Raw genomic sequence first — 222,999 nt, 5'->3', positions numbered from 1 at the left:
TGCACCACCTCACCGGCGTGCGGCTGACGCCCACTCTGCTGGAGAACGTGGTGTTCCGATGCGTGTTCGTCCCGGATCCGCTCGGCGCTCAGATCGATCCGGACGTGCTCGCGCAGGCGCAGGACGATGTGGCCGACGCCGCGTCCGGGTACGACCCGCTCGACGACCCGTGGTCGATCTACGGCATCCGCGACCCCCGGGTTAAGGCCACCGGCAAGGCAGGGCTCTGGCTTGCCAGCCACGACCAGGACTTGGCAGTCGGACTGGCCCTCGCGGATCCGCGCCTCGTGCGAGCGGCCGTCGGATGGATGCGCGACTGGGCTTTTACGAAGGCCGAGCTGCTGGACCAGCCCTGGTTCACGCCGCTTCGCGACGCCCTCGACCGTGGGGAATCAATTGCGGCCGGCGCCCGAGAGGCCGCACGGCGCCGTCTGACACCGGCTCCGGACCCGGTTTTGTATACGGCAGGGGAGCAAGCGCCGCTCGGCTGGCGCCACGAACAGGCCTTCTCCCTGATCGACGGGACCCTCCCGGAGTCGCCGGTGGCGCAGTTCGCTGACGCGTTCCGTGCCGCCCTGATGGTCGATATCTCCCACAACGGTCGCGCGCTCGCCGAGATGCGCCGAACGTTCCCCGAGCTCTTCGCCGACGCAACCGATGAATGACCCCAGCCGGATCTGCCGCCGAGCGTGCGTGCCGGCCCGCGGCAGGCCATCACCATCCGTGGTCGGCTGCGTGACTTAGCCGACGTGCTGAACTGCCGAGTTGAGTGCGTTGATTTGGAGCAGCAGCTCGACGCAGTTAACAAAATATCGGCTTGGCATGACCCTGCACGCCCAGCCATCCTGGACCGAGTGTAAAAGGATTCGTGTTCGGGATCTCGATGCCCTATCCAAGACTTGGCATGACAGAGAGGCAATTGGGTGGATACCGTGCATTCGCAGCCTTGATGAGAACCCTATTTCAGGGTGATTCGGAATCGCTCTGAATTCGGAGGGCGCAGGATTACTTCGTTTGGCCGGTCCGCGTTATCGAGCAATCCGGCGCGCTTGCACGCCTCTAGAAAATCGACGAAATCGAGCTTGTTAACCTGCTGACGCATTTCCGGCGTTAGTAGCGCATAGAGTTCGTCGCGAGTGTGCGACTCGGCGAGAGTCTCAGCCGCCCGCGTCAGTTCTAGATGAATCACCTTCTGCCGCTCGGTAAGCTTGGCCTTGTTGAAGTCGAATAGAAGCGGAACAACCGCAGCTGCGATGGCTGCAGGTACCTGCGTCGCACCGAGGCTTGCCAAAACTCCGGTTAGGAGTGCGCTGGCGATCACAGAATGTGCCACTGCGCGGTGGAGGTTTACTTCCCAACCACCTGGACGAAAGTGAAAGTCGCCCTCCGCATCCGGTAGAGACGAACCAGCGCGGGTGGCCTCAAGAAAGGCCTGCAAACCCTGCCGGTCGGCGAAGGATTGGTTGTTGTCGGTGAGCGATGTCCATAACGCCGCCAGGTCAGCACTAGTTAACGTGACTAGACCCTCGGCCTGCGTCGAGGTGTCTGATTCGACGAGCATGTCCAATAGAGTGCTCATTAAGAGTTGTCCGTTTCTGGAAGCGCGGTAATCCAAGGGTATTTCACGGCGTGGAGAGTTTCGAGGTTAATCAGAAAACCGAGCCGAATGGAATCCTCGTCCAGCGCAAAGGCCGCGTCACCCGTCGCGTCTGTCGCATCTGGGTAATGATAGTCAAAGTAGTTCTCTAGCACCTTGCTTTGGGTCTTCGTGCAAATAATGATATTTGGAGCAGTTATGCGATCTGTTTTTATAACCACGACCGAAATGCCTCTTCCCGGCCCAACTTTCATTACGTTACGCCAGTACGTGACGCGCTCGTTGCCCTTCTTGAAGGCAGCCAATAGCTGACCAAGCGAAAAATCTTGGAGAATCGACTTGTGGTCGCACCCCTCCAGCAGTGGCCTCCACTTATCATGCAATCTTGGAACCATAGAGGACGAGGCCACTGAGACGTTCAACCTCACAGAATTGTCAAGCGTGTTAACTGCCTCTACAACCTGGTCGCTGCTATCAGCCAACAACAGCGTGTGAGTGCCGTCCGAGTCTGGCACCCCTAGTGCTACTGCAAATGTTTCGTCCGCATGCGCGAACAGCCATAAAGCCTGGTGCGTTGGAAGTGAAAACCTTCGGCCGAAGTACTGACCAAGGCCGACCAAGACGTGGCAAATTCCGGGCTCGTCGCGTTCATCAAATGTGAAGGGGGCGACTAGATCGACATGCTCACGTAGAGACAAGAGCCTGGCTGAAACCTTCGTCGGCCTCAGGACAATGTTATGCTGGAAATAGGAATCCACGACGGACACCTCGGGTTCAAGGCCTGCGCCCCTCTCGAATATCGCAGGGTCAAGCGCAGACGGTGCAAGGCGCTCCAACAAAGCTACAGCGGCTGCTCGATTAAGGCTTGGAGCAGCCATCCCGTGACGTTCCATTAGCGCTTGCAGGTGACTTGATATTACCAAATATAGCTCAGATACAAGGTCGTCATGATCGGGCGAATAGGTAAAGTCAAAGCTCTGACGCTCCGGCTCCTCCGGACAGAATATCCGCACCTGTTCAGCTGACATTCGCGACCGGCATTCCTGTAGAACGCCGTACCAGAAAGTGCTGCTTGCGAGCGCATGAAGCTCTGCGAACCGACGGTCGGGAGTTTTGTCGAAGCTAACGTGCCACGACTCTTCTCGATCAATTCCACCATCGATCAAATACTGTAGACATGGAACCCTCATGCACATCTCGGCAACAACGCCGGCGGAAATGTGCTTCAGCCGCCAATGGTCCGGAGCCGGGACAAGCGTACTGAAGTTCTCGAACCATGTTAAATACTCGGGTGAGCCAATCAGCACCGCCTTATCGCCAAGGGCAACATCGCAGACACTCGCGAATGTCGCGTAGCCTTCATGCACGTTTCGCGAACTGCGCCTCAACCGCCCAACTATCGCTTCATATTTTGGATTGTCAACCTGCCTCGAATGCAGTAACGCAGCAGCCTTGAGCATGATCCCGTACTCTGTACTGTCGTTCAGGTACTTGTGCGCATCTTCGTGAGCAGATGTCACTTGCGCGCTCATGCCCACCATTGACGCTGCGCTAAGGTCAACGGTACTTCCCCATATAAGGTCATGGAAGCCAGGCGCTTCGTCCGGATCTGCCCCATAGAGCTCGGCTATAGGATCATATTCCCCTGGATCATCTATTGAATCAGATTCCTCTTGATCATCATCACCACTCTCTCGAAAATGATCATTATCGGGGTTTTCCATCAAGCACCTCCCAGGAGGCGACGCAGGCTTTGTATTCAGTCAGGATTCAATCCATCGAGTCTTCGTGACGTTAGAATTCTGTCGGTCGAGTCAACCCATTAGGCATGCATCATACAACTCTGTCAAGTTACTATCGTGAAGATTATTCGCCCGGCGTATCAACTCAGCATGTGAGGAAGCTTGGTCAGGGGCTCCGTGCTGGGAAAGCCCGAATGCAACGACTCGAATCGTCGGTTTGATCACATAGTGATCACTTAACCTCGCATTCGCGTGGCAGCTCGACAGGTAGGCCCTTCAGCTCTCCGTGGGGACACCTCGTCCGGCGGTCGTTCGCGCTGGCCGCTCAGCCCAAACGAGATGCGACTTCGTCCTGCCGCGGCTAGCGGCGTTACGCTCGGCACGGTGAGATTCGTGGTTGGATCAGTTTCCCTCGGCGTTTCGCCAGCCGGGCGCGCCTTACTCGACGACATCCTCTTCTGCCGCCGTCCGTGCTTGACGGTGCAATGCTTCCCCTTTTACGAGCGGTTCAGCGTTGGGTGAGCGCCTCGACCATTGCGCGCTGAGCGACGGCAACCCGGGGCCGCTGACCGGCCCACGGCCGTGACCGGGCCGGATGACGAGACGGCCGTGCATGACGTGGCTCGTCAGCGGGTCAGTAGTACTGCTTGGAGGAATTCATCCGGTTGCTCGATGTGGCCGAAGTGCCCGCTGTCCGGTAGGACGACCAAGTGAGAGCCGGGGATGCCGGAGTGCAGCATCCCCGCCCAAGGCTGGCCACCGATAAAGTCCTGCGCCCCGGCGATCACCACGGTCGGGGCAATGATCTCAGCCAGCCGGGGCCGCATGTCGAACGGCGCTGGGTCTTCTGCACCGGCTGGTTCCGACCAGACTCGCAGATCATTCACGAACGGGGCGAATTCCGCACGGCGGGCCCAGTAGTCGGCGAAGTAGACCGGGATGGTCGCACGCAGCCCTGCGCTGAATCCCTCGTCGTCTGTGGCTGATTCCGCCTCCTGGAACGCCGCCGGGATGGCGGCGGCCTCGGGAACGTCCGGATAGCGGTCGGGATAGGCGGCCACTCCGGCCATCGCCGCGGCCCGGAAGTCCGGTCCCGTGACCGGCGAGGTGTCGTACAGGATGAGGCCGGAGATCCGATCCGGGTTCTCAAGCGCATAGCGTAGGGCGACGAAACCGCCGTGCGAGTGGCCGAGGACATGTACTTCCGGCTCGGCGAGGTGGTCGACCAGGGCAGCGAAATGACGAACATATGCGTCGAGCACGTACCCTGCTGGGTCGGCGAGGCGGCCGGAGGCGCCGGTGCCGATCGGCTCGAGGTAGACCATGGTGAAATGCCGCTCGAGCTCGGCCGAGCGAAGGTAACCGGCGTCCATGCCGGGACCGCCGGAATGCGCGACGCACACCGGGCCGTGGCCGGCCACGTGGTAGACCTGCCTCATACCGTCGACGGTGAACTCGTGGGTCGAACTCAAGACGCGTCTCCGATCCAGTTTGAGCGAGTCGCTCCCGACACAGTGAGATCCTGCTGGGGAGGGTACGCAAAGGAGGCGGGTCGGCGGACAGCAGATGCCGCGAGCAGTACCACTCCGTATCCGGATCTGCCGCCGAGCGGGCGCGGTGGCCTACAGGAACCCTCACGCGCTGTGATGCCGACGTGAATCGGTCCGGGCACGCGTGGGCGTGCGAGACCTGGCACTCTGTGGATCGGCAGGAGCCGATCACGAACTCCTGGGGCGGGTCGAACGCCACGCACCTGACCGGCTGGGGCGGATCGTCGACCACATCGAGGTTCCGGAGGGTCAGAGCCGGTCCGCGCTCCTGGCCGCCGGAGCTCTCTGCCGCCAAGCGCACAGATCGCCCATTCTGCGACGGCGCCCCGTGCTCGGAGATCGGGCGCGGGCCTCGTAGGAATCCGCCGCGCCCTGATGAGGCGCGTGCAAGCAGTTGGTTGAAGAACGACCGTCGCAGCTGGTCCGCTGGTCGAAAATAGTCATCCGAGTGCCGGCTGGGGAGCGAGCTTGATCGGGCCGCTCGGAGGCTGCGCCTGCGAGTCGCACATGGCCCGTGCCGACCGGGCCGAGAGGGTTGACGGGCGAGCCCGTCCTTGACGACTTCGGAGTGTGCCGGGGGAGCAGGATGAGCAGATCCGAGAGTTCACAGCATCTGGCCCAGTAGGGCGACGAGTGCGGCCGCGGACGTAGCATCCGGATCCAGGTCTGGACGGTAGTCGGCGATGCTCATGCCGAGCAGATGTGGTGAGGCTGCGAGCGTGGCCAGCATTCTCGAGAGCAGGTCGAAGTCGGGCCCGTTGGGTTGTGGATAGGTGACGGCCGGCATCACCGCCTGGTCGAGGACGTCCACGTCGATGTGTAGCCACGTGGGTATGCCGAAGTCCGCGGTCAGGGCGTCGGGACCGGTCTGGATCTCACGCGGCAGGCGGGCGAGTTCGGCCGCGGAGTCCGGGTCCAGGCCGGTCGTGCGGTGGCCGATCAGGGCCACGTGACGCGGATTCACCATTGGGGTCGGGCCGGCCAGGCCAGTCAGCACGGCGGGGCCATCACCGACCAGGAGGGCGAGTTCTGAGTCCGCTGTCTCGCCGGTGTCGGAGGCCTGCGGGTCCACGAAGTCGGGATGGCCGTCGACCATCCACAGCCCAACATCGCCGATGGAGACTCGGAGATGAGCGAAGACGCCGAGGAGCAGGCTGCAGTCACCGCCGACGATGAGGGGCCGATGATTCGGGTGCTCAGTCATTCCGCTTCGCAGGGCGGCTGCCAATGTGTGTGCGGCCGCGACGGTCTCGGGCAACGCACGAACGCCAGTGGCCTCGTCCCGTTCGGTGCTGGTGATGTGAGTCGGGGCGTCACCCAGGTCAACGTCGACAAGCCGAGAAAGCCCGGCTCGCCGAAGCGCCGAAGGCGCTTCAACCTCCCCACGGCCACTACCCGAAGAGTCCCAAGGCGCACCCAGAAGGAACCACATAGATCTGAGTCTGCACGACGTCAACCGCAACCGGCACGGTGCGAACGCGCAACCCACCACCCAGCCCCGCCCGAGTGAGAGAAAGTCATAGCTCCGTCCACAGAGCGGAAGCCAGACCACGAACCGGCACGGGTTTCCCCAGCCCAGCCCTGCCCCAAGAGAAGCGCCGACCACAACGAACCGCAAGCTGGAAACCACGCAAGGCTGGGACCGAGGGTGGCCTTCAGGGCGTATGCCTTTCCAGCCCTGAAAGGCCACCCTCGGTCCCAGCCGTCCAAGCGCAACCAACCGTCAGGCAACTTCAGTAGCGGTCACAGGAACGACATCGGGAGCACCCAGCCGAGTCGCATCGGCAGTCTCATCATCAGGCTGCTCCTGAGACTCCCGCTCAGCATCCACACGAACCCGGTAGTTCTCAACTTCACGAGCAGTCTGCTCAGGCGTCCACCCCAGCACACCGGCCATCAACTCCGCAGCCTCCTGAGCACAGTTGACCCCACGGTCGAACGTCTCGATCGAGATGCGGGTACGGCGGGTCAGCACATCCTCCAGGTGCCGAGCCCCCTCGTTGGCCGCGGCATAGACGATCTCGGCTCGCAGATAGTCCTCCGCGCCGGCCAACGGCGCCCCCAGAGCCGGGTCGGCCGCCACCAGGTCGATGATCTCGCGGACCAGGGAGCCGAACCGCCCCAGCAGGTGTTCGACCCGGGCCACGTGCAGCCCAGACTGCTGGGCCAGGATGCGGCGCTGATTCCACAAGGCGGGGTAACCCTCGGCCCCCACCAGCGGCACGCGGTCGGTACACGACTTGGGCACAGAACGACCCAGACCGTGCACACAAGCGTCCACGGCATCGCGTGCCATCACCCGGTACGTCGTGTACTTACCGCCGGCAACGACCACAAGCCCCGGCACCGGACTGCCGACCATGTGCTCGCGCGACAACTGCGATGTAGCCTCCGACTCGCCCGAGAGCAAAGGCCGCAGCCCCGCATAAACCCCCTGCACGTCAGTACGGGTAAGCGGCGTGGCCAGCACGGTGTTGACGTGCTCCAGCAGGTAGTCGATGTCGGTGCTGGACGCGGCCGGGTGCGCCTTGTCCAACGACCAGTCCGTGTCCGTAGTGCCGACGATCCAGTGCCGCCCCCACGGAATGACGAACAGCACGCTCTTCTCAGTCCGCAGGATCAGACCCGTGGTCGACTGAATGCGGTCGCGCGGAACGACCAGGTGAATTCCCTTGGATGCGCGCACATGGAACTGCCCGCGCTCGCCGACCAACGCCTGGGTGTCGTCCGTCCACACCCCGGTCGCATTGATGACCTGCTGGGCCCGTACCTCGAAGATGCGGTCGGTTTCCAGATCCTTCACGCGTACGCCGGTGACTCGCTCACCTTCGCGCAGGAAACCGACAACTTCCGCGCGGGAGGCCACGTGCGCACCGTACGACGCGGCCGTGCGGGCCAGGAACATGGTGTGCCGGGCGTCGTCGACCTGCGCGTCGTAGTACTGGATGGCGCCGACCAGCGAGTCCTTGCGCAGTGCGGGGCAGGCCCGCAGCGCCGCCGTACGGGTCAGTTGCCGGTGACGCGGCATGCCGCCGCCCAGCGCCATGGTGTCGTACAGCGTGACGCCCGCCCCGGCGTAGGCCCGCTCCCACGCGCGGTGTTTGAGCGGGTAGAGGAACCGCAATGGCCGCGCGAGGTGCGGGGCCAGGCGGGAGACGATCAGGTCGCGTTCGTGCAGGGCCTCCTTGACCAGGGCGAAGTCGAGCATCTCGAGGTAGCGCAGGCCGCCGTGCAGCAGCTTGCTGGATCGGCTGGACGTGCCGGACGCGAGGTCGCGCGCCTCGACCAGGCCGGTGGACAGGCCGCGGGTGACGGCATCGAGTGCCGCCCCCGCGCCCACCACTCCGCCGCCGACCACGAGGACGTCGAGCTCGGCGCCGGCCAGCGCGGCCAGCGCCGAGTCCCGATACTGCGGGGAGAGAGCTACAGCCATGATCTAGTCCACGTCCACCCAGTTGAGCGTGCGTTCGACGGCTTTCTTCCACTTTCCGTAACCGTCGGCGCGCTGTTCCTCGGACCACTGCGGCTGCCAGCGCTTCGCCTCGTTCCAGTTCTCGCGCAGCTCGTCCGTGTTCTTCCAGAACCCGACGGCCAGGCCGGCCGCGTAGGCCGCGCCCAGCGCCGTGGTCTCGGCGACGACCGGCTGGCTGACCGGCACGCCCAGCACGTCGGCCTGGATCTGCATGGCGAGGTTGTTGGCCGTGATGCCGCCGTCCACCTTGAGGACATCGAGTGTCACGCCGGAGTCCTGCGCCATCGCGTCGACCACGTCGCGGCTCTGGTAGCAGATCGATTCGAGCGTGGCCCGGGCGATGTGCGCGCTCGTGTTGAAGCGGGACAGCCCGACGATGGCGCCGCGGGCGTCGGAACGCCAGTACGGCGCGAACAGCCCGGAGAACGCCGGCACGAAGTAGACGCCGCCGCTGTCCGGCACCTCGGACGCCAGGCGCTCGCTCTCGGAGGCGTCGTTGATGATGTGCAGCTGGTCGCGCAGCCACTGCACGGCCGAGCCGGTGACCGCGATCGACCCCTCCAGGGCGTAGATCGGGGCGGCGTCGCCGAACTTGTAGCAGACCGTCGTGAGCAGGCCGTTCTCCGACCGGACCAACTCGGTGCCGGTGTTGAGCAGCATGAAATTGCCGGTGCCGTACGTGTTCTTGGCCTCGCCCGGGGCGAAGCAGACCTGCCCGACCGTGGCCGCCTGCTGGTCGCCGAGGTCGCCGGTGAGCGGCACCTCGCCGCCGAGCGTGCCCGGCCACCGCGCCACGCCGTACGTGTTCGGGTCGGACGAGGGCCGGATCTCGGGCAGCATCTGACGCGGGATGTTGAAGAAGCCGAGCAGCTCGTCGTCCCAGTCGAGGGTCTCGAGGTTCATCAGCATCGTGCGGCTGGCGTTGGTGACGTCGGTGAGGTGGTTGCCCCCGTCGACGCCGCCGGTCATGTTCCACAGCACCCAGCTGTCGGTGTTGCCGAAGATGGCGTCGCCGCGTTCGGCCGCCTCGCGCACCCCGTCGACGTTCTCCAGGATCCACTGGATCTTGCCGCCGCTGAAGTACGTGGCCGGGGGCAGCCCGGCCTTGCGGCGGATCACATCGCCGCGGCCGTCGCGGTCGAGGGCCGAGGCGATGCGGTCGGTGCGGGTGTCCTGCCAGACGATCGCGTTGTAGTAGGGGCGCCCGCTGCGGCGGTCCCACACCACCGCGGTCTCGCGCTGGTTGGTGACGCCCAGCGCGGCCAGGTCCTTCGCGCCCAGGTTGGCCTTCTGCATGGCGGTGCGGACGACGGTGACCGTACGCTCCCAGATCTCGGCCGGGTTGTGCTCGACCCAGCCCGCCTGGGGCAGGATCTGTTCGTGCTCGAGCTGGTGGCGGGCCACCTCGTTGCCGCCGTGATCGAAGATCATGAATCGGGTGCTGGTCGTGCCCTGGTCCACGGCGCCGACGAAGTCAGCCATTGCGTGCCTCCGCACTCTCTTGGTTGGTCTCTTCGGGGATCCGTCCTGGCTCCGGCTCGCCGAGGTTGGGCAGGAACCGGCCGATCAAACCCTGGTACAGGCCGGCGCCGAGCAAGCCGCCGAGGATGGGCGCCACGATCGGGATCCAGAAATAGAGATACCCCGTCTGGTCGCGGAATGCGCCGCCGTAGCCGGTGAGGAAGCTGGCGAGTCGCGGTCCGAAGTCACGCGCGGGGTTGATCGCGTAGCCGGCGTTGGTGCCCCAGGCCATGCCGATGCCCACGACGATCAGGCCGACGATGAACGGCGCCAGGTTGGCCTGCGGGGGAGTGCCCAGCACGTCGGTGACCGCGAGGATCAGGAACAGCAGGAGCGCGGTGCCGATGATCTGGTCGCGGAACGCGCCCCACTCGCCGACCGGCAGGGTCCCGTTGCCGGGCAGGGTCGAGAAGACGCCCTGGGTCTTGATGGTGAGCCCGGGGTCCGCGGCGTGCAGCACCTCGGTGTAGTTCCAGCGCACGATCAGCGCGGCGACGAAGGCGCCGAGGAACTGCGCGAGGCTGTACGGGAGGACCTTGCGCCACTCGAAGCCCTTGAAGACGGCGAGCGCGATGGTGACGGCGGGGTTGAGGTGCGCCCCGCTGACGCGCCCGGCGACGTAGACGCCGAGCACCACACCCAGGCCCCAGGCCCAGGCGATGCTGTCGTGGTCGCCGATGCCGGCGCCGGCCACCTGGGCCACCACCCCGACACCGAACAGGATGAGAATCATGGTCCCGGCGAACTCGGCCGCCAACTCGGCGACGATGCCTCCCGGGATCTTCAGTCGTGCGGCCATCTGCCCCTCCTGAAGTTAACCTGCCAGGGACGCTAGGTAGCCGCACCGGCACTAACAATGAACGCCATTCGACAATGTCGAACGGCGGCCTCGATCCGCGCCGCTGGTCGTCATAGTGTCGTAACGTGCCGGGAACAGTGCAGTCCATCGAGCGGGCTGCGGCCGTCCTGCGCCTGCTCGCGGGCGGCGCGGGCCGGCTGTCGCTCGGTGAGATCGCGCGTTCGCTCGACCTGGCCAAGGGAACGACCCACGGAATTCTGCAGACGCTGCGCAAGGTGGGCTTCGTCGAGCAGGACAAGGCGTCCGGGCACTACCAGCTCGGGGCGGCGATGCTGCGACTGGGCACGGGCTATCTGGACGTCAACGAGCTGCGCTCCCGCTCCATCAACTGGGCCGACCCGCTGGCGGCGCGCAGCGGCGAGGCGGTGCGCATCGGCACGGTCCTGGAAGGACAGGTGCTGGTCGTCCACCACGTCTTCCGGCCCGACGACACCTTTCAGACGCTGGACGTCGGCAACCTCCTGCCGATGCACGCCACCGCCCTGGGCAAAGCCCTGCTGGCGTACGGGGCCACGCCGCCGGCCTCCCTCGACCGGTTCACCAGCCGCACGGTCGGCACCCAGCGCGAGCTCGCCGCGGCCCTGCGGGTCGTGCGGGAATGCGGCTGGAGCTCCGACATCGAGGAATTGACTCCGGGCGAGGCGTCCATCGCCGCGCCGATCCGGGCGTACGGGGGTCTGGTGGTCGGCGCCATCGGCATCTCCGGCCACGTCGAACGAATCTGCGACAGTCGCTACCACCCCCGGCCCCAGCTGGTGGCCACCGTGCGCGACGCCGCCCGTGCGGTGTCGCGCGACCTCGGAGCTGCCCGACGATAAGAGGAAGAACATGACCGAGCGCTACGTGGTCGCCATCGACCAGGGCACCACCTCGACGAGGTGCATCGTCTTCGACCGGCGCGGCCAGCTCGTGTCCCTCGCCCAGCAGGAGCACAAGCAGTACTACCCCAAACCGGGATGGGTCGAGCACGACGCGGCCGAGATCTGGCGCAACGTGGAACGGCTCGGTCCCGAGGCGCTGCGCCGCGCAGGAGCCACGATCGACCAGGTGGCGGCGGTAGGCATCGCCAATCAGCGGGAGACGACCGTGTTGTGGGACAGGGTGACCGGCCACCCGATCGGGCACGCCGTGGTCTGGCAGGACACCCGCACCGACACGATGGTCACCGAGCTCGACGCGGAACCGGGCGCGGAGGGCGTACGCCATCGGTCGGCTCTGCCGTTGGCGACATACTTCTCGGGGCCCCGCATCCGGTGGATGCTCGACCACCACCCCGGGTTGCAGCAGCGCGCCGAGCGGGGCGAGGTGCTGTTCGGCACGATGGAGACCTGGCTGATCTGGAACCTGACCGGCGGGCTGCACGTCACCGATGTCACCAACGCCAGCCGGACGCTGCTGCTCGACGTGCACACCCTCGACTGGTCGGCCGAGTCGCTGGCGTTCTTCGGCATCCCGCGCGCGATGCTGCCCGAGGTGCGCCCGTCGATCGGGGTGTTCGGCACGGCCACGGCGGCCTTTCCCGGCGTACGCATCGGGGCCGCGCTCGGCGACCAGCAGGCTGCCCTGTTCGGGCAGACCTGCTTCGCCCCGGGCGAGGCCAAATGCACGTACGGAACCGGAAGTTTTCTGCTGTTGAACACGGGGTCGGAGCTGGTGCGCTCGACGCACGGCCTGCTCAGCACGGTGGCCTATCAGATCAAGGGCGAGCCCGCGGCGTACGCCCTGGAAGGTTCCATAGCCATCACGGGCTCGCTGGTGCAGTGGTTCCGCGACCAGCTCGAACTGATCACCAGCGCCCCCGAGATCGAGACGCTGGCGCGCACGGTCACGGACAACGGCGGGTGTTACATCGTGCCCGCGTTCTCCGGCCTGTACGCCCCGTACTGGCGCAGTGAGGCGCGCGGGGTCATCGTGGGCCTGACCTCGTACATCACGAAGGGCCACCTGGCGCGCGCGGTGCTGGAGGCGAGCGCCTGGCAGACCCGCGAGGTCGTCGACGCGATGAACGCCGACTCCGGCCTGGCCCTGAAGACGCTGCGGGTCGACGGCGGGATGACCGCCGACAACCTGCTCATGCAGTTCATCGCCGACGTGCTCGACGTGCCGGTGGTGCGGCCGCTGGCCTCCGAGACGGTCTCGCTGGGCGCGGCCTACGGGGCCGGCCTGGCCGTCGACTACTGGCCCGACCTGGAGGGCCTGCGCCAGAACTGGCACCGCGCCGCGCAGTGGCTCCCCACGATGGACGACGCCAAGCGGGAGACTGAGTACGGCAACTGGCAGCGGGCCGTCTCCCGCACGTTCGACTGGATTCAGGCCTGAGCCCCGGTGGCACCGCCGCGAGCCTGCTGGAGCTGATGGTGGGTTTCTTCGTCGCGGCCTCGCTCATCGCGGTGATCACGATGACTCTGCGGCGCCGCAGCGGCCACAGGGACCTGCTGGGCGCTCAGATACGCGAGATGGAGGCGCGGGCCGCCGCCGCGTCACCGGACGCGGATACCCGCCTGCGGGACGCGGCCACCCGGATCGCCGACGCCCGCATTCACGATGCCGCGTCCCGTCCTCCCAGCCCTTCCGACGCGCTGGCGTCTGATGTGTCTCCTGCGGATGCGGCGTCACTCGGCGCGGGCTTTCCGGATGCGGCGATGGGGGACGGGTCGGCTCCGGACGCCACTGCTCCGCCGGACGGGTGGCCGGCGGCGCCCGGTGGGAACGACGCGATGGCGGACGCGTTCGCCTGGCTCCGGATCGCGGCACTCGTTGAAGCCGGGCAGCGCAAGCAGGCGGTCGAGCTGCTGAGCACCACGATGGCCATCCCGGCCGACGAGGCGGAGATGCTCGTCGACGGCCTGAACGGCGCGGGCGGCGAGCGTCGCACCGACTGACCCGTGATCGCCCGTCCGGACGCGTCAGTCGGCGAGGTAGCCGGTCTCGGGGTCGATCTCGGCGAGGAATCCGCGAATGGCCGCCTCGTGCTCGGCGGTCGTCGATGAACTGCGGTCGGAACGGGCCGAGGTGAAGCCGTACTGCGGGTTGGGCCCGGAGGTCCAGTTGTAGTCGTACACGCCGGGATGCCTGGGGCGGGCCACCACCTCGAACACTTCGCCGTCGATCTCACAACGCTGCATGCCGTTCATGATCGTCGAAGGGCGGCCTCGGCGCGCTCGCAGGCCGGGGTGAGCAGGGCCAGGTAGCCGGCGGCGGCCCGGGCTCGGGGCAGGAAACGGCGCAGGGCGTCGTGGTCGCCGGCGGCCTCGAGGGTCTGCACGAGCAGCAGGGATTCGTGCGGGACCTCCTCGGGGCCGGGGCGGCGGCCCATCGCGACGAGGCGCTCGGCCAGCGTACGGGCGGTGGTGACGTCGCCGCGGTGCAGGGCCAGCCGGGCGCGGAGCACTTCGGCGTTGCCGGGGTGGGTCAGGTCGGGTTCCACCGTGGCGGCGGCCCTCCCGGACTCGTGGAGGTCGCCCCGGCGGGCCAGGGCAAGCGCGCCGACGAGCGGGCCGCTGCGGATGTAGGGGCAGGCCATCGCGGCCACCGGGCCCTGGCGCAGACGCAGGTGCTCGTCCAGGAAGGGGTCGATGTCGCCGTCCCGGCCCAGCTGTTCCAGGCAGAGGAGCACGGCTGCGGTGCCGTGCAGGCGGTCGTGGGGAGAAAGGCCGCGAGCCCACTCGTACGAGCGGTGGGCGTGTTCCAGGGCCAGCTCGTAGTCGCCGCGGACGGCACCGACGACCAGGCTGGCGATGGTGTGGCCGAGCGCCCGGTCGCGGTCGCGGCCCTCCTGCTCGACCAGGGCGACCTCGTCGAGCACGGCGAGCACCGCGTCCTCGTACCGGCCCTCGAGGAAGTGGACGGCCGCGTTGCCCAGCAGGGCCTGGCCGCGCAGCGTGGGCGAGCCGAGGCGGTCGGCCAGGGCGGCGGCGTCGGTGGCGGCCCGCCGGCGGCCGGTGACCGGCACGGGGTCGGTGCGGCCCGTCCAGGCCCAGCGGCCGCCGCACAGCGCGCGCAGCGAGAGCAGTTGCGCCTTCGTGGGCGGGTCGGTGACGGCGGCCAGACCCTCGTCGACCACGCGGTCGGCGAGCTCCGGGTCGGCGGGCACGCGGAAACCGCCCCAGCGGGCGATGAGCATCTGGGCGGTCTTGAGGCAGAGCCCGGCCCGCCGGTCGCCGTGGCCGGGCGCGTCGCGCAGTGCCGTGATGGCCTCGCGCCAGGCCCGGACGGCCTCGTCGCCGTCGTACGCGGTCTCGTGGTCGTCCCCGATCGCCTCGAGCGCGCCGGCTCGCTCGGCCGGGTTCGACGCGTACCGCAGGGCGGCGCGGTGCAGGTCGAGGGCGCGCGGAACGGCGTACCGGCGGCGTGCCCCGATCCCGGCCGTCAGCAGCGACCGGAACGCCTTGCCGCGCGTCCACTCGCCGGCGCCGGGCCCGTCCGCCGCCGCCGCGTAGTGGACGGCGACCAGTTCGATGACCTCGCCGATGCGCTCGCGCGAGACCTCCTCGAGCCAGGCGGCGGCCGCGGCGTGGCCGGCCGCCCGTTGCGCGACGGGCAGGCTGGCGTACGCGACATCCCGCAGCAGGGCGTGCTGGAACGCGTACTCGTCCTGTCCGGTGACCAGTGCGGCCGGGCGAGCCCGGATGAGCGCCCGGTTCTCCAGCGCCGCCAGCAGATCGGGCTGGTCGGCCCCGAGGCGTTCGCGCAGCGGCGCGGCCCAGAAGACCCGGCCCATCACGGCGGCGGCCTGCAGGAGCCGCTTCTCGGCCGGGGGCAACGCATCGACCCGCGCCGCCAGGAGCGCGTGCAACGAATCCGGCAGTCCCGTGGTCGCGGTTTCGGTGACGTGAGCGGCCAGCTGGTCCAGGAAGTACGGGTTGCCCTCGGCGCGGGCGAGGATCCGGGCCCGGCTCTGCGCGGGCAGGCGGCGCGCGTGGGGATGGGCGGCCAGCAGCGTACGGCTGTCGTCGGCGGTGAGAGGCTGCAGCGACACCATCGAGACGCCGGGCAGATCCGGGCGGCTCTCGAGGAATTCGGGGCGGGCCGTGGTGAGCAGCACGACCGGCCCGGTCGAGCGGGTGACCAGGCGCGACAGCATGCCGACGAGCGGACCGCCGGCCCAGTGCAGATCCTCGACGACCAGCATCAGCGGGCCCCGGGCGGCGAACGCGGACGCCAGCCGGGGCCAGGCCCGGCCCAGCTCCTCGGCCACGTCACGCGGGTCGGCCTGGTCGAGCGGGTTGTCCGGCAGCCGGATCGCCGCGGTGGTCGCCAGCGCGAAGACGGTCGTGTCGAGCTCGGCCGGCGTGAGCCGCTGCCCGCCGAGAACGCGCCCCAGACGCGACCGCAAGCGCTGCGGCGCATCCGGGTCACCCAGCGGAATGCCGCAGGCCTCGCGCAGAATTTCCCCGAGCGCCCAGAACGTGATGCCGTCCCCCGCTGCCAGGCAGCGCCCGCGCAACACCCGCAGCCCGCCGTGCCGGGGCGACGCCCCGACCTGCGCGACGACCTCCTGAACGAGACGTGTCTTGCCGATCCCCGCCACGCCGGTGATGGTGATGAGCCGGGGTCGCCGGCTGGTCACGGCCTCGTCGATCAGGCCGAGGACGGCACGCATCTCGCCGGCCCGGCCGATCATCGGCGCCTCGGATCGCCAGCGGATTGCGGCCGACGTCGGTTCCGGCGGCATGGCCGCGGCCGGCTCTTCCGCGCCGCCTAAGTCCGGTGGGGACCCATAGGTGACGGCGTCCGTCGGGACGGTGCGTGACAGGGCGGCATGAAGTGGGGCCGTTCGGGTCGAGACGGCCGGTGGCGGGGCGATTTGGGGCGGGGCAACGCCCGGCGGGGCGGCCTGTGGCCGGGCATCGCCTCTCGGGGTGGCCCGCGTTGCGGCGTCGCCCGGCGGGGCGGCTTGCGGCCGGGCATCGCCTCTCGGGGTGGCCCGCGTTGCGGCGTCGCCCGGCGGGGCGGCTTGCGGCCGGGCATCGCCTCTCGGGGTGGCCCGCGTTGCGGCGTCGCCCAGCGGGACGGCTTGCGGCGGGGCGGCTTGCGGCGTGGTGGAACCTGGTGGGGTTGCGAGCGCAGGCGCGCCGAATACCGGGGAGGCGAGCAGCCGGCGGGCGCTGAGGGGTGGGTCGCCGACAGGGGTGCGGTCGCCGAAGTGGAACTCCGGGCGCAGGGCCGCACGGCGGGTCCGGTCGGTGACGAGCAGCGTGCGCGGGGCGGCCGCTGCGCGGAGGCGGGCCGCGGTGTCGAGCACGGCGCCGCCGATCCCGGACAGCTCGGATGCGGCGATGATCTGGCCGGTGTCGGCGCCTAGACGGATCGGGGCCGGCGAGCGCCGGAGGATCTCGGAGCCGGCCCACAGCGCCCGATCGGCGTGATCCTCGCGGGCGGTGGGATAGCCGAACACCCCGATCACGCCGCCGCCGACGAGCGGCTGCACCGCGCCGCCCCACCGCGTGATCACCTCGCGGAGCAGGTCGGTCCACTCGGCGACCTCGCGCCGGGCCCGCTCGGGGTCGGCGTCGGCGACCTCACCGCGTACGCCGCGAAGGTCCGCATCCAGAACGGTGACGAGCTTGCGCTCTTCGTCGCTGTGCTGGATGCCGGGCCCAGGCGCGGGAGCCGTGGTCATGCCGGCGGAGTAGATGGCGGCCCCGGGTGTCGCGGCCGGCCCGGTGTGCTGGGCGGGCGCCGGAGCCGTGGGCACGCCGGGGGAGTGGACGCCTTGCGAAGGCATCGTGGCCGGGTGCCCGCGAGGCGTCCGGGCCGGGGCCGGATCGGTCGGGTGGGTGCCCGGATCGGGTGTCGGCGCTGCGGTCGGCCCGGTGGGGTGATTGCCGGGTTCGGGTGCTGGAACGGGGATCTCGCCGGTGGGGCGATTGCCGGGCTCGGTTGTTGGAATGGGGATTTCGCCGGTGGGGCGGGCGTCCAGCGAGGGCGTCCCGGTCGGCCCGGGTGGGTGGTCGCCGGGGTTGGGTGTCCGGGTAGCGATGGGATCGGTCTCGCGGATGCCATGGTGGGGTGCCGGAGTCGCGGTCGGCTCGGAGGGGCGGAAGCCCGGCTCGGGTATCGGAACGCGGCCGGGGTAGGCAGCGGGCGAGGGAGTCGGAAACGCCGTCCCGGCGGCGGTTTGTGCGTCCGGCTTCGCGGTGGTGGTCAGGTTGTGGTGCATCTGGCGGATGTCGTCGCGCGGCTCGACGCCGAGCTCGTCGCGCAGCTGGGCGGCCAGCCGGTCGTACCAGCGCAGCGCCACATGCCGGCGCCCCTGGGCGATCTCGAGGCGCATCAAGCGGGCGTACGCCTCCTCGTGCAGCGGATCGAGGGCGACCAGCCGCAACAGGTGCGCTTCCGCCTCGTGCGGCTCGCTGCGGGCCGAGCGATCGAGCAGCAGTGGGACGACGGCGTTGCGCAGTTGAGTGCAGTGCGGCTCTGACCAGTCGTCGAACCTGTTCTCGGGCAACAAATCGCCGGTGTACAACGCGAGGGCCGCCTCGGCGTCACCCTGCTGGGCCGCAGCAGTGAACGCGTCGACGTCTGTCCACAGGCCAGTCGGCGTCAGGACGAGCATGCTGTCGCGCAACGCTATGCGGTCGGCCCCGAGCACGCGTCGCGCGAAATGCAGGGACTTGTTCAGACGCCGTACGCCGAGTGCCTGGTCCGCCTCCGGCCAGAGCAGGTCGACAGCTTCGTCCCGGTGCAGGCGGCCGCGCAGGGCCAGCAGCTTCACCAGGGCAGTGGCACCGCTGCGCCGCCATTCGCCGTCGGGCACGGCACGTCCGGCGACCTCCGCCCGGAAGCCGCCGAACAGCCATACACGCAGGTCGCCCGGCACGCCCGTGAGTGTGCGCCGTAAACGGCCGGCGCGCGGACAACAAACGGACACAGATGGGAAAACGTGCTGGCTACGGTGCCGTCAACTTTCACGGAGGGCATGGACATGACGGCGACAACGACAGTGAACGAACAGAAACTCATGGAGTTCGTCTTCAAGGCGGTGGGAGATTTCGGCGCGATGCTGGCCGGGTCGCTCGCAGTGATCGGCGACAAGTTGGGGCTCTACCGGGCCATGGCCGGTGCGGGGCCGCTGACCCCGGCCGAGCTCGCCGACCGTACGGGAACCGCGGAACGATACGTCCGCGAATGGTTGTCCGCTCAGGCGGCGTCCGGGTATGTGGACTACGTGGGCGAAGACCGGTTCGAACTTCCGGTCGAGCACGCGATCGCGTTGACCGACGAGAGCAGCCCCGCCTGTGTGATCGGCGGCTTCGAACTCGTGCTGGCGGCCACGCGATCGACGGATCGGCTGGTCACGGCCTTCCGGACGGGGGTCGGAGTGGGCTGGCACGAGCATCACGCCGACCTGTTCGAGGGTTGCGAGCGCTTCTTCCGCCCCGGCTACAACGCGCACCTCGTCGGGGAGTGGATCCCCGCGATGGACGGTGTGGCCGAACGCCTGCGCACGGGCATCCGGGTCGCGGACGTGGGCTGTGGACACGGCGCGTCCACCATTCTGCTCGCCTCGGCCTACCCCGAGTCGACCGTCGTCGGCATCGACTATCACGCGGAGTCGATCGCGTCGGCCCACGAGAAGGCCGCCGCGGCCGGCGTCGGCAACCGCACCCGGTTCGAGGTCGGCCGGGCCAAGGAACTGTCCGGCGCGTACGACCTGATCTGCCTCTTCGACAGCCTGCACGACATGGGCGACCCGGTCGGCGCGCTGCGCCACCTGCGCGAACGGCTCGACGCCGACGGCAGCCTGCTGCTGGTCGAGCCGTTCGCGGGCGACTCGATCGGCGACAACCTCAACCCGGTGGGCGCGGTCTACTACGGAGCTTCGACCCTTCTGTGCACGCCGAACTCGCTCTCGCAGGAGGTCGGCGCCGCCTTCGGGGCTCAGGCCGGCGAGCCACGCCTGCGCCAGGCCGCCACCGAGGCCGGTTTCACCCGTTTCCACCGGGTGGCCGAGACCCCGTTCAACCTGGTCTTCCAGGTGCAGCCGTAGACACCACGGATGGCCGGTCCGCTCGCAGAGGCGGTGCCGGCCTTCCGGTCTTCGGATGCGGCGGGTGGTCGGTCGTCTCAGCCGTCTGCGTGGCGGACGACGGAGCCGGCCATCCGGTCGTGCAGGGTGCGCTGGCCGTCGCCGAGAATCATCAGCGAATCGACCCAGAAGTAGATGCCGAACGTGCAAATGTTGAGCACCGAGCCGAGCAGGCCTTTGACGCAGAATTCGCGCAGTGCCATGCGTCCCCAGTCGAACGGCAGGCCGGTCTGCGGATCGGCCACCACGTGGCCGAGCAATTTCTTGGCCGGCGTCTGACCGTCGGACCAGGTGATCAGCGCCCAGATGAACCAGCCGATCCAGAGCGTCAGAACGGCCAGCAGGACATCAAGGAGCACCGCGCCAAGCCGGCCACCGGCCGAGACGAGCGGCGGCACGGTGCCCGGCCGGTAGGCCAGAGCAGCAGGTTGCGGCTGGTGCGCCGGGTATTCCGGCGGACTGTAAGGCTGCACGGCCGCATGCTGCGGTGGCGGCGCCCACTGAGCCGGCGTGCCGTACTGCTGGGCATGAAATGTGCTCGGGTCATTCCGATATCTGCCCGGTTCGCTCATCGATCCTCAGCCTCTGCCGTTGCTCCATTTCCGGACCTTCAGATTTGTCGAGATCTTGAATAGCGACAATCGCACACCCGGTCATCTACCTCAGCCGGTCGGTCGATAGGCCGACCGCACAAAACCCATTCCCGAAATCGCACTCGCGTTGTTCCGGACCCGACCTTGGTAGCGTCCTTCGCTTTGCCGCGCCCGCGCCGCGTCACGTCACGCGGCGCCGCCCCGCCACGTGCAGCCTCGCCACGTGCAGCCTCGCCACGTGCAGCCTCGCCACGCCTCGCGCAGCTCCGGCCCCACTCGCCCTGCGTCCGGCCCCGCCCCTGCTCGCTCCGCGCAGTCCTTGCTCGCTCCGTGCAGTCCTTGCTCGCTCCGCGCAGTCCCTCCGCGCCTCGCTTGGCTCGGCTTGGCCGCGGTGAAGGTCGACGGACGCTGTTGACGCAACCGAATGATTGCTATAGATTGAGTAGCAACTGAACGGTTGCTATTAGGGAGTGGGCATGAGTTTTCCGGATCGGATCGAGCGGACAGTGGAGCTGGCGCAGCCGGTGGAGGAGGTGTGGGCGGCGCTCACGACCGCCGAAGGGCTGGGCACGTGGTTCGGCAACACCGCCGAGGTCGACCTGCGGGTCGGGGGAGAGGCGAAACTCGCGTGGGAGAGTGGCGACAAGGCGACCCTGACCATCGAGCGGGTCGAACCGCCGACGGTGTTTGCCTACACCTGGCCGCTGTACGGGGTGCCCGACGGCGACCCGAGGCGCACCTATGTGGAGTTCACGCTGGTGCCGTCGGGTGGCGGCACTACGCTGACGGTGATCGAGTCCGGGTTCGCGCAGGCGAGCGGGGACGAGCACAAGGCAGCATTCTCGGGTAACACCGAGGGCTGGAAGAACGAACTGGGTGAGCTGGTCGCGTATCTCGATGGAAAACTCTGACCCGGAGTCGGTGGCGCAGGAGGTCTTCGCCGCTCTGGCCGACCCGAGCCGGCGCTCGATCCTGGCCGCCCTGTCGTCTCGAGGGCCGGCCACCGCGACCGACCTGGCCGCCCAGCTGCCGATCACCCGGCAGGCCATCGCCAAGCACCTGACCCTGCTGGCCGACGCCGGCCTGGTCACCCCCGAGCCCGGCGAACGGCGGCGAGTGCGCTACCGCCTCGACTCGGCCCCCATGAAGATAGCCCAGCAGTTCCTGGGCGCCCTGGCTCGCGACTGGGACGGCCCGCTGGCCGCCCTACGCGACCGCCTCCAGTAGCGCCCGCCTGTCGTTCCTCCGTCGCAGCTGTCGCGCACGCAGTTATTTGCGCGCGTTGACAGCGCGCGGGGTGGAGGTGACCGGCGGCTGTGGCGAGCGATTGATGATGAGCGCCGAGTGTTCATGGGCGCCCACGTCTGTTTATGGAAGGGAGTCAACTGATGTTCGATCCCACTGGCATGATTCTGGCCGACAAGGCGACCAGGCGGCACGTGCTGTCAGCTCGGCCGGACGCACCGGTGCTGCCTGAGCCTTTGACCAAGCAGCGTGGGGAGGGCGTGCGCCGGATGGCGGTGGCCGGTCTGCGCCGGCTGGCCGACCGACTGGAGCCGCGCGGCGTCAAGGCGTGTGCTTCGGGCTCGTAGGGTGCGGTTGTGCACGGGCTGAGGGAGTTCCGCCGTACCTGTCATCTGGTCGCCGTTCAGACCGGCGGCCGGGTGATGGAGTTCCGGGTTGCCGACGGCGTGACGCCGAACTTCCATCAGGGGGTCATCGGCTATCGGGAACGGCCGGTCGCGGTGGTTCTGGGCCGGGACACGGGAGTCGTTGCCGTCGCTGTGCCGCGTGACGTCACCGGGCCGGGGCAGGATGCGGGACCGCTGACGTTCGTCGACTTTCCCGAACTGACCGAAGCGCTGGCCGGGGACGGGAAGTTCACGGTGATGACGGCGGCTGAGCTGGCCCGTCCCTTCGTGGCTGCGGAATGGCCGGCCGTCAGCGCGTACGACGTCCGGTATTGGAAGCCGGAGTCGCTGGGCGAGGCGCTCTTCAACTACTGGGACTGATCCGCGGCTGTGCTCTGGCGGATCTGGAGCTGGGCCGGGAAGACGCAGCGCCAGTGCGGAGCGATCTGGCGGTTGATCAAGGCGCGGGTGGCGGCGGCCGCCATCTGCTCGACCGGCTGGTGGACCGAGGACATGGGCGGGTTCGCGCACTCGGCGATCACGCTGTCGTCGAAGCCGACGACAGCCACGTCCTGCGGAATGCGGCGCCCGGCGTTGCCCAGAGCCTGCATGGCGCCGGAGGCCATCAGATCGCAGCCGGCGAAGATGGCGTCGATCCCGGGCTCCTCGGCGAGCAGGCGCTGGGTCAGCTCGTAACCGGCCTCGCGGCGGAACTTGCCGGTAGCGGAGATTTCGGGCAGGCCGAAGTCGCGGACGGCGCGGCGGTAACCGTCGCGGCGGCCCTCGGCGCACGAGTTGCCCTCGGGACCGTGCAGGGCGGCGATGCGGCGGCGGCCCGTCTCGTACAGGTGCTGGACAGCGGCGTACCCACCCTCGGGGTTCTCGCAGCCGACGAAGGGCAGGCCAGGCACGGTGGGGCCAATCGTCACCACGCGCTGACAGACGCGGTAGAAGTCGGCGGCGAGCGTGGTCGGCACGTTCACCAGCAGGACGCCGAGGCTGACGGACGCGGCGAGCCGGTTGAGCAGCGCGGCCGTGCCCAGCTCGTCGATGACATGCACGCGCAGCTGGGAGTTGCTGCCGGTGAGCTCCTGCAGGATGCCGGCGGTGACCCGGCCGTAGTAAGGGCTGGTGCCGAAGACCGACGTGTCGTCGACGATCACCAGCTCGACGACATCCCCGTGGCCCGAGGCGAGCGCGCGGGCGATCGGATCCGGCCGGTAGCCCAGCTCGGCGATCACCCGACGAACATGTTCGCGGGTCTGCGCCGAAACGCCGGGGGCGTCGTTGATGACCCGGGAGACGGCGGCTTTCGACACGCCGGCTTCCGAAGCGACGTCGGCCAGCGTGGATCTCCTCTGCACCATCGGCCCAGTGTAGAAACTTCAGCACGTTCGACGAATCGAGTTTTCAGGCAGGCCGATCCGGCTGGTGGTCGGCGCAGTTCGAGCTGGTCGGCGTCCGGTCACGCCGGGGGCCGCCCGGCGCGTCGCTTGGGGCGTCGGCCGCTGGTGATGGCCGCCGCTCGGTGCTCGCCGCGAGCAATCTGCAGAGCTACGGTGAGCGCGGCGCGCAGGCGGCCGTTGGCCGCGGCGTTCCTCGAGGAGCTGGAGTTTTGCGGATTTCGCCCGCCTTGGCCGCGCGTGCGGGGAACGGCTCTCGCCAGGCAGGTCGCGCAGGACTTTGACCCCGGCCACGGCGCCGGCCACGCGGAGGTTACCCGCGGACCGGGACGCCGAGTAGACGGACGGCTCGGGCCACCGTAGCGGCCATCGCCTCGCGGGCGGGGGCGAGGTAACGACGGGGATCCACCAGGTCCGGGCGGTCGCCCAGGGTGGTGCGAACGGCGCCGGTGAAGGCCAGGTTGAGAGCCGTGCCGATGTTGATTTTGGCCATGCCCGCGTGGACGGCGGCCGTGAGCTCGTCGTCGGGGACGCCCGAAGAACCGTGCAGAACTAGCGGTACCTGGACAGAATCGCGCAGTTGAGCGATCAGTCCGTGGTCGAGGCGGGCAGTTCGGGTGTGCATCGCGTGCGAGGAGCCGACCGCGACCGCCAGCGCGTCGACGCCGGTGGCTGTCACGTAGGCGGCCGCTTCGACCGGGTCGGTGCGAGCGCCGGGAGCGTGGGCGCCGTCCTTGCCGCCGACTTCGCCGAGTTCGCTCTCTATCCACAGGCCGGCCCGGCGGCACGCCCGGGCGGCGGCACTGGTTGCGGCGACGTTCCGGTCGTACGGGAGCCGGGAAGCGTCGTACATGACCGAGCCGAAGCCGTTCGCGGCGGCCTGGGCGAGCAGCTCGTCGGACTCGACGTGGTCGAGGTGCAACGCCACCGGCACGGTCGACGCGTCGGCAACGGCCCGCGCGGCGGCGGCGATCGGGGCCAGCCGGCCGTGATGGAAGCGGACCGCGTTCTCGCTGATCTGCAGAATCACCGGCCGCCCGGCCTGCTCGGCCCCGGTGACGATGGCCTCGGCGTGCTCGACGGTGATGACGTTGAATGCCCCGACGGCGCAACCTGTGGACAGGGCGGTGCTCACCAGTTCACCGGTCGGCGTCAGCACAGAGAACTCCTCTTCACATCGTCTTGGTCGTCGCGAGCTGCAAGTTGAATGTCGGCGGCGGGAGTCGCAGTGGTGGTGGGGAGGGAGTCGGCCAGCAAGCGGCGATAGGTGGCGGGGTCGAAGGCGCCGGCTACCGGGGCGGCCACCGCTGCGGCGGAGAGGGCTACGGCGTCGGCCAGCAGAGGTGGCCAGGGCGTGCCGTCGCGGAGGCCGCGGGCCAGGGCGGCCACGCACGCGTCGCCGGCGCCGGTGGGATTGCCGGAGAGGGCGGTTGGAGGCGCGCATTGGTATACGGCGTCGGGGGTGACCGCTTCGAGACCGTCGGGGCCGCGGGAGATGACGACCGCGCCGCTCGTCAGCGCGCGGAGGCCGGCGGGCGTGCCGTCGGCGGGCAGGGCAGCCAGTTCGTCGGCGTTCGGCTTGGCCATCGCGGGGCCGGCGGTCAAGCCGTGGCGGAGTGCCTCGCCGCTGGCGTCGAGAACTGCGGGAACGCCGGCCGCCGCGGCGATGCGGACGAGGATCCCGTACGCGTCGGAAGGCAGGCCCGGCGGCAGGGAACCGCTCAGCGCGACCACCCGCGCGATGCGCATCAGATCCCGGAAGTGGCCGATGAAGCGGCACCATTCGGCGGCGGCGACCGTCGGGCCGGGCTCCCAGAAGCCGGTCGCGTCGCTGGTGTCGACGACCGCGATGGTGCGACGGGTCTCGCCGGTGATCGGGACGAACGAGCCGGCCACGCCCTCGGCTGCCAGCAGTTCCGATATGCGGGCGCCGGTCGGGCCGCCGAGCAGACCCGTGGCCAGGACGGGTTCGCCCAGCGTGTGGAGCACGCGCGCCACGTTGAGCCCCTTGCCGCCAGGGCGTTCGGCGACGGTGGCGACGCGATGGCTGCCGTGCGGGACGAGCGCATCGATCTCGTAGGTGAGGTCGAGGGCCGGATTCAGCGTGACAGTCACGATCATGGGCAGGCTCCGGGGAGGATCTGCCCCGCCTCGGGTTCCCCGCTGAACGGGCCCTGGCGACCTGATTGCCGGACTGGTTACCGGCTGGGCGGCGATCGTTGTTCCGATTCCAACTGATCGAACGCGCAGGTGTCAATAGCCGATCATGCGCGTATCGTGCCGCTGGAATGTTCATATGGACAGTGGGGGAGCGGAATGACCGAGTTCGACGTCCTGGTGGTCGGCGACGCCAATCCTGACCTGCTGTTGCGCGGCGATGTCCGGCCGCGGTTCGGGCAGGAGGAACAGCTGCTCACCGCGGCCGATCTGGTGCTGGGCGGGTCCGCGGCGATCACTGCGGTCGGCTGTGCCAAGCTGGGCCTGCGCACGGCGCTGCTGGCGGCCGTGGGCGACGACGTCTTCGGCGCGCTCGTGCGGGAGCAGGTGACCGCGGCGGGCGTCCGGTTGATGCCCTTCGCCGCGGGCGGGGTGCCTACCGGCGTGACGGTGATCCTGTCCGAACCGGACGACCGCGCGATGCTGACCTTGCCGGGCACGATCACGGCGCTTCGACATGTTGACTTGACTGACATGTTGATTCAGTCAACTCGTCATGTACACATGTCGGCGCTCTACCTTCAACCCGCTCTCGCGAGTGGGCTGGCCGGCGCGTTCAAGCGCGCACATGACCTCGGCCGGACCACCTCGCTCGACACGAACTGGGACCCGTCCGGCGCCTGGGCGTCCGTGAACGACATCCTCGAGCACACCGACGTGTTCCTGCCCAACGCCGCCGAACTGCTGGCTGTGACCGGCGCCGCGACTCCGGACGCGGCCGCCGCTGAATTGGTCAGCACGGGCACGACGGTCGTCATGAAGGACGGCGCCCGTGGAGCCCGCGCCTGGTGGCCCGGCGGCGAGTGCGAGGCTCCGGGCGTATCGGTAGACGTCGTGGACACAACCGGCGCCGGAGACAGCTTCAACGCCGGGTTTCTCGCCGCCCGTCTCGCCGGCCACGATCTTCCCGAGTCGTTGCGCTGGGCCACGACGGCAGGTTCGCTCAGCACCCGGGCGGCGGGTGGCACCGCCGCTCAGGCGACGCCGGCGGACCTGAGCGGCTGACTGCCGCCCCACGCGGCCGAGCGATCGGCGGCCAGCGGTCGTGGCGTTGGCGGAACTGAGCGGCTGACCCCAGCCCTACGAGCCCGAGTAACCGGCGGCTCGGATCGGGGATGTGCACAATGCCGGGTGCTTCGTCATGGGTCAGCGGTTTGTGTGGTCGGCTGCTGCTCTGGAGGTGGGTGCCGGGCTTGCGCCGTGGGTGGTGCGTTGCGGTTCTTGTGGCTGGGCGTTCGGTACCGTGCGGGTTGACGCTCTGCCGCGCGACGGTTGGCTGAGGCGGGATCGCGAGGATGTTCCATGAGGGCTGAGCAGTTGCCTTTCCTGCTGCTGTTCGGGTCGTTCCTGCTCACCTTTGTCACTACGCGGACCATCACGCGGATGATCCGGGCCGGAGTGGGGCCGTTTCGGAACAATGTCGCGGGCGGGGTTCACATCCATCACGCGGTGCCGGGGATCGTCTTGACGCTGATCGGCGCCTACCTGTCGGTCGCGGTGGGTGGGCGGCAACCCTGGGCTGCGGCGGCAGGGGTGCTGATCGGGGTGGGGTCCTCACTGATTCTGGACGAGTTCGCGCTGATCCTGCATCTGCAGGACGTGTACTGGTCGCCGGAGGGGCAGCTGTCGGTGCAACTGGTGGCGCTCACGGTCGGCGTGCTCGGGCTTGTCTCGCTCGGGTTGAACCCGCTCACCTCGGACAGTGGGTTCGGGCCCGGTCACCTGGCGATCGCGGTCACTGCGGTTGTGCATTTGGGTGTGGTGCTCGTCTGCGTGCGCAAGGGCAAGTACTCGACGGCGGTGCTGGGTGTCTTCCTGCCGCCGGTGGCCTGGGTCGGGGCGGTCCGGCTGGCCCGGCCCAAGTCGACCTGGGCTCGCCGCCGTTACGACCAGGCGAAGACCGCGCGCGCCGCGGGCCGGGCCGCGGGCTTCGACGCGCGCTTCGGCCATTGGGGTCTCGACATCGCCGATCTGGTGGCGGGCCGTCCCTCGCTGCCCAACCCGGCCCCGGCCGCTTCGAAACCGTGAGGAACTAATCTGTGCGGATGGCAGATCTGGGACTTGAGGGGTGGCCGCCGGCCCTGATCCGCACCGAGCGGCTGGTGCTGCGGGAATCCGAGGCCCGCGACCGGGCGGCGTTCCTCGAGATTTACGCCTCCGCCGAGGTGGGAACCTACCTCGGCGGCCCGCAGCCGCGGGACGAGCTCGACCGGATGCCTGAGGTGCCGGGGCGGCGTCCGGGGGTCTTCGTCGTCGACCTCGGCGGGGAGATGATCGGCCTGGTGCTGCTCGAGCGGCGCAACCTGGGGCCGGCCGACCGGCTGCGGCCGGCGTCGGGCGAGGTCGACCTCGGCTATCTCTTTCGGCCCGCGGCCTGGGGTCAGGGGTATGCCACGGAAGCCTGTGCGGCGGCCCTCGACTGGTTCGCGGGTGCGCATCCGGGGGAGTCGGTGGTGCTGTGCACGCAGAGCGCCAACGACCGGTCGATGCGGCTCGCGGCGAAGCTCGGGTTCACCGAGGCGCAGAGATTCGTGAAATTCGGCGCGGAGCAGTGGTTCGGTGTGTGGTCGCCGGCGTGAGCGTGCCAAGGCTGCCGGGGGAGTGAGTCAAGCAGCTCGGCGCCGGGCCAGCAGCAGGATGACCGTGCCGAGTACGGCTTCGGCCACGTAGATGCCGGGGGACAGGTGCCAGTGGATGACCTGGCGCCAGCCGGGGACGACCCGGGCCGAGACGATCACGACGGGCTCCAGCAGGAGCAGCAGACCGGTGACGACAACCACCGCCCTCGACACGTCGGCGGCGCGGCGGTTGAGCCACGCGCCGAAAGCGCCGAGCACGGGGCCGCTCAGCAGGCCCGAGTAGAGCCAGCGACGGTTCTCGCGCAGGACGTGGGCCAGGTGTCCGTCGTCGGCGGTGACCGCTACGACCACGTAGAAGCCGAGCAGGGCGGCCAGGGTCGCGGCCAGTCCCAGAAGTGCGCCGCGGGGCAACGAGCGTGCGTGCAGGCCCGCCGCCAGCGCGATCAGCAGCCACGGCGTGCTGAGGTTGCCGATGGTGTCGCGTACGCCGTCGTGGTGGCCCTTGACCAGGGCGGCGAGCATGCCGAAGAGCAGCGCCGCGGCGATCACCGTCAGCAGCCGGCGCAGGCGCGTCATCGGGCGGCGCCGTGCAGACGCTGGAGCAGTGCTGCCACGCGCGGGTCGTGGACGGCGGACGGCTGGTGGACGACGTGGTAGGTGACCGACGGCAGGTCGGTGATCGGCTTGGCGACCAGGCCGGGCGGGGTCGGGACGCAGCCGTTGACGATGGCCAGGCCCACCCCGAGCGCGGCGAAGTGGCTGATCAAGGGCCAGCCCTCGGCCTCGACGGCCACCGTCCATCCGGCGCCGGCGGCTCGCAAGGACCGTTCGAGCAGCACCCGCTGGGGGCGTTGGTGGGGCGGTACCACCAGGGCGGCGCCGTCCAGATCGCGCAGGGTGAGCCTGCGCCGCCGGGCCAGGCGATGGCCGGCCGGCGCCAGCAGCACCTGGGGGAACGTGGCGAGTTCGGCGACGGTCAGGTCGTCCGGCAGCGCGTCGAGGACGCTGACGCCCAGGTGGGCCTGACCGCTGCGTACGGCGGTGATCATCTGGCGGTGGTCGCAGTTGATCAGGCGGAGGCGGGTGGGCTCCTCGGCGAGCATGGCGCGGATCGTGTCGCCGAGCAGGTAGAGGTAGGCGCCCTGCCCGGCCGCCAGCACCACCGGCCGGGTGGACGTGGCGCCGGCGAACTCGGACAGGAATTGAGCGAGGCGCTCATCGTGGCTGCGCGCGAATCGCGCCACCGCCTCGCCGTCGGCGGTCAGCACGAGCCGCCGGCCGTCGCGGTGATAGAGCGGGCGGCCCAGTTCGTCCGCCAGCTTGCGAATCTTCACGTGCAGGGCGGGCTGCGAGATGTGCAGATCGGCGGCGGCCCGGGTGAAGTTCAGGTGGTCGGCGAAGACGGCGAACGACGCCAGCGCGTCGGCCGAGACAGTCATAGCCCAGGACTATAACTGCCCACGGATCAATAGCTCAGCGCTACCCCTTGAGGCCGCTGAAGGTCATGGTGGCGATGAACTTCCGCTGAGCGAACAGGAAGGCCAGGATCAGCGGCGCGGTGGCGAGGACGTTGCCCGCCATGAGCTGGGACCATTCCGTACGCCGCATGCCCTGGAAGTTGGCCAGGCCGACCTGCAGGGTGAAGCGGTTGTCGTCCGAGATGGCGATCAGCGGCCACAGCAGGTCGTTCCAGCTGGACAGCAGCGTGAACACGGCCAGCGTGGCCAGAGCGGGCCGGGCCAGCGGCAGCACGATGCTGCGGAACGTCCGCCGCGTGCCGCAGCCGTCGATGCGGGCCGCCTCCTCCAGCTCCACCGGCAGGGCCAGGAAGAACTGGCGCATCAGGAAGATGCCGAACGCCGAGGCCAGCCACGGGACGAACGCCGAGGCCAGGGTGTCGACGATGCCGAGGCGGGCGAACATCAGGTACGTCGGGATCATCAGCAGCTGGATCGGGATCATGACGGTGGCCACGATGACCAGGAACGCCAGGCCGCGCCCGGCGAACTTGAGGCGGGCGAAGCCGTAGCCGGCCATCGAGCAGAGCACCAGGTGGGCCAGCACCGCGACCGTCGACACCAGAACCGTGTTGCCGAACCAGCGCAGCGCCGGGGTCTCGGTGAGCAGGGCGCGGTAGCCCTCCAGGTGCAGTGACGTCGGGATCAGCTTGGGCGGGAACTGGTTGATCTCGGCACTGCTCATGAACGAGGTGAGCACCATCTGCACCAGGGGCAGGACGAACAGCAGGGCCAGCGGCATCAGCAGCAGGTGCCACGGGCTGAAGGGCAGGCGACGACGCATCAGAAGACCTCCGAGCCACGGCGGCGGCTGTACCAGATGATGCCGGCGGTCAGCATGAGCGTGACCGCGAAGAGCAGATAGGCGGCCGCGGCCCCGTACCCGAGCCGCTGGGTCTGGAACGCCAGCTCGTAGATGTAGTAGACGACCGTCTGGGTGCTGTTCAACGGTCCGCCCCGGGTGGTCGTGTAGATCAGGTCGAACAGTTGGACGGCCGTGATGGTCTGCCACACGCCGGTGAAGACGGTGACCGGGCGCAGCTCGGGCAATGTGATGTGGCGGAACACGCGCCAGCGGGAAGCGCCGTCCATGGTGGCCGCCTCGACCAGTTCGCGCGGGATGTCCTGCAGGGCGGCCAGGTAGATGACGGTGCAGAAGCCCACCTCGCCCCAGAGCGCGATCAGGCAGATCACGAACAGCGCCTGCGAAGGGCTCTCCAGGAACTGCTGCTGGGGAATCCCGAGGTGGCGCAGCACGTCGTTGGCCGCGCCGAACTGCGGATTGAAGACGAAGCCGGCCAGGATGCCGGTGGCGGCGGCCGACGCCACGTACGGAACGAAAATGCACGTTCGATAGAAACCGATCAGCCGGATGCGCTGATTGAGCGCGATCGCGACCACGATGCCCAGGATGATCGACGACGGCACGAACAGAACGGTCAGCAGCAGCGTGTGCCGGGCCGCCGCGAGCATGTCGGGGTCGGTCGCGAGGCGCTCGTAGTTGCTCCAGCCGACCGGGACGCCGGGGGAGATGCCGTTCCACCGGGCCCGCGAGATGAAGAACGCCCAGATCGCGGGAAACAGCGACAGCCCGACGACCAGGAAGGTGGCCGGGCCGGCGAAGGCCCAGCCGGTCAGGCTCCGCCGCACGGCGCGGCCGCGCGGCGAAACCTTCCGGACCGCGGCGTGCGGGGTAGCCGCGAACGTCAACGCCATCAGTTCACCACGGCATCGGCCGACTTCTCGGCGGCCGCGTCGAGTGCGTCCTTGGCCGACGCCTTTCCTTGCAGAACCGAGGCGATCGCGTCGCCGACGTTGCGGGACAGGACCTCGTAACCGGGCACGGTGGGACGGGCCTGCTTGGCGTTGGCCAGATTGTCGAAGAACTTCTGGCCGCCGGGGTACTCCTTCACGTACGCGGCGAATTCCGGCGTGCTCTGCTCGGACGACCGCAGCGGCAGGTTGCCGACCGCGAGGTTCCACTTGGCGTCGGTCTGGGCGCTGGTGAGCCACTTGACGAAGTCGCGCGCGGCGCCGGCCCGGTTGGCGTCGTCATGGTCGAAGAGCACCCACAGGTCGGGGCCGGAGACGGTCTGGTGGTCACCGTTGACCCCGGGCAGGTTCGAGACGCCGTACGAGAGTTCGGCCTCCTTGACCTCGAGCAGGGCCCACGGACCGGTGATGATCATGGCGACCCGCCCGCTGTTGAACAGGGGGTGGTACTTCTCGTCGGTCTGGTCCAGATACATCGACTTGTCGTCGACGGCCATCTGACGCAGCGTCTCGAGGGCGGCCACACCGGCATCGGAGTTGAAGACCGGCTTCGTTCCGTCGAGGATCTTGCCGCCGTTCTGCCAGAGGAGCGGCCACAGATGCCACGTCGTGTCCTCGCTGCCCGAGACGGAGTACGCGGTGCCGTACGTCTTGGTGGCCGGATCGGTCAGCTTCTTGGCCGCCGCCCGGAAGTCCTCCCAGGTCCAGTCGTCGGTGGGGTAGCCGACGCCGGCCTTGTCGAAGATCGCCTTGTTGTAGACGACAGCCAGGTTGTCGACCAGCGCCGGCACGCCGATGACCTTGCCGTTCGCGGTGGCGACCGTGCGCGCGGCCTCGGGCATCTCCGTCCAGGCGAACGACGGATCCTGCACGTACGAGGTCAGGTCCTGCGTCTTGCCGCTGGCGCCGAGGTCGCCGGCCCAGTTGCCGTAGGCGTACGAGATGTCCGGGTAGCTGCCCCCGGCGAAACCGGCCGACAGCTTGGTGAGCAGGTCGTCGGTGGTCGGGGCGCCGGGCGAGGTCTTGATCGTGACGTTCGGGTGGGCGCTGTGGTACTCGGCGGCCAGGCCCTCGGCGACCTTCTCGGCCTCCTCGGTCTGCCCGGTCCACCAGGTCAGCTCGACGGTGGCGGCCGGGTCGTAGCCGGCGGCCGAGTCCTTGCCGTCGTCGGATGTGCCGCCCATGCAGGCGGACAACAACAGCGCTGCGCCGACACCGCCGGCGAGCAGTCGAAGGGGTTTGGTCATCTCGAGGCACCTCCGCTTGTGAAATGGGCGGTTCAGGTGAGGACGACGATCTGGTTGAGCGATGTTGCGGTTCGGACTGAGCGGTTGCGCGGTTGCGCGGTTGCGCCGTTGCGCCGTTGCGCCGTTGCGCGAAACGGTGTGGCCGGCTGGATCGCTCAGGCGAGCACGACTGAGCGAGTGAGCAGGCGCGGGGTGTCGGGGTTGAGGCCTCGGTGGTCGGCCAGGGCGAGCGCGAAACGCTGAACGAGCACCAGCTGGGCGAGCGGGTCCAGAGCGTCGCGGTACGGGGTGGCGCCGGCGCCGCGGGCCACGTCGTCCAGCGCCGCGGGCACATCGCCGAGCGACCAGACCAGGCTGCGCGGGCCGGCCACGGCGACCGGGCCGTGCCGGAAATCCATGGCGGGATACGACTCGGAGTAGGCCTGGGCCGCCTCGCGCACCTTGAGCGCCGCCTCGTGAGCGAGTCCGACGGTCCAGCCGGTGCCGAGGAAGACCAGGTGGTCGATCCCGGTCGGGTCGGCCGGGAGCTCGGCTCGCAGGGCGGCTCGGCCGTCCTCGATCGCCCGCGTGAGGTCGGCGCCGAACGCGGACCGGGCCAGAGCCAGTACGGAAGTGGGGAAGCGGGTCTGCACGACGCTGCGCTCGTCGGCGAAGTCGAGCAACAATCGCGCGTCGGACAGGTCGTCGACCGGCTCACCGTCGACCGCGGTGACGGCGACCCGGTGCGTGCCGGCCGGGACCTGGCGCAGCGCGTCCAGCACCTCGGTCGACGTGCCGGAGCGGGTCACCGCCACCACCCGGTCGTAGCGGCGGCGCGGCACGTATTCGGAAGCGCAGACCGCGTCGGTCTCGCCCAGGCCGGCGCTTTCCCGCAGTTGGGCGATGCTCTCGGCGACGAACCACGAGGTGCCGCAGCCGAGAACGAGCATCCGCTCGCCCGGGGCGGCGAGTTCCCGCCGCGCCGGGTCCGCGAGATCGAGGGCCTGGGCCCAGACGTCGGGCTGACTGGCAACCTCGGCGGAAGTCACATTCATGTCTGCGGATTATGCTCGTTTCTGCTCGCTTAACAAGATCCGAGCAGTAAGCGAGCAGTTTTGACTGAGCGTTTGGTCAACAAGGCGGTCAACGAAGCGGTCAACGAAGCGCGGCTGGAAGAAGGTCGGCATGGGCGGCGGTCAACTCGTCGCACAGCGACCAGATCTGGTCGACAGTCAGGGTGGCGGCCGTGTTCGGGTCGACCATCGCGGCCTGCCGGACCATGCGCGGATCGCCGTCGAGCGCGGCCTGAACGGTCAACTGACCGACGTTGACGAACGAGCGGTTGAGCGCGGCGCACTGCGGCGGCAGCGCGCCCACCCGCTCGGGCCGCACGCCGAGGCGGTCGACCACACAGGGCACCTCCACCGCGTACCCCTCGGGAAGGTTCGAGATGAGACCGCGATTGGGCACGTTGGCATGGATGCGCCGCCGCTCGCCCGTCACCATGCTGTGGATAACCTGCGGCGCGTACTCGGTGGCCTCGCGGGTCAGATCGAGCGGTTCGCCGGCCAGCAGGGCGCGCCGGGTCGCGTGGTAGTCCTTCACGTTGTCGGCGCTGATGCCCAGGTAGTCGCCGACCGGGATGCGCAGGCGCTCGATCTCGGTGTCGCTGTGCAGATACCACGGCACGTACTCGGACGAGTGCTCGCTCGTTTCGGTCGGGAAGTAGCCGAGCCGTCGGTACATGTCCATCCGCACGCGCCGTCGCAGCTGTGGATTGTCGGCCAGCAGGGCGTCGAGACGCGGATACAGTGACTCGCCCCGGTGCTCGAAGCGCAGCAACCACGCCTGATGGTTGACGCCCGCGCCGGTGTAATCCACTTCGTCCAGCGGCACGCCGAGGAGGTCGGCCAGATCGTGAACCGTCCAGAAAACCGAATGGCAGAGCCCCGCCACCTTCAGGTCCGGCGCGATCGCGCTCAGATACGCGACGTTCATCGCCATCGGGTTGGTGTAGTTCAGCAGCCACGCGTCGGGGCAGAGCTCGAGCATGTCGGACGCGATCCCGTCGAGCACCGGGAACGTGCGCAACGCGCGGAAGATGCCACCCACGCCGAGGGTGTCCGCGATCGTCTGCCGCAGCCCGTACCTGGCCGGGATCTCGAAGTCGCGAACCGTCGCCTCGTACATGCCGACCTGGATCGAGTTGATGACGAAGTCCGCGCCGTCCAGCACATGGCGGCGGTCGAGGCTCGCCGTGATCGCCGGTGTCGCGCCCAACTGGCCGGCGGTGCGCCGGGCGATCAGTTCGGCCGTCTCGAGGCGCTCGGGGTCGATGTCGTGCAGGGCCAGGGTGACGTCGCGCAACTCGTCGAAGGACAGGATGTCGGCCAGCAGCTCGCGGGTGAAGACCACGCTGCCGGCGCCCAGGAAAGCGATCACCGTCATGGGCGGATTGTTGGTCGTCGCTCACACTCGCACAAGAGAACGTGGCGCTTCGACAAGAAACGAACTATTTTGACTGCGCGTTTGCTCAAGAAATTTGATCATCCACCAAGGCGGGGAGAACCCATGTCGCTGCGCCGCGCCGAGCGCGTCTCGGCCATCCTGGAGCGCGTCTCCGAGCACGGTTCGGTCGACGCGGGCGACCTCTCCGAGGTCTTCGGCGTCTCACCGGCGACGATCCGGCGCGACCTGCAGGTGCTCGAGGACCAGCGCCTGCTCTCGCGCACCCACGGCGGCGCGGTCGCCATGGACGTCGCCTACGAGCTGCCCGTACGCTACCGCGCCGGCCAGCATCGGGAGGAGAAGACGACCATCGCGCGGGTGGTCGCCTCCATGCTCCGCAAGGGCCCGCTGACGCTGGGCCTCACCGGCGGCACGACCACGCACCTGCTGGCCCGCCTGATCGCCGACCGGGTCGACCTCACCGTGGTCACCAACGCGCTCAACATCGCGGGCGAGCTGGCCCTGCGCCCGCGCCTGAAGCTGATCATGACCGGTGGCGTCTCCCGCACCCAGTCGTACGAGCTGGTCGGTCCCATCGCCGACAACGCCCTGCAGGGGCTCAACATGCAGGTCGCGGTCGTCGGCGTCGACGGCATCAGCGCCCGCGGCGGCCTCACCACCCACGACGAGATCGAGGCCAACACCAACGCCACGATGATCCGCCGGGCCGACCAGGTGATCGTGGTGGCCGACGGCTCCAAGGTCGGCAAGGTCTGCCTGGCCGGCATCTGTTCCGTGACCGACGTGTCCGCTCTGGTCACCGACGTCAGCGCCGACATCCGCGAGGTCGAGGCCATCCGGGACGCCGGCACCGAGGTGCTCGTCGCGACCGGCGAGGGCATCGAGGTGATCGGCGCCGCAGGCGATCGGGTGGTTCGCGGGTAGCCTCAGCGCGTGCTCTCCCGTACGCGGATCCCGCTGCCGTTGCAGGTCGCCCTGGCGGCCGTCGCCGGCGCCGGGTCGTTCGTGGTCGCGCGGGTGGTCTGCACGCTCGCGCGCGACGACATCCACGCCATCCCGTTCGCCGCCGTGCTCCTGACTGTTGTGCTGCTCTTCGCGCGCACTCTCGGCATCCTCTTCGCGCTCCCGATCGGCACGGCCGCGATCCTCGCGTACGACTGGTTCTACCTTCCGCCCTTCCGCGAGCTGTCCGAGGCCACCTACACGCTGCTCGCCACGTTCCTGGGCATGGCCGTCATCGTCGGCACCGTGGCCACGGTCACCAGCCGCCGGGCGGTTGCGGCCGAGCGGGCGCGCGGCGACATGGCCGAGGTGCAGGCCTCACTGCGCCGCCTCGCGCTGCTCATCGCCCGTGGCGAGGTGCCCCAACGCGTCTTCGAGGCGGTCACCCGCGAGGTCCGGGACCACCTGGGCAGCGACAACGCCACCCTCGTCCGGTACGAACTGGACGGTACGACCACCGAGCTCGCCTGCGCCGGCCGGCCCGAGCCGGCCGTGCCCGAGGCGCTGATCCGGCACGTACGCGAAGGGGGCCGGGCCTTCCGCCTCGACGCCACCGCGGCCGGGGTGCCGGTCGTGGTGAACGGCCGGCTCTGGGGCATGTTCTCGGTCGGATCGGCCGAGTCGCAGCTGCCCGACGACACCGAGGCGCGGATGAGCGAGTACACCGAGCTGGTGGCCACCGCCGTCGCCGACGCGCAGAGCCGCGCCGAGCTGATCAGCTCGCGGGCCCGCATCGTGGCCGCGGCCGACGAGGCCCGCCGCCGGATCGAGCGTGACCTGCACGACGGCGCTCAGCAACGGCTCGTCGCGCTCGCCCTGCGCCTGCGGACGGCGACGCACGACGGCGACAAGCCCGGCGAGGTGGCCGAGATCGGCGCCGATCTCATGACGGTCATCGACGAGTTGCGCGAGCTGTCCCGCGGCATCCACCCGGCCGTGCTGTCCGACTCGGGTCTGCGGCCGGCGCTGCGCGCGCTGGCCCGCCGCTCGCCGCTGCCGGTCGAGGTCGACGTCCGCCTCGACGGCCGCCTGCCCCAGCCGGTCGAGGTGGGGGCCTACTACATCGCCTCCGAGGTGCTGACCAACGCGGTCAAGCACGCGGGGGCGACGGTGGTCGAGATCTCGGTGAAGATCGAGGACGACTGCCTGCACCTGCGGGTTCACGACGACGGCGGGGGCGGCGCCAAATTTGCGGGCGGCACCGGGCTGCTCGGCCTGAAGGACCGCACGGAGGCGCTCGGCGGCACACTCGACGTGACCAGTCCGGCCGGCGCCGGCACCACGGTCACGGCCCGCATCCCGCTGGAACCAGGTGACGGCGGGCGCGACGCTCAGGCGGCGATCGGCTGAGCGGTCCGCTTGCGGCTGGGTGCGTTTTTGCGCGTACGAGTTCTGGTGCGCGTCGCTCGTGCGGGTATCAAGGGCACGGCCGGCAGCGGCGTGACGGCGGCGTCCAGCACGACGGCGCCGTTGCACAGCATGCGCCAGCCGAGGTCCTCGTGGTGGACGAGCGTCGCTGCGGTGTCCCACCCCGGCTGGTCGATCGCCGGGCACTCAGGGGTGTGGTTGCACATGTGAACAGACTCGTGAAAACGGGCGGCGCCCACATCGAGGCCACCCCCACTCCTCGATACCGGCTAGCCGGTAGTCGCCTAATCTTGGCCCATGACGGGGCTGCGGGTCGTGTTGGCCGAGGATGACGTGCTGCTGCGCGAGGGGATCGCCAGCCTGCTCACCCGGGAGGGGCTCGACGTGCTCGGCCAGGCGGGCGACGCCACCGAGCTGATGAAGCTGGTGCGGGCGACCAGGCCCGACCTGGTGGTGGTCGACGTGCGGATGCCGCCCACCCACACCACCGAGGGCCTGCAGGCGGCTCAGCAGATCCGCTCCGAGCTGCCCGGCACCGGCGTGCTGGTGCTCTCCGCCTACGCCGACGTCGACCAGGCGATGGAGCTGCTGGCCGGCGGCCGCCGCATCGGCTACCTGCTCAAGAGCCGGATCACCGACGTCACCGAGTTCCTGGCCGCGGTCGAGCGGATCGCCGGCGGCGGCTCGGTGATCGACCCCGGCCTGGTCTCCGAACTGGTGACCGCCCGCCGCCGCGACGACCCGCTGGCCGCGCTCAGCACCCGCGAGCGCGAGGTGCTGGCCCAGATGGCCGAGGGACAGTCCAACGCCGGCATCGCCCGGCGGCTGTGGATCACCGAGGGCACGGTCGAGAAGCACGTCCGCAGCGTCCTGAGCAAGCTGAAGCTGCCCGAGACGGACGATCACCACCGCCGGGTGCTGGCCGTGCTCACCTTCCTGGAAGCGCGCTGACCAGCGACCGCACGGCGGAGCCGGACAATTCGATCTTGCTGAGGAAGCCGATGGCGGGCGAGTCGGAGATCAGATCCGCGTAGTCGTCCCCGCTGTGGGTGGAGATCATGATCACAGGGGTCGGCGCCAGCCGTCGAGCCAGCTCGAAGCCGTTCTCGCCGCCCAGGTTGATGTCGACCAGGGCCACGTCCGGGACCAGCTCGCCGGCGCGCCCGAGCGCCCCGGCGATGTCGGACGCCATGCCGGCCACCACCACTCCCTCCCGCTCCAGCAGGTCGCGAGCGGCGGCGAGAAAGTGGTCGTTGTCGTCAACGAGCAGGCAACGCAATGTCACGGGTTCCAGGCTTCCAGGTCGATTACGGGTACGCATTCCTGCTAGCGGTAGTACCCGGGGCCGAACGCCGTACCCCCCGGCGCGGCACTTCTGTAGTCTCCTGTCGAAGCTTTTTGGCAGAGGTAGGGGCCCGTTCGAGTGTTCAGTCGTATCGCCATCGTCAACCGTGGTGAAGCCGCCATGCGTCTCATCCACGCCGTCCGTGAGCTGGCCGCGGAGACCGGCGCCCCGATCGAGACGGTGGCGCTGTTCACCGACGTCGATCGGGGCTCCACCTTCGTCCGCGAGGCCGACATCGCGTACGACCTGGGTCCGGCCGCTTCCCGTCCGTACCTCGACCTCAAGACGCTCGAACGGGCGCTGATCGACTCGGGCGCCGACGCCGCCTGGGTCGGCTGGGGTTTCGTCGCCGAAGATCCCGCGTTCGCCGAGCTGTGCGAGCGAATCGGGATCACGTTCGTCGGGCCCAGCCCCGAGGCGATGCGCAAGCTCGGCGACAAGATCGGCGCGAAGCTGATCGCCGAGGAGGTCGGCGTCCCCGTCGCGCCGTGGAGCCGCGGCTCGGTCGAGACGCTCGAGGCCGCGCTGGCCGCCGCCGAGACGATCGGCTACCCGCTGATGCTCAAGGCGACCGCCGGTGGTGGCGGCCGCGGCATCCGCGTCGTGCGCGACCCCGACCAGCTGGCCGACGCCTACGAGCGCACCAGCCAGGAGGCGGCCCGCGCCTTCGGCAGCGGCATCGTGTTCCTGGAACGCCTGGTCACCGGCGCCCGGCACGTCGAGGTGCAGGTCATCGCCGACGGCGAGGGCACGGCGTGGGCGCTGGGCGTGCGCGACTGCTCGGTCCAGCGCCGCAACCAGAAGGTCATCGAGGAGTCGGCGTCGCCGGTGCTGCCGGCGGCGCGAGTGGCGGAGCTGAAGGCGTCGGCCGAGCGGCTGGCGGTCGCGGTGGGTTACCGCGGAGCGGCCACGGTCGAGTTCCTCTACCACCCCGGCGACGATCTGCTGGCCTTCCTCGAGGTCAACACCCGGCTCCAGGTGGAACACCCGATCACCGAGTCGACCACCGGGTTCGACCTGGTCAAGGCCCAGCTGCACGTCGCCTCGGGCGGGCGCCTGACCGGCTCGCCGCCGGCCGAGCGCGGGCACGCCATCGAGGCCCGGCTCAACGCCGAGGACCCCGACCGCGACTTCGCACCGTCACCGGGCCGCATCGCGCGCCTCGACCTGCCGGCCGGTCCGGGCATCCGGGTCGACACCGGCGTCAGCGAGGGCGACACCATTCCGGGCGACTTCGACTCGATGATCGCCAAGGTCATCGCGTACGGGAAAAACCGCGACGAGGCCCTGGGCCGCCTGCGCCGGGCGATGGCCGAGACGACCGTCGTCATCGAGGGCGGGGCCACCAACAAGAGCTTCGTGCTCGACCTGCTCGACCAGCCCGAGGTGATCGACGGCTCGGCCGACACCGGGTGGATCGACCGCGTACGCGGTGAGGGCCGCCTCGTCTCGCACAAGCACTCGGCCGTCGCGCTGGCCGTGGCCGCCATCGAGGCGTACGAGGAGGAAGAGCTCACCGAGAAGCAGCGCCTGCTGTCGACCGCGTTCGGCGGCCGCCCCCAGGTGCGCCACGAGAGCGGCCGTCCCCTCGACCTCAAGCTGCGCGGCGCCACCTACCGCGTCCGCGTGGCCCGGGTCGGCGCCGGTCGGTTCCGCGTCGGCATCGAGGCCGGCGCCGACCTGCGCCTGGCCGATGTCGAGCTGGAACGCTTCGACCAGCACACCGGCCGGATCACCGTCAACGGCTCCCGCAACAAGATCCTGACCGGCGCGCACGGCGCGATTCACCTGGTCGAGGTGGACGGCGTCACCCACCGGGTCAGCCGCGACGAGGGCGGCGTGCTCCGCTCGCCGATGCCCGCGCTGGTCATCGCCACCCCCCTCGCCGTCGGCGCCGAGGTCGAGTCGGGCGCGCCCGTGCTCGTGCTCGAGGCCATGAAGATGGAGGCCGTGATCCGGGCCCCGTTCAAGGCCCGCGTCAAGGAATGCCTGGTCACCGTCGGCGCCAAGGTCGACTCGGGGGCGCCGCTGCTGCGCCTGGAGCCGATCGGCGACGCCGACGCCGAACAGGACGCGGCGGCCGTGACCCACGAGATCGACCTGCCCCCCGCGCCCGCCGAGGCGTCGGCCGCCCGGCGCGCCGCCCAGGGCCAGGAAGACCTGCGCAGCCAGCTGCTCGGCTTCGACGTCGACCCGCTGGACGAACGCCGGGTGCTGGCCGACTACCTGGCCGCCGCGGCCGAGACCGGCCACCGTCCGCTGGCCGGCGAGGTCGAGCTGCTCGAGGTGTTCGCCGACCTCGCCGAGCTGAGCCGCAACCGCCCGGCCGGCGAGGAGGGCCCCGGCGACACGCACGTGCGCAGCGCCCGCGAGTACTTCCACACCTACCTGCAGAGCCTCGACGTCGAACGGGCCGGCCTCCCCGAGTCGTTCCAGGCCCGGCTGTCCAAGGCGCTCGGCCACTACGGCATCACCGAGCTCGAGCGCACGCCCGGGCTCGAGGCCGCCGTCTTCCGGATCTTCCTGGCCCAGCAGCGTGCCGCGACCGACGCCAACCTCGTCGCGACGCTGCTGCGCACCTGGCTGCGCTCCTCCCCGCCGGAGGAGACGCTGCGCGAGCCGACCGGCCTGGCCCTGGAACGGCTGATCGCGGCCACCCAGGTCCGCTACCCGGCGCTGGCCGACCTGGCCCGCGGCGTGGTCTTCTCGTGGTTCGGCCAGCCGCTGCTGCTGCGCAACCGGGCCCGCGTCTACGCCGGCGTCCGCAAGAACCTGCGCCACCTCGACCTGGAGCCGGCCGCGCCCGACCGGGCCGAGCGGATCGCCGAGATGGTCCGCAGCACCGAGCCGCTGGTGCGCCTGCTGGGCCAGCGCCTCGTGCGGCACGACCTCGACAACTCGGTCATGCTCGAGGTGCTGACGCGGCGGTACTACGGCAACAAGGGCCTCACCGGGGTCCGCACCGCCGGCCAGTTCCTCGTCGCCGAGCGGGAAGGCTCGTGGATCGCCTCCGCCGCCGTCCCGTTCGACCAGCTCGGCGAGGCGCTCGACGGCTTGGCCGCGCTGAGCGCGGACGCTGCGATCGACGCCGACATCTACCTGTCGTGGGAAGGCCAGCCGACCGATCCCGACGCGATGGCGGCCGCCCTGCACGAGGTGGTCAGCGCCCACACGCTGCCCTCGGCGGTGCGCCGGCTCACCACCACGGTCGCCGGGCGCGGCGGCGCGGTCATGCACCACCACTTCACGTGGCGGCCGTCGAGCGCCGGGTTCACCGAGGAGCGGCTGATCCGCGGCCTGCACCCGTACATCGCGCAGCGCATGCAGCTCGAACGGCTCCGCAAGTTCGACCTGACCCGCCTGCCGTCCTCGGACGAGGAGATCTACCTCTTCCGCTGTGTCGCCCGCGAGAACCCGGGTGACGACCGGCTCGTGGCGTTCGCCCAGGTGCGCGACCTGACCGAGCTGCGCGAGCACGACGGCCGCCTGGTCGCCCTGCCCACGGCGGAGGAGACGATCGCCACCTGCCTCGACTCGATCCGCCGGGCGCAGGCCCAGCGGCCGTCGGACAAGCGGTTCAGCACCAACCGGATCGTCATCTACGTGTGGCCACCGATCTCCATCACCCCCGAGGAGATGGAGATGATCGCCCGCCGCGTCCTGCCGACCAGCGTGGGCGCGGGCCTCGAGGAGATCCTGTTCATCGGCCGCTACCGTGACCCGTCGACCGGCGCCCTGGCCAAGGTCGCCGTGCGCATCTCGAACGACGCGACCGGCGCGCCCGTGCTCACCGTCGGCGAGCCCGCCGAGGAGCCGATCGAGCCGCTCGACAACTACCGCCTCAAGGTGCTGCGCGCCGCGGCTCGCAACACCGTCTACCCGTACGAGCTGACGGGTCTGCTGGGCTCGTTCGTCGAGCACGACCTGGACGCCACCAACACGCTCGTGCCGGTCGACCGGCCCAAGGGACGCAACACGGCGGCGCTCGTCGCCGGCGTGGTGACGACGAAGACCGAGCGTCACGACGAGGGCATCACCCGCGTCGTGCTGCTCGGCGACCCCACCAAGGCCCTGGGCGCGCTCTCCGAACCGGAGTGCCGCCGCGTGATCGCCGCCATCGACCTCGCCGCGTCGCTGCGGTTGCCGCTCGAATGGTGGGCGCTGTCGGCCGGCGCCCGGATCTCGATGGAGTCGGGCACCGAGAACATGGACTGGGTGGCGGCCGCGCTCAAGCGGATCGTCGAGTTCACCCAGGACGGCGGCGAGATCAACATCGTGGTCGCCGGCATCAACGTGGGCGCCCAGCCGTACTGGAACGCCGAGGCCACGATGCTCATGCACACCAAGGGCGTGCTGATCATGACGCCGGACTCGGCCATGGTGCTGACCGGCAAGCAGTCGCTCGACTTCTCCGGCGGCGTGTCGGCCGAGGACAACTTCGGCATCGGCGGCTACGACCGGGTGATGGGCCCCAACGGCCAGGCGCAGTACTGGGCGCCCAACCTGGCGGCGGCCCGCGAGGTGCTGATGGCCCACTACGACCACACGTACGTCGTACCCGGCGAGGCGGGCCCGCGGCGGGCCGCCACCACCGACCCGGTGACCCGCGACATCTCCGACTTCCCGCACGACGTGCCGGGCAGCGACTTCGCCACGGTCGGGCAGATCTTCTCGTCGGCGGCCAACCCCGACCGCAAGAAGCCGTTCGACATCCGCGTGGTGATGCGCGCCCTCGCCGACCAGGACCACGCGGTGCTGGAACGCTGGGCCGGCATGGCCGACGCCGAGACCGCGGTGGTGCAGGACGTACACCTCGGCGGCATCCCGGTGTGCCTGCTCGGCATCGAGTCGCAGTCGGTGCCGAGGCGCGGCTTCCCGCCCACCGACGGCCCCGACACCTACACGGCGGGCACGCTGTTCCCGCGCTCGTCGAAGAAGGCGGCCCGGGCGATCAACGCGGCGTCGGGCAACCGCCCGCTGGTCGTGCTGGCCAACCTGTCCGGTTTCGACGGCTCACCCGAGTCGATGCGCAAGCTGCAACTCGAGTACGGCGCCGAGATCGGCCGGGCCATCGTCAACTTCCGCGGCCCGATCATCTTCACGGTCATCAGCCGCTACCACGGCGGCGCGTTCGTGGTCTTCTCCAAGATGCTGAACCCGAACATGACCGTGCTGGCGCTCGAGGGCTCCTTCGCCTCGGTGCTGGGCGGCGCCCCCGCCGCGGCCGTCGTCTTCACCGGCGACGTGAACCGCCGCACCGCCGCCGACCCCCGGGTCAAGGAGGCCGAGGCCCGCCTGGCCGTCGCCGCGGGCGCCGAACGCAGCGCTCTGGCCGCCGAGCTGGAGGAGCTGCGCAACGCCGTTCGCACCGAGAAGCTGGGCGAGGTAGCCACGGAGTTCGACCGCGTTCACAGCATCCAGCGCGCCGTCGAGGTCGGCTCGGTGGACGCCGTCATCAAGGCCGCCGAGATGCGCCCGCGCATCATCGAGGCCATCGACGCCGCCCTGCGCCGCCAGAGCTGACGCCACCCGCCACGGAGCCGTCGTCCCGCCCAGCGGGCGACGGCTCCGCGGCGTTTCCGCCGCCGGCTGCCGGCTCTCCGTGCTGTGGCGGGCCTGCGTGCTGTGGCGGGCCGGTGTGCTGTGCCGGGCGGGTGTGCTGTGCCGGGCGGGTGTGCTGTGCCGGGCCGGTGTGCTGTGCCGGGCCCGTGTGCTGTGGCGGGCCCGCGTGTTGTGGCGGGCCTACGCGCTTGCCGGGCTGCCCGCGCGCCAGCCGGGCTCGTCGACGCCGCCGGGGATGACGGCGGCCGGGTCGTAGGGCCGGCGGGTGAAGACGAACGTGCCCAGGTCGAGATGCGTCACGGCGCCACTCTCGTCGCGTCGCAGCCGCAGGGATTCACCCGCGAAGTAGCCGCTCTGGCCGACCCACGTGCCGTCGGCCGCGGGCCGCAGGCGGGTTCCACGGTCGCCGCCGGCCAGCGAGCCCAGTTCCAGCCAGCCGTCGGCCAGGGGGCGCAGGCCGTACGCAGCCGGACCCCAATACCAGGGGCCGGCCAGATCGAGCAGTGCGCGGTCGACCTGAGGCAGCGGCTGCCACGGGGCGGGAATGCGGGGCTCGCGGTCGGCGACCAGCTCGAGCAGGTCGGCCGTGAAGCCGCCGATGGGGATGCCGGCCGTGGTGTTGGCCAGAGCGACCACGCCCAGCCCGTCGTCGTGGCTCACCCACACGGTGGCCAGGAAGCCGGGGACCGAGCCCGTGTGGCCCGCGAGCAGCCTGTCGCCGCGGCGCAGCAGTTGGGTGCCGAGGCCGTAGTTCGACTGCCACGAGCTCACCTCGGGCGCAGAGGCAGGAGCGCGCATCTCCGCCAGGCTGTCTGCTCGCAGCACCCGCTCGTCGCCGGCCAGCAGGAACGCGGCGAAACGGGCCAGGTCGTCTGCCGTGGACCACAGCTCGCCGGCCGGGCCCATCGCTCCGTAGTCCTGGATCGGCTCGGGCAGCAGCACGTCGGCCCAGGGGTGCACGGCCCAGCCCTCGGCGTGCGGAGCGGCCGGATGCGGGCCGGTGCGGGTCATGCCCAGCGGCGCCAGCACCTCGGCCGCCAGCACCTCCGTCCACGGTTTGCCGCGCAGCTGTGCGACGAGCGCGCCGAGCAGCGCGAAGCCGGGATTCGAGTAATGGAAGCGCCGGCCCGGCGGGTGCACCAGGGGATCGTCGAGCAGCACGTCAGCCACCTCGGGGCGCAGCGAGCCGGGGCTGCGCTCCCACCACGGACCCGGCGGCTCGGCGGCCAGGCCCGCGGTGTGCGACAGCAGCGAGCCGATGGTGGCCTCGCCGACCGCCGTGCCGGGCAGGTGCCGGTCGAGCGGGTCGGCGAGCGTCAGGCGGCCCTCGTCGCGCAGGCGCAGCACCAGCAGCGTCACGAACGTCTTGGTGATCGAGCCGATGCGGTATTGCACGTCGCCGCCCGGGGGCGAGCCGTCGACGCTGCCCCAGCCCTCGAGCCACACCGGGCGGCCGTCGCGCACGACGGCGGCCACCAGGGAGGGCGCCCGCGCCGAAACCTGGGTGGTGGCCAGGCGGTGGCGCAGCGCGCGGGTGGTCTCGGGCAACAGATCCGGCGAGGTCGATGGCATGCCGCGAAACTACAGGGACGGGCCGACAGTTTCCGGGGCCTGTGGATAACCGGCGAGGGCAACCGCGATCCGGTCGAGCACGGGCGTGACCGAGGGTGACAGCTGGTTGTTGACGATCGCCGAGAACACGAGCGGACGGTGGCCCGGCGTCGTGACGTATCCGGACAGAGCCGAGGCGCCGGTGAGCGTTCCGGTCTTGGCGCGCACGGCGCCGGCGGCGACGGTGCCCCGCATCCGGTTGCGCAGCGTGCCGCCGATCATCGGGTCGGGATCGCCCGCCACCGGCAGGGCCGCGAACCAGATCGGGAACCACGGCTCGGCCCGCACCGCGACCAGGAACCGGGCGAACGCGCCGGGCGGCACGAGGTTGCGCCGGGACAGCCCGGACCCGTCGACCTGCCGCATCGTGGCGGTGTCGACGCCGAGCCGGCCCAGATAGGCGGCCATCGCGTTGGTGCCCGCGGGCCACGAGCCGGCCCCGGCCGCCTTGCGCCCGATCGCCTTGACGAGCAGCTCCGACATGCCGTTGTTGGACAGCTTGAGCAGCGGTGCGACGAGATCCCGCAGCGGCGGTCCGAGGTGCCGCGCGAGCGTGACTGCCTCGGCCGGGGCGGTGCGGCCGGTGACGATCCGGCCCTTCACCCGTACGCCTTGACGGCGCAGCGCCTGCCGGAAGACATCGGCGGTCAGGGCTGTGGCGTCCCGGACGGTGACCGGTTCGACCACGGCGGGCGAGCCCTTCGGGATGGCGCCGGTGACCGTGAGGACGTCGGTGCCGTGGCCCCGCGTGACGGAGACGGGGGTGATGCCGTGGGCCGTGATCGCCTGGTTGACCACGGTGAGTTGTCTGCTGCGCGGGCTCACCGAAACCCGGGCCGGCCGTCTGTCCACAGGCGCCGGAGCCACCTTGACGTTCACCGTCCCGGCCAGATAGTTCTTGTCCGGCGCCATCGTCAGCGCCGAGACAGGAGCCGCCCCCGAGAACGCCTCGTCGTCCCACGCCCACTCCAGCCCCAGCCGTTGCGAGTCGAAGGAGGTGTCGTCGGCCACCACATCGCCGGTCACTTCGCGCAACCCGGACGCGGCCACGTCCCGGGCCAGCGCGTCGAGCCCGGCCGGGGTGAGCGCCGGATCGCCCTCGCCCCGCAGGTAGAGGTCGCCGGCCAACGATGCGTCCCGCCGTACGCCGAAAGCCCTGGCCTCGGTGGCGAACCGATGCCCCGGGCCGAGGATCGCCAGGGCCGCGGCCGAGGTGAACAGCTTGGCGTTCGACGCGGGCAGCAGCCGGCGCGCGCCCCCGCGATCCACGAGAGTGGCCCCCGTGCGAGCGTCGGCGACCACGACACCGACCTGTGATCCCGCCAGCACCGGATCAGCCAGGATGTCGTCGATCGCCTGCCCGATCCCAGCCGGCTCCGCAGCCGCAGCGTGCGGCCCGGCAGCGTGGGACGCGGCAGCGTGCGTCCCGGCAGCGTGGGACGCGGCAGCGTGAGCGGATGCAGGCTGCGGTGCGAGCAGCGAATCGGTGGAGGGGAGGGGGAGGGCCCCCGACAGAGCGAGACCGAGAGCCAGCGCGGCAGCCGGGACGGCGGCTCGTGAGCGAGTCATGTCTTGATCAACGAGCAGGAACCCGATCCGTGGCTTGCCCGGCGACGTATGCACGGTCAGCAGCAGGTCGCCGGCTGAAGCTCGGGCGTGACGGGAGGCTTGCGATCGGAGGAACCTGTCCGGCGCTCGGGGCGTCTGCGTAGGCACGGCTGTCTTTCGGTGGAGTTTCGCCGGGTGGCGGCAGTATGGAGATCCCGACGACGGAGGCATCATCTTGCGAGCACTCGCCGCCCTGGCCGCCACGCTGTTCGTCCTCGCCGCGTGCGGCACGTCCGAGCCGCCCGACCAACCCGCCCGGAGCCCTCAGCCCGGTGCCTCCGGGGGTGGCAGCGGCGGCGGCGCGCTCGGCGCCGCGGAGGAGATTGCGACGGGCATCGACGTGCCGTGGGGCCTGGCCTTCCTGTCCGGGGGCGACGCGTTGATCGCCGAGCGCGACTCCGGCCGCATCCTGCGGGTCACCGGTGAGGGGGAACCCCAGCCGGTGTACGAGGTTCCGGGCGTCGCCGCCTCGGGCGAGGGCGGGCTGCTGGGGATCGCTGCCCGGGGCGAGTGGGTCTACGCGTACTTCACCGCCGCCGACGACAATCGGATTGTGCGCTTCCGGCTGGGCAACGAGAGCGCGCCCGAAGTTGTGTTCGACGGCATCGCCAAGGCCGGCTTCCACAACGGCGGCCGCATCGCTTTCGGGCCGGACGGCCTGCTCTACGTCGGCACCGGGGACGCGGGGGAGACCGGCGACTCGCAGGATCCGGCCAGCCCGAACGGCAAGATTCTGCGGCTGACCCCGGAAGGGGAACCGGCGCCGGGCAACCCGACTGCCGGGTCGCCGGTCTACAGTCTCGGCCACCGCAACGTCCAGGGCCTGGCCTGGGACGGCGACGACCGCCTGTTCGCCACCGAGTTCGGGCAGAACGACCTCGACGAGGTCAACCTCATCGAGGCCGGTCGGAACTACGGCTGGCCCGAGGTCGAGGGGGAGGGCGACACCGACGGCGGCCGCTTCACGAATCCGCTGGTCACGTGGGCGACGAGCGACGCCTCGCCGTCCGGCCTGGCCATCGCGGGCGACACACTGTACGTGGCCGCTCTGCGCGGAGAACGCCTGTGGACCGTCCCGATCGAGGGTGACGGCCTGGGGACACCCGCGGCGCTCCTCACGAACGAGTACGGTCGCCTGCGTACGGTCGCGGTCGCCCCGGACGGTTCGTTGTGGCTCACGACGTCGAACACCGACGGCCGCGGCGACGTCCGTGACGGCGACGACCGGATCCTGCGCTTCGCCGCCCCGTGAAGCCGCCCCGTGAAGCCGCCCCGTGAGGCCGCCCCGTGAGGCCGCCCCGTGAGGCCGCCCCGTGAAGCCGCCCCGTGAAGCCGCCCCGTGAAGCCATCCCGTAAGGCTTTGCCCACCCCATAAAGTGGGAGGGGCCGGGTCCCCCGCCCGGCCCCTCCCGCGAAACGTCAGCCGGCCGGCTTCTCGCGGAGCGCGTCGGCGAGGGCCTGGGCGTTCTTCTTGTCGATCCGGGGGAACGTCAACGAGATCCCGTCGCCCCCGTCACCGAACGCGATGCGGATCAGGCTGACCACGCCGAGCTTGGCTTCGGCCAGCGTCACCTGGTCGCGCGGAATCTGGCCCAGCACGCCGGCGCCCGGTCCGCCCATGAATGTCTGGGGCAGGAAGATCACGCGCTCGGTGGTCACCACCACGAACTGCTTGCTGGTGGCCGAGGTGAGGAGCGCGCCCACCAACGCCCCGCCCGCTTGGTTCCTGAGTCCCATGGCGACCGTCGTGCCGGCCCGGCCGGCCGTGAACGACCCGGCCAGCGCCCGCGTCGCCGTTATCGGCCGCTCGTCCGGCTGGAGCAGAGGGGCCACCAATTCGAATGCCTTCGTCTGAAACTTCTCTCGCACAGGCGCGCACAGTACACAGGCCGCCTACGACAGTTTGCCGAGGACCGTCCCCAGTGGAGTCCCAGCCGCGCCGGCCAGCACCAGGTCGGCCGCCGCGAAGCGGGTGACGGGCGTGAACGCGTTCGGAACAGCCACACATCGCAGCCCGGCCGCCTGCGCCGCCGCGACGCCGTGCGGCGTGTCCTCGAAGGCGACCGCGCGCTCGGGCCCGATACCCAGCCGTTCGAGCGCGAGCCGGTACACCGCCGGGTCGGGCTTGTGCGCGGCCACCTCGTTCCCGCCGGCGATCACCTCGAACGCGTCGAGCAGGCCCACACGCTCCAGATTCCCGCACACCCAGTCCACGGGCGAACTGCTCGCCACGGCCAGCCGCAGCCCGGCCGCCTGTTCGATCCAGTCCCGGATCCCCGGCGCCGGCTCCAGCCCGGCATGCAACTTCTCGCGATAATCCGTACGCCGGGAATGACTGACGGCCCGGTCGTAGCTCACCCCCACGGCAGCCGCCAGACGCGCGTACCGCTGCTCGTTCACATCGCCGCCGTGGTCGGCGAAGAAGCCCTCGACGGCCAGTTCCAACCCGTGTTGCCGCCACTCGTAGCGCCAGCTCTCCAGCAGCGTCGACTCGGTGTCCATGAGCAGTCCGTCGAAATCGAAGATCAGCGCATCCGTCACCCGGGAAGCGTAAATCGGAGGCGGTGGCCGATCTTGGGCGGCTAGCGTGACGGGGCCGAACGGGAAGGAGCAGAGGTGATGGAGAAGATCAACGGGCGTCTGGTGAACTGGGCCAGTCTGCTGGAGGCGGAGACGCGAGGGCAGGCGGAGAAAGCCTCCCGGCTGCCCTTCATCTTCCCGCACATCGCTCTCATGCCCGACGCGCACCTCGGCAAGGGGGCCACGGTCGGGTCGGTGATTCCGACCCTGGGGGCGATCATTCCGGCCGCGGTGGGGGTCGACATCGGCTGCGGTATGGCGGCGGTGCGCACCCAGTATCACCGGGACGAGCTGAAGCCGGGGCTGGCGAAGCTTCGTACGGCCATCGAGAACGCCGTGCCGTTGAGCGCGGGGTCGTACAACGTGAGCGTGAGCGACACGGCGCGCAAGCGGCTGAACGAGCTGGCCGGCAAGGCGGAGAAGGCCGGGTTCGATCCCGCGCGGTACGCCGGCAACTGGGAGCTGCAGCTGGGCACGCTCGGGTCGGGCAACCACTTCATCGAGGTCACCGCGGACGAGAAGGGTCAGGTCTGGCTGTTCCTGCACTCGGGGTCGCGTGGGGTGGGCAACAAGATCGCCACGCATCACATCCGGGTGGCCCAGGCCGCCATGAAGCGGTGGTGGATCGATCTGCCCGACCCGGACCTCGCCTACCTTGCCGAGGGCACGGACGAGTTCTGGACGTACATCCGGGAGCTGCGGTGGGCCCAGGACTTCGCGCTGGCCAACCGCGACGAGATGATGGACCGCGTCGTGGACTGCTTCGCCGAGTTCGTCGGCGGGCCGGTGCGCGAGCTCGAGCGGGTGCAGTGCCACCACAACTACACCGAGCAGGAGACGCACTTCGGTAAGAAGGTGTGGCTCTCGCGCAAGGGGGCGATCAACGCCGAGAAGGGCCGGCCGGGGCTCATCCCGGGGTCGATGGGCGACGCCTCGTACGTCGTGGTCGGCAAGGGCAACCCGGTCGCCCTCAACTCGTCGCCGCACGGGGCGGGGCGGCAGCTGTCACGGTCGAAGGCTCGTAAGACCTTCACGCGGGAGCAGCTGCGGACGGCGATGAAGGGCATCGAGTACCGCGACACGGACGCGTTCCTCGACGAGATCCCGGGCGCCTACAAGCCGATCGACGTGGTCATGCAGGACGCGGACGACCTGGTCGAGGTGCGGCACACGCTGCGCCAGCTCGTCAACGTGAAGGGCGACTGACCACTCGGCCGCGGCCGGAGCTCTTCGCCTCGTACAGGCGCCGATCGGCGGCGCCGGCCAGCGCGGCCAGCTGGTCGGGGCCGCCGTGGTGCACGCCCACACTCACCGACACGGCGAGGCCGGGCGCGATGGCGGGCCACGGGTGCTCGCGTACGGCGTCGACGACCTCCTGGGCCCGCGCCTGGGTGAGGTCGGCGGTCACGTCGGCCAGCACGACCACGAACTCGTCGCCGCCGAGCCGGGCCGCGAGATCGATCGGCCGTACGAGATCACCCAGGATCTCGCCGATGGCCGCCAGCACGAGGTCGCCGACGTCGTGGCCGAACCGGTCGTTGACCGACTTGAAGTGGTCGACGTCGATCATCATGACCGCGTACCGGGAGTCACCACGATTCCCGGTCACGTACGCCTGGTAGCCGCGCCGGTTGGCCAGGCCGGTCAGGTCGTCGGTGAGGACGTCGCGGCGCAACTGCTCGTGTTCGAGGCGCCGCCGCTCGGCGTCGATGGCGTCGCGCATGGCGGCCATCCGCTCGAGGCGGTCGTTCCAGCGCAGCCGGGCCAGTTCGTCGCCGTACCGGATCGCCGCGTCGGGCGTGCCCGGCCGCCGCGCCGCGAGGCTCATCGCCAGCAGCCGGGTGTTACCGGGGGTCATCTCGGGAAACTGCTCGTGCAGGCCGTTGGCGAGTCGGGCGGCCTCGACCGGGTCGACCGCCCGGATCGCGCGGGCCAGCGTGGCCAGCGACTCGTCGACCTCGTGACCGTCCTCCGGCTCGGCGTCGGCCAGCGCCGCGAGGACGAGCCGGTGGCCGTGGTAGTGACGGATCCAGCTGGGCGGCCAGTCGTCGCCGACGACGCCGCACGAGCCGGGCAGGACCTGCCGGGCCCGGTCGGCTGTGCCCTCCCAGTCGCCGATCATGGCCTGGGCGCAGCACCAGTCCAGGGCCAGGTCGACCCGGTTGATCGCGATGACGATCTGCTGCCGGCGCGTGGTGGCGGCCCAGCGCGGGTCGGTCTCGAGCGCCTGTTCGGCCTGGTCGTGGTAGTCGACGGCGATCTCCCAGAAGCCCCACATGTGGGCGACCTGGCCGACCTCGATAAGCGCCGCCACGCGGTGCACGGCCGGCCCGTCGGCGTTGTCGAGCAGGCATACCGCCTGGTTGAACGGACTGGTGGCGCCCGCGTCGAGCCGCAGCACCCGATGGCCCGCGCCCGCTCCGAGCGCCAGCGCGAGGAGTGACGGGCTGCCGTGTTCGGTGGCGCAGCGCACCATTTCCTGCACGTGCCCGATGTAGTCCTCGCCCAGTTCCCGTACGGCGAGTGCGCGGGCGAAATGCAGCAGGACGTCGACGTCGCCCCAGCCGGCGTGGGCGATCGAGCGCGCCGCGGCGTCGACCTCGTCGGCGTTCTTCTCGCCCTGGGCGGCTTCGATCAGCGCGTACGCCTGCTCGATGGCGGCCACGTGCTCGTCGGAAAGCGTGCGTCCGGGGGACATACGGGGCTCATCGTACCGAGGCGATCATCGCAGCAGCGGGAAAATCGTCCCGGCGACAAGGCCGCCGACCAGCGACCCGGCGACGATCTGGGCGAGCGTGTGCGCCTTCAGCACCAGCCGCGACCAACCGGTCAGCGGCACCAGCAGCACGGCGAGCAGCGCGAACGGCCCGTACACGGCGACCAGCACCGCCACCGTTCCGGCGGCCACCCCGGCGTGGATCGACATCTTCCAGTACGTCGTGACGGCCGTGAAGACGACGAGGCCGGTGATCCCGGCGCCGAGCAGGGCGAGCAGTGCCCGCGGCGCGCCGAGTGCCACCAGCGCGGCGGTGCCGGCCAGCACCGACGCCAGCCCGAACAGCAGCGGCCCACGGCGGTGCTCCCGCTCGGGGATGTGATGACTGGTCAGCCGGCCGCGGCGGACGCCCCGCACGACGTACGCCATGGGAATGCCCGCCGTGAACACTGCCGCTCCCACACCCCACCAGCTCCCGGCGTGGAAGCCGACGACGATGAGCAGCAGCGCGACGAGCACGCCGGGAGCGAACACCTCGGTGACGAGCCGGGCGACCACGAATTTCACGCGTTGTCCTGTGCCTTGCGGTAGAGCGCGGGCGGATCGCCGACCATGCTGGTGAAGTCCCGGGTCAGGTGGGACTGGTCGCTGTAACCGAGTTCCGCGGCGAGTTCGCCCAGATCGACCGGCGCGCCGGCGGAGATGCGGGCGGCCGCCTCGTGCAGCCGGTTCCGGCGGATCACCCATTTCGGGCTGACCCCGACGTACTCGGCGAACAGTCGCTGCAACTGCCGGACGCCCACCGCGAACTCGCGGGCGAGGCCGGCGACGCGAGTGACCCCGGCGTCGCCGGCGATGCGCGCCACCACCGCCTCGGCCAGTTGGGCGGCGGGCGACGGTTCCACGGGCGCCCGGGCGGTCAGGAACTCGTCCATGACGGCGACCGCGGCCTCGTCGTCGGCCGCGAGGACGCGTCCGGGAAGGTCTTCGCCGAACAGTGGCTCGACCGGCAGGAAGCGGTCGGTGATCGAGGAGACCGGGGCGCCGAGGAACGGCCGGAACCCACAGGGGCGGAAACGGACCCCGAAGACGCGACCGGCACCGTCGAGCGTCTCGTGGAACCGGCCGAGCGGAACGCCGGCGATGCGGCACCGGCCCGGCTTGAAGGTCACGTTGACCGCGGGGTACGGCAGGACGCGTTGCTCGTACGGCTGCTGATCGCGCAGATCCCAGCGGACGATCCAGTAGTGCTCGACGAACGCGCGAAGACCCGGAGCCGCGGCGGGCGTGCTGAACTGGAACTTCTGCCGGCCCTGACCCGGGTTGAGGATCGCCGGCACGTCAGGCAGCCTAACAAGTCGCCTTTCTTCAAGAACGCCGGTGACCGTGCTGCCTAGGCTCGCCCGCATGGACCTTCCCGACATCATGGACCGGGCCTTCGCCGCCACCACGAAGGTGACGCGCAACGTCGATCCCGGACAGCTCGGCGCTCCGACTCCCTGCCGCGAGTGGGACGTGCGAACGCTGACGAACCACCTGCTGCTCGTGGCGGAGGCGATCGAGCTGGCCGGCCGCGGCGAACCGGTGCCGGACGACCATTGGGCCGGGACGGGCGCCGGCCCGTTCGAGGCCCGGGCCGCGGCGGCGACGGCCGCGTGGGCGACTGCGGGGGTGTGGGACCGTCCGGTCCGGATGGGTGCGATGCCCATGCCGGCCCCGATGGCGGTCTCGATGCTGGTCAGCGACGTCGTGATCCACGGCTGGGACCTGGCCCGGGCCACGGGACAGGAGTTCGGCTGCGACGACGACGTGGCGATGGTGACGCTGGACTTCCTGACCGGCATGGGGGAGCAGGGCCGGGCGATGGGCATTTTCGCGGCCGAGGTGAAGGCCGGCGAGGGCGCGTCCGTCCTCGATCGGGCGATCGCCCTCAGCGGTCGTCGGCCAGACGACACCTGATCGGCGCCTGAGGTCCCACACTGACGTCATGGGGATCGACCTGGGCAGTGTGGAGTTCTACGCCGGGCCGGCCGTGCTCGGCGGGCCGGACGACCTGGACGTGGTGATCCGCGACTTCATCGCCGGGGCGACCGACTCGTTGCTGATCGCGGTGCAGGAGCTGGATTCGCGGGCGGTCGCCGAGGCGGTGCTCGCGGCCAAGGCGCGCAAGGTCAGTGTGCAGATCGTTCTCGAGGGCGACTACCTGGTCGAGGACCCGCCGCTGGCCGACCCGTGGAGCCTCGCGGGGGACAACGAGCACAACCGGGTGATCCACTCGGCGCTGCTGCGGGCCGGGGTCGATCTGGTCACCGACCTCAACCCGAAGATCTTCCACCAGAAGTTCATCGTGCGGGACCCGGGCGCGCCGACCGCGGCCGTGCTGACCGGGTCGGCCAACTTCACGCTCACCGACACCGGCACGAACGACAACGGCAACAACCTCAATCACGTGCTGGTCCTGCACGGCCAGACGGCGGCGTCGCTCTACCTGCGCGAGTTCGAGCGGCTGCGCAGCGGCACGTTCGGCGAGCTGCGTGAACGCCGCGAGCCGAAGCCGCGCGAGTTCCGCCTGGGCCGCATCCGGATCAAGCCGATCTTCGCCCCGCACCAGGGCCCGGAGATGGAGATCATGAAGCAGATGCTCAAGGCCGAGCGGCGCGTCGACTTCGCGATGTTCACCTTCGCCCAGTCCTCGGGCATCGACGACACGATGTTCTGGCTGCTCAAGGCGGGCATCCCGGTGCGCGGCATCCTCGATCGCGGCCAGGGCAGCCAGGCCTGGGCGGCCACCCTGCCACTCAAGGTCAAGGGCGCCCTGCTGTACGAGAACACGCCCGGCAACGGGGTCCGCAAGGTGCACCACAAGCTGATGGTCATCGACGAGCGCCTGGTCATCGTGGGCAGCTTCAACTACACCGCGCCCGCCGCCACCCTCAACGACGAGAACATCGTGGTGCTCGGCGACCTGGAGGAGACCGACCCGGCGGCCGAGCAGGCGCAGCGCGAACTGGCCGCGTACGTGCTGGCCGAGATCGACCGCATCGTGGCCGACCTGTCCCGGCCGGTCGCCGGCCTCAGTTGACGTTGAGCTTGGCTATCGACACGACCTTGCCGCCGCGGACCGTGACCAGGGCCGGACGGGGATCCGGCTCGTCGGAGACCGTGGCGAACTCCTCGAAGCGCACCTTGCAGGTACCGGCGTTCGTGCTCGGGTCGAGGCACTTGGCCCGGTTCCTGCGGTAGTCGAGGTAGACCCGGTTGTCGGCGATGGGCAGGGTCACCCGCGTCGAGCTCGGCACCGCCACGTACTTCCGGGCGCACTGGGGAGACGTCGTGGCGAGGGCGAAGCGCCGGCAGTACTCCGCGCCGGTGAGGTAGTCGGTCGGTTCGACGATCGCCACCCGCCCGATGTCGTACGTGAGATACGTGCCCGCCTTGAACTGGGCGTCGCCCGAGACGAAGGCGGGGACGGCCGGGGCGCCGGGGTCGAGGCCGGAGCGTAGCTGGGCGTCGGTGAAGGTCACGTCAGCCTGCCGGCCCTTTCGGGTAGCGACGGCACCGAGCAGCACACGCCCGCTGACGAGGGAGGACTCGGTCAGCGGACCGGCGAGCACGCGCTCGCCGTCGACCGACACGGTCGCCTCCCGGTTGTCCGCGCTCAGCTGGATCCGGTGGGGCGCGCCGGTCGTGGTTGTGCGCTTCCCGGTGGCGATCACGGTCTCGCGGCCGTCGATCGTGCTGCTCAGGCTGAGCTCGCCGGGACACAGCGCGAACCGGTAGGCGTCGGCCAGATAGTCCAGGCCCTCCTCCTCCCGGGTGGCGCGGAACCAGACGGTCGCGCACGACTGGGCGCCGGCCAAGGTCGCGCGCACCGAGACGGTCTGATTCGGCGGAAAGACCACGCCGGAGGACGGGGCGCACACCATCGAATCGGTGGTGCGCACCCGCAAGCCGCTGCGGAAGCCGCAGGACCCGTCCTCGGCCCGGGTGGCATCGAAGCTCGCTGCCTGCCGCAGCGAGTCGAAGACGCTCGGACCGGCGACGGCGACGGCGGCGGTGGTGGCGGTCGGTGGTTCGGGAACGGGGGCCGGATCACCGCCGTCCAGCAGGCGCAGGCCGGCGCCGGCGACGGCTGCCACGGCCGTGACGGCCGTCGCGACCACGGCCATGCGCTTGCCTCTGCCCGCTCGGGGCCGAGCCGGGCGGTGCTGGGCTGCAGCTGGGTGCTGGGCTGCGGCTTGGTGGTGGACTGCGGCCGGGTGCTGGGCTGCGGCTTGGTGTCGGGCCGAGGCCGCCGCCTCGGCCTCGCGGCGCAGCTCGGCCGGGAGCGGGGGAGCGGCGGCCGAACCGGAGACGAGGAGGCGGTCGAGCAGTTCGGGGGCGGTCGGGCGGTCGGCGGGGTTCTTCTCCAGGGATGCGGTCACCAGTTCGGCCAGGTACGGCGGAAGGCCGCCGACCCGGGGTGGCTGGGTGAGGATCCGGGCCGCTGTCACCGCCGGGGTGTCGCCGCCGAACGGGGTGCGGCCGGTGCCGGCGTACGCCACGACCCCGCCCCAGGCGAACACGTCGACCGCGGGCGTGAGCAGCCGCTCGCTGTCCGGGTCGAGACGCTCCGGAGCCATGTACGCCAGCGTGCCCACCACCACGTCGGGCCGGGTGTGGTGGCTGGTCGCCTCGAGCGGCCGGGCGATCCCGAAGTCGATGACCTTGGGGGTGCCGAGCGCGAACAGCACGTTGCGGGGCTTGAGATCGCGGTGGATCACCCCGGCGCCGTGAATGGCGGCGAGCGCGGCCCCCACACCGACAGCGACGCCGTGCAGGCTGCCGCCCGTCAACGGCCCGTTCTCGGCCACGACCTCGGTCAGGCTCGGACCGTCCACGTACTCGACAACCAGGTACGGCGTAATGCTGTCGGGGTCGGCGTCGAGCACCTCGGCCGTGCAGAAGGGCGGCACCTCGCGGGCCCGGCTGACCTCGCTGCGGAACCGGGCCCGGAACTCCTCCTCGTGCGCGTACTCGGGCCGGATGACCTTGACGGCTACGAGCCGCCCGCCCGGCGCCTCGGCCAGGAAGACGGAACCCATGCCGCCCTCGCCGAGGCGTGACAGCGTCCGGTACCGGCCGATGTACGAGGGGTCGCCGGGGCGAAGGTGATCAGCCACGGCACGCAAACCTACCCGGCTCGGGCCAGCCGCCGCGCCTGGCGGCCCACTCACAGCGCTGCGCTCATGTGTCCTTTCCAGGCCGGATGGGCGGCGCCGGAAACGATTTGCCGTGCCGCCGGGGGCGGGGAAGGCTCTTCGCCATGGAACCGCCAGAGATGATCAATGCCGGTGAGCTGGTGCTCAAGCGCTGGGAGCCCGAGTGGGCCCCCGCGGCTACCGATGCCGTCCGGGATTCGCTGCCTGAGCTGCGGCAATTCCTGCCGTGGGCCACCGATGGGTACGGCCTCGAGGAATCCCGCGACTACATCGCCCGGTCGCAGGCCGGCTGGGCCGACGGAACGCAGTACAACTACGCGATCTTCACGACGGTCGGCGAGCTGGCCGGATCGATCGGGCTGATGACCCGGATGGGTCCGGGCGTGCTCGAGATCGGCTACTGGACCAGCACGCCGTTCGCGGGCCGCGGCTACATGACCACGGCCGTGCGGGCGCTCAGCCGGGTCGCCCTGACGCTGCCCGGGATCGAACGGGTGGCGATCAAGCACGACGAGGCCAACAAGGCGTCGGGCGCGGTGGCGGTCAAGGCCGGCTTCGAGGAGGTCGCGCGGGAGGTCCGCGACGTGGAGGCCGAGGGCGAGAGCGGCACGACGATCATCCGCGAGTTGCGGCGTCCCGGTCTTTCCGCTGACAGAGATTGACGGACTCCGCTGCGGCGCTTAAGTTTCGAGGATCCTCCGGAAGTTACGGGTACGACATCCACCGATCGTTCCTCGAAGGAGTCCTTGATGAGAACCGCAGCCCGGGCCGTGGTGGCCGTCCTCGCCACCACGGCGACTCTCAGTTTTGTGATACAGCCGGTGCAGGCCCATCCGCACGCCAAGTCGCTTCGCTCGGTTGCTCCCCGAGACTTGCGGATCGGCACCGCGGTCGCCGGCGGCGGCCACCACGTCGATCAGCCGTATCCCGACCCGTTCACCTACGACAAGCCGTACCGGAAGGTGCTGGCCCGGGAGTTCAATTCCGCCTCGCCCGAGAACCAGATGAAGTGGGAGTTCATCCACCCGGAGCGCAACCGGTACAACTTCGGCCCGGCCGACGCGATCGTCCGCTTCGCGCGCGAGAACGGACAGGTCGTCCGCGGTCACACGCTGCTGTGGCACAGCCAGAACCCGGCGTGGCTCGAGGAGGGCACGTTCACCAAGGCGGAACTGCGCTCGATCCTCAAGAAGCACATCTTCACGGTGGTCGGCCGCTACCAGGGCAAGATCCAGCAGTGGGACGTGGCGAACGAGATCTTCAACGAGAACGGCGAGTACCGCCAGGAGAACATCTGGATCCGTGAGCTGGGCCCGGGCATCGTCGCCGACGCGTTCCGCTGGGCGCACCAGGCCGACCCGAGGGCGCAGCTCTTCCTGAACGACTACGGCGTCGAGTGGCCCGGCGCCAAGGTCGACGCGTACGAGACGCTGGCCAAGGAGTTGCTGGCGCAGCGCGTCCCGCTGCACGGCTTCGCCTCCCAGGCCCACCTGAGCATGCGCTACGGCGCGCCCGACCAGCTGGCCGGCGTGCTGCAGCGCTTCGACGACCTCGGCCTCAAGACCGCGATCACCGAGCTCGACGTGCGCATGGACCTGCCTGAGGGCGGCGTGCCCACGGCCGAGCAGTTGCAGACGCAGGCCTCGTACTACAAGACCGTGCTCGACGCCTGCCTCGCGGTCGACGACTGCAACTCGTTCACGATCTGGGGCTTCACCGACAAGTACTCGTGGGTGCCGGTCTTCTTCCCGTCCGAGGGCGCCGCCACCGTGATGTGGGACGACTTCAGCAAGAAGCCGGCCTACTACACCCTGCGCGACACCCTGGCCCGCGCCCGTCGCTGACGGCCCGCGCTGACCGTACCGCCTGCCCTGGCCCCCCGTTCTTCTCCACCGGCCAGGGCAGGCGCACGGGTCATGCCTGCTCGTCGAGCACCTTGCGCAGGGTGGCCGCGAAGTTGTCGGGGTCGCCCTGCTGGCCGTACTCGCCGCCGAGGAAGCCGCCGTGGTGGCTGGGGAACTGCACCGGCTCGATGCCCAGCCCGGCCGCCACACCCTCGCCGCCGCGGTGGGCCAGCTCGTCGGCCGATTCCTCGCCCACGCCGATCACGATGCGGGTGGAGGCGGCGCGGAGGGCCGCGAAGTCGGGCTCGTAGTGCGTGCAGGAGATCAGGTTCTGCTCGAGGAGGACGTCGCCGCGGGACCCGTCGTCCTCGGTGGGCAGGCCGAAATCGGCCGGGCCGGGGCCGGGCTGGTCGATCCAGCCGGGCGGGACCTCGCCCTTGTGGCTGGTCATCAGGATGAACTTGACCATCGCCGGGCCCATGCCCGCACGCTGGTAGAGCTCGGCGATGCCCTTGGTGGCGGCCGACGCGTTCTCGCGGTCGGGCAGCACCGGGATGGTCGGCGGCTCGTGCGCGACCAGGGTGCCGACCTGATCGGGGTGGGCGGCGACCAGCGCGAGCGCGTTGACCGCGCCGCCGCTGGAGGCGAAGACGTCGACCGGGCCGCCGCCGACGGCGTCGATGACCCGGCTCAGGTCGTCGGCGTGCTCCTCGGGGGTGGTGACGCTCTGGCCGCCGGTGAGCTTGCTGCGGCCGACGCCGCGCGGGTCGTAGGTGATCACCTTGCGGTCGGCGAAGTGCCCGGCCAGGGTGCCGAAACCGGTCGCATCCATCGGCGAGCCGACCAGCAGCAGGGCGGGGCCGGCGCCCGGACGGACGTCGTACGTGATCTCGGCGCCGGGGGTGGTGATGGTGTGCGTCTCTGCAGTCATGCCCCTAGGACTCCCGTCGGCTCGCGGACTCATCGGCCTTCCGGAAGAAACTCTGCCGGGCCTGCCGGCGGCGCGGGAGCTACTTCGGTACTGGCTACCCCCAGTACCGAAGCACTGGCTGACATCGGCCGAAAGTCGCAGTTTCCGTCGCCCCGAACCGGGTCCTCGGCCGGATGTGCCCGCCGGACCGATCGGGAATTATCGTTGCCGGAACTTCAGACGGGAGAATCAGATGACCATCGAGGATGACAACCGGCCGGCGCGGCAGCGGGTCGCCCTGACCGGCATCAGCTCGCGGGCTTGGGAGCATCCGGCCGACCGGGGCGCGCTGACCGCCCTGCGCGAGCTGCGTGGTTTCGACGATGTGGTGCGCGGCCTGTTCGGCATGTGGAACGAGCGGGGGTTCCGCCTGTCGTATCTCGCCGGTGCGATCCGGGTCGACCATCGGCAGTACCCGCGCGTGCACGGGCTGTTCGCCGAGGCCGCCGACTCGCTCGACGTCACCGAGCGGCCCGAGGTGTACGTGAGCCAGTCGCCGTTCATCACGAGCAAGGCGATCGGCATGGACCACCCGTTCATCGTGATCAGCACGGGCGCGGTCGAGAAGCTCGACGACGACGAGCTGCGCACCCTGCTCGGCCGCGAGATCGGCCACGTGCGCAGCGGCCATGCCGTCTACCAGACGATCATGACGTTGCTGACCCGATGGGTGACCAGCGTCAGCTGGCTGCCGGTCGGCGCGATCGCGCTGCGGGCGATCATCGCCGCGATGTACGAGTGGTGGCGCAAGGCGGAGCTGTCGGCCGACCGGGCCGGGCTGCTCGCCGCGCAGGACCCGGCGGCCTCGCTGCGGCTGTTCATGAAGCAGGCGGGCGGCGGCGACCTGTCGCAGATCGACACCGCGGCGTTCCTGGAGCAGGCCGCGGAGTACGAGGGCGGCGGCGACCTGCGCGACAGCATCCACAAGATCGGCATGACCGCGTTCAGCAGCGAGCCGGTGCCGGTGGCGCGCGCCGCCGAACTGCAGAAGTGGGTCGACTCGGGCGACTACGGCCGGATCCTCGGCGGTGACTACCCGCGTCGCGACGACGACCGCGACGCGTCGGTGACCGCGGACGTGAAGGCCGCGGCGGCCAGCTACCGCGACTCGTTCCGCGACTCGCCCGATCCGCTGGTCACCTTCGCCCGCAAGGCCGCGGGCGGGGCGGCCGACCTGGTGGGTTCGGCCGCGCGCGGCGCCCGCAACTGGGCCAACGGCCGCGGCGCCAACGGGGACGGCGCCTGATTGTCCGGTGGCGGCGCGGGTATCGAGGCCGCGCCGCCACCGGAAGCGCGTCCAGCCGACGGCGGGTGTGCCGCTCGGCGCCAGCGCGTCGAGCCCCCGGCGGCGTGCCGCCTGGCGTCAGCGGCTGGCGACGTCGTGTTCGGCCATCGTGTTCTGGCGGGCGGGCTCCTCGCGCAGGATCGCGGCGTTCAGCCACTCGTCGGGGATGGCGAAGGCGTCGACCAGGGTGGTGAAGTGCGGGCGCAGCTGGCGCAGCAGGTCGTTGACCTTGGCGGTGACCGCCTTGGAACGGGCGGGCATGAGGCGCTGATGTTCCAGGTACCAGCCCTTGTTGACCTCGATGGTGCTCAGGGCGTACAGGTCGGCGACCTTGGAGAGCAACGCTCGTGCCTCGTCGTCGGCCGTGCGGTCGATGCCGGCCACGAAGGCCTCGAGCACGATGCGGTCGATGTGGGCGCGGGCTGTCTCGAGCACGTGGTCCTGCACGTCGTTGAAGATGTCGAACTGGCGGGCCTTCTTCTGGGCGGCGCCGTTGCGCAGCCGTCGCACTGCCCCTTCCAGCAGGTGCTTCTCGCGGTCCTCGAAGAGGGCCAGATGCCAGCCACGGTCGGTCAGCGCGACCTCCTCGTCGCGGCCCGGGACGGCGTCGATCAGCCGCTGAATCAGGCCTCGGGCCGCGGTGCGCTCCAGCACCAGCGACCGCACCTGCTCGGCCACGAAGGTGGCGCGGCCCCAGCCGTCCAGCGAGCCGAAGGCATCCCGGTAGCCGGTGAGCAGGCCCTTGGCGACCAGCTGCAACAGCACGGTGTTGTCGCCCTCGAACGTCGTGAACACGTCGGTGTCGGCCTTGAGGCCGGGCAGCCGGTTCTCAGCCAGGTAGCCGGCGCCGCCGCACGCCTCGCGCGCGGCCTGGATCGCCCGGGTCGCGTGCCAGGTCTGGGCCGCCTTCAGGCCGGCGGCCCGGGACTCGAGCTCGCGTTGCTGGTGCTCATCGGCCGGGCTGTCGGCGGTCTGCGCCTCGTGCAGCGTGGACACGAGCTCGTCCTGGGCGAAGTGCAGCGCGTACGCGTGGGCCAGGTTGATCCCGAGGACGCGCTGGTGGGCCAGGTAGTCGTTGAGCGCGATCTCCCGCGTCTCGCCGGGGGCGGTGAACTGGCGGCGGGACTCGCCGTAGCGGACGGCGATGGTCAGCGCGCTCTTGGCGGCGTTCGCGGCCGAGCCACCGACGACCACGCGGCCGCGGACCAGGGTGCCGAGCATGGTGAAGAAGCGGCGGACGTCGTTGTCGATCGAGCTCGAGTAGGCGCCGTCCGGCGCGACCTGGCCGTAGCGGTCGAGCAGCATGTCGCGCGGCACGGTGACGTGGTCAAACGATAGGCGCCCGTTGTCGACGCCGAGCAGGCCGGCCTTGTGCCCGTCGTCGCCGATCGTCACGCCCGGCAGCGGGTTGCCCTCGTCGTCGCGGATCGGCACCAGCCAGGCGTGCACGCCGTGACTCCGGCCACCCGTGACGAGCTGCGCGAAGACGACGGCCATGCGCCCGTCCCGCGCGGCGTTGCCGATGTAGTCCTTGCGGGCCGCCTCGTGCGGTGTGTGCAGGTCGAACGTCTGCGTCGCCGGGTCGTACACGCAGGTGGTACGCAGCTGCTGCACGTCGGAGCCGTGACCGGTCTCGGTCATGGCGAAACAGCCGAGCAGGTCGGCCGAGATGATGTCCCGCAGGTAGCGGTCGTAGTGCTGCTCGGTGCCCAGCGCGACGACAGCGCCGCCGAACAGGCCCCACTGCACGCCGGCCTTCACCATCAGCGACAGGTCGATCTGGGCCAGCATCTCGGCCGCGACCACCGAGCCGCCGGGATCGGACTGGCCCCCGTACTCGATCGGGAAGCCCGCGGCGACGCCGGGATCGGCCGGCAGCTCCCGCAGCAGCCGGGTGACGCGCTCGCGCGCCTGGTCGATCGTCTCGCCGGGCACGGCTACGAACTTGTCCCCGGCGAGTTCGGCGCGGGCCGACTTGCGGACGTGGGCCCACCGGCCGTCGAGCACTTCTTGCAAACGCGAGCTGAGCATGTCGCCTCCACCGTTGTTACTGGCGAGTAGCAAGCTTACCCCGTCCGCTTGAGCGGCAACCGCCAGTCCTCGTGCGCGCGGCCCTACGAATACACCAGGTGCAGCGTCATGCCTGCCTCGACGTGGGGGAGGTTGTGGCAGTGGTTGGCCCACAGGCCAGGGTTGTCGGCCCGGAAGGCGACCTCCCACACCTCGCCGGTACGGACGTCGAACGAGTCCAGCCAGAGCGGGCTGCCGGATGCCGGTTCGCCGTTGCGGGAGAGCACCAGCACGTGGTGGCCGTGCAGGTGCCAGGGGTGCACCGCCAGGGAGCGGTTGACGACGGTCAGCTTGACGATCTCGTCGCGTTGGACGACCTGGGCCGGGATGTCGGGGTCGGCGGCCCCGTTGACCGTGTGGGCGTAACGGGGGAGCAGGCCGTGCAGGTCGACGCCACGATCCAGGACCAGGGTCAGGGAACGGTCGATCCGCGACCAGGGTGCGGGTGCGGTTGTGCCGTACGTGAGCGGGTCGAGCACCGGCCAGGCGCCGGGCTTCGCGAGGTCTTGGCCGGTCGACGGGGCCGGGCGGCTGCCGGCGAACGATTCCGCCGGGCCGGTCGAGTGGACCAGGCGGCCGTCGACGAAGAGCGCCGCCGGTGCTGTGGTGAGCACGTCGAAGCGGCCGCCGGCCGGGATCAGCAGGGCGGTGTTCTCCAGGGGTGTGGGGCCGGCCAGGTCGACGCCGTCGATGGCGACCACACGGAATGGAGCGCCGGTGACCGCGTACCGGTGGGTCGTGCTGTCGGTATTGATCAAGCGCAGCCGGACCAGGGTGCCCGCGGCGGCCGGCACTGTCGTGGGGTTAGGCAGCAAGCGGCCGTCCAGCGTGTGAACGGGCACGGTGACGTCTGAGCACGACCGGCTCGACGCCCCGCCGCTCGCCTCGCCGTCCGGTAGCGCAGGGAGCCCAGGCCGGGCGCCGGGGCCCGGCTGCCCGCTCAGCTTCGCGCGGTCGTCGAACAGCTGCCCGGGAGACTCGGGGCGCAGGGCACCTGGTACTTGCGACCCAGCGGCTCGGCGGGGTGAGGCGGCCGGCGCGATGATGTCGCAGGCAGTGTCCGTGGGGCCCGGACGGACCACGAGTACGCCGTACAGACCCCGGCGCACGCCGATGTCGGACGCGGAATGCGTGTGGTACCAGTAGGTTCCGGGCTGATCGGCGACGAAGCGGTAGACGAATTGCTCGCCGGGCCGCACCGCGTCCTGCGTTATGCCGGGCACGCCGTCCTGGTCGTTGGGGACGTCGTAGCCGTGCCAATGCAGCGTGACACCACGCTCGATGTCGCGATTGCGCAGCGTCACCTCGAGAATGTCGCCGAGGGTGACGGCCAGTTCGGGGCCGGGCACCTGTCCGTTGAACGCCCACGCTCCGTCGATCGTCCCGGCGGTCAGGGTGAATCGCCTCGTCGGCTCACCCAGGCCGCGGCCGGCGACGGGCTCGTGACGGTGGGGCGACGCGGGCGCGGCGGGCGGGGTCACGGCGAACGCGGTGCCGGCGACGAGGGCCGCGACCGCAACGACCACGGCTGAACGGGATGTTCGGCGGTGCAGGAAATGCCACGCCACCGCCGTCGCCGCTGCCACACCGGCCACCGCGAGGAGGGCGGCGGCCGCCGACACGGGATAGCCGTGCAGCACCGTGACCAGCACCGCTCCGGTGGTGGCAAAGCCCGCGAAGAGGAACGCCATCGGGGTACGCCGGGCGCCCACCACCACGGCGGCCAGGGACAGCGGCGCCGCGATCACGACCTTCTCCGCCGCGAACCACCACCCGGCCCGGGCCAGCGCGACAGTCGTGGCCGCACGGGCCAGCGTGGCGACGAGGGCGAGGACGGCGAGCCCGGTCGCGAGGCGGCGGCGCCCCGTGATCGCCGCCGCCCCGCCACCGAGCCACCCGGCCGCCGCGAGCACCGCGATCACCAGGTCGGCGGCAATGATCGAGCCCGTCGTCATCGCGTCTCACCCGTCCGGGAAACGGTGCGGTCGACAGGTGGGGCCGTCTTGCGGGCCCCGGGGTCGACTGGCGGACCCGCCGAATGCGTCCTCGGAGACGCCGGCGCCCAAGCCGTCCAGCCCGGTGCGAGGAACGTCATACCGATCGTCGACCGGCGCTTTCTGGCGGCCGCGATGACCGCATGGACGGGGCCGGCGGCGGTGTGGGTTGTCATGTCGCCCCACGCCGCCCAGTCGCGCGGAATGACGCGGGTCGGGATGCGCCGGGTGACGCGGGTTCGGAGGTGCCGGTCGGCGGCTCCGAGGGGTCGGCCGCGGCGAGGCGGCCGGCGTCGCGGACCACGCGGACGACCACGTGGACGGCGATGATGCCGTTGACGGCGTGCAGGGCGCCGAAGATCAGGCTGACCACCGTGCTGCGGCCCGACTCGTCGGCGAACGCGTCCGGCAGGGCGGCCAGCAGCGCCTGCAGCAGGTTCAGGCCGAGCGGCAGGATCGCCAGGCCGACCAGCCGGCCGGGCGCCTTGGCCAGCACGGCGAACAGCGTGGTCAGCAGCGTCAGCGCCGGGATGACGGCCATGCCGGTGATGCGGTGCAACGCGTACGCGCTGTCGCCCGACGGTTCGGTGAAGGCGCCGACCGCCGCGAACACGAACTGGAAGGCGAAGACGATCAGGGTGACGGTGCTGACGACGACGAACGCTCGGCGCATCACGGCCGCCGGAGCGGGTCGAGGGCTCGGGCCACGTGGTCGGTGGCCGTGATGGCGCCGTACGCCACCAGTCGTACGAGGTCGGCGTCGGCGGGGTGGGAGAGGCGCCACAGCGCGACGTCGCCGGGGCTGATCGCGGCCGGGGCGAACGCGGCCAGCAGGCCGATGCGGGCGCCCACCCGGTCGCGGCCCGGTAGTTCGCGCACCAGGTCGGTCGCCCACTCGGTGGGCCGGTTCGGGTGCCGGCCGTCCTCCCAGGTCACGGTGGCCGTGATGGTCTCGCGGGCGGCGTCGCTCAACAGGTCGCCGCCCTGCCCGGCGGCCGACCGGAGCGCCGCGTAGGCCACCCCGACCGTGCTGTCCCCGGCCCACGCGGGCGCCGCGCCGCCGGTCTCCAGCAGCGCCAGGCTCCGGCCGGGTTCCTTCGGTTCCCGTACGATCCGGGCGTAGAACCGCCCCCCGGCCGACCGCACCGCCGGGAATCGCTGCAGTCCGCCGGGCAGCAGATCTGGCGCCAGCAGGGCCGACACGACCCGGTTGATGAAGTGGAAGGCGAGCAGCGTCCCGGTGAGCTCGGGGCAGTACGGGCTCGTCCACCTCGTGGCGCGGGGGTGCCGGCTGTCCGCCGCCCAGCCGGCGAGCGTCGCCTGCCGGGGCCGGGGTGGTGGGTCGCCCCGCGCGATCACCTCGGCCAGTCCGTGCTCGCCGAGCGCGTGCAGCAGCGTCACGTGGGCGTCGACGCAGAACCGGCAGCGGTTCGCGCGGGACACCACCGACGCCACCAGTTCCCGTTCGACCCGGGAGGCGCCGCCGGCGAGCAACGCCTCGCGCATCAGCGCCCAGGTCGCCGCGAGGATCGGCGGATCGGCCGAGAGGGCCTGGAAGGTGGGCAACGGTCCGAGGAAGTCCTCCCGCAGCTGGCGGTAGACCTCTGCCGTGCGGCCGGTCACGGCCCTGGACATCGACGGGGTGAAGAAGCGGTATGTCATGGGATTCGATGCTCGGCCGGGCCGGCCGGGAAAGCGTCCTGCCGCAGTAGACACTTGGGGTGGGCCGGATACCGCGCCGGTGGTATGCCGCATCTACCGCATCGGTGGGACGCCTCGCACGGGCCGGCCGTCCTAGAGTGCGAACGTGCGCCCCGATCTGCCGTACATCCTCGGCGGCGTCGTGCTCGGCGGTTTCCTGCTGGGCAACGCCGCGCTCGCACCGGACGCCGATCCGGTGCGAGCGGCCGACGTCGCCCTCGTCCTGGCCATGGCGGCGGCGCTGGCCGTGTGCCGGCGTTTCCCCGTGCCCGCGTTGCTCGTGGTGGCCGCGACCATGCTCACCCTGCACGTGCGCGTGCACGCCGGCGTGTCCGCCGCCTTCGCCGTCCTCGGCACTGTCTACATCGCTGCGTGGCGGGGCCATCGGGCGGCCGCCGCGCTGACCAGCCTCGTGTTTCTCGGGGGCTTTCTGGCGTACGACGTCTCGACCGTCCCCGACGGCCGGCCGGCCCAGCAGACCGTGGAACGCACCACGCTGCTGCTGGGCTGGTTCGTGGCGGCCAACGTGGCCGGGCTGGTCGCGCGGCAACGTCGGGCCTACCTGGAGCAGGTCGAGCAGCGGGCGGCCGACGCCGAACGCACGCGCGAGGAGGTGGCGCTGCGCCGGGCGGGCGAGGAACGCCTGCGCATCGCCCGGGACCTGCACGACTCGCTGACCCACAGCATCTCGGTGATCAAGGTGCAGGCCGGGATCGCCGTGCACCTGGCGCGCAAGCGCGGCGAGGAGCCGCCGGCCGCGCTGCTGGCGATCCAGGAGGCAGGCGGCGCCGCGATGCGCGAGCTGCGCGAGACCTTGGAGGTGCTGCGGGCGCCGTCCGAGCTGGGCCGGGCCGGGCTGGAGCGGGTGGCCGAACTGGCCGAGCGCACCCGGGCAGCCGGCGTTCCCGTGCAGCTGACCGTCACCGGCGGTCCCGCGGACCTGCCGGCCGAGGTGGATCAGGCCGGCTATCGCGTCGTGCAGGAGGCGCTCACCAACATCGCCCGCCACGCCGGGGAGGCCAGTGCCGAGGTGCACGTCGACTACACGCCCGCCCGGTTGACCGTCTCGGTGGTCGACGACGGCCGGGCCGCGGCCGACCGCCCGGTGACGCCGGGCGTGGGGCTGCGCGGCATGCGGGAACGGGTCACCGGTCTGGGCGGCACCCTTCAGGCGGACCGTCGCGACGGCGGCGGCTTCGCGGTCCGGGCGACCTTCCCGCTGGACGGCACGGCATGACCAGGTTTCCCCGCGGGAGACGCGGGACGGCGCGGGGTGCCCGTGTTGTCGGGCGGGGGGACGCGGGACGGCGCGGGGTGCCCGTGTTGTCGGGCGGGGGGACGCGGGACGGCGCGGGGTGCCCGTGTTGTCGTGCGGGGGGAGACGCGGGACGGCGTGGAGTGCCCGTGATGCAGGGCGCGGGAGATGCGGCACGGCGCGCCGTGATCGGGGTTCGGCTCGCAGAAGGCGTTGGTGTCGGGTGGGAGACGTGGGGCGGTGCGGTGTGATCCGGGTGTTGCTCGCGGATGATCAGGCGCTGATGCGGGCCGGGTTCCGGGCGCTGCTCGAGGCTGAGGATGACCTGGAGGTGGTCGGCGAGGCCTCCGACGGAGCGGGCGCGGTGCGAATCGCTCGGGAGTTGAAGCCCGACGTGGTGCTGATGGACGTGCAGATGCCGGGGCTCGACGGCATCGAGGCCACCGGGCGCATCGCCGCCGACCCGGGGCTGGGCGGTGTGCGGGTGCTCATGCTCACCAACTACGGGCTCGACGAGTACGTCTTCGCCGCCCTGCGTGCGGGGGCCAGCGGCTTCCTGCTGAAGGACGCCGACCCGGCCGACCTGCTTCAGGCCGTGGCCGTCGTGGCCCGCGGCGACGCGCTGCTCGCCCCGGCGGTGACCCGGACGCTGATCAGCGAGTTCGCCAGCAGCCGGCCACCGGATCAGCCGACCGCGGGGCGGGAGGTGCTGACCGCCCGCGAGCAGGAGGTCGCCGGGCTGGTGGCCCGCGGCCTGAGCAACGACGAGATCGCGGACCGGATGGTGATCAGCCCGCTGACCGCGAAGACGCACGTCAACCGGGCGATGACCAAGCTGCACTGCCGCGACCGGGCGCAACTGGTGGTCTGGGCCTACGAGTCGGGGCTGGTGACTCCCCGCCGCCGCTGAGTCAGGCGACCAGGGCCCAGCGGTCGCGGCGGTGGCCGGGACGGGCGGCGTACAGCTCCTCGACCAGGCGGCGGGCCCAGCGCATGCGAGGGGCCGCGATCTCGGGATGGTCGCCGTACTCGCCGGCGACGTCGGCGGCGCAACCCCGGACTCCTTGGTGGTTACGCACGGCTATGCGGATGGCGTCGTCAACCGCCTCGAACGAAGGGCGGCTGCCGGTGGCCAGGTGGCTCGTGAACAGGGCTTCGGCGCGGGCGGCGGTCAGAAATGTCTTCATCGTTGAATCCTCCTCAACCATAGGACCGGGCGGCCGTCGGTAACTCATCGCTCAAGTTAGCCCTGGGGTACGACAAGTTTTAGGCCGCAGCCGCGAAGTCACCCCTGTTTCACTCAGCGTGACCAGGTGCGGCGTGCATCGAGAGATCGGGAAACACGCCACCGGACGGGCACACCGACCTGACCGGACGGACGGCTGTCGTACGGCGTTCGATGGTTTACGCGCAGGTCGTCGCCATGATCGTGTACGAGAGCTGTGTGTTCACGACCCGCTGGCGGAGGCCCAACCATGACTGCAACACCTGTCGCGGGCGTGCCCACGGCTGAGGCCTCACCGGTCGCCAAGCCCCCGCGCAACCGCTACATCGACACTCTGCGTGCCCTCGCCATCGTGCGCGTCGTCGTCTACCACGCGTTCGGCTGGGCCTGGCTGACCTACGTGCTGCCCGCCATGGGCGTCATGTTCGCCATCGCCGGTTCGCTGATGGCCGCGTCGCTGGCCAAGTCGGGCGCGCGCAAGGCGGTGTGGTCGCGCATCCGCCGCCTGCTGCCCGCCCTGTGGACGTTCGCCGCGGTGGCGCTGCCGATCATGTTCTGGCACGGGTGGTCGGCGAGCGACCCCGACCACCCGCTGCACAAGCTCAACCTGCTCTTCTGGCTGTTCCCGCTGGAGGACCCGCCGGGCAGCTCGTGGGGTGAGCCGTTCTGGGAGGTGCTCTGGTACCTCCGGGCGTACCTGATCTTCGTGCTGGTCTCGCCGATCCTGTACTTCGCCTACAAGAAGCTGGGCTGGGTCGTGGTGGCGCTGCCCGTGGCCGCGCTCGCCGCGTTGCACCTGACCGGTTTCCGCCTGCCCGACCCGATCGACGGCATCATGTGGGACTTCGTCACGTACGCCGCGTGCTGGATCGCCGGTTTCGCCCATCGCGACGGCCGCCTGCACCGGCTGCCGGTCGCCGTCTGGGCCGCGCTGACCGCGGTGATCGGCGGCATCGGCCTGTACTGGCTGTTCACGCACCCGACGGCGTGGGGCTTCGACCTCAACGAGGAGCCCATCGCCCGTACGCTGTGGTCGCTGGCCTTCGTCCTGGTCGTGCTGCGCTTCCGCCCGGCGCTGGCCGTGCTCGACAAGGTCAGCTTCAAGTGGCTGGCCGAGTCGGTGCGGGTCATCAACGCCCGGGCCATCACGATCTACCTCTGGCACTTCCCGCTGATCACGGTGGGCGCCGCCGTGCTCGAGCACTACGAGGTGCCGTGGGCGACGTTCCAGTACATCGTCTGGATGTTGGTGCTCGAGACGGCGCTCGTGCTGGTCGCGGTGCTGCTGTTCGGCTGGGTCGAGGACGTGTCGGCCAAGCGCAAGGCCTCGCTGTGGCCGGCCGCGATGCCGGCCCTGGCGGGTGCGGGCGGGCCGGTCACGCCGGCACAGGCTGGTCCGGGTGAGCCGGCCAGGCCGGCGGTGACACCGGCGCAGGCGGGTGCGAGTGGGGTGGGCACACCGCCCACGGCGGTCGCGGCTTCCCCGCGTACGCCGGAATCCCCGGCCGTCGGCAACGCGGTGAGCCCCGGCTACGGCAGCGGCGTGAGCGTCGACTTCCAGGGCGGCACCAAGCCGCCCTCCGGAACCGTCTACGGAAGCCGCGCCAGCGGCGTGGCCCGCGTGCCCGGCTCCGAGCCGGAGAACCGGCCCCGCTGACGAGCACGGTCGCCGCCCGCACTTCCTTGTGCGAGCGGCGATCGGGCGCGGGTGGCGGCGTGGGTCAGCCCTTGATGCCGTTGACCGGGGGCACCGAGAGCGTGCGCTTCTTGGCGGTGCCGCCGAGCACGATCTTGCGCAGCGACGTGTTGTTGGTCGCGCTCGACTCGCTCAGCTTGCCGGCCGGGTTCGCCTTGACCTCGATGTAGTACGTGCCGTTGGGCAGGCCGGTGATGTCGAACGACTGACCCGGGCGGTCCTGGGTGTAGGTGTCGCCGTTACCGATGTCGAGCACCTCACGGACGCCGACCGAGTCCTTCTCCCCGCACGACGTCTCGAGGTCGGTGTTCAGCGGGCGCCACTTGGCCAGCGGGATCGTGTAGTCGACCTGGTCGGTGTTGGCCAGGCAGAACGCCTCCTTGCCGCTGCGCACCGCGAGCTTCTTGTCCGCGCGGAGCAGGTTGTACTGCGCAAAGTCGGTGAAGTGCCAGTGCTCGTGCCCGGCCCGCGCGTCCCACTCCATCGTCCCGGCCGGCACGGCGCCGACCTGGTTGCCCTGAGCGTCGAAGAAGTACTGGTACGCGTCCATCAGACCCGCCCCGCTGCGGCGGAACCCGTCGACCAGCAGCGGTGAGGTGCCCGCGTTCCAGACCGTCGCGCCGAAGTTGACGTGCCACTTGTTCTTGGCGCCCGGCGTGATGGAGATGCCCCACGCGGGCAGCGAACGCAGGTCGGGCTTCGGGCCGGTGGCCGGCGCCTTCGCCGCGGCCGGCCGCTTGGCCGCGACCCGGTACTCGGGCCGGTAGTCCGACACCTGCGGGCCGTGGTGGTCGTGGTCGCCGGCCAGCGCCTTCTCGCCGTACTCACCCTTCTTGACCGTCAGGTTGAGCGACACCGACGCGTCCTTGGTGGCGATGTCGAACGCCTTCCGGTACGCCTCGTTGACCGTGACGCCGACCGTGTACTTGCCGACCGGCAGATCGAACGGCTTGCCGGTCGGGGGAGCGTCCTCGGTCGAGGCGGCCCAGCCGGCCTGGATGCCCCACACCGACCCGAGCGTGAACGGGTTCTCCCCGCCGCAATTCATCGGGTACGGCGTCTGTGCCGGCGCCTCGGGCCGGGTACGGACGGAGTCGTACGTGTTGGGGCAGAAGTTGGTCGTGTAGAGCCGGATCACCTTGCCCTTGGCGTCCTTGACGGTGACGGTCGAGAAGCGCTTGAGCCCGGACATGTCGGTGACCGTCCCGGCCGGCAGGCGCTTGTTGCCCTTCTTGCTGATCACGTCGGCCACGATCGGGTCCGCGTACGACTTGCGCTTCGCCCGCACCTCGATCGCCTCCTGGCCGGCGACGACGTTGAGGCCGAGGTCGAGGCTCACGGCGTACTGGTTGCCGGCGTCGTACCGCTCGGCCGTGATGTTCTTGCCGGCCGCCATGAGCCGCGCCCCGGGCGGCGTCGCGGCGGCGTCCGCCACCTGAATTCCCACAATTGCCAGCGTCGCCGGCATCACGCCCGCCAGCGCGGCCAGTCCCCATCTCCGAGCCCGACTCACAACCGTTCCCCCCATAGTCCGCGCGAAATCACGTGCGCCTATGAGATCGGTTGACCTGTGAGGTAACTGTGAGCCGGAGCGCGATGTCCGTCGAATTGGCGATCCACTGTCGGGAAGCCGACCGTCCGCACCCGGCCCGGCCGGTGAGAGCGGACCGACAGCGGATCGAGACCCGATCCCCGGAACCGCCCGGTACGAATTGAAGAATCCCGCGACCGGCAAATGCCTCGCCGTTCCGGAAGAGGCGCACGAGGGCGGGGAACAGCTCTACGTCATGGCGTGCAACAAGAACCTGAAGAGCCAGCGCTGGCGGTTCCCGGTCGAGTGACCGCCGGCTCAGTGGGCCGTCCCGCCGTTCTTGGCGACGATGACCGGGGCGCCGCCTCGGCATCGTCCGGCCTACCGCTTACGCACGCGACTTCTCAGTGCCAGAACCGCGGCGAGCGCGACCCCGAGCAGGCCGGCCGCCCCGGCCACGACGGCGATGTAGTTGAACGGAGGCTGTTCGGGGGCGGAGACAGCCGTGGCCCGGGGGAGTGAGGCGTCCGGCGACGGCGAGGCGTCCGGCGACGGAGCGGCGGCCGACGGAGCGGCGGGGCGGCCGGGCAGGGGGTAGCGGAGGATCACCGGGCGGGCGCCGGCCTGTTCGCCGGAGGATTCCGAGACGGTCAGCAGGGAGCGACCGTCGGCGCTGTAGGTGAGGGATTCGCCCTGGGGCTCGTCGGGCAGGGGGATCCGGCGCGGGGTGGTGGAGGTCAGGGCTTTCACGACGTCGTTGCCGGGAACGTCGAACTCGAAGGCGTCGGCGTAGGTGCGCAGGGCTACGTGGCGGCCGTCGGGCGATGAGGCGGCGCCGGTGATGTAGGCGCGGCCGAGGAACGAGAACGGGTTGCTGGTGGTGGACGGCGGCAGGTCGACGGCGCCGGCCCTGGTCAGCGGGGTCGCGTTCCTGCGGCTCAGTGGGCTTGCCGGTGTGTAGAGGCCGGCGGCTCCGGCGTTCTTGGTCACGATGACGGGCGTGCCGTCGGGGGCGGCGAGCAGCGCCTCGGCGTCGTGCGGGCCGTCGGGGTAGGTCAGCCGGTACAGGATCGGGCTCCTGGCGCCGGGTGCGAGTTTCCACAGCGCGACAGTGGTGCGGCTGCTTCCGTTGTCGCCGATGTCGCCGATCCACAGCGTCCCGTCGGCGGCACGGGCCAGGTCCTCGGTGTCACGCGGACGCGACGGGTAGGACACGGCGCGGGTGACGCGGCACCGGCTGTCCAGGAAGAAGATCTTCCGGTGGGAGGCCTGATCGACGCCGTCGTTGACCACGACGTAGCCGCCGCCCGCGGCCACCATGCCGGAGAGCTCGTCGAGCCGCTTGTCGCCGATGGCGCACACCGTCGCGGGCGCAACTCGTCCGGCGAGAGCGCTGCCGGCCGCGAGCGCGGGAGCCGGGAAGGTCAGGGCGACGGCCGTGAGGGCGCTGACGAGTGGAATACGCACGACCCACTATGACGGGGACCAACCACCCCGTGGTCCGGCAGGGTGCGATAGCCGGTTGTCCGGAGGGCTGTCTTAGTGGGGAATACGGATTTAACATCCTCGACATGGGCCGCCCGACTATCTACGACGTGGCGCGCGAGGCGGGAGTTGCCGCCTCGACGGTGTCGCGGGCCTATGCGCGTCCGGGGCGGGTCAACGCGGACACCGCGCAGCGAATCTTCGCGGCGGCCGATCGGCTGGGCTATCGCACGGCCACCGCGGGGCAGCCGCCCGCGGGCACGGTGCGGAACGCGATCGCGCTGGTCGTCGCGGACGTGACGAATCCTTTCTACGGCGACATCATCAAGGGCGCGTACGAGGCGGCGCGCGAGGCCGGATACCAGCTGATCCTGTCGCACACCAACGAGTCGCCCCGGGTGGAGCGGCAGACCATCGAGCAGGAGCTGGCCCAGGTCGACGGGGTGGTGATCGCCAGTTCGCGGATGACCGACTCGGCGCTGCGGATGGTCGCCAAGCAGAAGGCCGTGGTGCTGCTCAACCGGATCATCCCGGAGGCCAACTGCGTGCTCAACGACGCCGAGCGCGGCATCCGTCGGGCCGTCGAGCATCTCGCGTCGCTGGGGCACGAGAAGATCACGTACGTGGCGGGGCCGGAGACCAGTTGGTCGGACGGTGTGCGGTGGCGGTCGTTGCGTCAGGCCGCGGCCGACCTCGGGCTGGAGGCGCGCCGGCTGGGGCCGTACGAGCCGACTGTGCTCGCCGGTCTCAGCGCCGCTCTGCGGGTCGCCGAATCCGACTCGACCGCCGTCCAGGCCTACAACGACCAGCTCGCCATCGGCATCATGAAGGGCCTCAGCCGGCTCGGCGTGGTCGTCCCCGAGCAGGTCAGCGTGGTCGGATTCGACAACATCATCTTTGACGAGCTGGTCGAGCCGCAGCTCACCACGATCGCTTCGCCGCTGTACCGGATGGGCTTCACCGGCATGCAGAACTGCATCGCGGTGGCGCAGGGGGCGAAACCGAGTGGGCGCCCGCTCGTGCTGCCCGTGCGACTGGTCGTACGCGGATCGACCGCTCTGGCCGCGGGCCGCCAGGTCGCGCTCAGACGGCGACTGCCAGGAACCCCGACCGAGGTTCCAGGCAGCCGCGAACGGGCGGTGGGGAGTTAGAGGATCCGCTTGAAGGCGTTCCAGCCCTGGCCGATGGCCTTCGGTGTCTGCTCGTGCGGTTTGCCCTCGTTGCGGATGATCGGCTTGAATCTGCATCTCTTGGTTCAGCGTCGGGAACGACCTTCGTTCCCGGATCGGACTGCGCCGATATCGTGCCGCCTCGTGGTCACCCCCATCGACACGACGGTGAGCGAAGCGTCGACGACATCCGCCGCATCACCACGACTTCGAGGACCTCGCGGTCCGCGAGCGGTTTGTACTCGCCGACGCCGCGCTTGCCGACATCCCGCTCGGCCTGCTCGACCCTCACCACCGGCCCGGGTTCGATTTCGCCGATTCGGTCGCCGGGTCAGGCCACAATCCTCGGCTCGCCATTGCCGTGCAGCGTCGTGGTCACCAGGCTTCTGTATGGCTCGCGCAGGTTGCGATGCAGACGGCCGGCAACCCTTCGAGCGCCCCGATCAGATGACCGCGCCGATAGTGGATACGGAACGCAAGTGGCCCAGCCGGCGGAGGGTGGTCACGATCGCGGTGACTGCCATCTGGGCATGTAGCCGAAGTTCGCCTGGGATCGGACGAATGTGCATCACCTCGTTGCGTGCTCGAATGACTGCCTCGCTGCGGCGTTGCCAGGCGCCCTTCGTTTCGCCGAGGATCGCCTCGAAAAGGTCCCATCGCACCACGATGATCTGGAAAAGGTCGTTCGGGTTCAGGTAGTCGATGGTGTCCAGCGAGCAGTCGACGACGGGTCCGTATCGACCTTGCCGGGATCGGGCGTCACTGATGATTTTACTGAAGGAAGCCGGCAGCAGGCCGAGACTGTCGCCATCTGGGGCGGCCTCTGAAAGGACCGATCGGATGAGCCGCCGCAAGCCCACTTCGCAGTCGAGCCACAGGCTGCGGAAGTCGCGGCCATCGGCGATCGACAGCAGATAACGGCCAAATTCGGGAGAGAAAGGTATCAGCGACTGGTCACCCGCCTCGACGACGAGACCGTAGCGGATCAGCGCGAGAGCGTCGTCGATGGAGACGTCGAGGCCGATACCGTCAACGACCTGGTAGAGCTTGTCGACACCCGAGCCACCTAGGTCAGCATCGATGATCCGGATGAGGCGAGCGAAGAAGTCGGCGTACGCAGAGCGCACATTCCGGTACGCCAAGTCGATCTCGCCCGAGCTTTCCACCAGCTCGTAGCAGAGAAGCTCCAGGAGGTACGGGTGACGACCGGCCACGCTCGTGATCCACTCGGTGTGCTGCTCCAGGTCGACTCCCACCTCGCCAGCCCGCCGCAGCATCGCATCTTGTTCGCCGGGCTCGAACAACTTGGTGTACGTGCGGACGGCCAACACCTGGTCGAGACAGGACCCGTTGGTCGAGCCGAGCTCCAGCGTCTTGACACGCTGACGGGAGACAGTGACGAGACCGGTCGACGACCAATCCTCGGTGCACAGGTCACGCAGTAACTGGAAATGCGCCGTCTGAATCCCCGCCAGGTTGATTCGATCAAACTCGTCGAGGACGATCAGCACCTTCAGGCCGCGTTGGTGGATGGTGCTGAACAGCTTGATGAACTGGCTCATGATGCCGTACCAACTGGACTCGGCCTCGAGTGCATCCAGGGTGACGGTAAGCCCGGCAAGGTCGCGCGCCGGCAGGCTGTCGAGCGCCTCCACGGTGGCGCGTCCGATCAGCCGGAAGACGTCCTCAATTCGTCCGACCTTGCCGATCCCGACCAGCACCACGACGAGATCTCGCCGGACCGCCGGGATGTCGATCAGACTGCGGTAGATCAGGCTGGTCTTGCCGGTCCGATGGTTGCCGATGATCGACATGTTCGACGGCCGATCGCCCTCGACGATACCGCGTACCCGGGCGACCAAGTCCTCGCGCCCGACGAAGCGGTCGCCTCGAGCCGGCTGGCCCACACTCTGGTAGGCGTTGCCGCTGGTCATCAGGCCACCCGCCGGCGGAGCCAGTCGTGGTAGAGGCGTACCAGGATCCGATAGGTGCCCGCTTCCTGGACGACAACCTCACGCGCCTCGAGGTCTTTGAGGATCGAGACCACGTTCGGTACGGAACACCTCCGTTCCACGTCTTCGATCGTCGCCCGGCCGTCGTTGGCCGCGACCGCTACCGCGGTGAGAACTTCGCGGACCGCCTCCGTCGCGATCGCTGTGGTGGAGGGCTCGCCGCTGGTCTCCAGGTTGTCGAAGTCGCCCGGCCCGAAGTCGTTGAGCAGCCACTCCCGGACGAGTTCGACATCGGCCTCAGTCACCAGCGGCGCCTTCGAGCTGTTCATATGTTCCACTAACTGATAGCAGAACCGCTGGATGTAGAAGGGGTTGCCACCGGTGAGACTCAGGATCTGCTCCTGCGCTCGCTCCCGGTACCGTGACTCGCCGTCGGGACCGCCGATCCGGATCGGTCGATCCATCAGCTCTAGGGCGTACCGTGGTTCGAGGTAGTTGACCCGGCGTTTGTCAAACACGCCGAACTCGTTGGCGTACTTGTCGATAAACGACTGCATGGCGTCGAGGCCAACCACCACAAGGTGGAACAACCGCTGCTCCAGGACCGCCTTGAGCGCCTGAACGAAGGTGGACGAGACTCGCCCCTCGGCGATCCAGGTTGCGATGAACTGGAACTCGTCCATCAGCACGATGAATGCACGATCACGCCACTCGCTACGGCGTGCGGCCTCGGCGTTGAAGCGCTCGAACACAGTGATGAAGTCGCCGACTGGGACTCTGCTCGCGAGGAATTCTTCCCGGGGCAGGTCAGCTGGCAGGAATTCGATTGGATCGCCCAGGGCGGCGGACCGTTGCCGAACGACGGCGTCGGCCTTGGCAAGAATCGTCCACAGCAGGATCTGCAGGGTGGCATTGGCCTCGCCGACACTGACCGGCGCCAGTTGTCCGATGTTCGCGACGTCGACTACCAGGAATCGGTCACTCTTCTCGAGCCGGCGGGACAAGTGCAGACGGATCGATGACTTACCAGCTCGCTTCTGTCCGTAGATCGCGACGCCGGCGCCGGGCCCGGTCGCGTCCACCAGCAGCGCCTCAATCTGATCGACGAGTTCCTCGCGTCCGAAGAACATATCCGGGTCGGTGACGGTGCGGCCGGCCGCACCGTCCTTGAACGGGTTGGGGCTGATCTTGGTGAAGTCGGCCTCGGACATCAGGCGTACGGCGAGCGTCGCACTGATCTGCCCCTTTTCGTTGGTGCGGGTGCGGTAGGTGACGTCGATCGGCAGGCTGAAGGCGCCCGATGCGACCAGTTCCTTGCTCAGCTCCACCTGGATCGACGATATCTTGGCGTCGCCGCCGCGCACGGTCGGTACGGATTTCACCACATCGAGTACCTTGATCCCATCGGCGGCGGCGGCGAGGTTCACGACCAACTCGGGCGACTCCACGGGCGCGCAACTGGGCTCGTTGTAGAGCTTCACCTGCACGGTGATCCGGTTGTGCAAGTCCGGGGTGTACTCGACGAGCGCGAGCGAGAGCGTCGGGTCGGGTTCACGGTCGGCGTAGAGCCGCTCCAACGTCCGATCCACCTGGGCCAAGGTGCGGGAGGCGATCGGCAACAAGTTCCTGACGGCCAGTCGGGTCGGTGCCGCCTTCACCTGTTCGGCGAAGTCCCTCATAGCGCCTTGCACCTGCAGATAGCGGAATTCGCGTTCCTCGAAACCGGGCTCCTTGAGCCCGTACTGCAGCAGCCGGAAGTTCGTCTGCAGCTTTCGGCACGCCTCTCGGTCTACCGCCAGCGCGACCGTCCGCTCGCTGTGCAGGTTGTCCAACACCGTGAAGGCGCGATCAAGACTGACCTCGCCGACTTCCAGGCCGTGCAGGAGCCGCAACTGCTGTTCGATCTCGTCACGATCGGACTGCCGACGCAGGCCTGCCTCTCGCCACGCCTCGATCACCCGTTCGGTCGTAACATCCGGGGACCGGAGATCCAGGAACTCGGCCAAGTGCCGACGGGCAGCTCGGGCCAGCGAAGGGACGTGCTCGATCGCACGAATGGCCGATTCGGAGGCGAATCTGGTCCGGGCCGCGAGCTCGTCGACCGCCTCGAACAGTTGCTGAACACTGTGCTCGGGAACATCCCGGAGGTCGTCGGCGAGGGCGACGCCCACCTCGGCCGCCGACAGACTGGTGTTGCCGCCCCGGTCGTGGGACACCGTGAGCGACTCCGGGCTGTCGAAGATTGACCGAAGGTAGCGTTGCAGCGCGTTCCAATACTCCTGCATGGTCGGTTGCCTGAGCTGGTCGGCCAATGCCAGAGCCTCGAAGTAGATCTCCCGGGCCACCTCGGTATTGGTCGACAGCATGGTGTCGCCGAGCGCGGTGAGCCCGCGTAACAGTAGGTCGAAGAAGGCCTGGGCGTTACGCTCAGCGCTCTCGGACCCGCCACCGTCAACGGTAGAGACCTCGAGCTCGATCTTCGCGGCGGAGATGTACGCGTCGTACCTTTCCCGGCTTCGCTTGTTGCGTGCCTCCTGGGCTCGGGTCCGGAGGTAGCGGATGTCGTTCGCGGCAAACTTGCGCTGCTGCCTGATGCCGTCCGCGGCCTCAGCGAAGTTGTCCAGGATGTACTGACCGAAGTCGGAGATCGCCTCGAACCTGATGTCGGACAGCCGGCGGACCAGCAAGTCCAGGTCTGCTGTACTGCCGCCCTCGCGCATCTGCCGGATCTTGTCGACGATTTCCAACGCCTGCGCGTCCTCCTTGCTGCGCAGCTCCTCGATCACCTCTTCTGCCTGGCCCAGGTCGCCCGGTTGGTCCCGGCGCATCAGAGCGATGGCGTATGTGCGGCGGGCCGATGCCTCCGACGGCGCGACCCGCAACAGCTCCTCGGCGTATGGCGTGGCGTCCTGCGACAGGCTGAGCTTGGCCTGGCAGATCCGTCGCAACACTACCTTGCGCTGCCCAGCCTCCAGATGTCCGGCGAGCATTGGTTCCAGCAGCCGTAACGCGTCCTCGTACCGCTGGGAACCCATGTAGAAGTCGATGAGGATCTGATCTAGGGAGGCACTCGGCGGCAACCGATCCGCGAACTCTTCCTCGATCACCCGTAGCGCGGCCTCCGGCCCATCGACCCTACGGGTCAGCCACGCCAGGTCCTTGATCGCGCTCTCCGCGTTGATGTTCTTTCGGATCGCGTCCCGGTACGCCCTTTTCGCCCGCTCCAAGTCCTTGGCCCGGTGCTCGAGATACTTGGCCTGGTCGTACTCGTTCCGCTCCGCCCGTCGCTGTGGAGTTGCCGGCTTGGCCGGCGGTGGTACCGGCCGCTGCCGGGGTGGTGCCGGCAACATCCGCGGCGTCATGCTCTTCAGCACGATCTGGGCCGGCATGTCCAGCGGGGGCAGAGTCGGCATCGGGGGGACGGCCGCTTCGGGGCCTTCCGTCAGCATCCTCGCGGCACGGGCCGCGAGTTCCAGATCACCCGCACTGCTGGCTAGGCTGTGGCACGCCTCAAGCACCGAACGTCGCACCTCGGGCGTGGCCTCGGCCTCCGGGCGGATCAGGTGGAGCAGACGAGTCGCGCCCAGCCGTTCGGACAACGCCAGCAACGCCCACCATGCGTCCGGGTCCTCCTGCGGCGTCGTGTCGTCGACATAGCGGATCAGCCCCTGCTGGGCGATGTCCACCCGGTTGGCGCGAAGCGCCGCGATCGCCGTGTCGAGCCACCAATAGGGCGCGACATCCGGGACGATGAGCGCCGCGCTCAGATAGCGGTCGCTGGCGATCTGCAGGTGGCTGGCCATGTAGTGCAGGTAGCCGGCCAGCCGGAAGGCCGAGCTCGAATGGGGCTCGCCGACCAGGATCTGGTCCATCTCGGTAGCCATGCTGGCGCACCGGCCGAAGCGCGGGTCGAGCTCCTTCACCCTTACGGCGTACTCGAACTGCTGCCGGACGCGGTCCAGCGCGGCCTTGTGGCTACGCAGGTTGAACAGTTTGTCGTTGGCATACGCGACGAAATCCGGCGCGGACAATGGGCGTTGCATGATGATTGTCGTTGCGCCCGACGGCACGATCAGGCGCGGAATGACCGGAGGCGCCTCCGGCGTGGGCGCGGCCGGTTCGGCCGGGGAAGGCACCGCGGGAGCGGGTGGGGCCGGTTCCGCCGCGGTGGCCTTCTGCGGCTGGCCGGTGGTCACGGTGATGATGCTGGCCAACGCGACCGCGTGCTTGGCCCCGGTGCCCTGCTCCTCCACGACGAGATGGCTCATGCTCAGCGTGGCCAGCGTGCCAGCGATCTGGTGGCCGGTGTTCTGGTGCACGTAAACGAAGTCGCCGACCTTAGCAACCGCCTGAACAAGGTCGAGATCCACCTTTGTCCTCATCGTTTTCGAGAGCGAATTACCGGCATGAGCATGAGCATGAGCGCCGCCCGGACGGCGTTCGGAAATCCGAGGTTACGCGTATGCCAGGGCCTCGGCCATCGCCGAACGGGCGATTCGATTCCGTCAATCGGACGCCCATCGGTCGCTGTGGACTCGCGAACGATTCAACCGATTGTGATGATCGATGACGAGGCTTACCGTATGTCGATGAAGTCGGCCGACTTGTCCTTGATCATTTCAGCGGTTGCGTTGTTGATCTCGGTGGGTGGCGTGGCAGTGGCGATCTGGCAGGCTCGCATTGCCCGGCACATGGCGGAGATTTCCGGCCGAGCGGCCGATGCGAGCTCCGCCCAGGCCATCGCCGCTACCCAGCAGGCAAACCTGCTGAGACGCCAGCTTTCCGCTGAGGCCGACGACCGCTCTCTGCGCGACGCCCCGGAATTCTCTGTTGAGTTCGCCGGTGAAGGCGAGTGGGGAACCTGGCGGACAGACCGCCGTGACGGCCGCCGATTCGCCGCGATCTCGCGGCAGAACAACCCGTCGGTCCACGACTGGGTGAAGCAGCGCCAGCTGATTCTCGGGCACCGACGCGGTCCCGAGGTCCGCACCTCGATCGCCGTCGACGGTCGGCAACCGCCGGACGCCGAACTGCTCGACCCTGGCCCGTTCGACATGGTCGAGGGTGCCAGTCGGCGGATTTCGGTCTTCACGGCGCACGTGCTCGAGGGTGCGGAGTTGACCGTGGTGGTCACCAGCGAGGAGTTGTCCGGGCAGGGCCGTCGCTGGGTCAGCCGTCGCGTATTGGCACTGTGACGTCACGAGATGCGTTCGCTTCAGGAGATCCGCTCCAGCCACGGCGTGCGCTTGAGGCGCACCATCGGCTCGCTGCCCCGGGGCCGTTCCAGCAGGCCGGAACGGCGCAGCACTCGCAGAATCCGCTGGCGGTCACGGTTGTCGTAACCGAAGAGCACCTGGGCGCCGGCGTGCTCGTCCCGTTCGCGCATCAGGGCGAGCACCTCGTGCTCGGGAACGGCCACGCCAACTTGGTCTGCCAGGAGATTCCCGAGCGTACGTAGGGAGCTGGCAACCGAGTGGGCCACGGGGTGAGACTCGATGACCGCCAGTGCATAGCCGTCCGATCCCGCTGGAATGGCATCGATGACGCCGATCCGGCGGGCATGGTCGATGACCTCGTGCGCGGCCTTGCCGCCCTTTCGGTCGATGTCGGCGGCGATCGGAGCCGACCGCAGATCCTGGAACAGCTGATCGCGGGACACGCCCTCGGTGTGGCTGGCGAACGCCCTACGGTTGATCTCGCAAATTACTCGCCACAGCGGCTCCAGCAGCCCGTCGGCCGACCACTCCAGACGCGACTCGAACCGGCCGTCCGACCGCTCCATCAGCCAGCCCACGTCCTTCATTGCGCCGATGATCCGAGCGAGGCGTCGGCCGTCGTCGGCGGCGAACCGGCCCACGCCGAGGTCGCCGATGGTCGGCAGCCGCGCGGCATTGCCCGTACGCCGAAGCACCCAGTCCGCGTCCTCGATGATGTCGAGGACGGTCGCCGACGTGAAGTTCAGGCAGGTGCGCCGCAGCACTGCGGGTCGGTTGCCGGTGTCCCGCTTCGCTGGCACGGCGACCTTGCGGGTATCGACCCGAGCGAACTGCTGCAGGCAGGCGGTGTGCTCAACCTCTTCGTCGCCCGACTGCAGCAGGCCCCAATCCGCAAGCATGCGGATGTTGCGGGTCTGGTCGCCGCCGAGGACACCGCCAGCCATACACACCCGGTAGAGGCCTAGCACCCGGGTAGCGGCCGCGTCGGCGTCGGATTCCGGCAGCGGCTTGATGTCCAGGACGTCGGTGAGCGACAGCAGCCTGACGTTCTGCTGCGCCGCGATGCGCCGATACTCCGGGGAGAGCGTGCGCGTCGAAGCGACGACGAGCACTACCTCGGCCCGGGCCTCGATCATGCGGTCGACCAGCGGAATGAAATCCTGGTCGCCGGTGGCCAGCAGAAACAGTGCGGGCCCGCCGCCTGGGGCGTGAATGTGATCCATCGCCAGTACCGCGAGCACAAGATCTGCCTGCTCCTTGGCGGTGCGGGTCTTGTGGAAGCGGGCGATAAAGGTGCTGGTGATCGCGTCTTCCACGCTGGGAGCAAACTGCTCACCAACGAAGTGGGCGCGCACCAGCTCTGTCGAGCCGTGCCGGGCACACTCATCACGTGCGATTTTGATCAGATCGCCGACCAGATCGGAGCCGAAGGACAGGCGTTGATTCTTCAGGTGAATGCTGAGGTTGAGCCAGTCGACCAGGAGGACCGCTTCGTTGAGTGTCATCAGCACACCATTCGAGTCGCTACGGAGGCAGCGCGCTTATCCTGAACCAGGACAACCGGAAATGAAACCCTACAATCGGCTGATTGGGATGAGATGGCTCGGTCAATTAAGAAAGGCCATCGGGTCCCGCCGGAGAGAAAAGTAAGCCTCGACGTAGATCGAGGCTTACTCGGGGTTCGTGGCTGGATCGTGCTTATTGGTGACCGACATCGTCGGTCGCAATCCACCAGCCGCCCTCAGTGACGCTAACAGTACGCCGCACCCGAGCCGATGGCAAACATCGGTCGACGTCCTCACAGGACAGCATACGGAAACCCCGGCAGGTAGGTCTCCCCCTGCGCCCCCGAGGTCCTGTTCCCGGCCGACGCGCACACTCGGCGGATGACCTTCCCGGGCGGTCGACAAAGTCGGCGTCCGTTGCATCCGTGCACCGCCAGCACCTTGCCGTCGGGGCTGAATGCGAGCACCCGCACGCGCGTGTTCGCCTCGAGGCTCCTGGCTGAAGGTCTTGGACGTACGTCCTAATCTCACTTGCCTGCGGCACCGTTGTAGAAGAACGGGGCTGCAGCTCTGCGGCCGAGTTGGGCCTTGGCCACGTCGGAGATTTCCTGGGGATGGTCCGGCGTTCATCTGCTCAACTGCAGGGGCGAACGGGTCAGCGCAGCCGGAACAGCACCTCGCCGGCCCGCGGCACGACCATCGTGTCCGGGTCGGCCGTGAACGCCGCCGGATCGATCGTGGCCGGGTCGCGATAGCCGAGGTTGACCGCGCGGCACACCTCTTCCGGGATGCCCGTGGCCAGTGTGACCCGCACCCGCAGCTGCTCCACCCCGGTCTCTGCGTCGTAGCTGCCGGCGCCGCGCAGGTGCGTCGAGTGGGCGAGCACGCCCCAATGGATGTGCTCGAACCGCTCCCACTGTTTCACGAAGTAGTCGCGGCAGTGGTAGCCGATCTCGTGGATCTGCGGGTGGCTGGTGGCGATCTCGGTGATGTGCGGCGCGTACAGGATGACCTCGCCGCCGTCGGCCACCACCGGCTCGACCTTGTAGAAGCCCTTGGCGCCGGTCCAGATCTCGTCGTACATCGCCGGAACGATCGACAGCACGCGGCGGACCGGCCGTTCCAGGTACGTCACGTGGGTAGCGGCGCTGATCTCGGCCGCGCTGGCCCACGACGCGACGCAGTCGCCGAACGAGACCGAGTGCAGCCGGCTCTCCTCACCGACGTCCGTCTCGGCCGTGACCACAGAGAAGGCGTAGGTCTCGGCCGGGATCAGAGCCGCCCCGTCGTTGATCAGAGCCCGGACGGGAGTGAGCCCGGTCGTCCCGATGATCTCGGCCGACGTGATCAGCGCCCCCAGCCAGTGCGAGACGTCGATGATCTGCTGCCCCGCCACGCCCGGGAAGAAGTACTTGTTCCCGCCCGACATGCCGACCACCTCGTGCGGCAGCACCGGCCCGACGACGATCGCGACGTCGTGCTCGACGACGGCCCGGTTGAGCAGCACCGGCACGTCGCCGCGCATCCGCCCGCCCGACAGCTCCTCGATCCGCGCGCTCGGAATCGTCCCCAGGTTCGCGAACGTCGACGGATCCCACCACTCGTGGTTGATCACCTGAGTGTCCGGATAGACGCCGACGTGGGCCTCCAGGGCCTCGGCCGACATCGCCCCGTGTGTGCCCAGGGCGATGAGCACGGTCAAGCGCGACACCCGCCCGTGCAGCGCCTGGTGCACAGCGCCCACCAGCAGCGGCAGCGGGCAGGTGCGCGTGGCGTCCGGCACGAGGACGCACACGCTGCGGCCGTCGAGGTCGAGCCCCGCCAGCTGCGCCGCGACGAACTCGCGTACCTCAGCCTCGCCGAGCACCCGCTCGGGGCCGCCCACCCGCGTGGCCCGCCCGATCACCGCCGACGTCATTCCTCGATCCTGCCACCCAGCGCCTGCCGCGCCCAGGCGAACGACATGCGGTGCGATTCGAGCTTGGACTCCACCGACGGCTCGTCCACCTCGATCATGAAGTCACCGTCGTAGTCCGGCGGGATCGCGTCGAGCACGGCGTCGAAGTCGACCACACCCAGCCCCGGCTCGGCCCACAGCCGCTTCGACGCTGTCTTCTCCCGGTACGAGCCCGAGCCGCCGGACAGGTGGTCGGGGAACACGTCCTTGATGTGGATGCCGCCGAGCCGGTCCGCGTAGCGGCGGATGAACGGGGCCGGGTCGATGCCGGCCCAGCGCAGGTGCCCGGTGTCGGGGCCGAATCCGATCACGTCGGCGCCCAGGTCGTCGAGCAGGCGGGTGATCTCGTGCTCGGTCTCGAAGACGCCCCCGACGTGCGAGTGGTGCAACGGCCGCAGGCCCTCGGCGGCCAGCGCACGGCACACCTCGCCGCACATGTCGATCGCCCGCGACAGCCGGCCCTCGTCGAACCCGGCGCCCACCGCCGGTTGCTCGATCCGCGCCGGCACCGCCATCGAGGACACCATCGTCCGGTCCAGGCCCAGCGCGACCTGTGTGCCCGCGAACTGCCTGGCCTTCTCCACCTCGTCGGCGACCTCGACCGTGTCGTCGAACGGGGAGTTGAACAGGCTCAGCGACGGCGCCAGCCCGTACCGCCCGATCCACGCGCGGTACTCGCCGGCCGTCATGTCGTCCGGGACGTCGGCCTTGACCGCCGTGAAGCCGATCGCGTGGAAGTCGCTGAACGCCTCGTCGAACACCTCGCGCGTCTTGCCGGCCGAGGCCCAGTACGGAATGGGGTTGGCCGCGATCCGGCTCATGCCAGCCTCACCGGCTTCCCCGTGCGGGCCGACTCGTACGCCCCGGTGATGACCGCGATCGACTGCCGGTTGGTCTCCAGGTCGACACGCAATTCGCCGTTCCCGGCCAGGGCGTCGAGGAAGTTCAGGTACTGCAGCCGGTGGGCGTCCGACAGCTGGCCCGGATTGGCGCTGGCCGTGTCGCCGCCGCCGCCCGAGGTGACCTGGGTCGTGCCCATCAGCCGCTCCTCGATGTCCTCGCCCACCGGCGTCGAGTGGAAGAACGCGAGCTGGTCGTTGTCGATGACCGCCGACCCGCGGTCGCCGTGCACCTGCAGGCGGGCGCTGAGCCCCGGGTACGCCGAGGTGGTCGCGTGCAGCACCCCCAGCGCTCCCGACTCGAACCGCACCACGCCGGTCGCCACGTCCTCGACCTCGATGCGCTCGTGGGCCAGCGTGCCCGTCCAGGCGAACACCTCGACCGGCCGCCCGAGCGCCGCCACCAGCAGGTCGACCGTGTGCACGCCCTGGTTCATCAGCGCGCCGCCGCCGTCGAGCTCCCACGTGCCCCGCCAGTCGCCGGAGTCGTAGTAGCGCTGCCCCCGCCACCAGTCGATGGCCGCGATCCCGGAGCTGACCCGCCCGAACTCGCCGGCCGCGATGGCGGCCAGGGTCTTCTCGGTGGAGGGGTCGAAGCGGTGCTGCGAGATGACGGTGACCAGCGTGCCCGCCTTGTCCCGGGCCTTGATGATCTCGTCGGTCCGCGCGACGGTCACCTCGGCCGGCTTCTCGATGATCACGTGCTTGCCCGCGTCGAGGGCCTCGACGGCGACGACGCCGTGCAGGCCGGTCGGCGTGCACACAACCACGACGTCGATCTGCTCAGCGGCGAGGGCGCCGGCCAGCGCCGTGTACGGGCGGCCACCGCGCTCGGCGGCCAGCGCGGCGGCCCGCTCTCCGACGACGTCGACGACCGCGACCAGTTCCAGGCGGTCGGTGAGCTGGCTGGTGACCAGCCCGTGCTGGCGCCCGATCACTCCCGCGCCGACGATGGCGAACTTCGGGACACTCATGCGTACTCGATCTCCTCGGTCTTGAGCAGGCCGGTGAAGGCGCTGTGGGCGGTGCGGAACAGGTCGGGTCCGGAGAATCCGCCGGTGGCGTGCCCGGCGGCCAGGTGCGGCTCCAGCGAGAAGAAGCCGTCGAAACCGTCGTGCCGCAGCGCCCGGAGGGTCTCGGCCACCTCGCCGTCGCCCTGCCCGGCCGGCACGACCGTGCCGTCGGCCAGCAGGGCGTCCTTGATCTGCACGTACTCGACGTGCGGCCGCAACTGGGCGTACCCGTCGGTGTAGGGACGCACGCCGACCTGCACGAAGTTGGCCGGGTCCCACGCCAGCCGCAGATACGGCGAGCCCACCGAGCGGATCAGGTCGAGGCAGCGGCTGGGCACGTCGCCGTAGATCTCCTTCTCGTTCTCGTGCAACAGGATCAGGTCGGCTTCCTCGGCGACACGCGTCAGGGCCCGCATCCGTTCGATGACCTCGTTGCGGTGCGCGGCCGGGTCGTCGCCGGCCGGGATGAAGAACGAGAAGATCCGGATGTAGGGCGCGTCGAGCAGGCGCGCCACCTCGGCCGCGTGCCTCATGCGTTCCAGGTGCGGCGCGAAGTCGTCGGTGACGGCGATCTTCCCGATCGGCGACCCGATCGAGGACACCTTCAGCGCGTACGCGGACAGGGTCTTCTTGACCTTCTCGAGCTGCTCGGGGGACAGGTCCAGGATGTTGACGTCCCAGGCGCTGCGCACCTCGACGTGCGTCATGCCCAGGCCGGTGACGACCTCGCACTGCTCGGTGAAGTCGGGGGAGATCTCGTCGGAGAAACCGGAGAGAGTCCACATCGGCGGTGCCCTTCAGCTGGTGGTTCGATAGATCTCGTCGATCAGGCGCTGGGCCGCCAGCGCCTCCTGCGGCCCGATCGGGAACGGCTCGGGGTCGCTCAGCGAGCGGTAGAAGTCGGCGATCAGCAGTTCGTGCGAGGCGCCCCAGTACGAGCGCCCGGCGCCGCCGGGGGCCAGCTCGGCGATCGTCTCGGTGCGGCCGTCGGCGTACGCGACGGTGAGGTCGCCCCGCAGCAGCAGGGTTCCCCGCTCGGCGACGATCTCGAGGGTCACCGGCGAGTCGACGGCGTTGGTGACCGTGGCGAAGAAGACGCTGCGCGCGCCGCCGGCGTGGTCGAGCATCAGGTGCGCGGTGTCCTCGACGTCGCCGGGCAGGCCGCCGTAGCGCCCGGCGTGCCCGGTCGCCGCGACGACGTCGCCGACCAGCCACTGCACGAGGTCGAGCGTGTGGATGGCCTGATTGATGAGCACGCCGCCGCCGGCCCGTTCGCGCACCGAACGCCACGGACGAGCGTCGTAGTACGCCGCGTCCCGGTGCCACAGCACACTGGCCGAGGCGCCGATCACCCTCCCGAGTTCGCCGCTCAGCAGGATCTCGCGGGCGGCCCGGCTGGTCGGGTTGTAGCGGTTCTGCAGGCAGACGCCGATCTTCACCGACGGGTGGTCCTTGGCTGCCGCGACGAGCAGCTCGGCCTGCTCGACCGTGTGCGCGACCGGCTTCTCGAGCAGAACATGCACGCCTCGCTCAAGGGCGTCCCGCGCGATCTGCACGTGCCGGTCATGCGGCGTGCAGATATGGACGACTTCCGGCCGCACCTCGTCCAGAAACGCGCGGTGGTCGCGCGACGAGTCGCACACGCCGGCGAGTTCGGCACCGAGCTTCTCGATCGCCGCCAGATGCACGACCGACACGGTGCCGGGCCCGATCAGAGCCACCCGCGGCGCCGTCATCGCCCGCACCCCGTGTTCCGCGGTCCGTCCGACCGGCGTCCGTTGCACGGCCCGTTCAGCCGGCGTCCGTTGCACGGTCCGCTCAGCCGGCGTCCGTTGCACGGCCCGTTCAGCCGGCGTCCGTTGCACGGCCCGTTCAGCCGGCGTCCGTTGCACGGTCCGCTCAGCCGGCGCTTGTTGCGTGGTTCGTTCGGTCGGCGTTCGTTGCGCGTTTCGCTCAGCTGGCGTTCGTTGCGCAGTCCGTTCGGCCTGCGCTCGTTGCGCGTTTCGCTCATTTGACGCTGCCCGCGGTCAGGCCACCCACCAGGTAGCGCTGGAAGGCCAGGTACAGCAGCACGACCGGGGCCGCACAGATCAGCGCCGCGGCCATCATCTGCGAATAGACCGGCAACGCGCCGCCCTCCTGCTGCGAACCGAAAATCTGCAGAGCGACAGCGGCTGTGTGCGTTTCCGGCCGAGTGAGCACGGAAGCGAACAACACGTCGTTCCACCCGAGCAGGAACGCGAAGATGCCGGACACGACGATCGCGGGCAGGCTCAGCGGGAAGATGATCTTCCATAGGATGACCAGCGTGGAGGCGCCCTCGGTGCGGGCGGCCTCCTCCAGTTCGCGCGGCAGCCCGCGCAGGTAGGTGACCATCACCCAGGTCGAGAACGGCAGGGCGAACGTCAGGTAGGCCACGAACAGACCCCACCGGGTGCCGATCACGGTAAGCCCCAGGTAGTTGCCGGCCGACGAGAACAGCACGAACACCGGCAGCAGCATCAGGGTGCCCGGGATGCTCTGCAGGCCGACCAGCCCGCGCAGGATCGTCAGCCGCCCGAGGAACGTGTAGCGGACCAGCACGTACGCCGTGGTCGTGCCCAGCAGGGCCGAGGCGACCGCGGTGAACGCGCAGACGATCAGGCTGTTCATGATGCCGGTGGACAGGTCGGCCGTGGTCCAGATCCGGGTGTAGCTGTCCAGGCTGAACGAACTCGGCCAGTACTCGCCGCTGGCCACGCCCACGTCGCTGTTGAGCGAGGCCAGCACGATGTAGAGCACCGGCACCAGCACCATCGTGACCAGCAGCGCGGTCATCGTGATGAGCAGCCAGCGCGGCAGCAACCGGGTGGCCTCGGTGGAAGCGGAGGTGCTCATTGCTGTACCTCCTGGACGTGCCCTCCTGGCCCTGCGACTGCTTCGCTCACTCCGGTGCAGTCGGTCATCGCCGAGCTCCTTCCTCGTGCACGTCCAGGCGCACGGCCCGCAGATAGACGAACAGCGGGATGGCGATCAGCACCAGGGACAGCACGGCCATGGCCGCGCTCAACCCGAACCGCAGGCTCTGGAAGCTGGTCACGTAGACGATCATGGGCATCACGTTGACGTCCTCCGGCGCGGGCGCCCCGAACAGGACGAACGGCAACGTGAAGTTGTTGATGTGGTTGAGCGTGGCCAGCAGGCAGGCCAGCAGCACCGGCCCGCGCAGGTAGGGCAGGATCACCCGGCGCAGCTTGGGCCACCACGGCGCCCCGTCGACGGCTGACGCCTCGTGCACCTCGTTGTCGACCGACTGCAGCGCGGCCAGCGCCATCAGATAGATGAACGGCCAGGCGGCCCAGATCTCGACCAGGATCAGCGCCCAGTACGAGCGGGGGCCGGTCAGCCACAGGCCGCCCTCGATGCCCACCTTCGACAGCCAGGCGTTGACGACCCCGTCCGGCTGCAGCATCGTGCGCCACACCGTCGCCACCACGAACGACGGCAACACGTACGGGATGAGGAACACCGCTCGCACCAGGCCGCGCCCCCGGTACTTGTTCTGGGTGACCAGCGCGGCCGCGATGCCGATGGGCACGGTCGCGATCGTGGAGAGCACCGCGAACGACACGCTGATCCAGATCGAGTTGAGCAGCCCCGAGCTGAACGACTCGACGAAGTTGTCCAGCCCGATGAACGGCGCCTCGACCCAGCGGCGCAGCGTGTACTGGTCCAGGTCGATCAGCGAGATCCACAGGGCCACGGCCAGCGGAATCAGGATGACCAGGACCATCAGGACCCCGCCCGGCGTGAGCAGCCACAGCGGACGCTGTCGCTCGGTCACGCCCCGGCGGCGCTGTTCCTTCTTGGCCGTCGTCTCCTCCGGCGGCCGGGCGAGGATGGTCATCTACTTGGCCCGATCCAGCGCGGTCTGGGCCGACTTCTGGGCGTCGGCGATCCGGGCGTCGATCTGCTGGGTGCTGATCGAGCCCTTGCCCAGGTCGGGCAGCGACTGCACGGCCACGTTGGTCAGCGCGAGCTGGATGTCACCCCAGGCGCCGGTGAACGGCGTGGCCACCGACTTCTTGGCCGCCTCGGTCACCGGGCCCAGCTGCGGGTCCGACGACAGTGTCTGCAGCGCGGCCGCGTTGGCCGGCAGGTTGCCGAACTTCTTGTAGTAGTCGAGCTGCGTCTCCTGGTCGGTCACCAGCTTGACGTACTCGAAGGCCAGGTCCTTGTTCTTGGAGTAGTCGGCCACCAGCAGGTTGTCGCCGGAGAGGATGCTGGCCGCCTCGACCCCGTTCGACGGGCGGCTGGTCGCGCCGGGCGGCACGGTCGGCAGCAGCGCGAACTTCCACTTGCCCTTGACCGCGCCCTGTTCCAGCGAGTTGATCGCGGTCGGCGTGGTCAGCATGAAGTAGCCGGTCTTGCCCTTGGCGAACGCGGCCACCGCCTGCGGGTTGGTCCAGCCCACGGCGGCCGGGTCGACCACCTTGTCGCGGGTCAGCCAGCCGAAGTAGGTGTCGTACGCCTTCTGCACCTTCGGGTCCTGCAGCTTGGCCGTCTTGCCGTCGACCAGCGGGTTGCCGGCCTGCACGGACATGCCCCAGACGAACTTCCACGGGTCGAAGTTGTCCTTGTAGGCGATCGCCAGCCCGTACTCGTCGCCCTTGGTCATCTGCTTGGCCTGCTGACCCAGCTCGTCCCAGGTGGTCGCCGGTTTGTCGATGCCGGCCGCCTTGAGCATGTCGGTGTTGTAGGCCATGACGAACGGCCGGCTGACCCACGGGATGCCGACCTGGTTCTGCTCGTCGGGTCCCGAGATGCCGAGCGTGGCCGGGTTGAACTTGTCCTTGCCGCCGATCTTGTTCCACTCCTCGTCGCCCAGCTTCACGAAGGCGCCGGTCGAGTAGGCGGTGGGGGTGAACGTCGTGCCGACCGCGTAGACGTCCGGGCCGGAGCCCGACACCACCGAGGTCTGGATCTTCGTCAGCTCGTCGTTGGCGCTGGCGAAGGTCTCGAACTTCACCTCGGCCCCGGTAGCCGCCTTGAACTTGGTGCTGATGTCCTTCTGCCACGCCGCGAATTCGTCGGGGTACTGGGTGTTGGCCGCGATCAGCACGTTCAGCGTCTTGCCGTCGCCGCCCCCGCCGCCTTCGTCGCCGCCACCGCAGGCGGCCGATGCCAGCGCCAGAGCCGTCACACCGGCCAGCGCCATAAGCTTCTTCGAGTTCATGAAAGGTCTCCTCTGAGCTGCTAGCCGGAGGCAGTGATCGGGGTCACTCTGTGCCGCCCGTTAACCTGCGCGCAACGAGTTGCCAGTTGTTGCCGCGCCGTGACGGCAACAACTGGCAACTCATTGCCAGCGCCGCGTCCGGCCGATGAGGCTCGGGCGCATGGCTGCCCTGACGTTGCACCCCGACCGGCTCCTACCTGCCGATCCCGGAGTCCGGTCGATCGCCCGCCGCCTCTACGCCGAGGTTCAGGGACTGCCGATCATCAGTCCGCACGGGCACGTCGATCCGCGCCTGATCCTGGACGACCGTCCCTTCGTCGACCCGGCTTCGCTGTTCATCCAGCCCGATCACTACGTGACGCGGCTGTTGCACTCGGGCGGAGTGTCGCTGACCGACCTCGGCGTGGGGGAGGGGCCGCTGCCGGAGCCGCGGGCGCGCGAGGCGTGGCGGTTGTTCTGCGCGAATTGGCAACTTCTGCGCGGCACGCCCGTCCGTTTCTGGTTCGAGTCGTCCTTGGCGGACGTCTTCGGGGTGAGCGAACGGCCAACGGCGCACAATGCCGATGCTCTTTACGATCAGATCGCCGAGCAGCTCGGCCGGGACAGCCACCGGCCGCGGGCGCTCCTCGAGCGTTTCGACATCGCGTTCCTGGCGACGACCGACGACCCGGCCGACGATCTGGCCACCCACCGCGCGCTGCGCGAGGACGAGTCGATCGCCACCCGCATCGCGCCGACGTTCCGGCCCGACCGCTACCTCGAAGCCGGCCGGCCGGGCTGGGCCGAGCTGGTCAAGGAGCTCGGCGGCGACGTCGGCGACTACGCGGGGTACATCGCGGCGCTCGAGGAGCGGCGGCGCTACTTCATCTCGCTCGGCGCGGTCTCGGCCGACCACGGGCACGTCGACGCCGGTACGGAACCGCTCGACATCCGCGAGGCCGAGCGCATCTACCGCTCGGCGCTGGCCGGCACGGTCACCCCGCGCGAGGCCCTCGCGTTCCGCCGGCACATGACCTTCGAGATGGCCCGCATGTCCTGCGACGACGGCCTGGTGATGACACTGCACCCCGGCATCTGGCGCAACCACCACCCGGCCACGCTGGCCGCCCACGGTCCCGACACCGGCCACGACATCCCGGTCGCGCTCGAGCTGACCGCGGCGTTGCAGCCGCTGCTCGACCGCTTCGGCACCCACCCGAACCTGCATCTCGTGCTGTTCACCGTCGACCCGGACGTCTACAGCCGCGAGATCGCGCCGCTGGCCGGGTTCTACCCCTCGGTGTACGCCGGAGCGCCGTGGTGGTTTCTCGACAATCCGAGCGAGATCCGCCGCTACCAGCAGGCGGTCACCGAGATCGCCGGGTTCAGCCGGCTGTCCGGCTTCATCGACGACACCCGGGCGTTCTGCTCGATCCCGGCCCGCCACGACATGTCCCGTCGCCTCGACGCCGGTTTCCTGGCCGGTCTGGTCGCCGAGCACCGCCTCGACGAGGACGAGGCCCTGGACACCCTGACCGGCCTGGTCGTCACCCAGCCGCGCGAGGTGTTCAAGCTGTGAGAGCCGTCCGCATCGTCCACCTCGGGCTCGGCGGTTTCTTCCGCGCCCACCAGGCCTGGTACACCGGCTTCGACGACGAGTGGGGGATCGCCGCCTTCACCGGGCGCTCGGCCGGGCTGGCCGAGACGCTGACCCGGCAGGACGGGCGCTACACCCTCGTCGTACGGGGACCCGACTCCGACGATCTTCAGGTGCAGACCTCGGTGGTGGCCGCGTATCCCGGCAGCGACGCCGCCACGTGGCGTTCGCTGGTCGCCGATCCGGCCGTCGCGGTCGTGACGATCACCATGACCGAGGCCGCCTACGCTCCCGACGGCGTCGTCGCGGACCGCCTCGTCGCCGGGCTCTCCGCGCGCCGGCTGGCCGGTTCCGGCCCGATCGCCGTCGTCTCGTGCGACAACCTGCCCGGCAACGGCGAGGTGACCGCCCGCGTGGTCCACGACCTGGCCGCCCGCCTCGATCCGGCGCTCGACGAGTGGATCACCGGCAACGTCTCCTTCGTGGCCACGATGGTCGACCGCATCACCCCTCGGACGACACCCGCCGACGTACGCGAGGTGGGTGGCGCCGACGCCGTGCCGGTCATCACCGAGCCGTACACCGAGTGGATCCTCAGCGGCGAGTTCCCCGCGGGTCGCCCGGCCTGGGAGCGGGGCGGCGCCCGCTTCGTCGACGACGTGGTGCCGCACGAGACCCGCAAGCTGCTGCTGCTCAACGGCGGGCATTCCCTGCTGGCGTACGCCGGCAGCGCGCTCGGCCACGAGACGGTGGCCGCCGCCGTGGCCGACCCGCAGTGCCGCGCCTGGCTCGACGAGTGGTGGGACGAGGCGTGCCGGCACGTGCCCCTGCCCGCGGACGAGCTCACCGCCTACCGCGCGGCGCTGATCGAGCGCTTCGCCAACCCGCGCATCCGCCACACCCTGGCCCAGATCGCCGCCGACGGCTCGCAGAAGATCCCGATCCGGGTGCTTCCGGTGCTGCGCGCCGAACGGAAGGCCGGCCGCCGGGCGACCGGTTCCGCGCGGATCCTGGCGGCGTGGATCGACCACCTGCGTGGTTCCGGAGCGCCGGTCGCGGATGCGGGCGCGGCGCCGTACGTCTCCAGCGCGGGTTCGGTCCGTGACGTCCTCACCCTGCTGGCACCCGAGCTCGACGGCGACACCGAGCTGATCGCCGGGACCGAGAGCCTGCTACGAGGGTCGGAGGTGCACGGCTAGCTCGGCTCCCACGACCAGACCGGCGTCCAGCGCGGCGGCCAGGGCGTCCTGGAGGACGAGCCGCTCCGGCCTGTCCTGGCGGCGGGCCAGCGCGGCGACGTCCTCGAACTCGGGCATGACCTGCAGGATGACCCCGTCGCGGTGGGCGACCTTGACCACCACGCGGGTGTCGCCCACGGTCACGTCGGCGAAACCCCGGTCCAGAGCCACCTTCCCGTACGGGCTGTGGCGGATCCCGAGCGTGCTGGTGTCCCGGAAGATCTGCTCGCGCAGCGTGTCGGCCAGCGCCGGCGGGCAGAGCACGCTCAGCGTGTGGGCCGGGCGGCCCTTCTTCATCACGATCGGCACCAGCCACGCGTCCGACGCGCCCCGGTGCAGCAGCGCCGCCAGGATCCCCGGCCACAACCGCGGATCGAGATCGTCGACGTTGGCCTCGAGCAGCACCGCCGTCTGCTCCGTCTTCTCCGGCTCGGTGGCGGTGCCCCCTTCCGCGGCGCCGACCAGCACCCGGACGACATTGGCGTGCCCCGCCGGATCGCGGGCGCCGGCCCCGACCCCGACCAGGTCGAGCGTCATCGGCGGCAGCGGCTCGCAGGCGTGGGCGTAGGTGCGCAGCAGGGCGAGCCCGGTCGGCGTGGCCAGCTCGCCGTCGCCGCCGGCCGAGACCTGCCAGCCCTTGGCCAGCTCGGCCACGGCGGGCGCGGGCACCGGCAGGCGGCCGTGCCGGGATCGCACGGTGCCCGAGCCCAGCGCCACCGGCCCGGCCGAGACGGTGGTGACGCCCAGGTCGTCCAGGGCCGCGCAGCACCCGACCACGTCGGCGATGGCGTCCAGCGCGCCCACCTCGTGGAAGTGCACGTCGTCGGCCTCGATGCCGTGCACGCGGCCCTCGGCCTCGGCCAGGCGGCGGAAGACGGCGGCGGCCTTGTCCGCGTTCTTCAGCAGGCCGCGGATGTCGTGCCAGGTGCGGTGGGGCGGATCGCCGGCGAGGGGTTCCACCTCGGCCTTGAGCGCCCGCAGGCCGCCGCGGGTCACTTCCCGCGTACGGATCCGGACCGTCCCACCCGACACGGCATCCACCGCGGACTGCACCGCCCCGAGCGACGCGCCCGCATCGAGCAGCGCCCCCAGCAGCATGTCGCCCGCGATCCCGGCCGAAGCGTCGATCCACGCGTGCCGCGTCACGCCGGCGCCGCGATCTGAGCGGCGAGGTGCCCCGCCCCGTAGCCGTTGTCGATGTTGACCACGGCCACTCCCGGGGCGCACGCGTTGAGCATGGTCAGCAGGGCCGCCAGCCCCTCGAAGGCGGCGCCGTAGCCGACCGAGGTGGGCACGGCGACGACGGGCGCCGGGATCAGGCCGGCGACCACGCCGGGCAGGGCGCCGTCCATGCCGGCCACGACCACGACGGCCCGGGCGCTGCGCAGCAGGTCGACGTGCTTGAGGATGCGGTGCAGGCCGGCCACGCCGACGTCGACGATCAGCTCGGTGCGGCGGCCCAGATACTGCGCGGACAGGGCCGCCTCCCGGGCGACGGGCAGGTCGGACGTGCCGGCGGCGACCACGACGACCCGTCCACCGGTGGGCTCCGGGGGCTCAGGGGGCCACGCGAGCAGGCCCGCCACGGGGTCGTGCCGGGCGTCGGGCAGCACGCTTCGGACTGCTGCGGCGTGGCTGTCGGTGGCACGGGTGAAGAGGGTGACCACGTCGGGCCGGTCCTTCACGGCGGTCGCGATGCCGGCGACCTGTTCCGGGGTCTTGCCCGCGCAGAAGACGGCCTCCGGATAGCCGCGGCGTTGCGCCCGGTCCAGATCCAGGTCGGCGTAGGAGGCCAGGTCGGGTCGGGTGTCTGTCATCGAGCGGGCTCAGCCTCTGCTTCCGGTTCGGTCCGTGCCGGCTCTGCTTCCGGCCTCGTTTCCGGCGTTGCGTCCGGCTTCGTTTCCATCCTTGCGTCCGGCTCCGTTTCCGGCCTTCTGGTCGACTTCACCTCCGGCCCCGCGGTGGGCTTCGTTTCCGGCCTTGCGGTGGGCTTCGTCTCCGGCCCCGCGGTGGGCTTCGTTTCCGGCCTTGCGGTGGGCTTCGTCTCCGGCCCCGCGGTGGGCTTCGTCTCCGGCCTCGCGGTGGGTTTCGTTTCCGGCCTCGCGCTCGGCGACGGCTGGTCTTCGCGCAGGTAGGCGCCGGTGAACGCGCCGGACTGGATGCCGGCCAGATCGAGGGTGACGAAGCGGAAGCCGGCCTCGATGACGGCCCGGTGCACCAGCTCTCGCAGCGGCTCGCTCGCCGCCCGCACGAGATCGCCGGCCGGGAGCTCGATCCGGGCGATGTCCCCGTGATGGCGTACGCGAAGATCGCCGAACCCGAGCCGCCGCAGCGCCGCCTCGGCCCGCTCCACCTGGCCGAGCTTGCGAGGACTGACGATCTGGTGGTGCGGAATGCGCGAGGCCAGGCACGGCGCCGCCGGCTTGTCGGCACACGGCAGGTCGAGGGCACGCGCGATCCGACGGACGGCCGCCTTGTCGAGCCCCGCGACGGCGAGCGGAGTCAGCACCCGGTGCTCGGCGGCCGCCCGCGCCCCCGGCCGATCGGGCCGCCGCACGTCGTCGGCGTTCTCGCCGTACGCCACCGCGTCCAGCCGATGCCGCTGCGCCACGTCGGCCCCGATGCGCGTGAAGAGCTCGTCCTTGCAGTGGAAACACCGGTCGGGCCCGTTGGCGCGGTAGGCCTCCCGCTCACCCTCGCGCGTCTCGACCTCGACCACCACCGCCCCGATCCGCCGGGCCACTCGATGCGCGGCGGCCCGCTCGTCGGCGGCCAGGCTGGGCGAGACCCCGAGAACGGCCACCACGCGGTCGGCCCCCAGAGCGCCGACCGCGAGCGCCAGCAGAACCGACGAGTCGACCCCGCCCGAGAACGCCACCCCCAGCCGCCCGACCCCCCGCAGTTGCTCCGCCACGCGCTCAGTAGCCAGCGCAGTCTCGTCGGTACCCACAGACGTCACCCCGCAATTGCACGCTGCCGCCCCCGCCCACTGGCAAGCGGTTGCCATTTGTTGCGGCAGCCGCGGAGTCACGCAAGACCGGCAGCCGACCGCACCGTCCAGCACAGCATCCCCGGAGGCGCCGCCTTTCAGTCCAGCATCCGCGGAGGTGCCGCCTTTGAGTGCAGCGTCCCCGCAGGTGCCGTCTTTGAGTGCAGCGCCCCCGGAGGCGCCGCTTTCAGTGCAGCGCCCCCGCAGGTGCCGCCTTTCAGCGCAGATCCCCGCAGACGCCGCCGCTCGGCACAGCGCCGGCAGGCGCCGCTTTCAGTGCAGCATCCGCTCTGGCGGTGCCGTCTCGTGCAGCGTTCGCTGGCGGAGCGCTCATCGCAGCACCGGCAGGGGATACCGTTCTGCTGGCGGCGCGCTCAGCGCAGCACCGGCAGGGGATGCCGGTCTGCTGGTGGCGCCGTTCAGCGCAGCACCAGCAGGTCGAGGGCGTCGACGACCGGTCCGGCCTGGGTCCGCGCCGCCTCCCGCAGCCGCGCCACGCCGGCCTCGTAGGCGTGGTCGCTGATCAGCTGGAGCGGAGTGTGCGCTTCGCGTCGCAGCGAGGCCGCAGCGTGGGCCAAAGATGGGGCGGTGACTTGCGGGACCGGCTCACATCCCACGGTTGCCAGGCCGGTGATGGCGAACGCCGCCTCGACCTCGCTGACGGTGGGATAGCGGTCGAGCACGCCAATTGCCTCGGGAAACCAGTGGAACAGGCTGATCGCGTGGTGCCGGCCCCGGAACACCGATCGGATCATCACCGGTGCGTCGGGCTTCAGCACGCGACGGATCTCCCGGGCCGCCGCCGCGAGGTCGGGAACATGATGGATCACCGTGGAGAGCCAGACCCCGTCGAGGCCGGCGTCCGGGAACGGCAGGTTGTCGGCCGTGCCGGGCGCGATCGGCTGAAAGACCGCACGGTCGCGCATCGCCGGCGAGGGCTCGACCGCCAGGACGTCGACGCCCGGCCACCACGTCCGAAAGGCCCGGGCCCAAGTGCCGGTGCCGCACCCGAGGTCGAGAATCCGCGTTCCCGGCCGGGGGTCGAAGTGCCGGCCGATCGCGTCACGCCACCCGCCCAGGGCGTCAGCACTCAGATGCCGGTCGGCCTCGAACGCCGCCGCGTCCACACTGTCGTACGAGATCAGCGCCATGCCCCAGCCAAACCGCCCAGCCGGACGCCGGCAACAGCAAGTGCACGGTTTCACACCAGCCGGGCCGCCGCGCCCGGTCGCCGCTGGACATCGGCGACGCCGATCGGGCGGGCGGCCGGTCGCGTTGAAGGCGCCGGTTGTGTGGCGGTCGCGTTGAAGGCCGGTTCCCGGTCGTGGCTGGGCGTGTGCGACGCCGATCGTTTGGCGGGTCGCCCTCAGGGCCGGTCTGGTCGTCGTTTGACGGAAGCGACGCCGATCGGGCGGTCGGTTGCCCTACTGACCGGCAAGCAGGGCCCTGGCCGCGGCTCGGCGGAGTTTGCCGGAAGGGGTTTTCGGCAGGGAACCCGGTGGCAGGATGCGGACGGCGGCCGGGCGGGCGTCGATCTCGGAGACCACGCGGGCGGTGACCTCACGGGCCATCTGGGCCGCGGCGGCCTCGTCGCCTGCCTGACGGGACTCGGCCAGCACGGCGAACGACTCGCGGGCCACGCCGTCACCAGCCAGAATCCGGACGGCGGCCACGTTGCCCTCGCGGACGCCGGGGACCGTGGCGGCCGCGCGTTCGATGTCGGTGGGGTAGATGTTGCGTCCACCCATGATGATCACGTCTTTGCGGCGGCCGCAGACGACGATCTGCCCGTCGGCCACGTAGCCCTCGTCGCCGATGTCGAGCCAGCCGTCGGCGTCGCGCGCCGGCTCCCAGCCGTCGGGCGTGAGGTAGCCGTCGGTCACCGATTCCCCGCGCAGTTGCAGGCGGCCCACCTGCCTGTCGCCGAGCGGCTTGCCCTCGTCGTCGACCACCCGCACCTCGACACTGGGGAACGGCCGGCCCAGCATCGGGATCTCGCGCACCGCGCCCGTCGGATTCGCAGCCGCCGCCGTCGCCAGGTTGTCCCGCTCGAGGGCGGCGGCGTCGACGTGGTCGAGCTGCATCGGGTCGGCCACGCCGGACAGGGAGATGACGAGCGTGCTTTCGGCCGCGCCGTAGCAGCAGTTGACGGCGCCCGGGTCGAAGCCGAATCGCGCGGCGACCTGGACGAACGCGCGCATCGTGGCCGGGTCGATCGGCTCGGCGCCGTTGCACGCCACGCGCAGCTTCGACAGGTCGAGCTGGCCCGGCTCGACCCGGGCCAGCTGGCGAGCCAGCACGGCCCAGGCGAAGTTGGGGGCGGTGGTGATCGTGCCGCCGTAGCGGCTCAGCAACTCGGCCCAGAGCAGCGGCCGGCCCAGGAAGTCGGCCGGGGTCACGCTGACCAGCTCGAGCCCGCTCAGCATGGGCAGCGCCAGGCAGCCGATCATGCCCATGTCGTGGAACATGGGCAGCCACGACACCATCACGCCGTCTTCGCCGCAGCTCAGGTGCTCGCCGGCGTCGGTCAGGTTGGCGTACAGGTTGCGGTGGGTGATGCGCACGGCCTTGGGCTCGGCCGTGGAACCGCTGGTGAGCTGCAGCAGCGCCGGGCTGTCGTCGTCGATCGGCACCGGGTCGGCCGGCGGGGCCGCGCTGAGCTCGGCGGGGGAGAAGTGCCTGATGCCGTACGCGTCGAGGGCCGGCGCCATCTGTTCGAACGGCGCACCGACCACGACGGACTGGGCGTCGATCATCCGCAGCACGCGCAGCGTGTCGTCGCGCCAGACCGCGAGGTCGGTGCGCGGGGTGGGCTGGTGCAGCATCGTCATGCTGCCGCCGGCCAGCCACACGCCCTGCGCCACCGGGGCGATCTCGGCCGGCAGACCGGCCAGCACCGCCACTGCCCGGCCCGGACGCAGCCCGCTCGCGATCAGGCCGCCGGCGATGCGGCGGGCGTGGTCGTGCAGGTCGCTCCACGAACGACGGACGGGCTGACTGGGCTCGCCGGTGACCATGCCCGTGCGGGCACGACCGGCGTTGGCGACGACACCTTCGACGAAGCGGCTCACGTCCAGCACGCTACGCGGATCCGTTCATGATCGCGGGGTGGCGTCGCGGGCCTGTGGACAACGTCGGTCAGTCCTGCGGGTAGGTCGCCGGGTAGGGCTCGGCGAAGTCGGCGGAGCGGCCGACCGCGGCCCACTCGTCGACCTCGGCGATCTGCCGGGCCGAGTACGCCCGGGACATCTCGACCGCGTTGACGCCGATCGGCAGGTGGGTGGGCAGGTGCTCCCGCTTGACCACCCGCACCAGGATCTCGCCGGCCCGGGCCGGGTCACCCGCGACCAGGTTGGCCGACCGGCCCGCGCCGCCGCCCGCCACGAGGCCGACCGTGCCGGCGTACTCCGCCGGGATGTCGTGGACGCTCATCGACGAGCCCGCCCAGTCGGTGGCGAAGCCGCTCGGCTCGACCACGAGGGTGCGGATGCCCAGCGGCGCCGTCTCGGTCGCCAGCACCCGGGTGAAGCCGTCGACGGCGAACTTGGCCGCCTGGTACGAGCCGAGCCCCGGCGTTCCGCCGACCCGCCCGCCGACCGAGGAGAACTGCACGATCGTGCCCGAGCCCTGCTTCTTGAGCACCGGCAGCACGGCCCGGGTCACGTGATAGACACCCCAGAAGTTGGTGTCGAACTGCCGGCGGAAGTCGTCCTCGTCGGTGGTCTCGATCGGCCCCACGTTGGCGTAGCCGGCGTTGTTGACCACCACGTCGATGCGCCCGAACTGTTCGACGGCCTGCTCGACCGCGGCACGGGCCGCGTCCCGATCGGTCACGTCGAGAGCGACCGGCAAAACCCTTTTTCCGTACGCGGCGACGAGCTCGTCGAGGTCGGCGGGCTTCCGCGCCGTGGCGACGACCTGGTCGCCCGCCTCGAGGGCGGCGCGAGCGAGAGCGGCGCCGAAGCCCCGCGACGATCCGGTGATGAACCATGTCTGTGTCATGGCTTTAGTGAAACGCCGTTTCGTTAATACCGCAACGGCGTTGTGTAAGATGGAGATGTGATGTCCGCTACCCGTGCCCGCAGCGCCGAGGCCAAGCAGCAACGTGAACGGGCGATCCTCGACGCCGCCCGCACCCTGGCCACCGCCCGCAGCGTCCGCGAGGTGACGCTGACCGATGTGGCGGCCGAGGTCGGCATGCACAAGTCGGCGATGCTGCGCTACTTCGAGACGCGCGAGCAGATCTTCCTGGCGCTGGCCGCGGAGTGCTGGCGCGAGTGGACCGACGACGTCCGGTCGTCCTGGGAATCGGCCCCGCCCGAGGCTGTGCTGGCCCGGTCGTTCGTGTCCCGGCCGCTGTTCTGCGATCTGCTCGCGCACATCCCGCTCAACCTCGAGCGCAACGTGTCCTTCGAGTCCGTCCGGGTCTACAAGCTGGCGTCGCTGGCTGCTGTCCGGGCCGTCGCCGGTGATCTGAGCAGCCGCGAGGGCTTGACCGAGCAGCAGGCGTACGACGTCGTGGCGACGGCGGCGGGCCTGGCCGGAGCTTTCTGGCAGATGGCGGCGCCGGGCACGCGGTTGCGGGAGTTCTACAAGTCCCAGCCCGAGCTGGCCCACGCGGTCGTCGACGTCGAGCCCCGCCTGGCCCGCACGCTGGGCGCGCTGATCGCCGGGTTCAGATCTCCAACTGCCGCTCGATGATCCGTAGCCGGTGCCGCGCCATCGCCAGGTTGGCGCGATCCCGGTTGAGGGCGAGATAGAGGAACAGGCCGCCGCCGTCCGGAGCGGTGATCGGGCGGATCAGGTGATACTGCGAGTCGAGCGTCACCAGAATGTCCTCGACTCCCTCGCGAAGGCCGAGCATGTCGAGCGTACGCAATTTGGCCCGTAGCACTTCGGTGTTGGCCGCCGCCGCGACGGAGACGTCGAAGCCGAAGCCGCCGCCCGCCGTGGCGAGCGCCATTCCGCTGTTCCAGTCCACGATCGCCACCGCGAGTGCGCCGTCCAGCTGCAGCGCGTCCTTGAGTGCCACGTCCATGTCGGCCATTCCGCGTGTGCTCCTTCCGTGGTCGTGGAACGAGCATGGCCGATGGTGGTGAATATCGATCGGACACACTGTGCGTCATGGACGCGAGCCCGGCTCCGAAGATAAGAACGACTACGCCCGGAATTGAAGACTTCTGCAATTCGACACCTGGACAATTGTTTATTGGCAGGGCCCGTCCGGCGCCCCCTGAGGTGGTCGGCACGCGTTCGGAGTGGGGGAGATGTCGATGTCCGTGCCGCTCTATCAGGCCAAGGCCGAGATGTTTCGCACGCTGGGCCATCCCGTACGCATCCGCGTGCTCGAACTGCTGCAGTCCGGCCCGCGCCCGGTCCGCGACCTGCTCGCCGAGATCGACGTCGAGCCGTCCAACCTGTCCCAGCAACTGGCCGTCCTGCGCCGCACCGGCGTCGTCGTCTCCTTCCGCGACGCCGGCCTGGTCATGTACGCGCTGAGCACCCCCGACGTCGCCGACCTGCTGGCCGCGGGCCGTCGCATCCTCGGCGCCGTCCTGACCGACCGCGACGGACTCCTGGCTGAGCTCCGGGCCCACTCACCCTCCGAACAGCCCGCACGCCCCGCCGCCTCGATCGAGGGGAGCACCGCGGCCCGATAGGGTTTCGCGCATGAGAACTGCGTTGGTCACCGGCGCCTCGTCCGGCATCGGCCTGGCCACGGCGACTGCGCTCGCCGCCCGCGGCTACCGGGTGCTCGGCACCAGCCGGCACCCGGAAACCGTGGCGCCCCGGCCGGGTGTCGAATATCTGCCGCTGGATCTCACCGAGCCCGAGTCGATCGAGGCGCTGGCCGAGCGCGTCAAGACCGTCGACATCCTGGTCAACAACGCCGGCGAGAGCCAGTCCGGGCCGTTCGAGGAGCTGCCGGGCGACGCGCTGCGCCGGCTGTTCCAGGTCAACGTCCTGGGTCCCGTACGGCTGACGCAGTTGACCCTGCCCGGCATGCGGGAGCGGGGCTACGGGCGCGTCGTGATGGTCGGCTCGATGCTCGCCTCGTTCCCGTTGGCCTACCGCTCGTCGTACGTCGCCACCAAGGCCGCCATCAAGGGCTTCAGCAACGGGGCAAGGCACGAGTTCTCCCCGTACGGCGTGTGGTTCACGACGGTCGAGCCGGGCGCCATCAGCACGGGCATCAGCGAGCGCCGCACCAGCTACATCGAGCCCGACTCGCCGCATCGCCGCGACTACGAGCGCATGCTGGCCGCCCTCAACCGCAACGAGGCCGCCGGCGCCTCGGCCGGGCAGGTCGCCGCCACGATCGTCGCCGCGATCGAGAAGGACAAGCCCCGCCAGCGGTACGCCGTGGGCAGCAACGCCGCGCTGGTCTTCCCGGCCCGCCGCCTGCTGCCCGTCTGGCTGGCCGAGAAGCTCACCCACCGCCGCCACGACCTGGCCCGCTGACCCGGCCGGTTCGGCGGTTCACGCACCGCCGGCGTGGCCGGGCGTGCCGACCAGGTCGAAGGCGGGCGCCGGCTCGGCGAAGTAGTAGCCCTCCGCGCCGGAAAAGTGAGCGGGTTGCGCTATCCGGCCGGCGTGCGCAGGACCTCGATGATGCGGCCGGCCTCGTTCCCGTCGGTCGTCTCGCGTCCGGAACTGTCGGCGGTGCCCAGCGAAACGCCCACCGCGTCGCGGACGGTCCGCTTGGCCGAGGCGTGCACGGCCGGGACGCCGGTGGCCACGATCTTCTCGACCACGCCGGGGTGTACCCCGCCCCCGGCCATGATCTCGATGCGCCCGGCCGCGGCCGCCACCAGCGCGGCGAGCGCGGGCAGCGCGTCGGCGACCTGGGCGGCCCCGGCCGAAGTCAGGATTCGCCGCACGCCGAGCCGGACGAGTTCGTCCAACCCCGCGTACGGGTCGTCGACCGTGTCGAACGCGCGGTGGAACGTCACGTCAGCCCCACCGGCCGCTTCCACCACGCGGGCGGTGAGCTCGTTGTCGATCTTTCCCCCGCGTACGCCCCCCACGACCACCCCGGCCGCGCCGGCGCGCACGACATGGCGTACGTCGGAGAGGATCGTCGCCGCCTCGGCCGGGTCGTAGTCGAAACCGCCGGGCCGTGGCCGCACCAGCACGTGCACCGGCGGCATGCCCGGCGTGCCCACGGCCGCCTCGACGAACCCCAGCGACGGCGTCACCCCACCCAGCGGCAGCGCCGAACAGAGCTCGATCCGGTCCACCGGGAGCCGCGCCGCCACAGCCAGCCCGTGCGCATCCTGAACAGCCAGCTCAAAGGCAACCATCAGGCCGCGGTCCCCCGTTGTCTCAAGCGGTCACGAACCCCGGAAGTATCCCATCGACGCCGGTTCAACCGTGCAGCGGCTCGTTCTCCCGGGGGAGGCGACCGAGTTCTGCCGCGGCGAGGGCTGTCGGCCCCGGCGACGCCACGGAAAGCTTGGCCCCATGCCGAGACACGTGCTCACCGGCGCCCCGGGTTCGGGAAAAACGGCCGTTCTGCGCCGGCTCGAGACCGCCGGGTTCGCGGTCGTCGAGGAGGCCGCCACCGACGTCATCGCGCTGCAGCAGGCGCTGGGCGTCGAGGAACCGTGGCAGGCCCCGGCCTTCATCGAGCGCATAGTGGAACTCCAGCACCGGCGGCAGCTGAGGGCCGGCGACGGCATCACCTTCTTCGACCGATCACCGGTGTGCACGCTGGCGTTGAGCCGCTTCCTCGGTGTCGACCCGCCGCCGGAGCTGCTCGCCGAGCTCGACCGGATACGGGTGGAGCGCGTGTACGAGCCGGCCGTGTTCTTCGTCCGTAACCAGGGCTTCGTCCGGCCGACGGCGGCTCGTCGCATCACCTTCGAGGAGTCCCTGGCCTTCGAGCGGGTCCACGAACAGGCCTACCGGGAGGCGGGCTTCGCGATCGTCGACGTGCCCGCCGGGCCGCTGGAGGCTCGCGCGGCCACCATCTACGACGCCGTCACATGACGATCGAGAGCTTCTCCTCGAATGTCGGCCCCGACAACGAGGCGTAGCTGAATCGGACCCAGCCGGTGCCCAGCGGTGGATCGGCCGGGACGACGATCTCTTCGATGAAGGCGCCGTCGCCGTCCGTCTGAGCTTCGTTCGTAGCCGCAGGACGGGCGTTGGGCTTCCCGATCGGATAGAACGTGCCCAGGATCAGATCGAGCTTGAACGGCGCGTATCGGTCGAGGTGATAGCCCCGCACCACGACGGTCTGGCCCGCTTTCGCATGATCGCGATCGAGGTCGATCCGTGCTGTTCGGAACACCAGAATCAGGGCCCTCTGGGTGGTGCGATCAACGGAGTCCTGATGGATGAGGAGGAAGCCGCCGGCGATCATCCCGGTCAGGCCGGCGATCATCCACGGCCAGTTCCGAGTGCCCGTTCGTCCGGATGGCGGGGAGACACGCGCGGGGCCGGGGGTGCGGAGGAGTGGGCATGACCAGGGGCTCGGCGAGCCGCCCAGACGGCCACCGCCACGCCGACGACCGACACGAGCGCGCCGGCCCATTCACCGACGAGGCCCGCGATCTCGATACCGTCCGCAGCTTCGATCACCGCTGTCTCCCTCCTACCGCGCCACGGTGCAGTACGTCAGCCGGCCGTTGGCGGATCTGTCGGGTACCGGACTGTCGCCGGGTCAGCAAGCGTGTCAGTACGGTTGGTTGATGGGTGAACCCGCTTCCGTTCCGCAAGTGCCGATCATCGCTGTGGCCAGTGGCAAGGGTGGCGTCGGGAAGACGAGTGTCGCGGTGGCGCTCGGGCGGCAGCTGGCTCGCAGCGGGCGCAGAGCCGGGCTGGTCGATGCCGACATCGCTGGGCCCGATGTGCCGCGCATGCTGGGCATCCGGCGGGATGTGCCGGCCCGGTCGGTGACGTTGGCGCGGTGGACGCGGGACGGGCGCGACGCGGGGCTGGAAGCGGTCGAGGTGGACGGGCTCAAGGTCGCCTCGGCCGGGTTTCTGCTGGCCGGGAGTCAGGGGCTCGCGCTCGGCACGGATCTGAGCGATCTCCTGCTCGGCCGGCTTCTCCACGAGACGAACTGGGGCGACGTCGAGGTGCTGGTGGTGGATCTGCCGCCCGGCGCCAACTTCACGCAGCAGGGCGTGCTGTCCGGCGCCGGGCGGGTGACGACGATCCTGGTGGTGACGCCGGCCGAGGTCTCACATCTGGACACCGGGCGGACGCTCGAGGTGTTGCGTTCGGTCCGGACTCCGGTGCTGGGCGGGGTCGAGAACATGGCGTACTTCGCCTGTCCCGGTTGTGGCGAGCGGACCGAGCTGCACACGCCCGCGCCCGAGGAGCGCACCATCTGGGCCGCCGGCGTCGGACGGCTGGCGCGGTTGCCGTTCCGGCCCGACGGCGCGATCGGCGAGGCCGACCTGGCCCCCGTCGTCACGGCCGTGGAAGCGCACATCGGTTAGTCGTTGCGGGCGGCCTCCGGGCCGGTGATCTGGCGCAGCAGGGGCAGGGTCAGGCTGATGACGGCGAGGGAGGCCGCGATGCCGCCCAGCACGGTCGCGTAGAACGACAGGGCCGGTGGGTGCAGCGAGATCTCCTCCTGCGCGCGCAGGAACAGGTGCGCCGCGAGCAGACCGGCGCCCAGGGCCACCGCGGCCGCGGCAAGCAGGGGGGTCACGCTTTCCAGGGCCACCACGCGGCGCAGCGTGCGCAGCGGGACGCCGGCCAGGCGGAGCATGCTGAACGGGCGCTTGCGCTCGCTCAGGCCGGCGGCGACGCCCACCGCCAGGCTGCACCCGGCGATGGCCAGGCTGGCCAGCACGACCACGTCGGCCAGGCGCTGCCAGCCGGCGAAGGTGCGGGTGGACTCGGCGTTCCACTCGGCGTCGGTGTACGGCGAATACATCATGGGATGGGCGAGGGCGAGCGTGGTGCGGGCGCGCTCGATCGCGGCCCGCGTGCCGTCTGTGTACGTCACGATCGAGTCGACCGCGAGGCTGGGCAGGCGGTCGGCGGGGACGTCGGCCGTGGGCCAGACGCCGTTCCAGCCGTCGGGACCCTGCAGTCCGTTGTAGACCCACGCCGTCGTCGCGCCGGGAGCGCAACGGCCGTTGGTGGCCATGACGGCCAGGTCGGCGCAGGACGCGAGCGTCGTGGGCCAGCCCCACTCGCCGAGCGGCTCCCGCGGTGGCGGCTGGTCGGCCGGCGGGCGCCGGGTCACGGCGATTTCCCGTACGCCCGATTGGCTCCTCAAAGCGGCCGGCACCGGATCGCCGGTCGGGGCGGGCAGGCCGTCGCGGAAGATGGTGTGCAGCACCGAACTTTCGGCGCTGCCGGTGGCAGCCAGCTCTTTCGCCCTGTCCGCGTTCAGGGAGCCCATGATGCCGACCGCGACCGTCATGACGAACAGCGCGATCACCAGGCCACTGACCGAGCGGAAGCCGGCCTGGGGGTTGCCGGCCAGGCGGCGGGCCGCGATCAGCCCGGCCGTGCCGTTCGCGCGGCGGGCGGCGATGCGGGCGACGGCCATGGTCAGCCACGGCCCGGCCACCATCAGACCGATCATCACGATGAGGATGCCGGACAGGTAGGCCACGATCTGACCGTCCGTCGTGGACGGCCGGCGGCCCACGAAGTACGAGAGCTCGGCCAGACCGGCGAGCAGCGGCACGACGCGCCAGGCGCGCGGCGGACGGGCGGCGGCCCGGCGGGCTATGCCCAGCGGCGACACCCGTACGCGCCGAAGCGCGACCAGCGCGGCCACAGCGGCCAGCAGGGGGACGCCGAAGGCGACGCCGAGCGCCAGCGGCGGGCTGAGCGCCAGGTCGGCCGGGAACATGGGCGCGCCGGTGAACGGGAGCGCGGCCAGGGCGTCGCGGAAGGCGAGGAACAGGACGAGACCGGCGGCGGTGCCGGCGATCGCGGAGACCATTGCTTCCACCGCTGCGACGACGCCGACCTGCTGCGGTGTCGCGCCGACCAGGCGCATCGCCGCGAAACGCTGCTCGCGGCGGGTGGCGGCGAGGCGCGTGGTGGTGCCGACCAGGATGACCAGCGGGAAGATGAGCGCGGCGGCCACCACGCCCAGCACCAGCTGCAGCCCGGAGGTGGGTATGCCTGCCCAGCAACCGCCGGGGCAATCGGTCGGCGCGACCGTCGAGATGGTGCCGACCCGCCGCACGCCGGGGCGCTGGGACAGTTCGGTGGGGGAGTAGCCGACCACGGCGACCAGCGAGTCGGGCGAGGGCAGGGCCTCGTCGCCGACGGTGCCGGCGAGGCGGCCGGGGTAGCGGTCGGCCAGCTCGGCCGGGGGAGTGGCTGCGATCAGCTCGGCCAGGGCCGGGGACGCGAAGTATTCGCCGGGGCCGGGCAGCCGGGGCAGACCCGGCGGCACGGGCGATTGCGGGCCGGTGGCGGCCAGGTCGACCCGGCCGATCGTGCGCGCGTCGAAGCCGTCGATCCGCAGCTGCCACCACAGCGGGTCGGGGCCGGCCTCGACGGTCGAGTTGGCCCAGCCGTAGCGGTCGTTCTGGCTGGTGACCCCGCTCAGCCCGGCCAGCGCGGCCACCAGCATGCCGACCCCGAGCGCCATCGCGACCGCGATGACCGCCAGCCGTACCAGCGCCTCACGACCCCCCGCCAGCGTGAGACGCAGACCGAAGCGGATCATGCGACGGGCTCTGCGGTGAGCGCCAGCACCCGGCCGTCGCGCACGACGACCTCGCGGTCCGCGTACGCGGCCACGCGGGGCTCGTGCGTCACGAGCACCACCGCCGTGCCCGCCTCGCGCGCCGAGCCGACCAGCAGATCCATGACCTGCTCGCCGGTGAGCGAGTCGAGCGCGCCGGTGGGCTCGTCGGCGAACAGCACCCGCGGGCGGGCGACGAGACCGCGGGCCAGCGCAACGCGTTGGGCCTGGCCGCCGGAGAGCTCGCCCGAGGTGCGGCCGGCCAGCCCGTCGAGGCCCAGCCGGTCGAGCCAGACCCGGGCCTCGGCGGTCGCCTTCGATCGCCGCACGCCCGAGAGCAGGAGGGGAAGCGCGACGTTCTCTTCGGCGCTCAGCTCGGGCACCAATTGTCCGAACTGGAACACGAAGCCGAATCGGTCGCGGCGCAGGGCGCTGCGGCCGGTCTCGCCGAGCCGGTCGATGCGCTGCCCCTCGAAGTGGACCTCGCCGGAGTCGGGCACGAGAATGCCGGCCAGGCAGTGCAGCAGGGTGGACTTGCCGGAGCCGCTGGGCCCCATGACGGCGAGGATCTCGCCCTCGGCCAGCCGCAGATCGGCGCCGCGCAGGGCGGGTGTGCGGCCGAACGAGAGGTGGACGTCGCGGGCCTCGAGGATCGTCATTGCCGGACCTCCCGGGCGAGGGCGTCGAGGCGGGCCGCGGTCAGGTCGATCCAGCGCAGGTCGGCCTCGATGTGGAACATGGCGTGGTCGGCGAGCAGCGAGTCGACGAGGTTGCCGGAGCGCTTGACCGTGGTCAGCTCGCGCATGCGCTGCATGTGGGCGGCGCGCTGGGTGTCCAGGTAGTGCTCGGCCGGGCGGCCCAGCAGCAGCGACAGGGTCACCTTGGCGAACAGCACCGTCTGCAGGTGGGGCTCGGGGGCGACCGGTTCGGTGAGCCAGGCGTCGACCTCGGTCGCCCCGGAATCGGTGATGACGTAACGCTTGCGGTCGGGGCCGGCGCCCGCCTCGGGATCGCTGATCACGACCTTGCCGTCGCGGGCGAGCCGGCTCAGCGTCGAGTAGACCTGGCCGAAGGAAAGGGGCTTGTCGCGCCCGAAGAACGCGTCGTAGTCGCGCTTGAGGTCGTAGCCATGGCTGGGCTCACGTTCGAGAAGCCCCAGAAGAGTCAGCGGCACCGTCATGCGGCCGACTATACGCCGAGAGTATACGCTCAGAGAAGAGCTGCGGCCGACAGGTCTCAGCCGTGCTCCAGAGCCGGGCGGGGCAGGCGACGGGCCAGGCCGGCGGGGAGCCACCAGGCGCGGGCGCCGAACAGGTGCATGGCGGCCGGGAGCAGCAGGCAGCGAATGACAACGGCGTCGATGAGGACCGCGGTGGCCAGGCCCAGCCCGAACTGTTGCAGCATGCGATCGGGCGAGAGCAGGAAGGCGCCGAAGACGACGACCATGATGGCGGCCGCGGCGGTGACCACGCGAGCCGTCGTGGCCAGGCCCTCGCGGACGGCGGTGGCCGCGTCCCGGCTGCGCTCCCACTCCTCGTGCATGCGGGCCAGCAGGAAGACCTCGTAGTCCATGGACAGGCCGAAGACGATGGCGAAGATCATGACCGGCACGTACGCCTCGATCGGGCCGGGCGGCACCCCGAAGGCGCCGCGCTGGAAGACCAGCACCACGATGCCCATGGCCGCGCCGACGCTGAGCAGATTGAGCACCGCGGCCTTGAGCGGGATCAGCAACGACCGGAACAGGATCAGCAGCAACAGGGCCGACAGGCCGACCACGACGGCCACGAACACCGGCAGGCGCTCGGACAGGGCGGCCGAGACGTCGACGACAGCCGCGGTCGGGCCGCCGATCAGGGCGGCGCCGCCGAGCGACTCCCGCAGCGTGGCGACCAGGTCGGATGTCGCCTCGTCCTGGGGCGCCGACGCCGGAATGGCGATCAGCGTGGCGACGTCACTCCCCGGCGCCCGCATCGGCGCCGTCACCGACGCGACGCCGGGTGTACCCGCGACCGTCCGCCGGACGGACTGCGCCTGGGGATCGGCGCCCGGCACCACGATCACGAGCGGACCGTTGACGCCCGGCCCGAAGCCTTGCGCCAGCAGGTCGTAGGCCCGGGTGCTGGTCTTGCCCGGGTCGTCGGTCCCGGCGTCGGCGAAGCCCAGCCGCATGTCCAGCACGGGAACCGTCAGGGCGGCCAGCGCGAGGAACGGCAGCACGACGGCAGGCCAGGGCCGTCGGGCCACCGCGTCGCTCCAGCGGCGCCACCACTGTCCCTCCGTGCGGCGACGCCGGGTCGCAGTGCGTTCCAGCCGGGCGCCGAAGAGCCCGAGCAGGGCGGGCAGGAGCACCAGGGCGGCCAGCATCGTCACCAGCACCGTGACGGCCAGGGCGACCGCCACGCCCTGCAGCGCCCCCAGACCCAGCAGGACGAGGCCGAGCAGGGCGATGATGACGGTCGTGCCGGCGAAGAAGACCGTCCGTCCGGCCGTGTCCAGCGCGGTCCGCGCCGCCGTCGCCCGGTCGGCGCCGGCGGCCAGCTCGCCGCGGAACCGCGAGAAGATGAGCAGCGCGTAGTCGATGCCGACCCCGAGCCCGACCAGAACCAGCAGCGGCGTGGTGAAGTCGGCGACCGTGGCGACGTGGGAGGCGAGCGTGACCAGCCCGATGGCGGTGCCGACGGCGAACAGCGCGATGATGATCGGCAGGCCGGCGGCGAGCAGCGACCCGAACAGCAGGACGAGGATCACCAGCGCGGCCAGCAGCCCGGCGCCCTCGGCGGCGCCGCCCTCGGCCTCCTCGGCGGCCCGCGCGGCCTCGCCGCCGACCTCGACGGTACGGCCGGGGCTTCCTGCCGCGCGGGCAGTGTCGATGACGCGGCGGGTGGCCTCGACGGGCATGGACTCGGCCGGGACGTCCAGCGTGACCGTCACGTACGCGATGGCGCCGTCACGGGACACGGTCGGCTCCGTGACACCCGTGACGTGTGGAAGACCGCTCACCCCGGCCGGCGTCCCGAGGTCGGCGAGGCCGGCGGGGTCGCGGTACACGATCTGCAGGGTGCCGCCGGCGCGGTTGGGCGCCCGCTCGGCCAGCAGGTCCTGCGCCCGCTGGGACTCCGCGCCGGGCAGCGTGAAGTCGTTGCGGAAGTCGCTGCCGGCGAGGCGGGCGCCGGTGGTGACCCCGGCCAGGATCAGCACCCACAGCAGCAGCGCCGTCCAGCGGTGCCGGTCGGACCAGCCGGCCAGTCGTACGAACATCAGTTCCTCCCCGAAGGTGGCCACAGCAACGCCGAAGTGACGCTAGGCGGGCCGGTGACCGCGGCGAATCGCTCCGTGGTGGGGTTCCCGCGTACCCCCTCGGGGGGATCCGGCGCGCCGCCGGCCCTCGTACGCTGGCCGGGTGAGGGTCAGGACTGGGGCACGCGGCCGGGCCGTGGCCGACGCCGCCGTGGCGGTCGCCGCCGGCGTCTTCACGATCGGGATGCTGCGCCAGGGCGGCCTGGGCGCGGCCGAACCGGGCTATCGCGAGCTCGATGCCCTCGGTGTCGTGCTGGCCGTGGCGTCGGTGTCGCCGCTTCTTCTCGCGCGCCGGTTCCCGGGGGTCGCCTGGGCTGTGGTCGCGGCCGGCACGCTGGCACTGCTCGTGTTCGACTACGGGCTCGACGTGCCGCCCGGCGCGCTGATCGCGACCTACCTGCTGGCCGAGGCGGTGGGCGGTGAGCGGCGGCGAAGACTCGCGGCGGCCGTCGCGGTGGCGGCCTTCGTGCCGGCGGCCATGACGGTGATGGTCCTCGAACGCCAGCCGTTGCTGAGCATGTCGTCCGGACTGTTCGCCTGGGTGGCCATGTTCGCGCTGGTCTGGATCGCCGGCGACCGCAGCCACCTGCGCCGCCAGCGCATCGCCGAACTCGAGGAGCACGCCCGGCTGCGCGAGCAGGACATGGCGGCGCAGCGCCGCCTGGCCGCGAGCGAGGAGCGCACCCGGATCGCCCGCGAGCTGCACGACTCGGCCGGACACGCGATCAACGTGATCCTGGTGCAGGCCGGCGCGGCCCGGCTCCTGCACCGGCGGGACGCCGACCGATCGCTGCGTGCCATCGAGACGATCGAGGAAGTCGCGCACGGCACGGTCGCCGACATCGACCGTCTCGTCCGGGCCCTGCGCGAGGGGGACGAGCCGGCCGGTCCGGCGCCGGCCGACACGGTCGCACTGGAGGAGCTGGTCGACCGGCACCGGGCGAGCGGCCTGGACGTCTCGGCGACCTTCCACGGCGCCCGGCGGGGCCTGCCCAGCGGCGTGGCGTGGGCGGCCTACCGCATCCTGCAGGAGGCGTTGACCAACGCCGCCCGGCACGGCTCGGGCACGGCCGACGTCCGGATGTCGTACGGGCCGGCCGCCGTCGACATCGAGGTGAGCAATCCGGTCGGCGTGCGGCGACGGTCCGGGGGCGGCCTCGGGATCGTGGGCATGCGGGAACGGGCTGCCCTGCTGGACGGCACGCTGGAGGCGGCAACCGGTGAGGCGGGCACGTTCCGGCTGAGCGCCCGGTTGCCGTACGCGGCGGCGACATGACGACGGTCCTGATCGTCGACGACGACGACCTCATGCGGGCCGGGTTGCGGGCCGTGCTCTCCAGCGACGACAGCATCACGGTGGTCGGCGAGGCAGCCGACGGTCACGAGGCGGTGGCGCTGGCCCGCGAGTTCGTGCCGCAGGTCGTGCTCATGGACGTCCGGATGCCGCACCGCGACGGCATCGCCGCCACCGCCGAGCTGAGTGAGGCCGTCCCCGCGGCGCGGGTGCTGATGCTCACCACCTTCGAGGACGACGACTACGTCTTCGGCGCGCTGGCCGCGGGGGCGTCCGGCTTCATGCTCAAGCGCACCCGCCCCGAGCGGCTGATCGAGGCCGTGCACACGATTGCCGCCGGCGAGTCGCTGCTGTCCCCGTCGGTGACCCGCACGGTCATCGACCGGATTGCCGCCGCCGCGCCCCCGGACCCGGCCGTCGCCCGGCGCCTGCGCAGCCTCACCGCCCGCGAACGGGACGTCCTCGAGCTGGTCGCGCGGGGCCTCTCGAACGCCGAAGTCGCCGCGTCCCTGTTCGTCGAGGAGTCCACGGTCAAGACCCACATGAAACGCCTGCTCGGCAAGCTCGGCCTGCGGGACCGCGTCCAGGCCGTCATCGTCGCCTACGAGTCCGGCCTGCTCAGACCAGGGGCAGCCGGACCCGCACCGTCGACGGGCCGCGGGAGGCCCAGTCGTGGTACGGGCGAAGCGTGAACGACGCCTTCTCGAAGCGTGGGTCGGGGCGCTCGGAGGTGTACGGCCAGGCGTCGCCGGCGGGCGGGCGTCCCCGTACGCCGGCAGCAGCCGCCAGGCGAGCATGACCGACCCGGCACCGGCGCAGGTCTCCGAGTACGCACGATCGGGCCGGTGCCCTGAGGGTCAGCGCTGCTGCAGGATGGCGAGCTTGGTGTAGGCGACGCTGAGGATGTCGGGCTGGCCGTCGCCGGTGACGTCGCCGACGGCCAGGGCGTCGGGCTGGTTGCCGACGCCGTCGACCGGGTTGGTCGTGTAGGCGCCGAGGCGGCCGGTGGACAGCTGGAGGTAGACGCTCGCGGCCAGCCAGTTGAAGTGGGCGGCGACCAGGTCGGCCCGACCGTCGCCGGTCAGGTCGCCGATGGCCAGGCCGGCCGGGCTGTCGTAGGCCGGGTGGACCGTGGGGGTCGTGCTCAAGCCGCCGGTCTGCTGGGCGAACACGTTGATGGCAGCGTCCGGCTGGTTCTCCGTCACGCTCAACACGAGGTCGGCCTTCTTGTCCCCGGTGACATCGCCGACCGCCGCGGCCATACCTTGATACCCCGAGCCTTGATAGCCGGTGGCCGCCGCGTACGAGCCGTTGGCCTGGCGCGAACGAACCCACGCGCCGCTGCCGTACGACTGCGCCACGTCGAGCCGGCCGTCGGCGTTGAAGTCGGCCACGAAGACCTGGTCGAACGGGGTGACGTCGGGGACCGGGGCGCTGAGCGTCACCGAAGCCGGGAACGCCTTGGCCGTGGTCTGGTGGTGTACGCGGATCCTCCCGATGCCCGCGCTGACAACGAGATCGCGGCGGCCGTCGGCGTTGAGGTCGGCGATCGCGACGTCCTCGGCTGTGCCGGCCGCCGCCAGGACGGGGGCGGTCAGCTTGCCGCTGCGCTGGTAGAAGACGTCGACGCCCTTCGAGGTCGACATGGCCACGTCGGTGCGGCCGTCGCTGTCGAGGTCGCCGGTGGCCAGGCGTACGTCGTGATATGTGCCGTGCCCGGCGAGGCGCGTGGGCGTGCCGTAGGTGCGGTCGGCCCGCTGCGCGAACACGAGCAGCGCGCTGGTCCGGGTGTTGTCGGCCGGCCCTAGTCCGGCCAGGATGTCGGGCCGGCCGTCACCGGTCACGTCCGCCACCGCGACCGCGTTGGTCTCCGTCGACCCGGTGCTCAGGTAGCGCACCGGCAGAAAGGTTCCGCTGCTCGCCGCCGAGGCGGGCCCCGGCGTCAGCGCGACGATCAGCCCCACCGCGGCGAGGCAGGCCACACCAGTCTTCACCCGAATCCCCGTTCCCTGGTCCACCATGGACGCGCACCTGTTCCTGGCGGGCGGGAGCGCCAAACGCCGAGCTCATCGCGGCGTCCCGCCGGTTGTCCGCGAGAGGCGGCACCCTCAGCGACACGGGCGCCAGGTCAGCCGTCAGGCGTTGCCGGAATCGTTCTCTCGACCGTGGATCTCTCGGTTGGGAGCGCGGCCATCGCCGGAACGTTCGGTGATCGAATCAGTGCACGGCCGCCGCGATCGGCTCGGCCCGCGTGATCCGCTCGTACTCGGCGTCGTGCCGGCTCAGCGTGATGACCCGCCCGTTCGCGAGCACGACGATTCGATCGGCGAAGGGCCCCGGGCGGTCCGTGGCCGCCAGCACGGTGATGGCCGTGCCGGCCAGGTTCTCGAGGATCCCGGGGTCGATGCCGGGGGCGTCCAGCACCAGCAGGCGGGGCCGGCGCAGGACGGCCCGCGCGATGCCGACCTGAAGCCGGTGCCCGGCCGGGTCGTCCGCCGGGGCGAGAGCGGCGATCCGCAGGGCCTCGGCGAGGTCCGCTTCGTCGCCGGTCGCGCCCAGGGTGACGTTCTCCCGCAGCGACCCGGCGGTCACGAACGGGCGAGAAGTGACGACAGCCACGCTCGATGCCAGCACATCCTCGCCGAGCCGGCGCACGTCGACGCCGTCGAAACGCACGAAGCCCTCGGCCGGCGCGAGTCCGGCTGCCAGGTCGAGCAGCGTGGTCGCATCCGAGCCCACCACAGCGGTCAGCGTCCCCGGCTCCAGCACCAGGCTCGCGCCGCCGAGGATCCTGCGGCCCGCCCGGACGACGCCGGCCTCACGTATCTCCACCCGCACCAAGTGGATCATCCCCCACCCAAATTCCTCATTCACCTATCAAACTAGTAGGTCTTTGGGTGCGTGTCCATCCGCCGGCACCGCACCGCGGCACATGTCCGTGTGGCCCGGCTGTGGTGGCGGCGCGGCTTGTCGGTCGGCATCGGTGGCGCCGTCCGGTTGCCGCCGCGGCTGGCGACTTCGGGATGGGCGAGTGTCCCTGGGCTGCGAAGTCGGTCAGCCGGCCCGGACTTCTTCCTCCAGGCGGCCTGAGCGCAGCGGCAGCAGGGTGTCAGCCAGGTCGATGATGCGCTGGTCGTGGGTGGCCACCAGCACCAGCGTGCCGTTGGCCACGGCAGTCGTCAGCGCGGAGAGGACCAGCGCCACGTGTTCGTCGTCCTGGTGGGCGGTGGGCTCGTCGAGCAGGGCCACGGCCGGGCTCAGCACGAAGGTGCGAGCCAGAGCTGTGCGTTGCTGCTCGCCCAGGGATGTGTCGTGCGCGGGGCGGTTGGCCAGGGCGTCGAGGCCCAGGCGGGCCAGCAGCTCGGGGTCGGGGGTGCGGCCGCGCAGGCGGGCCGGCAGGTGGGCGTTCTCGGCGACCGTCAGCTCGGGGGCCAGGGCCGGCCGTTGGGGGAGCAGGGACACCTGCGCCCAGTCGTGCACCGAGGTGGCGGGCTTGCCGTCGACCGTGACCTCGCCCCGGGACGGCGCCATGATGCCGGCGACCAGGTGCAGCAGGGTTGATTTGCCCGACCCGGAGCGGCCCGCCAGCACGGCCAGCCGGGCCGGGGGCAGGGCCAGGCTGACCTCGCTGACCACGGCGGTCGCGCCGCGCAGGTGGGTCACCGCCTTCAGTCTGACGAGGTCTGTGGTCACCCACCCATCCTGCCCGACCGGGCGCGCCGGCACCCGCCCCCACCCGGCGCGCGTTTCGGGTGCGGGTGACGTTCGTGGTCAGCGGAGCGGCACGCGGCTCCAGTCGGTGTCGGAGGCCAGGTAGAAGCCGGGGTACGACGGCTGGTTGTAGGTGGTCTGCTGGCGGGCCACCTCGACGCGGTACTGAGGGTCGTCCATCAGGGTGTAGAGCTTGTGCCCGGTCAGTTCGGTGCTGAGGTGTACGCGGATGGCCGAGCTGTCGGCGGTGCGCAGCAGCAGCTCCTCACGCCAGTCGCCGAGGATGTCGGCGATCAGGCCGGCATTGCCCTTGGTGCCGTTGTTCGTCCGGGTGCCCACGGCGGTCAGCAGCGTGCCCCGGCGCCAGTCGTCGATGGTGGCTGCGCCGTACACGACCTCCTGCCGGCCGTCGCCGTCGACGTCGGCCGCGCTGAGCGAGTGGAAGCCCTGCGTGGTCAGCTTTCCGTACACGGGGTGGGTGCCGTCGCGGCCGTGCGGCTGTCGTTGAACGGGTTCGTCATGGGCACCCAGCCGCTGTCGACATACCAGTTCTCGACCAGATGGCGGCCGTTCCACCGGTACGCGACCAGCGTCGACCGGGTGTAGTAGCCGCGCGCGAACACGGCCGACGGGTGGCGCCCGTCGAGGTAGGCGACGCCCGCGAGGAAGCGGTCGACCCGGTTGGCCGGTTCGATCCGAGGCATCGCGTAGTCGCCCCAGCGAAGACCGTCGTCGTCGCGGCCGGGCTTGTAGCGCACCGTCTCCAGCTCGCGGCCGGTGGCGCCCTCGAACACGGTCAGATACTCGGGTCCGTCGACGGGCCCAGCCGAGGAACATCGCGACGAGGTGGTCGTAGTAGCCGGCCGCGCTGAGCCGGTAGTCGTCGGTGTTGCGGTAGCCGCGGGCCAGATCGGGCTTCGGCAGGGTGATGTGGCGACTCTGTCCATGGCGGATCGTCCGGGTGCCGGGCGCGGTCTTCATCAGGATCTCGGCCCGGCCGTCACCGTCGAAGTCGTGCACCAGGAACTGCGTGTAGTGGGCCCCGGCCCGGATGTTCACGCCGAGGTCGATCCGGTGCCGCAGGGTCCCGTCGAGCTCGTACGTGTCGACGTACACCGGCCCCGTGTAACCGACCTGGGAAACGTCCCTGGAGTTCGACGGATCCCACTTCACGACGTACTCGTTCTGCCCGTCGCCGTCCACGTCGCCCACGCTCATGTCGTTGGCCGAATACGTGTACGCCTCCCCGGCCGGCGTCACGCCGTCGGCCGGCTTGCGCAACGGCAGGTCGAAGTAGTTCGTGGCACTGGTCGCGGTGGGGTCGCTGCGCCTCCCGCCGACGGCTGCCACCTGGTAGCGGGAGGTCGTGCTGCCGCCCGCGTCCAGATAGTTGGTGCTGTCGGTGACGGTGGCGATCCGCCTGCCGTCCCGGAACACGTGGAAGTTCGTGCCGGTCAGTCCGGCGTTGTGGCAGCCAGAATCGATCGCACGGCAAGCCCTCCAGGCTGATGGATGTCCCGAGGTAAGCGCTTGCCTGAGTGTGCATCGATGGCTATGGATGGTCGATGGGCTGACGGCGGTGCATCGAATCGGACGCTGACAGGACAACAGGGGCCCGCCGCCGCAGCGATGCGACGGCGGGCAGCAGCGGGTCGGCGGCCGGCAGCGGATGGGCGCCCAGCAGCGAGGCGGGCGGCCGGCAGGGGGACGGTGGGGCGGCGGCCAGCAGGGAGTCAATGGGCGGCAGCGAGTCGGTGGGCCGGCAGCGGCGGGGTGGCGGCCGGCCGCCGGTCAGTAGGGCGACCGCGGGGTGGTGGGCGGAGGGCTGCGGCGTCAGCTTCCGGCGGGCGGCGGCGACACCGGGACCGAGGAGCCGGGGCGGGAGCGCCAAGCGCCCACGGCCATGTCGGCCAGCAGGAACGCCGCGAGGGGAATGCCGAACATCGGCACCACCCAGCCGAGGGCGATCACGGCCGGCACGCCGACGGCGATGGCCCACGGCGGCAGTTTCTGCCAGGCGCCGCGCTCGACCGGGGGAGCGCCCACCAGCGCGCGGCGGCCCGTGCGCGTCGGGCGGCGCTGCCACCACATGCGGTAGCCCCAGACGATGACGGTGAGGAGCCCGATTGCCAGCAGGGCCAGCAGAATCTGGTTGAAGACACCGAACAGCATGCCCATGTGGGCGCTCGTACCGAGGCTGGTCAGCTTGGCCAGCACGGGATAGTCGGCGAAGTCGCTGCGGTCGACCACGGTGCTGCTCGCGGCGTCGACGGCGATGCTGTCCTTGCGTACGGGGAACTCGGAGTCGTTCTGGGCCACCGTCCAGGCCGTAGCGGCATCGGCGGGCACGCTCAGCTCGATCGGCCCGTCGAGGCCGTTGTCGCGGGCGACCTCGACCACCGAGTCGACGGTGGCCGGGTCGAACGCCACGGCACCCGAGGCGCCGCCGTGGTGGTCGCCGCTGGGCGCGTCGACGCCGGTGGTGAGCGACGGCGTGCGCGAGTCGAGCGCGTCCAGGGCCGCGCTGAAGTTCTCGCCCGCGTAGCGCGACCAGGTCAGTCCGGTGGCGGCGAGGAACAACAGGCCAACGGTCAGCCACACGCCAGTGGCGGCGTGGAAGCTGCGGGTACGGCGAACGCCCTTGCGGGCCGAAAGGTCAGGGGCGAGAAGCTTCTTCGCCGTACGGTTGCCGCGCTGCCGCCGCCACCAGAGCGCCAGCCCGCCGAGCGCGATGATCGCCAGCCAGCTGGCCGCGAACTCGGAGTAGTGCCGGCCGAGGTCGCCCAGCTGCAGGTTGCGATGGAAGTCGTCGAACCACGTCTTCAGCGGCGTGTAGGTGAACCAGGTGGTGAGCTGCCCCTTCACCTCGGCCGTGTACGGGTCGACGTAGACCGTGTGCTGCCGGTCGTCGGTCAGCGACTCCACATTGAAGTCGACCTGCGTCGTGCCGTCCCCCTCGCCGGGCCGGATCGTCGCGATCTCGCCGTCGGGGTGGGCCTGCCGGGCCGCCGCCACCTGCTCGGCCAGCGGGCGCGGCGTGCCGTCGGTGCTCGCGACGGTCAGCTCGTTGCTGTAGACGAGGCTGTCGAGCTGCGGCGTCAGCGTGTAGGCGAGCCCGGTGAGGGCAGCCACGAACAGGAACGGCGCCACGAAGATGCCCGCGTAGAAGTGCAGGCGTAACAGCAGCGCACCGAAGCCGCTGGATTTCCGTTCCGGCCGGGGGGCGGGCGCGGGCTTGACCTGAGTTTCGGGGACGGCGGACATGGGCTCCTCGTTCCGGGGGTCCACGACGACATGGGGATGGTGCCGTAGGTGTGGTCGTCCCCCGGCCCGAGATAGTTCCCAGCGATTCCTCAGTTGTCGCGCACGGTCATGAAGGGGGCCGCTCGAAGGTGATGACCGGGCGGCCCGCGAAGGCGCGGAGGGCGCCGCGTCCGGCCCCGGCATCGACCAGGTGGCGCCCCGCCCTGGTCGAGACCCCCGTTCCCGTGCGCCGAGGACGCAGGCGCCCACGGTCGGGCACGCTGCGAGACCGAGAGGTACGGTTCGGGCGTGGTGTCTTCGCGGGATCCGGCGAGCTATGCCGACGGCACGCCGTGGGACGCCGCCGACCGGCACTTGGCGGCGGCCGATCCCGTTCTGCGCACCCTGATCCGGCGGATGGGCCCGGTCTCCCTGTTCGAGGGCGGGAGCGACCTGTTCGGCTCGCTCATCCTGGCGATCGTCAGTCAGCAGTTCTCGACCCGCGCGGCGCGAGTGATGTACGACCGCATCCTCGGCCAGTTCGGCGGCCGGGTGCCGTCGGCGGCTGCGGTGCTCGCCGCCGACCCGGACGAGTTGCGGGTCGCGGCGGGCCTGTCGCACGCCAAGACCCGAGCCGTCCGGGCACTGGCCGGGCACATCGAGTCGGGCGCGCTCGACCTCGCCGCCCTGCCGGCCCTGAGCGACGAGGAAGTGCGCGGGCGGCTGACCGCGGTGGCCGGCATCGGCGACTGGACGGCCGGGGTGTTCCTGCTGTTCACGCTGCGCCGGCCCGACGTGCTGCTCGCCAACGACCTGGGCATTCGCAAGGCCGTGCGCGACCAGTACGGCCTCGCCGCCCTTTCCGCGGCAGCCGAGGTGACGCGGCTCGGTGAATCTTGGCGCCCCTACCGGACCCGTGCCTGCGTGTACCTCTGGCGCAGCCTCGAAACAGCCCCCATTCCGGTCGCCGGCTGACCCGGCGCTCCCGGACGGCAGAGTTACGAAATGAGGTAGAAGACGGCGAGCGCGGCGGCGAGAATGCCGAGCAGCAGGCGCAGGGCGGTCTCGGGAATGTGGGGTTGCAGGCGTGCGCCGAGGAAGCCGCCGGTCAGCCCGCCCGCACCGCAGACCAGCCCGAGCGTCCATTGTGGGGCGACGTCACCGTTCGTGGTCAGGGCCAGCAGGCCGTAGGTGAGGGCGCCGGCCACCGAGGTCACGAAGGTGGCGGCCAGCGCCGCGGGGGCGATGCGGGTCATGGGCGTACCCCGTCCGGCCAGCACCGGGCCGAGCAGGGAACCGCCGCCGATGCCGTAGACGCCGCCGACCGTGCCCGCGGCCAGGCCCAGGCCGATGATCGTGCGCGGCGCCGGCGGTGGACGGTCGGGCGCCTTCGGCCGCAGCGCCCGCACGGTGAGCCACAGCCCGAGCGGCAGCAGCACCAGCCCGGCGATGACGCGGAACGCGCCCGGGCCGGGCACGACGAAGACGCGTACGCAGGCGCCCAGCACCACCCCCGGCAGCGTGCCCACCAGGAGCAGGCGGACCAGCGTCCCCGTGAATTGGCCGTTGTGCCGGTAGCGCAGCAACGCGCCCGGGCCGGACACCACGTTGAACAGCAGGTTGGTCGGCGTCACGGCCGGGTTCGGCACATGCAGCAGGCTGAGCTGCACGGGCAGCAGGAAGACGGCGCCCGAGACCCCGACCGGGGTGGTGACGAGGGCGATCAGAAATCCGGCGGCGAACCCGCCCAGCAGATCCACGCCTCACAGGCCGAGGGTGATCGGGGCGGCGGGTATCCCGGACGTGAGCAGGCCGGTCAGCGGCGTGGCGAGGTCACGCGGCGAGAACAGGTCAGGTCCGGTGTAATCGATGATCTCGGAGAGTTGCCACCACCGGAAGGCGTCGAGGTGTTCGTCGGCGGCGAGCTGGTCGTCGGTGAACTCGCCTCGAGGCTCGAAGTGGGTCGCGCGGACGAGGAAGTAGTCGTTGACGATGCCGTCGAGGCCGGGCGGGTGATCCGCGCCCACGATCACCTGATGCCAGACGTGCGGCGGATCGACGGTGGTGACCAGGCCGGTCTCCTCTCGCAGCTCACGGCGCAGCGCGGACGGCCCGTCCTCGCCCGGTTCCACGCCGCCACCCGGAGCGGCCCAGACGGCGTGTGCTCCGTTCGGGACCGCCGGATGGGGAGGGACGAACCGGCACAGCAGGACGCGGTCGTCGTCGTCGAGGATGATCGCGCGGGCGGCGGTTCGGAGGTTCAGCGGCATGGCGGATTCCCGGGCATGATCGACACGAGACGCAGGGTAACGGGTGACACGCCCGGCACACCATGTGGTGTTGTGCGTGGGGGCCGTCGTCCATATATGGTGACTCCCGCAGCTGGTTCGATCATCGCCGGGCGGTGATCGAGGCAAGAGGGAACCCGGTGGAAATCCGGGACTGCCCCGCAGCGGTGAGTGGGAACGACCGCCGTCACACAGCACTGGGCGTCTTGAACGACGCCTGGGAAGCGACGGCCAGTAGGCCTGGTGCAGTGCGCCCACGAGTCCGAAGACCTGCCAGCGCACCGTACGCCACTGTGGCGTGCGGTGGACGAAGGCCGCGCGGGACGGCCGACGCCATTCGTACGGCCGCATCAGGCCGTCGGCGTCCCCTGCGTGCCTTCACCACGGGTGCAAGGGGGGAACGCGAGAATGACGGTCACGCAGGACACGACCGCGGTGCCGGAGCAACGGCGGCACGGCATGCAGGTGCGCAAGCGCAACGGCGACCTGGAGACGGTCGACGTCAACAAGATCGTCAAGGCCGTCGAGCGGTGGGTGGCCGACCTCGACGAGGTGGACCCGCTGCGGGTGGCGACCAAGACGATCAGCGGGCTCTACGACGGCGCGACGACCGCCGAGCTCGACAAGCTGTCCATCCAGACGTCGGCCGAGCTGATCGGCGAGGAGCCGCAGTACTCGAAGCTGGCCGCGCGGCTGCTCGCGGCGTACGTCGACAAGGAGGTCCGCCTCCAGGGCGTGCACAGTTTCAGTCAATCGATCAGAAACGCGCACTCGCTGGGGCTGATCGGCGACGAAACGGCCGGCTTCGTCGAGCGAAACGCGCGAAAGCTGGACGACGCGATCGACGTGGACGGCGACCTGCGGTTCGAGTACTTCGGGCTGCGTACGGTGGCCGACCGCTACCTGCTGCGCCACCCCCAGGAGCGCACGGTGGTCGAGACCCCGCAGTACTTCCTGCTGCGGGTGGCGTGCGGGCTGTCCGAGACGCCGTCCGAGGCCATCGGGTTCTACCGGCTGATGTCGTCGCTGGCGTATCTGCCCAGCTCGCCGACGCTGTTCAACTCGGGCACCCGGCACACCCAGATGTCGTCGTGCTTCCTCGTCGACTCGCCGCGCGACGAGCTCGACTCCATCTACGAGCGCTACCACCAGGTCGCGAAGCTGTCCAAGTTCTCGGGTGGCATCGGCATCGCCTGGTCGCGCGTCCGGGGTCGTGGCGCGCTCATCCGGGGCACGAACGGCAGGTCCAACGGCATCGTCCCGTTCCTCAAGACCCTCGACGCGGGTGTCGCCGCGGTCAACCAGGGCGGCCGGCGCAAGGGCGCGGCCTGCGTCTATCTCGAGCCGTGGCACCCGGACGTCGAGGAGTTCCTGGAGCTGCGCGACAACACCGGCGAGGAGTCGCGCCGCACCCACAACCTGAATCTGGCCAACTGGATCCCGGACGAGTTCATGCGCCGGGTCGAGGCCGACCGCGAGTGGTCGCTGATCGACCCGTCCGACGCGCCCGAGCTGCCCGACCTGTTCGGCGAGGCCTTCGACGAGGCCTACCGGGCGGCCGAGAAGAAGGCGGTCAAGAAGGTCAAGGCCCGCGACCTGTACGGGCGGATGATGCGCACACTCGCGCAGACCGGCAACGGCTGGATGACGTTCAAGGACCGCTCGAACGCGCTGTCCAACCAGACCGGCGCCCCGGGCAACACCATTCACCTGTCCAACCTGTGCACCGAGATCCTCGAGGTGAACAGCGACGACGAGACGGCGGTGTGCAACCTCGGCTCGATCAACCTCGGCACCCACGTGACCGGCGGCGGCGTCGACTGGGAGAAGCTGCGCGCCACGGTGCGGACCGCGGTGGTGTTCCTGGACCGGGTCATCGACATCAACTACTACCCGTCCGAGCAGGCCGCGACGTCGAACCCGCGCTGGCGGCCGATCGGGCTCGGGCTGATGGGGCTGCAGGACGCCTTCTTCAAGCTGCGCCTTCCGTTCGACTCGGCCCAGGCCCGGGAGCTGTCCACGCGCGTACAAGAAGAGATCTTTCTGACCGCGCTGGAAGTGTCGGCCGACCTGGCCGAGCAGTTCGGACCGCACCCGGCCTTCGCCGAGACCCGCGCCGCGGGCGGCCACCTGCACCCGGACCTGTGGGGAGCGACGCCTGCGCAGACCGAACGGTGGACGAACGTGCGCGAACGCGCACGAACGAGCGGTCTGCGCAACTCGCTGCTGGTGGCGATCGCGCCGACGGCCACCATCGCCTCGATCGCCGGGTGTTACGAGTGCATCGAGCCGCAGGTGTCCAACCTTTTCAAGCGCGAGACCATGTCGGGCGAGTTCCTGCAGATCAACACCTATCTCGTCCGGGAGTTGAAGGCCCGCGGCCTGTGGACGGCGTCGATCCGGGAGCAGATCAAGCGGGCCGAGGGTTCCGTCCAGGGCATCGCCGAACTGCCGGCCGAGGTGCGCGAACTGTTTCGTACGGCGTGGGAGCTGCCGCAGAAGGCCCTGATCGAGCTGGCCGCCGCGCGGGCGCCCTACATCGATCAGTCGCAGTCGCTCAACCTGTTCCTGAGCGCGCCGACCATCGGCAAGCTCTCCTCGATGTACCTGTACGCCTGGAAAGCCGGCCTGAAGACCAGCTATTACCTGCGCTCGCGGCCCGCGACACGCATCCAGCAGGCCACGGTGGCGGTTGCTCCGGCCACCAGGACCCCGGTCGTCACTGCTCCGGCCGCCATCGCTCCGGCCGCCATCGCTCCGGTCTCGGCAATGTCGGACGAGGAAGCCCTGGCCTGTTCCCTGGAAAACCCCGAGTCATGTGAGGCCTGCCAGTGACCACCGTCCCCGCTCCCCGCGCCGGAGCCGGCCCCCGTCAGCTGCTGCTCGACCCGGGCATGGATCTGACGCTGCGGCCGATGCGCTATCCCCACTTCTTCGATCGGTTCAAGGACGCCATCAAGAACACCTGGACCGTCGAGGAGGTCGACCTGCACGGCGACCTCGCCGACCTGCAGCGCCTCTCACCCGCCGAACAACACCTGGTGTCGCGGCTGGTCGCCTTCTTCGCCACCGGTGACACGATCGTGGCCAACAACCTCGTGCTCAACCTGTATCAGCACGTCAACTCGCCCGAGGGCCGGCTCTATCTCTCGCGGCAGCTGTTCGAGGAGGCCGTGCACGTTCAGTTCTACCTGAACCTGCTCGACACCTACGTGCCCGATCTCGACGAGCGCGCCGAGGCGTTCGCGGCCGTCGAGAACATCCCGTCGATCGCCCGCAAGGCCGAGTTCTGTTACCAGTGGATCGACTCGATCTACGAACTGCGCTCGCTGCAGTCGAAGGCGGACCGCCGCGCGTTCCTGCTCAACGTGATCTGCTTCGCCGCGTGCATCGAGGGCCTGTTCTTCTACGGCGCTTTCGCGTACGTGTATTTCCTCCGCTCCCGCGGCCTGCTGAACGGCTTGGCCTCCGGCACCAACTGGGTCTTCCGCGACGAGAGCATGCACATGGCGTTCGCGTTCGACGTGGTCGACCAGGTCCGGCAGGAGGAGCCGGATCTCTTCGACGCCGAGATGGAGCAGCAGGTCCGCGACATGCTGTCCGAGGCTGTCGAATGCGAGGTGCAGTTCGCCGAGGACCTGCTCACCCAGGGCGTCTCGGGCATGTCACTGGCCGACATGCGGGAGTACCTGCAACACGTCGCCGACCGCCGCCTGTCGGCGCTGGGCATCGAGCCGATGTACGGCAGCAAGAACCCGTTCGCCTTCATGGAGCTGCAGGACGTGCAGGAGCTCTCGAACTTCTTCGAGCGCCGTGTCTCGGCCTACCAGGTCGGTGTGACGGGCTCGGTCTCCTTCGACGACGAATTCTGAGCGACCGATGCCGATCCGCTCGCTAGAGTGGACGGCAGTGCTGGTTCGCCCCGGTCCGACGAGACCGGACCGGGGCGTCGTAAGAGGGAACCCGGTGGAAATCCGGGACTGCCCCGCAGCGGTGAGTGGGAACGACCGCCGTCATCAAGCACTGGGCCGCCAGGCCTGGGAAGCGACGGCCAGTAGGAATGTGCCAGGCGCCCGCAAGTCCGAAGACCTGCCCGCACCGCGCGCACCGACCGGTGTGCGCCGCCGGTGATCCCGCGGGAGGGTCAGGTGCCTCGTTTCAGCGTGCCTCCTCTCGTGGGCCACCGGCCTCTTCGAGGGAAGGAAAAACCTGTCGTGACAACGCCTTTCGGGCAGAGCACTGTGCTCGGCTACCCGCGTATCGGCGCCAACCGTGAGTTGAAGAAGGCCGTCGAGGCCTACTGGGCCGGCACGATCGACGCCGCCGCACTCGAGCGGACAGCCGCCGGGCTGCGGGCCGAGGTGTGGCAGACGCTGCGCAACGCCCGGCTCGACGCGATCCCGTCCAACACGTTCTCGTTCTACGACCACGTCCTGGACACCGCCGTCGCCGTCGGCGCCGTCCCGGACCGGTTCGACCGGCTGGGTCTGTCCGAACTGGACACCTATTTCGCCATGGCTCGCGGAGCCGACGCCGAGCCCGCGCTCGAGCTGACCAAGTGGTTCGACACCAACTACCACTACCTGGTCCCCGAGATCGCCGACGAGACCACCTTCCGGGCGCGGCCGGACAAGCCCCTGCGGGAGTACGCCGAAGCCGCCGCACTCGGCATCATCACCCGCCCGGTGCTGGTCGGACCGGCCACGTTCCTGCTTCTGGCCAAGCCCTCCGCGTCGAGCGGGCTGCCGTTCGACCGCCTCGGCGAGCTGACCGACACGTACGCGGAGATCCTGGGTCGCCTCGCCGACGCCGGCGTGCCGTGGGTGCAGCTGGACGAGCCGGCCTACGTCACCGACCGCACGCCGGCGGAGATCGACGCGCTGCGCGGGGTCTACCACCGCCTCGGCGGCCTCGAACGACGGCCGCAGATTCTCGTGGCCACCTACTTCGGCGAGCTCGGCGACGCCCTGCCCGCGCTGCTCGACACCCCGATCGAGGCGCTCGGCCTGGATCTGGTCGCCGGCCGGGGCAACCTGGCCCGGCTGGCCGCCGCCGGGCCCCTGCGCGGCAGGACGATCGTCGCCGGGTTGGTCGACGGGCACAACGTCTGGCGTACCGACCTGCGCGCCGCGGCCGCGATCGGAGCGACCGTCACCGGGCTGGCCGACCACGTCGCCGTCTCGGCGTCCTGCTCGCTGCTGCACGTCCCGGTGGACCTGTCGGTCGAGAAGCGCCTGGACGCGGACCTGGTCGCCCGGCTCGCGTTCGCGCGGCAGAAGGTGGACGAGATCGTGCTGCTCGGCCAGGCGCTGCGCGACGGCGCCGCCCACCTCCCCGAACCGCTGCCCGCGACCCCGACGTCGTGGCGGCACGACGGCGTACGGACCCGGGTCGCCGCGCTGAGCCCGGCCGACCGGCAGCGCGGCGCCTACGCTGAACGGGCCGCCGCCCAGCAGGCCCGGCTCGGCCTGCCGGATCTGCCCACCACGACCATCGGCTCGTTCCCGCAGACCGCTTCGCTGCGGCAGGCACGGGCCGCGCTGCGCGCCGGAACCCTGTCCGCCGCCGATTACGCCGCGCTCATGAAGAGAGAGGTCGAGCACGTCATCCGGTTGCAGGAGGAGCTGGGCCTGGACGTTCTCGTGCACGGCGAACCCGAGCGCAACGACATGGTGCAGTACTTCGGCGAGCAGCTCGACGGGTTCGCGGCCACCGACCTGGGCTGGGTGCAGTCGTACGGCTCCCGCTGCGTACGCCCGCCGATCATCTACGGCGACGTGGCCCGCCGCGGCCCGATGACCGTCGAATGGTCGACGTTCGCGCAGTCGCTCACCGACCGTCCGGTGAAGGGCATGCTCACCGGCCCGGTCACCATCCTGGCCTGGTCGTTCGTCCGCACCGACCAGCCCTGGGCGGACACCGCCGACCAGGTCGCCCTGGCCCTGCGCGACGAGACGGCCGACCTGGAACGAGCCGGCATCAAGGTGATCCAGGTCGACGAACCGGCCCTGCGGGAGGCCCTGCCGCTGCGCCGGGCGGATCAGAAGGCGTATCTGGACTGGGCGGTCGGTTCGTTCCGGCTCGCCACCAGCGGCGTCGCCGACGACACCCAGATCCACACTCACCTCTGCTATTCCGAGTTCGGCGAGGTCATCACGGCCATCGACGCCCTCGACGCCGACGTCACCAGCATCGAGGCGTCCCGGTCGAAGATGGAGGTGCTCGGCGACCTCGCCGCGATCGGCTACGCCCGTGGTGTCGGCCCCGGCGTCTGGGACATCCACTCGCCCCGGGTGCCGTCGCACGACGAGGTGGCCGAATCGCTGCGCCGGGCCGTCGCCGCGGTGCCGGCCCGCCGGGTCTGGGCCAACCCCGACTGCGGCCTCAAGACCCGTGGCTACCCTGAGGTCGAGGCGTCGCTGAAGCACCTCGTGGCAGCCGCCGCCGAGGTGCGGGGAGCGGTCAACGGCTGAGCAGGCGCTGCCAGTGCTGACGCCGGACCTCGTCCGGCGTCAGCACGCAGTCGCCGCAGAATCCGCCGCCGGGGATCCGGTAGTAGAGGCAGCAGTTGCGGCGCACCAGGAACCAGCGCGCCCGGTGCGGATCAGGCCGGTGCAGGGTGGCCATGCCGGCCAGGGGCGGCTCGGCGAGCAGGCCGGTGACGATCGTGGCCGCACGCTCGGCGGCGGCGGAATCGTGGGCATTGTCGGCGATCATGCCGGCCGCCCCGCCCAGAGCCGAGGCCACGTTGCCCCACAACACCTGCGGCGACAGGGCGAACCGGCGGCGGAAGACTTCCAGTACCGGGCCCACGAGGTGGTCGATCGCCATACCGCCTTCGGCGGCGCTCAGGCCGTCGTACGCGATCGGCATCGGACCGCCCTCGACGGGCCGCCACCACAGACGAGCCGGGTCGGCCAGCGGCACGAGGCCGGTGAGCGCGGCCGCCGCCAGTACGGGCGAGACGAGCCGCGAGGCCAGCCCGAGGAAGATCGTGGAGGCGACCACCCGCTCGCCGATCTCGTCGCGGCCCAGGCCGGACATGCGCAGAAGCACCCGCCGCCCGGCCTCGACCCGCTCGGCCACGACGGCCGGGTCGAGCAGCTCGGCGAAGGGCCGCCACCCGGGCTCGGCGTCGCGCGGCTGCCAGACGAAATACGGCCCGAGCCGGGCCGCCGCCCGCATGGCCGGACCGGCGTCGACCTCGGGTCTCGGCACGGCACTCACTCTACGACCGGCCCGGCCACGGCAGCGACCGCGCGGGGCGTCACCGGCCGGGGGCCGGGATGACGGAGAGGTCGAGCGCAGGCGGGGAGGCCGGCGACGCCCGGGCCGCCGGCCCGCACCCACGAGACCAGGTCGGCCTCGACCTCGGGGTTGAGCACCAGGCCGAACCAGACCATGGTGAGGGAACCATCGGGCTCCGCGCAGCGACTACCCGGCATGGAGTTCGGGGAGCACGGGCCGGCAGCGCCCACAACCGGCGCGCGGTACTGCCGTGCCCGGCGGCGGCGCGGTGCGGGGGCCGGAGGCGCGCTCACTGTGCGGCACGGGGTGGGCGGGCTGCTTTTCGGCCGTACCGCGGCGGTTGTCGTCCCGGCCGCGCCCGGTCGCTCGTGGCGGGGCGGGCTGGTTGTCGCTGCGGCCCTGGGGGTCGTCCTGACGGCGATGACGCTGCTGTGGACCGGTGCGTACATCGCGCCCGCCGAGGCGAAGGGGCCCTGCCCGGTCCGGAAGTCCGCGGTCGCGTACGCCGGAGGGCGGCACCTGCTGCTGCGGGCGGAACCGGTGCGCAGCGGAACAGCGCTGGTGCACCTCTGTGCGGACAGGGCGGCCGGTCGTATCCGTTCCTGGACCCTCGTGCCCGGCTCCGGTGAGCCGATCGCTGCGCAGGTGGTCGCGCCCGGCATGGCCCTGGCGACCGTGCCGCTCGCGGCGGGCCGGCGCACCGAGATCACCGTCGTCGCCCGTCCCGAGGCCGGCCCGCCACTCGTCTTCGCGACCCGGCTCACCGGCGCCAGCTGACCAGCTCGTCGATCGGCCGGCGCTGCTCGGCGAGCCGGGCGGTGGGGACGGCCGGGTCGTCGGCGGGGTGGCCGAGCGTGAGCACCCCGGCGACGGCGACGTCGCCGGGCAGGCCCACGGCGGCGGCCAGGGCGGCGAGCTCCTCGGGCGGCGCGGGGCTGTAGAAGCCGCTGGCGAGTCCTTCGTCGGCCGCGGCCAGTTGCAGCAGGGTGAACAGCGCGCCCGCGTCGAACCACCAGAACGGCACCGGCCAGGGAATCTCCTCGCCGTCCGCCTCCAGCTTGTCGGTCTCGGTGTAGCGCTCGTGGTACGACGCCTCGCGGATGCCCAGGACGATCTGCACCGGCGCCTGCGAGATCCACGGCTGGAAGCCCTGTTCGAGGTACCAGGGCTCGGCCACGGCGGCCAGCGCGGCGCGGGTGTCCGGATCGGTGACGACGACCAGGCGGTGACCCTGGCTGAAGCCGGCGCTCGGCGCGCGGTGCACGACCTTGACGATGCGGGCGATCACCTCCTCGGGAATCCGGTCGGTGCGATAGTTGCGGACGATCCGCCGGCCGCGCAGCGCTTCGCGGAACTCCATCAGATCCCTCCGGTGATCAGGTACTGCGTCTGCACATCGTGCCCGGGCGCCACGCCGTACTTCTGGTCGAGGTCGTAGATCGCGGTCAGGGGAGTGACCGTCACCCCGGTCAGGCCGGCCTCCTCGAGCACGGCGGCGGTCACCGCGTCGAAGCTCCCCGCCGGCAAGTCGGGTGCGACGGCGTCGCCGAGGCGGAAGTCGACGTCCTTCACCGTGGCTCGCGCCTGCTCCAGCATCCCCTCCGACAGGTCGATGCCGGTGACCCGGTGGCCGAGCCCGGCCAGCACCGACGCGACCCGGCCGCTACCGACGTCGAGCACGTCGAGGGGCGTGGCCGGCAGCGCGGACGACCAGACCTCCGACCAGGCGGCGGTGTCGTCGGCGAGCCGCTCGGGCCGCAACTGGTGCTCGGCGTAGCCCGGCGCGCGGCCGGTCCAGTAGTCGTTGATGCTGTCCTGCGCGGTCACGCGGCCTCCTCGGAGAACGGGTGGAACAGCAGGTGCGGATGGCCGTCGAGGTCGAGTCGCTTGATTCCGATGCCGTAGACGGGTTCGAGGACGGCTGGGTCGAGCACCTCGTCGACCGGCCCGGCCGCCACCACCTGGCCCCGGCCGAGCAGCACCAGGTCGTCACAGTAGCGAGCGGCCAGGTTGAGGTCGTGCAGCACCACGACCGAGCACGTGCCGAGCCCGCGGACCAGGCCCAGGACCTCGTGCTGGTAGCGGATGTCGAGGTGGTTGGTCGGCTCGTCGAGCAGCAGGTGGGTGGCCTGCTGGGCGAGCGCCCGGGCGATGAGCACCCGTTGGCGTTCGCCGCCGGACAGGCCGCTGAACGGGCGCGGCCCGAGGTGGGTGGCGCCGACGCGGGCCAGGCACCGGGCGGCGATCTCGTGGTCGTCACGGCCGGCGCGCTGAAACGTGGACAGGTGCGGGCTTCGGCCGAGCAGCACCATCTCGGCCACGGTCAGCGCCGTTTCGCCGCCGTTCTCCTGCACCACGACGGCCATGCGCCGCGCGGTCTCGCGGGGTGAGAGCGACGGCAGCCGGTCACCGTCCACAGTGATCCGACCGGTCGGGCTGCGCAGGGCGCCGTGGAGCAGTCGCAGCACCGTGGTCTTGCCCGAGCCGTTGGGTCCGATGAGTCCCAGCACCCGGCCGGGCAGTGCGGCCACGCTGACGCCGTCGATCACCGGCGTGGCGCCGTACCGCCACGACACCGCGGACGCCTGGATCACTGCCGGAACCGTTCGACGATCTTCTCGAGGCCGTCGACGGACAGCGGCGACGGCGGCTCGGTGAAGTTGAAAAGCTGGGTCATGACGGCCTTGTCCCGTACGGCCTTGAGTTTCCCGGCGCCCGGCAGCCTGGTGACGGCCTGCTCGACCTGCGCGGGGTCGCCGTCGCCGTGCAGGAGGATCAGCACGTCGGGATTGCGGCCCAGCAGTTCCTCGAGGGTCACCTCGAAGACGCGTTCCTTGTTGTCGCCGAAGACGTTCTCGAACCCGGCCGCCCGCAGCTGCGGGTCGGCCATGCTGGCGGCTCCATAGGCGTACGTCACTCCACCGCCGACCGTGGGGTAGAGCACAGCGGCCGTACGGCCGGTCGGCTCGCCCTTGAATTTGGCCATGCGCTCCTTGAGCGCCGTCACCGCGGCCGTCGCCTCGGCCGGCCGTTCGAAGATCTTCCCGTACGTGTCCAGCTGCCGGTAGATGTCGTCGAACGTCGGCGCGCTGGTGGTGCCCGGGCACATCGCCGGCTCCTCGAGCAGCGGGATGCCGACGGCGGAGAGGCTGTCGCGTGACAGGTTGTCGACCTCGCCGAGCACCAGATCGGGCGTCTGGCTGATCACCACCTCCTTCGAGATCTGCAGGTGGCCGCTGGTGTCGGTCTTGTCGGTGAGCAGCGGGATCCGGTCGAGTTCGGCCAGGGTGGCGGTGTCGTAGTACGCCTTCGGGTACTGCCCGGCGCGGGCGGTCACCTTGCCGAGCACGCCGAGGTCGTGCAGGTAGGGCACGGCCGCGCTCTTGAGCATCACCAGGCGTTCGGGCGCCTTCTCGAAGATGACGTCGGCGCCGCAGTTGCGGACCGTCAACGGGAACTCGTCGCCGGGCGCGGACATGGAGGAGTTCTCGGGGGCCTCGCAGCCGGCGGCGAGCAGGAGCACCGCGGAGAGGGTGGCGATCTTCTTCATGACTGGCCTCCGTGCAGTCGGCGGATGAGGACGAGCAGGAACGGGGCGCCGAGCAGCGCGGTGATGATGCCGATGGGGATCTCCTGCGGGGCCAGCAGCACCCGGGCGATGACGTCGGCCCAGACCAGCAGGATCGCGCCCAGCAGGGCGGCCACCGGCACCACACGGACGTGCGGGGCGCCGACCAGCCGGCGGGCCAGATGCGGCACCACGAGCCCGACGAAGCCGATGCTGCCGGCCGCGGAGACCAGCACGCCGACGCAGAGCGAGACCACGACGAGCAGACGCAGGCGGAACCGGTCGGGGTTCAGGCCGAGGGTGTGCGCGGTCTCGTCGCCGATGGCCAGGGCGTCGAGCCGGCGGCCGGTGACGGTCAGATAGACCGCTGTGCCGCCGATGACGACCGCCGCGAGGGCCAGCAGCGCGTCCCAGCGGGCCAGGCCGAGCGAGCCGAGCAGCCAGAAGATCACCGACCGGGCGCCCTCGGCCGACCCGGACGCGAAGATGAGGAAGCTGGTCGTCGCGTACAGGGCGTAGCCGACCGCGACGCCGGCCAGCAGCAACCGGATCGAGGTGACCCGGCCGCCGCTGCGGGCGACCAGGAAGACCAGCAGCGAAGCGGCCAGCGCGCCGAGGAAGGCGCTGGTCGACAGCGCGTACTGGCCGAAGCCCGCACCGGCGCCGAACAGGATGGCCGCGGCGGCGCCGCTGGAGGCGCCCGAGTTGATGCCCAGCAGGTAGGGGTCGGCGAGCACGTTGCGCACCATCGCCTGCAGCGCGACGCCGCAGACGGCCAGCCCGGCGCCGACCAGCAGGCCGAGCAGCACCCGGGGGAACCGCACCTGCCAGACGATCGCCTCCTGCGGCGGCGTCCAGGTCACCGCGCCCAGGCCGAACAGCTGGCGGCCGAGGATGCGGGCCACGGTGCCGGGGCTGATCGCGATCGCCCCCGTGCCGACCGCGGCCACCGCGGTGACCACCAGGAACGCGGTCAGGGCCAGCAGCCACAGCGTGGTGCGACGGCGCTGCGCGCGGAGCCCGAGCACGTCATGCACTACGGAGGTCAACGCCACCCCTTCGTTGTTGCCAATTACTTGCAACAACCTACCAAGGTGATCGTCGGTGGGCTATGCCCCGTTCTGCGGGCGGACGATGCCCGCGTCGTAGGCGTAGACGATGGCGGCGGCCCGGTCGCGGGCGCCGAGCTTGGTGAACAGGGTGCCGACGTGGGTCTTGACCGTGGTCTCGGCCAGCACCAGGCGGTCGGCGATCTCGCGGTTGGAGGCGCCGCGGGCCATCAGGCGCAGCACGTCGAGCTCGCGGTCGGTCAGGGCGCCCAGCCGGCGGTCCGGCCCGCTCGACGGGCGGGTCTGACGGCGGCACGAGTCGAGGATCGGGCCCAGCAGGGTGCCGTCGATCCAGGTGCCGCCGGCCGCCACCGTACGGATGGCCTCGATCAGGTTCTCCGGGGTGGCCGACTTGAGCTCGAAGCCGGCTGCGCCCGCGTCGACGGCCGACCACAGGACGTCGGTGTCGCCGAACGTGGTGAGCACGCAGACCGGGGGACCGCCGGCCGCGCGCACCCGGCGGGTCGCCTCGACGCCGTCGACCCCGGGCATCTTGACGTCCATGCAGACGACGTCGGCCACCCGCTCGGCCAGCGCCGGCACCACCGCGGCGCCGTCGCCGCACTCGGCCACCACCTCGAGGCCGGGCTGGCTGCGCAGGATCAGGGCGAGCCCGGCCCGGACCATCGGCTGATCGTCGACGAGGACCACCCGGATCACGCGGGCACCCCGGCCAGCCGGCGGGGCAGCACCGCCTCGACCACCCAGCGGCCCTCGGCGGGGTGGGCCTGGAAACTGCCGCCGATCGCCGCCACCCGGTGGTCGAGCCCGGCCAGCCCGACCCCGCGGCCGTGCGCGGGGCCCGGCTTCAGTTCGCTCGACACGCGGACGAGCAGGCCGTCGCGGTCGACCACGATGCCGATCGACGCGTCGGCCGTACGGGCGTGCTTGGCGACGTTGGTGAGCGACTCGCGCAGGACGTCGTGCAGCACTATGCGCGGGGCCGCGGCCACCGCTGTCATGTCGCCGCGCACCTCGACGTCGAGGCTCATGCCGGCCTGGCGGTAGGTGGCCAGCAACTGGTCGAGCTCGACCGGCGGGAGCGCGGGCGACCCGTGGTGCATGAGCGAGAGCGCCTGGCGCAACTCGTCCATGCCGGCCCGGCCGACCGCCTCGGCCTGGCGCAGCGCCTGCTCGGCCTCGGCGGGCGACGACGGAATCAGCAGACGGGCCCCGGACAGGTGCAGCAGCACCACGCTGAAGCTGTGCCCGACGAGGTCGTGCAGGTCGCGGGCGATGCGCTGGCGGTCCTCGGTGACCGCGATGTCGGCCAGCCGGTTCCTCGTGCGTTCCAGCTCGTCGATCAGGGCGAACTGCCGGGCCACCACGTGGCCGAAGCCCCAGCCGATCAGCAGGCCGCTGAACCACAGCCAGGCCCCGATGCCGCGGTGCCAGTTGCTGGTCTCGAGCGCCCAGATCAGGAACGGCGAGAAAAGGCAGGCCAGCATGGCGGTCAGATCGGCCCGCGTACGACGGTCGGCCGCGACCACAGCCATGCCGACGACCACCACCATGTACGCGCTGTGGGTGACCACGAAGGCGTCGCCGATCACCGTCGGCCCGGTCAGCCAGGCCAGCAGCAGCCACCCCGGCATCGACGGCCACCGGGCCCGCACGATCAGGGCCGGCAGCATCACCACCGCGACGATCCAGCCCCACCGCTCGGTGTAGACGAGGCTGAGCACGCCCAGCCCGGTGCCGAGGACAGCGGCCCCGCCCACGAACTCGCCGCGGTCGGTCAGCAGTGAAGGCATGGGAGGAATATAGGTACCCCAGTGCCGCGACGCCTCCTACTGCGGTAGGAACGCCCGCGCGGATTCGCACCACGGAACGACGACATCGACGGCCGCACTCCCGAGACTTTCCCTGGCAATGCCCACGTCGCCAGAGGAAGAGGCTGTCATGTTCACTGCGCTCGGGAGGTTCGTCGTCCGGCGGGCCCGGCTGACGCTGCTCGGTTCGTTGGTGGTGTTCGCGGTGACCGCGGTGCTCGGGGCCGGGGTCTTCGCCGGCCTGGCCAACGGCGGCTTCGACGACCCGGCCTCCGACTCGTCCCGGGCGGCCGCGATCCTCGAGGACGACTTCGGCGCCGGCCCGCCCAACATCGTGCTGGTCGTCACGGCCAACGGCGGCACCGTCGACGCGGCCGAGGCGGCGGCGGCCGGTCAGGCGCTCTCCACCGGGGTGGCCGCCCTGGAGGGCATCGAAGAGGTCACCTCGTACTGGACGGCCGGTCAACCGCCGGCCCTGCGCTCGGACGACGGCCGGGAAGCGCTCGTGCTGGTGCGGGCGGGCGGCGACGACACCGCGACGGAGGAGGCCGTGGCGCTCGTCCGCGACCGGTTCGGCGGGGAACGCGGGCCGATCACCACCGAGATCGGCGGTCAGGCCGCGTTCGGCGAGGCGCTCGGCCACGGCCTCGAGGAGGACCTGGTGCTCGCCGAGTCGATCGCGATCCCGTTGACGCTGCTGTTGCTCCTGTTCGTCTTCCGCGGTGTCGTCGCGGCGCTGCTGCCGCTGGTCGTCGGCGCCTCGGCCACGGTTGGCGCCTTCTTCGTGCTGTGGGCGATCTCGCAGGTCACCGACGTGTCCGTCTTCTCGATCAACCTGGTCACGGCGCTCGGGCTCGGCCTGGCCATCGACTATTCGCTGCTGATCGTCTCCCGCTTCCGCGAGGAGCTGACGGCCGGCCACGAGGTCGGCCTGGCGGTGATCCGCACGGTCGAGTCGGCCGGCCGCACGGTGCTGTTCTCCGGCGTGACCGTGGCCGTGGCGCTCCTCGCGCTGATCGCCTTCCCGCTGTTCTTCCTGCGGTCCTTCGCGTACGCCGGGGTGGGCGTCGTGCTGGTGGCCGTGCTCGCCGCCGTGATCACCCTGCCGGCGCTGCTGGCCGTGCTGGGTCACCGGGTCAACGCGGGCAAGCTGCCCGGCGTCGTGCGCTCCGACTCCCCGCGCTGGGCCGGGATCGCCGAGCGGGTGCTGCGCCGCCCCGGTCTGGTCACCGGCGGCGTGGTCGCGCTGCTGGTGCTGCTCAGCCTGCCCGTGCTCGGCACCAGTTTCGGCAACCCCGACGCCCGCGTGCTGCCGGCCGACGAGCCGGCCCGGGTGGCCACCGAGAAGGCGCAGCGCGAGTTCGGCTTCGCCGCCGAGGCCTTCCCGGTCGTGGTCGAGGGCGCGGCCGACCCGGCCCGGATCGACGCCTACGCCGCGGCCGCCTCGCGGCTTCCGAACGTGGCCGAGGTCGTGACCGCCCGGGGCGCCTGGGCCGGCGGTCAGCGGGCGGGCGAGCCGGCGCCCGACGCGCAGAAGTTCCGCGCCGCCGCGGGGGAATGGTTGGAGGTGGTGCCGTCGGTGGTGCCGATCTCGGCGGAGGCCGAGGATCTCGTCCGGGACCTGCGGGAACTCGACGGCGACGTGCTCGTCGGAGGCGGCGCCGCGCAGCTGGCCGACACCAAGGCGGCGATCCTGTCGGTGGCGCCGTGGGCCGCGCTGTGGATCGCGGTCGCGACGTTCGTGCTGCTGTTCCTGATGTTCGGCAGCTTCCTGGTGCCGCTGAAGGCGATCGTGCTCAACACCCTCAACCTGACGGCGATGCTCGGCATCGTGGTCTGGATCTTCCAGGACGGAAACCTGTCCGGCCTGCTGGACTTCACCGCGACCGGGTTCACCGACATCGCGATGCCGCTGCTGATGTTCGCCGTGGCGTTCGGATTGTCGATGGACTACGAGGTCTTCCTGCTGGCCCGCATGAAGGAGGAGTACGACCGCACCGGCGACAACCACGCCGCGATCGTCACCGGCACAGCCAAGACCGGCCGGATCGTGACCGCCGCCGCGCTGGTCCTCTCGATCACGTTCTTCGCGTTCGCCACCAGCGGCATCACGTTCATGAAGATGTTCGGCCTGGGGCTGGGCCTCGCCGTCCTGATCGACGCCTTCATCGTCCGGGCGACGCTGGTTCCCGCCCTGATGAAGCTGGCCGGCAAGGCGAACTGGTGGGCCCCCGGGTGGGCGCGGCGCCTGCACGCCCGAGCCGGCCTGGACGAATCGGGCGGCACGCTCTCGACCGAAGCCGACCGCCGGGAGGAGCGGTCGTTAGTCTGAACCGGATGTGACCAGCGGTGCGGAAGGATCAGGGCGAGCCATGCAGCAAGCGAAGGTCGGCCACGGTGTCGTCAGCGGCACGTTCAGCCTCGACGGGCAGACGTACGACGTCGACAACAACATCTGGGTGGTCGGCGACGACGCCGAGTGCGTGGTGATCGACGCGCCGCACGACGTCGACGCGATCCTGGCCGTGGTCGCCGGCCGCACGGTCCGCGCGATCGTCTGCACCCACGCCCACGACGACCACGTCCGGGTGGCGCCCGCGCTGCGCGAACGCACGGGCGCCCCGATCCTGCTGCACCCCGACGACCGGCCGCTGTGGGAACTGACCCACGGCGCGTCGGTCGCCTGGGACGCCGACCTGGCCGACGGCCAGAAGATCGAGGTGGGCGGCACGGCCCTGACCGTGCTGCACACCCCGGGCCACGCGCCCGGCGCGGTCTGCCTCCACGCCCCCGACCTGAACGCTGTCTTCACCGGCGACACCCTGTTCCAGGGCGGCCCGGGCGCCACCGGCCGCTCCTACTCCGACGCCGACGTCATCGTCGCCTCGATTCGCACCAAGCTGTTCGCCCTGCCCGGCGACACGGTCGTACACACCGGCCACGGCGACGACACCACGATCGAGCAGGAGCGCGCCACCCTCGGCGACGCCTAGCGGGCAGCCGCCGCACCCCCGGCGTCGAAGGGTGATGACTCCGGCGGCGCTGGTCGCGCCGACCGTCGGCCTGCCAATCGCCTGCCATTGCCAAGAAGTTGCAATAATTTCTAGGCTTCTTGGTGTGTCGCTCGTCCCCCCACCCGGGCCTCAGCGGGCACTCGCCGCCTCCAACTTCGTCTTCACCGTCGGCAGTGGCCTTTACCTGACCGCCGGCGTCCTGTACTTCACCGAGGCCGTCCACCTGCCGCCCGGCCAGGTCGGGTCGGCGTGACCTCCGGCGTCCCGGCCTGGGTCGCCGCCGTGTTGCTGGTGGCCGCGGTGGTCGTCCACACGCTGGGCGAGCTGTGGCACGCGGCCGGTGGGTTCGAGGTGTCGTTCGCGTTCGCGCCGCCCCACGCCACCGGGCAGTACCTCGGAGTCTTCGGGCTGGGCGCCGGGCTGGCCGAGGCGGTCGGGCCCGGCCTGCTCATCGGCCTCTGCATCACGTGGGGCCGGCCCGGCTGGTACGTGGTCGGCGCACTCCTCGCGGCGGCCGGCGCGCTCGTGCCGTGGGCCGTGCGTGACGCGGGTCGCATGTCACAGGCTGCGGGGCTGTCCGGTCGAAGCTGACAACCGAGACAGCTACACGAAGGAAGTGACGGACATGAAGATCGCCGTGCTGGGTGGGACCGGGCTCATCGGCTCGCAGGTCGTCACGCTGATGCGCGAGCACGGGCACGACGCTGAGCCGTTGTCGCCGGCCAACGGTGTCGACCTGCTCACGGGCGAGGGACTCGACGCGGGGCTCAAGGGCGCCGACGTGGTCGTCAACCTGACCAACTCGCCGACGTTCGACGACAAGTCGATCGATTTCTTCCGCACCACGATGGACAACATGCTCGCGGCGGCCGAGCGCCAGGGGGTCGGCCACGCTGTGATCCTGTCGATCGTCGGTGTCGACCAGGTGCCGGGCCTCGACTACTACAAGGCGAAGGTGCTGCAGGAGGAGATCCTGAAGGACGGGCCGGTCCCGTGGTCGATCGTGCGGGCGGGCCAGTTCTTCGAGTTCATGAAGTCGGTGCTGTCGTGGGTCGTCGAGGGCGACAAGGTCCACCTGCCCACGACGCCGGTGCAGCCGCTGGCGTCGGCCGAGATCTCCCGCAAGGTGGCTCAGGTGGCGGCGGGTCAGCCGCTGAACGGCATCGTGAACATCGTGGGCCCCGAGGTGTTCCCGCTCGACGAACTGGGCCGGATCGCCCTGGCCGCCAAGGGTGACCCGCGCACGGTCGTCACCGACGACACCGCGGGCATGTTCGCCGCCGTCCAGGGCGACGTGCTCACCGGCCCGGCCGACGCGGTCATCGCCAAGCAGACCTTCCGCGAGTTCCTGGCCGCCCAGAAATAGAGAGCGATTCAGAGGCGCTGGGCGCCGAGAACCGAGAGCAGTTCCAGCTTCTCGGCGCTCTCGGTGCCCGGCGTCGCCGTGTAGACCACCAGCTGCTGCGACTGGTCGGGGTCGATCAGCCGCTGGCAGAACAGGTCGATCGCGCCCACCTGCGGGTGGACGAGCCGCACCTGGCCGCAGTAGGGCCCGGCCACCGGATGCTCCCGCCAGAGGGCCGCGAACTCGGGACTCTCGCGCAACAGGGCCGCCACGAGCGTCCCGGCGCGGGAGTCCTTGCCGTCCCGGGTGTACGACGAGTGCAGGTCGGCCACGACCAGCCGGCTCTGCTCGTCGTGGTTGTCAGGCGGATACGCCGACCGCGCCGCCGGATCCGTGAACCAGCGGTAGTGCTTGCTGCGCGGCAGTCCGCTGTGGACACTGTCGTCGCCGATCAGCGCGACCGACAGCGGCGTCTGCAGCAGCGTCTCGCCGAGCGGGCTCACCACCTGCGCCGCCGCCCCCTGCAGGCCGTCGAATATGCGCCGCATGCCCGGGTTGATGTGGTCGGTGTCCGTGGCCCGGCGTCCGGTGGCGTACCCAGCCAGCCGGAACAGGTGCTCGCGCTCCTCCATCGAGAGTCGCAGCGCGCGGGCCAGCGCCTCCAGGATCTGCTCCGAGGGGTGCGGCCCGCGCGGCTGCTCCAGCCGCGTGTAGTAGTCGATCGACATGCCGGCCAGCACCGCGACCTCTTCCCGCCGCAGCCCCCGCGTCCGCCGCCGGCGGCCGCGGGGCAGCCCCACGTCCTCGGGCTGCAACGCCTCCCGGCGGGTGCGCAGACAGTCGGCGAGCAGAGCGCGGTCCATGGTCAGATCCTCGGTTCCCCGCCGGAGGCGGTGAGTTCGGTGCCGCCGCGACCCGCAACGAAGTCCACGCCGGCCAGTTCGGCCGACACGGCCCACAGCCGCCGGGCCGCGGTCAGGTCGCGGGCCGGGCGGTAGATCGCGAGCTCGGTCGGCTTCCCGGTGAACTGCCCGATCCCGTCGGGCCCGTAGAGCCGCCCGCCCCGCGCCGCCTCACTCGTGGCCGCGTACAGCGCGGGCTGAAGACCCTGCTCGACCCCCTGGACGAAGACGCCCCAGCGAGCCAGCCGCGACATGATCGCCTCGAGGCGGGCCGGCTTGTCGCGGCCCAGGTTCGGACCGGCGGAGTACAGGCCGGTCAGGGTCGTGCCCGGGTGCGCCGCGTTGCTGACGATGTCCCACCCCTCGGCCCGCGAGCGCCGGTCGAGTTCGAGCGCGAACAGGAGGTTCGCGAGCTTCGACTGCCCGTACGCCTTGATGGCCGCGTAGCCGTGCGCGCTCTCCAGATCGTCCCAGTTGGCCCTCGCGTTGCGGGCGGCGCTGCTCGTCATCGTCGTGACCCGGGCCCGCCCGGCGCGCAACTGCGGCAGCAGCCGAGCCGTGAGCGCGAAGTGCCCGATGTGGTTGGTGCCGAACTGCAGCTCCAGGCCGTCGGCGGTGGTGTGCCGGACGGGGGGCGCCATCACGCCGGCGTTGTTGATGAGCACATCGACGGGACGGTCGACGGTCTCGGCGAACGCGGCCACCGACGCCAGCGACGCCAGGTCGAGCGCGGCCAGGGTGACACGGGCCTTCGGCGCCTCGGCGCGGATGCGGGCGACGGCGGCCCCGCCCTTGGCCGGATCACGGACGGGCAGCAGCAGCTCGGCGCCCGCGACGGCCAGGCGGGTCGCCAGCCCCAGGCCCACGCCGCTGCTCGCCCCGGTCACCACAGCCAGCTTCGTACTCACGAGAAACTCCCAGGTCAGAGAAAGGATGTGACTTCACCTTGGCGCGGGTCGGCGGCGGTAACCATGGTCTACGAGTACAAGCTCCAGCGCCGCAGCTTGTCGGGGTTGAGCACGATCCAGAGCGAACCGATCTCGGCCGGGAAGCCGTTGGCCACCAGAACGGCCAGCGGTGACCCGTCGGCGCGGCGGGCGGCCAGGCCGGGCAGGCCGTTCACCGTCTCGCGGGTGAGCAGCGCGCCGGCGAGCAGGGTGAGCAACAACGAAGCGACCTCCGCCGCGCCTCGCACGGGCTCGCTCGGGGCGGACACCAGGCCACCGCCGTCGCAGACGGCCACGACGCCGGGGGCCAGCAGGGACTCGACCGTCGCGAGGTCAGCGGCTTCGCAGGCGCCGGCGAGCAGGTGTAACGGATGCATCGGCCGGGTGGCCCGGATCAGGCACGGGTGCCGGCGGTGGCGCGGACCGGCTCGCCGCCGGTCTCGAACGCCCGGCGCGGGTGCTGCACGGAGGCCAGCGAGACGATGTCGCGCCCGAAGAGGACGGCGGTCGCCCACACGGCGAGCACGCGAACCTTGCGCTCCCAGGTGGGCACGGCGAGCACGTGGTAGCCGCGGTGCATGACCCAGGCCGGGAAGCCCTTGATGACGATCCCGTGCCACTGGAAGATGCCGCGGCCCAGGCCGAGGGTCGCCACGACGCCGAGACTGGCGTGCTTGTACGGCTTGGCCCGGCGCCCCCGCAACGCGGCGATCACATTCCTGGCCACGAGCTTTCCCTGCCGTACGGCGTGCTGGGCGTTCGGCACGGTCGCGGCGCCCGGCTGGTCGATCGCCAGGTCGGGCACCGCCGCGTCGTCACCGGCCGCCCACGCGTCCTCGACCGGCTCGGCGTCCGTGCCCACCCTCAGGTCGGCCCGCACCACGACCCGGCCGCGGGCGTCGATCGGCAGGTCCGTGTGGTTGTGCACCAACGGGTTGGCGCCGTTGCCGGCCGTCCACACGATCAGCTCGGAGTCGAACTCCTCGCCGGTGGAGAGCACGACGCGCCTGCCGGCGGCCGAGCGCACCTGCGCGTTCAGATGCACGTGGCCGCCGCGCTGCTCGAGATGCCGCACCACCCAGCGGCCGGGCTCGTCGGTCACCTCGGGCAGGATGCGGTCGCGCGCCTCGACGAGATGAAAGCTGAGCTCCGACGGGTCGAGCTCGGGATACTTCTTCACGAGCGCCCGGCCCAGCGACATGAGCTCGCCGAAGCCCTCGACGCCCGAGAAGCCGCCGCCGACGAAGGTGGCGGTCAGCAGCCGCTGCCGCTGCGGGCCGCGGGGCAGCGTGGCCGCCTGGTCGAAGGCGGTCAGCAGCCGGTCGCGGATGGCCACGGCCTCCTCGACGTGCTTCATGCCGATCGCGTTCTCGGCGACGCCCGGGATGGCCAGTTTGCGGGTCACCGCCCCGGCGGTGACGACCAGGATGTCGTACGCCAGGGGAAAGCTCTCGCCGGCGGCCGGCTGCACCATGACCGTGCGGTGCGCGTGGTCGATCCGCGTGACGCTGCCGTTGACCAGGCGCGTGCTCTTCAGATGGCGGCGCAGCGCGACAGCCGCGTGCCGCGCTTCGACCGAACCGGCCAGCACCTCGGGCAGGAAGGGCTGGTAGGTCATGTAGGGACGCGGATCGACGACGACGACCCTCGCCTCGTCCCGGCGGAGCTTCTTCTCGAGCTTCCAGGCCGTGTAGAAGCCGGCATAGCCACCGCCGACCACCAGGATCGTCCGCATCGTGCCCTCTGTTTCTCCCGCCTGCGGCGGGCATGACGAGCTTGTCGCCCGCTAAGACCGGGGACGGCACGGATCTGTGACAGCCGCGGGTCAGCTCACCGCGGCGATCTTCTGCGGGTTCATCATCCACAGCACCTGCTCGATGCCGTCCTCCGACGCTTCGACGGTGAGCACCGCGAGAATCTCGTCGCCGCGCTGCAGCACAGCGCTGGGCCGGCCGTTGGCGGTGATGAACCGGACCTCGACGCCCTCCCACCACCAGGCCGAGAAGGCAGCGACGTACTTGGCCACACGGGCCGCGCCGACGACCGCGCGGCGCGAGACCTGCCGGGCGCCGTTGCCGTCGGAGATGCTGGCGACCTCGGCGGCGAACAGCTTCTCGAGCCCTTGCATGTCGCCGTTGCGGGCGGCCGTGATGAACGTGGCCAGAAGCTCGCGCTGGGCTGTGGTCGACACGGGCGCCTTGCGCTCGCCGGTGACGTGCTTGCGGGCCCGGCTCACCAGCTGGCGTACGGCCGGCTCGTTGCTCTGCAGGATGTCGGCGATCTGGCCGTACGGATAATCGAAGGCCTCGCGGAGCACGTAGGCCGCCCGTTCGTGGGGCGTCAGCTTCTCGAGCAGCATCAGCACCGCGAACTCGAGGGCGTTGCCCGTCTCCGCGCCCAGATAGGGGTCGGCGCTGGTGTCGACCGGCTCGGGCAGCCACGGGCCGATGTACGTCTCGCGCCGCACCCGCGCCGACTGCAGATTGTTGATCGCGAGCCGGGTCGTGGTGGTGGCCAGGAAGGCTCCGGGGTTCACCACGGTGTCGCGGTCGTAGGTCTGCCAGCGCAGCCAGACGTCCTGCACCAGGTCTTCGGCCTCGGTGGCGCTGCCGAGCATGCGATAGGCGATACCGAACAGCCGGGGCCGCGCCTCCGTGAACACCCGTGCTGCCTCGTTGAGATCACCCAGACCCATTCGCGCCCCCTCCCGGCACCTCATCCTGGCCCCCCGACCAGCCCGGATGCCAGGAACGAGACCAGTGACGATCGACTCCGTCACAGATCGGGGAGCTGTCCGGTCACCGCTGACGGACCGAGTTTCCACTCCCGAGGGGAAAGATCATGCCCGAGAACACCAAGCCCACCGTCCTGCTCGTGCACGGCGCCTTCGCCGAGGCCGCCAGCTGGAACGGCGTCATCGAGCGCCTGGCCGGCGAATCGCTCGACGTGGTCGCCGTCGCCAACCCGTTGCGCAGCCTGGCCGGTGACGCCCAGTACGTCAGCGACGTCATCGACGGGGTCGGCGGCCCGGTGCTGCTGGTCGCCCACTCGTACGGCGGCATGGTCGTCACCGAGGCGGCGGCCGGCAACGACGAGGTCAGGGGACTCGTCTACGTCGACGCGTTCGCCCCGGACACGGGGGAGTCGGCGTTCGCGCTGTCGCTGAAGTTCCCCGGCAGCACGCTCGGCGACGCGCTCGCCGCCTACCCCGTCTCCACGGGCGGCAACGAGTTCACCATCCGCCGCGACGTCTTCCGCCGCCAGTTCTGTGCCGACGTCCCGGAGGCCGAGGCGGCGCTGATGGCCGCGACCCAACGCCCGGTCACCGAGGCCGCCCTGTCCACGGGCCTGTCGGCCGACGAGCCGGCCTGGCGCTCGATCCCGTCCTGGTTCGTCTACAGCGACGCCGACCTCAACATCCCGGTGGAGCTGCACCGCTGGATGGCCGGCCGGGCCGGCGCCAAGACGGCCCGCGAGATCCCCGGCGCCTCGCACGCCCTGAGCGTCAGCCGGCCCCAGGCCGTCGCCGACGTCATCCTCGAAGCGATCGCCGCCGCCTGACCTCGCCGGTAGCCCGCGTCGCCGCCGGTTCGTCACCGGTAATCCGCGTCGCCGGCGGGGTGGCCGGGTGCCATCACCTCGGCGAAGTACCGGGGGAAGTCGGGCCGCGTGCCGTCGGCGTCGGTGACGCCGTAGGCGGCGGCGAGGTCCGCGCTCGACAACGTCTGCCCGCTGAACCGGGCGGCGCCGGGATCGGCGGCGAGCGCGGCCACGCCCCGGCCGACGTAGTGGGGGGACTCGCTCGCGCAGAAGTGCGGGTCCCTCGCCGTTCCGTCGCGCCAGTTGTGCTCGCTCACCCCGAACTCGTCGAGCATCCGTTCCGACCGCAGCCACCCCGGCGTGACCGCGACGGCCACGCCGCCGTGCGGGCGAAGCTCGACCGCCTGTGCCTGGGCGAGCCTGATCACCGAGGCCTTGACCAGGTCGTAGTAGACCGAGTCGCGATAGTCCCCGTCGATCGCCTTGCCGTCGGTCATCTCGACCACCACCCCGCCCGGTCGCCGGATCAGCAGCGGCAGGGCGTGGTGGCTGGTGATCAGGTGGGTGTCGACGCCCTGGTGCAGCAGGCGCAGCCCCCGGTCGAGGTCGTGCTCCCAGATCGTGCGGCCCCACTCGGTGAACATGTCACCGCCCCACACGCTGTCGACCAGCACGTCGAGCCGCCCCTGCTCGGCGTCGATCCGCCCGGCGAGCGCCGCCACCTCGGCCGGCACGCTATGGTCGACCCGGACCGCGATGCCGGCGCCGCCGGCCGAGTCGACCGCCGCGGCCGTCTGCTCGATCGTCTCGGGCCGGTCCATCTCGGAGCGTCCGGCCCGCGTGCTGCGCCCGGTGACGTAGACCGTGGCGCCGAGCGCGCCGAGCGCGACGGCGATGGCCCGGCCGGACGCCCGGGTCGCCCCGGCCACCAGCGCGACCTCGCCTTCCAGAACACCGGTCATTCAGCACCTCTCAGCGGGCCGGCGTCGGAACCTCGGCGGGCCCGGACCTCAGGGCGCCATGGCCGTGAACACGTTCCGGCTGAAAGACTTTCGAACCCCGACATGCGCCGCAGCCCACGTCGCACCGGTGACAGTGATCGTCCGGGACCTGACGTGGCCGAGGAGCGTTCTCATGCCCGAGAGCGTAGGCGGGGGGTCCGACAAGTTCAGGCGATGAGCACGAACGCCAGCGCGAGCACGGCCGGAGCCGTCTGGACGTAGAGGATGCGGCGGCTGGCGGTGGCGGCCCCGACGATGCCGGCGATCGCCACGCACGCGAGGAAGAACACCTTGGCGCCGAAGTTGTCCGCGACCAGCCCCCAGATCAGCCCGGCGGCCAGGAAACCGTTGTAGAGCCCCTGATTCAGCCCCAGCGTCTTCGTCTGCAGGGCAAATTCCGGGGTGAGTCCGAACGCGCGCTGCCCACGCGGGGTGGTCCAGAGAAACATCTCCAGGACCAGGATGTACGCGTGGATGAGCGCGACCAGCGCCACCAGCACGTTCGCAATGATGATCACCGCGACAGGCTACCGGCTCTTGACAGTGGGCCCCGTCACAGCGGATAACTAACGTACCAGTCCGTACATTAGCGAACCGCGGGAGCGACGAGCATGCGCTGTGGCTTGATCGGGGCCGGCATCGGCACCTCCCTGTCCCCGGCGCTGCACGAGGCCGAGGGCCGCAGCCACGGCCTCGACCTCACGTACGACCTGTTCGACACCGGATCCCCGGCTGCCCTGGGCGACCTGCTCACCCGGGCCGAGAGCGAGGGCTACGCCGGGCTCAACATCACCCATCCCTTCAAGCAGCAGGTCATCGGTCTGCTCGACGACCTGTCCCCGCAGGCCCGGGCGATCGGCGCGGTCAACACTGTCGTCCTCCGCGACGGCCGGCGGTCCGGGCACAACACCGATGCGTACGGGTTCACCGAGGCCTACCGCGACCTCGCCCGAGGCCGGGTCGTCCAGACCGGCGCCGGCGGGGCCGGCGCCGCCTGCGCCTATGCCCAGCTCACGCTGGGCGTCGAGCACCTGACCGTCGTCGACCCGGACGCGGGCCGGCGCGAGCAGCTCGCCGCCCGGTTCTCCGATCCCCGCCTCTCCGTCGCCGCGCCGGCCGATCTGCCGGCGGCGATCGCGAAGGCCGACGGGCTGGTCAACGCCAGCCCGGTCGGCATGCGCGCCCACCCGGGACTGCCCCTGCCCACCGAGCTCCTCCACCGCGGCCTGTGGGTGGCCGACATCGTCTACATGCCGGTCGTGACGCCGCTCCTGCGAGCGGCCCGCGACGCCGGGCTGCGGGCCGTCGGCGGGACGGCGATGTGCGCCTACCAGGCCGCCGCCGCCTTCGAGCTGTTCACCGGGCGAACCCCCGACACCGCGCGGATGCTGCGCCACCTCGATGCCGTACTCCACGACAACGGAGCCCGCCATGAATCCCTCCCGTACCCGGATCCCCGCTGAGACCCGTAACCTTCCCGAACCCCTGTCCCTGCGCCGGATGATCGGTCCCGGCGTGGTCGCCGTCGGCATCGGCATGGCCGCCGGCGAGATCATCCTGTGGCCCTACCTGACCGCGATCGGCGGTCTCGGCCTGCTCTGGCTGGCCTTCTGCACCCTCGCCGTCCAGTTCGTCATCAACATGGAGATCGAGCGCTACACGCTGGCCACCGGCCAGACCGTGGTGGCAGGCTTCTCCCGCTGGTGGAAGGGCTGGGGGATCATCATCTGCCTGGCCGGGGCCTTCCAGTACGCCTGGCCCGGCTGGGCCACGAGCGGCAGCACCGTGCTGACCTACCTGGTCGGCGGGGGCGACCCGGTCTGGATCACCGTCGTCACCCTGGTCGCCATCGGTGTGCTGCTCTCGGTGTCCAAGGTGGTCTACAACACCGTCGAGCGCGTCGAGATCGTCAAGGTCGGCCTCACGATCTTCTTCCTGATCGTGGTGATCGTCTTCGTGATCTCGCTCGGCACGTGGGGCGACGGCGCCCGGGCCACGGTGACCGAGTTCGGGCAGATCCCCGAGGGCATCACGTTCACCCTGCTGCTGAGCGCGATCGGGGCGGCCGGTGCGGGCGGCGTCCACAATCTGGTCCTCAGCAACTGGATCCGCGACAAGCGCTACGGCATGGGCGCGCACGTGCCGCGGCTGGTCTCGCCCATCACCGGACGCGAGGAGGCGGCCGGCACCGACCTCTACGCCTTCCCGGCGGACGAGCAGAACCTGGCCCGCTGGCAGGTCTGGTGGAAGCGGGCCAACGCCGAGCACCTGGTCACCTTCGTGGCGGTCTGCTTCGTGACCATCACGGTCATGTGCCTGCTGGCCTACCAGTTGCTGTTCGGCCGGGACGACATCAAGAACGACACCTCGTTCCTGCGCATCGAGGCCGACATCCTCTCGGACCAGGTCGGCGGCTGGCTCAAGCTGCTCTTCCTGGCCGTGGCGACCGTCTCGCTGTGGGCGGCCGCGATGGGCCTGCTCGACATCATCGGCCGGGTGGCCGGCGACTTCCTGCGCCGCAACTATCTGCAGACCTCGGCCCGCTGGACCGAGCCGCGGCTCTATCTGACCGTCGTCTGGGCCGAGATCGTGCTGGGCTCGTCCATCCTGCTGGCCGGCTTCACCCAGCCGCTGGGCCTGCTCATCGTGTCGACGTGCGCGGCCTCGGTGGTCACGCTGCTCTACTCGGTACTGCTGGTGCGTCTCAACCTCAAGGACCTTCCTTCCGCCGTACGGCTGGGCGGCTGGCGCCTCGGCGGGATGCTCGTGGCCATCGGGTTCTACGGCTTCTTCGCGGTGGCGATGGTGATCACCCAGTTGCAGCGGCTCTAGCCACCCAGCCGGTAGCCGACGCGCGGCACGGTGTGGATGACCGGCGGGTCGCCGAGCTTGCGGCGCAGCGTCATCACGGTGACCCGCACGGTCTGGGTGAACGGGTCGGCGTTCTCGTCCCAGGCCTGTTCCAGCAGGTCTTCGGCGCTGACGACCGCCCCGTCGGCCCGCAGCAGCACGTGCAGCACGGCGAATTCCTTGGGGGACAGTCGCAGCGGCAGCCCGTCGCGCGAGGCGGTGTGCCGGGGGATGTCGAGCGTGATGCCCTCGCGGTCGAGCACCGGGCCGTGCGCGGCGTTGGCCCGGCGGCCGAGGGCCTGCACCCGGGCGACCAGTTCGGCGAAGGCGAACGGCTTGGTCAGGTAGTCGTCGGCGCCCAGCCCGAGCCCCTCGACCCGGTCGCGGATGCCGGCGGCCGCGGTGAGCAGCAGCACCCGGGTGTCGAGCCCGGCCGCGATCATCTCGCGGCAGACCTCGTCGCCGGTGGCGCCGGGCATGTCCCGGTCGAGCACGGCGACGTCGTAGCGGTTGACGGTCACCCGCTCCCTGGCCGCCTCGCCGTCGTACACCACGTCGACGGCCATCGCGAAGTCCCGCAGCCCGTCGGCCACGGTGTCGGCGAGCACCCTCTCGTCATCGGCGACCAGAACACGCATGGACAGCACGATAGCCCGGTCGGGCGACCGCGATCGCGCTGACGGTGATCAGCTCCTCCAGGGCGGACGAGGCATGGCACTTGCCTCGGCCGCGATGCCGCCGATCTGAAAGGTCCGCTGTTTCGACCGACGCTCAATATCCGCGGCCCGCTAAAGTCGGGATGACCGGCGGAAGGGAAGCGGATGGCAACGGGAGCGGCGACGCCCGGCGAACGGGTGCGGGATGCCGAGCGCACCCGAGCGGAGATCATCGACGTCGCCACGCACGAGTTCGCCGACCAGGGCTACGCGGGCGCCCGGGTCGACGAGATCGCCGCCAAGACCCGTACCACCAAACGCATGATCTATTACTACTTCGGCGGCAAGGAGGGCCTCTACCTGGCCGTCCTCGAGCAGGCCTACCAGCACATCCGTGCGCTCGAGCAGAAGCTCGACGTCGACCACCTCGAACCGGTCGAGGCGCTGCGCAAGCTGGCCGAGCTCACCTTCGACCATCACGAGGAACACCAGGATTTCGTCCGCCTGGTCGCCATCGAGAACATCCACTACGCCCAGCACCTGCTGAAGTCCGAGGTGCGCGAAGGCCTGGCCGCCCCCGCGCTCGACGTGCTGACCCGCATCATGGCGCGGGGCGTGGCCGGGGGCCTCTTCCGCGACGATGTGGACGCCCTCGACGTCCACATGATCATCAGTGCCTTCTGCATCTTCCGCGGCGCCAACCGCTACACGTTCCGCGCCATCTTCGACCGCGACCTGCTCGACCCGGCCCTGCGGGCTCATCAGCGCCAGATGATCGGCGACCTGGTCGTGGCCCACGTGACCGCCGCTCCGCCGCGGTAGGACGCAATCGGTATGTCCGAGAAGCATCGATGAAGGTCTCTGCGTAGCTAGGGTCGGGGCCAGAACAACCCCCCGATCCCCCGCAGGAGGGTACTGATGCTTCTCCGCAGAATGGCGGCCGCGCTCATCTCGGCCGTCGCGTTCGCCGGCGTGCTGGTCGCCGGGTCCGCCCCGGCCTCGGCCGCGCCCCGCGTGCTCTACTACGACGCCAGCCAGGCGCAGGAGTTCGTGGCCGTGATCAACCAGGGCGCCCAGATCTGGAACAGCCGGGCCACCAATGTGCGCCTCGAACCGGTCACCGCCGGCCGCACGCCCAACATCCGCGTCTACGCCGACAACGGCTGGCCCCGCGCCCAGACCACCTCGCTCGGCAACGGCCGGGTCTGGATGGGCCGGCAGGCCGTCGACCAGGGCTACCACCCGCCGCGGATCGCCGCCCACGAGCTGGGCCACATCCTCGGCCTGCCCGACCGCCGCACCGGGCTGTGCGCCGACCTGATGTCCGGCAGCAGCGCCCCGATCGCGTGCACCAACTCCTATCCCAACTCCCGCGAGCTGGCCCAGGTGGAGGCGAACTTCCGGTCCTCCGTCGTCGCCCGGGTCACCCCGCAGACGTACGTCTGGCAGCCCGCCCTGGTCGGAGCGGCCGGCTGACCGAAGGCCCGCACGGCGGTCAGGACGCCCGGACCGGATGCGGCTCGAACAGGCGGGAGAGGGCCGGCCCGCCGTGGTGGTCCAGCTGGTCGAACAGTGTCTCGGCGGCCGTGCGGGCCATCGCGGCCACCGGGTGGGCTTGAGGTCGCGTACGAGCCCAACCAGCCTCACGGCGCCGCCTCCACGCTCAGCGTGCCCCGCGCCCTGCCCAGCTCGCGCCGGCCCGAACCGGAGCCGCAGCTCGTCCCGTGATCACAGGTTGGTCAGCCGCTCGGCCTGCTCCGAGTAGCGGTCGCCCCGGATGTCGATCTTCGCTGCGGCCGTGTCGAGCTCGTGCCGGTCGTCGTCGGTGAGGTCCACCGCGGCGCCGGCCAGGTTCTCCTCCAGCCGCGCGAGCCGGCGGGTGCCCGGGATGGGGACGATCCACGGCCGCTGGGCGAGCAGCCAGGCCAGCGCGATCTGGGCCGGGGTGGCCCCCTTGCTGTCGGCCTTGCGGCGCAGCAGGTCGACGACCGCCTGGTTGGCTTGCCGGGCCTCGGCGTCGAAGCGGGGGAGCGAGGCGCGCATGTCGCCCTCGCCGAACGTGGTGCCGGCCGTGATCGCACCGGTCAGGAAGCCCCGGCCCAGCGGGCTGAACGGCACGAAGCCGATGCCCAGCTCCTCGGCCAGCGGCAGGATCTCGGCCTCGGGGCGGCGCCACCACAGCGAGTACTCGTACTGCAGGGCCGTGACGGGCTGCACCGCGTGGGCCCGCCGCACGGTCGCCGCGGCCGCCTCGGACAGGCCGAAGTGCTGCACCTTGCCCGCCTCGATCAGCTCCCGGACCGCGCCCGCGACCTCCTCGATGGGCACCGCCGGGTCGACCCGGTGCTGATAGAACAGGTCGATCCGGTCGGTCCGCAACCGCCGCAGCGACGCGTCGGCCACCTCCCGGATGTGCTCGGGCCGGCTGTCCACCCCCTCGCCGCCGATATTGAAGCCGAACTTGGTGGCGATCACGACGTCGTCCCGCACGGGCTCCAGCGCCTCGCCCACCAACTCCTCGTTCACGTACGGCCCGTACACCTCGGCGGTGTCGAACAGAGTGACCCCGCGCTCCACCGCGGCCCGCAGCAGTGCGACGTGGTCGGCCCGCTCGGCCCCCGGCCCGTAGCCGGAACTCATGCCCATGGCCCCGAACCCGATCGCCGAGACCTCGAGCCCGTTCCCCAGGATCCGCTTGCGCATGCCGTGTCCTCCTGCCGTTCGCGCCCGCGAACGTCGTGGGCGGCGTTACCACCCTGCCCCAACAGCGGCCGCCCCGGCACCGTCACGGCAGCAGATCCGCGATCGCGCTGATCCCCGCCTCGATCTCGCGGCGTGACGTGTTGCCGAAGCCGAGGACGAGCTGCGGGCGGGAACCAGCGACGCCGTAGAGGCCGACGCCGCGGTGGGCGGCCCGGGCAATCAGCTGCTGCTCGTCGGCGCCGGCGGGCAGGTCGAGGACGGCGTGGAAGCCGGCGGCCAGGCCGGTGAGCGGCAGGTGCGGTGCGTGGCGCCTCAGGGCGGCGACCAGGGTGTCGCGGCGGGCGGCGTACTCGGTGCGCATGCGGCGCAGGTGGCGGTCGTAGCGTCCGGACTCGATCAGCACGGCCAGGGCGAACTGGTCGACGACGGGGCTGCCGCGGTCGGCCAGCCACTTGCGGTGGGCGATCGGCTCGCGCAGCCGGCCGGGGGCGATGACCCAGCCCAGGCGCAGGGCCGGTGCCAGGGATTTGCTCACCGTGCCGAGCGAGACGACATGGTCGGGGGCCAGGCCCTGCAGGGAGCCGACCGGCTCGCGGTCGTAGCGGAACTCGGCGTCGTAGTCGTCCTCGATGACGACGCCGTCGTGCTCACGGGCCCAGGCGATCAGCTCCTGGCGGCGGGCGCCGGTGAGCACGACGCCGGTCGGCCACTGGTGGGCCGGGGTGACCAGGACGGCGCGGGCGCCGGTGCGGCGCAGGGCGGTGACGTCGAGTCCGGCCCCGTCGACCGGCACGGGTACGCAGGTCATCCCGGCCGCCTCGGCGAGCGGGCCGAGGGTCCGGCCGCTGCCGGGGTGCTCGACGGCGATCGTGCCGACGCCGGCGGCGGCCAGCGCGCCGACGACCAGGCCGAGCGCTTGCTGCGTGCCGGTGCACACGATCAGGTCGGCCGCCGTGGCTGAGGCCGCCCGCACCCGTACGGCATAGGAAGCCAGCACCTCCCGCAGCCGCACCGGGCCGACGGGGTCGCCGTAGTCGAAGGCGGCGTCCGGCATCGTGCGGCAGGCCTCACGGACCGCCCACGCCCAGTCCTGTCGCGGCACGAGGCTGAGGTCGGGAACGCCGTGCCGGAAGTCGGCGACCGGGAACTGCTCGGCCGGCGCCGGGGGCCGGGGTGGCGCGCCGGTGGCCGGCATCGCGGCCGCGGCCACCCGCGTGGCTGAGCCGGGACGGCTCGTCAGGTAGCCCTCGGCCTGCAGCTGGGCATAGCAGTCCTGGACGAGACCGCGGGACAGGCTCAAGGCGCGGGCCAGCTCACGGGAGGACGGCAGCGGCTCGCCGGCGGCCAGGCGACCGGCCCGGATCGCGGCGCGCAGCTGGTCTTCGAGTTGTGTGCGCAATCCGGCGCCGCGGCCACGGTCGATCGTCACGAGCAGTTCGGGCCCCGAACCGGCCCACTCCACGGGCATGGAACTGGACCTTATCAGTGACCCGGTGGCGTCCTAGCGTCATCTCATGACCACCATGACGGTCCACAGCCGACTGATCACAGGCCCCCTGCTGCTGCGGTCCGTCTCCATCCTCGGGGCGTCCGTAGGCTTCTTCCTGCCGCTGTCGGTGGTGCCGATGCTGGCCGGTTCGGGCCGCGCCGCCGGGCTCGCCACGGTCGCCCTGCTGCTGGCCACGGTGGCCGGCGAGGTGGCTACGCCGCGCCTGGTGAACCGGGTCGGTTACCGCGCCGCGCTGGCCGGGGGACTCCTGCTGCTCGGCGCCCCGACGATCGCGCTCGCCGTCAGCGCCCACCCGGCCGTGATCCTTGCCGTCTGTGTGCTGCGCGGCCTCGGGTTCGCGATCTGCACGGTGGCCGGGGGAGCGCTGACCGCCAAGCTGATCCCGGCCGGCCGCCGGGGACAGGGCCTCGCCTTCGTCGGCCTCGTGAGTGGCGTGTCGAGCCTGCTCGCGCTGCCGGCCGGGGTGTGGGCCGCCCACCGCTGGGGCTTCGCGCCGGTCTTCGTCGCCACGACGATCTTCACGCTGCTCGCCCTGCTCTCGGTGCCCGGCCTGCCCCGCCGGTCCGCGGTGGCCGAGAGCAGCAGCGTGTTCCACCGCGCGCTGGCCCGCCCGGCCGCGATCTTCGCGGCCTCGACCTCGGCCGTGGGCGTCTTCGTGACCCTCCTGCCGTTGGCCGGCGACGACCGGTCGGCCGGAGTCGTCGCGGCCGCCTTGCTGGTGCAGCCCGCGGCGGCCACCGCTGCCCGGTGGGCCGCGGGCCGCCTGGGAGACCGCTACGGCCCCGGCCGCCTGCTCGGACCGGGCCTCGCGTTGACCGCGGCCGGCACAGCGGGACTGGCCCTCGCCCCGGTACCGGCGGCTCTGGTCTTCGGCGCCGGCTTCGGCCTGCTGCAGAACGCCACGCTGACCCTGATGTACGACAGCATGCCGCCCGGCGGCGAGAACACGGTCAGCGCGGCCTGGAACATCGCGTACGACCTCGGTATGGCCGCCGGCGCCCTGGTCGCCGGCCTGCTGGTCGCCCCGCTCGGCGTCGACGCGGTCTTCGTCCTGGCCGCGGTCGCGACGCTGCCCGCCTTCGCCCTGATCCCGGTCGCTACCTCGCGTAGAGGGTCGTGAGCTCGGCGCCGATGCGGGCCAGCTCCTCCCGTACGGCCGGCGGGTCGAGAACCTCGACGACCGAGCCCCAGCCGGACAGCGTGCGGGCGATGTCGCGCGGGGTGGGGGCGCCCACCTGCACCCGGACGCGGCCGTCGTCGAGCACGTCGCCGGGCCGGCAGTGGCGTCCGAAGTGGTCGCGCAGCACCCAGACGAAGCGTTCCGGGATGAGCAGGGTGGCCCAGGTGCGGGACCGCCGTTCCTCGATCGTGCCCACCACCTCGTCCCAGGCCGTGTCGAGGGTGAAGCCGGCGGGGCGTTCGAACGTCTCGGCGGTCACCTCGAGATCGGTCACCCGGTCGAGACGGAAGGTGCGCCGGCCTTTCGGGGTGCCGGCGATCAGGTACCACAGGCCGTCCTTGTCGATCAGGCCCCACGGGTCGGCCTCGCGCCGGGCGTCCTTGTAGCGGAACCGGACGCTGCGCCGGCGGACCACCGCCTGCTGCAACTGGTGCACCTCGGCGGGGTGGTCGCGGGGGAGTTCGCCCCACCGCGAGGGGTCGACGACGGTGGCGTCGGCCGCGGCCTGGGCCTCGGTGCGGTACGTCTCGGGCAGGGCGCGCATCAGCTTGCGCAGGGCCGCCTTGATTTCGCCGGAGGTCGACGCGGCCGGGCCGGCCAGCAGGAACAGCGCCTGGGCCTCGGCGTCGGTCAGGCCGCTGAGGTCGGTGCGGGCGCCGCCGACGAGTTGCCAGCCGCCGTGCCGGCCGGGCTGGGGATAGACGGGGATGCCGGCGGCCGACAGAGCTTCCAGATCGCGGCGGGCAGTGGCCACCGAGACCTCCAGTTCGGTGGCCAGTTCGGCGGCGGTGACCCGGCCCCGCGCCTGCATCAGCAGGAGGGCCGCGACGAGACGATCGGCGCGCATGCCGCAGATTCTGCCCGGAAAAGTGCTCAGAAGGTGAGCACTTTCCGGCCGATGATGGGGGTCATGACTTCTACAGCAGCGCTCCGCGGACTGACCACAGTGACCCTCTTCGCCGACGACCTCGACGCGGCCCGGGCCTGGTACACCGAGGTGTTCGAGGTCGAGCCGTACTTCGTGCGTGAGGGCGCCTACCTGGAATGGCGCATCGGCGACTACCAGCACGAGTTCGGCCTGCTCAACAGCAAGTTCGCGCCGCACCCGGCGACCGGCACGCCGGCCGGCGTGGTCGTCTACTGGGCCGTGGGCGACGTCGAGGCGGCCTACCAGCGGCTGCTCTCGCTGGGCGCCACGAAGCACGACGAGCCGACCGAGCGCGGCCCCGGCTACGTGACCGCGTCGGTGCTCGACCCGTTCGGCAACGTCCTCGGGGTCATGCGCAACCAGCACTACGACGACATCCTGGCGGCGCGTCTCACTCCAGCGGCAGGTCGATGATCTCGGTCTCGCCGTGTGGCGGCGGCAGGAGGCCCGACCGGAGGGCCTCCAGCCGATGCGCCAGCTGGTCGACGGCCTCGGCCGCGTTCGAGCCGACCCGGATCGGGGTCACTCCGGGCGCTATCCGCTCGGGCCGGGCCGCGCCGAAGACCACCGGGAAGATCTGGGGTTCGAGCGGGAAGTACGCCCGCCGGGCGGTGATCTCCCGCATCACCCAGTTGTCCTCCGGATCCCGGATCTGCACGTTCGAGGTGATCATCGGGACCAGGGCGAGCGAGTGCTTGAGCCCGTTGGCCACCGTCTCGCCGAACTCGGCCCCGCTCTGCGGCCGATCCATGAAGACCCGGAAGCCGCGCTCCTTCAGGGCCTGCTCCCAGGCTGCCGCATCGCCGACGTCATGCTCGGTGTACGAGATGAAGGCGTCGTAGACGAAGCAGGAGCGGGCGGCCGCGGCGAGCAGGGACCGGCGCAGCTTCTCGCGGACGGTCCGTTCGAGCTGCTCGATGCCACCGGCCGCGATGCGGAAGACCTTGACCTTGTCGCTGCCCCGGCCGAACTGGTGCCGGGGCAGGGTGAGGAAGCCCGGCAGGTCGATCCAGAGCATCGGGAAGGTGAGCCCGCCCAGCGTGAAACCCGGATCGGCCCGGCTCTGCAGGGTGCCGTCGGCCAGCACGTAGATGCCGTGCCGGGCGCCGGGGGTGCGGGCCGCGGCGACGGCGTCGTCGAAGGTGATCTGCCGCATGTTGTCGGGCAGCTCGATGCGCTCGGCGTAGTTGCTGAGCGTGGCGATCGGGTCGCCGCCCTGGGCCGAGGCCAGCGGGCCGGCGCCGTCACGGCCGTACAGGAAGTCGACGTCCTGACTGATGTACTCCAGGACGCGCCGGCTGATGAAGCCCTCGATCGCCTCGCGGGCCCAGCCGGCCGCCTGGTTGCCGGTGAGGCTCTCCAGGTGCTTCATGATGTCCTGGTAGTGGAACGAGAGCAGCACGACCGGTGTGAGGGCGACCAGATCGGCGGTGCGGTTGCGGCCCAGAGCCAGGGCGAGCTCACCGACGACATCGCCCTCCTGGTGCGAGAAGTGCGGCTCGATCGGCCGTGAGTCGTGTTCGCCGTGTGTCTTGTAGACACCGACGCGGCCGCGCAGGATGACGAACATCGTGTCGCCTTCGTCGCCGCCACGGCAGATGACCTCGTTGTACTGGCGCTCGACGAGCTGGGCGGACAGCACGACCTCGCGAAGCATGGTGGGGTCGAGGTACTCGAAGAACGGATTGGTGTCCTCGTCGCCGTCGGGCGTCGTGTACATCAGCTGCAGCTTCTTGATCGTGCCGATGGCGTCCAGCGCTTCGCGGTCGCTCTTGTTGACCTGCAGGATCCGCTTGGCGAAGTACATGATCTCCCAGCCGCGGTGGCTCCAGGCCGGGTCGCTGCGCCGGAGAGCGAGCGCCGCGCGCAGCTGCTGACGGTCACCCTCGATCGGGGAGTACCACGCGGACGGCAGGTCCCGCACCGACATGCGCAGGAGCAGCTGATCGACGCCCCGTTTGTCGCGCAGGGTGCGCGGCTCGTGGAACGCTATGCCGTCCCACTCGCCGTGCCGCTCCAGTCGCCGGCGGAACGCCTCGGAGACGATGACGCCGTCGGGGCCGCCGCGGGCGAGCATCCACCCGGCCACGTTGATGCCGTTGCCGACCACCTGCACGCGGCCGTCGGCGCCCCGCACCAGGCTGACCCGGCCGGCGTGCGCGACGATCCGCAACCCGACACCGGCCGTGGCCGACCACGTGAGGAACCGGGTGACCAGATCGAGCGCGGCCTGCGCCGCCCCACGGTCGTCGCCCTCGGGGAAGACGACGTGCCCGCCGTCGCCGCCGGAGGCCCAGATGGCGTCGGAACGATCCTCGATCGTCTCCGACACCACGGTGTTGAGGCCGACGACCCGGCCGAGCTGCACATCGTGCACGAGCTCGGACGAGTGGCCGACGATGTCGCACGAGACCACGAGAACCTCATGAAGGTCCCCGGTGCGCCCGCCGGACACGGGTGCTCCCTTCGAAGAAGCGGGGCTGAGCGGCGATGGCCGCGTGAAGCCGGAGAACCGGGAGCGACGGGATCGTCGCCGCTCGACCAGCCCAAGATAGGTGGTCCACGCAATGGCGGACAAAAGGATCTAGAGCGCCCCGTCCCCCGGAACGGGGACGACCCGACGGTGGCCCGGTGGAGCTGCCGATATGATCTCCTGCGCGGGACAGGGGGTGGGTCGTGAACGAACCGTGGAAGGCGCTCGAGCAGAAGGTCCGGCCCGACTTCCGGAAGTCGGTGTTCTTCGGGCTGATCGCGCTGGCCGGGCTGGTCGTGGGCACGCGGCTGGGCGACATCGACGCGCCCGAGCTTCGGGAACGGCTGATCGCCTGGGGTTCCGCGCTGGTGGTCGCCGTGGCCGGCATCATCGCGACCCGTACCGCCTCGCGCGAGGTGCACCGGATCGCCTTCGCCCGGGGCGGGGACGCGGCCGCGACGCCGTTGCGGCTGCTCGTGCAGCTGGCCGGCTACCTGATCACCGTCTTCGTGGTGTGCGACCTGGTCGGCATCGGGCTGCGCAACCTGCTGGTCGGCGGCGCGGTCACCGGTGTCATTCTGGGCCTGGCCGCGCAGCCGGTGCTCAGCAACCTGTTCGCCGGCCTCGTGCTGCTGTTCGCCCGCCCGTACGTGCCGGGGCAGCGGGTCCGGGTGTTCTCCGGCGCGATCGGCGGGCCGCACTACGGCGCTATCGTCTCGGCCGGGCTGCTCTACACCGTGCTCGACACCGCCGACGGCCCGCTCAACATCCCCAACTCGGCGCTGCTGGCCTCCGCGGTCGGACCCTTCGACGGCGACCCGCCCGAGGAGACGCCGGACGTGCCGCCCGGTCCGGCCGACGACGACGAGGCGGCCGCCGTGGCCACCGCTGCCGCCCTGGCCGAGGTCACCGACGAGCCGGAGCGCAAGCAGAACGGCGACTGACCGGTGGCGCGGCCCGGGATCGCCCAGTGCGTGACCATCGTCGGCATCCCGTTCGGCATGGCCAACTGGACCGGCACGACCGTCGTGACGACCGACGCCGTCGACGTCGTCCGCGAGCTGCTGCTCGACTACGAGGTCCCGCGACCGTGACCAGCGACACCGGGGCGATCCCGCTGCGCACCCGGTGCCCGCTGGGTAACGAGGTTGTGACCCGGGACCGACCACGACCAGGGAGATTCCCTGGCTCGGCCCGCGGGGGCAGAGGGCCAGAGTGACGTCATGGACGACTCGATCGCGTACCCGTCGGGGGTCATCACCACCCGGGACCGGAGCCACACCCTGTTCGCCCAGACGATGGCGTTCGTCGCGGGCACCGCCGGCCTGTTCGCGCTCGGCGCCTACCTCGGCCGTGACTTCGGCGGGGGCGGGGCGATCATCGCGTACGTCGCCTCGTTCGCCGCCCTGATCGGCATGCAGTTCTCGGCCCGCCGCAGCCGTGAGCTGACCATCGGGCTGCTGGCCCTCTTCGGCCTCTTCATCGGACTGGCGGTGGCGCCCACGCTGTCCTACTACGCCGGCCAGGACCCCCAGGCGCTGTGGCAGTCGGGCGGCGCGACGGCCCTGTTCATCGCCGGCTCCGGCGCCGCCGGCTACGCCACCCGGCGCGATCTGTCGGCGCTGGCCCGCTACGCCTTCTGGGCCCTGGTGGCGCTGATCGTCTTCGGCATCGTGCTGATCTTCGTCAACATCCCGAACGGCGCCCTGATCTACGCCGTGCTCGGGCTGGTCATCTTCGCGGTGCTCACGATGGTGGACTTCCAGCGCCTGCGCCGCACCACCGACCTCAACTCGGCTCCGCTGATCGCCGCCTCGATCTTCCTCGACATCCTGAACGTCTTCCTGTTCTTCCTGCAGATCTTCGGGGGCCGCTCGAACGATCGCTGAGCTTGTAAGGTCGGGCCGATGGGATGGGACGCGCTCGCGCAGTGGGGTGACGACGTCGCCCGCATCGAAGCGCTCACCGGCGGGGTCGCCAACGATGTGTGGAGCGTGCGCCTCGACGGGCGCCTCGTGGTCGGTCGCCTCGGCCGCAGGAGCGACGCCGACCTCGCGTGGGAGACAGCGCTCCTGCGGCATCTCGACCGCGAGGGTCTGACCGTGCCGGTGCCGATCCCGACCACGGACGGGCGGCTGTTCGCCGACGGCCTGGTCGTGATGACCTTCCTGGACGGCGGACCGCCCGAGACGCGGGCCGACTGGCGCCGGGTGGCCGGTCCGCTGCGCGAGCTGCATCGTCTGACGCGGGGGTGGCCGCAGCGCCCCGGCTGGCGCTCGTCGACCGACCTTCTGCACGCCTCGACCGGCACGAAGATCGACCTGGGCGCGATGCCTCCCGAGGGCGTCGCCCGGTGCCGGGCCGCATGGGCGCGGCTGGCCGGCCGCCCGACGTGCGTGGTCCACGGCAATCCCGCCAACCCGGGCAACGTCCGCATGACCGCGACCTCGGTCGCGCTGATCGACTGGGACGAGGCCCACCTCGACGTCCCCGCCCTCGACCTCGTGCTGCCCGGCAACGCAGCCGGCCTCGAGGATGACGAGCACGACATCGCCGCCCAGGCCTCGGCCGCCTGGGAAGCCGCCGTCAGCTGGGACGACGACTACGCGGTCCGCCGGCTCGCCGAGGTCCGGCCGGTTCGTTCACCATGAGCGGGCGTCAGGACAGCGCCGGCGGCCAGCGGTGCTCGCGCCACTCGTCCCAGGTCGCGAAGCCTGCCGGTGGGTCGTCGACGGGCTCGCTGCCGTCGAGTTCGCCCGGCGTCGGGATCTCGATGAAGGCGGCCCATTCGGCGAGTTCCTCGTCGGACATGGGCCACGTCGTGCCGGGCGCTTCGGCCTGCCGCTGATCAACTCGTTTCCGCTGTTCGGCGGGGGTGAGTTCGAAATAGCGCAGCTCCACCGCGGCGCCGCGGTCGGCTGCGGCCCGGCGTAGCGCGGAGCGTTCGTCCCGGCTCCACAGACCGTAGTCGATCACGACGTTGGTGCCGAGCTCGAGGGCACGCAACCCGATCCCGATGAGCCGTCCTTCGATCACGTCCCCGGCCGACGGCGGGTTCTCGTGTCCGTAGAGGGCCTTCACCCACTCGTCCTTCGTGAGGCGGAGCGCGTCGTGCTCGATCTCGATACGCCGGGCGGCGGTGGTCTTTCCGGTGCACGGAAGTCCCACCGTCAGGAAAAGTGTCGGTCGCCTCATCCCTACCTGCTCCTCCGGCGGCTGAGAGATCGACACTACCGTCGGCCAGTCCGGATTTGACCCCGACGCGACGTCATGGTTTGCGATGAACGCATGAACCGCGTGTCGTCGGCGTATCTGGCCTCCTACGTCCTGTCCCTGCTGGGCAACTCCATCGCCGGAGTGGTGTTGCCCCTCCTGGTTCTGCAGACCACCGGCAGCGTGCTCGCCACCGGGGCCGTCGCCGTCGCCTCGGCACTGCCCGCGGCCGCTGCCGGGCTGGTGATGGGCGTGGTGATCGACCGGATCAACCGGCGTACGGCCTCGGTCCTCACCGATGTGGTCTCGGCGCTCTCGATCGCCGCGCTGCCGCTGGTCGACGCCACCGTCGGGCTGGCCCTGGGATGGTTCGTGCTGTTCGCGGTGATCGGCTCGTTCGGCGACGTGCCGGGGCTGACAGCGCGTGAGGCCATGATCCCGGGCATCACCCGGGCCGGGCGGATGGGGGCCGAGCGGCTGCTGGGGCTGCGCGAGGCGCTCGGCGCGATCGTCATGCTGATCGGGCCGGCGCTGGGGGCGGTGCTGATCGCGACGTTCGACGGCGTCACCGTGCTGTGGTTCACGGCGGCGACCTCCGCCGCGGCCGCGGCGGTCACGATGCTCATACCGCGCTCGGTAGGTGCTGTCCCGGCAGTCGCGGGCGGCCGGCAGCGGGTGGTGCTGCGCGACGGCTGGCACACACTGGTCCGCTCGCCGTTCCTGCTGACCACCACGCTGCTCAGCGTCGGCCTCGTCGTGGTTCTGGCCGGCTTCCAGGCGCTGGTCCTGCCGGTCTACTTCACCCTGCAGGAACGGCCGGAGATGCTCGGTCTGGTGCTCAGCGCGCTCGCCGTCGGGTTGCTGATCGGTGGGGGCACGTACGCCGCGGCGGGTGGCCGGGGCCGGCGGCGGAGCTGGTTCCTGACCGGGATGCTGATCACGATCGCCGGCTTCGGCGCGATGGCGACCCTGGCCGGTCCGTGGGTCGTGCTCGGCGCCGCCGTCCTGGTCGGGCTGGGCAACGGACTGTTCGGCAGCCTGATGGGCGTGCTCATGGTCGAACGGATCCCGGACGCGGTGCGGGGGCGCGTGATGGGCCTGCAGAACTCGATCCTCACCCTGGCCCCGGCCCTCGGCATGGGCGGGGCCGCGCTGCTGGTCGAGGGGTCCGGCCCGCGGACGGGGGCGGTCGTCCTGGCGGTCGTCTGGCTCGTCACCGGTGTCCTCGCGATCGGCGTGCGGGCGCTGCGCGACCTGGAACCACGGCCGGCGCCCGACGCCGAGCTCGTAGGCTGACCGGCGGGAGGCACGGATGAACAGCGGCGAGATCGCCCGCACGGCCGGGGTCAGCGTCCGCACCCTGCGGCACTACCACCAGGTCGGCGTGCTGCCCGAGCCGGCGCGGCGGTCCAACGGCTATCGCGAGTACACGGTGACCGACCTGGTGTTGCTGCTGCGCATCCGGCGGCTGGCCGAGCTCGGCATTCCGCTCCACGAGATCCCGCCTCTGCTCCGGTCCGAGGGCCGGGCCGACGCGGTCCTCGACGAGCTCGACCGGGAGCTGGCATCCCAGATCGAGCGGCTCACCGCCCGCCGCGAGGTGATCGCCCGGCTTCGCGCGGCCGGGGCCAGCCCGGACACGCCGCCGGAACTGGCCGGCCTGATCGTGATCCCGGCCGGCGGACCGGACCTGCCGCCGGCCATGCTCCGGCACGACCGCGAGGTCATGCTGTTGCTGCACCACGGGCTGGACGAGGACGGCCGGGCCGCGTTGACCGGGCTGCTCAACCAGGTCGCCGAGCCGGGGCTGCTGGCGGCCACCACCGCGTTGACCGTCCGCTTCGCCGCGCTCGGGCCGGACTCCACGGAGGAGGAGATCGAGCGGCTGGTCGCGGACTACCAGCTGGCGCTGGGCCACCTCAGTCATGACGGTCTGCAGGATGTCGATCCGCGGACCGGGGCGCTGCTCACGGCGTACCAGGAAACGGTTCTCAACGACGCCCAGCGCGAATTCCTCGCCCGGCTGGTCAGCGGGGCGGCCGAGTCACCGTGAGGCTCGTCCCATATGGGCGACGGGATCAGCTTTGGGTCAGGTGGCGGGCGAGCCAATCGGTGCGGGTCTCGCGGGCGGCCGCGGAGAGCGGCGCCGTCGGGAACAGGGCGTCGAAACCGTGGAAGCCGCCGGCCCAGATGTGCAGGTCGGCCTGGCCGCCGGTGGACCAGATGCGGAACGCGTAGGTGACGACCTCGTCGCGGAAGACCTCGGCTGAGCCGGCGTCCAGGTAGGCGGGTGGCAGGCCGGTAAGGTCGCCAGCCACCGCGGGGGAGACGTACGCCGGCGGGGCGTTTCCGGCCAGCACCGACTGCCAGCCGAAGGCGTTCATCTCGCGCGTCCAGACGCCGGGCTCGCCGGAGAACTGGCGGCTCGACGTGGTGGCGTTGCGGTAATCGAGCATCGGGCCGATGAGCACCTGCGCGGCGAGTGCCGGGCCGCCCTCGTCGCGGGCCTTCAACGCGACCCCGGCGGCCAGGCCGCCGCCCGCGCTGGCGCCGGCCACGACGATCTGTGACGGGTCGATTCCCAGTTCGGCGGCGTGCGCGGCGACCCAGAGGAGGCCTTGGTAGCAGTCGTCGACGAGCGCGGCGCCGTTGGCTTCGGGGGCCAGGCGGTAGTCCACCGAGACGACGACGGCGCCGAGACGTTCCAGCCACTCCAGCGGGATGTCGATCTGGGAGTAGCGATTGCCCATGACCATGCCGCCGCCGTGGATCCAGTAGATGCACGGCGCGGTGGTCGCGCCGGGGGGACTGAGGATGGTCAGCGGTAGCTCGCCGCCGTCGGGGCCGGGGATGGTGACCTCCTGGCGGGCGACGGCGCGGCCCTCGAGGATCGGTTCGATCGGGCCCGCCGCGTACGGGCGGATCTGCTCGAGGGTCTCCCGGTTGAGGAGCGGGAAGTCCGGCATGCCGGCGAGCAGCGTGCGGAGCTGCGGATCGAGTTCGGGTGGCTTCGGCATCAGAACGCCGCCTTGCCGCCGACGGGTACCTCGTCGGAGTAGCCGGACTCGCCGGTCAGCAGCGCCTGCAACGCGGCGACGAACGCCTGCGCCGGCTCACTGCCGAAGAACGCGCCATGGGCCTCCCGGCTCGTCCAACCCTCGGTCACATGTACGACGTCGGGGTTTCCAGCCGAGCGACCGACGAGGAACACGACACAGTCCGGGTGGGGCAGGGACGGCGCCTCGAGCAGCAGCGTGACGACCTCGTCGCCGCGCCCGGGCTGCGCGGTCATGGTGGCGTGGAATCCGTGGTTGACGGTCATTCGCGGTGGCCTCCTTCAAGACCACTCGATCGAATCATCCTGACCAGGGCATCCGAGAGAACGATCCTGCCGGATGCTTGCCCGATCCTCTCAACCGTTCCGCGGCAGGATCTGGAACGTGCGCTCGGACTGTCCGCCGCTGACGATCTGCTGCACCGCGGCGCGGGCCAGTTCCTGCGCCGCCCGCAATCGCTGCTGGGTGTCGTCAACGAGCCGTTCGCCGCAGCCACCATCTACCCCGCGGTGCTCGCCGCCTGGACCTACCTCGCCTTTTCCTGACTTCCGGTCTGCCGGCCACGCTCGCGAGCGTCACGGTGTTCGCCGTCGGTTTCGTTCTCATCCTGAGCTACGACCAATTGCTCAAGTACGGCGTGATCGACCACGTGGCACAGCGTTTCGCTCACTGGCGTGACCCCACCGAGCTGCCGCTGCCATCGGGACCGGACCCCGCACCTTCGGGCTCGGCTACCCCGTGCCGATCGGTGGGCGACGCGTAGCAGCTCTGGCGTCGTGGCGGAAACGGCCCGGCTGGGCAGCTCGACCCGAGCCGGTCACTTGCGGTTGTAGAGGCGCATCGTCAGGGTGCCGAAGACCAGGACGAGGACGGCGGCGGCCACGAAGGTCCACATGATCTCGGCCATGTCGGGGGCGCCGGCCATGATGGAGCGGATCGCGGACACCAGGTGGGTGACGGGGTTGACCTTCACGAAGGCCTGCAGCCAGCCGGGCATGGTGCCGGGGTCGACGAACACGTTGCTCAGGAAGGTCAGCGGGAACAGCACCAGCATGCTGACGCCCATCACGGACTTCTCGGAGCGCAGGAACAGCCCGAACATCGTCCAGATCCAGGAGAACGCGAACGAGAAGACGACCAGCAGGGCCATGCCGCCGACCACGCCCAGGAAGCCGCCCTCGGGGCGGAAGCCCAGGATCAGGCCGACGACCATGATGGTGGTCGCGGCCAGGATGTAGCGCAGGACGTCGCCGAAGATCATGCCGACCAGGGCCGCGGGACGCCACACGGGCAGGGTGCGGAACCGGTCGAAGACGCCCTTCTCGATGTCGGTGTTGAGGCCGACGCCGGTGTACATCGTGATCATGACGACGCTGGTGACCATGATGCCGGGCAGGAAGAACTGCAGGTATTCGCCCGTCGAGCCGGCCAGCGCGCCGCCGAACAGGTAGGTGAACATCAGCGTCATGATGATCGGGAACGCGGTCACGTCGAACAGCTGCTCGGGGACGTGCTTGATCTTCAGCACGGCCCGCCAGCCGAACGTCAGCGACGCGCCCCACGCGCTCGGGCGGGCCGGGCGATCGGCCCGTGCCAGCACCGCGCCCAGGGTCTCGCTGGAGGGCGCGTAGGTGGTGACGGCCTCGGCGGTCTCGGTGCTCATGCGGAAACCTCCTGCGGCGACGCGGGACGGTCGGTCAGGGCCAGGAACACCTCGTCGAGCGAGGGCTGGCCGAGCGAGAAGTCGTCGACCACGATGCCGGCCTCGGCCAGCCGGGCCAGCGCCTGCGAAGCCAGTTCGGCCGCCCCGCGATCGGAGCCACCCGCCTCGGCCCGCGCGGTGACCGCGAGCGGGTCGGAGCCCTGCTGCACGGTCGTGCCCAGCACCGTCGCCAGCAGGCGCTCGGCCTCGGGCCGCTGGGCCGCGTCGCGCAGCCGGACGTGGATCGTGCCGGCGCCGATCGAGGACTTGAGCTCGCCCGGGGTGCCCTCGGCGATCACCTGGCCGTGGTCGATCACCGCGATGCGGCCGGCCAGCTGGTCGGCCTCGTCGAGATACTGCGTCGTCAGCAGCACCGTCGTGCCCGCGGCGACCACGATGCGGATGATGTCCCACACCTGGTTGCGGCTGCGCGGGTCGAGACCCGTGGTCGGCTCGTCGAGGAACAGCAGGTCGGGGGTGTTGAGGATGCTGGCGGCGATGTCGATGCGCCGCCGCATGCCACCCGAGTACTTCTTGACCTGGCGGCCGGCCGCCTCGGTGAGCCCGAACGCGGCCAGCAACTGGGCCGCCCGGTCGCGGGCCTGCGGCTTGGAGTGGCCGAGCAGCCGGGCCAGGAGCACCAGATTCTCGCTGCCGGTGAGGTCTTCGTCGACCGACGCGTACTGGCCGGTCAGGCTGACCCGGCTGCGCACCGCGTCGGCCTCCCGTACCACGTCGTGGCCGAAGACCCGGGCCGTGCCGCCGTCGGGACGGAGCAGCGTGGCGAGTATGCGGACCACTGTGGTCTTGCCCGCGCCGTTGGGGCCGAGCAGTCCGTACACAGTGCCGGGCGGGACCGTGAGGTCGACGCCGGCGACGGCGGTGTTGTCCCCGAATCTCTTGATCAGACCGGTGGTCCGGATGGCCGGTTCGGTCATGGCTTGTCCCTCCGTTGGGCGTGGGCCACATCTTCGCGTGAGGGTATGACAAATTCGCGGGCCCGGGACGCCCGAAGGGGTGATCGCGGGGCTAGATTGCGACCATGTGCGTCGACAAAGTCACTCGCCGTTCACTGTTGTTGGGCGCGGCCGCCACGACCGCCGCGGTAGCGGTGCCCGCTCCCGCACAAGCAACCGTCCGGAAGTCCGGGCTGCAGGACCTCACCCATCCGGTGACGCCCTCGTTCCCCGCCTTCGTGCCGGGGGAGGAGCCGTCCCGCCGTACGGTCACCTCGATTCCGGCCGACGGCTATTACATGCAGGAATGGACGATTCTCGAGCATTTCGGCACCCACGTGGACGCGCCGGCGCACTTCACCGCCGGCGGCCGCACCTCGACCGAGCTGGCCCTGGCCGAGCTGATCAGCCCGGCCGTGGTCATCGACATCGCGCGCCGGGCCGCCCGCGAGCCCGACACCACGGTCACGGTGGCCGACCTCGTGGCGTACGAGCGCCGGTACGAAAGGATCCCGCGCGACGCCGCCGTGCTGCTGCACAGTGGCTGGGCCGCCAAGGCGGGCGACGCCGACGCCTACCGCGGCACCGATGCCCAGGGCGGGCTGCACTTCCCGGGCTTCAGCGTCGAGGCCTGCGAGTGGCTGCTCACCAAGCGCCGCATCCGCTGCCTGGGTGTCGACACCCTCAGCATCGACCCCGGCGTCTCGACCGGCTTCGAGACCCACCTGGCCCTCACGGGCGCCGACCGCTACGGGGTCGAGAACCTCGCCCACCTCGATCGGCTCCCGCCCCGTGGCGCGACGCTGACCGTGGGCCTGATCCCGTATCTGGACGGGTCCGGGGGACAGGCTCGTGTCTTCGCGAGGTGGTAGAAAGTGAAGATCTCTCGAACCGAACATCGCGTCTTCGACGTACAGTGCGGTGGGGAGCATGCGTGCTTCGACAAGGAGGTCGGGATGAGCACCGAGGACAAGCGCAGGGAGTTCGACGACATCGTCGCCCGCCTGACCACGGATTACCCCGCGCTGAGCCGCGCACCCTGGCCCCGGTGGCCCCGCCCGGTGCTGATCACCGTGCTGGTCACCGCGGGCGTGGTGTGGGGCCTGCTGTCGGTGGCCATGGTCGCGTGGGGCCTGCGGGGTGTCGCGTTGACCGCGGCAGTGGTCACCACCGCCGCGGTCGCTGCTGTCATGGACGCCCGAAAGTCTTAACGGAACGGGCCCGTCACGCAATACGTGATGCCCCCGGAGGACGCTCCGGAGGCGCCGCGCTGTGACGAGAAATAGAGCCGGTTGCCGGCCGGTGTGAAGGCCGGGCCGGTGATCTCCGATGCGCCCTGCCCGGTCACCCGCAGGAAGACCGAGATCTTGTCGTCCGGCGTGATCAGGCAGATGTCCATGCTGCCGCCGTCCTCGGCCACGTACAGGTCGCCCGACGCCGTCCCGGTCACGTTGTCGACGCCGCTCAGGGGAGCCGTGCCCGGGCTGACCAGATTGTCGTCGTACGCCAGTTCGTACGTATTGGTCGTGAGGTTGACCTGCCAGACCCGGTTGTCGCCCTTGGTGGTGAACCAGACCGTGTTCTCGGCGTAGTGGCAGCCCTCGCCGCCGTTGAACGACTTCGCCCCCGACACCTGATAGCGCGTCTGCGTCGGCGAGCCGTCCGGATCGGGCACGTCGGCCCAGGTGAACGAGCCCGAGGTGGCGCTGCCCGCGCGGAAGACCTGGAGCGTGCCCGCCGACAGGTTGCCCCAGGTGGCCGGGATGTACCGGTAGAACTTGCCGTCGCTCTCGTCCTCGGTGAGATAGATGACCTGCCGTACGGGATCGGCCGCGGCCGCCTCGTGCTTGAAACGCCCCATCGCGGGCCGCACGACGGCCGAGCCGCCCAGCGGATACGTCTCCCACACCCGGCCCAGGCCGACCTCCTCACAGGACAGCCAGGTGTTCCACGGTGTCTTGCCGCCCGCGCAGTTCTGGTTGGTGCCGCTCAGGATCCGCGACGCGCCGGTGACCTGACCGTTCGCGTTGAAGACGATCCGCGACGCGCCGCCCCCGGCCGACGAGGACACCTCCGAGTTCGAGACGTACACCCAGCCGCTGCCGTTGGGGATCACCGCGCCGCCGTCGGGGGCGTCGTGCCAGACGTACGACGTGCCGGGCACCGTCTGCCGCGAACGCGCCACCACCTGGCTGGTGAAGCCGGCCGGCAGCTGGATGCCGTTGGCGTCGGCCGCCCGCAGTGCTCCGTAGGGGCCGGTCGCGTTCTGCGCCGGCGCCGCGTACGCCGCCGGCCAGGCCGTGAACGGCAGAGCCAGCCCACCGGCTCCGGCGACGGTGGCGCGCAGCAGTGTTCGACGGTCCATGAGTCCTCCTCGAGGGTCGGTCCTTGAGAAGGCTGTCGGCCGTCGCTGGCCGAAGCGTTAACGCCGCGCATCCGATTGACGGCTGTCAATCGTCGTCATTGCCGCCGGACCGCTGCTCGCGCTGGGGCGCCCCGTCCAGGCAGTGGAACGTGAGTTCGACGCGGCCGTCCGAGCCCTCGAAGCGGACCTCCACGTCGTCGTCCGGCCCCCGGTCGTAATCGTGCACCAGGTAGCCCGGCGCCGGCGACCAGCTGTCCAGATACGCCTGGTCGCCGGCCTCGCAGCGCACCGTCACGGTGCCACCGGCGCTCGAGAAGACGGCCCCGGCCGGGCGTTCCGACGACGGCGAAGCGGACGGCCGCGGCGGTGCCGACGAAGCCGGGGCGGTCGTGGGCGTTGCCGCGGCCAGCCCGCGGGCCACGTCCTGCTCGGTGACCACCCCGCCCCGCGTACCGGTGAGGCTGTCGCCGACCAGGCGGATGCCGCCCAGCCCGGCCAGCGTGGCCACCAGGGCGGCGGCGAGCCACCCGGCGGCGACGACGACGGGGCGCGGCGGCTTGACGGACTGCATGGTCCGAACTATGCCGTACCAACGGCTAAGACTGTCCCGGCCGCACACTAAGGGAGGGTTAAGAGCGCAGGTGGACGCGGTCCGGCCGACTACCCTCGGGCCAATGGCCCGGCTGTTACTGATCGAGGACGACGCGACCATCCGCACGCCCCTGATGCGGGCGCTGAAGGAACGCGGCCACGCCGTCGCGTCCGTCGCCACCGCGATGGAGGGGGTCCAGGCGGCCCTGACCGATCGGCCCGACCTGGTCGTCCTCGACCTCGGCCTGCCCGACCTGGACGGCCGGGAGGTGCTGCGGATGCTGCGCGCGGTCAGTTCGGTGCCGGTGATCGTGGCGACCGCGCGCGACGACGAGACCGAGATCGTCCGTGTCCTCGACGCCGGGGCCGACGACTACCTGGTCAAGCCGTTCACCGCGGCCCAGCTCGAGTCGCGGATCCGGGCGGTGCTGCGGCGTGGCGCCACCCCGCAGGCCGACCCGACCATCACCGTGGGTGACCTGGTGATCGACCCGGCCGGGCGGCAGGTGCGGCTCGACGGGGCGACCGTCGAGCTGACGCCGCGCGAGTTCGACCTGCTGCACCACCTGGCCACCCGGGCCGGGCAGGTGGTCACCAAGCGCGAGCTGCTGACCGAGGTGTGGCAGATCCCGTACGGCGGGGCCGACAAGACCGTCGACGTGCATCTTTCGTGGCTCCGCCGAAAGTTGGGGGAGAGCGCGACCGCGCCGCGCTACCTGCACACGGTGCGGGGCGTCGGTGTGCGGCTGGGCGCCCCGTGAGGAGCCGGCTCACCCTGCTCGTGCTGGCCACGACCAGCCTCATGATGATCGCCTTCCTGGTGCCGCTGGCCCTGCTCGTGCGGCAGGTCGCGCAGGACAGGGCGACCGTGCGCGCGACGGCCGACATCCAGAGCATCGTCACCCAGGTCGGCACGGCGGATCCGGCCGACCTGCGGCTCACGGTCGAGCAGCTCGCGGCCACGACCGGTCGCCCCGTCACCGTCTTTCTGCCCGGCGACACCGTGCTGGGCACGGCTTCACCGCGTACGCCGGCAGTGCAGTTGGCTGCCCTCGGGCAGAGCCTCACGGTGGAGTCGGGCGGCGGGCGCGAGATCGTCCTGGCCGTGCAGGGCCGCCCGGACGGGCCGGCTGTGATCCGTACCTTGGTGTCGCCGACCGAGGCCGGGGCCGGAGTGACCCGGTCCTGGGTCGTGCTCTTCGGGCTGGGCGCGCTGCTGGTGGCGCTGGGCGTGTTCGTGGCCGACCGGCTGGCCCGGACGATCGTCCGGCCCATCACCGACCTCTCGGACGTGTCCCACCGGTTGGCCAACGCCGAGCTGTCCGCGCGGGCCTCGCCCGAAGGCCCCCGGGAGGTACGGGAGGTGGCCGGCGCCCTGAACCATCTGGCCGGCCGCATCCAGGAGCTGTTGCGGGCCGAACGGGAACAGGTGGCCGACCTCTCGCACCGGCTGCGCACGCCGTTGACCGCCCTGCGCCTGGAGGCGGAGGGCCTTCGGGACCGGGACGAAAGTGCCCGGCTGAGCGCCGCCGCCGATGCTTTGGAACGGGCCGTGAGCGGGCTGATCCAGCAGGCCCGGCGACGCACCGACGGCGACGCCGAGCCCGCCCGGTGCGACGCGGCGGCCGTGGTGGCCGACCGGGCGGCGTTCTGGGAGGTGCTGGCCGAGGACACCGGGCGCGCGCTGACGATCGACCTGGCGGCCGCGCCCCAGCCGGTCGCGGTCTCGGCCGACGAACTGGCCGCGGCGGTCGACGCGCTGCTGGGCAACGTCTTCGCCCACACCCCCGACGAAACCCCCTTCTCGGTACGGCTGGAGGAGGCGCCCGGCGGGGTCGTCCTCACGATCGCCGACCGCGGGCCGGGGATGCCGGCCGGCCTGATCAGGCGCGGCGTCAGCGGCGGCGACTCGACGGGCCTGGGGCTGGACATCGCCCGGCGGGCCGCCCAGGCCTCGGGCGGACAGCTCGAGATCACCGGCGGCGAGGACGGAGCAAGGGTGACGATGTTGCTCGGCCGGCCCTGAGGCCGGCTCCTCAGAACAACTCGATGATCGGCGTGTCGTCCGACACCGCCGCCGCGCCACCGGCGTGATCGCCGTGCGTGACCCGCTGCCGCGACATGACGTGCCGGGCGCGCAGGTCGTCGACCGAGATCGCCCGTTCCCGTACGGTCTCCTCCGGCAAGGACCCTTCGGCGTAGCCGATGACGTCCTCGGTCGCCTGTCGCACCTGGTCGACAGCGTCGCTGACGTGTTCGAGCAACTGGCGGGTGATGTCCTGGAACTGCACATGCCCGACCGCTCCGGTGGTCTCCGCGGTGAGCGCGCCGGTGCTCTGCTCGGCGTCCTGGAGCGCCTCCATCGTGTCGCGCAGAACTCCGGTCACGAGCTCGGACAGCTCGCGCTGGGCGTTCGCGATGCCGCTGAGCCGGCGCGTCATCGCGGTGTCGGCGGTCTCCAGCGCGACGCTCGTCGTGTCCTTCTCGAAGGACGAGTCGTCGGCGAGCACCGCGTCGAGCCGGCCGGTCAGGTCGGCGATGCTGCTGCCGATCCCGTGCGCGGCCTTGTTCGAGCGGTCGGCGAGCTTGCGCACCTCGTCGGCGACGACTGCGAAACCCTCGCCGGCGTCCCCGGCCCGCATCGCCTCGATCATGGCGTTCAACGCGAGGATGTTCGTGGCCCGGCTGACCTCCTCGATCTGGGCGACGTGCTGCCTGAGGCCGCGCATCTCGTCGACCAGCCCGCGGATCTGCTCGTCGCGATACAGGAAGTACCGCACCAGCCGATCCACGAGCTGGTCGTTCGACGAGGTGGCCTGACTCAGTTCCGCCTCCGTGCGCCCGAGCGTGCCGGCGAGCCGGGCGACGTTGGCCGCCGTCTCCTCGGCCAGCCCGTCGACCTTGATCATCTGCTCGACGATCGATGCGGCGGCCTCTCCGGTCTGCTCGATCACGTCGCTGATGTGTGCGCCGACGACCTCGCAGCAGGCCGGCACATCCTTCAGCCCGGTGGCCACAACGTCCGTCTGCACCCGGGAATCCGTGGGTGCGGACGACGCCGGCCGGCGGCGGAGAAGGCGGGACATCGGAACCTCCAGGAGGGCGCCGTCAGGCGCCGGGAACGACCTGCTTGATCACACCGAGGAGCTGGTCGGGCGCGACCGGCTTGACCAGCCAGCCGGTGGCGCCGGCGGTCTTGGCCTCGTTCCGCTTGGTCTGCTCGGACTCGGTGGTCAGCATGAGCATGGGGGTGAAACGCATCCCGGGCGCCTTGCGCGCCTCGCGGACGAACGTGATCCCGTCCATCTGCGGCATGTTGACGTCGCTGATGATCAGGTTGGGCTTGACGCCCTTGGACAGCTTGTCCATGGCTTCCTTGCCGTGCCCGGCGGTCTCGACGGTGTAGCCGGCCTTGGTCAGGATCGACTTCAGGCTCATGAGCATGGTGGCGGAGTCGTCGACGAGCATCACAGTGGTCATGGAGGTTCACTCTCTGGTAGAACGGGCCCCCCACTGCTCCCCCTGAGCAGTGGCAGCACCTGCGTAGCCAAGAAGGCGTCCGTTGGTGACGAGGTAATCCTCGGCTGGAAAAGCAGCAGGGCCTGGAGCGCGCCGGTGTGCAAATGGTTGCATCGCCGCAGATTCACCTTGGGCTTGCTGGTGATCCGCAGCCACGCGACCAGCGGCTCCACCTCGTCGACCGTCACGACGTCACTCAGGGTCGCTGTCGTCTCACTGAGCTCGAGCGGCAAGGCTGAGCACCTCCTTCATGTTGAGCACCAGAAGAACAAGTCCGTCGCCGAGCAGGGCCGTGCCGGAGAACTCGTCCGCGTAGGCGAGCAGCCCTTCCATCGGCTTGAGGATCACGTCGACCTCGCGGTGGAACTGCTCCACGAGCAGGCCGACGCGCTGGCCGTGCATGCTGACGATGAGGATCGCCCGGTCGGCGGCCGGGTCCGGGGTCCAGGGCATGTCGAGCGCCCGGGCCAGGTCGATGACCGGCACCACCTCGCCGCGGAGCACCACCACGTCCTGGTGCAGCACCCGGCCCAGCTCCGCGGACGGCACCCGGACCGTTTCCACGACGAGGTCGACGGGAATGCCGAAGCGCTGGCCGGCGACGCTGACCACCATCACCTGGGTCACCGCCATCGAGAGGGGCAACCGCAGCCGGGTGGAGGTCCCGCGGCCGAGCTGGGAGCGCATGGTGACGGCGCCGCCCAGCTTCTCGACGCTGGCCCGCACGGCGTCCATGCCGACGCCGCGGCCGGAGAGGTCGGACACCTGATCGGCCGTCGAGAAGCCGGGCCGGAACACCAGGTCGACGGCGTCCGAGTCGGTCAGGGTCTCCAGCTCCTCCTCGCTGATCAGACCCTTCTCGTACGCCTTGTGCTTGACCTTGGCGGGGTCGATGCCCCGCCCGTCGTCGGCGATCTCGACGATCACGGCGTCCCCGTCGGCCACCGCCGTCAGAGTGATCCTGGCGGCCGGCGGCTTACCGGCAACCTCCCTGTCGGCGGAGGTCTCGATCCCGTGGTCGAGACTGTTGCGCACCAGGTGGACCAGCGGATCGCCGAGTGCCTCGATCACGTCCTTGTCGGCCATCGTGTCCTCGCCCTCGGTGACCAGCTCGACGGTCTTGCCGAGCCGGCGGGAGAGGTCGCGGATCAGGCGGGGGAACCGGGAGAAAGCGACCGACAGGGGCAGCATCCGCACGTCCATCACGGCCGCCTGGAGCTCCTCGGCGATCCGGTGCAGGCCGGAGTACTGGTCCTTGATCCGGCGGCTGAGCACCCGGCTGCCGAACTCCTCCTCGGCCGCGTCGGCCAGGAAGGTCAAGCCGTTCTTGGCGACGTTGAGCTCGCCCACCAGCTCCATCAGGTGGTCGACCTTCTCCTGGTCGACCTTGAGGATGCGGGTGCCGACCTGGCCGCCGGGGTCGTCGGCGCGGCCGCGGTCGACGGGGGCCCGTTCGGCCGGCGGTGGCGGCGGCGGGGTGGGCGGAGCATCGGCCGGGGTGGGACGAACCTCGGTCAGCAGGTTCGCGACCTGAGCCTTCAGCGTTTCGACGTCCGGGTCGGCGGTATCGACCGGAACGCCGAGCGCGGCCGCCGCGGCCGCTACCGAACGGGCCACCGCACTGAGCCGGACGCCGGACACGGACCCCTCGAGGGCCAGCGAGCGCTGGGCGGCGGCGAGGATCGCGTGCGCGTCCCGGGCGAGCTCGAGGTTCTCCGTATGCGACTGCGCCACGGCCGCGACCACGGCTTCGTCGGCGCGAGGCTGGGGCGGTTCCTCCCCGGCGACGTAGCGGTGGATCGCGTCGCCGTTCAGTTCGACGATCTCGATCTGGTCGGGCACGTAACGGAAGAGGTAGTCGAGCTCGCCCCGCGCGGCTCGCGTCGCCAGCGCGAAGCCGATCAGGCACGCGTACTCGTCGTACTCCTCCGCGGGCGGCCATTCGAAGGGCTGGATCAGATCCAGCTTGGCCAGCGCCGGCACTTGGCTGACCAGGTGCAGCGGGTCCTCCGCCCGGAAGAAGCAGCCCTGGTCCGGGGTGAACCGCACGAAACGCATCGTCGCCGAGGTGGAGCTCAGCCAGGTCGCGGTCTTCTCCAGCCACTCCGGGTCGAACAGGGCCAGCCAATCCGGCGCCCGGTCGATCACCGGGCCGGCAAGCGCAGCAGCCACATCCGGGTTGACCGTCGCCTGCTCACCGCCGAGCGGACCGCGCAACTTGACGATCAGGCTCTGCCCGGCCGGCCCGGCGGTCGCGGGCAGCCGCTCGTGCGTGGTCACGTGCGCGAGCCAGCCGCGGATGAGGTCGAACGCGGCCAGCAGATCGTCGGTCATGCCCGAGTCGAGCGAGAGTTTCCCGGAGCGTACGGCGTCGAGAAGGTCCTCGGCGGCGTGCGTGAGCCGGGTCAGTTCGGGGAAGTCGAACAGGCCGGACGACCCCTTGAACGTGTGGGCCGCCCGGAACACCTCGTTGACCAGTTCCGGGTCGCTCGGGTCGCGTTCCAGTTCCAGCAGCCCCTCGTCGACCTGGCTCAGCAGGTCGGCGGCCTCGGCGAGGAACTGGGCGAGGAGCGGGTTCATGCGGCGATTCCGGCGGTGAGCATGCGGGCGACCCGGGCCAGGCGTTCCGCGTCGACCGGCTTGACCAGGTAGAGATTCGCCCCGGCGGCGTACGCCCGGTCGGCGTCGCCCGGGCGGTCCTCGGTGCTGATCATCAGGACCGGCGCCGGTGTGCCCACCGTCTCGGACCGCAGGGTCTCGACGCAGGCGTAGCCGTCCATCTTCGGCATGTTGACGTCGATGACGAACAGGTCGAACGCGGTGGACAGGGCTGCCTCGACCGCTTCGAGCCCGTTGGCTGCCTCGGCGACCTCGAAGCCGGCGTTGTCCAGCAGTGTCCTGTGATAGAGCCGCACCGTCGCGGCGTCGTCCACCACCAGCACCTTGGGACGCTTGTCGGTCATCGGTTGGCTCCGATCGGTCGTTGATAGACGATGCCCTCGGGCAGTCGCGTCGGCGTGAAGATCGGCGAGATGCGGCTCATCGACTCGGAGTGGCCGAGGAAGAGGTAGCCGCCGGGGCGCATGGCGCCGTACAGGTTCTCGGCCGCCCGCCGGCTGGACAGCTCGTCGAAGTAGATGAGCACGTTGCGGCAGAAGATCACGTCGAACTCGCGGAACGCCCGCATCGCGAGGGTGTCGCACACGTTGACCTGGTGCAGCGTGACAGCACCACGGATGCCCTCGTCGAGCTGATAGCGACCCGTGCCGACCGAGGTGAAGTACTTGGCGCGCCACTTCGCCGGCACGCGTTGCAGCGAGCGCTCGCCGTAGCTGGCGTGCCGGGCCCGGAGGAGAACCTCGCTGTCGATGTCCGCGCCGTGGATCTCCACGTCGACCCGGTCGATCAGGTCCCACTCCTCGAGCAGCCGCAGGCCGATCGAGTACGGCTCCTCGCCGGTCGAGCACGGCAAGGAGAGGATCTTGACCGGTCCGACGATGCGGTTCGGCCCGCCCCGCATCGCGAGCACGTCCGGCAGCACCGTCCGCAGCATCGAGTCGAACTGATAGTCCTCCCGCAGGAAGTACGTCTCGTTGACCGTGAGCTGGTTGATCAGTTCCTGCAGCAGTTCGGGCCGGTCGTTGAGCCGCAGCGCCGCGAACCAGGAGGTGAACGTGTCGTACGGCGAGTCGCGGATGCACGCGTCGATGCGCTTGTCGACGAAGTAGCGCTTGGCCGCGGTGAACTGGATCCCGGTGCGCTTGTAGAAGTACTCCCGGAATTTCTCGAAGTCCGCCTCGCTCAGCCCGGCTCCGGCCGTGGCCGCACTGGTCATCGCAGGGCCGCCTCGACCGTGAACCGCAGGAACGGGTCGTCCGGGAATCGCTGCACGGCGGCGCGCAACAGATCATGGTGCTCGGGGCCGAGGGACGGCAGCAACGCGTCGATGGCCGCGGTCACCACGTTCGGGTGGGCGTCCTCGGCGATCATTTGCGCCAGCCAGGCCTGGGACTCGGGATGTGGCAGGTCGGCCAGCACCATCGCGGTCATCACCCGGACGTCGTGGTCGGGATCGGTGAGCAGACCCGGGATGATCGCCGGCACCGAGACCGGCATGGTGGCCAGCGCCTCGGCCGCGGCCGTCCGCAAGCCGGCGTCATCGCTGGCCAGGTGCCCGCCGAGGCCGTCGGCCACCTTCGCGGTGTCGTGTGCCGCGAGCGTCGTCAGCACGGCGTCACGGACCAGGGGCTCGGTTTCGACGGCGATCCGGCGCAGGAGCGCCGGCACTGCCTCGGCGACACCGCCGAGACCGAGCGCCGCTTCCCGGCGGCAGTCCGGGTCGGCGTCGTCGAGCTGCCTCATCAAGGTTCCGGTGGTCGGCGGTGCGGCCGTCTCCTCAGGCGGTGGCGCGTCGCGGCGGACGAGTCCCACGATGTCTCCCCTCAGTTCTTCGGTCAGCGGACCCAGTCGGCGATGCGTTCCGCGATGTCGTACGACGGCAGGGTGACGGTGGCTCCGCCCCGCCGGTGCAGCTCGCCCGGCATGCCCCACACCACGGCCGTCTCCTCGGACTCGGCGATCGTCCGGCCGCCACCGGCGTGCACCTCGGCCATCTCGGCCGCGCCGTCGTCGCCCATGCCGGTCAGCAGGGTGCAGACCAGACGCTCGGCCGGCACGTGCCGGCGCGCCGAGCTGACCAGGCGATCCACGCTCGGGTGCCAGCGGTACTCGGCGCCGGCCGGCACACTCTTGACGATCAGGCCGTCCGTGCGCCGGGCCACGACCACGTCGTTGCTGCCCCGGCCCAGATAGATGTGACCCCGTTGCACGTTCATGATCCGGTCGACCTCGTGCACCCGCAGCTGGCAGAGGTCGTCCAGCCGGCGCGCGAGGGTCGCGGTGAACGACGCCGGGATGTGCTGCGCGACGACCACCGGGGCGCCGAAGGTGGCCGGCAGCCGCGGCAGCAGGTCGGCGAGCAGGTTGGGACCGCCGGTCGACGAACCGATCAGCACCAGGTCGACCGGGCCGCCCTGGCCGGGTCGGTTTGCGGCCGGCCGCGCGGGCGCGGACCTGAGGCGCTCGCGCAGGCCGTGCGCCCGGCTGATCCGCGCCGTCGCCGCGGCGCGGACCTTGCCGACGATCTCGGCGCCGACCTCGTCGATGTTGAGCGAGACCGTGCCGCCCGGCTTGGCCACGTAGTCCACGGCGCCGAGCTCGAGCGCCTCGAACGTGATCAGCGCGTTCTTCTCGGTCAGCGACGACAGCATGACGACCGGGGTGGGCTGCTCCGCCATGATCTTGGCAAGGCAGGTCATGCCGTCCATCTCCGGCATGTTGATGTCGAGGGTCACGACATCCGGTCGTACGCGGGTCAGCTGTTCCAGGGCATCGACGCCGTTGCGAGCCGTGTGGACCTCGAAGCCGGCCTCCTCGAGGATGCCCTTGACCGCGCGGCGCATCAACGCTGAGTCGTCGACCACCAGAACGGATGTGGTTGGCACTCGAACCCTCCGCTCAGACGGCGACAAGGTCGTCGCTGGGAACGGCTTCGATCAGCGTGGCCTCCTCCAGGGCCGCGGCCTGTTCGGCCGCGAGCAACTGGTCGACCTGGACGAGCAGCAGCATCCGCTTCTGCTCGGGCAGGTTCGCCACCCGCGAGACGAGGCGGGCCTGCTCGGCCGAGAGTTGCGGGGCCGGCTCCAGCACCTGCCGGCCGACCCGGGCCACCTCGGCCACCGAGTCCACGATGAAGCCGGTGCGCACCCCGCCGATGATCAGCACGACGATGCGCTGACGCTCGTCGCGCTCGCCGCGGGGCAGGCCCAGCCGGGTGCGCAGGTCGACCACCGGCAGGACCGTGCCGCGCAGATTGACCAGCCCTTCGACGAAGTCGAAGGACTTCGGCACCCGTATCAGCGCCTCCGGAACCCGGATGATCTCCTGAACGGTGTCGACGTCGACCGCGTACTCCTCGTTGTCGAGCCGGAACACGACGAACAACTCCTCGTCGCCCCTGCCGTCGTCGGCCATTCCCTGCTCCTCGTCCGTCTGTGGCGGGTCGTCGTGCCCCCGGTGCTCGGCGATCTCGTTGCGTACCTCCGGGGAGTCGAACATCCGGTTGACGCTGAGGACGGAGACCAGACGCTTGCCGTCCTCGAGCCGGCAGACCGACTCGACCTCACTCCTGCGGCCGTCTCCCGCCATGAACCCCGGCAGTGGAGCCACCAGCTGGTGCGGTACGCGGAGCACCTCGCGGACCGTGTCCATCACGACGCCGACAACGCCACCGTCGATCGAGACGACGACGATCCGGTTCTGTGGCTCCAGCGGCGTGACCTGCAGGCCGAACACCCGCCGCATGCTCACCACCGGGAGCAGCCGCCCCCGCAGGTCGATCACGCCGAGCACGCGGCTGCCGGCGTTCGGCACGTGGCTGATCGACTCGGGCGCCTGCACGATCTCCTGCACCTGGTCGATCGGCAGCGCGTACTCCTGACCCTGCACCGCGAAGCTGACCAGCTCGAGCGTGTCGTCCAGCTCGGCGTCCGCGTCGTCGCGTTCGCTCATCGGCCGGCTCACCGCCGCCTTGTCCGTGCTCCGGGCCTGGGACTCGAGGTGGTCGAACTGGCTGCCCACCAGACGGTCCACGTCGAGGATCGTCGTCATGTCGCCGCCGTCCGCCTTGATCACGCCGACCAGCACGTCGGAGCGCACGGTGGACTGCACCGACTCGCCCGACTCCATCGCGGCCGGGTCGACGCTGATCACACTGGCCACGCGGTCGACCACGAAGCCGAGCGGCACGCCGCCGTCCACCACGATCACCCGGGTGGTCTCGTCGTGAGCCGCCTGCTCCATGTTGCAGCAGTCCCGCAGGCTCACCACCGGCAGCACCCGGCCCCGCAGGTTGGCCAGGCCCTCCAGCGAGGGTGGGCCGAGCGGCACCTTCACCACGGCGGGCATCCGGATGATCTCCTGCACCCGGCTCATCGGGATGGCGTACCGCTCCCCGGCCATGTCGAACGTGACATAGCCGTTGTCGTCGTCGATGGTTTCGTCGTCGGCCGTCAGATCCTCGTCACTGCTCATCAGTGCGTCCCCTTGCCTAGGAGCCGACGTTCTGCAACTCGTCGGCGAGGGCTGCGATCTCCTCGACCGCGGCGGCCAGTTCCTCGGCCCCCTGCGCCTGCTCGCGGGCCGCGGTCGACGCCTGCGCGGCCAGTTGCTCGGCCTCACTGGCAGCCGTGGAGATCTGCTCGAGGCCGGTCTTCACCTCGCCGAGCACGTCGGCGATCTGCTGGGCCGACTCCTTGACCTCCGAGTTCCCGGCCCGGACCTGCTGCATGTCGCGCTCGATCTCCTCGAGCCGGGCGGTGGTGGCCTTGGCCGCCTCCGCCTCGGCAAGCGCCTGCCGGCTGGTCTCCTCGAGGTCACTGCGGACCTCGACGATACGGTCCTGCACCGCCTTGACCAGGTCCTTGATGCGGTCCGCGTTGTCCGCCGAGTCCCGGGCCAGGTTGCGGATGTCCGTGGAGACCACCGCGAAGCCCTTGCCGAACTCGCCGGCCCGCGCCGACTCGACCGACCCGTTGACCGCCAGCATGTTGGTCTGGATGGACACGTTCGCGATGGCGTCCACGATCTTGTCGATCCGGCGGGAGATCTGCTCCAACTCACTGACCCGGCGGACGTTCTCGATGCCGTCCCGGGCCGCCGTCCCGATCGCCTCGATCATCGAGTCGACCGCTGACTTGTTCTCGCCGAGCGACGTGAGAATGATGTCCGACCGCTCGACCGCCGAGCCGCCACGACTCGCGGAGAGCTGGGCGCCCTGCTCGATCTGGTTGACCGCCTCAGCGGTCTGCTGACCCTTCTCGGCGGCCGTGCGGGCGCCCGTGTTGATCTGGGTGATCGCCGTGTTGATCTGGGTGGCCGCGCGGTTGATCTCCTCGACGGCCGCCGACAGCTCCTCGGCCGCGGCCGCGACCTCCTCGGCGCTCTTGTTGATGTCAGTGCTGCTTCGCAGGCCCTCGGAGATCTCCGACAGCTCCTCCGCGGCCTGCTCGCTCTGCCGCAGGGCCTGGGTCTGCTGGCCGACCGTCTGCAGGGACTCCTCGCACGCCGCGGACTGCTGTTCCGCCGCCGCCGCGATCTGCTCGGACAGGCTCTTGGCCATGCCCGCGGACCGCCGCGACTCCTGCGCCGCGGTCGCCATCTCGGTGGCGCCCGTCATGATAGTGCCCATGTCGGCGCGGATGCTCTCGAGCTGCGAGGTGATGGTCTTACCCTTCTCCACCTCACCGCGGGATGTGTCGGCCGATTGCTGCACACCCGAGGCGATCGCGGTGACTCCCTCGCGAACCTCGTCGATGAGGTCCCGGATCTGCCGTGCGCTGCGCTCGCTGGTCTCGGCGAGAGTACGGACCTCGTCCGCCACCACGGCGAAGCCCTTGCCGTGCTGGCGCGCCCGAGCAGCCTCGATCGCGGCGTTCAGCGCCAGCAGATTCGTCTGGTCGGCGATGTGCGCGACCGTCTTGACGATCTCGCCGATCTCGTCGGCCTGCTTCTCCAGCTCGGTGATCGTCACGACCGAGGTGCTCTGGCGGGTGGCGGCGCTGTCCACGTTCGCCAGCAGGCCGTTGATCCCGGTGCGGGTCTCGTTGAGCAGATTCTGCAGCGCCTGGCTGAGCTGGGCGATCTCCTGGGTGGTCTGTTCCTGGCGCCCGACCCGTTCCTCGACCTGGTTCATCGCGGCGAGACTCTGCTGAGTCGCACCCGACGCCTCCTCGGCGCCGGCTGAGATCTGCTGCATCGACTCGGTGAGCTGGCGGGAGGCCTCGGCGGCCTCGGCGTTCTGGGCGGAGATCTCGGCGGTCGCGGCGGCGATCCGTTCGGCCGCCTGCTGTTGTTTCGCCACCGAACGGGCCTGGCGCCGGTTCGCGTCGGTGTCACCGCCGCGAACCGCCTTGGTCGCGACCGGCGCTGACACCGGCCGGGCGGTCCGCGCGTGATCGGTGGCCCGCCCGTTGGCGGAGCTCGTCGTCAAAGGCATGGGGTGGCATCCCCTCTCTTGTAACTGCCGTACGCATGTGCGTCATGGACCACTGGAGTCGGGGAAAACCGCTGGTGAACTGGCCTTCCTCACCTACCGGAATCCTGGCACCGGCAGCCCGCGGCCAGCGGAGAAATAGAGCTACTTCGACGGCGAAGGTTCCGCCCGGGTGCAGTATCGGGATATCCGTTTCGGAATTCGGATGGGCTCGGCTGCGTGTGCCGACCCGTCCGGAACGTTCCTTAACCGCGCCTTAGGGATCTTGTGGCGCGCCGCTATCCGAGAACGCGGGAGTCTCCTGGTGTCAGCGCAAACAACCGGGAGGAAACATCATGAAGCGCTCGTACGTCATCGCCGCCGCCGCCGGAGCCGCGGCCGTCATCGGCCTCACGAGCACTGCCCTCGCGGCCGGCGGGGACGACAGCTCGACCCCGTCGCCGTTCGCCTCGCCCAGCGCGTCCTCCTCACCGTCCTCACCGTCCGCACCCGCCTCGTCCGCCTCGGCCGCAGGGACCTTCCGTGGCGACGGCAGCCTCGACGACGACTCCACTCCGTCGCCGTTCGTCACCGCCGAGCCGGGGTCGGTCACGCCGAGCCCGCGGACCAGCAGCAGCTCGGCGTCGTCGGGCCTGGGCAGCGCGGCCGGCGCCGCGGCGGCCTCGATCTCGGCCGAGCAGGCCCGGGCCAAGGCGCTGTCCACCGTGGGCGGTGGCCGGGTGACCAAGGTGGAGGCGGAGACCGAGCACGGCCGGGCCGTCTGGGAGATCGAGGTCTACTTCCAGGGTGTCGAGCACGACCTCGACATCGACCGCAGGACCGGCGCCGTGACCGACCACGACCGCGACGACGACCGCGACCGCGACGACGACCGCGGCCGGGGCGGCGACGACGCCCGCGACGACAGCGGCCGCCACGGCAATGACGACCGCGACGACGACCACCACGGCCGCGGCGACGACGACCGACACGGCGACGACGACTGACGCTCAGCGCCGTACGGAAGGAATGTCAAGCCCCGCATGATCTTGCGTTGGCGGTGCGTTTCAGGTGAGGCTTACCTAAGACGTAGACCCGAAGGGCTGTGGGACATGAACGACTTCGCCGTCCGGATCCGCCGTGCCACCATGGCCGAGCACCGTGAAGCCGAGACCCGCAGCTTCATCGCGCGCCTGATGAAGGGCGAAGTCCCGTACGCCGGGTATGCCGCCCTGACCGCGCAGTACCTGCTCATCTACCGCGAGCTGGAGGCCGCCTCCGCGTCCATGCGGGCCGACGTCGTGGCAGCCGGCTTCGCCGATCCCGTACTGGCCCGGGTGCCCTCACTCAAGGCCGACGTGGCCCACCTCGGCGCGGCGGCGGTCGAACCCCTGGCGGCCACCACCCGCTACGTCGAGCGCCTCCGCGAGTACTGCCACACCTCGCCGGCGCACTTCATCGCCCACCACTACGTCCGCTACCTGGGCGATCTCAGCGGCGGCCTCATGGTGGGCCGGTCGGTCTCCCGTACGTACGGACTGGGCGCCGAAGGCGTGTCGTTCTACACCTTCGACGGGATCCCCGACGCCAAGGCCTACAAGACCGCGTACCGCGAGCGCCTCGACCTGTTGCCGTCCGTGCTGGCCCCGGCCGCGCTGGACGACCTGCTGGCCGAGTCGCAGTACGCGTTCAAGCTCAACGCCGCGCTCTTCGTCGAGATGGGAATGAGCTATCCGTCGGATGTCGCCTCGGCCGCCTGAGCGGAGATCGCCTCCTCATAACGGGCGACCGCTGCCCGGACCGCCTCCGCGGCTTCCTGATCGAGGGAGTTCGGCACCGAGAGAAAGTCGCGGAGCGGCTCGACCACCGAGGACAGCGTCGATCGGAACTCGTCCCGGGGTGTGGCCGCGATGGCGTCCTCGACCGCGGCCAGCCCGTCGGCTGTCCGGCCCCGCAACAGCAGAGTGTCGGCGAGGTCGTAGTGCTTCCAGTGCCGTTCGGGCGAGGACGACTGCACCTGATAGCGGGCCAGGAGCTCCAGCTTCGCCAGGCTGTCCAACGCTTCCGCTCGGAGACGGTCGTCGTTCGCTCCCAGCAGGAGCTTGATCCGAGCCTCGTTCATCAACGGGTAGGTGTCGTTCTCTCTGATCTTCGCCGCGTGGTGGTATGCGTTCATCGCCTCGGTCAGGCGCTCGCCGAGGAAAACACCCGGGGTCGAGGTGCGAGCGCGGCGCCGCTCCATCCCGCCGAGATTCGACCACGCCTCCCCGTCGGCCGGGTTCAACCGGACTGCCTCGTTCAGTGCGGCGCTCGCCCGATCGAGCTCGCCGTTCTTGCTGGCCGCCACGCCGAGTTCGCGCCAGCCGTCGGCGTCGTCCGGGTACAGGCGGACGAGCTCGTCGAGGGCTCCGATCGCTTCCGGGTAACGGCTCTGCCGGCGTAGCCGCGTCCCGAGCTCGTACCAGCCGTCCCGGTGCACCGGATTACGTGTCAGCGCTTCCCGCAGGTAATTGATCTGGTCGTCGGGGGACGTCGTCCGCAACGCGATCTCGATGAGGTCGTCCGCCCGCTGACTCCGGAGATCTTCAATCGCCTGATGGAGGCCGGCCAGTTCGGCTCGCGGGACCATCACCACGTCGAGCGACTCCCGGACCGGGTTGTCGACGACTCCCTTGGACGTCAGGCCCAGCAACGCGGCCTTGACGATCTTCTCGATCGCCGCACCCTTCTCGTCGATGTTCTGCCCGTAGATGACCATGCGGTTCGGCTGGGCGTTGAACAGGACGTCCCGCGGATCCTGCGCAATCGGGATCGTCACCGCGTCGCGCAACGCCCACCGCACGCCCAGTTCGAGGTAGACATTCGGGTTGGCGCCGGTCAGATCGGCGATGTAGACGTCGGCCACCAGCGCCTCGGTGAACATCGACTTGTGGATGGGGCCGATCTGGAACTTGTCCTTCTCGATGTAGAGCTCGACCTCGCGGCCGGTGTCGGCGGCCAGCCGGGCGCGTACCGGTTCCAGCAGCTCGGCCTTGATGCTGTCGATATGAGTCCACTTCGCCTTCGGGCCCATGTCGGATCCCGGCATCGCGACGAAGATCCGGATCGGATCGTGGGCCTGAACCATCGGGTCTCCTTGGGTGGTTGGCGAGGGCGGTCGTCGAGCGCGCGCCTAGAAGACCTGCGGCAGCTTCCACGTCGCGTCGGCGCCGGTGACCTTGTCGATCGAGGGGCCGAGCGTGGGCTGCACGATGGCCTTCTTGATCACCCAGTTGGTCGCCAGGAGCTGGTAGCCCTCCTTGGTGGCGTAGCGGGCGCCGACCCAGTTCTTGGCGCCCACGCTGCGGATCTTGGTGAGCTTGTAGGCCTTGGCGAACTCGCTCATCTTCTTGAGGAACGCGGCGACCTTGCGCAACAGGGTGGCCAGCTTCATGCCGACCGTGGCGGCGCGGGTGCCGGCCACGGCGGCCTCGATGCCGCCGGCTGCGGCGCCCGCCGCCAGGGACGCTCCGGCGGTGATGAACGAGGAGGCCAGCGCGACGATGATCGTCACGATGAGCCAGGCGATCAGCTCGCGGACGATCTGCTCGACCAGGTGCTGGGCCTGGGCGGCGGCCTCGGCCGAGCCGTCGAGCAGCTCGGCGGTCACCCGGAAGTGCTCGGCGATCTCGGCGAACGACTGGTTGACCTCGGTCAGCTCCTGGTTGAAGGCGGCGGCCGCGTCACCCTCCCAGTAGGACAACAGGTCCGTACGGGCGGCCAGCTCGGCCTCGGCGTGCTGCTCGAGCTGGGTGGCGGCGGCCCGCCAGGCCTCGGCCTTCGCGCGCAACTGATCGGGGTCGCCCGTCACGGAGTCGAGCGGGTCGGACAGGAACGCGACGATCGGCTTGATGACCGAGTAGGCCTCGCCGGCCGGGCCCAGCCACTGCTCGATGCGGTCGGCGCCGCTGGGGGCCCGGGTCACTTGCCCGCTCCGAGACGGTCGGCGGCGGCCTGGTCGGTGCGCTCGTAGTCCTCGCGCAGCTCGCGGAACGCGTCGCTCAGGTCGGCGAACGCGTCGGCGCCGTTGCGCAGCGTCTCGAGGCCGTCGGTGGTGCGCTGCTCGTAGACCTCGGCGCAGTCCCGCGAGTCGGGGAGCAGGCCGAAGCTGTCCTCCGTCACGTCGGCCTCGACCAGCAGGCGGCGGGTGGTGTCGAAGGACGCGCTCAGCTCGTCCATCGCGGCGGCGTACCTGGACAGCGAATCCAGATAGACCTGTACCGGCTGTCCCACGCTGCTATTCCCCCCTGGGTGCTCCGATCGCCTCGACCACCGCCGGCGCCAGGCTCGGCGGGGAACAGACCAGCATGCAGCCCGACCCGTCGCGGAAGCCGGCCAGCAGCCGTCCGCGGCGCAGAGCCCCGGCCGGGGCCGCGACGGCACCCAGGATAGCCACCTTGTCCACCCCGTACCTCTCCCGTGCGACCTGGTCGGACGGACCGAACCACTTTCCCGGGCCGCTCTGCGCCCGTGGAACCACATCGATCTCCACGATCAGCAGGCGCCGGTCGGTCACCGCCACGGCGGGGGAGGTCACAGCCCCGATGGCCGCGTGCAAGAGCCGCCCCTGGGTGCCCGGCGGGCCGATGACCGCGCGGCCCCAGACGGCCTGCTGCACCGCGTTGCCGGGGAAGGTGCCGAGTCCCACTAGGATGGTCGGGTCCAGCAGGTCGATCAGTTCGTCGCGCACCGAGGCGTCCTCGGTCGTGCCGGGGTCCTGCACCAGCGGCGCGGCGGCGAGCAGCCGTTCGCCGTCGGGCAGCAGGCCGTCGAACGCGGGCGCGACCTTCGTGGTGTAGTCCTTCACCGCCATCGCACCAGAATGGCATGTCCGCGGGAGGCCCTCGATGCCGCAGTTCCACGATTTCACCGACCTCGCGGCGTACGCCCAGGAACAGCTCGACCGGGTCAGCCGGATGCAGGCCGACATGGCCGCCGCGGCCGGCGAGGGCATGTCGCCGCAGCGTTACGCCCGGGCCCGCACCGGCCCCGGCGGCAAGGTGCTCGAGCTGCGCCTCGACCCCGACGCGGCGGGACTGCCGCTCGACGACCTCACCGACGAGATCGTGGCCGCGATCAGCGCCGCCCAGGCCGACTACGCCACGCAGACCGACGCCATCATGGCCCCGATCCTCGAGTCCCGCCCCACCGGCGACACGATCGACGACGGCATCCGCCGCCTGGACGCCCTGACCGACGACCTCGACCGGCTGATGCGCCGCCCCGACCTCCGCTAGGGTCAGGAGGACCTGCCCGGAGGCTGGTCCGGCGGTTCCGCCAGCCGCTCCGGACGGCTCCGGGTCCAGCTGGCCCAGCCGCGCTCCCGCATCAGGTCCAGCATCCGCTGGGCCCGCGGATCGGACTCGAAGGCGAGTGCGTCCAGAAGGCCGAACGGTAGATCGTCGTCCGCTTCCTCGCTGAGGTCGGCCTCGCCGGCGGCGTGCGCGTGCTCGGCCAGGCCGGCCATGATGTCGGCGGCTTCCTCCAGCCGCGGGTCGTCGTCGCCGGCGTCGCTTTCGCTGATCTCCGACAGAAGCCGATAGAGCCGGACGAGGTGCGGGTTGTCGAGCTGGGCGTGTTTCGCGGGCATGACTTCGTGGATGTGGTCGGGCCAGCGCGCCGCCAGCAGGATCCACCCGTCTCGCTCGCCGTCGACCATCCGGTCCGAGGCCCCGATCTGCCGGAGTCGATCGAGGTAGGAGGTCACCTCCGGTGGGAGCACCAGACTGTCCCCGGCAGTGAGCTGCGCGATCTGCTTGCGACTGGTCTCCAGCCGTTCGACCTCGTCGCGCAGGTCGGCATCGATCCGCCGGATCATTTCGGCAAAGGTCGAGGCGTCGGCTTCGAGCATCGGACCGATCCGCGACAGCGGCACGCCGGCGTGGGCCAGGGTGCGGATCTTGATAAGGGAAACGGCTGCCATGGCGCCGTACCGCCGGTAGCCCGAGGCATCTCGCTCCGGCTCGGGCAGAAGTCCGATCTGGTGGTAGTGCCGCACCGCTCGCACCGTGACGCCGGCATACGCCGCCAGTTGACCGATCCTCAGCATGCTGTAGATCCTGCCCTCGAACCTGCCCGGACCCGGTCGGCGCCGCTCAGGAGATCCGGCGACGGTAGACGATGGTGGCGACGACGTGGGCGACGACGAGGATGCCGGCGCACCAGGCGAGGGCGGTCCAGATGCCGTCGCCGACCGGCTGCTGGGTGAGCAGCCCACGGATCGTGTTGACGATCGACGTCACCGGCTGGTTCTCGGCGAAGGCGCGTACCGGGCCGGGCATGGTGTCGGTGGGTACGAACGCCGAGCTGATGAACGGCAGGAAGATGAGCGGGTAGGCGAACGCGCTCGCGCCGTCCACGGTCTTCGCGGTGATACCGGGAATCACGGCCGTCCACGTCAACGACAGGGTGAACAGGAGCAGGATGCCGGTGACCGCGAGCCAGGCCGGCACTCCGGCGCCCGAGCGGAAACCCATGAGCAGCGCGACGCCGACGACGACCACGAGCGAGATCACCGTGGCGACCAGCGAGGTCAGCACGTGCGCCCACAGCACGCCCGATCGGGCGATCGGCATGGACTGGAATCGCTCGAAGATTCCGCCCTGGATGTCGCCGAAGAGCCGGAAGGCGGTGTACGAGATGCCGGACGCGATGGTGATGAGCAGGATGCCGGGCAGCAGGTAGTTCACGTACGAGACCGTCCCGGTGTCGATCGCGCCGCCGAACACGTAGACGAACAGCAGCATCATGGCGATCGGTGTGATCGCGGTCGTGACGATGGTGTCCAGGCTGCGAGTGACGTGGCGCATGGTCCGTCCGGTGAGGACGGCGGTGTCGCTGAGGAAATGTGTGGCCATTGTCGTTCTTACTTCCTGTTCGACTCGGTCGTGGCCTCTTGGCCGGCGTTGCCGACGACCGCGAAGAAGACGTCTTCGAGGGAGGGCTGCTTCTCGACGTACTCGACCGTGGCCGGCGGCAGCATTTGCTTGAGCTCGGCCAGGGTGCCGTGGACGATGATCCGGCCCTGGTGGAGGATCGCGATCCGGTCGGCCAGCTGTTCGGCCTCCTCCAGGTACTGAGTGGTGAGCAGCACGGTCGTGCCGCTCTCGGCGAGTTCCCTGACGGCCTGCCACACCTCGACGCGCGCCTCCGGGTCCAGCCCGGCCGTCGGCTCGTCGAGGAAGATGACCGGCGGAGTCCCGATGAGACTCATCGCGATGTCCAGCCGGCGGCGCATGCCCCCGGAGTACGTCGCTACCCTCCGGGTGGCCGCCTCGGTCAGCGAGAAGCGCCTCAGCAGGCTGTCCGCGACCTGGCCCGGGTCCTTGAGATGCCTCAGCCGGGCGACCAGGACGAGGTTCTCCCGCCCGCTGAGGATCTCGTCGACCGCCGCGAACTGCCCGGTGAGACTGATGCACTCGCGGACGCCGGCGGCCTGTGTCGCGACATCGAAGCCGTTGACCCGGGCGGTTCCGGCGTCGGCCCGGAGCAACGTCGACAGGATCCTCACCACCGTGGTCTTGCCCGCGCCGTTCGAGCCGAGCAGAGCTAAGACGCTGCCCCGCGCCACATCGAGATCCACGCCGCGCAGAACCTTCAGCTGCTTGTACGACTTCTCCAGGCCTTGCACGTGGATCGCAGGCCCGTGAGCCCGGTCGCTTGCCGGAAGGATGCTCATGACAAGCAGCATGGAGGGTTGACGCCGCGTCATGGTCAAGCCTGCGGCAGCGGACGGATGATGTGAGCCTAGGTTCCTAGGATGATCTACGGGCTGCGATCATGGGCACGTGGAGACTCCTTACGTGGCCGTCGACGTCGATGTGATGGATCGGAACCTGCGCGCCATGGCGGCCGGCGCGGGGGAGCGCGGGCTGGCGCTGCGACCGCACGCCAAGACGCACAAGACGGTGGAGATCGCGCGGCGGCAGATCGAGCTCGGCGCCGTCGGACTGACCGTGGCGACCGTGCGGGAGGCCGAGATCTTCGCGGACGGCGGGGCGGGGGACATCTTCATCGCGTACCCGGTCTGGCCCTCGCCCGAGCGGGCCCGGCGCCTGCGGGCCCTGGCCGAGCGGGTCGCGCTGCGCGTCGGCATCGACTCCGTCGAGAGCGCGGAGGCCCTGGCCCGGGCTGTCGGTCCCCTCGACGTGCTGGTCGAGGTGGACAGCGGCCACCACCGCAGCGGCGTGCAGCCCGACGGCGCCGCGGCGCTCACCGAGGCTGCCGCGAAGGCCGGGCATCGGGTGCGCGGCATCTTCACCTTCCCCGGTCACGGGTACGGGCCCGGCCTTCGGGAGCAGGCGGCGTTCGACGAGGCCCGCGCGCTGGTCGACGCCGATCCGCACGCCGAGGTCCGCAGCGGCGGCTCCACGCCGACCGCGGCGCTGGCCGACATCGGGCCGCTCAACGAGATCCGGCCCGGCGTGTACGTCTTCAACGACGCGCAACAGGTCGAGCTGGGCACCTGCGACTTCGGCGCGGTGGCCCTGACCGTGGCGGCGACGGTCGTCAGCCGTACGGGAAACCGGGCCATCGTCGACGCCGGCAGCAAGATCCTCGGCGCCGACCGGCTGGCCTGGGCGACCGGCTTCGGCCGCCTTCCGGACTTCCCGTCGGCGCGCGTGGTCGCCCTCTCCGAGCACCACGCCACCATCGAGTTCACGGACGCTGTGCCCGCCCGCGGCGACGTGCTGCGCGTGGCCCCGAACCACGTCTGTGCGGCCGTCAACCTCGCCGACGAGCTGGTCGTCGTCTCCGGGGGCCGTGAGGTCGACCGGTGGCGCGTCGCCGCCCGCGGCGCCAACACCTGAGGAATACAGAACCGATCGCGGGCTGCCGGCGGCGGTCGCCGTCACCGGCTGGGCCCGGCGCAGTAATTTGTCGGGGTGACCACGCCGTACCGTTCCGAGATCCGCCTCCCGCTCGACGATCCCGCCGCACAGCGTGACGTGATCGCCCTGGGTTACCGCCGGGAGGGGATCGCCCGCGGCGCGGGGCCCGACAGGCAGGACATGACGGTCTGGGCGCGGCTGGCCGACGACCCCGAGGGGCCGGCGCCGCGGGTGCTGCCCGACCTGCCGGGCGGCGAGCTCACCGACGGGGTGATCCGGGTGCGGCCGCTGCGGCCGGAGGATCTGGAGGGCTGGTACCAGCTGCGCAGCCTGCCCGAGGTGGTGGCGACCTCGGTGCCGCCCGAGGCGCCGCCCCGGGCCGAGGTCGAGCGTCTGTTCGCGTACGCGGAAGGTCGCTGGCTGGCCGGTGAGGTGGCCGCCATGAGCATCGTCGACGCGCGCAGCGGGTCGTTCGCCGGGCAGATCGCGCTGTACTACTTCCAGCCGCACCACCGCGAGGGCATGCTCGGCTACGGAGTCCTGCCGGCGTTCCGCGGCCGCGGGTACGCGCGGCGGGCGGTCGAGCTGGTCACGCGGTGGGCGCTCAACGACGTACGGCTGCAGCGGGTGGTGGCGGGCACGGCGGCCGACAACATCGCCTCGCAGAGAACGCTGCAACGGGCCGGTTTCGAGGTGGAGGCGCGCCAGATCGGCATGTTGCCCGCTCCGGGCGGGGGCCGCGTCGACAGCGTGCTTTATGTCAGACGTCGCCTTTAGGGTCTAGCCATGATTGCGCATCCGGGGTTGCGTTTCGCCGACCACACCGTGACCGTGCCGCTCGACCACCGTGATCCGGGCGGCGAGACGATCGAGGTCTTCGCCCGCGAGGTCGTCGCGGCTGACAAATCCGGCGAGGGGCTGCCCTGGCTGGTGTTTCTGCAGGGCGGGCCGGGTGGCAAGTCGCCGCGTCCGCTGCGGGCCGAGGGGTGGCTGGCGCGGGCCGTGCGGAGCCACCGGGTGCTGCTGCTCGACCAGCGCGGCACCGGGCGCAGCACGCCGCTGACGGCCGGGTCGGTGGGCGACCGCTCGGCGAAGGAGCTGGCCGACTATCTGCGGCTGTTCCGGGCCGACAGCATCGTGGCCGACGCCGAGGTGCTGCGGGCGCGGCTCGCCGCCGGCGAGCGGTGGGACACGCTGGGCCAGAGCTACGGCGGCTTCGTGACGATGACCTACCTGTCGCAGGCGCCTTCGGCCTTGCGTACGTGCTATGTCACCGGCGGCTTGCCGGGGCTCACAGCCACGGCTGACGACGTCTACGCACGCACCTATCCGCGGGTGGCCGCCAAGAACGCCGCCTTCTATCGGCAGTTCCCCGGCGATGTGGCCGCCGTGCGCCGCATCGCCGACCACCTGACGGCGGAGGACGTGCGCCTGCCCGACGGCGATCGGCTGACCGCCGAGCGGTTCCGGTCGATCGGCAACGTCTTCGGCATGAGCTACGGCTACGCGCAGGTGCACTGGCTGCTCGACGAGGCCTGGCACGGCGACCGGTTGTCGGCGACGTTCCTGCACGAGGTGCTGGCGCTCACCGGCTTCGTCGACAAGCCGCTGTTCGCGCTGCAGGAATACTGCTACGGCGGCGCGGGCGGCTCGCCGACCGGCTGGGCGGCGGCCCGGGCGCTGGCGCAACGGCCCGAGTTCGCCGCCGACGCCGACCCGCTGCTGTTCACCGGCGAGATGATGTATCCCTGGATGTTCGAGCAGATCGCCGCCCTGCGCCCCTTCGCCGGCGCCGCCGATCTGCTGGCCGAGGCCGGGGACTGGCCGCCGCTCTACGATTCGGGTCGGCTCGCGGCCAACGAGGTTCCGGTCGTCGCCGCGGTCTACGCCGACGACATGTACGTGGACATGGGGCTCTCGCTCGAGACGGCGGCCGCGGTCGGCAACGTCCGCACGTGGATCACCAACGAGTACGAGCACGACGGCCTGCGCACCGGCGGCGAGGCGGTGCTGGGCCGCCTCATGGACATGGCCGCCGGCCTGACCTGAGCCTCAGTGGTCGCGCAGGTATTTGAACTCGGCCCACTCCGAGGCGGTCAGCAGGCTCACGATCGACAGCCGGGTCGGCGCGTGGATCAGCTCGTCGAAGCGAGGCTCGGCCGTCACCGGGCGTCGCCCAACGGCCGCGACAGCATGAGCCGGCGCAGGTGGGCCATGAGCGCGGGACCGCAAGTGGTTTCCGGCCGGATGGATTGGACTGGCGGGTCCATTTCTGTGCGGTCACAGTTGCCGGCATGAACCACTACTACCTTCTGGGCCGGTCCGGTCTGCGGGTCAGCCGTCTCGCCCTGGGCACCATGAACTTCGGCACCGGCGGATGGCACGCGGCGTACGGGAAGACGGAGGCGGAGTCCGAACCGATCTTCCGCCGGTACGTGGAGTCGGGCGGGAACTTCATCGACACTGCCGACTTCTACACGGCGGGCGAGAGCGAGCGGATACTCGGCCGGCTGATCGCCCGGGCCGGCAACCGGGATCGGCTGGTGCTGACCAGCAAATACACCAACAGCGTGGATCCGAGCGACCCCAACGCCAGCGGCAACGGGCGCAAGCACATGATCCGCGCGGTCGAGGCGTCGCTGAGACGGCTCGGCACCGACCACCTCGACCTCTACCTGCTGCACACCTGGGACCGGATCACCCCCGTCGAGGAGGTCGTGCGGACCTTCGACGACCTCGTCCGCGCCGGCAAGATCCGCTACGCCGGGCTGTCGGACGTTCCGGCCTGGTACGCCGCCCGCGCGCAGAGCTATGCCGAGGCGCACGCGCTGACGCCGATGGTCACCCTGCAACTTCCGTACGGGCTGACGATGCGCGACGTGGAGCACGAGTACGCGCCGATGGCCCAGAACCTGGGCATCGGCCTCACGGCGTGGAGCCCGCTCGGCGGCGGCATCCTCACCGGCAAGTACCAGCGGACCGGCCAGGGGGTGGTCGGCGAAGGCCGGTTGGGCGACCCCGGCGCCGCCGCTCCGAAGATCGACGACAACACGTGGCGGATCGTCGGAGCGCTCGAAGAGGTCGCCGAGGGGCTCGGGCGGCCCATGGCCCAGGTGGCGCTGAACTGGGTGGTCACCCAGCCCGGGGTCGCCTCGGCCGTGGCCGGGGCCAGCAGCGAGAAGCAGCTGGCGGGGAACCTGGCCGCTCTCGACTTCGAGATTCCGGCCGACGCCCGGCGCCGGCTCGACGAGGCCAGCGCGCCCCGGACGCCGCAGCTGTACTCGATGTTCACCCCGGAGTACCAGGCTATGGTGGTCAGTCCCGGGCTGAGCATCGGTGACAAGCCGGCCGGCTACGCGCCCCCGGTCCTCAACGGCGCCGGTTCCTGAGCACGGGCTCACCGATCTCGAGGAGGGCGTCCATGGCGGCGCGGACGCTGACCCGCAAGGGGGAGCAGACCCGCCGGCGGATCGTGCTCGGCGCCTCGGCCGAGATCCTCGAGAGCGGCGTCGAAGAGATGCGGCTCGAGGACATCATGGCGCGCACGGCCACCAGCAAGGGTCAGCTGTTCCACTACTTCCCCGGCGGACGCGAAGAGCTGGTGCTGGCCGTCGCGCGGCATGAGACCGTACAGGCGCTGCAGGAACAGACCGCGGCGTTCCGCCGGTTCGACTCGTGGGCGGGCTGGCAGCGCTGGCGCGACGACATGGTCGCCTGGTATCACGGCCGTGGCCTGCGGTGCCCACTGCTCGGGCTGCTCAACGCCGATGCGAGCCGCCGCATGCCCGAGGCGCAGGCCGTCATGGTCGCCTTCATGGCGGACTGGCAGGCGGTGCTGATCGAGGGCCTACGCCGCCTCCAGGCCGCCGGCTGCGTCGCCGCGCACGTCGACGTCGCGAAGGCCGGCGCCGCTCTGCTGGCCGGCATCCAGGGCGGCATCCTCCTGATGATCACGACGAAGCGGATCGACCACCTGGAGGCGGCCATCGATCAGGCGGCTGCCGCCCTCCGCGCCTGATCAGTGCGGGCTGACCTGTAGACGCGCGTCGGTCCAGGCGGCTTCGCGCAGGGTGGTCAGGATGCGTTCCTGGCCCTCGGCGTCCTGGCGGTCGATGAAGAGCACCCCGTCGAGATGGTCGGTCTCGTGCTGGATGCACCGGGCCAGCAGACCGGCGCCCACGATCTGCACCGGGTCGCCGTGCTTGGTCAGCCCGCGGGCGACCACGTTGAGCCGGCGCCTGGTGTCGAGATAGATGCCGGGGATCGACAGGCAGCCCTCGGGGCCGTACTGCTCCTCGTCGTCGGGGAACTCGAGGCCCGGGTTGATGAGGTGGTCGAGCCCCAGGTCGTTGCCCGGCAGGTCGGGGTTGATGGCGAACACCCGCAGCCCGACCCCGATCTGCGGAGCGGCCAGGCCGGCCCCGCGCGACTGGGCGAGGGTCTCGCCGAGGTCGTCGACGAGCCTGTGCAGCTCCGCGTCGAACACGGTGACCGGCTCGGCGACCTGACGCAGCACCGGGTCGCCGACCTTCCGGATGTCAATCACGGTCATGTAGCACCTCCCCCTGACGACGGTAGCGAAGTCAGCCGTTGCGCCGGTTTTCGCCCCCACGTGTTCACCCTGTGAGATCCGCCGCCGCGGTCACCCCGTCACCCGGTCAACTTGCGTGTCCCCGTACGGAAGCAGGTGTACTGATGAACCCCCACGGGTGGCCGCCCCGCGACGCCCGTCGCCCGATCGCCACCGCCCGCTGTGCCCCGGACCTCCGCCACCGCCATTCGACCCCGCTGACGGCCCGCCGCTCCCCGCGCAGCCGCGAAGCCGCCCGCCGCCTCTTCCCCCGGGTGCCCCAGCCCTAGAGCGAATCTGACGGATCATTACGCACGGCCATGATCGATCGTTGTGGTGGCGTGGCTGGTGATCTGACCGACGCGGATTGGGAACGCCTGCAATCGTTGCTGCCGAGCATGGATCCGCAGCGTGGTGGTCGATGGCGTGATCACCGGCAAGTGATCAACGGGATCCTGTGGCGCACCGAGAACGGCGCGAAGTGGCATCAGGTTCCGGACCGCTACGGACCCTGGAAGACGGTGTATCACCGGTTCTCGCAGTGGGAACAGGACGGGACCTGGAGCCGCATTGAGCGGCGGTTGCAGGCCGAGGCGGACGCCGCTGGCGACTTGGAATGGCGGGCGCAGGCCGACGCGACGATCGTGCGTGCCCACCAGAACGCCGCCGGTGCCCGTAAAAGGGGCTGAGCCCGGCCGAATCGAGGGGCAGCTCAGGGGATCGGCCGCTCGCGTGGAGGCCTGACCACCAAACTGCATCTGCTTGCTGAAGGACGCGGCCGCAGTCTGGTCACCCGGATCACAGCGGGCCAGGCGGCTGACACTAAAGAACTGGTGGCGCTGCTCGACGCCGTCAGCGTCGCCCGGCCTACCGGCCAGGGCCGGCCCCGCAAACGTCTCGATCACCTGACGGCGGACAAGGCCTACGGCTCCCGCGCCAACCGCCGCTCACTGAGAGCACGCCGGATCCCTCACACCATCCCAGAACGCGATGACGTTCTGGCCGCACGAGCCCGCCGCGGTTCCCGCGGCGGGCGACCACCGGCATTCGATGCCGAGCGGTACAAGGACCGCAACCAGATCGAACGGGCCTTCAACCGGCTCAAACAGTTCCGGGCCGTCGCCACCCGCTACGACAAACTCCGCGCCCGCTACCACGCCACCGTGACCATTGCCTCGATCATGATCTGGCTCCGCGCACGACCCGACCGCCGCCATGATCCGTCAGATTCGCTCTAGCCTTACGCGCTCGTGCGACACAAGTCGTGGCGCTACGGAACCGGCCGGCCGGTGCGGCGGTCGGCGAGGGCGCGCAGGTGCAGCACGGCCCAGGTCCGGTAGGGCCGCCAAGCCGGGGAGACCTGCTCGGCGGTCGCCTGTGGCCCGTACCGGAAGGCAATTTCGGCCTCGAGGCGGGTCTCGTGGTGAGGCACGCCGTCCGGGTGGTTGGCGCCGCGCAGGACGACCAGTTCGGCGGCGAACGGGCCGAGGCCCTTCACGTGCCGCACCCGGGCGAAGGCGTCCTCGGCGGGGAGCTCGCGCAAGCCCTCGAAGACGCCGTCGAGCGCGGCCTCGGCCACGGCGCGCAGGTATTCGGCCTTGCGGCCCGGCAGGTCGGCGTCGAACGAGCGCAGCTGACGCGGCGGGGGAAAGGCGCCGTCGTCGCCGAGCAGATCGTTGCGCAGCCGCGCGGCCTGCGCCACGCGGAGGCGCTGCGACAGCACGGCCCAGGCAGCCGCCTCGTACGGGGAATGGAAACCGCACGGCCGCAACCCCGGCAACTCTGCCCGGGCCGCCGCGATGACCGGATCCCGCTCGCCGACCTCCGGCCAGCCGCGCCCGTCCACGTCCAGAGCGAGGAAACGGGCAGCCTGCTCGGCGGCCGCGTCCAGATCACCATCGCCGCGGACCGTGATGTGAGCCGCGGTACCCGCCTGCCGCACCGTTGCCGTGGCGGCAGACCAGTCCCGCTCGACGCGAAACACGGTGCGCAGGTCGTCACCACTCTGACCCTGCAGCGCCGCCGGCGCGAAACCCTCCCAGAACCTGCGGCTGGTGGCCAGCGACCAAGGTCCGACCACTTCCCGTACGACGGTGTGCTCGCCCATCACGTCCCCCGCTCACAGCCCGATGGCCGAGGCCGCCGCCGCGTAACGCCGCGCCTCGTCCTGCACGTCCGGCAGGTCGTCGCGCTCATTGGTGGTGGCCATCCGGAACAGTAGCGCCCGGGCCACGGCCGGCACGCTCACTCCGACCAGGCCGAGCAACGAGCCCTCGGCCCCGTGCCAGCACAACGCGTCCGCGACAACCACCCCTTCCGCGTACGCGACCGGCCGCCAGTACGGCGAGACGTCGATGACCGCCGGCGCCAGCCCCGGCGCGAACAGCACGTTCCGGGTGAGATCGGCGTGCACGAGCTGAGCTTCACCGAGAAGCCCGAGCGCCCTGCTCAGCCGGACAGCCACCCCCGCGAACTCCGCCCGGAACCGCGCATCCCGCTCGCCCCAGGCCACCCGGTCCCCTCGGGCCCACCAGTCCTGCCGCACATCGACGAACCCCGGCCGCGCGATGCCCGCCACCGCCCGGTGAAAGGCCCGCCCCGCAGCGATGACATCCCGCCAGGTCTCCGCCCGGGAGTAGTCAGGCTCAGCCCCCGCCACCCAACGGGTGGCCGACCAGCCTTCGCTGTCAAGAGCCCCGTCCCTCGTACGGCAGGAAGCCGCCAGCCGGAAGCCGTCCTCCCGCACCCCGTCGAGCCCCGGCACAACGGTCGCGGTCTCCGGCTTGAACACCAGCCCACCCGCCAGCCAGGACGTCCCCTGCCCACCCGCCAGGGCCCGCGGAACCTCCTCGACCCCGAAGTCGCGAAGCACAGTCACAGGCGGCCGGACAGACATGCCGCAGACGCTAAAGCCGGCCCCAACCTCCGTCGACCGGTTTAACCCTCAGCAGACGAGCCCACACACGCCCCGTCCCTGATTCCCTCGACCCCCGTCGACCGTAGGAAAGTCCCACCCACACGTCGTTGGTCCCGTGTTGTTGGTTCCGGGCCGTTCGTCCCGGGCCCTGCGGCCGACGCTGTTGGAGGTACGCCATCTGATCCGCGCCGTTGGGCTTACGCCGTTGGACCTGTTCGGGCTTGTTCTCGGCTCGACTCTGTGGGAATCAAGTCATGTCACGCCGCTTCGCCGTACCCCACGGGACCTCGTGAGCGTGCGGTGCGCATTGCCGCCGCAGCGCGGTCGAGACCGGTCCGCGCCGACGACCGCAACACCTGCGGCGCGCGAACCGTGACCGGCCCTGGACCGCGACGGCAACCCGATGTAGCTCGGCGCGGCGTCGAACGGCTTGTGCGCGTCGTCGGGGTTGCGCAGTGTCGTGCGCGGGCGGACCCGCCAGCCTGTGGTCGTCGGCCAACACGCCGCCCGGGCCCCGGATCTGGTCAGCGCCGATACCGCACGTCCATCAGCACATCAGCGGCGGCGTCACACGCCAGGTGAAGATACATCCCCGCCGCCACGACTGGACGCAGGCAACACATGGGCGGGCGGCAGCCGTCGGCATGACGTGGACGGTGCTTGAGTCGCGGGGCTCATCTCGGGCTGGTCCGGGAGCATTCGCAGCTTCGTCGCCCAGCCGGCGTTTCTTGCTGTCGCGTAACTCTTGAAAGCGGCGTGGGTCTGCGCAGCGCTCCCGGCCCGTCCAGTTCGCAGGCGAACAGCAGCAGCGCCGCGTGCCCACCCGCCGACGCCCGCCCACACCGCGTACCTCACGCCCGCCGCCGGGATGGACCTGCATGCCGGGCGATGACGCCGCAACGGTGTTGCGGGACGATCCGGCGTCGTGCGCGCGGGCTGCCTGAGCCACCGCTTGCCGGCTGGTCTTGTCGAAGCCGGCCAGCCACCCCCGGTTTCAGCCGCCGGGCGCGTCCGAGCGCCTGTCTCAGGCGCCGTCGAAGAGGGCGGCCACCTGATTGGGGTTCATCGCGGACGCTGGGCGGTCCTGGATGTTCCGCGTGTCGGTCGACTCGGCGGTGTCGGATGGCAGCACCCGCGCGGGAAGGCTTCCGAAACGCTTCTGGCTGGCCGCGCGGTCTCGTTCGTCCGGCGGCGGAAGCTCGTTGCTCTCCATTCCGCCATTGAACTCCCCAACGCCAGGCGCCGCCAGGAATCGGCGGTCTGGGGAAACGCCATGGTCCCGTGTGCCCGCCGTCGCCGTCGCCGTCGCCGTCGCTGTCGCCGTCGCAGGAAAGCTCCGAGACGAGACGAGATGTTTCGTCTCGCGAGACGAACCGTCTCGTCTCGGAAGGCGTCAGACGCGACCGAGGCGGCACGAGCGAGGCGGCACGAGCTAAAGCGAGGCGGCGGGCCCCGGGGGTTGGGGCGGCAGGTTGGGCGGGGACGGCGAGGCAGCGGCGAGGAGGCGGTGAGGCGGCGGACCCGAGGGGTTGCAGTGAGGGAGTTGCGGCGAGGGGGTTGGGAAGGGACGGCGAGGCGGGGTCCAGACGTTGGCACCAGGGGATTCATTCCGGCGTCGACCAGCACCTGCTTGATGCCGCCGCGGGTGCTGGGTGTCGATGCGCTGCTATCGGCCTACTCCAGGCACATCGCCGCGTCGCCCGGGCGGAGGGAGTGGTGAGGCGGGGGAGGGAGTGGCGAGGCGGGGAGGGAGCGGCGAGGCGGCGGGCCAGGTCGGTGGGCTTGGGGTTCGGAGACGACGGCGAGGCAGTGAGCGGTGGGGCGAGGTGGCGTGCCAGGCGGTTGGCTCGGGGAGGTTGGGAGGAAAAGCGAGCAGATGGGATGTTGCGGCGAGGCAGCTGAGACGAGGCGGTGAGCCGGACGACGAGGCGGTCGGTTGCGGTAGGCGGGCGAGATCGGTGGCGCCGAGGCCGGCGCGGTGCAGGACGCCTTGGATTGAGGGGTAGGCCGGGCGAGGCAGCTGAGACGAGCCGGTGCCGGACGACGAGGCGGTCCGTCGCGGAAGGCGAGCGGTTGCGGCACGACAGGTCAGGCGAGCCCGCTGCAGCGGACGACGAGTCGGGTCGGGCGAGGGCGCGGTGAGGCCGCCGCGCCAGGACGAATCGGGTGGGCGAGGGCGCGGTGAGGCCGCTGGGGTCGAGGACGAGTCGGGTCGAGCGCAAGGTGCTGCGGGGCCAAGGGGTGGAGAACGAGGCCGGTGGGACTCGAGGCGGTGGCGAGGCCGGTGGGTGGCAAGGCGGCAGCGGAAGTGGGCACCAACAGTGCCTGGTGTCGGGGACCACGGGGCGACCGGGTGTCAGGGCGGGAGCTGGGGGTCGATCATTGGGGGCATGCAGAGTTTTGACGTTGTTGTAGTCGGGGCCGGACCCGGTGGCGAGGTTGCGGCGGGGAAGCTGGCTGAGGCCGGGCTGAGCGTGGCGGTCGTGGAAGGGGACAAGGTCGGCGGGGAGTGTTCGTTCTACGCCTGCATCCCGTCGAAGGCGCTCCTTCGGCCGGGGGAGCTGCTCGAAGAGGTGCGGCACGTGCCGGGGGCGGCGGAGGCGGTCACCGGCGGGCTCGACGTTGCGGCTGTGCTGGGGCGCCGGGACGAGTTGATCGGGCACCTGGACGACTCGGGGCAGGTGCCGTGGCTCACCGACCGGGGCGTCACGCTGGTGCGGGGCTGGGGGCGGCTCGTGGGGGAGCGCCAGGTTGCGGTGGGTGACGAGGTGCTCGAGGCGCGCCGGGCGGTCATTCTGGCGGGGGGCACCCGGGCCGCGCTGCCGGCTATCGAGGGGATCGATGCCGTTGCGCCCTGGACCAACCGGGAAGCGACCACTGCGGAGCGGGTGCCGGACTCTCTGATCATTGTGGGGGCGGGCGTCGTGGGGTCGGAGATGGCTCAGGCGTACGTGTCCCTCGGCGCCCGGGTCACGCTGGTGGCCGGGCGGCGGGTGCTGCCCAAGGAGGAGGACTTCGCGGGCGAGCAGGTGGCGGCGCGGCTGGTCGAGCAGGGGGTCGACGTCCGGCTCGGGCAGCGGCCCACCGCCGCGCGGCGGGACGCCGCGGGGGTGACGGTGACGCTGGGCGACGGCAGCACGGTGAGCGCGGACGAGCTTCTGGTCGCCACCGGCCGTACGCCGCAAGCGGTTGACCTCGGCCTCGAGGTTGTGGGAGTCAAGCCGGAGGGGTACGTCGAGGTAGACGCGCACATGCGGGTGCCGGGGCAGGACTGGCTGTACGTGATCGGCGACCTCAACGGGCGGGCCCAGTTCACGCACATGGCGAAGTATCAGGCGGCGATCGCGTCCGGAGAGATCCTGGGCCGGCCGATGGTGGCCGAGCACCTTGCCGACGGGCCGGGCTCGCCGCGGGTCATCTTCACGTCGCCGCAGGTCGCCGCCGTCGGGCACACCACGGCGTCGGCCGGGCAGGCCGGTCTGCGGGTACGCGTGGTCGACGTCGGCACCGAGGCCAACGCGGGCGGGTCCTACTCGGGTGGCGGCGTCGGCACCGCCCGCTTCCTGGTCGACGAGGATCGCCAGGTGCTCGTCGGCGTCACCGTCACCGGCACCGCGGTGGCCGAGTTCCTGCAGGCCGCCACCGTCGCCATCGTGGGCGAGGTGCCGGTCACGCGGCTGCGGCACGCCATTCCGTCGTTCCCGACCCGCAGTGAGCTCTGGCTCTACTTCTTCAACGAGTACGGGATCTGACCGGCGGCTCGTCGGCGTACTGCCCGGACGGTCCCTGCCAGAGGGCGCCGTCCGGGTAGGGCCACGGGTTGATGGCGCAGCCGTGCATGCCGAGGGTCTGCTGCTGCATCACCGGAGCCGGGTCACCCTTCGCGGGGCAGCGTTCATGGCCGTGCCCCAGCCGGTGCCCGACCTCGTGGTTCACCATGTACTGCCGGTACGCCGCCAGTTCGCCCCGGTAGAACGGCACACCCCGGGCCCAGCGGGCCACGTTCAGCACGACCTTGTCGCCGTTGCGGCACGACGTGTAGCCCTCGGGCACGTCGTCGCAGAGCTTGTCGCGGGTGACCGGCGTGGCCAGGTAGAGCGTCATGTCGTACGGCTGGCCCGGTCCCACCCGGCGGAACCGCCACTGGTGGCCGCGGATCCAGCCGCGGGGATCGGCCAGGGTGGCCTCGGCGGCCGCGGCGAAGGTGACCGCGGGCACGCCGGTGATGCCCTGTTCGACGGCCACGCGGTAGCGCAGCAGTCGCCCGCCCCGGCCGGCCGTCGCCGTGCCGGCCGGGGCGAACCGCCACCGGCCGGCGCCCCGCTCGGGGTAGGCGATCGGCTTGGGCCGGGGCGCGGACCGGGAGGGCGCGACCACGCGAGCCGGGCCGGACGCCGCCGGCTGCTCCGTTGCGACCGGTGGCGGTTCGGCCGGGGCCGAGTCGCAGGCGGCGAGGGTGCCCGTCACGAGCACCGCCACGGCCCAGCGGTAAATGCGCATCATCAAGAGCCCTCCGCACCCCATGACGATGCGGCCTACGGTTCGCGTTGCACCTCTGAGGAGTTGATCACCAACCGCGGCCAGGTCGCGAGGTCGGCCAGCATCTGCCGATCGTGGGTTGCGACGACCACCGCCATCGGGGTGTCGCGTAACGCCGCGGTCAACTCGTCAACGACCGATGCCGACAGGTGGTTCGTCGGTTCGTCGAGAATCAGCACGTCGGGCCCCGTGGCCAGGATCTCCTCGAGCTGCCGCCGCCGCACCTGGCCGGGCGACATCCGGGCCCCCTCGGTGGGCGCCTCCTGCGGCAGGTAGCCGACCCGCACGCCGTCCACGGCCGCCAGCGCGGCGAGGAGCGTCGACTTGCCGGCCCCGTTCGGCCCGGTCACCAGCAGCCGGTCCCCACCGGCCAGCCGTACGGTCACCGGCGACCGCAACCGGCCCGGCACCATGACGTCCGGGGCGTCGATCAGGAGCGCTCCGGCCCGGGTGTCGCTCGCCGGGAAGCGGAGCGGCCGCGGTGGCGGCGGCAGCGTGATCCGGTGCGCGTCGAGGGCATCCTGACGGCGGCGCAGCGCCTGCACGATTCCCGGCGCCCGGCTCTGCCGCTTGTGCCTGCCGACGCCCTTGTCCGGCCGCCAGCCCGTGCTGAGCCGGTCCCGTGCCTCGTCGACCGCTTCGCTCAGCCGCCGGTGCTCGGCCACCTGGGCCTCGTACTCCTGCTCCCAGCGTTGCCGTTCCCGCGCCCGTCCCACCTGCCAGCCGCGATAACCGCCCGCATAGAGGCGGGGCCGCCCGTCCGGCGCCGGGTCGAGGTCGAGAAACTCCTCGGCGACGTCCCGCAGCAGCGCCCGGTCGTGCGTGACGACGAGCAGGCCGCCCGGATGCTGCCGGAGCCGCTCGGTGAGGAAGGCCAGGCCGCCCGCGTCCAGGTGGTTGGTCGGCTCGTCGAGAATCAGCAGGTCGGGCCGGGCGCCGAGCACACACGCCAGCCGCACGCGGTACCGCTGGCCCACCGACAGGGTGTCCAGGCGGCGTTCCCGGTCGGTGCACGCGTCCAGCGCCTCGAGCGCGATGTCGACGCGGCGCTCGGCATCCCAGGCGTCCAGCCGGGCGACTTCGTCCAAGGCTTTCTCGTACGCGGTGGGGTCCGCCTCGATCGTGCGGAGCGCACCGTCGAGGCGTTCCAGCGCGAGGTGCGCGGGCCGGATCGCCCGCGCGACCAGGGTGCCGACGGTTTCCCCGTCGCCCGCCTCGAGTTCCTGCTCGGCGACGCCGATCGTGCCGGCCCGGTGCACCGTGCCCCGGCCCGGTGCGATCCGGCCGGTCAGGACGTGCAGCAGTGTCGTCTTGCCGCTGCCGTTCGGCCCGACCACGGCCAGCCGCGATCGGGTCGAGACGGTCACGTCGACGCCGTCGAGGACGACGCGGTCGCCCCGCACGACGCGCAGGCCTTCGGCCCGTACATGGGATTGAAGAGTCTTCACGGTCTGCTCTCGGCTCGTCTGGGAGCCGGGCAGCGCGATGCGCACCGCCCGGTGAGGACACCAGGACGGCGGTGCAGAAGCTGGGTTTCAGTGAGCTCCGGCCGCCGTCAGCGGCCGGAACGCAACCTCATCGAGGCGGTCGACATGGCGGGAAGGCTACCCGGCCCGCGACGGACCCGCCGCCGATTTTCCGGTGTGCCCGGGATCACACCGTGCGGGCCGGGCGGTCGACGGCGGCCGCGCGAACTCGGCAGGAGACCCGGCCTGCGGAGTGCCTGAGAGTGTCGTCGCCGACGTGCCGGCCGTCATTCGTGCCTCCCTGAACGGAAGGCGGCCGACGGGCGCACCAGGGATCTGACGCCCCGGAAAGGCTGGTCGACTGGCGGTCCGGGCCTGGCTACCGTCGCCGCATGCCTGAACTGATCCTGCCGACCACCCGCCTGCACGACGCCTTCCTCGACTGCCACCGCGAGTGGGGGCCGGGCCTGCACGAGGACGGTTTCGGGCTGGGTCCCGACGACGACGTGGACTCCGCCGACGGATTCGCCGCGTGGGTGGGCGACCGGGTGCGGCACACCCATCCCGCCGGCACGCCCTGCCCGCCCGAGCGGCACGGCTCCCCACGCTGGATCGTCGAGGACGGCCGGGTGCTCGGCGGCATCGCGCTGCGGCACTGGGAATCCGACCTCGGGCACATCGGGTACGGGGTGCGGCCGTCGGCGCGTCGGCGCGGGCTCGCGAGCTGGGCCCTGGCCCTGATGCTCGTCGAAGCCCGCGCCGCCCTGGGCCTGGACCGGGTGCTCATCCCGTGCCTGGCCGGCAACGTGGCGTCGGCCCGGACGATCGAGCACTGCGGCGGCGTCCTCGAGAACATCATCGAGACCGGCAACGGCCCGGTCCGGCGGTACTGGATCACGGTGGGATGAGCGGGCGCGCAGGGATCGGCGGGCGGTACCGTCCGGTGTGGATCGGATCCGGCGGTGGTGGCTGCCCGTTCTCGCGCTCGTCCTGGCTGTGACGGGCGGTCTGCTGCTGGTCCGTGCCGAAGGCGACCTGGAACGAGAGCACGTGGTGGCCGGTGGCGTCCCGCTCGACGTGGTGCGCCCGGCCGGATCGCCGCCGGGACCGGGCGTGGTGGTGGCGCACGGCTACGCGGGGTCGGCCCGGCTGATGGCCCAGTTCGGCGACACGCTGGCCGCCCGGGGCTGGACGGTCGTGCTGCCCGACCTCGACGGGCACGGGGCGAACACGCGGTCGCCCACCGACCTGCAGTACGACCTCGACGTGGCGGTGACCCACCTGCGCGGGCTGCCGGGCGTCGACGGCAGCCGGATCGCGCTGGTCGGGCACTCGATGGGCGCGGGCGCGGTGACGGCGTACGCGGCCGGGCACCCGCAGATCGCGGCCACCGTGGCGATCTCGCTGCCCGGCGCGGCGCCCATCCCGAAGGACCGGCCGGCCCGCCTGCTCCTGCTGACCGGCGGACTGGAGTTTCCGGCCTTCCGGGCAGCCGCTGAGGAAGCGGTCGCGGGCGCCCGGCCCGACCGCCGAGCAGTCGTCGTGCCCGGCGTCGAACACATCTCCGTCCTGTACGCGCCGAAGACGCACCGCCTCACCGCGCACTGGCTCGGCCCCGGCGACGAGCCGCTGCCGTCCCCGGTGCGCCGGCTCGTCGCGTCCGGCCTGCTGCTGCTCGGTCTGCTGCTGGGCTTCCCCGCCGTGGCCCGGCTGGGGGTGGGGCCGCTGACCGTCGCGTACGCCGGGGCGGCGATCGCCGTGCCGCTGCATCTCGGCTTCACGCATGCGGTTCCTGTCGGGGTCCATTGGTGGGCGCTGCCGGCCCTCTGGGCCGGGTTCGCGGTGCTCGGCCATGCCGGCGGCTCCCTGCGCAACGACCTGATCGGCGCTGTCCTCGCCGTGGTCCTCCTGACCACGGCCGCGGTGGCCGGCGTCGCCCCCGGTTTCATCTTGCTGGTCGTGCCGCTGCTGGGCGTGCTGATGGTGATCCAGGCGGGCCTGTCGGCGGTGCTGCGGGCGCGCGCGGCGCCGGCCTGGGTGGTCGCGCTGACCGGCTCGCTGCTGGTCGCCTGGCCGATCGCCACGACCCTGCCGCTGGCCTGACCGTCCGGCCGCGACGAACGTCAGGCGGCCGTGAGCATCGTCCAGCCCGCGCGTGGCGTGAAGCCGAGCCGTTCGAAGAAGGGCACGGTGTCGTCGCTCGTTTGCAGGTAGGCGGTGTGCGCCCCGGCGGCCCGCCCGCGGCGCAGGATCGCCTCGGCGAGCACCCGGCCGTAGCCCTGCCCGCGGTGCCCGGGCAGGGTGCCGACGTTGGCGATGCCCAGATGACCCTGAGTCAGCAGCCCGGCGCCGGCCGCGACGACCAGGCCGGTGGTCGTCTCGGCCACGTACGCGCCGATCTGCGGATTGGCCATCGCCTCGGCCGTGTAGACGCGGGCCACGACCTCGTCCGGAACCGCGAAGGCCAGGCCGACGACCCGGGCGAACGTGCCGGCCTCGTCGCTGGCCAGCCGGCGCACCAGAGCCAGATCGTGCGGGACGGAGCCGGTCGAGGTGCGGCCCTCGAGCTCGGCCACCATGAAATGCTGCTCGTCGCCGCCGGTCACGCCGAGCCGGGTGGCGGCGGGGCGGCGGCCGCGGGGACGCCCGCCGCGCGACGTGGCCAGCATCTCGACGGCGGCCCGGAAGGCACGCGCGGATGATTCGGTCGAATTGTGGTGCTGCATGGGAACCTTCACGGGCCTTCCAGCGGGCGGAACAGATGGATCCGCCCTTCGTTCAAGCCGGAACAATAGCTCGCCCGCTCTCTCCCGGGGGTACGGCCCGTGCCCGGACCCGGGTCCAGCACGGGTCCCTGAACTCGGCGTCCTTGCCAGGGTGGTCCCAGGGGAACGGACAACCGGTGGGGGACAGAGAGATGAGAACGTTGCGGCGGGGATGGCATTTCGTCGACGTGTGCGGGATGGCGCTGCGGTACCACGTGCGCGGCCGGGGCGGCCCGGTCTGTGTGGTGCTGCCGGGCGGACCCGGACTGTCCTGGGACTACATGCGGATGCCGGCGCTCGAACAGGGCATGACGGTGGTCTACGTCGAGCCGCTGGGCACCGGCGGGTCGGCGCGGCTGCCGACCCATCCGTACGGCTACGACCGTGCCTTCCACGCCCGGGCCGTCGACCGCCTGCTCGACCACCTCGGCCAGGAGTCCGTGTATCTGCTGGGCCACGGCCACGGCGGCCGGGTCGCCCAGTACTACGCGTTGCGCCGGCCCGACCGCCTGACCGGCCTGATCCTGCACGGCAGCGCCCCGGTCGGCGGGGCCGAGCTGGAGGAGGAGAGCCGCCACCAGTTCGACCGCTTCATCCGGCGCAACCAGGCCAATCCGGCGCTGCCGGCGGTCATCGACGCCGCCCGGTCGCTGCCCACGCTCACCGACGAGCGCCTGCTCACGGCGGCCGCCCGGCGCGTCTTCCCGGCCCTGGTCGCGCACTACTGGGGCCGCCGCGAGGAGCTCTCGCCGCTGCGGGCGCGGATGCGGCTCTCGTACGTCTCCTCGCGCCGGGCCGACGGCACGGCCGACCCGGTCGACGACCGCCAGGCGTTGCGCAGCCTGCGCGTGCCCACCCTGATCACGGCGGGCAGCTACGACATCGCCGGCGGCCTGCGCTGGGGCCGCGAGCTCCAGTCGCTGATCCCCACCGCGCGCCTGCTGGTGCTCGCCTGGAGCGGCCACCTGGGCCACGTCGAGGAGCCGGAACGCTTCGCCGAGGGCGTGCAGGACTTCGTCGCCGCCACCCGCCCGGCCGCGGCGCTGCGCGAGAACCTGCTCGCTGCCTGACCGGAAGCCCCCGCTCGGCTGCGGAAGTCGGTCGTCGGCGGGAAGGCACGGCCCGCCACGGCGCCCGGTCGGTGGTGAATTGATTCACGTCAGATGGACACGTGCCTAACTCTTTCGGGGAGGCGACAGCAGCCCGTTACTCGGCGAGTGTGGAGGGTGCCGGGTCCCACGAGGAGCGGGGTGTCTGTGAGCGTCACCAACGAGACAGTGCTGCCGGAACTACGCAACGCCTGGTGGGAGCACGGCGTGCGCCGGCGGGCCGAGACCGGGGTGCTCGGCGTCTTCGCCGAGCTTCCCCAGTTCGTACGCCAGGCGATCGCTCTGGCCTGGCGGGCCGACAGGATGCGGACGACAGTGGTGGGCCTGGCCACGCTCGGCAGTGGCGCCATGGCCACGTTCGGGCTGTTGTCGACGCAGAAGCTGCTGGTCGCGCTGTTCGCCGGCGGGCCGACGCCCGACCGGGTGCGCGCTGCCCTGCCCGCACTGATCGCGCTGGCCGCGGCAACCGCGCTGCGGGGCGCGCTGGGCATCGCGATCGGGTACGCCCAGAACGGGCTCACCCCCCGGGTCAACCAGGCTGCCGAGCGCCGCCTGTTCGAGGCCACCACCGCCGTACGCCTGGACGCGTTCGACGCCGACGCCTTCGCCGACGACATGGAACGGGCGAGTCGCGGCAGCGACGCGGCCAACGGCCTGGTCCACGACACCTCGAACGTGCTCGCCGGCTTCGTCGGGCTGGCCGCCGTGGCGGTCGCGGTCGTCCTCATCAACCCGTTGCTGCTGCTGGCGCTGGTCGTCGCCACCGTTCCCAACGGGTACGCCGCCCTGCGCGCCGGCCACCTGCGGTACTCCAGCTACCTGGCCGGCTCGGTCCGCCGGCGCCGCCGCTTCGTGCTGGAACGCCAGATGGCCGACCGCGAGTCCGCTCCGGAGCTGCGGTCGTACGGCCTGCGCAGCTTCCTGCTCGGCCAGTACGACATGGTGATGGGCGCCCAGACCACCGAGGACCTGACCCTGGCCCGCCGGGTCACCACGACCACCAGCGTCGGCGCGGTGATCAGCGGCATCGGCCTGGGCGGGGTGTGGGTGCTGCTCGGCTTCCTGCTGGCCGGCGGGCACATCCCGCTCGCGGCCGCGGTGACCTGTGTGGTCGCCGTCCAGGCGGCCCAGCGGGCGCTGTCGACGGTCACGTTCCAGCTCGACGGCATGTTCACCGACGGCCAGTTCTTCAAGGAGTACGTCAACTTCCTCGAACGCGCCAAGCAGTACATGCCCGGCGCCGGCCGGGAGGACCAGCCGAAGCCGGCGGCCCTGGAACGCCTCGACATCCGGGCCGTCAGCCTGCGCTACCCGGATCGGGACAACCCGGCCGTCGACCAGGTCTCGCTCACCATCGAGGCCGGGCAGACCGTCGCCTTCGTCGGCGAGAACGGCTCGGGCAAGTCGACCCTGGCCGCGATGATCGCCGCCCTGCGCGCCCCGACCGACGGAGTGATCGAGTGGAACGGACGCCCGGTCGCCGACTGGGACCGCGACGCCTTGATCGCCCGCATCGCCGTCGTGCTGCAGGAGCACCACAAGTGGCCGTACACCGCGGCGACCAACATCGCGATGGGCGACCTGGCCGTCGACGCCGAGCAGGAGCGCATCGAGGGCGCGGCGCTGCGGGCGGCCGCCCACGAGACGATCCAGTCGCTGCCGCACGGCTACCGGACCCTGCTCGACCGCACGTTCAAGGAAGGGCACGACCTCTCCGGCGGCCAGTGGCAGCGGATCACCGCCGCCCGCGGCTTCTATCGCGACGCCGACCTGCTCATCATGGACGAGCCCTCGTCCGCGCTCGACCCGCGCGCGGAGGAAGCATTGTTCCAGGCCATCCGCAGCCGGCAGGGGCACCGCACGACGATCCTCATCACGCACCGGCTGGCCAACGTCAAGCACGCCGACCAGATCTTCGTGCTGCACGAGGGCCTGCTGGTCGAGCAGGGCAGCCACGCCGACCTGATGGCCCGCGGCGGCCGCTACGCCGGTCTGTTCACGTTGCAGGCGGCAGGCTATCGATAGCCTCGACGAATGGAGATCGAGCGGCGCCTGTGGTCGCCGGAGCCGGCCCGGGAGTGGCTCGAGGCGTACCCGCTCGGCAACGGGCGGCTGGGGGCGATGGTCTACGGCACGCCGGGCCGCGAACATCTGCAACTCAACGACGGCACGGCGTGGTCGGGCAGTCCGGCCAACGAGCCGGCCAACAGCCACATCGATGCCGTGGTCGCCGCCGAGGCCCTGGCCGGGGCCCGGGCGGCGCTGGCCGCCGGCGACGCCGCCGGGGCCGACCGGCGGCTGCTCGCGGTGCAGGGCGGGTGGTCGCAGGCCTATCTGCCCTTCGCCGACCTGCGCGTGGCGATTGGCGACGGCCGCGTCACGGACTACCACCGCGAGCTCGACCTGGGCACGGCGACCCACCGGGTCCGTTACCGCCTCGACGGCAATCCCGTCGTCCACCGGTGTTTCGTCTCGCATCCCGACGGTGTGCTGGTGCTCGTCATCGAGGCGGGGGAGCCGATGGACGTCTCGTGGTCGCTGTCGTCGCCGCTGCGGGTGCTCGGCGGCGGGGACGACTGGCTGACCGTGCGGCTGCCCAGCGACATGCCGCCGCCGCACGAGCCCGACCTGTCGCCGGTCTGGGGCTCGCCGTCCCTGCGGGGCGCGGTCGTGGGGCGGGCGCGGCACGACGGGCGGCGGTTCGAGCTCGTCGTCGCCACCGCGACCACCTTCGACGGCATCGGGCGCGAGCCGCGGGGCGACGAGCAGGACGCGCGGCGGCAGGCGCAGGAGCGCGTCGACCGGGCCCAGGAGCGCGGGGTGGCCGAGCTGACCGGGCGGCACGTTGTGGCGTACGGGAAGATCTTCGGTCGGACGACGCTGGAGCTGCCCACACATCCGGAGGCCGCGCTGCTCTTCCACTACGGCCGCTATCTGGCGATCAGCTCGTCGGCGGCCGGCGGCCTGCCCTCGACGCTGCAGGGGCTGTGGAACGACCGGATGCGGCCGCCGTGGAGCTCGAACTACACCCTCAACGTCAACACCGAGATGAACTACTGGGCGGCCACGACGGCCGACCTGGGCGAGACCCTCGAGCCGGTGCTCGACCTGCTGGCCACGCTGGCCGACAAGGGCCGGGCCACCGCCCGTACGGTGTACGGCGCGCGGGGCTGGGTCGCCCACCACAACACCGACGCCTGGGCGTTCACCTCGCCGGTCGGGCGCGGGCGGGCCGACCCGGCGTGGGCGTTCTGGCCGCTGGGCGGCGTATGGCTGTGCCGGCTGGTCCACGACTCGGCCGACCCCCGGGTGTGGCCGATCCTGCGCGGCGCCGCCGAGTTCTGCCTCGACTGGCTGCCGAAGGGACTGTCGACCTCCCCGGAGAACCACTACCTGTCCCCGTCCGGCGAGGCGGCGGCAGTGGCGTCATCGTCCACCATGGACAACGTTCTGATCGCCGAGCTCTTCGACACGGTGCTGGCGCGCGGGCCCGCCGGCGACCCGGTGGTCGCCGAGGTGCGCGCGGTCCGCCCGGCGATTCCCGCCCCGGCGGTGCGCGACGGGCTGATCGCGGAGTGGCCGGGTCATCCGCCGCCGGCCGAGCCGCACCACCGGCACGTCAGTCACCTGGCGTTCGCCTATCCCGGGGACACGCCGGCCGATCCCGAGCTGCGGGCCGCCGTCTCCCGCAGCCTGGACGCCCGCGGCGACGAGGCGACCGGCTGGTCGCTGGCCTGGAAGCTCGCGCTGCGGGCCCGGCTGCATCAGTCCGGGCACGTGTCCCGGCTGCTCGACCTGGTGCTGCGGCCCGCGACGGCCGAGCGCGCGGGGCTCTACCCCAACCTGTTCTCGGCCCACCCGCCGTTCCAGATCGACGGCAACCTCGGGTACGTCGCCGCGGTCGCCGAGATGCTCGTGCAGAGCCACTCCGGCATGATCGAGTTGTTGCCCGCCGTTCCGTCGCAGTGGCCCGAGGGCCGGGTGTCCGGCCTGATCGCCCGGCCCGGGGTCGCGGTCGACGTGGCCTGGACGACGGTCGACGGCCGGGTGCGGGTGACCGATTTCGCCCTGCGAGCGCGCCGCCCGCAGGCCCGGACCACGGTCACCGTCCTGGTGAACGGCGGCCGGGTGGCCGTGGACCTGACCTCGGGGGAGAGATGACGTCACAGTTCGAGATCGTCGAGCCGCCGGTGGGCGCGCTGCCGCCCCGGGCCCGGCTGCGCTCGACGGCGGGGGTTCTGCCGCTGGACGGCCGGTGGCAGTTCTCCTGGTCGCCCACCGCCGACACCGGCAAGGACCCGGCCGACCCGGGCCTGTCGTGGGACACGCTGCCGGTTCCGTCGCACTGGCAGTTGCACGGCTACGGCTCCCCGGCGTACACCAATGTCCGTTTCCCCTTCCCGGTCGATCCGCCGCACGTGCCCGCGGAGAACCCGACGGGGGAGTATCGGCGGATGGTTCGCCGGCCGGCGGATTGGCGCGGCGGCCGGGTGTTGCTGCGCTTCGACGGTGTCGACTCGTGGTTCCAGGTGTGGGTCAACGGCGCTGAGGTCGGACGGGCCTCGGGCAGCCGGCTGACCGTGGAGTTCGACGTGACCGGGCACCTGACCGGTGGCGACGACGTGCTGGCGGTCCGGGTCCACCAGTGGAGTTTCGGCAGCTACGTCGAGGACCAGGACCAGTGGTGGCTGTCCGGCATCTTCCGCTCGGTCGCGCTGCTGCACCGGCCCGAGGGCGGCATCGACGATCTGTGGGTGGTCGCCGAGGCGGACGGCTCGCTGGAGGTCACGGCGCCCGTGCCGGTGTCCTGGTCGCGACCCGACGACGTGCAACCGTGGTCGGCCGAGAAGCCCGCGCTGTACCGGCTGCTCGTGAGCACCGACGCCGAGACGGTCTCGCTCGACATCGGCTTCCGGACCGTGCGCGTCGACGGCGACCGGCTGCTGCTCAACGGGAAGCCACTGGTGTTCCGCGGCGTCAACCGGCACGACATCGACGCCCGTACGGGCCGGGCCGTCTCACGCGAACGCATGGAGCACGACGTCGCGCTGATGAAGCAGCACAACATCAACGCCGTGCGAACGAGCCACTACCCGCCCGACCCGTACTTCCTCTCGCTGTGCGACCGCCACGGGCTCTACGTGATCGACGAGTGCGACCTCGAGACGCACGGCTTCCAGCCGGTCGGGTGGCGCGGCAACCCGTCCGACGACCCGGCCTGGGCCGACGTCTACCTCGACCGCATGCGGCGGATGGTCGAACGAGACAAGAACGCCCCCAGCGTCGTGATGTGGTCGCTCGGCAACGAGGCCGGCTGGGGCCGCAACCTGGCCGCGAACGCCCGCTGGGCCCGGCAGCGCGACACGACCCGGCCGATTCATTACGAGGCCGACGAGGAATGCGAGAGCGTCGACGTCTACAGCTGGATGTATCCCACCTACGACAAGCTGGAGGCGATCGGCCGGCACGCGGAGCCCGCCCTGGCCGACCCGGCGCGCGACCACCGGCGCCGCGGGCTGCCGATGATCATGTGTGAGTACGGGCACGCCATGGGCAACGGGCCGGGCGGGCTGGCCGACTACGAGGCCGTGATCGACGCGTACCCGCGGCTGGCCGGCGGCTTCATCTGGGAGTGGGCCGATCACGCCCTGCTGCGCGACGGCTCCTACCGCTACGGCGGCGACTTCGGCGAGCCCATCCACGACGGCTCGTTCGTCGTCGACGGGCTGCTCTTCCCGGACCGTACGCCGTCGCCCGGCCTGCTCGAGTACGCCGCCGTGATCACCCCCGTACGCCTGGCTCTCGACGGCGCCGACCTGGTCATCGAGAACAGGTGGAGCTTCACCACCACCGAGGACGTCGTCTTCACCCACGCCTCCGGCAAGGTTCTCGACGTCCCCCCGATTGCTCCGCTGTCGTCGCACCGCATCCACCACCCCGCACAGCCCCTCGACGTCACCGCCACCCTGGACGGCCGTGTGCTGTCCCGGGTTCAGCGCACCTCCTCGGCCGTCGCCGCGGTGGTGGAGACCGGCCGGCCGACCGCCCGGCCCGGCCACCTGGGCCCGTTCCCGCTGGCCGAGCTCACCCTCGACACCTGGCGGGCGCCCACCGAGAACGACCGTTTCCCGGGCTGGGACGCCGAGGTGTCCCTGGAGAACCAGTGGCGGGCCGCCGGCCTCGACCGCCTCCTGCCGTCGGCCGACGGCCGTCGCCACGTCCCGGCCGGGCTCGACAGCGGCTTCGAGGTCGACTACCGCTGGTCCGAGTGCGGCAACGCGCTCCGCCTGGAGGTCGACATCGAACGCCTGGGGGAGTGGCGGCTCCCGCTGCCCCGACTCGGCGTGGCGCTGGCGTTGCGCACACCCGACCCCGGCTCGACGGTCTTCGAGTGGCTGGGCCTCGGGCCGGGCGAGTCCTACCCCGACTCGCGGGCCGCGGTCTGGCACGGGCAGCATCGCCTGACCGTCCTGGAGGCGCAAACCCCGTACGTGGTGCCGCAGGAGAACGGCAACCGTTCCGGCGTCTCGTGGTTGAGCCTGCGGAGCCCATCCGGAACCCTCCGCATCGACGGCGACGACCCGTTCCATGCCGCCGTCCGCCCGTGGTCGACCACCGCTCTGGAGACCGCACGGCACGCGGACGAACTGATGGAGGGCGACGTGCTCTGGGTGCACCTCGCGGCCGGGGTGACCGGCCTCGGTTCGGCCAGTTGCGGCCCCGCCGTGCGCCCGTCGGCCCAGTACCGGGCGGCCCACGTAAGGCTCGGATTCGTCTTCACCGTCGGCTGAACCAGGTCCGCCTCGCTCCCACCCCCGCTGCGAAACAGACCCTAGGGCCACAGGTCGGGGCCGGCCCAGGCGCCCGTGATGGCCAGGTCGGCGTTCTGGCCGCGCTGGCGGGCGAAACGCAGGGCCAGGCGTTGCAGCCGCACCGTCATCGGGATCTGGTCGAGCAGGGCCGAGCCGCTGCCGGCCTCGGTGCTGAACGTGGCGACCTGCATCCGTTCCAGCGCGGCGGCGTGGCGCAGGGCGGTGGTCAGCTCGTCGGCGTCGGCCGTGGGTTGCAGCACGAGCAGGGTGTCGGCCGCCGTGTAGCAGCCGGTCCGGATCGAAGCCCTCGCACAGGATGCGGGCGCCCTCGCGGATCTTCAGGGCGCCTTCGCGGGCAGTGACCGACCACGGGCCGGGGCCGACGATCGCCATCGCGCGGGCCGGCACGGGCACCTCGCCCGGTGCCTCGTCGAGCTGGCCGGCGATAGCTTCGACGGCCTTCGGGCCGCCGCCGGGGGCGCCGAGGTGGTGGGCGATCTGGGCGAGGACGGTCAGAGCCGCGGTGTAGCTGACCGTGTACGTCTCGGACGTCTCGGCCACCGGCGTGCGCACCGCCTCGGGCCAGTCGACCTGGGGCCCGGTCACCGACACCAGCGGAAGGCCCGCGTCGAGGACGATCCGGCGGCTGCGCCCGGCGTACGCGGTCTTGCCGGTGTGGGTGATGACGACAGCCGCGTCGCCGTCGCGGATCAGGCTGCCCGTGAAGGCGTTGGCAGCGATCCAGCGGGCGTCGTGACCGGCCGCGCCCAGCTCGGCGGCGCCCAGTTCGGCCGCGTGCAGGCTCGTGCCGGTGCCGATCAGCCAGATGCGCCGCGCCCCGGCCAGCCGGTCGGCGGCCGGCGCGGTCAGGGCCGGGTCGGCGAGGCTGCGGACCGCCGCCGGCTGCGCCGCGATCATCCGTTCCAGCTGTGCGGTCATGGGTGCATCCTCTCAGCCGGCGTCGTGGCCGTCCCGGTCGCTGTGGTGGTCGACCAGGATGGTCAGCAGATCGGTCAGCTGGGCGCGCTGGGCCGCGGTGAGCGGGGCCAGCACCTCGTCCTCGACGGCGGCCAGCACCCGGTCGAGCTTGCGCAGCGTACGGCGCCCGGCGCCGGTGATCCGGACGAGGTTGCAGCGCTTGTCGGCCGGGTCCGGCGCCCGTTCGACCTGTTCGCGCTCGGCCAGCTCGTTGAGGACGGCGACCAGGTCGCTGCGGTAGATGCGGGTGCGGTCGCTCAGCCGGGCCTGGCTGGCCGGGCCGAACTCGTCGAGGGTGGCCAGCACGGCGTAGTGCCACTTGCGGGCGCCGGCGCGGGCCAGCTCGTCGTTGACCCGCCGGTCGGAGTGCATGGCGGCCAGCGAGAGCAGGCGCGTACGCAGAGTCCGCAGCCGCTGGGCGCCCTCGTTCACCGGGCCACCGTAGCACTTGCGTTAGTCACACTAACGACCTACCGTCGGCGTTGGTCGGACTAACGAATCGGAGCCCATCATGACGACCATCCCGTTCGGCGCTCAGCTCGTCGGCCGCACCGAGAAGGCCCTCAACGCGCTGCTGGAACGCTCGCTGTCCGGCACCGGCCTGACCGAGCCGCAGTGGGTCGCTCTCACCCTGACCATGACGGCCGAGGGCGCCGACCCCGCCGCCCGTGTCGCCCACGCTCTGCGCGTCGACGAGCCCACGGCTCGCCGGCGCCTGGCCGAACTGGCCACCGCCGGCCTGGTGCAGCCGGCGCCCGGCGGCGTGCTCGAGCCCACCGCTCTCGGCCGCATCCTCTGGAACAACGTGCGCGCCGAGACGGCCACCATCGCTGACAGCCTGTGGGGCAACCTTCCCGAGGGCGACCGGGAAGCGGCGGCCCGGGTCCTCAACGCCGTCCTCGCCCGCGCCGACGCCGCCCTGGCCCCGTAGCCGGCGCCGGCGAGGCGTGAACCCACGCCGTCCTGGCTCCGTAGCCGGCGCCGGCGAGGCGTGACCCACGCCGCCCTGGCCCGTAGCCGGCGCCGGGCGAGGCGTGAACCGGCGCCGCCCCGGCCCAGAAGCCGGCGCCGACGCCGGCGTGAACCGACGCCGGCCGGTTTGTCGACCGGGTCGGTTACGATCCGCGGATGACCACGGTGACGACCCGCCTCCACGTGCCGACCGCCGGGCGCCGTCGCGCCGGTGGGTGGGTGCTGGTGGCGGCGGAGTTCGGCTTCGTCGTGGTGTACGCCGTCTGCGCCTGGCTCGCTCTGGCTCGCGCGGCCGAGCTCACCGGTCAGTGGTACGTGCCGGCGCAGGGCGACGTTCAGACGGCCGACCTCGACATCATCGGCGGCTGGCCCTGGGCCGCCCTGGTGATGGTGGTGGTGCCGAGCGGGTTCATGGTGGCCGTCCTGGCCTTCTTCGTCTCGTTGATCGTGCTGCTCAGCGGCTACGCCAAGGGGCATCGCCGGTTGACCGCGGCGCTGATCGCGTCGGCGGTCACGATGGTGCTGCTGCTTGTGGTGACCCTGACCCCGGCCGCTACCTCGGTGTCGGGCTGGTTGCTCGACTGACCGGCGCGCGCGTCGGCTGTGAACGATAACAAACTGGCCCATCGTACGAGTCCCGCCGGCCGTCCACAAGAGGCGCAACACAGATTGGGAGCGCTCCCAGATTTAACGAAACGTTGATTGACGTCTATGAATTGGGCCGGATAACGTGCGCGTCCCTGTTACGCACGTGTTTCCCAAGGCGGATAGATGTCTCCCACCCGTGGCACCCGGCGGCGAGCGGCCCTGGCCGGCGTCGCCGCCCTGCTGACCCTCCTCGGACTGTGGACCGCGACGGCCGCCGGCGCCGCCGCGGCCGGTTGCAAAGTCGTCTACACGGTCGGCTCGCAGTGGAGCGGCGGCTTCACGGCCACCGTCGCCGTCACCAACCTCGGCGACGCGATCCCGAGCTGGCGCCTGACGTGGGCGTTCCCCGCTGCCCAGAGCGTCACCCAGGCCTGGAACGCCACTGTCACGACCAGCGGCGCGGATGTCACGGCCACCAACGCCAGCTACAACGGCTCGATCGCCACCGGCGCGACCACGAGCTTCGGCTTCAACGGCACCTTCACCGGCAGCAACCCGGTGCCGACGACGTTCGCGCTCAACGGTGTGGTCTGCACCGGGGCGACCGCACCGCCGACGACGCCCCCGACCGCCGGCCCGGCCACACCACCGCCGGCCGGAGACGCGGAAGCGACGGTCGCGGCCATGCAGCCGGGCTGGAACCTGGGCAACTCGCTGGACGCCACCGGCGCCGACGAGACCTCGTGGGGCAACCCGCGCATCA

208 protein-coding genes, 3 pseudogenes and 2 riboswitches (2 of these 213 running past the window's edge) are annotated in these 222,999 nt (G+C 71.0%); of the genes and pseudogenes, 86 read left to right on the top strand and 125 right to left on the bottom strand.

All coding sequences use genetic code 11. The features are described 5' to 3' along the window. Window positions 1–665 carry the 3' portion of a DUF6461 domain-containing protein gene (locus KXC43_RS01555; protein WP_221374032.1) on the top strand. The gene continues 499 nt to the left of window position 1, outside the view, so the window shows 665 of its 1,164 coding nt (coding positions 500–1,164); its start codon lies off the left edge, out of view; it ends in the stop codon at window positions 663–665. A 293-nt stretch (window positions 666–958) separates the two neighbouring features. On the opposite strand, the gene KXC43_RS01550 is transcribed toward KXC43_RS01555, so the two are convergent. The 7 genes from KXC43_RS01550 to KXC43_RS01520 all read right to left on the bottom strand — a co-directional run bounded on the left by KXC43_RS01550 (window position 959) and on the right by KXC43_RS01520 (window position 10,681). After that, complete coding sequence (locus KXC43_RS01550; RefSeq protein ID WP_221374031.1) at window positions 959–1,561, bottom strand: hypothetical protein; 603 nt, start codon at window positions 1,559–1,561, stop codon at window positions 959–961. A gap of 17 nt (window positions 1,562–1,578) precedes the next feature. Then, window positions 1,579–3,321 carry a hypothetical protein gene (locus KXC43_RS01545; protein WP_221374030.1) on the bottom strand — a complete coding sequence of 581 codons (1,743 nt, stop codon included), beginning with the start codon at window positions 3,319–3,321 and terminating at the stop codon, window positions 1,579–1,581. Window positions 3,322–3,965: 644 nt separating this feature from the next. Beyond that, window positions 3,966–4,760 (bottom strand): alpha/beta fold hydrolase, encoded by a 795-nt coding sequence (locus tag KXC43_RS01540; RefSeq protein WP_308128919.1) that lies wholly within the window; start codon window positions 4,758–4,760, stop codon window positions 3,966–3,968. 733 nt (window positions 4,761–5,493) lie between these two features. Next, complete coding sequence (locus tag KXC43_RS01535) at window positions 5,494–6,321, bottom strand: arginase family protein (protein WP_221374713.1); 828 nt, start codon at window positions 6,319–6,321, stop codon at window positions 5,494–5,496. A gap of 291 nt (window positions 6,322–6,612) precedes the next feature. Next, window positions 6,613–8,322 carry a glycerol-3-phosphate dehydrogenase/oxidase gene (locus tag KXC43_RS01530; RefSeq protein WP_221374028.1) on the bottom strand — a complete coding sequence of 570 codons (1,710 nt, stop codon included), beginning with the start codon at window positions 8,320–8,322 and terminating at the stop codon, window positions 6,613–6,615. Window positions 8,323–8,325: 3 nt separating this feature from the next. Beyond that, window positions 8,326–9,843, bottom strand: a complete 1,518-nt coding sequence (gene glpK / locus KXC43_RS01525) for a glycerol kinase GlpK (RefSeq protein WP_221374027.1) — start codon at window positions 9,841–9,843, stop codon at window positions 8,326–8,328. Further along, entirely contained in the window at window positions 9,836–10,681 is an 846-nt protein-coding gene (locus KXC43_RS01520) for an MIP/aquaporin family protein (RefSeq protein ID WP_221374026.1), read from the bottom strand. Before KXC43_RS01520 ends, glpK (KXC43_RS01525) begins: the two co-directional genes overlap by 8 nt. 125 nt (window positions 10,682–10,806) lie before the next feature. Between KXC43_RS01520 and KXC43_RS01515 the strand changes: the two genes are divergently transcribed. Genes KXC43_RS01515 through KXC43_RS01505 form a run of 3 tightly spaced genes read left to right on the top strand, consistent with a single transcriptional unit; the run spans window position 10,807 to window position 13,623 of the window. Continuing rightward, window positions 10,807–11,559 (top strand): IclR family transcriptional regulator, encoded by a 753-nt coding sequence (locus tag KXC43_RS01515; RefSeq protein ID WP_221374025.1) that lies wholly within the window; start codon window positions 10,807–10,809, stop codon window positions 11,557–11,559. Window positions 11,560–11,569: 10 nt separating this feature from the next. Then, window positions 11,570–13,060: a glycerol kinase GlpK gene (gene glpK / locus KXC43_RS01510; RefSeq protein WP_221374024.1), complete on the top strand. Its 1,491-nt coding sequence runs from the start codon at window positions 11,570–11,572 to the stop codon at window positions 13,058–13,060. 35 nt (window positions 13,061–13,095) lie between these two features. Then, complete coding sequence (locus tag KXC43_RS01505) at window positions 13,096–13,623, top strand: hypothetical protein (protein WP_221374023.1); 528 nt, start codon at window positions 13,096–13,098, stop codon at window positions 13,621–13,623. A 24-nt stretch (window positions 13,624–13,647) separates the two neighbouring features. Here the strand turns inward: KXC43_RS01505 and KXC43_RS01500 are convergent, their stop codons facing one another. Together KXC43_RS01500 and KXC43_RS01495 are read right to left on the bottom strand one after the other, a co-directional pair. Continuing rightward, entirely contained in the window at window positions 13,648–13,866 is a 219-nt protein-coding gene (locus KXC43_RS01500) for a hypothetical protein (protein ID WP_221374022.1), read from the bottom strand. Window positions 13,867–13,871: 5 nt separating this feature from the next. Beyond that, a complete protein-coding gene (locus tag KXC43_RS01495) occupies window positions 13,872–18,563 on the bottom strand; it encodes an ATP-binding protein (RefSeq protein ID WP_221374021.1) in 4,692 nt (1,563 codons plus the stop codon). A gap of 105 nt (window positions 18,564–18,668) precedes the next feature. On the opposite strand from KXC43_RS01495, the gene KXC43_RS01490 reads away from it, so the two are divergent. Then, window positions 18,669–19,733, top strand: a complete 1,065-nt coding sequence (locus tag KXC43_RS01490) for a class I SAM-dependent methyltransferase (protein ID WP_221374020.1) — start codon at window positions 18,669–18,671, stop codon at window positions 19,731–19,733. A 77-nt stretch (window positions 19,734–19,810) separates the two neighbouring features. Here KXC43_RS01490 and KXC43_RS01485 read toward each other — a convergent pair whose 3' ends face one another. Continuing rightward, window positions 19,811–20,344 (bottom strand): RDD family protein, encoded by a 534-nt coding sequence (locus tag KXC43_RS01485; RefSeq protein ID WP_221374019.1) that lies wholly within the window; start codon window positions 20,342–20,344, stop codon window positions 19,811–19,813. A 497-nt stretch (window positions 20,345–20,841) separates the two neighbouring features. On the opposite strand from KXC43_RS01485, the gene KXC43_RS01480 reads away from it, so the two are divergent. The 4 genes from KXC43_RS01480 (at window position 20,842) to KXC43_RS01465 (ending at window position 22,377) form a co-directional block, all read left to right on the top strand. Then, on the top strand, window positions 20,842–21,276 hold the full coding sequence (locus KXC43_RS01480) for an SRPBCC domain-containing protein (RefSeq protein ID WP_221374018.1): 435 nt from the start codon (window positions 20,842–20,844) through the stop codon (window positions 21,274–21,276). Next, a complete protein-coding gene (locus KXC43_RS01475) occupies window positions 21,263–21,592 on the top strand; it encodes an ArsR/SmtB family transcription factor (protein ID WP_221374017.1) in 330 nt (109 codons plus the stop codon). Before KXC43_RS01480 ends, KXC43_RS01475 begins: the two co-directional genes overlap by 14 nt. 161 nt (window positions 21,593–21,753) lie before the next feature. Beyond that, the gene (locus tag KXC43_RS01470; RefSeq protein WP_221374016.1) at window positions 21,754–21,957 is read left to right on the top strand and encodes a hypothetical protein; all 204 of its coding nucleotides are present in this window, start codon (window positions 21,754–21,756) and stop codon (window positions 21,955–21,957) included. A 9-nt stretch (window positions 21,958–21,966) separates the two neighbouring features. Next, window positions 21,967–22,377, top strand: a complete 411-nt coding sequence (locus KXC43_RS01465; RefSeq protein ID WP_221374015.1) for a hypothetical protein — start codon at window positions 21,967–21,969, stop codon at window positions 22,375–22,377. On the opposite strand, the gene KXC43_RS01460 is transcribed toward KXC43_RS01465, so the two are convergent. The 3 genes from KXC43_RS01460 to KXC43_RS01450 all read right to left on the bottom strand — a co-directional run bounded on the left by KXC43_RS01460 (window position 22,365) and on the right by KXC43_RS01450 (window position 25,520). Continuing rightward, the gene (locus KXC43_RS01460) at window positions 22,365–23,363 is read right to left on the bottom strand and encodes a LacI family DNA-binding transcriptional regulator (RefSeq protein WP_221374014.1); all 999 of its coding nucleotides are present in this window, start codon (window positions 23,361–23,363) and stop codon (window positions 22,365–22,367) included. The genes KXC43_RS01465 and KXC43_RS01460 overlap by 13 nt on opposite strands. Window positions 23,364–23,712: 349 nt before the next feature. Beyond that, window positions 23,713–24,558 carry a class II fructose-bisphosphate aldolase gene (locus tag KXC43_RS01455; protein WP_221374013.1) on the bottom strand — a complete coding sequence of 282 codons (846 nt, stop codon included), beginning with the start codon at window positions 24,556–24,558 and terminating at the stop codon, window positions 23,713–23,715. Beyond that, on the bottom strand, window positions 24,552–25,520 hold the full coding sequence (locus tag KXC43_RS01450) for a 1-phosphofructokinase family hexose kinase (protein ID WP_221374012.1): 969 nt from the start codon (window positions 25,518–25,520) through the stop codon (window positions 24,552–24,554). Before KXC43_RS01450 ends, KXC43_RS01455 begins: the two co-directional genes overlap by 7 nt. Window positions 25,521–25,715: 195 nt before the next feature. Between KXC43_RS01450 and KXC43_RS01445 the strand changes: the two genes are divergently transcribed. The 3 genes from KXC43_RS01445 (at window position 25,716) to KXC43_RS01435 (ending at window position 28,195) form a co-directional block, all read left to right on the top strand. Further along, on the top strand, window positions 25,716–26,621 hold the full coding sequence (locus KXC43_RS01445) for a carbohydrate kinase family protein (RefSeq protein ID WP_221374011.1): 906 nt from the start codon (window positions 25,716–25,718) through the stop codon (window positions 26,619–26,621). A gap of 297 nt (window positions 26,622–26,918) precedes the next feature. Then, on the top strand, window positions 26,919–27,644 hold the full coding sequence (locus KXC43_RS01440; RefSeq protein ID WP_221374010.1) for a hypothetical protein: 726 nt from the start codon (window positions 26,919–26,921) through the stop codon (window positions 27,642–27,644). Between the two features lie 17 nt (window positions 27,645–27,661). Then, a complete protein-coding gene (locus KXC43_RS01435; RefSeq protein WP_221374009.1) occupies window positions 27,662–28,195 on the top strand; it encodes a GNAT family N-acetyltransferase in 534 nt (177 codons plus the stop codon). Between the two features lie 27 nt (window positions 28,196–28,222). On the opposite strand, the gene KXC43_RS01430 is transcribed toward KXC43_RS01435, so the two are convergent. The 7 genes from KXC43_RS01430 to KXC43_RS01400 all read right to left on the bottom strand — a co-directional run bounded on the left by KXC43_RS01430 (window position 28,223) and on the right by KXC43_RS01400 (window position 35,159). Next, complete coding sequence (locus KXC43_RS01430; RefSeq protein WP_221374008.1) at window positions 28,223–28,771, bottom strand: DUF6518 family protein; 549 nt, start codon at window positions 28,769–28,771, stop codon at window positions 28,223–28,225. Further along, window positions 28,768–29,634: a LysR family transcriptional regulator gene (locus tag KXC43_RS01425; RefSeq protein WP_221374007.1), complete on the bottom strand. Its 867-nt coding sequence runs from the start codon at window positions 29,632–29,634 to the stop codon at window positions 28,768–28,770. Before KXC43_RS01425 ends, KXC43_RS01430 begins: the two co-directional genes overlap by 4 nt. Window positions 29,635–29,674: 40 nt before the next feature. After that, complete coding sequence (locus KXC43_RS01420) at window positions 29,675–30,496, bottom strand: carbohydrate ABC transporter permease (protein WP_221374006.1); 822 nt, start codon at window positions 30,494–30,496, stop codon at window positions 29,675–29,677. After that, complete coding sequence (locus tag KXC43_RS01415) at window positions 30,496–31,428, bottom strand: carbohydrate ABC transporter permease (protein ID WP_221374005.1); 933 nt, start codon at window positions 31,426–31,428, stop codon at window positions 30,496–30,498. Before KXC43_RS01415 ends, KXC43_RS01420 begins: the two co-directional genes overlap by 1 nt. Continuing rightward, the gene (locus KXC43_RS01410) at window positions 31,428–32,732 is read right to left on the bottom strand and encodes an ABC transporter substrate-binding protein (RefSeq protein WP_221374004.1); all 1,305 of its coding nucleotides are present in this window, start codon (window positions 32,730–32,732) and stop codon (window positions 31,428–31,430) included. The genes KXC43_RS01415 and KXC43_RS01410 overlap by 1 nt, the downstream gene beginning before the upstream one ends. A gap of 155 nt (window positions 32,733–32,887) precedes the next feature. Then, window positions 32,888–33,766 (bottom strand): SIS domain-containing protein, encoded by an 879-nt coding sequence (locus KXC43_RS01405; RefSeq protein ID WP_221374003.1) that lies wholly within the window; start codon window positions 33,764–33,766, stop codon window positions 32,888–32,890. A 100-nt stretch (window positions 33,767–33,866) separates the two neighbouring features. Further along, window positions 33,867–35,159: an alpha-glucosidase/alpha-galactosidase gene (locus tag KXC43_RS01400; RefSeq protein ID WP_221374002.1), complete on the bottom strand. Its 1,293-nt coding sequence runs from the start codon at window positions 35,157–35,159 to the stop codon at window positions 33,867–33,869. A gap of 123 nt (window positions 35,160–35,282) precedes the next feature. On the opposite strand from KXC43_RS01400, the gene KXC43_RS01395 reads away from it, so the two are divergent. Both KXC43_RS01395 and KXC43_RS01390 read left to right on the top strand, forming a co-directional pair. After that, entirely contained in the window at window positions 35,283–36,104 is an 822-nt protein-coding gene (locus KXC43_RS01395; protein WP_221374001.1) for a DeoR/GlpR family DNA-binding transcription regulator, read from the top strand. Window positions 36,105–36,113: 9 nt separating this feature from the next. After that, complete coding sequence (locus KXC43_RS01390) at window positions 36,114–37,532, top strand: ATP-binding protein (protein ID WP_221374000.1); 1,419 nt, start codon at window positions 36,114–36,116, stop codon at window positions 37,530–37,532. On the opposite strand, the gene KXC43_RS01385 is transcribed toward KXC43_RS01390, so the two are convergent. Beyond that, a complete protein-coding gene (locus KXC43_RS01385) occupies window positions 37,514–37,756 on the bottom strand; it encodes a DUF5999 family protein (RefSeq protein WP_221373999.1) in 243 nt (80 codons plus the stop codon). The genes KXC43_RS01390 and KXC43_RS01385 overlap by 19 nt on opposite strands. A gap of 100 nt (window positions 37,757–37,856) precedes the next feature. Here KXC43_RS01385 and KXC43_RS01380 point away from each other — a divergent pair, with 100 nt between their 5' ends. Continuing rightward, window positions 37,857–38,501 (top strand): response regulator transcription factor, encoded by a 645-nt coding sequence (locus KXC43_RS01380; RefSeq protein ID WP_221374712.1) that lies wholly within the window; start codon window positions 37,857–37,859, stop codon window positions 38,499–38,501. Here the strand turns inward: KXC43_RS01380 and KXC43_RS01375 are convergent. Beyond that, window positions 38,479–38,835, bottom strand: coding sequence for a response regulator (locus KXC43_RS01375; RefSeq protein ID WP_221373998.1), 357 nt, complete (start codon window positions 38,833–38,835; stop codon window positions 38,479–38,481). The two genes, KXC43_RS01380 and KXC43_RS01375, sit on opposite strands and share 23 nt — an antisense overlap. Window positions 38,836–38,973: 138 nt before the next feature. Here KXC43_RS01375 and KXC43_RS01370 point away from each other — a divergent pair, with 138 nt between their 5' ends. Beyond that, window positions 38,974–44,418, top strand: a complete 5,445-nt coding sequence (locus KXC43_RS01370) for an ATP-binding protein (RefSeq protein WP_221373997.1) — start codon at window positions 38,974–38,976, stop codon at window positions 44,416–44,418. Window positions 44,419–44,637: 219 nt separating this feature from the next. Here KXC43_RS01370 and KXC43_RS01365 read toward each other — a convergent pair whose 3' ends face one another. Next, complete coding sequence (locus KXC43_RS01365; RefSeq protein WP_221373996.1) at window positions 44,638–46,029, bottom strand: serine hydrolase domain-containing protein; 1,392 nt, start codon at window positions 46,027–46,029, stop codon at window positions 44,638–44,640. Window positions 46,030–46,038: 9 nt separating this feature from the next. Next, window positions 46,039–47,637 (bottom strand): D-alanyl-D-alanine carboxypeptidase/D-alanyl-D-alanine endopeptidase, encoded by a 1,599-nt coding sequence (gene dacB, locus KXC43_RS01360; protein WP_221373995.1) that lies wholly within the window; start codon window positions 47,635–47,637, stop codon window positions 46,039–46,041. Window positions 47,638–47,851: 214 nt separating this feature from the next. On the opposite strand from dacB, the gene KXC43_RS01355 reads away from it, so the two are divergent. Then, a complete protein-coding gene (locus tag KXC43_RS01355) occupies window positions 47,852–48,928 on the top strand; it encodes a PQQ-dependent sugar dehydrogenase (protein ID WP_255643300.1) in 1,077 nt (358 codons plus the stop codon). 167 nt (window positions 48,929–49,095) lie between these two features. On the opposite strand, the gene KXC43_RS01350 is transcribed toward KXC43_RS01355, so the two are convergent. Further along, on the bottom strand, window positions 49,096–49,545 hold the full coding sequence (locus KXC43_RS01350; RefSeq protein WP_221373994.1) for a PH domain-containing protein: 450 nt from the start codon (window positions 49,543–49,545) through the stop codon (window positions 49,096–49,098). Between the two features lie 24 nt (window positions 49,546–49,569). Then, entirely contained in the window at window positions 49,570–50,217 is a 648-nt protein-coding gene (locus tag KXC43_RS01345; protein WP_308128918.1) for an HAD family hydrolase, read from the bottom strand. A 78-nt stretch (window positions 50,218–50,295) separates the two neighbouring features. On the opposite strand from KXC43_RS01345, the gene KXC43_RS01340 reads away from it, so the two are divergent. After that, window positions 50,296–51,462 carry an RtcB family protein gene (locus KXC43_RS01340; protein WP_255643299.1) on the top strand — a complete coding sequence of 389 codons (1,167 nt, stop codon included), beginning with the start codon at window positions 50,296–50,298 and terminating at the stop codon, window positions 51,460–51,462. Here KXC43_RS01340 and KXC43_RS01335 read toward each other — a convergent pair. Genes KXC43_RS01335 through KXC43_RS52535 form a run of 3 tightly spaced genes read right to left on the bottom strand, consistent with a single transcriptional unit; the run spans window position 51,443 to window position 54,312 of the window. After that, window positions 51,443–52,954, bottom strand: coding sequence for a GGDEF domain-containing protein (locus tag KXC43_RS01335; protein WP_221373992.1), 1,512 nt, complete (start codon window positions 52,952–52,954; stop codon window positions 51,443–51,445). The genes KXC43_RS01340 and KXC43_RS01335 overlap by 20 nt on opposite strands. A 24-nt stretch (window positions 52,955–52,978) precedes the next feature. Beyond that, window positions 52,979–53,539 carry a phosphoesterase PA-phosphatase gene (locus tag KXC43_RS01330; RefSeq protein ID WP_221373991.1) on the bottom strand — a complete coding sequence of 187 codons (561 nt, stop codon included), beginning with the start codon at window positions 53,537–53,539 and terminating at the stop codon, window positions 52,979–52,981. After that, window positions 53,536–54,312: an AraC family transcriptional regulator gene (locus KXC43_RS52535; protein ID WP_221373990.1), complete on the bottom strand. Its 777-nt coding sequence runs from the start codon at window positions 54,310–54,312 to the stop codon at window positions 53,536–53,538. The genes KXC43_RS01330 and KXC43_RS52535 overlap by 4 nt, the downstream gene beginning before the upstream one ends. A gap of 67 nt (window positions 54,313–54,379) precedes the next feature. On the opposite strand from KXC43_RS52535, the gene KXC43_RS01320 reads away from it, so the two are divergent. Together KXC43_RS01320 and KXC43_RS01315 are read left to right on the top strand one after the other, a co-directional pair. Continuing rightward, a complete protein-coding gene (locus KXC43_RS01320) occupies window positions 54,380–54,931 on the top strand; it encodes a TIGR03086 family metal-binding protein (protein WP_221373989.1) in 552 nt (183 codons plus the stop codon). 28 nt (window positions 54,932–54,959) lie between these two features. Continuing rightward, window positions 54,960–56,054 (top strand): phospholipase D-like domain-containing protein, encoded by a 1,095-nt coding sequence (locus KXC43_RS01315; RefSeq protein ID WP_221373988.1) that lies wholly within the window; start codon window positions 54,960–54,962, stop codon window positions 56,052–56,054. Here KXC43_RS01315 and KXC43_RS01310 read toward each other — a convergent pair. Beyond that, entirely contained in the window at window positions 56,047–58,134 is a 2,088-nt protein-coding gene (locus tag KXC43_RS01310) for a protein kinase domain-containing protein (RefSeq protein ID WP_221373987.1), read from the bottom strand. The genes KXC43_RS01315 and KXC43_RS01310 overlap by 8 nt on opposite strands. 143 nt (window positions 58,135–58,277) lie before the next feature. On the opposite strand from KXC43_RS01310, the gene KXC43_RS01305 reads away from it, so the two are divergent. Both KXC43_RS01305 and KXC43_RS01300 read left to right on the top strand, forming a co-directional pair. Next, window positions 58,278–58,835 carry a GNAT family N-acetyltransferase gene (locus KXC43_RS01305; protein ID WP_221373986.1) on the top strand — a complete coding sequence of 186 codons (558 nt, stop codon included), beginning with the start codon at window positions 58,278–58,280 and terminating at the stop codon, window positions 58,833–58,835. An 87-nt stretch (window positions 58,836–58,922) separates the two neighbouring features. Continuing rightward, complete coding sequence (locus KXC43_RS01300; RefSeq protein ID WP_221373985.1) at window positions 58,923–60,017, top strand: endo-1,4-beta-xylanase; 1,095 nt, start codon at window positions 58,923–58,925, stop codon at window positions 60,015–60,017. A 70-nt stretch (window positions 60,018–60,087) separates the two neighbouring features. Here KXC43_RS01300 and KXC43_RS01295 read toward each other — a convergent pair whose 3' ends face one another. After that, entirely contained in the window at window positions 60,088–60,948 is an 861-nt protein-coding gene (locus KXC43_RS01295; protein ID WP_221373984.1) for an alpha/beta fold hydrolase, read from the bottom strand. A gap of 232 nt (window positions 60,949–61,180) precedes the next feature. Between KXC43_RS01295 and KXC43_RS01290 the strand changes: the two genes are divergently transcribed. Then, the gene (locus KXC43_RS01290) at window positions 61,181–62,233 is read left to right on the top strand and encodes a M48 family metallopeptidase (protein ID WP_221373983.1); all 1,053 of its coding nucleotides are present in this window, start codon (window positions 61,181–61,183) and stop codon (window positions 62,231–62,233) included. Window positions 62,234–62,350: 117 nt separating this feature from the next. On the opposite strand, the gene KXC43_RS01285 is transcribed toward KXC43_RS01290, so the two are convergent. The 4 genes from KXC43_RS01285 to KXC43_RS01270 form a co-directional block, all read right to left on the bottom strand. Continuing rightward, entirely contained in the window at window positions 62,351–64,303 is a 1,953-nt protein-coding gene (locus KXC43_RS01285; RefSeq protein WP_221373982.1) for an acyl-CoA dehydrogenase family protein, read from the bottom strand. A gap of 83 nt (window positions 64,304–64,386) precedes the next feature. After that, window positions 64,387–66,297: a multicopper oxidase family protein gene (locus tag KXC43_RS50395; RefSeq protein WP_255643298.1), complete on the bottom strand. Its 1,911-nt coding sequence runs from the start codon at window positions 66,295–66,297 to the stop codon at window positions 64,387–64,389. Between the two features lie 211 nt (window positions 66,298–66,508). Next, complete coding sequence (locus KXC43_RS01275; protein WP_221373981.1) at window positions 66,509–67,009, bottom strand: DUF6220 domain-containing protein; 501 nt, start codon at window positions 67,007–67,009, stop codon at window positions 66,509–66,511. Next, on the bottom strand, window positions 67,009–67,998 hold the full coding sequence (locus KXC43_RS01270) for a carboxymuconolactone decarboxylase family protein (protein ID WP_221373980.1): 990 nt from the start codon (window positions 67,996–67,998) through the stop codon (window positions 67,009–67,011). Before KXC43_RS01270 ends, KXC43_RS01275 begins: the two co-directional genes overlap by 1 nt. A 145-nt stretch (window positions 67,999–68,143) precedes the next feature. Here KXC43_RS01270 and KXC43_RS01265 point away from each other — a divergent pair, with 145 nt between their 5' ends. Then, window positions 68,144–69,274 carry a sensor histidine kinase gene (locus KXC43_RS01265; RefSeq protein WP_221373979.1) on the top strand — a complete coding sequence of 377 codons (1,131 nt, stop codon included), beginning with the start codon at window positions 68,144–68,146 and terminating at the stop codon, window positions 69,272–69,274. Between the two features lie 265 nt (window positions 69,275–69,539). Continuing rightward, window positions 69,540–70,202: a response regulator gene (locus KXC43_RS01260; RefSeq protein WP_221373978.1), complete on the top strand. Its 663-nt coding sequence runs from the start codon at window positions 69,540–69,542 to the stop codon at window positions 70,200–70,202. 1 nt (window position 70,203) lies between these two features. Here the strand turns inward: KXC43_RS01260 and KXC43_RS01255 are convergent, their stop codons facing one another. Further along, window positions 70,204–70,479, bottom strand: a complete 276-nt coding sequence (locus KXC43_RS01255) for a hypothetical protein (protein WP_221373977.1) — start codon at window positions 70,477–70,479, stop codon at window positions 70,204–70,206. Between the two features lie 288 nt (window positions 70,480–70,767). On the opposite strand from KXC43_RS01255, the gene KXC43_RS01250 reads away from it, so the two are divergent. Beyond that, window positions 70,768–72,174 (top strand): acyltransferase family protein, encoded by a 1,407-nt coding sequence (locus KXC43_RS01250; protein WP_221373976.1) that lies wholly within the window; start codon window positions 70,768–70,770, stop codon window positions 72,172–72,174. 64 nt (window positions 72,175–72,238) lie between these two features. Here the strand turns inward: KXC43_RS01250 and KXC43_RS01245 are convergent, their stop codons facing one another. Next, window positions 72,239–73,660, bottom strand: a complete 1,422-nt coding sequence (locus KXC43_RS01245; RefSeq protein ID WP_308128917.1) for a lysyl oxidase family protein — start codon at window positions 73,658–73,660, stop codon at window positions 72,239–72,241. Window positions 73,661–73,925: 265 nt separating this feature from the next. On the opposite strand from KXC43_RS01245, the gene KXC43_RS01240 reads away from it, so the two are divergent. After that, window positions 73,926–74,054, top strand: coding sequence for a ricin-type beta-trefoil lectin domain protein (locus KXC43_RS01240; protein ID WP_221373974.1), 129 nt, complete (start codon window positions 73,926–73,928; stop codon window positions 74,052–74,054). Between the two features lie 71 nt (window positions 74,055–74,125). On the opposite strand, the gene KXC43_RS01235 is transcribed toward KXC43_RS01240, so the two are convergent. Continuing rightward, on the bottom strand, window positions 74,126–75,211 hold the full coding sequence (locus tag KXC43_RS01235; RefSeq protein ID WP_308128916.1) for a hypothetical protein: 1,086 nt from the start codon (window positions 75,209–75,211) through the stop codon (window positions 74,126–74,128). A gap of 104 nt (window positions 75,212–75,315) precedes the next feature. Here KXC43_RS01235 and KXC43_RS01230 point away from each other — a divergent pair, with 104 nt between their 5' ends. Then, window positions 75,316–76,380 (top strand): LacI family DNA-binding transcriptional regulator, encoded by a 1,065-nt coding sequence (locus tag KXC43_RS01230; RefSeq protein ID WP_221373973.1) that lies wholly within the window; start codon window positions 75,316–75,318, stop codon window positions 76,378–76,380. Window positions 76,381–76,841: 461 nt separating this feature from the next. Here KXC43_RS01230 and KXC43_RS01225 read toward each other — a convergent pair whose 3' ends face one another. After that, on the bottom strand, window positions 76,842–78,332 hold the full coding sequence (locus KXC43_RS01225; protein WP_221373972.1) for an ATP-binding protein: 1,491 nt from the start codon (window positions 78,330–78,332) through the stop codon (window positions 76,842–76,844). Then, window positions 78,332–82,669 carry a hypothetical protein gene (locus KXC43_RS01220; protein ID WP_221373971.1) on the bottom strand — a complete coding sequence of 1,446 codons (4,338 nt, stop codon included), beginning with the start codon at window positions 82,667–82,669 and terminating at the stop codon, window positions 78,332–78,334. The genes KXC43_RS01225 and KXC43_RS01220 overlap by 1 nt, the downstream gene beginning before the upstream one ends. Between KXC43_RS01220 and KXC43_RS01215 the strand changes: the two genes are divergently transcribed. Next, on the top strand, window positions 82,649–83,545 hold the full coding sequence (locus KXC43_RS01215) for a hypothetical protein (RefSeq protein WP_221373970.1): 897 nt from the start codon (window positions 82,649–82,651) through the stop codon (window positions 83,543–83,545). The two genes, KXC43_RS01220 and KXC43_RS01215, sit on opposite strands and share 21 nt — an antisense overlap. A gap of 20 nt (window positions 83,546–83,565) precedes the next feature. Here KXC43_RS01215 and KXC43_RS01210 read toward each other — a convergent pair whose 3' ends face one another. The 9 genes from KXC43_RS01210 to KXC43_RS01170 all read right to left on the bottom strand — a co-directional run bounded on the left by KXC43_RS01210 (window position 83,566) and on the right by KXC43_RS01170 (window position 94,155). Then, entirely contained in the window at window positions 83,566–85,071 is a 1,506-nt protein-coding gene (locus tag KXC43_RS01210) for an NYN domain-containing protein (RefSeq protein ID WP_221373969.1), read from the bottom strand. 655 nt (window positions 85,072–85,726) lie between these two features. Further along, window positions 85,727–86,989, bottom strand: coding sequence for a lactate racemase domain-containing protein (locus KXC43_RS01205; protein ID WP_221373968.1), 1,263 nt, complete (start codon window positions 86,987–86,989; stop codon window positions 85,727–85,729). Next, window positions 86,986–87,849 carry a sugar phosphate isomerase/epimerase family protein gene (locus KXC43_RS01200; protein ID WP_221373967.1) on the bottom strand — a complete coding sequence of 288 codons (864 nt, stop codon included), beginning with the start codon at window positions 87,847–87,849 and terminating at the stop codon, window positions 86,986–86,988. The genes KXC43_RS01205 and KXC43_RS01200 overlap by 4 nt, the downstream gene beginning before the upstream one ends. Further along, a complete protein-coding gene (locus KXC43_RS01195; RefSeq protein ID WP_221373966.1) occupies window positions 87,846–88,901 on the bottom strand; it encodes a Gfo/Idh/MocA family protein in 1,056 nt (351 codons plus the stop codon). The genes KXC43_RS01200 and KXC43_RS01195 overlap by 4 nt, the downstream gene beginning before the upstream one ends. After that, window positions 88,898–89,725 carry a sugar phosphate isomerase/epimerase family protein gene (locus KXC43_RS01190; RefSeq protein WP_221373965.1) on the bottom strand — a complete coding sequence of 276 codons (828 nt, stop codon included), beginning with the start codon at window positions 89,723–89,725 and terminating at the stop codon, window positions 88,898–88,900. Before KXC43_RS01190 ends, KXC43_RS01195 begins: the two co-directional genes overlap by 4 nt. A 12-nt stretch (window positions 89,726–89,737) precedes the next feature. Further along, window positions 89,738–90,676, bottom strand: coding sequence for a Gfo/Idh/MocA family protein (locus KXC43_RS01185; protein WP_221373964.1), 939 nt, complete (start codon window positions 90,674–90,676; stop codon window positions 89,738–89,740). 271 nt (window positions 90,677–90,947) lie between these two features. Beyond that, window positions 90,948–91,817 carry a carbohydrate ABC transporter permease gene (locus tag KXC43_RS01180; protein WP_221373963.1) on the bottom strand — a complete coding sequence of 290 codons (870 nt, stop codon included), beginning with the start codon at window positions 91,815–91,817 and terminating at the stop codon, window positions 90,948–90,950. A gap of 64 nt (window positions 91,818–91,881) precedes the next feature. After that, window positions 91,882–92,826, bottom strand: coding sequence for a carbohydrate ABC transporter permease (locus KXC43_RS01175; RefSeq protein ID WP_221373962.1), 945 nt, complete (start codon window positions 92,824–92,826; stop codon window positions 91,882–91,884). Then, complete coding sequence (locus tag KXC43_RS01170; protein ID WP_221373961.1) at window positions 92,827–94,155, bottom strand: ABC transporter substrate-binding protein; 1,329 nt, start codon at window positions 94,153–94,155, stop codon at window positions 92,827–92,829. Window positions 94,156–94,315: 160 nt separating this feature from the next. Here KXC43_RS01170 and uxaC point away from each other — a divergent pair, with 160 nt between their 5' ends. Both uxaC and KXC43_RS01160 read left to right on the top strand, forming a co-directional pair. Then, a complete protein-coding gene (gene uxaC / locus KXC43_RS01165; RefSeq protein ID WP_221373960.1) occupies window positions 94,316–95,713 on the top strand; it encodes a glucuronate isomerase in 1,398 nt (465 codons plus the stop codon). After that, complete coding sequence (locus KXC43_RS01160) at window positions 95,710–96,930, top strand: mannitol dehydrogenase family protein (protein WP_221373959.1); 1,221 nt, start codon at window positions 95,710–95,712, stop codon at window positions 96,928–96,930. Before uxaC ends, KXC43_RS01160 begins: the two co-directional genes overlap by 4 nt. Here KXC43_RS01160 and larC read toward each other — a convergent pair. From larC to KXC43_RS01130, 6 genes are all read right to left on the bottom strand, one after another. Beyond that, complete coding sequence (gene larC / locus KXC43_RS01155) at window positions 96,904–98,115, bottom strand: nickel pincer cofactor biosynthesis protein LarC (RefSeq protein ID WP_221373958.1); 1,212 nt, start codon at window positions 98,113–98,115, stop codon at window positions 96,904–96,906. The genes KXC43_RS01160 and larC overlap by 27 nt on opposite strands. Beyond that, window positions 98,112–98,786: a nickel pincer cofactor biosynthesis protein LarB gene (gene larB / locus KXC43_RS01150; protein WP_221373957.1), complete on the bottom strand. Its 675-nt coding sequence runs from the start codon at window positions 98,784–98,786 to the stop codon at window positions 98,112–98,114. The genes larC and larB overlap by 4 nt, the downstream gene beginning before the upstream one ends. Further along, a complete protein-coding gene (larE, locus tag KXC43_RS01145; RefSeq protein ID WP_308128915.1) occupies window positions 98,783–99,928 on the bottom strand; it encodes an ATP-dependent sacrificial sulfur transferase LarE in 1,146 nt (381 codons plus the stop codon). The genes larB and larE overlap by 4 nt, the downstream gene beginning before the upstream one ends. A gap of 449 nt (window positions 99,929–100,377) precedes the next feature. Next, on the bottom strand, window positions 100,378–101,109 hold the full coding sequence (locus KXC43_RS01140; protein ID WP_221373956.1) for a class I SAM-dependent methyltransferase: 732 nt from the start codon (window positions 101,107–101,109) through the stop codon (window positions 100,378–100,380). Window positions 101,110–101,382: 273 nt separating this feature from the next. Continuing rightward, window positions 101,383–103,029: a fatty acyl-AMP ligase gene (locus tag KXC43_RS01135; RefSeq protein ID WP_221373955.1), complete on the bottom strand. Its 1,647-nt coding sequence runs from the start codon at window positions 103,027–103,029 to the stop codon at window positions 101,383–101,385. 67 nt (window positions 103,030–103,096) lie between these two features. Then, window positions 103,097–103,960, bottom strand: coding sequence for an SDR family NAD(P)-dependent oxidoreductase (locus KXC43_RS01130; RefSeq protein ID WP_221373954.1), 864 nt, complete (start codon window positions 103,958–103,960; stop codon window positions 103,097–103,099). A 60-nt stretch (window positions 103,961–104,020) separates the two neighbouring features. On the opposite strand from KXC43_RS01130, the gene KXC43_RS01125 reads away from it, so the two are divergent. Beyond that, window positions 104,021–104,659: a TetR/AcrR family transcriptional regulator gene (locus KXC43_RS01125; RefSeq protein WP_221373953.1), complete on the top strand. Its 639-nt coding sequence runs from the start codon at window positions 104,021–104,023 to the stop codon at window positions 104,657–104,659. On the opposite strand, the gene KXC43_RS01120 is transcribed toward KXC43_RS01125, so the two are convergent. Next, window positions 104,634–105,005 carry a hypothetical protein gene (locus tag KXC43_RS01120; protein ID WP_221373952.1) on the bottom strand — a complete coding sequence of 124 codons (372 nt, stop codon included), beginning with the start codon at window positions 105,003–105,005 and terminating at the stop codon, window positions 104,634–104,636. The genes KXC43_RS01125 and KXC43_RS01120 overlap by 26 nt on opposite strands. A 226-nt stretch (window positions 105,006–105,231) precedes the next feature. Here KXC43_RS01120 and KXC43_RS01115 point away from each other — a divergent pair, with 226 nt between their 5' ends. Then, entirely contained in the window at window positions 105,232–105,618 is a 387-nt protein-coding gene (locus tag KXC43_RS01115; RefSeq protein WP_221373951.1) for an ArsR/SmtB family transcription factor, read from the top strand. A 10-nt stretch (window positions 105,619–105,628) separates the two neighbouring features. Further along, window positions 105,629–106,420 carry an SDR family oxidoreductase gene (locus tag KXC43_RS01110; protein WP_221373950.1) on the top strand — a complete coding sequence of 264 codons (792 nt, stop codon included), beginning with the start codon at window positions 105,629–105,631 and terminating at the stop codon, window positions 106,418–106,420. A gap of 119 nt (window positions 106,421–106,539) precedes the next feature. Here KXC43_RS01110 and KXC43_RS01105 read toward each other — a convergent pair whose 3' ends face one another. Beyond that, entirely contained in the window at window positions 106,540–107,262 is a 723-nt protein-coding gene (locus KXC43_RS01105) for a copper homeostasis protein CutC (protein WP_221373949.1), read from the bottom strand. Between the two features lie 160 nt (window positions 107,263–107,422). Here KXC43_RS01105 and KXC43_RS01100 point away from each other — a divergent pair, with 160 nt between their 5' ends. Then, complete coding sequence (locus KXC43_RS01100; protein ID WP_221373948.1) at window positions 107,423–107,950, top strand: AAA family ATPase; 528 nt, start codon at window positions 107,423–107,425, stop codon at window positions 107,948–107,950. Here the strand turns inward: KXC43_RS01100 and KXC43_RS01095 are convergent. After that, a complete protein-coding gene (locus KXC43_RS01095; RefSeq protein ID WP_221373947.1) occupies window positions 107,943–108,347 on the bottom strand; it encodes a hypothetical protein in 405 nt (134 codons plus the stop codon). The genes KXC43_RS01100 and KXC43_RS01095 overlap by 8 nt on opposite strands. Window positions 108,348–108,654: 307 nt before the next feature. Here KXC43_RS01095 and KXC43_RS01090 point away from each other — a divergent pair, with 307 nt between their 5' ends. Next, entirely contained in the window at window positions 108,655–109,410 is a 756-nt protein-coding gene (locus tag KXC43_RS01090; RefSeq protein ID WP_221373946.1) for a P-loop NTPase, read from the top strand. Here KXC43_RS01090 and KXC43_RS01085 read toward each other — a convergent pair. Genes KXC43_RS01085 through KXC43_RS01070 form a run of 4 tightly spaced genes read right to left on the bottom strand, consistent with a single transcriptional unit; the run spans window position 109,407 to window position 114,896 of the window. After that, window positions 109,407–111,617: an FtsX-like permease family protein gene (locus KXC43_RS01085; protein WP_221373945.1), complete on the bottom strand. Its 2,211-nt coding sequence runs from the start codon at window positions 111,615–111,617 to the stop codon at window positions 109,407–109,409. The genes KXC43_RS01090 and KXC43_RS01085 overlap by 4 nt on opposite strands. Next, the gene (locus KXC43_RS01080; RefSeq protein ID WP_221373944.1) at window positions 111,614–112,294 is read right to left on the bottom strand and encodes an ABC transporter ATP-binding protein; all 681 of its coding nucleotides are present in this window, start codon (window positions 112,292–112,294) and stop codon (window positions 111,614–111,616) included. The genes KXC43_RS01085 and KXC43_RS01080 overlap by 4 nt, the downstream gene beginning before the upstream one ends. Further along, a complete protein-coding gene (locus KXC43_RS01075) occupies window positions 112,291–112,815 on the bottom strand; it encodes a PadR family transcriptional regulator (protein WP_221373943.1) in 525 nt (174 codons plus the stop codon). The genes KXC43_RS01080 and KXC43_RS01075 overlap by 4 nt, the downstream gene beginning before the upstream one ends. A gap of 56 nt (window positions 112,816–112,871) precedes the next feature. Continuing rightward, window positions 112,872–114,896, bottom strand: coding sequence for an MMPL family transporter (locus KXC43_RS01070; protein ID WP_221373942.1), 2,025 nt, complete (start codon window positions 114,894–114,896; stop codon window positions 112,872–112,874). A 142-nt stretch (window positions 114,897–115,038) separates the two neighbouring features. On the opposite strand from KXC43_RS01070, the gene KXC43_RS52530 reads away from it, so the two are divergent. After that, window positions 115,039–116,211 (top strand): sensor histidine kinase, encoded by a 1,173-nt coding sequence (locus KXC43_RS52530; protein WP_221373941.1) that lies wholly within the window; start codon window positions 115,039–115,041, stop codon window positions 116,209–116,211. Beyond that, window positions 116,208–116,921, top strand: a complete 714-nt coding sequence (locus tag KXC43_RS01060; RefSeq protein ID WP_221373940.1) for a response regulator — start codon at window positions 116,208–116,210, stop codon at window positions 116,919–116,921. The genes KXC43_RS52530 and KXC43_RS01060 overlap by 4 nt, the downstream gene beginning before the upstream one ends. 165 nt (window positions 116,922–117,086) lie before the next feature. Here KXC43_RS01060 and KXC43_RS01055 read toward each other — a convergent pair whose 3' ends face one another. The 8 genes and pseudogenes from KXC43_RS01055 to KXC43_RS01030 form a co-directional block, all read right to left on the bottom strand. Beyond that, a complete protein-coding gene (locus KXC43_RS01055; RefSeq protein WP_221373939.1) occupies window positions 117,087–118,223 on the bottom strand; it encodes an FG-GAP repeat domain-containing protein in 1,137 nt (378 codons plus the stop codon). Between the two features lie 223 nt (window positions 118,224–118,446). Next, window positions 118,447–119,079 carry an ATP-binding cassette domain-containing protein gene (locus tag KXC43_RS01050; protein WP_221373938.1) on the bottom strand — a complete coding sequence of 211 codons (633 nt, stop codon included), beginning with the start codon at window positions 119,077–119,079 and terminating at the stop codon, window positions 118,447–118,449. Between the two features lie 204 nt (window positions 119,080–119,283). Beyond that, complete coding sequence (locus KXC43_RS01045) at window positions 119,284–119,922, bottom strand: ATP-binding cassette domain-containing protein (RefSeq protein ID WP_221373937.1); 639 nt, start codon at window positions 119,920–119,922, stop codon at window positions 119,284–119,286. Between the two features lie 78 nt (window positions 119,923–120,000). Further along, window positions 120,001–120,396: pseudogene (locus KXC43_RS53190) on the bottom strand (rhamnogalacturonan lyase family protein); the annotation flags it as partial. Beyond that, window positions 120,396–120,887, bottom strand: coding sequence for a rhamnogalacturonan lyase family protein (locus KXC43_RS53185; RefSeq protein WP_369076943.1), 492 nt, complete (start codon window positions 120,885–120,887; stop codon window positions 120,396–120,398). The gene KXC43_RS53185 and the pseudogene KXC43_RS53190, both read right to left, overlap by 1 nt. Continuing rightward, window positions 120,847–121,548, bottom strand: a pseudogene (locus KXC43_RS53180) (rhamnogalacturonan lyase family protein); the annotation flags it as partial. The pseudogene KXC43_RS53180 and the gene KXC43_RS53185, both read right to left, overlap by 41 nt. Continuing rightward, window positions 121,493–121,831, bottom strand: coding sequence for a hypothetical protein (locus KXC43_RS01035; RefSeq protein ID WP_221373935.1), 339 nt, complete (start codon window positions 121,829–121,831; stop codon window positions 121,493–121,495). The pseudogene KXC43_RS53180 and the gene KXC43_RS01035, both read right to left, overlap by 56 nt. Next, on the bottom strand, window positions 121,774–123,204 hold the full coding sequence (locus KXC43_RS01030; RefSeq protein ID WP_221373934.1) for a PepSY-associated TM helix domain-containing protein: 1,431 nt from the start codon (window positions 123,202–123,204) through the stop codon (window positions 121,774–121,776). The genes KXC43_RS01035 and KXC43_RS01030 overlap by 58 nt, the downstream gene beginning before the upstream one ends. Window positions 123,205–123,492: 288 nt before the next feature. On the opposite strand from KXC43_RS01030, the gene KXC43_RS01025 reads away from it, so the two are divergent. After that, the gene (locus tag KXC43_RS01025; RefSeq protein WP_221373933.1) at window positions 123,493–124,158 is read left to right on the top strand and encodes a DNA-3-methyladenine glycosylase family protein; all 666 of its coding nucleotides are present in this window, start codon (window positions 123,493–123,495) and stop codon (window positions 124,156–124,158) included. Between the two features lie 23 nt (window positions 124,159–124,181). Here KXC43_RS01025 and KXC43_RS01020 read toward each other — a convergent pair whose 3' ends face one another. Together KXC43_RS01020 and KXC43_RS01015 are read right to left on the bottom strand one after the other, a co-directional pair. After that, window positions 124,182–124,943, bottom strand: a complete 762-nt coding sequence (locus KXC43_RS01020) for a sulfite exporter TauE/SafE family protein (protein WP_221373932.1) — start codon at window positions 124,941–124,943, stop codon at window positions 124,182–124,184. 3 nt (window positions 124,944–124,946) lie between these two features. Continuing rightward, window positions 124,947–125,453 carry an NUDIX hydrolase gene (locus KXC43_RS01015; protein WP_221373931.1) on the bottom strand — a complete coding sequence of 169 codons (507 nt, stop codon included), beginning with the start codon at window positions 125,451–125,453 and terminating at the stop codon, window positions 124,947–124,949. Between the two features lie 96 nt (window positions 125,454–125,549). Beyond that, window positions 125,550–125,763: riboswitch (cobalamin riboswitch) on the top strand. Between the two features lie 116 nt (window positions 125,764–125,879). Here KXC43_RS01015 and KXC43_RS01010 point away from each other — a divergent pair. The 3 genes from KXC43_RS01010 to metE all read left to right on the top strand — a co-directional run bounded on the left by KXC43_RS01010 (window position 125,880) and on the right by metE (window position 131,944). After that, complete coding sequence (locus tag KXC43_RS01010; RefSeq protein ID WP_221373930.1) at window positions 125,880–128,306, top strand: ribonucleoside-diphosphate reductase subunit alpha; 2,427 nt, start codon at window positions 125,880–125,882, stop codon at window positions 128,304–128,306. Window positions 128,307–128,365: 59 nt separating this feature from the next. Then, complete coding sequence (locus tag KXC43_RS01005; RefSeq protein ID WP_255643406.1) at window positions 128,366–129,343, top strand: ribonucleotide-diphosphate reductase subunit beta; 978 nt, start codon at window positions 128,366–128,368, stop codon at window positions 129,341–129,343. Window positions 129,344–129,367: 24 nt separating this feature from the next. Beyond that, window positions 129,368–129,582, top strand: a riboswitch (cobalamin riboswitch). A 103-nt stretch (window positions 129,583–129,685) separates the two neighbouring features. Then, window positions 129,686–131,944: a 5-methyltetrahydropteroyltriglutamate--homocysteine S-methyltransferase gene (gene metE / locus KXC43_RS01000; RefSeq protein ID WP_221373929.1), complete on the top strand. Its 2,259-nt coding sequence runs from the start codon at window positions 129,686–129,688 to the stop codon at window positions 131,942–131,944. Here metE and KXC43_RS00995 read toward each other — a convergent pair. Next, on the bottom strand, window positions 131,934–132,689 hold the full coding sequence (locus tag KXC43_RS00995; RefSeq protein WP_308128914.1) for a (2Fe-2S)-binding protein: 756 nt from the start codon (window positions 132,687–132,689) through the stop codon (window positions 131,934–131,936). The two genes, metE and KXC43_RS00995, sit on opposite strands and share 11 nt — an antisense overlap. Before the next feature lie 5 nt (window positions 132,690–132,694). Continuing rightward, window positions 132,695–132,874, bottom strand: coding sequence for a hypothetical protein (locus KXC43_RS00990; RefSeq protein ID WP_221373928.1), 180 nt, complete (start codon window positions 132,872–132,874; stop codon window positions 132,695–132,697). Between the two features lie 139 nt (window positions 132,875–133,013). Between KXC43_RS00990 and KXC43_RS00985 the strand changes: the two genes are divergently transcribed. After that, entirely contained in the window at window positions 133,014–133,496 is a 483-nt protein-coding gene (locus tag KXC43_RS00985; RefSeq protein WP_221373927.1) for a hypothetical protein, read from the top strand. Here KXC43_RS00985 and KXC43_RS00980 read toward each other — a convergent pair. Genes KXC43_RS00980 through KXC43_RS00950 form a run of 7 tightly spaced genes read right to left on the bottom strand, consistent with a single transcriptional unit; the run spans window position 133,480 to window position 139,150 of the window. Continuing rightward, the gene (locus tag KXC43_RS00980; RefSeq protein WP_221373926.1) at window positions 133,480–134,079 is read right to left on the bottom strand and encodes a nitroreductase family protein; all 600 of its coding nucleotides are present in this window, start codon (window positions 134,077–134,079) and stop codon (window positions 133,480–133,482) included. The two genes, KXC43_RS00985 and KXC43_RS00980, sit on opposite strands and share 17 nt — an antisense overlap. Beyond that, window positions 134,079–134,546, bottom strand: coding sequence for a class I SAM-dependent methyltransferase (locus KXC43_RS00975; protein ID WP_221373925.1), 468 nt, complete (start codon window positions 134,544–134,546; stop codon window positions 134,079–134,081). Before KXC43_RS00975 ends, KXC43_RS00980 begins: the two co-directional genes overlap by 1 nt. Further along, entirely contained in the window at window positions 134,543–135,313 is a 771-nt protein-coding gene (locus KXC43_RS00970; protein WP_221373924.1) for an ABC transporter ATP-binding protein, read from the bottom strand. The genes KXC43_RS00975 and KXC43_RS00970 overlap by 4 nt, the downstream gene beginning before the upstream one ends. Then, the gene (locus KXC43_RS00965) at window positions 135,310–136,269 is read right to left on the bottom strand and encodes an ABC transporter substrate-binding protein (protein WP_221373923.1); all 960 of its coding nucleotides are present in this window, start codon (window positions 136,267–136,269) and stop codon (window positions 135,310–135,312) included. Before KXC43_RS00965 ends, KXC43_RS00970 begins: the two co-directional genes overlap by 4 nt. Further along, on the bottom strand, window positions 136,266–137,336 hold the full coding sequence (locus KXC43_RS00960; protein WP_221373922.1) for a FecCD family ABC transporter permease: 1,071 nt from the start codon (window positions 137,334–137,336) through the stop codon (window positions 136,266–136,268). The genes KXC43_RS00965 and KXC43_RS00960 overlap by 4 nt, the downstream gene beginning before the upstream one ends. A gap of 60 nt (window positions 137,337–137,396) precedes the next feature. Beyond that, window positions 137,397–138,056, bottom strand: coding sequence for a response regulator (locus tag KXC43_RS00955; protein WP_308128913.1), 660 nt, complete (start codon window positions 138,054–138,056; stop codon window positions 137,397–137,399). Next, a complete protein-coding gene (locus KXC43_RS00950) occupies window positions 138,053–139,150 on the bottom strand; it encodes a sensor histidine kinase (RefSeq protein ID WP_221373921.1) in 1,098 nt (365 codons plus the stop codon). Before KXC43_RS00950 ends, KXC43_RS00955 begins: the two co-directional genes overlap by 4 nt. A 148-nt stretch (window positions 139,151–139,298) precedes the next feature. Between KXC43_RS00950 and KXC43_RS52325 the strand changes: the two genes are divergently transcribed. From KXC43_RS52325 to KXC43_RS00925, 5 genes are all read left to right on the top strand, one after another. Further along, window positions 139,299–141,500, top strand: a complete 2,202-nt coding sequence (locus KXC43_RS52325) for an MMPL family transporter (protein WP_221373920.1) — start codon at window positions 139,299–139,301, stop codon at window positions 141,498–141,500. A gap of 40 nt (window positions 141,501–141,540) precedes the next feature. Beyond that, window positions 141,541–142,161, top strand: a complete 621-nt coding sequence (locus KXC43_RS00940) for an MBL fold metallo-hydrolase (RefSeq protein ID WP_221373919.1) — start codon at window positions 141,541–141,543, stop codon at window positions 142,159–142,161. A 124-nt stretch (window positions 142,162–142,285) separates the two neighbouring features. Then, window positions 142,286–142,435 carry a hypothetical protein gene (locus KXC43_RS00935; protein WP_221373918.1) on the top strand — a complete coding sequence of 50 codons (150 nt, stop codon included), beginning with the start codon at window positions 142,286–142,288 and terminating at the stop codon, window positions 142,433–142,435. Further along, window positions 142,432–142,773: a hypothetical protein gene (locus KXC43_RS00930; protein ID WP_221373917.1), complete on the top strand. Its 342-nt coding sequence runs from the start codon at window positions 142,432–142,434 to the stop codon at window positions 142,771–142,773. The genes KXC43_RS00935 and KXC43_RS00930 overlap by 4 nt, the downstream gene beginning before the upstream one ends. A 34-nt stretch (window positions 142,774–142,807) precedes the next feature. Then, entirely contained in the window at window positions 142,808–143,548 is a 741-nt protein-coding gene (locus KXC43_RS00925) for an SDR family oxidoreductase (RefSeq protein ID WP_221373916.1), read from the top strand. Between the two features lie 8 nt (window positions 143,549–143,556). On the opposite strand, the gene KXC43_RS00920 is transcribed toward KXC43_RS00925, so the two are convergent. From KXC43_RS00920 to KXC43_RS00900, 5 genes are all read right to left on the bottom strand, one after another. Beyond that, window positions 143,557–144,390: a helix-turn-helix transcriptional regulator gene (locus KXC43_RS00920; protein WP_221373915.1), complete on the bottom strand. Its 834-nt coding sequence runs from the start codon at window positions 144,388–144,390 to the stop codon at window positions 143,557–143,559. A 2-nt stretch (window positions 144,391–144,392) separates the two neighbouring features. Continuing rightward, on the bottom strand, window positions 144,393–145,337 hold the full coding sequence (locus KXC43_RS00915) for an SDR family oxidoreductase (protein WP_308128912.1): 945 nt from the start codon (window positions 145,335–145,337) through the stop codon (window positions 144,393–144,395). A 68-nt stretch (window positions 145,338–145,405) separates the two neighbouring features. Further along, complete coding sequence (locus KXC43_RS00910; protein WP_221373914.1) at window positions 145,406–145,753, bottom strand: sigma-70 family RNA polymerase sigma factor family protein; 348 nt, start codon at window positions 145,751–145,753, stop codon at window positions 145,406–145,408. Window positions 145,754–145,770: 17 nt separating this feature from the next. Next, window positions 145,771–147,111: an NAD(P)/FAD-dependent oxidoreductase gene (locus KXC43_RS00905; RefSeq protein WP_221373913.1), complete on the bottom strand. Its 1,341-nt coding sequence runs from the start codon at window positions 147,109–147,111 to the stop codon at window positions 145,771–145,773. Window positions 147,112–147,201: 90 nt separating this feature from the next. Further along, window positions 147,202–148,071, bottom strand: coding sequence for an RNA polymerase sigma-70 factor (locus KXC43_RS00900; RefSeq protein ID WP_221373912.1), 870 nt, complete (start codon window positions 148,069–148,071; stop codon window positions 147,202–147,204). 146 nt (window positions 148,072–148,217) lie between these two features. On the opposite strand from KXC43_RS00900, the gene KXC43_RS00895 reads away from it, so the two are divergent. Further along, entirely contained in the window at window positions 148,218–148,937 is a 720-nt protein-coding gene (locus KXC43_RS00895; RefSeq protein ID WP_221373911.1) for an alpha/beta fold hydrolase, read from the top strand. Window positions 148,938–148,969: 32 nt separating this feature from the next. Here KXC43_RS00895 and KXC43_RS00890 read toward each other — a convergent pair whose 3' ends face one another. Both KXC43_RS00890 and KXC43_RS00885 read right to left on the bottom strand, forming a co-directional pair. Next, a complete protein-coding gene (locus KXC43_RS00890) occupies window positions 148,970–149,878 on the bottom strand; it encodes an SDR family oxidoreductase (RefSeq protein ID WP_221373910.1) in 909 nt (302 codons plus the stop codon). Window positions 149,879–150,084: 206 nt separating this feature from the next. Further along, window positions 150,085–150,435 carry a DUF1304 domain-containing protein gene (locus KXC43_RS00885; RefSeq protein WP_221373909.1) on the bottom strand — a complete coding sequence of 117 codons (351 nt, stop codon included), beginning with the start codon at window positions 150,433–150,435 and terminating at the stop codon, window positions 150,085–150,087. A 93-nt stretch (window positions 150,436–150,528) separates the two neighbouring features. On the opposite strand from KXC43_RS00885, the gene KXC43_RS00880 reads away from it, so the two are divergent. Both KXC43_RS00880 and KXC43_RS00875 read left to right on the top strand, forming a co-directional pair. Then, on the top strand, window positions 150,529–151,380 hold the full coding sequence (locus KXC43_RS00880; protein WP_221373908.1) for a shikimate dehydrogenase: 852 nt from the start codon (window positions 150,529–150,531) through the stop codon (window positions 151,378–151,380). Beyond that, window positions 151,349–152,749, top strand: coding sequence for an Nramp family divalent metal transporter (locus KXC43_RS00875; RefSeq protein WP_221373907.1), 1,401 nt, complete (start codon window positions 151,349–151,351; stop codon window positions 152,747–152,749). Before KXC43_RS00880 ends, KXC43_RS00875 begins: the two co-directional genes overlap by 32 nt. Here KXC43_RS00875 and KXC43_RS00870 read toward each other — a convergent pair. Continuing rightward, window positions 152,746–153,405 (bottom strand): response regulator transcription factor, encoded by a 660-nt coding sequence (locus KXC43_RS00870; protein ID WP_221373906.1) that lies wholly within the window; start codon window positions 153,403–153,405, stop codon window positions 152,746–152,748. The two genes, KXC43_RS00875 and KXC43_RS00870, sit on opposite strands and share 4 nt — an antisense overlap. Before the next feature lie 183 nt (window positions 153,406–153,588). On the opposite strand from KXC43_RS00870, the gene KXC43_RS00865 reads away from it, so the two are divergent. Both KXC43_RS00865 and KXC43_RS00860 read left to right on the top strand, forming a co-directional pair. After that, complete coding sequence (locus tag KXC43_RS00865; protein WP_221373905.1) at window positions 153,589–154,245, top strand: TetR/AcrR family transcriptional regulator; 657 nt, start codon at window positions 153,589–153,591, stop codon at window positions 154,243–154,245. Between the two features lie 96 nt (window positions 154,246–154,341). Then, the gene (locus KXC43_RS00860; RefSeq protein WP_221373904.1) at window positions 154,342–154,899 is read left to right on the top strand and encodes a snapalysin family zinc-dependent metalloprotease; all 558 of its coding nucleotides are present in this window, start codon (window positions 154,342–154,344) and stop codon (window positions 154,897–154,899) included. 252 nt (window positions 154,900–155,151) lie between these two features. Here KXC43_RS00860 and KXC43_RS00855 read toward each other — a convergent pair whose 3' ends face one another. Beyond that, window positions 155,152–156,126, bottom strand: a complete 975-nt coding sequence (locus KXC43_RS00855) for an aldo/keto reductase (RefSeq protein ID WP_221373903.1) — start codon at window positions 156,124–156,126, stop codon at window positions 155,152–155,154. An 82-nt stretch (window positions 156,127–156,208) separates the two neighbouring features. Then, a complete protein-coding gene (gene pdxR / locus KXC43_RS00850; RefSeq protein ID WP_221373902.1) occupies window positions 156,209–157,594 on the bottom strand; it encodes a MocR-like pyridoxine biosynthesis transcription factor PdxR in 1,386 nt (461 codons plus the stop codon). Window positions 157,595–157,640: 46 nt separating this feature from the next. Between pdxR and KXC43_RS00845 the strand changes: the two genes are divergently transcribed. Further along, the gene (locus tag KXC43_RS00845) at window positions 157,641–158,756 is read left to right on the top strand and encodes an MFS transporter (protein WP_255643290.1); all 1,116 of its coding nucleotides are present in this window, start codon (window positions 157,641–157,643) and stop codon (window positions 158,754–158,756) included. Here KXC43_RS00845 and KXC43_RS00840 read toward each other — a convergent pair. Beyond that, complete coding sequence (locus tag KXC43_RS00840) at window positions 158,734–159,663, bottom strand: helix-turn-helix transcriptional regulator (protein ID WP_221373901.1); 930 nt, start codon at window positions 159,661–159,663, stop codon at window positions 158,734–158,736. The genes KXC43_RS00845 and KXC43_RS00840 overlap by 23 nt on opposite strands. A gap of 63 nt (window positions 159,664–159,726) precedes the next feature. On the opposite strand from KXC43_RS00840, the gene KXC43_RS00835 reads away from it, so the two are divergent. Beyond that, window positions 159,727–160,158 carry a VOC family protein gene (locus KXC43_RS00835; protein ID WP_221373900.1) on the top strand — a complete coding sequence of 144 codons (432 nt, stop codon included), beginning with the start codon at window positions 159,727–159,729 and terminating at the stop codon, window positions 160,156–160,158. On the opposite strand, the gene KXC43_RS52525 is transcribed toward KXC43_RS00835, so the two are convergent. Further along, window positions 160,136–162,199: a cyclic nucleotide-binding domain-containing protein gene (locus KXC43_RS52525; protein WP_221373899.1), complete on the bottom strand. Its 2,064-nt coding sequence runs from the start codon at window positions 162,197–162,199 to the stop codon at window positions 160,136–160,138. The two genes, KXC43_RS00835 and KXC43_RS52525, sit on opposite strands and share 23 nt — an antisense overlap. A 221-nt stretch (window positions 162,200–162,420) precedes the next feature. On the opposite strand from KXC43_RS52525, the gene KXC43_RS00825 reads away from it, so the two are divergent. The 3 genes from KXC43_RS00825 to KXC43_RS00815 all read left to right on the top strand — a co-directional run bounded on the left by KXC43_RS00825 (window position 162,421) and on the right by KXC43_RS00815 (window position 164,868). After that, window positions 162,421–163,161, top strand: a complete 741-nt coding sequence (locus KXC43_RS00825; protein ID WP_221373898.1) for a mechanosensitive ion channel domain-containing protein — start codon at window positions 162,421–162,423, stop codon at window positions 163,159–163,161. 279 nt (window positions 163,162–163,440) lie between these two features. Continuing rightward, complete coding sequence (locus KXC43_RS00820) at window positions 163,441–164,106, top strand: Bax inhibitor-1/YccA family protein (RefSeq protein ID WP_221373897.1); 666 nt, start codon at window positions 163,441–163,443, stop codon at window positions 164,104–164,106. An 18-nt stretch (window positions 164,107–164,124) separates the two neighbouring features. Beyond that, complete coding sequence (locus KXC43_RS00815) at window positions 164,125–164,868, top strand: phosphotransferase enzyme family protein (RefSeq protein ID WP_221373896.1); 744 nt, start codon at window positions 164,125–164,127, stop codon at window positions 164,866–164,868. 7 nt (window positions 164,869–164,875) lie between these two features. Here KXC43_RS00815 and KXC43_RS00810 read toward each other — a convergent pair whose 3' ends face one another. After that, window positions 164,876–165,412: a P-loop nucleotide/nucleoside kinase family protein gene (locus KXC43_RS00810; RefSeq protein ID WP_221373895.1), complete on the bottom strand. Its 537-nt coding sequence runs from the start codon at window positions 165,410–165,412 to the stop codon at window positions 164,876–164,878. Between the two features lie 93 nt (window positions 165,413–165,505). Here KXC43_RS00810 and KXC43_RS00805 point away from each other — a divergent pair, with 93 nt between their 5' ends. Further along, on the top strand, window positions 165,506–166,726 hold the full coding sequence (locus tag KXC43_RS00805) for an MFS transporter (protein ID WP_221373894.1): 1,221 nt from the start codon (window positions 165,506–165,508) through the stop codon (window positions 166,724–166,726). A gap of 16 nt (window positions 166,727–166,742) precedes the next feature. Continuing rightward, entirely contained in the window at window positions 166,743–167,483 is a 741-nt protein-coding gene (locus tag KXC43_RS00800; RefSeq protein ID WP_221373893.1) for a MerR family transcriptional regulator, read from the top strand. Window positions 167,484–167,508: 25 nt separating this feature from the next. On the opposite strand, the gene KXC43_RS00795 is transcribed toward KXC43_RS00800, so the two are convergent. Continuing rightward, window positions 167,509–168,447, bottom strand: a complete 939-nt coding sequence (locus KXC43_RS00795) for an alpha/beta hydrolase (protein ID WP_221373892.1) — start codon at window positions 168,445–168,447, stop codon at window positions 167,509–167,511. After that, window positions 168,447–168,752: a putative quinol monooxygenase gene (locus KXC43_RS00790; protein ID WP_221373891.1), complete on the bottom strand. Its 306-nt coding sequence runs from the start codon at window positions 168,750–168,752 to the stop codon at window positions 168,447–168,449. Before KXC43_RS00790 ends, KXC43_RS00795 begins: the two co-directional genes overlap by 1 nt. On the opposite strand from KXC43_RS00790, the gene KXC43_RS00785 reads away from it, so the two are divergent. After that, window positions 168,729–169,031, top strand: coding sequence for a hypothetical protein (locus KXC43_RS00785; protein WP_221373890.1), 303 nt, complete (start codon window positions 168,729–168,731; stop codon window positions 169,029–169,031). The genes KXC43_RS00790 and KXC43_RS00785 overlap by 24 nt on opposite strands. A 272-nt stretch (window positions 169,032–169,303) precedes the next feature. On the opposite strand, the gene KXC43_RS00780 is transcribed toward KXC43_RS00785, so the two are convergent. Next, window positions 169,304–170,149 carry an ABC transporter permease gene (locus KXC43_RS00780; RefSeq protein ID WP_221373889.1) on the bottom strand — a complete coding sequence of 282 codons (846 nt, stop codon included), beginning with the start codon at window positions 170,147–170,149 and terminating at the stop codon, window positions 169,304–169,306. Then, entirely contained in the window at window positions 170,146–171,126 is a 981-nt protein-coding gene (locus KXC43_RS00775) for an ATP-binding cassette domain-containing protein (protein WP_221373888.1), read from the bottom strand. The genes KXC43_RS00780 and KXC43_RS00775 overlap by 4 nt, the downstream gene beginning before the upstream one ends. A gap of 104 nt (window positions 171,127–171,230) precedes the next feature. Between KXC43_RS00775 and KXC43_RS00770 the strand changes: the two genes are divergently transcribed. Both KXC43_RS00770 and KXC43_RS00765 read left to right on the top strand, forming a co-directional pair. Further along, complete coding sequence (locus tag KXC43_RS00770; RefSeq protein WP_255643287.1) at window positions 171,231–172,016, top strand: cyclase family protein; 786 nt, start codon at window positions 171,231–171,233, stop codon at window positions 172,014–172,016. Between the two features lie 84 nt (window positions 172,017–172,100). Further along, window positions 172,101–172,355, top strand: a complete 255-nt coding sequence (locus KXC43_RS00765) for a hypothetical protein (RefSeq protein WP_221373887.1) — start codon at window positions 172,101–172,103, stop codon at window positions 172,353–172,355. On the opposite strand, the gene KXC43_RS00760 is transcribed toward KXC43_RS00765, so the two are convergent. Together KXC43_RS00760 and KXC43_RS00755 are read right to left on the bottom strand one after the other, a co-directional pair. After that, complete coding sequence (locus KXC43_RS00760; RefSeq protein WP_221373886.1) at window positions 172,352–173,509, bottom strand: alkaline phosphatase PhoX; 1,158 nt, start codon at window positions 173,507–173,509, stop codon at window positions 172,352–172,354. The two genes, KXC43_RS00765 and KXC43_RS00760, sit on opposite strands and share 4 nt — an antisense overlap. An 85-nt stretch (window positions 173,510–173,594) precedes the next feature. Next, on the bottom strand, window positions 173,595–174,080 hold the full coding sequence (locus KXC43_RS00755) for a septum formation initiator (protein ID WP_221373885.1): 486 nt from the start codon (window positions 174,078–174,080) through the stop codon (window positions 173,595–173,597). Window positions 174,081–174,183: 103 nt separating this feature from the next. Between KXC43_RS00755 and KXC43_RS00750 the strand changes: the two genes are divergently transcribed. Together KXC43_RS00750 and KXC43_RS00745 are read left to right on the top strand one after the other, a co-directional pair. Next, window positions 174,184–174,861 (top strand): response regulator transcription factor, encoded by a 678-nt coding sequence (locus tag KXC43_RS00750; RefSeq protein WP_221373884.1) that lies wholly within the window; start codon window positions 174,184–174,186, stop codon window positions 174,859–174,861. After that, window positions 174,858–176,126: a HAMP domain-containing sensor histidine kinase gene (locus KXC43_RS00745; protein WP_221373883.1), complete on the top strand. Its 1,269-nt coding sequence runs from the start codon at window positions 174,858–174,860 to the stop codon at window positions 176,124–176,126. The genes KXC43_RS00750 and KXC43_RS00745 overlap by 4 nt, the downstream gene beginning before the upstream one ends. Window positions 176,127–176,136: 10 nt before the next feature. Here KXC43_RS00745 and KXC43_RS00740 read toward each other — a convergent pair whose 3' ends face one another. The 9 genes from KXC43_RS00740 to KXC43_RS00700 form a co-directional block, all read right to left on the bottom strand. After that, the gene (locus KXC43_RS00740) at window positions 176,137–177,132 is read right to left on the bottom strand and encodes a methyl-accepting chemotaxis protein (protein ID WP_308128911.1); all 996 of its coding nucleotides are present in this window, start codon (window positions 177,130–177,132) and stop codon (window positions 176,137–176,139) included. Between the two features lie 76 nt (window positions 177,133–177,208). Continuing rightward, window positions 177,209–177,580 (bottom strand): response regulator, encoded by a 372-nt coding sequence (locus KXC43_RS00735; RefSeq protein WP_221373881.1) that lies wholly within the window; start codon window positions 177,578–177,580, stop codon window positions 177,209–177,211. Window positions 177,581–177,832: 252 nt separating this feature from the next. Beyond that, window positions 177,833–180,199, bottom strand: a complete 2,367-nt coding sequence (locus KXC43_RS00730) for a chemotaxis protein CheA (RefSeq protein ID WP_221373880.1) — start codon at window positions 180,197–180,199, stop codon at window positions 177,833–177,835. Further along, window positions 180,196–180,582, bottom strand: a complete 387-nt coding sequence (locus KXC43_RS00725; protein ID WP_221373879.1) for a response regulator — start codon at window positions 180,580–180,582, stop codon at window positions 180,196–180,198. The genes KXC43_RS00730 and KXC43_RS00725 overlap by 4 nt, the downstream gene beginning before the upstream one ends. Then, on the bottom strand, window positions 180,579–181,454 hold the full coding sequence (locus KXC43_RS00720; protein ID WP_221373878.1) for a CheR family methyltransferase: 876 nt from the start codon (window positions 181,452–181,454) through the stop codon (window positions 180,579–180,581). The genes KXC43_RS00725 and KXC43_RS00720 overlap by 4 nt, the downstream gene beginning before the upstream one ends. Further along, complete coding sequence (locus KXC43_RS00715; protein WP_308128910.1) at window positions 181,451–182,050, bottom strand: HEAT repeat domain-containing protein; 600 nt, start codon at window positions 182,048–182,050, stop codon at window positions 181,451–181,453. Before KXC43_RS00715 ends, KXC43_RS00720 begins: the two co-directional genes overlap by 4 nt. 23 nt (window positions 182,051–182,073) lie before the next feature. Then, complete coding sequence (gene cheB, locus KXC43_RS00710) at window positions 182,074–183,123, bottom strand: chemotaxis-specific protein-glutamate methyltransferase CheB (RefSeq protein ID WP_221373877.1); 1,050 nt, start codon at window positions 183,121–183,123, stop codon at window positions 182,074–182,076. Window positions 183,124–183,136: 13 nt separating this feature from the next. Further along, entirely contained in the window at window positions 183,137–184,711 is a 1,575-nt protein-coding gene (locus tag KXC43_RS00705) for a chemotaxis protein CheW (protein WP_221373876.1), read from the bottom strand. 16 nt (window positions 184,712–184,727) lie between these two features. Further along, entirely contained in the window at window positions 184,728–186,674 is a 1,947-nt protein-coding gene (locus KXC43_RS00700) for a methyl-accepting chemotaxis protein (RefSeq protein ID WP_221373875.1), read from the bottom strand. A 332-nt stretch (window positions 186,675–187,006) separates the two neighbouring features. On the opposite strand from KXC43_RS00700, the gene KXC43_RS00695 reads away from it, so the two are divergent. Further along, window positions 187,007–187,657, top strand: coding sequence for a PepSY domain-containing protein (locus tag KXC43_RS00695; RefSeq protein WP_221373874.1), 651 nt, complete (start codon window positions 187,007–187,009; stop codon window positions 187,655–187,657). Between the two features lie 105 nt (window positions 187,658–187,762). Beyond that, window positions 187,763–188,410 carry a biliverdin-producing heme oxygenase gene (locus tag KXC43_RS00690; protein ID WP_221373873.1) on the top strand — a complete coding sequence of 216 codons (648 nt, stop codon included), beginning with the start codon at window positions 187,763–187,765 and terminating at the stop codon, window positions 188,408–188,410. Here KXC43_RS00690 and KXC43_RS00685 read toward each other — a convergent pair. The 4 genes from KXC43_RS00685 to KXC43_RS00670 are packed head-to-tail and all read right to left on the bottom strand — an operon-like array spanning window position 188,380 to window position 191,502. Beyond that, on the bottom strand, window positions 188,380–189,777 hold the full coding sequence (locus KXC43_RS00685; RefSeq protein ID WP_221373872.1) for a tetratricopeptide repeat protein: 1,398 nt from the start codon (window positions 189,775–189,777) through the stop codon (window positions 188,380–188,382). The genes KXC43_RS00690 and KXC43_RS00685 overlap by 31 nt on opposite strands. Window positions 189,778–189,822: 45 nt before the next feature. Then, on the bottom strand, window positions 189,823–190,614 hold the full coding sequence (locus KXC43_RS00680; protein WP_221373871.1) for a WXG100 family type VII secretion target: 792 nt from the start codon (window positions 190,612–190,614) through the stop codon (window positions 189,823–189,825). Next, the gene (locus KXC43_RS00675; protein ID WP_221373870.1) at window positions 190,611–190,922 is read right to left on the bottom strand and encodes a hypothetical protein; all 312 of its coding nucleotides are present in this window, start codon (window positions 190,920–190,922) and stop codon (window positions 190,611–190,613) included. The genes KXC43_RS00680 and KXC43_RS00675 overlap by 4 nt, the downstream gene beginning before the upstream one ends. Before the next feature lie 4 nt (window positions 190,923–190,926). Further along, window positions 190,927–191,502 carry a hypothetical protein gene (locus KXC43_RS00670; protein ID WP_221373869.1) on the bottom strand — a complete coding sequence of 192 codons (576 nt, stop codon included), beginning with the start codon at window positions 191,500–191,502 and terminating at the stop codon, window positions 190,927–190,929. Window positions 191,503–191,536: 34 nt separating this feature from the next. On the opposite strand from KXC43_RS00670, the gene KXC43_RS00665 reads away from it, so the two are divergent. Further along, window positions 191,537–191,926 carry a YbaB/EbfC family nucleoid-associated protein gene (locus tag KXC43_RS00665; RefSeq protein ID WP_221373868.1) on the top strand — a complete coding sequence of 130 codons (390 nt, stop codon included), beginning with the start codon at window positions 191,537–191,539 and terminating at the stop codon, window positions 191,924–191,926. 2 nt (window positions 191,927–191,928) lie between these two features. Here the strand turns inward: KXC43_RS00665 and KXC43_RS00660 are convergent, their stop codons facing one another. From KXC43_RS00660 to KXC43_RS00650, 3 genes are read right to left on the bottom strand one after another with little or no spacing between them, the layout of a single operon-like run. Beyond that, window positions 191,929–192,738 carry a MerR family transcriptional regulator gene (locus KXC43_RS00660; RefSeq protein WP_221373867.1) on the bottom strand — a complete coding sequence of 270 codons (810 nt, stop codon included), beginning with the start codon at window positions 192,736–192,738 and terminating at the stop codon, window positions 191,929–191,931. 46 nt (window positions 192,739–192,784) lie between these two features. Then, entirely contained in the window at window positions 192,785–193,546 is a 762-nt protein-coding gene (locus tag KXC43_RS00655; protein WP_221373866.1) for an ABC transporter permease, read from the bottom strand. A gap of 8 nt (window positions 193,547–193,554) precedes the next feature. Continuing rightward, window positions 193,555–194,367 (bottom strand): ABC transporter ATP-binding protein, encoded by an 813-nt coding sequence (locus tag KXC43_RS00650; protein WP_255643282.1) that lies wholly within the window; start codon window positions 194,365–194,367, stop codon window positions 193,555–193,557. Between the two features lie 109 nt (window positions 194,368–194,476). Here KXC43_RS00650 and KXC43_RS52520 point away from each other — a divergent pair, with 109 nt between their 5' ends. The 5 genes from KXC43_RS52520 to KXC43_RS00620 all read left to right on the top strand — a co-directional run bounded on the left by KXC43_RS52520 (window position 194,477) and on the right by KXC43_RS00620 (window position 199,538). Beyond that, entirely contained in the window at window positions 194,477–195,499 is a 1,023-nt protein-coding gene (locus KXC43_RS52520; RefSeq protein ID WP_308128909.1) for an alanine racemase, read from the top strand. A gap of 75 nt (window positions 195,500–195,574) precedes the next feature. After that, the gene (locus KXC43_RS00640) at window positions 195,575–196,297 is read left to right on the top strand and encodes a GNAT family N-acetyltransferase (RefSeq protein WP_221373865.1); all 723 of its coding nucleotides are present in this window, start codon (window positions 195,575–195,577) and stop codon (window positions 196,295–196,297) included. Window positions 196,298–196,306: 9 nt separating this feature from the next. Continuing rightward, window positions 196,307–197,569 carry an alpha/beta fold hydrolase gene (locus KXC43_RS00635; RefSeq protein ID WP_221373864.1) on the top strand — a complete coding sequence of 421 codons (1,263 nt, stop codon included), beginning with the start codon at window positions 196,307–196,309 and terminating at the stop codon, window positions 197,567–197,569. Between the two features lie 245 nt (window positions 197,570–197,814). Continuing rightward, entirely contained in the window at window positions 197,815–198,909 is a 1,095-nt protein-coding gene (locus KXC43_RS00625; protein ID WP_221373863.1) for an aldo/keto reductase, read from the top strand. 32 nt (window positions 198,910–198,941) lie between these two features. Continuing rightward, a complete protein-coding gene (locus tag KXC43_RS00620) occupies window positions 198,942–199,538 on the top strand; it encodes a TetR/AcrR family transcriptional regulator (protein ID WP_221373862.1) in 597 nt (198 codons plus the stop codon). Here the strand turns inward: KXC43_RS00620 and def are convergent, their stop codons facing one another. Then, on the bottom strand, window positions 199,539–200,072 hold the full coding sequence (gene def / locus KXC43_RS00615; RefSeq protein WP_221373861.1) for a peptide deformylase: 534 nt from the start codon (window positions 200,070–200,072) through the stop codon (window positions 199,539–199,541). Window positions 200,073–200,215: 143 nt separating this feature from the next. On the opposite strand from def, the gene KXC43_RS00610 reads away from it, so the two are divergent. Both KXC43_RS00610 and KXC43_RS00605 read left to right on the top strand, forming a co-directional pair. Next, window positions 200,216–200,380, top strand: coding sequence for a hypothetical protein (locus KXC43_RS00610; RefSeq protein WP_221373860.1), 165 nt, complete (start codon window positions 200,216–200,218; stop codon window positions 200,378–200,380). A 30-nt stretch (window positions 200,381–200,410) separates the two neighbouring features. Next, window positions 200,411–201,328, top strand: a pseudogene (locus KXC43_RS00605) (IS5 family transposase). A gap of 32 nt (window positions 201,329–201,360) precedes the next feature. On the opposite strand, the gene KXC43_RS00600 reads toward KXC43_RS00605, so the two are convergent. The 3 genes from KXC43_RS00600 to KXC43_RS00590 all read right to left on the bottom strand — a co-directional run bounded on the left by KXC43_RS00600 (window position 201,361) and on the right by KXC43_RS00590 (window position 204,220). After that, window positions 201,361–202,197: a DNA-3-methyladenine glycosylase family protein gene (locus KXC43_RS00600; protein WP_221373859.1), complete on the bottom strand. Its 837-nt coding sequence runs from the start codon at window positions 202,195–202,197 to the stop codon at window positions 201,361–201,363. A 12-nt stretch (window positions 202,198–202,209) separates the two neighbouring features. Next, window positions 202,210–202,986, bottom strand: a complete 777-nt coding sequence (locus KXC43_RS00595) for a hypothetical protein (protein WP_221373858.1) — start codon at window positions 202,984–202,986, stop codon at window positions 202,210–202,212. A gap of 1,045 nt (window positions 202,987–204,031) precedes the next feature. Further along, the gene (locus tag KXC43_RS00590) at window positions 204,032–204,220 is read right to left on the bottom strand and encodes a hypothetical protein (protein ID WP_221373857.1); all 189 of its coding nucleotides are present in this window, start codon (window positions 204,218–204,220) and stop codon (window positions 204,032–204,034) included. Window positions 204,221–205,397: 1,177 nt separating this feature from the next. On the opposite strand from KXC43_RS00590, the gene KXC43_RS00585 reads away from it, so the two are divergent. After that, window positions 205,398–206,759 carry a dihydrolipoyl dehydrogenase family protein gene (locus KXC43_RS00585; protein ID WP_221373856.1) on the top strand — a complete coding sequence of 454 codons (1,362 nt, stop codon included), beginning with the start codon at window positions 205,398–205,400 and terminating at the stop codon, window positions 206,757–206,759. On the opposite strand, the gene KXC43_RS00580 is transcribed toward KXC43_RS00585, so the two are convergent. Next, entirely contained in the window at window positions 206,740–207,510 is a 771-nt protein-coding gene (locus KXC43_RS00580; protein WP_221373855.1) for a DUF3152 domain-containing protein, read from the bottom strand. The genes KXC43_RS00585 and KXC43_RS00580 overlap by 20 nt on opposite strands. A 32-nt stretch (window positions 207,511–207,542) precedes the next feature. After that, on the bottom strand, window positions 207,543–208,994 hold the full coding sequence (locus KXC43_RS00575; RefSeq protein WP_221373854.1) for an ATP-binding cassette domain-containing protein: 1,452 nt from the start codon (window positions 208,992–208,994) through the stop codon (window positions 207,543–207,545). A 410-nt stretch (window positions 208,995–209,404) separates the two neighbouring features. Between KXC43_RS00575 and KXC43_RS00570 the strand changes: the two genes are divergently transcribed. Both KXC43_RS00570 and KXC43_RS00565 read left to right on the top strand, forming a co-directional pair. Further along, window positions 209,405–209,920 carry a GNAT family N-acetyltransferase gene (locus tag KXC43_RS00570; RefSeq protein ID WP_221373853.1) on the top strand — a complete coding sequence of 172 codons (516 nt, stop codon included), beginning with the start codon at window positions 209,405–209,407 and terminating at the stop codon, window positions 209,918–209,920. 37 nt (window positions 209,921–209,957) lie between these two features. Next, the gene (locus KXC43_RS00565) at window positions 209,958–211,115 is read left to right on the top strand and encodes an alpha/beta hydrolase (protein ID WP_221373852.1); all 1,158 of its coding nucleotides are present in this window, start codon (window positions 209,958–209,960) and stop codon (window positions 211,113–211,115) included. 20 nt (window positions 211,116–211,135) lie between these two features. Here the strand turns inward: KXC43_RS00565 and KXC43_RS00560 are convergent, their stop codons facing one another. After that, window positions 211,136–211,738 (bottom strand): GNAT family N-acetyltransferase, encoded by a 603-nt coding sequence (locus KXC43_RS00560; protein WP_221373851.1) that lies wholly within the window; start codon window positions 211,736–211,738, stop codon window positions 211,136–211,138. A 191-nt stretch (window positions 211,739–211,929) separates the two neighbouring features. Between KXC43_RS00560 and KXC43_RS00555 the strand changes: the two genes are divergently transcribed. The 4 genes from KXC43_RS00555 (at window position 211,930) to KXC43_RS00540 (ending at window position 219,677) form a co-directional block, all read left to right on the top strand. Next, window positions 211,930–212,847 (top strand): alpha/beta fold hydrolase, encoded by a 918-nt coding sequence (locus KXC43_RS00555; RefSeq protein WP_221373850.1) that lies wholly within the window; start codon window positions 211,930–211,932, stop codon window positions 212,845–212,847. 93 nt (window positions 212,848–212,940) lie between these two features. Further along, window positions 212,941–214,911 (top strand): ABC transporter ATP-binding protein, encoded by a 1,971-nt coding sequence (locus tag KXC43_RS00550; RefSeq protein ID WP_221373849.1) that lies wholly within the window; start codon window positions 212,941–212,943, stop codon window positions 214,909–214,911. Window positions 214,912–214,920: 9 nt separating this feature from the next. Beyond that, complete coding sequence (locus KXC43_RS00545) at window positions 214,921–217,047, top strand: glycosyl hydrolase family 95 catalytic domain-containing protein (RefSeq protein WP_221373848.1); 2,127 nt, start codon at window positions 214,921–214,923, stop codon at window positions 217,045–217,047. Further along, complete coding sequence (locus KXC43_RS00540) at window positions 217,044–219,677, top strand: glycoside hydrolase family 2 TIM barrel-domain containing protein (RefSeq protein WP_221373847.1); 2,634 nt, start codon at window positions 217,044–217,046, stop codon at window positions 219,675–219,677. The genes KXC43_RS00545 and KXC43_RS00540 overlap by 4 nt, the downstream gene beginning before the upstream one ends. Before the next feature lie 41 nt (window positions 219,678–219,718). On the opposite strand, the gene KXC43_RS00535 is transcribed toward KXC43_RS00540, so the two are convergent. Further along, complete coding sequence (locus KXC43_RS00535; protein WP_221373846.1) at window positions 219,719–219,958, bottom strand: hypothetical protein; 240 nt, start codon at window positions 219,956–219,958, stop codon at window positions 219,719–219,721. A 275-nt stretch (window positions 219,959–220,233) separates the two neighbouring features. On the opposite strand from KXC43_RS00535, the gene KXC43_RS00530 reads away from it, so the two are divergent. Then, window positions 220,234–220,455 carry a hypothetical protein gene (locus tag KXC43_RS00530; protein WP_221373845.1) on the top strand — a complete coding sequence of 74 codons (222 nt, stop codon included), beginning with the start codon at window positions 220,234–220,236 and terminating at the stop codon, window positions 220,453–220,455. Window positions 220,456–220,649: 194 nt separating this feature from the next. Here KXC43_RS00530 and KXC43_RS00525 read toward each other — a convergent pair whose 3' ends face one another. Then, window positions 220,650–221,108 carry a MarR family winged helix-turn-helix transcriptional regulator gene (locus tag KXC43_RS00525; RefSeq protein ID WP_308128907.1) on the bottom strand — a complete coding sequence of 153 codons (459 nt, stop codon included), beginning with the start codon at window positions 221,106–221,108 and terminating at the stop codon, window positions 220,650–220,652. 79 nt (window positions 221,109–221,187) lie between these two features. Here KXC43_RS00525 and KXC43_RS00520 point away from each other — a divergent pair, with 79 nt between their 5' ends. The 3 genes from KXC43_RS00520 to KXC43_RS00510 all read left to right on the top strand — a co-directional run. Next, complete coding sequence (locus tag KXC43_RS00520) at window positions 221,188–221,607, top strand: MarR family winged helix-turn-helix transcriptional regulator (protein WP_221373844.1); 420 nt, start codon at window positions 221,188–221,190, stop codon at window positions 221,605–221,607. 197 nt (window positions 221,608–221,804) lie between these two features. Next, window positions 221,805–222,233 carry a hypothetical protein gene (locus KXC43_RS00515; RefSeq protein ID WP_221373843.1) on the top strand — a complete coding sequence of 143 codons (429 nt, stop codon included), beginning with the start codon at window positions 221,805–221,807 and terminating at the stop codon, window positions 222,231–222,233. Between the two features lie 186 nt (window positions 222,234–222,419). Next, on the top strand, window positions 222,420–222,999 hold the 5' end (the start) of the coding sequence (locus tag KXC43_RS00510) for a cellulase family glycosylhydrolase (protein ID WP_221373842.1). The gene runs 1,466 nt beyond the window's last position; 580 of the gene's 2,046 nt are visible here — the first part of the coding sequence; its start codon is at window positions 222,420–222,422; its stop codon lies beyond the right edge, outside the window.

Origin of the sequence: Paractinoplanes polyasparticus (genome assembly GCF_019710575.1) — a bacterium.
GTDB classification, from domain to species: Bacteria; Actinomycetota; Actinomycetes; order Mycobacteriales; family Micromonosporaceae; genus Actinoplanes; species Actinoplanes polyasparticus.
Note: the sequence above shows the minus strand (reverse complement) of the source record. Positions and strands in the feature narration are given on the sequence as shown.

What these genes read in the sequence shown, in the direction of transcription:
- KXC43_RS01550 (WP_221374031.1), bottom strand. Translation starts at nt 1,561, where the DNA reads ATGCTCGTCGAATCAGACACCTCGACGCAGGCCGAGGGTCTAGTCACG.
- KXC43_RS01545 (WP_221374030.1), bottom strand. Translation starts at nt 3,321, where the DNA reads ATGGAAAACCCCGATAATGATCATTTTCGAGAGAGTGGTGATGATGAT.
- KXC43_RS01535 (WP_221374713.1), bottom strand. Translation starts at nt 6,321, where the DNA reads ATGTGGTTCCTTCTGGGTGCGCCTTGGGACTCTTCGGGTAGTGGCCGT.
- KXC43_RS01530 (WP_221374028.1), bottom strand. Translation starts at nt 8,322, where the DNA reads ATGGCTGTAGCTCTCTCCCCGCAGTATCGGGACTCGGCGCTGGCCGCG.
- glpK (WP_221374027.1), bottom strand. Translation starts at nt 9,843, where the DNA reads ATGGCTGACTTCGTCGGCGCCGTGGACCAGGGCACGACCAGCACCCGA.
- KXC43_RS01520 (WP_221374026.1), bottom strand. Translation starts at nt 10,681, where the DNA reads ATGGCCGCACGACTGAAGATCCCGGGAGGCATCGTCGCCGAGTTGGCG.
- glpK (WP_221374024.1), top strand. Translation starts at nt 11,570, where the DNA reads ATGACCGAGCGCTACGTGGTCGCCATCGACCAGGGCACCACCTCGACG.
- KXC43_RS01505 (WP_221374023.1), top strand. Translation starts at nt 13,096, where the DNA reads ATGGTGGGTTTCTTCGTCGCGGCCTCGCTCATCGCGGTGATCACGATG.
- KXC43_RS01500 (WP_221374022.1), bottom strand. Translation starts at nt 13,866, where the DNA reads ATGCAGCGTTGTGAGATCGACGGCGAAGTGTTCGAGGTGGTGGCCCGC.
- KXC43_RS01490 (WP_221374020.1), top strand. Translation starts at nt 18,669, where the DNA reads ATGACGGCGACAACGACAGTGAACGAACAGAAACTCATGGAGTTCGTC.
- KXC43_RS01485 (WP_221374019.1), bottom strand. Translation starts at nt 20,344, where the DNA reads ATGAGCGAACCGGGCAGATATCGGAATGACCCGAGCACATTTCATGCC.
- KXC43_RS01480 (WP_221374018.1), top strand. Translation starts at nt 20,842, where the DNA reads ATGAGTTTTCCGGATCGGATCGAGCGGACAGTGGAGCTGGCGCAGCCG.
- KXC43_RS01475 (WP_221374017.1), top strand. Translation starts at nt 21,263, where the DNA reads ATGGAAAACTCTGACCCGGAGTCGGTGGCGCAGGAGGTCTTCGCCGCT.
- KXC43_RS01470 (WP_221374016.1), top strand. Translation starts at nt 21,754, where the DNA reads ATGTTCGATCCCACTGGCATGATTCTGGCCGACAAGGCGACCAGGCGG.
- KXC43_RS01460 (WP_221374014.1), bottom strand. Translation starts at nt 23,363, where the DNA reads ATGGTGCAGAGGAGATCCACGCTGGCCGACGTCGCTTCGGAAGCCGGC.
- KXC43_RS01450 (WP_221374012.1), bottom strand. Translation starts at nt 25,520, where the DNA reads ATGATCGTGACTGTCACGCTGAATCCGGCCCTCGACCTCACCTACGAG.
- KXC43_RS01445 (WP_221374011.1), top strand. Translation starts at nt 25,716, where the DNA reads ATGACCGAGTTCGACGTCCTGGTGGTCGGCGACGCCAATCCTGACCTG.
- KXC43_RS01440 (WP_221374010.1), top strand. Translation starts at nt 26,919, where the DNA reads ATGAGGGCTGAGCAGTTGCCTTTCCTGCTGCTGTTCGGGTCGTTCCTG.
- KXC43_RS01435 (WP_221374009.1), top strand. Translation starts at nt 27,662, where the DNA reads ATGGCAGATCTGGGACTTGAGGGGTGGCCGCCGGCCCTGATCCGCACC.
- KXC43_RS01430 (WP_221374008.1), bottom strand. Translation starts at nt 28,771, where the DNA reads ATGACGCGCCTGCGCCGGCTGCTGACGGTGATCGCCGCGGCGCTGCTC.
- KXC43_RS01425 (WP_221374007.1), bottom strand. Translation starts at nt 29,634, where the DNA reads ATGACTGTCTCGGCCGACGCGCTGGCGTCGTTCGCCGTCTTCGCCGAC.
- KXC43_RS01420 (WP_221374006.1), bottom strand. Translation starts at nt 30,496, where the DNA reads ATGCGTCGTCGCCTGCCCTTCAGCCCGTGGCACCTGCTGCTGATGCCG.
- KXC43_RS01415 (WP_221374005.1), bottom strand. Translation starts at nt 31,428, where the DNA reads ATGGCGTTGACGTTCGCGGCTACCCCGCACGCCGCGGTCCGGAAGGTT.
- KXC43_RS01410 (WP_221374004.1), bottom strand. Translation starts at nt 32,732, where the DNA reads ATGACCAAACCCCTTCGACTGCTCGCCGGCGGTGTCGGCGCAGCGCTG.
- KXC43_RS01405 (WP_221374003.1), bottom strand. Translation starts at nt 33,766, where the DNA reads ATGAATGTGACTTCCGCCGAGGTTGCCAGTCAGCCCGACGTCTGGGCC.
- KXC43_RS01400 (WP_221374002.1), bottom strand. Translation starts at nt 35,159, where the DNA reads ATGACGGTGATCGCTTTCCTGGGCGCCGGCAGCGTGGTCTTCACCCGC.
- KXC43_RS01395 (WP_221374001.1), top strand. Translation starts at nt 35,283, where the DNA reads ATGTCGCTGCGCCGCGCCGAGCGCGTCTCGGCCATCCTGGAGCGCGTC.
- KXC43_RS01385 (WP_221373999.1), bottom strand. Translation starts at nt 37,756, where the DNA reads ATGTGCAACCACACCCCTGAGTGCCCGGCGATCGACCAGCCGGGGTGG.
- KXC43_RS01365 (WP_221373996.1), bottom strand. Translation starts at nt 46,029, where the DNA reads ATGCCATCGACCTCGCCGGATCTGTTGCCCGAGACCACCCGCGCGCTG.
- dacB (WP_221373995.1), bottom strand. Translation starts at nt 47,637, where the DNA reads ATGACTCGCTCACGAGCCGCCGTCCCGGCTGCCGCGCTGGCTCTCGGT.
- KXC43_RS01340 (WP_255643299.1), top strand. Translation starts at nt 50,296, where the DNA reads ATGGAGAAGATCAACGGGCGTCTGGTGAACTGGGCCAGTCTGCTGGAG.
- KXC43_RS01335 (WP_221373992.1), bottom strand. Translation starts at nt 52,954, where the DNA reads ATGTCCCCCGGACGCACGCTTTCCGACGAGCACGTGGCCGCCATCGAG.
- KXC43_RS01320 (WP_221373989.1), top strand. Translation starts at nt 54,380, where the DNA reads ATGGACCTTCCCGACATCATGGACCGGGCCTTCGCCGCCACCACGAAG.
- KXC43_RS01315 (WP_221373988.1), top strand. Translation starts at nt 54,960, where the DNA reads ATGGGGATCGACCTGGGCAGTGTGGAGTTCTACGCCGGGCCGGCCGTG.
- KXC43_RS01305 (WP_221373986.1), top strand. Translation starts at nt 58,278, where the DNA reads ATGGAACCGCCAGAGATGATCAATGCCGGTGAGCTGGTGCTCAAGCGC.
- KXC43_RS01300 (WP_221373985.1), top strand. Translation starts at nt 58,923, where the DNA reads ATGAGAACCGCAGCCCGGGCCGTGGTGGCCGTCCTCGCCACCACGGCG.
- KXC43_RS01295 (WP_221373984.1), bottom strand. Translation starts at nt 60,948, where the DNA reads ATGACTGCAGAGACGCACACCATCACCACCCCCGGCGCCGAGATCACG.
- KXC43_RS01290 (WP_221373983.1), top strand. Translation starts at nt 61,181, where the DNA reads ATGACCATCGAGGATGACAACCGGCCGGCGCGGCAGCGGGTCGCCCTG.
- KXC43_RS01285 (WP_221373982.1), bottom strand. Translation starts at nt 64,303, where the DNA reads ATGCTCAGCTCGCGTTTGCAAGAAGTGCTCGACGGCCGGTGGGCCCAC.
- KXC43_RS50395 (WP_255643298.1), bottom strand. Translation starts at nt 66,297, where the DNA reads ATGACGACGGGCTCGATCATTGCCGCCGACCTGGTGATCGCGGTGCTC.
- KXC43_RS01275 (WP_221373981.1), bottom strand. Translation starts at nt 67,009, where the DNA reads ATGCGCCGAGCGTTCGTCGTCGTCAGCACCGTCACCCTGATCGTCTTC.
- KXC43_RS01270 (WP_221373980.1), bottom strand. Translation starts at nt 67,998, where the DNA reads ATGACATACCGCTTCTTCACCCCGTCGATGTCCAGGGCCGTGACCGGC.
- KXC43_RS01255 (WP_221373977.1), bottom strand. Translation starts at nt 70,479, where the DNA reads ATGAAGACATTTCTGACCGCCGCCCGCGCCGAAGCCCTGTTCACGAGC.
- KXC43_RS01250 (WP_221373976.1), top strand. Translation starts at nt 70,768, where the DNA reads ATGACTGCAACACCTGTCGCGGGCGTGCCCACGGCTGAGGCCTCACCG.
- KXC43_RS01230 (WP_221373973.1), top strand. Translation starts at nt 75,316, where the DNA reads ATGGGCCGCCCGACTATCTACGACGTGGCGCGCGAGGCGGGAGTTGCC.
- KXC43_RS01225 (WP_221373972.1), bottom strand. Translation starts at nt 78,332, where the DNA reads ATGACCAGCGGCAACGCCTACCAGAGTGTGGGCCAGCCGGCTCGAGGC.
- KXC43_RS01210 (WP_221373969.1), bottom strand. Translation starts at nt 85,071, where the DNA reads ATGACACTCAACGAAGCGGTCCTCCTGGTCGACTGGCTCAACCTCAGC.
- KXC43_RS01205 (WP_221373968.1), bottom strand. Translation starts at nt 86,989, where the DNA reads ATGACGTCGGCGGTGATCGGGCGGGCCACGCGGGTGGGCGGCCCCGAG.
- KXC43_RS01200 (WP_221373967.1), bottom strand. Translation starts at nt 87,849, where the DNA reads ATGAGCCGGATCGCGGCCAACCCCATTCCGTACTGGGCCTCGGCCGGC.
- KXC43_RS01195 (WP_221373966.1), bottom strand. Translation starts at nt 88,901, where the DNA reads ATGAGTGTCCCGAAGTTCGCCATCGTCGGCGCGGGAGTGATCGGGCGC.
- KXC43_RS01190 (WP_221373965.1), bottom strand. Translation starts at nt 89,725, where the DNA reads ATGTGGACTCTCTCCGGTTTCTCCGACGAGATCTCCCCCGACTTCACC.
- KXC43_RS01185 (WP_221373964.1), bottom strand. Translation starts at nt 90,676, where the DNA reads ATGACGGCGCCGCGGGTGGCTCTGATCGGGCCCGGCACCGTGTCGGTC.
- KXC43_RS01180 (WP_221373963.1), bottom strand. Translation starts at nt 91,817, where the DNA reads ATGAGCACCTCCGCTTCCACCGAGGCCACCCGGTTGCTGCCGCGCTGG.
- KXC43_RS01175 (WP_221373962.1), bottom strand. Translation starts at nt 92,826, where the DNA reads ATGACCATCCTCGCCCGGCCGCCGGAGGAGACGACGGCCAAGAAGGAA.
- KXC43_RS01170 (WP_221373961.1), bottom strand. Translation starts at nt 94,155, where the DNA reads ATGAACTCGAAGAAGCTTATGGCGCTGGCCGGTGTGACGGCTCTGGCG.
- uxaC (WP_221373960.1), top strand. Translation starts at nt 94,316, where the DNA reads ATGGCTGCCCTGACGTTGCACCCCGACCGGCTCCTACCTGCCGATCCC.
- larB (WP_221373957.1), bottom strand. Translation starts at nt 98,786, where the DNA reads ATGACAGACACCCGACCCGACCTGGCCTCCTACGCCGACCTGGATCTG.
- KXC43_RS01140 (WP_221373956.1), bottom strand. Translation starts at nt 101,109, where the DNA reads ATGGCGCTGATCTCGTACGACAGTGTGGACGCGGCGGCGTTCGAGGCC.
- KXC43_RS01130 (WP_221373954.1), bottom strand. Translation starts at nt 103,960, where the DNA reads ATGACACAGACATGGTTCATCACCGGATCGTCGCGGGGCTTCGGCGCC.
- KXC43_RS01125 (WP_221373953.1), top strand. Translation starts at nt 104,021, where the DNA reads ATGTCCGCTACCCGTGCCCGCAGCGCCGAGGCCAAGCAGCAACGTGAA.
- KXC43_RS01120 (WP_221373952.1), bottom strand. Translation starts at nt 105,005, where the DNA reads ATGGCCGACATGGACGTGGCACTCAAGGACGCGCTGCAGCTGGACGGC.
- KXC43_RS01115 (WP_221373951.1), top strand. Translation starts at nt 105,232, where the DNA reads ATGTCCGTGCCGCTCTATCAGGCCAAGGCCGAGATGTTTCGCACGCTG.
- KXC43_RS01110 (WP_221373950.1), top strand. Translation starts at nt 105,629, where the DNA reads ATGAGAACTGCGTTGGTCACCGGCGCCTCGTCCGGCATCGGCCTGGCC.
- KXC43_RS01105 (WP_221373949.1), bottom strand. Translation starts at nt 107,262, where the DNA reads ATGGTTGCCTTTGAGCTGGCTGTTCAGGATGCGCACGGGCTGGCTGTG.
- KXC43_RS01100 (WP_221373948.1), top strand. Translation starts at nt 107,423, where the DNA reads ATGCCGAGACACGTGCTCACCGGCGCCCCGGGTTCGGGAAAAACGGCC.
- KXC43_RS01095 (WP_221373947.1), bottom strand. Translation starts at nt 108,347, where the DNA reads ATGATCGCCGGCCTGACCGGGATGATCGCCGGCGGCTTCCTCCTCATC.
- KXC43_RS01090 (WP_221373946.1), top strand. Translation starts at nt 108,655, where the DNA reads ATGGGTGAACCCGCTTCCGTTCCGCAAGTGCCGATCATCGCTGTGGCC.
- KXC43_RS01085 (WP_221373945.1), bottom strand. Translation starts at nt 111,617, where the DNA reads ATGATCCGCTTCGGTCTGCGTCTCACGCTGGCGGGGGGTCGTGAGGCG.
- KXC43_RS01080 (WP_221373944.1), bottom strand. Translation starts at nt 112,294, where the DNA reads ATGACGATCCTCGAGGCCCGCGACGTCCACCTCTCGTTCGGCCGCACA.
- KXC43_RS01075 (WP_221373943.1), bottom strand. Translation starts at nt 112,815, where the DNA reads ATGACGGTGCCGCTGACTCTTCTGGGGCTTCTCGAACGTGAGCCCAGC.
- KXC43_RS01070 (WP_221373942.1), bottom strand. Translation starts at nt 114,896, where the DNA reads ATGTTCGTACGACTGGCCGGCTGGTCCGACCGGCACCGCTGGACGGCG.
- KXC43_RS01060 (WP_221373940.1), top strand. Translation starts at nt 116,208, where the DNA reads ATGACGACGGTCCTGATCGTCGACGACGACGACCTCATGCGGGCCGGG.
- KXC43_RS01050 (WP_221373938.1), bottom strand. Translation starts at nt 119,079, where the DNA reads ATGATCCACTTGGTGCGGGTGGAGATACGTGAGGCCGGCGTCGTCCGG.
- KXC43_RS53185 (WP_369076943.1), bottom strand. Translation starts at nt 120,887, where the DNA reads ATGGACAGAGTCGCCACATCACCCTGCCGAAGCCCGATCTGGCCCGCG.
- KXC43_RS01030 (WP_221373934.1), bottom strand. Translation starts at nt 123,204, where the DNA reads ATGTCCGCCGTCCCCGAAACTCAGGTCAAGCCCGCGCCCGCCCCCCGG.
- KXC43_RS01015 (WP_221373931.1), bottom strand. Translation starts at nt 125,453, where the DNA reads ATGCCGCTGAACCTCCGAACCGCCGCCCGCGCGATCATCCTCGACGAC.
- KXC43_RS01010 (WP_221373930.1), top strand. Translation starts at nt 125,880, where the DNA reads ATGACGGTCACGCAGGACACGACCGCGGTGCCGGAGCAACGGCGGCAC.
- KXC43_RS01005 (WP_255643406.1), top strand. Translation starts at nt 128,366, where the DNA reads ATGGATCTGACGCTGCGGCCGATGCGCTATCCCCACTTCTTCGATCGG.
- KXC43_RS00990 (WP_221373928.1), bottom strand. Translation starts at nt 132,874, where the DNA reads ATGGTCTGGTTCGGCCTGGTGCTCAACCCCGAGGTCGAGGCCGACCTG.
- KXC43_RS00980 (WP_221373926.1), bottom strand. Translation starts at nt 134,079, where the DNA reads ATGGAGTTCCGCGAAGCGCTGCGCGGCCGGCGGATCGTCCGCAACTAT.
- KXC43_RS00965 (WP_221373923.1), bottom strand. Translation starts at nt 136,269, where the DNA reads ATGAAGAAGATCGCCACCCTCTCCGCGGTGCTCCTGCTCGCCGCCGGC.
- KXC43_RS00950 (WP_221373921.1), bottom strand. Translation starts at nt 139,150, where the DNA reads ATGCCTTCACTGCTGACCGACCGCGGCGAGTTCGTGGGCGGGGCCGCT.
- KXC43_RS52325 (WP_221373920.1), top strand. Translation starts at nt 139,299, where the DNA reads ATGTTCACTGCGCTCGGGAGGTTCGTCGTCCGGCGGGCCCGGCTGACG.
- KXC43_RS00940 (WP_221373919.1), top strand. Translation starts at nt 141,541, where the DNA reads ATGCAGCAAGCGAAGGTCGGCCACGGTGTCGTCAGCGGCACGTTCAGC.
- KXC43_RS00925 (WP_221373916.1), top strand. Translation starts at nt 142,808, where the DNA reads ATGAAGATCGCCGTGCTGGGTGGGACCGGGCTCATCGGCTCGCAGGTC.
- KXC43_RS00920 (WP_221373915.1), bottom strand. Translation starts at nt 144,390, where the DNA reads ATGGACCGCGCTCTGCTCGCCGACTGTCTGCGCACCCGCCGGGAGGCG.
- KXC43_RS00910 (WP_221373914.1), bottom strand. Translation starts at nt 145,753, where the DNA reads ATGCATCCGTTACACCTGCTCGCCGGCGCCTGCGAAGCCGCTGACCTC.
- KXC43_RS00905 (WP_221373913.1), bottom strand. Translation starts at nt 147,111, where the DNA reads ATGCGGACGATCCTGGTGGTCGGCGGTGGCTATGCCGGCTTCTACACG.
- KXC43_RS00900 (WP_221373912.1), bottom strand. Translation starts at nt 148,071, where the DNA reads ATGGGTCTGGGTGATCTCAACGAGGCAGCACGGGTGTTCACGGAGGCG.
- KXC43_RS00895 (WP_221373911.1), top strand. Translation starts at nt 148,218, where the DNA reads ATGCCCGAGAACACCAAGCCCACCGTCCTGCTCGTGCACGGCGCCTTC.
- KXC43_RS00890 (WP_221373910.1), bottom strand. Translation starts at nt 149,878, where the DNA reads ATGACCGGTGTTCTGGAAGGCGAGGTCGCGCTGGTGGCCGGGGCGACC.
- KXC43_RS00880 (WP_221373908.1), top strand. Translation starts at nt 150,529, where the DNA reads ATGCGCTGTGGCTTGATCGGGGCCGGCATCGGCACCTCCCTGTCCCCG.
- KXC43_RS00875 (WP_221373907.1), top strand. Translation starts at nt 151,349, where the DNA reads ATGAATCCCTCCCGTACCCGGATCCCCGCTGAGACCCGTAACCTTCCC.
- KXC43_RS00870 (WP_221373906.1), bottom strand. Translation starts at nt 153,405, where the DNA reads ATGCGTGTTCTGGTCGCCGATGACGAGAGGGTGCTCGCCGACACCGTG.
- KXC43_RS00865 (WP_221373905.1), top strand. Translation starts at nt 153,589, where the DNA reads ATGGCAACGGGAGCGGCGACGCCCGGCGAACGGGTGCGGGATGCCGAG.
- KXC43_RS00860 (WP_221373904.1), top strand. Translation starts at nt 154,342, where the DNA reads ATGCTTCTCCGCAGAATGGCGGCCGCGCTCATCTCGGCCGTCGCGTTC.
- KXC43_RS00855 (WP_221373903.1), bottom strand. Translation starts at nt 156,126, where the DNA reads ATGCGCAAGCGGATCCTGGGGAACGGGCTCGAGGTCTCGGCGATCGGG.
- pdxR (WP_221373902.1), bottom strand. Translation starts at nt 157,594, where the DNA reads ATGCCCGTGGAGTGGGCCGGTTCGGGGCCCGAACTGCTCGTGACGATC.
- KXC43_RS00845 (WP_255643290.1), top strand. Translation starts at nt 157,641, where the DNA reads ATGACCACCATGACGGTCCACAGCCGACTGATCACAGGCCCCCTGCTG.
- KXC43_RS00840 (WP_221373901.1), bottom strand. Translation starts at nt 159,663, where the DNA reads ATGCGCGCCGATCGTCTCGTCGCGGCCCTCCTGCTGATGCAGGCGCGG.
- KXC43_RS00835 (WP_221373900.1), top strand. Translation starts at nt 159,727, where the DNA reads ATGACTTCTACAGCAGCGCTCCGCGGACTGACCACAGTGACCCTCTTC.
- KXC43_RS00820 (WP_221373897.1), top strand. Translation starts at nt 163,441, where the DNA reads ATGGACGACTCGATCGCGTACCCGTCGGGGGTCATCACCACCCGGGAC.
- KXC43_RS00815 (WP_221373896.1), top strand. Translation starts at nt 164,125, where the DNA reads ATGGGATGGGACGCGCTCGCGCAGTGGGGTGACGACGTCGCCCGCATC.
- KXC43_RS00810 (WP_221373895.1), bottom strand. Translation starts at nt 165,412, where the DNA reads ATGAGGCGACCGACACTTTTCCTGACGGTGGGACTTCCGTGCACCGGA.
- KXC43_RS00805 (WP_221373894.1), top strand. Translation starts at nt 165,506, where the DNA reads ATGAACCGCGTGTCGTCGGCGTATCTGGCCTCCTACGTCCTGTCCCTG.
- KXC43_RS00800 (WP_221373893.1), top strand. Translation starts at nt 166,743, where the DNA reads ATGAACAGCGGCGAGATCGCCCGCACGGCCGGGGTCAGCGTCCGCACC.
- KXC43_RS00795 (WP_221373892.1), bottom strand. Translation starts at nt 168,447, where the DNA reads ATGCCGAAGCCACCCGAACTCGATCCGCAGCTCCGCACGCTGCTCGCC.
- KXC43_RS00790 (WP_221373891.1), bottom strand. Translation starts at nt 168,752, where the DNA reads ATGACCGTCAACCACGGATTCCACGCCACCATGACCGCGCAGCCCGGG.
- KXC43_RS00780 (WP_221373889.1), bottom strand. Translation starts at nt 170,149, where the DNA reads ATGAGCACCGAGACCGCCGAGGCCGTCACCACCTACGCGCCCTCCAGC.
- KXC43_RS00775 (WP_221373888.1), bottom strand. Translation starts at nt 171,126, where the DNA reads ATGACCGAACCGGCCATCCGGACCACCGGTCTGATCAAGAGATTCGGG.
- KXC43_RS00770 (WP_255643287.1), top strand. Translation starts at nt 171,231, where the DNA reads ATGTGCGTCGACAAAGTCACTCGCCGTTCACTGTTGTTGGGCGCGGCC.
- KXC43_RS00765 (WP_221373887.1), top strand. Translation starts at nt 172,101, where the DNA reads ATGAGCACCGAGGACAAGCGCAGGGAGTTCGACGACATCGTCGCCCGC.
- KXC43_RS00760 (WP_221373886.1), bottom strand. Translation starts at nt 173,509, where the DNA reads ATGGACCGTCGAACACTGCTGCGCGCCACCGTCGCCGGAGCCGGTGGG.
- KXC43_RS00755 (WP_221373885.1), bottom strand. Translation starts at nt 174,080, where the DNA reads ATGCAGTCCGTCAAGCCGCCGCGCCCCGTCGTCGTCGCCGCCGGGTGG.
- KXC43_RS00750 (WP_221373884.1), top strand. Translation starts at nt 174,184, where the DNA reads ATGGCCCGGCTGTTACTGATCGAGGACGACGCGACCATCCGCACGCCC.
- KXC43_RS00735 (WP_221373881.1), bottom strand. Translation starts at nt 177,580, where the DNA reads ATGACCACTGTGATGCTCGTCGACGACTCCGCCACCATGCTCATGAGC.
- KXC43_RS00730 (WP_221373880.1), bottom strand. Translation starts at nt 180,199, where the DNA reads ATGAACCCGCTCCTCGCCCAGTTCCTCGCCGAGGCCGCCGACCTGCTG.
- KXC43_RS00725 (WP_221373879.1), bottom strand. Translation starts at nt 180,582, where the DNA reads ATGACCGACAAGCGTCCCAAGGTGCTGGTGGTGGACGACGCCGCGACG.
- KXC43_RS00720 (WP_221373878.1), bottom strand. Translation starts at nt 181,454, where the DNA reads ATGACCAGTGCGGCCACGGCCGGAGCCGGGCTGAGCGAGGCGGACTTC.
- KXC43_RS00705 (WP_221373876.1), bottom strand. Translation starts at nt 184,711, where the DNA reads ATGAGCAGTGACGAGGATCTGACGGCCGACGACGAAACCATCGACGAC.
- KXC43_RS00700 (WP_221373875.1), bottom strand. Translation starts at nt 186,674, where the DNA reads ATGCCTTTGACGACGAGCTCCGCCAACGGGCGGGCCACCGATCACGCG.
- KXC43_RS00695 (WP_221373874.1), top strand. Translation starts at nt 187,007, where the DNA reads ATGAAGCGCTCGTACGTCATCGCCGCCGCCGCCGGAGCCGCGGCCGTC.
- KXC43_RS00690 (WP_221373873.1), top strand. Translation starts at nt 187,763, where the DNA reads ATGAACGACTTCGCCGTCCGGATCCGCCGTGCCACCATGGCCGAGCAC.
- KXC43_RS00685 (WP_221373872.1), bottom strand. Translation starts at nt 189,777, where the DNA reads ATGGTTCAGGCCCACGATCCGATCCGGATCTTCGTCGCGATGCCGGGA.
- KXC43_RS00670 (WP_221373869.1), bottom strand. Translation starts at nt 191,502, where the DNA reads ATGGCGGTGAAGGACTACACCACGAAGGTCGCGCCCGCGTTCGACGGC.
- KXC43_RS00665 (WP_221373868.1), top strand. Translation starts at nt 191,537, where the DNA reads ATGCCGCAGTTCCACGATTTCACCGACCTCGCGGCGTACGCCCAGGAA.
- KXC43_RS00660 (WP_221373867.1), bottom strand. Translation starts at nt 192,738, where the DNA reads ATGCTGAGGATCGGTCAACTGGCGGCGTATGCCGGCGTCACGGTGCGA.
- KXC43_RS00655 (WP_221373866.1), bottom strand. Translation starts at nt 193,546, where the DNA reads ATGGCCACACATTTCCTCAGCGACACCGCCGTCCTCACCGGACGGACC.
- KXC43_RS00650 (WP_255643282.1), bottom strand. Translation starts at nt 194,367, where the DNA reads ATGAGCATCCTTCCGGCAAGCGACCGGGCTCACGGGCCTGCGATCCAC.
- KXC43_RS00635 (WP_221373864.1), top strand. Translation starts at nt 196,307, where the DNA reads ATGATTGCGCATCCGGGGTTGCGTTTCGCCGACCACACCGTGACCGTG.
- KXC43_RS00625 (WP_221373863.1), top strand. Translation starts at nt 197,815, where the DNA reads ATGAACCACTACTACCTTCTGGGCCGGTCCGGTCTGCGGGTCAGCCGT.
- KXC43_RS00620 (WP_221373862.1), top strand. Translation starts at nt 198,942, where the DNA reads ATGGCGGCGCGGACGCTGACCCGCAAGGGGGAGCAGACCCGCCGGCGG.
- def (WP_221373861.1), bottom strand. Translation starts at nt 200,072, where the DNA reads ATGACCGTGATTGACATCCGGAAGGTCGGCGACCCGGTGCTGCGTCAG.
- KXC43_RS00610 (WP_221373860.1), top strand. Translation starts at nt 200,216, where the DNA reads ATGAACCCCCACGGGTGGCCGCCCCGCGACGCCCGTCGCCCGATCGCC.
- KXC43_RS00600 (WP_221373859.1), bottom strand. Translation starts at nt 202,197, where the DNA reads ATGGGCGAGCACACCGTCGTACGGGAAGTGGTCGGACCTTGGTCGCTG.
- KXC43_RS00595 (WP_221373858.1), bottom strand. Translation starts at nt 202,986, where the DNA reads ATGTCTGTCCGGCCGCCTGTGACTGTGCTTCGCGACTTCGGGGTCGAG.
- KXC43_RS00590 (WP_221373857.1), bottom strand. Translation starts at nt 204,220, where the DNA reads ATGGAGAGCAACGAGCTTCCGCCGCCGGACGAACGAGACCGCGCGGCC.
- KXC43_RS00585 (WP_221373856.1), top strand. Translation starts at nt 205,398, where the DNA reads ATGCAGAGTTTTGACGTTGTTGTAGTCGGGGCCGGACCCGGTGGCGAG.
- KXC43_RS00580 (WP_221373855.1), bottom strand. Translation starts at nt 207,510, where the DNA reads ATGATGCGCATTTACCGCTGGGCCGTGGCGGTGCTCGTGACGGGCACC.
- KXC43_RS00570 (WP_221373853.1), top strand. Translation starts at nt 209,405, where the DNA reads ATGCCTGAACTGATCCTGCCGACCACCCGCCTGCACGACGCCTTCCTC.
- KXC43_RS00560 (WP_221373851.1), bottom strand. Translation starts at nt 211,738, where the DNA reads ATGCAGCACCACAATTCGACCGAATCATCCGCGCGTGCCTTCCGGGCC.
- KXC43_RS00555 (WP_221373850.1), top strand. Translation starts at nt 211,930, where the DNA reads ATGAGAACGTTGCGGCGGGGATGGCATTTCGTCGACGTGTGCGGGATG.
- KXC43_RS00550 (WP_221373849.1), top strand. Translation starts at nt 212,941, where the DNA reads ATGGACACGTGCCTAACTCTTTCGGGGAGGCGACAGCAGCCCGTTACT.
- KXC43_RS00545 (WP_221373848.1), top strand. Translation starts at nt 214,921, where the DNA reads ATGGAGATCGAGCGGCGCCTGTGGTCGCCGGAGCCGGCCCGGGAGTGG.
- KXC43_RS00540 (WP_221373847.1), top strand. Translation starts at nt 217,044, where the DNA reads ATGACGTCACAGTTCGAGATCGTCGAGCCGCCGGTGGGCGCGCTGCCG.
- KXC43_RS00520 (WP_221373844.1), top strand. Translation starts at nt 221,188, where the DNA reads ATGACGACCATCCCGTTCGGCGCTCAGCTCGTCGGCCGCACCGAGAAG.
- KXC43_RS00515 (WP_221373843.1), top strand. Translation starts at nt 221,805, where the DNA reads ATGACCACGGTGACGACCCGCCTCCACGTGCCGACCGCCGGGCGCCGT.